Raw genomic sequence first — 208,360 nt, forward strand, 5'->3', positions numbered from 1 at the left:
TCGTTCAAATCAGCGCGCCCGGCAGGAGCTTTTCTTCATGGCGGATGTCCGGCCGCCACTGCTTCAACGAGTAGGCCGAAGGCACCTGCTGGGGGCAACGGCCACGTGCGTCCTCTCGACCACCGGTTGTGGGCCTGCGGCGCGGGGCCGACTCACCACCCAACCTCGAAGGTCGCCCCGAACGGCCACGGTGTCATTGACGCGGACCGGTATCCCTTCAGGGCTGCTCGCTGTCCAAGAGACAGGGGAAGAGCTCATGGACACCGCCGCGGTCCCGGCATGGATCACCACTGCTGTTGAAGGCCTGGGCTAGGGGACCCGCCCCGTAGCCATTGCGGCGCCGGAGGCTTCGTTCTACCTGAGGTAGGAGAAGACTCCCATCATGCCGCGTTCGGCGTGGAAGGCGTTGTGGCAATGGGTGAGCCATTGTCCGGGGTTATCGGCGTCGAACTGGACCGTGACCGTTTCCTTGGGCAGGACAATGACTGTGTCCTTGCGCGCCCCGGTTTCCCCAATCTGGAAGGTGTGGCCGTGGATATGCATCGGGTGCCACATCTCGGTGTCGTTGACGAACTTCACCTCCACCCGTTCACCGGCCTGGATGTCAAAGGCCTTCTCGAAGGGTTTGGTCATGTCGAATCGGTGGCCGTTGATACCCCAGTCATAGTTCGCCATCCCGCCGGTCAGCCGCAGCTCATGGACCCGGTCCGGCGCCTTGGCAGCCAGCCGCACGGCCGGGTCCGCGGTGAGCTGGCCACCGTGGACAACCTTGCCCGTCAAGGACTTCGGGAGGTCCACTCTCGCCGGGACGTCACCGGTGCCGGTGGAGAGAAGTCCGTAGGCCATTTGGGCTTTGCCCTCGGCCAACGCCACTACGGGGGTGTAGCCGGCACCGACGGTCAAAAGCGCATCGATGCGTTCGCCCATGCCCAGGACGATGGCATCAGCATCGGTGTGCTCGACGGGGAAGCCGTCGGTGTGGGTCACTGTGAGTTGCTGGTTCGGGACCCCGATCCGGTAGGCGGTGTCGCCGGCGGCATTGATGATGCGCAGCCGGATGCGGTCACCCGGTTCCGCCTTGAAGGTCTCCGGCTTTTCGGCGCTGGCGCCGTTGAAGAGATGCAGCGGGTAGGCAACGTCGCCGGCGTCCCCGCCCAGGAAATCACTGGTGGCACCCATGAGCATGTGGCCCATAACCATCGGACCATTGTCGCCGCCGTGGCCCATGGCGCCCATGTCTCCCATGCCCTTGGACAGTTCCTTGATGACGTCGTCAGGGGTCCCGGTGACGCCGTCGAGCCAGTCATCCAGGACGATCACCCACTCCTTGTCGTACGTCAACGGTTCCTGCGGGTCGTCGATGATCAAGGCACCATAGAGTGCCCGTTCGCGCTGCATCTCCACGTGCGAGTGGTACCAATAGGTGCCCGGGTGCGGCAACTTGAAATCGTAGAGGTATTCGGTGCCGGCATCTACAGGTTCCTGGGTAAGGCCCGGCACGCCGTCGGCATCATTGCGCATGGCGAGCCCATGCCAGTGGATGCTGGTGGATTCGGTGAGTTTGTTGGCGACGGTGACGGTGAGCTGGTCACCGACCGAGCCCCGCAGGGTCGGTGCGACGAGGGAACCGTTGTATCCCCACGTGGTGATGTCCGTCCCTGCCCGGGTGGTGGACAAAGGCCCTGCGGTGAGGGTTTGGCTGACGGTCTTTCCGGTGCTGGCCCGCTGGGCTTCGGCTGCGGAGATGAGCGGGTCCGTGGGCAGGATGCGAGAGACCCCCGCGGGGGCGGTCGGAGTGGGCGCGCATGCGGCCAAGGCCGCCACGGCGGTCGTCGCCACGGAAAGGCCCAGGAAGGAGCGCCGGTTCAATTGATAGGTCATGAGTGAATCCTTCAAGAATATATGTTCAGACGAGGAACGAACGGGGAGATATGGCAGCGACCGAGCGCTGAAGCACAGGGATATCCTCCGGGCACAGCAAAGAGGCATGCGGGATTAAGCCCGGTCGTACCCGGCGGGGAAGAAGGGGTGCGGTGGTGGTTCCGAAACATCTCGGAACCACCACCGCAAAAGGCAGGAGCGAGGGTCGCTAGAGGGTGGCGAGAAGGTCCTTCATGTCCTTGATCTCGGCTTCCTGGGAGGAAACGATGTCCTTAGCCAGGGCCCCGGCGTCCGCGTTCTGGCCGCCGGTGACCTCGGTCTGGGCCATCTTCACGGCCCCTTCGTGATGGGCGATCATTTGGGTCAGGAACAGCTTGGTGGCCTCGGCGCCCTGGGCGGACTTGAGCTTGTCCAGGTCGGCGTCGGTCATCATGCCGTCCATGCCGTGGTCTCCGGCCATGGCGGTCGGTTCGGACCACCCGGTGAGCCAATCGGTCATTTTTTGGATTTCGGGGGCCTGCGCGGCCTTGATGTCCTGGGCCAGTTTCTCGATCTGGGGGTCCAGGTCCGACTTTTCTAGCATAATGTCGCTCATCTCCACCGCTTGGACGTGGTGGGGAATCATCATTTGGGCGAACATCGTGTCAGCGGCATTGTGCTGCGCGTTGGTGGCGGGTGTTTGGCTGCCGGAGGTGGCGGTGGGGCTTTGGTCCATGCCTTCCATCTCATTGCCGGACCCGGCACCGCATCCGGTCAAGGCGATCGCGGCGGCCAGGGCGGTGGTTGTGAGGGCTGCAAATTTCTTCAAGGGGATCATTCCTTCGCTAAAAAGTTTCTCGCGGTAAACGGCACCCCGTGGGGCACCCGGTTGAGGGACCTGTCACCGAGGTGGCAGGTAACATCATCGGTTTACGTTCGAAGGATCGAGAGTTCGGCCAACGAGGGAGGATCGGGAATTCGGCCCCCCGATTTGGGTCCCGGGGCGCTGGTGAATGCCGTTACCGTGGGTGTCCAAGCGAGTATCCGCGGCGGAGGAAGGTTCGGCAGCTCTGGTCCGAAAGCGGGAACGCACATTTCGTGGCTGCCCATGCTGTGGCCGTCGGAGGGGAATCCGTCACAGCCCATCGGCATCCCCTGGGGTGCAGACAGGAGCGCGTCGGCAACCAGATGGGTCGCCGGGAGAATGTCAGTGGATGCCGCGTGGTTCGGCTCCATGGCTTGCACGGTGGGAGATGTTGCCGCGGCCCGGCTGGGCATCGATGCCGACTCCATGGCCGTTACTTGGATCCCGCCGAGGACATGCATGCCCAGGAGGCCGGCGACAATGGCAAGCACCATGGCCACCAAGCCGAGCGTGGACAGGAAGGAACCCCTGGCAGACGGGGCTGGGGTCGTGCGCACGGCGGGGTCCTTCCTGTGGATGTCCGGAGGTGGTGGGTTAGTTGTGTATCTTACGGGTGCAGGCTGGGTGAATCCTCGGATTCCGGTATCAGCGGGCGTCGGCGGGGTTGAGCCTGAGCCGGCGCAGCAATTGGGCGTTCAGTGCGACCACGATGGTGGACAGGGACATCAGCACCGCGCCGGCTGCAGGGGAGAGTACGATGCCGGCGAAAGCGAACACCCCGGCGGCCAAGGGTACGGAAATGATGTTGTAGCCGGTGGCCCACACTAGGTTCTGCCACATTTTCCGGTAGCTGGCATGGGAGAGATCCACCATGGACAACACGGCCCTGGGGTCGTTGCCGGCCAACACCACCCCGGCCGATTCCATGGCAACGTCCGTGCCGGCCCCGATCGCGATCCCGACCTCGGCACGGGCCAGGGCCGGGGCGTCGTTGACGCCGTCACCGACCATGGCCACCTTGAGCCCGCGGCCCTGCAGTTCGGCAACCTTCTGGTCCTTGTCCTGGGGCAGGACCTCGGCAAAAACCTCATCAATGTGCAGTTCGGTGGCCACGGCCTGGGCCACCTGACGTGCATCCCCGGTGATCATGGCGACCTTGATGCCGCGGTCCTGCAGGGCCTGGACGGCTTGGCGGGATTCGTCCCGGACCTCGTCTTCCAGGGCGACGGCCCCGATCACGACTCCGTCGCGAATCACGTGCAACACCGAGGCGCCCCGCTCCTTCCAACCTCTTGTTGCCATCGCGATGCGCTCGGGCTCGGTCAGGTTCAGTTCCGCCAACAGGGCGGGCCCGCCCACGGCGAGGGCCGTGCCGCCAACGGTTGCCTGGACCCCGCGGCCGGTCATGGAACGGAAATCCGTGGCCGTCAGCACGGGTGCACCCGCGAGTTGGGCGGCGTTGACGATGGCGCGAGCCACGGGGTGTTCGCTGTCGGACTCGACGGCGGCGGCGAGGGCCAACAGGTCATCGGTCAACAGGCCATCGATCGTCTCGACATCGGTGAGTGCCGGTTCGCCCTTGGTCAGGGTGCCGGTCTTGTCGAACAAGACCACATCGATGGTGCGCATCCGTTCCAGGGCCATGCGGTTCTTGATCAGCACGCCCGCCCGGGCGGCCCGCTCCGTGGAGATGGCAATCACCAGCGGGATGGCCAGCCCCAGGGCATGCGGGCAGGCAATGACCAGGACCGTCACGGTGCGAGTCACCGCATCCGGGATACTGCCCAGCAGCGACCAGACAATGAAGGTGATGGCTCCGGCGCCGGCGGCAAAGTAAAACAGGAACGCAGCGGCCCGGTCTGCCAGCGCCTGGGCCCGGGAGGTGGATGACTGGGCCTCGGCCACCAGTCGCTGGATCCCTGCCAGTGCGGTGTCGTCCCCGACGGCTGAGACCTTCAAGCGCAGGGAGCTGTCGGTGGCAACGGTCCCTGCCACCACGGGGTCCCCGACGGTGCGGGGGACGGTTTTTGACTCCCCGGTGATCATCGACTCATCCACCTCGGCGGAACCCTCGGTGATCACGCCGTCGGCAGGCATCCGCGCGCCCGAGCGCACCAGGACGACATCCCCGGCCACCAGTTCGGTGAGGCTGATGGTTTCCGTGCCGCCGTCGATGACCCGCTCTGCCTCATCGGGGAGCAGTGCCGCCAGCGCGTCCAGGGCGCCGCGGGCCGAACCCAATGCCCGCATTTCGATCCAGTGCCCCAGCAGCATGATGGCCACCAGCAAGGCCAGTTCCCACCAGAAATCCAGGTCGAAACCGCCCAAGCCCAGGCTTGTCACCCAAGAGGCGGTGAACGCCACGGTGATGGCCATGGAAATCAGCAGCATCATGCCCGGTTGCCGGGCCTTGATTTCCTGCCATCCGCCCCGGAGGAACGGTTGGCCCCCATAGAAGAAGATGACGGTGCCCAAGATCGGGGCAATCCATGGTGCGCCGGAGAATTGCGGCGGGACGTATCCCAGCAGGTGCCCGACCATGGGGCTGAAGTACACCACCGGAACCGACAGTGCCAAGGTCAACCAGAACCGGTTCTTGAACATGGCGGTGCTGTGCCCGGCATGCTGGCCCTGGGTGTGGACCGCATGGTCATCATGATCCATCTCCCCGTGACCCATGGCCGCGTGATCCATGCCCGGCACCGAATCCTGACGCACGTGCCCGGGGTTGCGCTCTTCCATCATTCTCCTTCGTTGTGTACTGAACGGCCTCGGCGGCTGGACTGCCGACGACTGACATGCGAGGCTTCACTGACAACACCCCAAATATACCCCCACGGGGTATGTTTGTTCAAGTGATGATCGACCCGGAGGTCTTGGCTTTTGGCCATAGCCCGGTGCCGTAGAACATCGCTTGGCCGGGGCCCTGCGTTGCCACCCCAATCTTCTACGGCAGGGAAAGTTGGTAGGTGTGGATGGGTGTCCCGTCCTTGGAATGGCGTTCCCCAACGCATGTCCAGCCCAGTTTCTTATAGAACTCCCCTGCCCCTGCTGCCCCTGCCGTGGTGACAAGCTCGGCCAGGGCTGCCCGGTCCGCCACGGCACGGTTGAGGAATTCCTCGACGAGAAGCTTTCCGATGCCCCCGCCCCGCAGGGTGGGCAGGACCACGAGCGAGGTGATCACGGCCGTTGCCGGCCGGGGGTTGGCCCCGGCAATCGGGCCGTTCGTGCGCCTCAGGATGCGGCGCAGGTACGGTCGGGCCCGGGTGCGCAGGAAGTGGAGAAGTACCCGTGGCCTGATGGAAAGTGCCATCAGTCCAGAGAGCAGGAGACCCCACTTGTGGTTGTTGAGAACATCTGCGACGTGGCGGATTTGGTTGGTTGATCCGATCAGGAAGCCGACTTGCTGCTGCTGGGCATCGCTCGTGACACCGACAAGTGCGACCCCATGATGTTGGGTGAGAAAGGTTTTCATCCAACGCCGGACGAAGCGTTTTCCCAGGCGTGGGAACAGCCCGTCGGGCAGATACCGGATCACGTCGGAAGCCATCAAACGCAAGTCTTCTTCCGTGGCTTCCCTGATGACCACGACGGAGCGTGTGCTGGGAAATTTCGGAGGTTTCTGGCTCATGGGGTTTCCTCGGTGAAGGTGGTGCCGTCATAGGTGTACTTGACTAGGCCACGTTCCATGGCCATCCAGACGGAAATGTTTCCATCCGCGGTTCGGGTGGCGCCCATGGTAGATGGCTGGCCCACTTCGGCTTTGGTTGAGGCCCACGAAAGGCCGGCATCGTCGCTGAGATACACGCTTCCCTCGGGTGTTACGCCCACGACGGTCATCGGATCAGCAAATGCGGCCGTGAGCAGCCTCGGTCCCCCATCCGGAGTCTCCCAGGTATCTCCACTGTCAACGGATCGCCATACTCCGTCCTCGGTGGTGGCCAGAACGACGGTATTTTCGGGGCTTCCCACCAACGCATACGGGGAAGGTGACATCGGTCCGGCGTCCGACCATTCCTTGCCGTCCACCGTCGAGCGAAGAATCCCGTCGAATCCAACAATTTGGTCGCTGGTCACGGTCATGGCATGAAAATCGGATGACCCCTGCAAGGAGACCGGTATCCACGATTCCCCGCCATCGGTCGATTTCATCAGGCCCAGGGGATTGGGCAGATCAATACCTGGACCGGGATGCCCGGAAGCATAGAAGGTCCCGGTCGATGAGGCAGCGAATCCCATCAGGTCGATGGTGGGGCCGATTTTCCTTGGAACGGTCTCGGTGGCGTCGAAGAGGCCGTTATGGGTAGCGAGCAGGACCCGTTGTGTTGTTTCTTCAATGCTGATGGCATGGATATGGCCAAACGGATTGGCCGGTGGCTGTTCGTCTGCATTCGAATTTGGGGTTGCACCGCACGCGGCAAGTCCCAGGGTGGCGAGTAAGGCAATTGCCGTAGCGGGCCAGATGTGGGACTGGCGAAAAATACGAGTGGGGAAAGACATGGTTCTCCATAAATAACATCGATAAAAGGGAGCAAGCCTGCATGTGTGAAGGCTGGGGTCCCAAGGGGCACCCAGTTGGTGCATGATTGCAGCTGCCGTCGACGAACACCGTCTTTCGGCAGGCCGAGGCTACTGGGTGAGCGCTTCGTGGATTCGGGAAGCGCCTGAAATCTAAGTCATGATGCCACGCTTGACGCCGCGTAGACCAGGGATCATGGACTCCGGCATGGCACCATCGGCGGTCCCCCGGGGTGGCATCAAACCCGTTCTTCGTGCCCACGGACACCGGTCCCTGAACGAACCTGTGGTGTTTTTGCGAGATCGGCACGGTCCATGCCGGCCCACCCTCGAGGGGACAGTCTCTTCTCCTTGAAGGTGGCGTCTTGCCGGCAATAGAGGCATGCTCCCTCGCGGGAGGATCGTATCCTCAGCGTGGGCTAGGCCTATCCCCTTTTTACGTGCGGCTGATCGAAAGCTGAACCAGCGACGGGGTTACACGCGAACGGATTCGGGGGAGCCAAAGAGCGGGCGGGGCGGCTAGCCCCCTCCCGGGGACAGGTTGAAACGCCCAGGTGAGAAGGTGTGAGAACAATCCGCCCAAGGATAGAGCAAGGACACACATGCCGATCAGGGTCGATTCCATACCGCTCAAGGAGCTCCCAGCAAGGGAAGCCTGGGTATCTTCGACCGGAATGTGATGCGCTACCACTGGCCATGCGGTCGTGGGTTGGGAATAACCTGTTCCGTTGTCCTGCTCGTTGACCGCGACACTGGAACCATGAGCGGCATTGGGTACCTGATGGTCCACGCCGAGAACGTGCATGCCGAGCAGGCCCAAAGCCAGCGCAACCAGAATGAAAGCAGGTTGAAACGCCAGAGCCAAGAATGCTCGGCATTTCATCACGGAGTACTCACTTCCCTGAAATTCTTATCGAACCGGCCCTAGTGCCACAACGTGCTTCCGGTTCCACGATAGTTGTCGAGTGCGGGATAGGGGCTGCAGCGACTACGATCGGCACCACCATGCCCGGCAAAAGATTGCTTATACTAAACTCTCAAACATTTTACAATAGCTCGTGCGAAAAACGGCAAACGTGCGGGGCGCTGGACGAATGCTGCTGCCCGTGCCGGAAACATTCCGGGGGGCATGTTCGCCCCGCCGTTACTGTTTTTGCAGCCCCACCGCCGAACCAAACGCCATGAGTTCCCGTTACAACCGGGAAAGGGCTAAATAATCACCTCTTCCGCCACGGGGACAACGGTCTGGCGGTGCCATGAACGGGTCCTGTCGACGTCATCGTTGCGGTTCCCGGTGGGGGTCATCGCCATCATCTTGGTTTAGGTTGTTGAACAAGGATTTGAGATACTTGGGCCATGTCGATTGCTACCGTTCACCTGCTGCGTCATGGCGGAGTGCATAACCCGGACAGGGTCCTCTGTGGTCGAACGCCGAAGTTCCACCTTTCCGATCTAGGCCATCAAAGGGCCGTTCGGACGGCAGATTTCTGCACCGGAGAGCATGAGCCGGACGCCACAACACCCACGTGGTCTCGTCCCAGCTTGTACGGGTTCGGAAAACGGCGAAGCCCGCCTTTAGTGCCCCGCTCCTGGACCTTGTCACGGATGAGCGAATCACCGAGGCGGCGAACCGTTCCGAGGGCTTGTCCCTGTTCCAGGACCGACTGAGGGTCCTACGTCGCAAACCCATTTCGTCCATCCTGGGGGGAACCCTACCGGGACCAGATTGAACGAATGATGGCCACCGGCTGCCCATCTGAGTGACACGCCGCTCCGGCGAAGGCAAGACCCTGTGGCACAACCCGCGGAAACGCGAATGCACTCTCACCTCCGTGACTAGCCTGGACTTTGAAGATGAAAGTCCGGTCGCAGTCCGCTATACCTAACCCGGCGTGGGCCTTTTGTCCAACGCTGCGAACATCCCTGGAGCTTGAGATCATGACCGATCCCATCTCGTCCCAAGCACAGCGCTTGGGACGACGTACTTTCTTGCGTGCCGCACTACTTGGAGCTGCCGTGCTGCCGCTAACGGCCTGCATCGGCGAAGAAGACCCCCTGGCCAAGCAGGCCCGCGAAGGAAACAACAAGAACTACATTGCCGGCGACGGGTCAGTCCAGGAATACGGTCCGGAATCCCGCACGGCACCGGTCGAGATCAATGCGGTGGCCTATGACGGAACCACGATTGACTCGGCCGAGTGGGCCGGGCAGGCAACGGTCCTGAACTTTTGGTACGCCGCATGCGCACCGTGCCGCATCGAGGCGCCGCACCTGGTTGAACTCAGCAAGGAGTTCGAAGGCCAGGTCGGATTCGTTGGCATCAACGTGCGTGACGAAAAGGAAGCGGCCGAGGCCTTCGAGCGCACCTTCGGCATCAAATACCCCTCCATCCAGGACACCCAGGGCGCCATCCAGTTGGCCATGACCAAGTACGTCCCGCTCAAGGCCGTGCCCACCACCTTGGTGCTGGACAAGCAGGGACGGGTCTCCGCGCGGATCCTGGGCGTCGCTGAAAAAGCTACGCTCAAGGCACTAATCACCACGGCTCTCACCGAGTCGTTGTGATCAGCCCCGTACTGGCCGGAGCCCTCATGCTGCCGGCCCAAGGAAACCCGTTTGCCGAGATCGTCCAGGACGGATCGCTGCTACTTGCAGTGCCCGTGGCCATCCTGGCCGGACTCGTGTCCTTCCTGTCCCCATGCGTGCTGCCCTTGGTGCCCGGCTACCTCGGATACGTCACAGGCCTCTCCGGCGCCGACCTCGCCGAGCAAAAACGCGGCCGCATGGCCGCCGGCATCGGGCTGTTCATCCTCGGCTTCACCGCGGTCTTCATGCTGGCCGGAGTCGTCTTCTCACAAATCGCCGGCTGGATGATCTACAAGGGATCGTGGGTCACCCAAGTGCTGGGCCTGGTCGTGATTTTCTTGGGCGTGGTGTTCATGGGCGGATTCTCCTTCATGCAACGCGAAGCCAAGATCCACCGCAAACCCCCCGCCGGACTGTGGGGTGCACCGGTATTGGGTGTCACTTTCGGACTCGGATGGGCACCCTGCATCGGGCCGACGCTTGCCGCCGTTCTGATCATGAGCAGTGGCCCCGACGCCAACGTTGCCAAGGGCGCCCTGCTGACCTTTTTCTACTGCATTGGCCTTGGACTGCCGTTCCTCTGCATCGCCCTGGCGATCCGCCGCGGCATGGGTGCCATGCAATTCTTCCGCCGGCACCAGCTGGCGATCATGCGCTTCGGCGGCGGCATGTTGATCCTGCTGGGAATCCTGATGGCCACCGGCCTGTGGGGCTTTTGGGTCACGCAATTGCAGGATTGGTTCACCAATGAGGTCAGGTTGCCCATCTAATGGCAAAAAAAGATTCCAAAAAAGACATTGCGGTCCCGGCCTTGGGCTTCGGGGGCATGCTCCGCTGGACTTGGACCCAGCTCACCAGCATGCGCACCGCGCTCTTCCTGCTGCTGCTCCTGGCCGTGGCGGCGGTGCCCGGTTCGCTTTTCCCCCAGCGCTCGGTCAACCCGGAGCAGGTGACCACCTACCTGACCAACAAGCCGACCGCCGGCGAATGGCTCGACCGCTTCCAGCTCTTCGACGTCTACTCCTCCGTCTGGTTCTCGGCCATCTACCTGTTGCTGTTCATCTCGCTGATCGGCTGCATCCTGCCCCGGGTCAAGAAGCACGCGCAGGCGCTGCGTACGCCGCCGCCACGCACGCCCTCACGGTTGAACCGCCTCCCGCAAAACGGCACGATCCAGATCCAGCCGGCCTCCGAGTCTGGTCTCAGCGACGGGGAAATTGTCGAGCGGGCTGCGAAGCTCCTGAAAAAGCGCGGTTACCGTTCCGAGGCCCGCACCGAGGGTGCCAGCCCGTCGGTGGGTGCGGAACGCGGGTACACCCGAGAAATCGGCAACCTGCTGTTCCACATTTCCTTGGTGGGACTCCTGGCATCGGTGGGAATCGGCGGCGCCTTCGGCTACAACGGACAGCGACTCCTGGTGGAGGGCGACACCTTCGTGAACTCCCTGGTGTCCTACGACGCGTTCACTCCCGGGACCTGGTTCCAGGAAGACTCCCTGGACCCGTATTCGGTCAAGCTCGAGAAATTTAACGTCACCTTCGACCGCGAATCCACCACGCACTTCGGCCAGCCCATCGACTTCACCGCCGAGGTGGAGACCCGCCGCAACCCGAATGCCGAACCCGAAAAGGAAACGATTCGGGTCAACCACCCCCTGCGCATCGATGGCGCCGACATGTACCTGGTCGGCAACGGGTACACACCGGTGGTCACCGTGCGAGACGGCGACGGAAACATTGCCTTCAGCGGTCCCGTGGTCTCGGTGCCGCAGGATGGCATGTACACCTCACTCATGGTCATCAAGGTCCCCGACGCCAAGCCCGAGCAGCTGGGGTTCCAGGGATTCCTGCTGCCCACCGCCATGACCGACGAGACGGGGTTCTCCATTTCCGGGGACCCGAACGCGATCAACCCGCAGCTCCAGCTGAATTCCTACTATGGGGACCTGGGTCTGGATGACGGCACGCCGCAAAACGTCTACGTGCTGGAAACCGATGAGCTCACGGAGCTCAACAGCAGAGAGCTTGAGGCCGGCGGCATCGTGCTTGGCGCCGGGCAAACCTACGAATTGCCCGACGGCAAGGGCAGCATTTCCTTTGACGGACTCAAGCGCTTCATCGGCGTGGACATCGCCTACGACCCGAGCAAGCGCCCCGTCGCGGTCTTTGCTGCCCTTTCGCTGCTGGGTCTGGGCATCTCGCTCTTTACCCCGCGCCGCCGGGCCTGGGTGAGAATCAAGACCTCCGTTGACGGCTCGGGCCGTGAAGAGCGCGTCATCGAATACGGATTGCTGGCCCGTGGCGAAGACCACGGACTTGAAGCCGAAGCCAAGGAGCTGCGCAAGCTCCTTGAACAGCAGTGGCCCGCCGTTCAGCGAGCCGGAGTCTAGGAAAACGAATGGAAAACGACATGCCCACGATCAACGTGGCCTTGGGGCAGTACAGCGACCTGTTCATGTTGCTGGCAGCAATCGTCTATGCGGCAGCCTTCGTGGCCTTCGCGTGGGACCTTGCCAAGTCCAGCAAGCTCATCCGGGAGATCGACGCCGCAACGCTCGCCTCGGAAAAGAAGGTCCTCGTGGCTTCCGGTTCAGCAGGGGCTCCCCCGTCCACCGATTCAGTGGACGAACTGGTCAATGACTCGATGGACTACACCATGACCTCCGGAAGGCGCATGGCAGCGAAGGTCGCCGTCTCCCTGACCTGGCTCGGCGTGCTCATGCAGGGGTTCGCGGTGGCCGGCCGCTCCATTGCCGCGCACCGGGTGCCGTGGGGGAACATGTACGAGTTCCTTTCCACTGGCTCGTTCCTGGTGGCCCTCGTCTTCGTGCTCGTGCTGCTGAGGAAGGACCTGCGCTTCATGGGCACCTTCGTCATCGGCCTGGTCACCGTCATGCTCTGTGGCGCGACCATGGGCTTCCCGACTCCCGTGGCGCACCTGGTGCCCGCGCTGCAGAGCTACTGGTTGATCATCCACGTCTCCATCGCGGTGCTGGCCTCCGCCCTGTTCACCATCACCTTCGCGATGAACGTGCTCCAACTGGTCCAGCACACGCGCATGGATGCCCTGGCCGCCGGAAGGAAGGACAAGATGCCGTTCATGCGCCTGGTCCCCGGCGCGGCGCCCTTGGAAAACTTCGCCTACCGCATCAACGCGGTTGCCTTTGTGATGTGGACCTTCACCTTGATAGCCGGTGCCATTTGGGCCGAGGCCGCCTGGGGCCGCTACTGGGGCTGGGACACCAAGGAAGTCTGGACCTTCGTGATCTGGGTCGTCTATGCAGGCTACCTGCACGCCCGGGCGACGGGCGGCTGGACCGGGGCACGCTCGGCGTGGTTGAGCATCATCGGCTACCTCTGCCTCGTCTTCAACTTCACCGTCGTGAACCTCTACTTCAACGGCCTGCACTCCTACGCCGGAGTCTAAACCATCGTCCGCGGGAATCATGGCGGGCCTGACCGCCTGCGAAGGCGTGCACACACGCGGGGGGCGCGGCCGTGGAGTTTCCCTAGGCGTTTACGTAGCCGATGATGTTCGCGACAACGGCGAGGGCCAGCACCACCGCGGCATCCGTGCACCAAAACCCGACACGCAAGAGGTTGGCCCGCTCCCTGGCAACAGGGCGTCTGTTCTGGGCCGCAACGGATTGCGCATTCGCGCCAGTAGGAGGCGATCAGACCGATGCCAGGTCAGCCATTGCGACGAATCCGGACATGGTCAATGCTCAGGGTCGCCGGGAACTGGGTGCTTTCGTCAGGGTCTCCCGGGTACTCGCCCCCGACGGCGAGGTTCATCACCAGATACATCGGCTCGTCCGGCACCTGCTTACCGTCCAGTCGCCATGCCCGCCTTCCGTCGAGGACGAAATCCAGCCTGCCCGGGGACCAATCCAGGCCGATGGTGTGCCAGCCGTCGGCCAGGGAAGCGCCTTGCGGCAGGAGGTAATCCTTTCCGATGGATGGGGCCGACCTGTCCTTGGGATGCAGGTGCATCCGCAGGCGGCCAGGATCCTCGCCGGTGACTTCCAGCATGTCTATTTCGGGCCGGGAGTCCTGGCTGGCGGGAAGCAGCCAGATGGCGGGCCACAGGCCGCGGCCTGCAGGAAGGCGAAACCGGACTTCCACCGTCCCATACGTGAACGCCAGCTTGGGTGCCATATTGTAGAGCGGCGGACCGGTGGTCACCATGCCCGAAGCGAAGGCATAGCTTCTGCCGTCGGATGCGGATATCGCACTGCGCGCGGCGGTCAGGTGAAGCGCCCCTTCGGAGACCTTGACCTGTTGCGGAAGATACCATTCAAGTTCGTTGTTGGTCGCAATGGTGCAGCCGTCGTCCTGCCACCAATGGCACGTATTCCAGAGGGCGGTATCCAGCGTATCGCCGTTGAACCCTTCGTCCAGTAGGATCCCATCCTGGGAAGCCGCGCCAGGGCGGGTTTCCAGGATGGGATCCTGGGAAGAACATCCTGCCAACAGCAGCCCCAGCCCGATGCATCCGGCCATGGCCCCAACACGGAATTCGTTCCTCCTGCGCATTTCCCGATGCTAGCCGCAGCGATCGCGCCCAGCAATGTGTGTGCGTTGCTACCGGCCATGCATTCCTTGCAAGCTCACAGGTTTTTGCCAACGAGTCCGCGCGTGCAGAGACCCGTTACCAGGTTGGGTCTCCATCGATCAGAACACCGAACATTCCGGCCTTCGGGATACCCCGGACATGACTTTGCGGGGACTCATGGACGATCGGTATCTGACCGGCATGGGAACTCCTGCAGCTTCCGCCCCCACCGAACCCTTTCCGACGCGATAAGGGTTCGGTGGGGGTTTGCGGAGGGGAATCTACCGTCGTGTCGGCTTTCCTGCGACTAATTGTCAAAAGTGGCGTTTTGATCGCCGGCGTGATGCCAAGAACCAGCCATTTGAAAAATCCTGGTAAAAGAAACGGGGCCCCCGATCGATCCTTACAGATCGATCGGGGGCCCCGGAACGCTTGTGCTTAGCCCTTGAGGGTGTAGTACCCGTAGAGGGGGTTGCGCGTGACATCGTGGAGCAGGGTGTCCGTCGTCGGGTTCTGGGCACCGATCATCTTGCCGCCGCCGAGGTAGATGCCGACGTGTCCGCCACCGTTCTGGAAGACCAGGTCGCCCGGCTTCGGGGAGCTGGTGCGCACGAACTGGCCCGAAGCGCGGATGGCCGAGGTGCCGCGGGCGATGTTGATGCCGTGCTGTGCGTAGACGTACTTGACGAAGCCGGAGCAGTCCCAGCCCGAGGGGGTGTTGCCGCCCCAGACGTAGGGAACGCCCCCATACTTGGCCGCAGTTGCCGCGATGCCGGAGAGGTTGGCGGTGTTCATCGAGTCGCTCTTGACCTTGGGGGCCTCGACGGCCTTAGGGGCGGAATCGCGGTTCGAGCGGGTCATCGGAGAGCTGGCGTCCGAGGCGCTGCTCGAACGGGTCACCGGAGCGGTGGACTTCGAGTTTGTGCTGGCACGGGTCACCGGAGCGGTGTCGTTGGAGCGCGGGGTAGCTTCCTCGGCCACGGCGACGACGACCGGGGCGGGTGCCGGCTTGGAGGTGAACGCTGCGCGCTCGATGTTCAAGTCCTTGGACGCCGAGACCGAAACGGCCTTGACGGCTACGCGCTCCGGGCTAAGCCCTTCAACGGGAACGGCGCTTGCTTCGCGGGAAACATCACCCTGGGCCGGAACGCCCAAAGTGAGGACGAGGCCGGATGCGGCGGCAACGACTGCTGCCTGGCGGCCAACGGATCCAGCGTTCGAGGCAACGGCCTTCGAGATGGATTCGAGGGGGTTGTTCCGAACCGGGGTCGCGCGGTGGCGGCCCAATGCTTGACGTGTAGTCACGTAGTAATGCCTCTCCTGATGCCTGCGAGGTGAGCTGTCGGGTTCGAGTGGGAGTCACTCGGCAATCCGGCCGCCAGGCCGAACCACTTAACCCCAAGGCTTCCTGTGTGGAAACCGAATGTGGGTCCCCCGCCACTGCCAAACGAGTAATTGAACGGACACCGTGGGCTGGCAGTGCTCGGCACTTCCCGCGGCGGTGAACAGGGTGGATCCCGGGTCACTTAACTAGAATATATGAAGCTAATCCACAAGTCACGTTTTGGTCACGGAACGGTGACAATTACCGTTATAACCAAGCCTCGGGGTTTACCCACTTGCCGTTGACGATGACCTCAAGGTGGACGTGGCAGCCGGTCGAGTTGCCCGTGGTGCCGACAAGCGCGACAACTTCTCCGCGCTTGACCTTCTGGCCTACCGACACCTTCAGTGCCGAATTGTGGTTGTAGCTGGTCTCCAGCCCGTTGCCATGGTCGATCTGCACGCGGTTGCCGGAGTGGCCGGCAAACTCGGACTGCACGACCGTGCCGGCGGCGCTGGCCTTCACGGGGGTCCCGCAAGCGGCGCCGTAATCCAGCCCGTTGTGGTTCATGAAACCCGGGCCGGTCGGATTCTTCCGGAACCCGAAACGCGAAGTCAATCGCACGGTGTCCAACGGTTGGGCCAGGACCCCGCCGCTTTCGACTTTGGTGACGTCGCCGCCGGAAGCGGTCACGACCGTTGCCAGCTTGTCTTCCTCGGTGAACTCGCTGGTCAACGAGGCCCGCTCGATCTTGACCTCGTCGTCGACCGGGGCCTTGACATCTGCGACAGCAGTCTGGGCGACACGCTTGGTATCCGAGGCAACTTCGTCGACATCCTGCCCCGGGGTGATGGCAGCGAATGCCAGGCCGGAAACGGCTGCGACGGCCGCGATCATGTGCGCATACCCAAGTCGTGGGCGTTGCGTCCGGGGCTCGAACTTCAGGACATTGTCCAGTTCGTCGACCTCGGCCGGGGCGACAAGGGGTGCTGCGGGCGCAGCCAGGGCGACGGGAATTTCGGTGGCGGCAATTGCTTCCGCGTCCGGGGATGCGCCATAGCGCAGGCCCGCTACGAAGCGGCGGCCGATGTACTGCACGCTGTCAGGGGTCTCGACGAAATCCGGGACCGCGCTCAGGGCGCGTCGACCGGAACGTCGGGTAGTGCTTTCACTACTCAGTGCGGTGTCCACGATCTGCTCTAGTGAACCTTCAGCAGGCGTAGCATCAACGGGGCCGGAAGCACGGCGGCGCCCGGGAGTGTGCTGCTGAGTCAAATGTCTACCTCTCATGTATCGCCTGCGAAGTTAGCTGTCGGATTCGAGTCATGAGATCAACTCGGCTGAGCCTACATAGTGGACTCAGCTTCACCCCAAGATCCGTGGTCCAAGACCAGGAACTGTTGAATGGGTCCTCCGCCCCCACCGGGAATTCTTGCTCCGCGATCCGCCGGTAGGGTTATGCGAGCCGGATCGGGACGGATTTGCGTAAGTGAAACCCAACGTGTAACTCTACCGGGGTATATGCCAAAGTTATAATTCCGTTATCAGTCCATGCGGCGGACAAACGCGTGGTCTCGGTCTTCGGGCGAAAGTGAGGCCATGGGTTTCATTCGCGCGGCGAGCTTGCCTATGGCTGGTTCCGTCCTGCCCCCTTTCCGCGTGTTCATGTGTCAGAACACGTCCAATCCCTCCTTGGTCCTGCATGTATGGCAGCAACGGATCGCCGAAGTGATAGGTGATAGGTGATAGGGCAGGGAAATGCCGAGATAGCGGTTGTGAGGTTCATCCGTTTCAAGGGCAGCTCCTGGAAGAAGTCCTCATCTGCGCAGACGACGGCGTTTGCCACTTGAATTGTCGATGCTGGTCTACGCTTCCCTTTGGTGCGGACCATGACATCTGCCCATACAAGAACCAACATGACGGTAAAAGGATCAGCCAGGACGGATGCTTCGACTGTAAACGACGCTCTGATAAGCTCTTTCTAGGCGACTGCAGGTTTTTTGAACGGAGCTTGCAGTCGCTGTACCGGTGAGACCTAAATCCTCTGGCCGGTGCACGCCGTGGGACTCGATATTAATCGGGTCCCACATGCGTTTAACCCCCACCACATCCTGCAATGGGACAGCGTGCGTGGGTGAGTGCCGCTACTCGAAGCTGGAGGAGCGAGCCCTCTTACTTGCGCCCGAAGCTGCGCAGGCGCAGCGAGTTGGCGACCACCAGCACGGAGCTGGCTGCCATCGCTGCCCCGGCGATCATCGGATTCAGGAACCCCAGTGCCGCGATCGGTATGCCGGCGGTGTTGTATGCGAACGCCCAGAACAGGTTGACCTTGATGGTTCCCAGGGTCTTGCGGGACAGCTCGATGGACTGGGCGACCTGGGTCAGGTCGTTGCCCATGATGGTCAAATCCGCAGCTTCGATGGCGACATCGGTGCCCGATCCCATGGCGATGCCCAGGTCGGCCTGGGCCAGTGCCGGTGCGTCGTTGACGCCGTCGCCGACCATTGCGACAACCTGCCCGCGTTCCTGGAGCTCGCGCACGGCGTGGGCCTTGCCGTCGGGGAAGACGTCGGCGAAGACGTCGTCCTCGGCGATTCCGACCTGTGCGGCAACCAGCTTGGCCACCGCGGCGTTGTCGCCGGTGAGCAGCACCGGGCGCAGGCCCAGTTCCTTGAGCTTGGCAATGGCGGTGGCGGAGGATTCCTTGATGGTGTCGGTCAGGTTCACCAGTCCGGCGAGGGACCCGTCGACGCCAACCATGATGGAGGTGGCTCCGGCCTGCTGCGCTGCAGCAAGGGCGGCACGGTGCTCGTCGGTCAGTTCGATGCCGTTTTCCTTCAACCAGCTTTCCCGGCCCGCCACCACCACGCGGGTGCCGATGGTGGCGCGGACGCCGCCGCCTGGTGCGGAATTGAATCCGCGGCTCTCTTGCAACGGTGCCTTGGCGCGGGCCGCGGCGACGATGGCGTGGGCGATCGGGTGTTCGGAGCCGGACTCGGCGGCCCCGGCCAGGGCCAGCAGCTCAGGCTCGTCGAATCCGGCGGCCGGGGTGGTGGAGGTGACTGTGAGGTTGCCCTCGGTGATGGTTCCGGTCTTGTCCAGCAGCACGGTGTCGATCTTGCGGGTGTCCTCCAGGACCTGCGGTCCGCGGATCAGGATTCCCAGCTGGGCCCCGCGACCGGTGCCCACCAGCAGCCCGATCGGGGTGGCCAGACCGAGGGCACAAGGGCAGGCGATGACCAGCACCGCGACGGAAGCGACGAATGCGGAGTGCACGTCTCCGGTGAACACCAGCCAGAGGACGAAGGTGAGCACCGCGATGACCAGCACGATCGGCACGAACACGGCGGAGATGCGGTCGGCAAGCCGGGCGATGGGCGCCTTGCCCGTCTGCGCCTCGGAGACCAGCCGGCCCATCTGGGCCAAGGTGGTGTCCGCCCCGACTCGGGTGGCGCGCACCAGCAAGGTCCCGGAGGTGTTGATGGTGGCGCCGGTGACGGTGTCGTCGGGGCCCACCTCGACGGGCACCGATTCGCCGGTGACCAGTGCAGTGTTGATGGCCGAGTGGCCGGTGACGACGAAACCGTCGGTGGCGATCTTTTCCCCGGGCCGGATGACGAACTCGTCGCCGGGAACCAGCTCGGAGGCCGCGATCTTGGTTTCCACCCCGTTGCGCAGCACCGTGGCTTCCTTGGCGCCCAGGTCCAGCAGGGACTTGAGGGCGTCGCCGGCGCGCGACTTGGCGCGGGCCTCGAGCCAGCGACCCAGCAACAGGAACGTGGCCACAACGCCGGCAGTCTCGAAGTAGAGCAGGTGCTCGCTCATGGCCATGCCGGTGTGGGCGGTCATCATGGGGTCGATGAGCAGCTGCCAGAGGGAGAAGAAGTAGGCGGCCAATACGCCGACGGACACCAGGGTGTCCATCGTGGAGGCGAGGTGGCGGGCGTTGATCGCCGCGGCGCGGTGGAATGGCCAAGCGGACCAGAAGGTCACGGGCGTTGCCAGGACAAGTGCGACCCAGCCCCAGTGGGGGAACTGTGCCGGCGGGATCATGGAGATGATGAACAGCGGCACGGTGAAGATCGCGGCGACGATCAGGCGCTTTTTCAGGTCGCTGCCGGCCGACTCGGCGGCGTGGTTGGTGCCGCGGATCTTGGGTGGTTCCGTTGTCCGGGCCGGCGCTTCGGTCTGCGCGGTGGTTGCCGCGGTGGCGTATTGGTCGACCTTGAGGTTTGCCTGGTAGCCGGCGGACTGTACGGTGGCGATGAGTTGTTCGTCGCTGATGTTTTCGGGGACCGTGATGCGTGCCGATTCCAGCGGCAGGTTCACGAGGGCCTCGACACCTTCGATCTTGCCGAGTTTTCGCTCGACCCGGCCCACGCAGGATGCGCATGTCATGCCCTGGATATCCAGTTCGACGATGCGTTGGTTGGTGGGGAACGTGATGTCGTTGCTCATGATTCCATTTCTTGTCTCGGCCGCAACGGGCGGGAGGGTCCGGATGTCAGGACCGGCCCCCGCCCCTGGGGTGAGTGGGGAGATGCCTAGGCGCTTGCGGAGACGAGCGTGTAGCCGGCCTCCGTCACTGCGGCTTCGAGAACAGAGTTTTCGACGGCTGAGTTGGTGGTGACGGTCGCGGTGGAGGTTCCTCCGGCAGCCAGAATGATCTCGACATTGCTGACCCCGGGGACCTCGTTGAGTTCCTCGGTGACGGAGGAGACGCAGTGGCCGCAGGTCATGCCGTCGATCTTCAGGGTGATGTTGTTCTGGTTCATGGTTTCCTCGGAGGGTTTGGTAGTGATGGTGAGGCCTTCGTTTGAGTTGCTTCCGCAGCCGCAGCCGCCGCAACCGCAGCTTGATTCGTTGCTCATGGGTTCTCCTTGTGGGGTGTTGGAAACGCGTGTGGCGGTTAGCGCAGCAGGCGGCCAATGGCCGTGGTGACCTCGGAAACCTTCTCGTCCACGTGGGACCGGTCCCCAGTTTGGATGCTCTGCTCCGCGGCATTCACAACGCAATGGGAAACGTGCTCTTCTAACAGGCCGAGACTGACCTTGTGCAGGGCCGCATTGATGGCCGAGATCTGCGCGAGGATGTCGATGCAGTACTTGTCCTCGTTCACCATGCGGCTGACCCCGCGAACCTGGCCTTCGATGCGGCTGAGTCGCTTCGTCAAGGCATCCTTGTGGGCCGTGTATCCGTGCCCGACGTGCTCGTCGACCGGAAGTGCAGTGTTTTCCATATCCCAAATGATACCCCCTATGGGTATATTGTCAAGTACCCCCAAGGGGTATGCTTGTCACGGCTTAGACTGATTCTCGGCCAGAAGGCCAGCGGTGCAGCGGTTGGTGCTAAGCGTGTGATCGCGGTCCCGGACTACGGGTCATTTGGTGCCAGGGTCCTCTGCACTCCGCTGGGGCATCAGTGATCACTGGCTTTTGACGGATCAGGCGTTCGGGCCGAGGTGGCGGTAGAGCGTCGCGCGGCTCCACCCGACCAAACGTGCCGCGTCTTCCGCGGTGCGTCCCTTCAACCGGGCGTCCTTAACGATCGCGAGCTTGTCGGCGATCACCTTCGGGTCCGAGAGCGGCCGGCCGAATCGGGTGCCGGTTTGCCGGGCGGCGGCGATCCCGGCGTTGACCCGCTCCTGTTTAGGCGGAGCTTTCGGTAGCGCATGTGGAACGAACCGGTAGCAAAAATGTAAGTATCCGGTAGCGCTTCGGGGGATTCAGAGTCAGGATTGCTTTCACCCACGGCAACAGGTCGTGGACAGTGAAAGGAAACCGACCGTAGTGGCTGATTACAAACAAATCATGGCCCTGCTGGTGCAGGGCAATTCGTATCGGCAGGTCCAAGCGCGAGCCGGTTGCTCGCATCGAACGATCTCCAAGGCCCGCCAGGTCCTTGACGACCAGAAACTGACCACCCTTGATCAGGTCGGTGCGCTTAGCGATGAGGACCTTGACCGGCTTTTCAGCGATGGCCGCAAGAACGTGTCCAGCGAGTTCGTTCCCGTCAACATCGATGCCGTGGTGAAGGCCCGGATCGGCCGGAAAAAGCCACCGTTAAAGGTCATGTGGGCCCGCTACCTGGACACCCCGCACACGGGCTCCGCCCGGTTTTACGGGTATGAACGGTTCTGCCAGATCGTTGCCGAGCACGTGAAGGCCAACGACCTGACCAGCCCGCTTACGCACGAACCCGGACGCACGATGCAGGTCGACTGGGCCGGGACCAAGATGCAGCTGACCGACCCCATCACCCGGGAAACCACGAAGGTCTCGGTCTTCGTGGCGTCGTTGCCGTATTCGGGCATGATCTTCGCGTACGGGTCCCTGGACGAGAAGCTTCCAGCGTGGTGCCAGATGCACCGCAGGGCCTTTGAATATTTTCAAGGCGTGACCCAACTGGTCATTCCCGACAATGCCTCGACCGCCTCGAACCAGATCAGCCGCTATGAAAAGGCCCGGGACGTGAACCAGTCCTATGAGGCTTTCCTGGAGTATTACCAGAGCGCGGCAGTCCCGACCGGATCCTACAAGCCGCAAGAGAAAGGCCACGTCGAGGCCGGGGTGAAGATCGTGACGAACTGGATCATCCACTATCTTGCCGACCGGCGCTTCACGACCCTGGATGAGCTCAATGAGGCCGTGGCCGAACAGATGGACATGATCAACGAACGGACGCCCTTCCGCGGTGAGCCCCGCTCCCGGCGTGAGTGGTTCGAGGAAGCCGAGCGCCCCGAGTTGATCGGCCTCCCGGATGAGCCGTGGCGGGAAGTTCAGTGGCGCAAGGCGAAGGTCTCGCGGGACTGGCACGTGCAGGTCGACACGATCAAATACTCGGTTCCGCACCAGCACGCCGGGCAGACCCTGGACGTGCGGGTGGTCGGTGAGCAGGTCACGATCCTTGCCGGCGGGGCAGTGATCGCTTCGCACCAGCGTGGGGCGCGGCGTCATTCCTACGTCACCGACGCCGACCATGCGCCGCACGGGTATGAGGACACCTCACTGCTATGGACCCGGGCCTATTTCATCCGGCAAGCGACCAAGGTCGGCCCCTACACGGTCCAGGCTTTGACCCGGTTGCTGGAGCGGAAGAAGATCGAAGCCCAGGGCTACCGGTCGTGCTTGAACATCCTCGAGCTGGGGAAAGGCAACAACCGCAGCCTGTTGGAACAGGCCTGCCACGACCTCTGCGTGCACGACGCGAGGAACCCGATCAGCTATACCGCGGTCAAGCATCGCATCGCCGTCCTGCGTGCGGACCATGCCGGGCGTCCTGCAACTCTCGCTCCTGGCCCGGGGCCGTCCGCTGCGACGGGGAGAACGGTGGGCGTCCGGGATACCAGCCGTGCCCACCTGGACGGGATCTCGCAGTTCAGTCTCGAGGCGCTGACCAACGCAAGCCTGACCGAGCCGACGACGGGGGAAGGCCGTGCTTGACCACCACCTGACGGAAGATGACATGGGGCTGTTTACCAGGTTGCGGATGACCGCGTTCGGCCAGGCTGTCATCGACATGGCCAACGATCCGGCCTATGACGAATGGACGTTCTCCCGCAAGGTCCGTCACGCCTTGGACCAGGAGACCACGGCCCGGGCCCAGCGTCGGGTGGTGAAACTGCTCAAGGAGTCGAAAACGCCCAACCCGGCCGCTTGCATTGAAGAGATCCACTATCTGCCCGATAGGACGCTGAACCGGGAGGTCGTGGCACGGCTCGCGTCGTGCCAGTGGATTGAGCAGACGACGAATCTGGTGATCCTCGGGAAATCAAGTGTCGGCAAATCGTATTTGGCCCAGGCCTTGGTCAACGCGGCTTGCCGGCACGACCACACGGCACGCTACTTCCGGCTTGATGACCTGGCCAATAAGCTCGCGGTCTATCATCGGGCGGACTCCGAACGGCTGAAGTTCCTCGGAGACCTGCACGACTGCGATGTCCTGGTCCTGGATGATTTCCTGACCACGCCGATCAGCCCGGAGACTGCGAGCGAACTGCTCAATATCCTTGCAGGACGTGAACACCGGGGCGCCACGGTGGTGACGTCGCAGTTCGATCCCGAGGACTGGTACAAGTCGCTGCACGATGCGGTGATCGCCGAGTCAATCCTTAACCGCATTGTTTCCAGCAGTGAACTGATCCAGCTTGACGGGCCGAATATGCGCCGGCGCGCCCACGCCGATCAAGGAGCTGAGCCTGCAAGCTAAAGCGGTGGGGTGCTGGTGCGAGGGTTCGGGCACTACCGGGTCCTCGCACCAGTGCTACCGGTTCGTTCCACAGGCGTTACCGAAAGCTCCGTCCATACAGCTCCACGATCAGCTCGCGCTCGTACTCGGCCAGGGAGGCGAGCATGTTCAGCATCATCCGTCCGGTTGAGGTCGCCGGGTCGATCCCGTCCGAAATGGATCGGACGTTCACGCCGCGGTCGCGCAGCAGGTTCACGGTGTTCAGGACATCGACCAGGGAACGTCCGAGCCGGTCGACCCTCCAGACCACCACGGTGTCCCCAGCCTCGGCGTACTCCAACAGCTTCTTCATCCCGGGCCGATCGATCGTGGTCCTGCTTCCGGAGGTGACGTCGGCGAACACGTCGCGCTTCTGCACCCCGTCCTTGAGCAGCGCGTCAAGCTGCAACTGCGCTTCCTGGCTCGAGGTGCTCACCCGCGTGTATCCCAAATGTCTCACGCCATCTTTTTGGCTCAAAAACCCATCGAAGCCAACAGCTCGAGACGTTTTACGGCGGGACGACTTTTCGAGACGTTTTGCGCCCTGCCACCCCGGGCCAGGCTGGCGTTTTCCGAAGGCGACTGCACTGAGTTTCCAAAGACGTCTGCACTGCTGATGGGGACTGCAGGTGGATATCAGATGTAGCTGCAGATTTGTTCCGCCTCGCAGTTTCGCGGTTCTGCCGCCTCGGCAGTGGCATATTGTCCGGCCACGGCTGCTCGTAGAGCCGTTAGTTCTGCGATTTTCCGGTCTAGATCCATGATTTGATTGCCCAGGACGTCTCGGACATGGGTACAGGGCGGGTGGCCATCATCACGGATCTGAAGGATTCCTTGGATCTGCGCCAGAGTCAGCCCTGCAATCTGGCTGCGGCGGATGAATTCAAGACGGCTGGTCGTTTCGCGCCCATACTCGCGATAGCCATTGGTGGACCGTTCAGCTGCCGGAAGCAATCCCCGGTCTTCGTAGAACCTAATTGTCTTGGTTGTCATGCCGACAGCGGCAGCAACTTCACCGATCCGCATTGCGGGTCCTTCTTCTCAGTCCGAAAACGACTCTAAGCCTCCCACGGTACTGGAAAGTTGCCGGGTCCCGCCAAGCCCCATTTCACAGCTCCAGGGGGCTCTTGACCTTCCCGTGTAGTGGAAGGTGCAGACTAGGGGCACACCGGAAGAACACCGCTGTGTTCACTAAGACTCCTGGAGGAACAATGCCTGAGGCAGCACCGGATTTTGATTTGGCCGTGATCGGGTCCGGCGGCGGTGCCTTCGCCGCCGCCATCCGAGCCACCAACCTGGGCAAACGGGTGGTCATGATTGAACGCTCCACGGTGGGCGGGACCTGCGTGAACACTGGGTGTGTACCCTCCAAAGCCCTGCTGGCCGCCGCCGAGGCCAGGCATGTCGCATTGGATGCGACGGGAAGGTTCCCCGGGATCAGCACCACCGCCGCCGCGGTGGACATGGGTGCGCTGATTGACGGGAAACGCTCCCTGGTCGATGGTATGCGCTCGGATAAGTACGTGGATCTGGCCGCCGAGTACGGGTGGGACCTGCGTCAGGGTACGGCGGTGTTCGCCGGCACCCCGGAGGAACCGGCCCTGAAGGTCAAGGGACCCAATGGCACCCGTGATTCCCTGACGGCTGCCCATTATCTGGTCGCGACAGGTTCGGCCCCGTGGGCGCCTCCGGTGCCGGGGATGGATGAGGTTGACTACCTGACCTCGACCACGGCCATGGAACTGGACGAAGTGCCCGAGTCCCTGATCGTCTTTGGTGGCGGCTACGTGGCGCTGGAACAAGCGCATCTTTTTGCCCGCCTTGGATCCAAAGTGACCCTGCTGGCCCGCTCCCGGTTGGCCTCTCAGGAGGAACCTGAAGCCTCCCGCGCCCTGATGGGTGTCTTCGCCGACGAGGGTATTCGCGTGGTCCGCCGCGCGGCCGTGACATCGATCCGCACCAACCCGTCTGGGGCAGAAATGACTGTCACCGCCACGGTGGCCGGTGGCCAGGAGGAATTCCGCGCCGCAAAGCTGCTGGTCGCCACGGGACGCCGCGCCGTCACTCAAGGGCTCGACCTTGATGCCGTAGGCGTGAAAACCGGCGACACCGGCCAGATCCTAGTGGAGAAAACGCTGGTCAGCTCCAACCCCAGGATCTGGGCCGCCGGGGATGTAACCGGTCACCGGGAATTCGTCTACGTCGCATCCGCCCACGGAACCCTGATGGTGGAAAACGCATTCAACAACGCCGGACACCAGGTTGACTACCGCCACCTGCCCCGAGTGACGTTCACCAGCCCGGCCCTCGCCGCGGTGGGCATGACCGACGAGGAAGCGACCCAAGCTGGCATCCGCTGCGAATGTAGGGTCCTGCCCCTGGAATATGTCCCGCGGGCACTGGTGAACCGGGACACCCGCGGGTTCATCAAGATCGTCGCCGACAGCAGCACCGGCCGCATCGTCGGGATCACCGCAGTCGGAAAGGACGCCGGGGAGCTGGCCGCTGCCGGGGTGTACATCCTCGAGGCGGGCATGACCGTGAGCCAGGTCGCGAACCTCTGGTCCCCGTATCTGACGATGGCCGAAGGCATCAAAATCGCCGCCCAGTCCTTCACCACCGATGTCTCCAAACTCTCCTGCTGTGCCTCCTGATTTCGCAGGAAAGCCAAAGCCCGAGGGGCACCCATCTTAGAAGGGCGATCTACCGGCGCAGGTCTTTTCCGGAACCGACTGACCCCCGTCTCAATACCTTGGAAGTGGGACACTCCTACCAGGAATTCGAATCAGGGCGACACGCCGCCAAATTTCGTTCCATAATTAATGCCAAAAAAGCATACCAAAAGAAACGTATGAAACGAACTTTCGGTACAGTAGTCGCATGGATATCGGGTACGCGCGCGTGTCAACGGCCAAACAGGATCTTGACAGGCAGCTCGACGCGCTTCGCGCCGAGGGCATCCCCGCCAAACGCATCTACGTGGACAAGAAGTCCGGGTCGACCACCAACCGGCCGGGGCTCCATGAAGCCCTGGACCACGCCCGAGATGGCGATGTGATCGTCGTACACACCTTGGACCGACTGGGCCGCACCGTCCGGGACACCTTGAACCTCATCCACGACCTGGCCACCCGCGGCGTGGGGGTCCGGAATCTGGCCGATCCGATCCGCGTTGACTCGGCCAACACGGAAGACCCCATGTCCCAGCTGGCAGTTGTAATGCTGGCATTGTTCGGACAAATGGAACGAACCTATGCCATCGAACGGGCAGCACACGCCCGCGCCGTCGCCACCAGCAAGGGAAAACGCGTCGGCCGGCCCAGCGTTGTAGATCCGACAAAACTCGACTACGCGGTGCACCTGCGCGACGAAGGTCTATCCATCAGCCAGATCGTGGAGAAAACCGGCATTACCCGATCCAGTCTCTACCGTCATCTTCCACCGCGGCCGCCAGAGAAACTGACCGCCGCGGAGTGACGCGACACCCACTGAAATGCAGGGGTTTGATTGCTGGTGCAGACGCCTACGGGCCGGAATGCAGCTTGGTGCAGGGGACTTCGGAAAATGACAAGCTGATTATCGGATTGGGACTCGTGCCGATGTCTCAAAAAACTTTAGGTTTTCGAGACGCAGAGGACCGTGAACGTTTTAGCAGTATGGTCCCCGAATGAACTTTGCCGTTCTTTTGCCAGTCAGCGCTCGGATGACCAGTTCCCCAACAAATGGGCGAATCGAACAGTCACACCTGTAGCGGTTGGAGTGCAGTCAACTGCCAACTAATCCCTGAAAAGACGCCATCCTGAACAAACAATCACACCCAATACGACTGCTGTCTTCCGCGCTTACTAAGAACCGGTTTGAGGTGCTTCGCGAACGTTCTCGACCGGACATGTCGCTGATTAGTGTTGAATTTTCGGCAAACTCACAAACCCCCTACTACTTCCACGACGGCTTGAACCAGTGCTCGACGCTCTCCTCGATGAATCGTTGAACACGCGATTCCGGCTGAGCGGAGGGGCAGCGAGAAGGACCTGAAAGGGTGGTTCTAACACCGCTGGGGGTCTACGGTGGATTGCAGAAGTTCCCAGGGCTCAGGGCGCCTGGGCCACGTGATCAATCTGTGCTCAAGCGGTATTCCGGCGGGTTCGCTGCCAGCGCACGGACGCAGGGATGCCGGAGGAGCTGCGCAAGCAGGGCAGAATCATCGCCCCGGAAGCGGTAAGGATGAACAAGAAGGACCGGCAAAGATACTTTCAGACATTTGCCTACGGGCAACCGGTGAGAAGCCAAACCTAAGGAGAATCACAGTGGCCCACACCCACACAGCCACCGCCCCGGTGGGATGGGATAAAGCCGTCCGGCGAATACGCGAGGCGATTGCTTCCCAGTGGTTCAGGGCCCTGTCCGAAATTGACGTCCGCGCCACGTTTGCAGCGAAGTTTGGTACCAAAGCCGCAAAAACCGTTGGAGACTACCTGATCTGCGGTGCGTGCACCCCGGCAGTGCAGGACATCGCCAACGACGCCGGCACCCGGCTCCGCGCAGCTCTGGTCCCCATTGCCGCGGTGTGCCGCACTAGTCTGCCTTCATCGGTGACGCCAGGACCCGGCCAGATCCATCCCTGGTCTCACCGGACAACCAGCGGGCGGCTGGTGAGACCGCTGAATTTTCCGAGCCGGTTTTCCACACGGCGGAACATAGCACACGTTGCCGCTCGGACAAGGTTCCCAGCCGGGTGCCACCGAGAACCGTCAACCGGTACACCGGCTGAATCACGATACCGGCCGTTGCCGCAGGAAAGGAGAAGGAAAATGATGGATGGATATGGATATGGTTCGATGATGGGCTGGGTGTGGCTCTTCTGGGTGCTTCTGGTCATCGGTCTCGTCTTGCTGGGCATCCTTGCGGTGCGGTCTTTTTCAGGCGGGGCCAGCGACGGCAGGAGCGCCCGCCGGATTCTGGATGAGCGCTATGCCAGGGGTGAAATGACCACCGAAGAATACCGCGAACGCCTCAAGACCCTCAGGGACGGAACCTGATGCAGCCTCTGAGCCGTCGCGGCGCGCTGATCCTGGGAAGTCTCGGGGCAACGGCCGCAGCGACGGGTGCGGCAGGATTGCTGTGGAGCAGGGGCAGCGAGTTTCAGGCCGCCCGCGGGCAGGAGCTGGAGGAACCGCAGAACCTGCACAGCGCCGGTGGCCGGCTTCAACTGACCCTTTCAGCTGCCTCGGGAAAGGTAAGGATCGCCGGCAAGGATGCCACCGCCCTGTCCTACAACGGGTCCCTTCCCGGTCCCACCCTGTTCCTCCGGGCCGGAGACCGGCTGACCGTGACATTGGAGAACAGGCTGCGGGACCCGACCAATCTGCACGTGCACGGGCTGCATGTTTCCCCGCAGGGCAACAGCGACAATGCGTTGCTTGCCGTTGGTCCCGGCACGTCTTTTGACTATGAGTACCAGCTGCCGGCGGACCACCCGCCGGGAGTGTACTGGTACCACCCGCATCACCATGGCCTGGTCGCCGACCAGATTTTCGGCGGACTGTATGGGGCCATTGTCGTCCAGGATGACCGGGCCATACCGTCGAGCAGGGAACGGGTTTTGGTGATCTCCGATATTTCCCTGACTTCGGGCGGAAGAATCGCCGCCGTGTCGGTGATGGAGAAGATGATGGGACGGGAAGGTGCCCTGGTTCTCGTCAACGGGCAGTTGAACCCGCGTCTGGCGGCCCGGCCGGGCGAGCGTGAACGGTGGAGGATCATCAATGCCTGTACCGGTCGGTACCTGAAGCTTCGCCTGGATGGTCAGTCGCTGCAGGTTCTGGGTCTGGATTCCGGCCGCTTCAGGGTCCCAGCCGATGTCGAGGAGGTGCTGCTGGCCCCGGGGAACAGGGTCGATCTGTTGGTTACCGCCCAGGCAGGCACTGCCGTGCTGCGTGCCCTGCCCGTGAATAGGGGAAGCCTGGGGTCGATGATGGGCGGCAACGGGCCTCCGCGCTCACCGTTTGGCCCGTCCGGGGCGGTCCTGGCGACCTTCGCCGTCGCCGGTGCGCCCGTCGCCGCCCTCGCTCCTGTCCCCGAGCAGCAGGTGCCGCGGGACCTCCGGGCTGCGCCGGTCGCGGCCCGGCGCGAACTGGTCTTCGCCATGGGTATGGGCATGGGGCCGGGTGCCGGAATGATGGATTTCACCATCAACGGCCAGTCCTTTGACCCGGCCAGGGTCGATACCACTGTTTCGGCTGGCAGTGTCGAGGAATGGACGCTGAGGAACACCAGTCTTATGGACCACCCGGTGCATCTGCATGTGTGGCCCATGCAGATCATCGAACAGGCAGGCCTTCCCGTGGACACCCCCAGGTGGCAGGACGTGGTCAATGTTCCGGCCCGCAGCAGCGTCAGGGTGCGGATCGCTTTCGATGACTTCACCGGAAAAACCGTTTACCACTGTCACATTCTGGATCACGAGGACGCCGGGATGATGGGACTGATGGAAGCGCGATGAACAGATACCTTCCAGATTCCGCAACCGACGCGCCGCGCCCTCGCCGTGGGTAGTTGGCGCGGCTGGTAAAACAGCTTCATCAGATGGAAACACAACATGTTGTCGTGTTTCCATCTGATGAAGAACCGTTGACAGCCTCGCGGCCGAGCAGACAGGTGGCCCAAACTTGTGGGCAGGTCCAACATCGATGGCCCACACGGTGGAGGCTTGGCAGTGCGTGTCCATGAATCCTAACTGGCGCTTTAACCGTGATCCAGTGCGGACTCAGTAAAGCCGGCAAGAGTAGTGCGGAAGAATATGAATGAGCTGGTTCCGTTCTGGTGTCCGAAAAACAAGTGGGTTTTCGAGATGATCCGTTTTGGGCTTAGCCGCCCAACCGGACGGCGCGTGGGCGCCAACGCTCCCCATCGTTTACTCGCCTTGCGATCAGTGGTCGACGCCGGTGATGTCCTCACCACCGTCTGGCTCTTCGGCGCCGGCTGGTTCATGGTCTGAGGGACCGTCCGAGGACACCTAGCTCCGCGCAGAAACCGGCGCCAGATAGCGATGCGGGAACCGCGCCAGGGACCTTCGGTGAGAACCTAGATACCTACGTTTCCGGAAATTTCCTTCAATGCCGCCTGGAGCCTGGCGTCGGCTTCGTCGGCGACCTCGCGCGTGGCACCGCTCTGGCTGAGCTTCACCATGGTTTGCGGGTCAATGGCCTCGATGGTGGTTTCCGTGGCATCGGGAGCGCGACGCACCACGACATTGCATGGGAGCAGCGCGCCCAGCTGCGGTTCTGCGGTGATGCCGCGCTGGGCCAGTTGCGGGTTGCAGGCACCAAGGATGATGTAGTCCCCCACGGAGGCTCCGGCCTCCTGGCCCAGCTTTTGGGTGAAGGTCTCCTTCACGTCGATCTCCGTCAGGACACCGAATCCCTGTTCTGCCAAGGCGCCGCGTGTCCGTTCGACGGCGTCTTGCCATGACAGCGGGACGGTGATGGCGTGGGTGTAGGTCATTGCGGTGCTCCTGGGGTTGTGGTGTGGAAGAGTGCCGTGGGGAGTTGCATGCTCCGTCATGGCAGGGGTCCTCAGTTCTTCGCTCATGCTACGTGTTGGTGTGATCGTGCGGAAGCATTGGGGCGGTATCAACCGCGTGGTCCGGCTGGGGGTGTGGCGGGTGCGTTTCATACATGCGGACCGCGACGGCAAGGGCCGCCGCGGCGCTGAGGGTTGCGGCCATCCAGAGTGCCGCATGCAGCCCCATGAGGTCGGCTACGATCCCGCCAATGATGGCACCGACGGCATATCCGAGGTCGCGCCAGACCCGGTAGACGCCCACCGCGCGTCCCCTCCAAGAGGGATGGGCGACGTCGCCCACGGAGGCCAGTAGCGTGGGGTAGACCATGGCGGTTCCCGCGCCGAGCAATACGGTTCCCGAGGCCCAGGCACCAAAGCCGTCCCCGAGCGCGATGATCGCCAGGGCTGTGGCCTGGACCAGCATGCCGGTGGTGATGAGGTGTTTGCGCCCGATCCGGTCCGAGAGAGCACCGGTCGCCATTTGGCCGATGCCCCAGACCCCGGGATACAGGGCGAAAAGCAGGCCGATCTGGCCCATGCTGAGATCCGAAGTGGCGAACAGGAGGGGGAACAGGCCCCAGGAGAGTCCGAAGTTCAGGTTGTTCACCAGGCCGGCCAGGCTCGCCGAGGACAAGGCAGGTTCGCGGAAGCTGGTCAGGGCAAAGACCTGGCCGTTGGCTAGGTTGGCGTCCAGGCCATGCCGGGCGGAGGCGCCCCGGGCAGCCATGTTTCCGGCATCCAGGAGGGCATGTGGGTGGGTCTCCCGGACGAAAAGGCCCGACAGCAGCAGTGCCAAGGCGGTGTAGGCGATTCCCAAGAGGAAGGGTGCCGGACGCAGCCCGTACTGCTCGGCGAGGTATCCGGCCAGCAGGGAGGTGGCGGCCACGGCCCCGTAGCCGGCGGCCTCGTTCAGGCCCATGGCCAGGCCGCGCTGTGCCGGGCCCACCAGGTCGATTTTCATGATGACGGTGGTCGACCAGGTCAGGCCCTGGTTGATGCCCAGCAGCACGTTCGCGGCGACGACCCAGCCCCAGTCCGGCGCAAGGATGAGCATCAGCGGCACCGGGATGGCGAAAAGCCACCCGGCCAGCAGCACGGGTTTGCGTCCGTAGCGGTCCGAGAGGGTCCCGGCGAACCAGTTGGAGGTCGCCTTGGCGATCCCGAAGGCCGCCACGTAGGCAAACAGGAACGTGTATCCATTCAAACCGAACTCAGTGTGGGCGAGCAGTGGCAGGACGGTTTGTTGCTGTCCAACCATGCCCCCGACCAGCGCGTTGACCGCGACGAGCAGGGTAAACTGCGCCGCGTTGGCGCGCAAACCCAAGCTGGGGAGTGCCCTGGTGGACTGCTTCATGCTCGGTCTCCTGGTGTGCCGGGGCTGAAGGGCCGGACGGCGATGAGCCGGCGGTTAGTGGGCTTCGGTTGCCGTGGTGGTGGCGGGGGACCCCAGGGACGTGCGTCGCAGGGGGCATGCGGGGATGGCAAACCAGCACAGGGCCGCGGCCGTGGCGATTGCGGTGGCCGTGAGGCCCATGATGAGGTTGGCCGGGGAGGGTAGTTCCTGGACGAGGACGAAGACGCCCATGGCCAGGACGAAGAAGCCAAAGCCCTTGCGCAGGGCCGCTTCGGGGATGCGTCCGGCCAGGCGTGCGCCGAGGAAGGAACCGAGGATCGCTGCGGCCGTGACCCCGCCGACCAGCACCCAGTCCAGGGAGACCGTGGTGAGGTAGCCGCCGAGTCCGGCAAAGGACTTCATGGCGATAACCACCAGCGAGGTGCCGACCGCGACGGGCATCGACAGGCCGCCAAGCAGGGCGAGTGCCGGGACGACGAGGAAGCCACCGCCGGCGCCCACCAGCCCGGTGACCAGGCCCACGACCAGGCCCTCGATGATGACCTTGAATACGGGCAGCTCGGCGTCGTGGGTGGCGCCGGTGTGGTTCTTGCGGCCGCGGATCATGGCCAGGGAGGTGGCGACCATCATGAGGGCGAAGGCGATCATGAGGATGGTTCCGGGGATGTGGCCCCCCAGCAGCCCGCCGCCGAAGGCCCCTGCCATGCCGGCTGCGCCGAAGACCAGGCCGGTGCGCCATTGCACGCGTTTCTTGCGGGCGTGGGTCACGGCGCTGACCGCGCTGGTCGCTCCAACGACGAAGAGCGAGGCGGCGATGGCTTCCTTGGGGTTCATGCCTGCGACGTAGGTGAGGATCGGGACGGTGAGGATGGACCCGCCGCCGCCGAGCAGGCCGAGGGAGATCCCGATCAGCACCGAGAGCAGGAGGGTGAGTGCGAGGGTGAGGGTCATGGAGGCAGTCCTTGCCGGGTCAGGGGTGCGGGTCGGTGTGTGGGGGCGATGCGGTCGGGGCGTTCTTGTTAGCTGACGGGCAGCCCGGCGCGTTGCCAGGCGATCATGCCGCCGGCCATGGTGTCTGCGGTGTAGCCAGCCCCGGTGAGGGCGTCGGCGACGCGGGCACTGCGGTTGCCGCTGCGGCAGATGACGATGACCGGGCGGGACCGGTCGAGTTCGCCCAGACGCGTGTTCAACTCGCCCATGGGGATGTGGATGGCGCCGGGAATCATGCCCTCGGCGACTTCGAAGTCTTCACGGACATCGAGGATCTGGTCCGTAGCACGTCGGCCGTCGGTGTCGGTGATGGTGATTTCTGGCATGATTGCTCCTTCGGGGGCGTGTTCAAACGGTACGTGGTGGTTCCCGGGCACCGGATCCACTCGCCCCGGGCCCGGAAACCGGAGGAAAGCGATTGGCCGCGGGCCAACCGGGGGTTAGGACTTCTTGGCCGGAAGCTGGGCCATGACCGATTCACGGGTCGGCTCGTTCCCGGTCTTGTTCCAGGGCATCACGGCTAGGGCCTTGCCCATGGCGCAGGTGTTGGTGGCCGCGGAGAAGGTCAGGCCGGCACCGATGGCCCCTGCGACGGTGCGCAACTGCGGGGAGAGGAACTTGCCCCCGGCCAGGCCGGCCACCACGAGGGAACCGGCCACCATGCGCACCTGGCGTTCCAGGGCCCAGCGCTTGGACCCTTCGACGGTCTGGCCGCCGGCCTGCTGGTAGGCGGGAACCCCGCCGGACAGGACATGGGCGTTGCCGAAGCCGACCGATGCGAGGTTCGTTTTGGCTTCGGTGGCGCGCACGCCGGATTGGCAGACCAGCACCACCTTGGTGTCAAGCTTGGCCGCGAGTTCTTCGGTGTGTTCGGCCAGCAACGGGAGGGGCACGTTGTAGGAGCCCTTGATATGCAGGGTTTCGAATTCGGCGGCGGATCGCACGTCCAGCACCACGACGTCGGTGCCGTTGGCGATCCAGTTCTTGAGCTCTTCGGGACTGGTGCTCTGGGGGATGGTGGATTGGGGGGTGGTGTTCATGGCTTGCGGGCCCTTTCTGCCGGGCGTGGCGCCTGGCCGGTCCAGCATCCGGAAAAGGGGGATGCGGGACCGAGAATGAGTGGAATGGGTGGGGGTGTACGGGGCTTTAGGCGTCCTGCGTTTGCTTCCAGGAGGACCATCCGGCGTAGCTGCCCTCGAGCTCGATGACGTCGAACCCGGCGCGGCGCAGGGCGGAGGCGGCCACGGAGTTGCGGACCCCGGACTGGCAGTAGCTCACGATCACGCCGTCGGCCGGCAGTTGGTCGGTGTGCCAGAGCACCCGTCCGGCGTTGAGCTGTTCGGAGCCGGGAATGTGTCCGGCGGTGTGCTCGGACTTGTTGCGCACATCCAAGACGATGGCCGCATCGAACCCTGCCAGGTCGGCCGGGTCCAGGGTCTGCGGGGTGTAGGTCGGAAGACCCTCGAACGAGGTCACATATCCGGCGACGTTGTCGATGCCCACGCGGATGAGGTGGTCCCACATCTCCATGGCGCTCTCGCTGTCCGGAGCCAAGAGCACCAGCGGTCGCTGGTCCGTTTCCGGGTCCACGGCCCAGGCCCCGTAGCTTGCGGCTTTGGTGCCGGCGGGGATGTTCAGCGCCCCGGAGACGGTGCCCTGATGGACCTGGGTGTGGGGGCGGGTGTCGACCACGCCGATGTCATCCGCGGCCAGGGCGGTCGCGACGTCCGCGGTGGCCAGTTCTGCCAGCGGTGCGCGTTCGCCCAGGATGGCCGGGCCCTGGCGGTTTTCGCGCTTCATGCGGCCGAAATAGGCATGTGCGTCGGGCTGCCCGTCGAGCAGGGCCTCGACGAAGCCCGCCTCGTCGTTGGCCTCCAGGTAGGGACCCCACCATGCGAAGCTGCGCTCATACCCGACCGTGGAGGACGGGATCGCGCCCAGCGCCTTGCCGCAGGCGCTGCCGGCGCCGTGCCCGGGGTAGACCTGCACGTAGTCGGGCAGGGTCAGGAACTTTTCCTGGAGGGAAACGAACAGGTCGTGGGCCCCGGCGAAGCGGGTGTCGATCCCGCCAGCGGCCTCGTCGAGCAGGTCCGGGCGGCCCAGGTCGCCGGAGAAGACGAAGTCGCCCGAGAGCAGGAAGCCCGGTTTGTCACTGAAGGCGCCGTCGGTGACCAGGAAGGAAAGGTGTTCGGGGGTGTGTCCCGGCGTGTGCAGGGCGGTGGCGGTGATGTTTCCCAGGGTGATGGTGGACTGGTCAAGGAGGCGTTCGGCTTCGAATTCGTATTGCCAGTCCGGCCCGCCCTCGCCCGAAACGTAGATTGCCGCACCGGTGGCGGCGGCAAGTTCGCGGGTCCCGGAGAGGTAGTCGGCGTGGATGTGGGTCTCGGTGACGGCGGTGATCTTCATGCCGTTTTTCGCTGCAAGGTCCTGGTACACCTGGATGTCGCGGCGGGCGTCCACCACGAGGGCCTCGCCCTTGGCCTGGCAGCCGATGAAGTAGCTGGCCTGCGCGAGGTCTTCGTCGTAAATACGTTCCAGAAGCATGTCTCTCCTTGTTGATGGTCGTGGTTGGTTCGCCTACCCTCCATACCCCCAGGGGTATGAACTTCACTTCAAACGATAATACCCCTAGGGGTATGCGTCAAGTCATCCGCCGTCCAGACCCCAGGGTCGCTTGCCCCACAAAAAAGCGGCGGTCGGCACCATCCGCGCTGGCGCCGCCCACTGTTCGGCATGGGATGGCCGGGGCTTAGCGGCCAAAGAGGCGTGCGAAGAACCCGCCCTCCTTGCCGGTCCCCTTCGGGGCGTTCGGGTCGCAGGAGCAGCGTTCATTGCGTGGCACGTGGGCCATGACCTGCTTGACGTGCTGGCCGCATCCGGACCAGGTGATTTTTTGGCATTTGCGGCATTTGGTTGCTCGGCACATGTGGCGATTCCTTCGGTTTGGGATTGTCGATGGAGGCTCGTCCCTCCCCTGGTACTCGATTATGGCACATACCCCTAGGGGTATCGAGTATCCACTGTCAACGATACCCAGGAAACCCCCCGGGGTATACAATTGAGAAAAACCAACACCGGGAGGAACCCCATCATGGAACTTGAAGTGGACACCATGAAGCCCGTCATCAACAGGCTCAAGCGCGCCCAAGGACAGCTCAACGCGGTGATTCGCATGCTGGAGGAAGGCAGCGACTGCCGCGCGGTCGTCACCCAGTTGTCCGCCGCGTCCAAGGCCATCGATCGCGCCGGGTTTGCCATCATCGCCACCGGACTGGAGCAGTGCCTCAAAAGCGAGGACCCCACGGCCGACCGTGCCGACATGGAAAAGCTCTTTCTCTCGCTGGCCTAGCCCGTCGCATGGCATATTCCTGGCCGAATCGTTCAGCTCCCGAGACGGGCGGCTACCGACTCATGAATCAGCTTAAATAGTGGGTCCAACCGTCACTTGCGGCATGTTGCGCCGGCCGCCAAACGAGTTGAAACGCTGGGCACCCAGCACCTTCATCGGCATTTCTCGCGGTGACAGCTCGTTCTGCAATGGTTGCGAGCAATTTGAGGTTGAGAACCACATGCCCCGGAACGTGGCAGAACCAATCACCGAGGGCCAATTTATGCGAATGGCCAGCTACGAGGCTTGGTGCCAAGGAAAACGCCGGCACTGAAGTGGTGGCAGGAAAGCCCATCACCGCTTAGCGAGAGCACACCATTCAGTCTTCCGCGCCGTCCTCGTCGTCGTCGAGTCCGAGTGTGTCCGGATCACGGAGCGGGCGCAGGGTGCCGCCCGCCGGCTGGGTGGCGGTGAAGCTGTAGCGGCCGAGCAGGTTGAGGTTCTTGTGTTTGAGCGGGGAGAGCCGGGCCACGTCCTCGTCGCGGATCTCGTGGCCCTCGGTGCGGAGCTGGGCGACTGCGGCGTCGAGGTAGCGGGTCGTCCAGAGCACGACGGCATTCAGGACCAGGCCGAGCGAGCCGAGTTGGTCCTCCATCCCGTCGCGGTACGCCTGGTGAATGGTGCCCTTCTTGCCGTGGCAGATCTCCCGGGCCAACTTGTGGCGGGACTCCTGCACGGTGAGCTGCTTGTGCATTTGCCGCCGGTAGGTGTCATCCACGGGGTCCACAACGGCAAGCAGGTGCAGGGTCTTGGCGATCCGCCCGTATTCGGCGAACGCCTGGCCAAGCGGTGTGGGGCGGCCCTCGTGCCCGAACATCCGCAGCAGGTCATAGGCGCGCACCTGGTTGGTGACCAAGGAGCCGGCCACCCGCAGCATGTCCGGCCAAGCCGTGAGCACCTTGTTCACGTTCACTTTGTTGTTGCGGGCCAGTGCCTCCAACGCTCCGTATCCGTCTGCCGGCTCGGCGCCGGGCATTTGGGCCTTCCAGAACCGTTGGTCTTCGAGGTCTCTGAAGCGCGGGGAGAAGCGGTAGCCGAGCATCTTGAAAATCCCGAAGACCGTGTCGGAGTAGGAGGCATTGTCGGTGGCGACCATCTCGGGCTTCACCCCGCCGTCCAGGTTCAACAGGGCGTCCAGGATGAACAGGGAGTCACGTGGGGTGCCGGGCACCACCATCTGCCCGATGCCGGCCACCTGGTCGTTGATCGCGTTCAGCCAGGTGACGCCCTTCTTCTTTGCGAAGTACTTCGGCGAGGGCGCGGCGTTGATAGTGCGCACGGGAACGACGAAGCGCAGGCCGTCGACGGAGGCGAGCAGGCCCTTGCCCCAGAACTGCACGATGGGCACCCTGACTTGGGCTTCGATCAGAGCGGCGTTCGCCGCGGCGATGGTGGTGGTGCGCAGGTAGTACTGGTCAACGTGGACCAGCCGGGAGCGGGTGAGCGCCTCATGGCCCGGGTTGATCACCGGGGTCATGCCGATGTTGCAGGCTTCCGAGACAAGCAGCGCGACGATCGAGGTGCTCAGGTCCTTCATCCGGGTCTTGCCATCGCCCAGGTGCACGAAGGCGTCCAGGAATCCGGTCCAGGCGTTCACCTCGAAGAGCAGGTCCGGCAGGTCGATCTTCGGGAGCATCTTCTCCACCCGTCCGCGCAGCCACGCCAGCGACTTCGGCTCCCCGAGCGCGTGAAGCTTCTCCACATTCAGTTTCGCCCTCCCGCTGGGCTGCACCTCGATGCTGATCTTCGCGTCGTCACCGGCTTCTTCGAGGCGCTCGGCCATCTGCCTCCAAGTGGCATCCAGTACCTCGAGAAGTTCCCGCAGGTGCTGCTCGGCATCCTCCTCCAGGCTCAGGCCGGCCAGGATGTCCTCGCGCACCGCCTCCCACCCCGTGCCCATGAGCAGGCGGGCGCGTGGGTCAGACCAGCGGTGCGAGGGTGAGGCGAAGATGTCCCGACGCTTCAGGGCGCGGAAGAGCTGTTCCAGGACACACACCACGTACGCGTCGCGATCCACAGTCCCCTGGGGCAGCTCGGCGTTCGCATACACTGCCTGGTGCCAGTGCGGCGGCACGAGTTTGTCGTCGATCTCCCGGGGCAGCAGCGGCTTCTCGCCGACCTTCCGACGCGAGAGTGCCGGCAGCTTCTTCACCCCGGCCAAGATCCGTACCCCGCCGGTCGCGGCTTCCAGCGCCGAGGTCTCACCCAACAGCGACAGGAACGGCTTGACGGTGTTGTAGCGCAGTGCCAGCGCACCACGCAGTGCGGTTTGCGCCGAATCGCCGTCCTGGGGCACCAACGTCACCACGGTGGCGGCCGCGCCCGACATCACCGACCGGGGCGCGATCTCCTCCAACGCCCGCCACAGTGCAGCCACATCCACATCGCCACCGGCCTCCTCGATGGACTCCAGCTTCTCGATGAACACCTTCGCCGCCCTGGCCACAATCCGGGACGCCTTCTCCAACTGTGGCAGGGTGGACAGGCGCTGCTTGTCGGTGGAGCGCTTCGCGGTGCTGATCAGCCTGGTCGCCATCAGGATCTCGAACAGGTCAAGGGCATCATCGATCGCCTTGGCCTCCAGATGGCGCATCACCGCGGTGAGTATCGCCGTGCGCTTGGGTTCCGCGGTCCGCTCCAGCTTCGGGGCCTTGGTGCCCAGCCCGTACCGGGCCAGCACGGCGAGCCGGTTCGGCGGTATCTGTTCCAGTTTCAGCCGGCCCAGCCCGAAGGCGGCGATGTCCTCAACCCGCTGCAACGCACCCTTCATCGCGGTGCCGGTGCTCCGCGTTGGCGGTCGACGCATCCGCTCCAGTTCCGAGTACCGGGTGCCCTCCGGTGTTTTCAGCGTGGCAACCAAGTCCCCGGGCAGCGCCGGATCCGCCCGCAGGGCGGCCTTGGCAACCGTGGCGTGCAGCCGCTTCTCGGCGATGGTGCGGACCTCGGAAACCTGCCGGGCCAGCACGTTCACCCCGGGTAGCAGCACCCGGTGCCGACGCAGCCAACCCGCCGCGTGGTTGAACAACGCGACAGGTCCCTCGGCGTGCGTCCATGCCCGCCCGTGCAGGAACGCCCTGAACCTTCGGCCGTGGTCGGGGTCCTCGTACTGGTGGTAGCCGTACGCATCGCGGATCTCCCACGCGTGTTCGTACGCCGTCTTTGGCCGCTCGGTGTATTCCTTGAGGCAGGAGGGATCCTCAATCTCCAGCTGTGCCGCCAGATGCTCAACGACCGGCCACGGCACAGCCGAGGGGTCCTCCAGGAACAGCCCGATGTACCGGACCGTGCACATCTGCAGGGCGAAGCCCAGGCGGTTGTGGTCGCCTCGCCGCTTCGCGATCAGGCTCCGGTCCTCGTCGTCGAGGAAGAAGAAGCGCTCCAACTCGGGCCGCGTCGGTTCCTCGGCGAACCTTCCATAGGCCTCGGCCTGTTCATCAGTCAGAAATTCCACGGGCATGAGACTGACAATAGCCGCCCCACTAGTGATCGAAAGTCTTCCGACGAAAATCTGCACGAAACTCCGCGCAACCTGGATCGCCTGAGCTAAACAATCATGATCAAGTGCCTAGCGCCAACCGCTGTACCAGTAGTCCCCAAGGCCGGGATAGGCGCCGAGGACAACCCCTTCGGTCAGCTTCTGAAAATCACGCGGATTATTCCGAGCCGTACAGGTGACTGCCCCATGCCTTAGAGGCGTTCAGGCGGCCATCGGAATAACCCGGGAATCGGAACAATCCACGTAATCCCGAGGTCGGGATTACATCGATTTGCTCTTCTTCCACGTCGAGCAGCTGCGCTACGTGGTCGTGGAACTGAAGACCGGAAAGTTCCAGCCCGAATACGCCGGCAAGCTCCAGTTCTACATTGCCCTGGTCGATGACAAGCTCCGCCGCCCGGCCCACTCCCCCACCGTGGGGATCCTGATCTGCGGAAGCCGCAACGAACACACCGTCAGGTACGCCCTGAACCAGTCCAACACCCCCATGGCCGTGTCCACCTACACGTACGAGACCCTGCCTCCCGCTGAGCAACAGGCCCTTCCCGACGCCGACGAAATCACCGCCGCCCTGGACTGGGCAGAACCGGATAAGCCGTAACCCTGCCCCATGCGGCATTGGTTGACGCGTTTGAGGCACGGTCCCACCGCGAGTTTCGGGGAGAACCCCGGATCGTGGCACGAATGCCTCATCAAACCGCCGCCTTCAGGAAGATCCGGGTCATGACGCTCTCGAGCCGAGTCCTGACTCTGACCGGACAGCTGGAGACACTATCTGAGGCCAAGGGCGGCGCCGCCACCACCCCCTCAAGGAGGCCCAGTCATGAAGCAACTACTTCCCGGAGGTTTACATTTGACACAACGTAGGGTCTTCCCTGAGGTATTGACGTGAGGCAACAGGGGGGTGCCCCTGCCCCCGCAACACGCCGACACGCGCAGCGGGTTAAAGAATCTTTTCCATCGATCCCATGTCTTCGCATCAATTGAACCAACGCGGGTAAAGGTACCTTTCACACCTTTACCCCCCGTTGGTGTTGGCCATTTTAAAGCCCTAGAAGCTTGTAAACGCCCTGAACGAGCCCCTCCGCCGATATTTCAGGCGCGGAAAAAAGGTACCTTTCACCCACTAGGGCCCAATACCCCTGAAACACTCTCAAACCCCGGACTCGCGCGGGCAGATGGCCTTCACTGATCCGGAACTACCTAGTGGTAATTTGATGAGTAGTTGGAAACAGTTACAACCCCAACCCCTTGGCCACGCCAACACCGGCGGCCTCAGCAGGAGAGCAAAGGACAAAGACATGGCTGCATCAGGAAACCGCGGAGGCGGTCGTCGGAGTAAAGGCGAGCGCTCCTTCGTGGGTACTCGCGTCCCGGTCGAGCAACACGAAAAGCTGAAAGAGGCCGCCGCGCGGGAAAACCTCTCCATCAGCGAGTTCGTGGAGAACCTCATCGCCTCTGCTGTCGAAAGCCCGGTGCACTCCGGTGCTGGACGGAAAGGGGCAGGTCGACTAACCGTCTCAGCTTAAAAAATAAGGGCCCGCACGAAGCGGGCCCTTGGAAGTATGCGTTCCCCGTCTGAGTGCTTGCCGGCCTTTAGACGAAGAAACGATTCAGTTGTAGTTGAAAATGTTGTAGGCCTGCCAGCTTCCAACAATCCCATCAGCGGGCTTTTGCCTGCCATCCTCAGTAAGGATTAGTGCCATCGTACAACAGCGCCATGGGGTGCTGCCACCGGTGCTGTCAAAATCTTCTGGGCGAGTCGCTTCGGCTTACCCAGAAGCCGATGCGGCTTGGTCTTCGCTCACTCCCCTGATTGCCGGGCAGCCGCGCGTCCGTATTTCGCGTGACGGCGGTAAGAACTACCCCCAACGCTTTGAGCGCGATCTCACAGAATCGCGACCCGTTCAACCGGCAGCGGTGCTGATCTACGGGCGCGACGGTTTGTGCCGGACTTTGGCGCTCGACTTTGACTCGTCGGTATCCGGTGGCGAGGCCAGGGTTGAGGCCGACGTCCGGGCGGTCACCATCTTGTTGTATGACCATGGCGCACGTTGGATCGAGGATCGATCCCCCAACGGCGGACGGCACATCTATGTTCCGTTGTCCGAGCCGATGACATTTCTCCAGGCACGCGCCATGGTTGAAGCCTTGGCGACCCGCTACCGATCCCTGGACCCGACTCCACACCAAAACCTTCGGCATGGCTGCATCCGTACGCCCGGCGCGACGCACAAATCCGGCGGAACACAGCAGCTAGCCATGAGCTTGTCGATGGCCATGGACGTAGCAACCAACCGCAATGCGGCTGCAGTAATGTCCCGGCTGGCCAGATCACTGCACGCCGAACTGGAGGCAGTGGCCAAAGAACGTGTGACCACCGAACAGGTGCCGGCTGTCGCCCCCAGTGGCGCACCAGAAATCATGTCCCGTCGAATCATGGTCATTGCCACCCAGGGCACCTATGAAACCTCGCGGTACGAGAGCCCGTCAGAAGCTCGCCAGGCTGTCCTGGTGGCTGCTGCGGCTGCGGGGATGCAGCTCACTGATATCCAGCGCCGCATTCAGCAAGGCGTCTGGCCTGGGTTGGCACAGTTCTACACCCGATACTCCCCCAGCCAACGTGGGGGCAGCTTGCGCAGGGATTGGGCGAGAGCAGCCAAATTCGTGGGATCAAACCCCGGAAACAAGCATGTCCTTAAAACCAACACAAGCGAGCCATCTTCACAGGGGGGGTGGGTACAAGGCTTTGAACCCGGATCAGATAACGAGCATCGTTTCATTCGTTCCTGGCGTGGTGCCCTCGCCCTGTCCGAAACGCGCTACCAAACCAGCAGGATTGGTCTGGGACGGCGCTTGGTGCTCCGATCTTTAGGGGCTGCTGCACATATGAAGGGAAGTCGTGTCGTTGAATTCGGGGTTCGGTCGTTGGCTATTTCATCCGGTATCGAACCCACCGCCGTGGCAGCTCATCTGCGCGCTCTACGGTCCGAAGCGGACCCACTGATTCGTCACGTTGGCGAAGCGCGGGGTATCCATGGAGACCAGTATGAACTGGTGATCCCCCAACATCTTCAGGATGTGGCCGACAAGCGCTCGTGGCCAGCCGGTAAGCTTCACGCCTTACGCCCAGCTTTCAGGGAGCTGGGCTCCGCGGCCGCCTTCGTTTACGAGGCCTTGGAGGACCTACCCACAACTCCCCCGGTGAGCGACATCGTCCGACGGACCGGACTGAGTCGAAGCGCCGTCCATGGAGCCCTTGAAGTGCTCGCCGCCTGGTCCCTGGCCGAGCGGACGCCCGCGGGCTGGTCGATAACCCTTGGAACGAACCTGAACGCCGTGGCGGAGGTCCTTGGCGTCTTGGAGACTGTTCTTGAGCAGGTGATCCGCTACAAACAGCAGCGTGAGCTGTGGCGCGAATGGCTGGCACGCCGAGGCTCGGGTCTGGTCATGCTTCCCTCCCCCGAGGAAGACTACCCCTGGGAACAATTCTGTGGGCCACCGGATGATTGGACGCTGTCTGATTTGGCGCTGCGCGCTGCCGGATAGGAGCTAGGTGGTGTGACGAGTTTGCCGCCACTCTCCGCGCTGCGCGATCCATCTGGTGGGCGGTTTGCGCAAATGGTGGAAAAAGCACCTTTGTTTCCCGTGACATTGTTCGATTGATCTAGAGTCGCGGTGGGACCTCGGAGGCGGGGTTCGTCCTGTCGGGAAAATGCGCCAGTTCAACTTCACTCCCCCGGCCGACAGGCACGCCCTGGAAATTCGGTGTGAAAGGTACCTTTCACACCGCTGACACCCCTTGGTGCGGAAATTCAGACACAAGCTCGACGTCAAATGCGTTCATGCAACGAATCAAACGATGGCACTGCGCTGCGCGATGCCCGGTAGCCCAGTGCTGGGCACCGCGCGCGAAAGGAAATCTTGTTTCCCTTGACACCGCTGGTGCCTATCCCGCGGGTGCCCCCCGCCGATTTATCACCAGTTCCCTAAAGGACCTTCAGCGCAAAGAGTACCTTTAATCCATGCGATGTACGCTGGGCCTGCGGAGACAGAAGGTACCTTTCTTCGCATTCACAATTCCGGCCTTAACGTTGACAACGAGGATCTACACGGCGCTGTCGTGCGGCGACAGAGCAGGGCTAAAGGTGCGAATGGGCCCACTAGGCCAAGCCAGGGGGCTGCACGCTTGAGTGGTTCGTGGCCGGTCACGAACTCAGGCACCATAACCCATACCTGCCGGCGCTCATTGGTGGAAATGATGTCAATGGAACCGTGGCCGGGAATCATACGAATCGCGCTAAAGGTACCTTTAGCACTGGGGGCGCTAGAGGGGATGAAGTTGGTGGCACCTCGTCCGGCAATCGAACCCTTGGAATGAAAGGTACCTTTGTGGGCAATGGGGACCAAGGATTGCAAGGCTATAGTTCCTTCTGGGCTAACCCCACTAAGGTACCTTTCCCACTGAAGGCACTTGGGGCTTGAGCAATCTTCTGATCGACTTCGCGAGCAGTCGCTATAATCCTTCGGCACTACCGTAGAAACATGCGGATTATCTCCCGATGCGGCGGAGAGCTCCAGGGGATCGGACCCCTATTCGACTTCAACCCAGGAGTTGCTATGCCACGATTGACCACAAAGGTACCTTTACCTCTTGTGGAACCTTGGGTCTCTAACACTCCTATGGGAATTCAATGGTGGGAAAGGACGCTTTCGTAGTAAAGGTACCCTTAAATTCTCGAACTCTCTGCGTACTAACGCGGGGAAAGGTGCCTTTTACTTCAAGCGAGCTCAATGGGCGGAATGGCACTAAAGGTACCTTTTCTGCAATCTGTAACTTTTTCTGAAACGTTGGGCGTGGCGCGTGGCGGCGCATGCTGTTTCACGTCTAGCGTGGCATTAACAAATGTGGGTTGCCGGCCCGTTTCGCAGAGGTATGCCCTCTGCTGGTTCGGCGACCTCTCACCAGAACAGGTCGGGGAGTAGTAGATGGCATCGAGAATCATCGCGGTATGCAACCAGAAGGGCGGAGTCGGTAAGACCACGCTTGTCACCGGGCTTGCCGAAGTGTATTCCCGCGATCACGGTAAACGCGTCCTGATCATCGACGCGGATCCCCAGAAGAACACCACCTCGGCGATGGGCATTCACGATCCTGAATTCACGCTCAACGATGTTCTCTATGGGGACGAAGCAGCCAACCATAAGATCACGCCAGGAGTAGCAGGAGATGCAATCATCCCGGCGGGGGCAGCCTGGCAAGGTGACTTCCCGGAATTGGGTGTGATTGCCTCGGAGCGCAACCTGGCCTCCCGTGAACGTGACTCGATGATGGCCCGTGAGCGTCGCCTGCACAACGCACTCAAAGGCGTAACCGATAACTACGATGTAGTGCTAATCGATTGTCCTCCATCCCTGGGTTTGCTTACTGTCAATGCGCTGACCGCCGCGACCCACGCCCTCTTTGTCAGCGAGCCACGCGTTTCATCGGTCGAAGGGCTGACCGAGATCATCACCACCGTCGCCGAGGTGCAGGAAAATTTGAACGAGAACCTGGACGTAGCCGGGATCGTGGTCAACAAGCTCCGCAGGGGTCGCACCGACCAAGAGCAGTGGGTTCGCAAGATGCGCAGCGATTATGGCGACCTGGTGCTGGATCCAGGACTGCCGGACCGTGAAATATTCGCCAAGGCCCAGGCCGCCGCTTTGCCACTAGGTAGTTATGGGCGCTCTGCAGATTTGATCCTGGACCCCCTGCGCCGTTTGGCCACTGCGGTCTGGAAAGGTACGACGGTATGACGACTAGTCCGGGCCGCGGGGGCAGCGGGGGGGATGCGCTCAGCCGGCTGAAACGCCCGAAGCTGGCCAAGGCCAACGATCGCAGTGTAGTAGAGGAAATGACCGCCTCGGAGACTGCTTCGCCGACCATAGCGCCGGTGGAGTCGCCGGTGCATGTGGTGCCAGAACCGGCTCCTGTTGAGTTCCCTGCGCACACGTCCGGTGTCAAACCCATGCCGCAAACAGCGCCCGTGGAAGTAGACGAGAAGCGTGCTACGCCCCGGCGCAAAATGTCTTTCGCGCCCACCCAGGACGAGCACGATCGCATCCGAAGTGCGTTCATGTCCACCCGGCACCATACCCGCTATGCGACCCTGAACGACTTCCTGCGCGCCGTTGTACTCGAAGAATGCGCACGGCTGGAAGATGAACACAATGGTGGAGCAGAATTCGACTGGAAAGAGGCTGAAATTCCTAAGGGCCGCCCGCTGAGGTTCTAGCCTCGGATGACCCATCGGGGATACTAGCTGCCGTTGATGGCGGGGGAGTCCTTGGCGCCCGGAACGATTGCCAAGGCCCTCAACACAAAGTTCCGCATATCGGGGTCTTCACTGCCGATACTGCCAGGCTGCCGTTGCTTCCGGTGAACACTGCCTCCATGCCCCTGGCCGTGATTTCGGCCGCGGAGTGGTCGTAGACACGACCCGTGCAGCGTGCGCGAAATGATCTCGCCGGCACTTCTCCTTCTGGGGATCCGGTCGATTCCAGGGGTTGAAAGGTTCAGTCCGCTAGCGTGGTGCGTCAGGTGCGGAGACCGGCCTCAAGGTCGTAGAGCCCATCGATCGTGCATTCATGGCGGTGCGTCAAATAGTGCCTGGCCACGTCCAGATCCTGGGTCGTGCCCTCCATATACAAGCTGCAGTTGCCGCCAACCCTGATCACGGAATGGGAGGGCAGGGCAAGGATCCTGCTCCCTATATCAAGATCGCACGTGACATGCCCAAAACGACGTAGCTGCAGTTATCGGCGATTGAATAGGAACTGCCCCCGGAATCAGGTCTCTCGCAAAGCACCGGTACGATTACCGGCACGGTTCACCTGAGTCAAAGTAGCTTGCAAAGCATTCATTCTTGGCCGTCCCTATCTGCCTCAGTCCACTGGTCGGAAGCCAAGCGCTTCGATATTGTTGGGAACACCCAAATACTTGCCTCACGGCAAACAGTGTTTCTCTCTGTGGGGAACACCGCGGCCCCCTGGCTTTGTCTCCGGGGGGCCGCACTTTTATGCCCTGGGGGCGACGGATGAAGAGCAGTCGCTCGCCATTCTTGAGAGAACCCTGCAATTACGCGAACGCGGCCTCGCGGTCCCCGGCTTCAGCGGTGGCTTCCCGGTAGCCGGAATCGGGCCGCTCGCGGGTATCGATCATTCCAACCAGCTTCACTCCCACAAGGGCAGGGCGGACCAAAACGTTGGGAGCGGACGTATCCTAGGGTTGGCATAAATGTTCTAAAATTTGGGTAGCAATGACAAGTATTTAGAACTTACGTTCTCTTGAGGTGGAGGGCTCGCCGATCCCGCTCCTAGTCGCTGGAACATCCATTCCCGCCGGGTATCCATCTCCCGCCCAGGACTATTTCTCCGGCGAAATCAATCTCTCCGACTACCTGATCCACGATAAGACGAGCACCTTTATTGTGCGCGTCTCGGGACATTCCATGCAGGGGGCGGGAATCTCGGACGGGGACGAGCTCATCGTCAACCGGGCACGAAAACCCGTGGACGGGTCTATCGTGGTGGCGATCCTTGACGGGGAAATGACCGTCAAACGTCTTCGGCTCGCCCCGCAAGGCGTGGTGCTCCAGGCCGAAAATTCCGAGTACCCGGATATTGTCGTGGGGGAGTGGGGAGCCCTGAGCGTGTGGGCAGTGGCTGAAACGTGCATCCATCGACTCTAAGTGGTGCTATTCCGTTAAACGGGTGATTACAGCCCGCACAAGGGGTGTTATTGCCATTGTTGTCTAACGTTGACCCGACGAAAAGGGCGGAACGCTCTGGACATACCGAGTAATCCCCCGTTTAATGCAGGAATAGTGCATTAGACGGGAGATTATTGTGGCTGATCGAGGAGTACCGCCGGGTTCTGCCTCGCTATCGCTTTTGCCGGGTGTCTCCTTCCTGAACGAAGCAGAATCAGTTTTCACTGCCATGCTGGAGGGCTGGCAAATGCGCCAACGTGGCGGACGGAACCTCAAAGAATCCTCCGTGCGAGGCACTGTGAGCCAGATTTCGCAGTTTCAGGCGTTTACCAATGACTGGCCCTGGAACTGGAGCGCCGCGGATTTTGACGAGTGGATGATGCATTTGGTGGCAGTCAAGCAACTGGCTCCCTCGACGATTCGCACCTACCAGTACGCGGTGAGGGAGTTTTGCAGCTACTTGTGTTCCGAGCACTACGGCTGGGTTGAAGAATGCTCCTCCCGCTTCGGTAACTACCCGTCCCAGGTCTGCCACGAGTGGAACAGCGTGGCACACCTGCAGGAATACGAGGGCCGGCCCGGGCGCCGGCCCATGAGCCGAATGGAGATCCAACAACTCCTGGACCGGGCAGATGAAAGGGTCGAGGACTGCATCGCCGCACGACGCAAGGGAGCGGTGTCGGCATACCGTGATTCCACGATGCTGAAGGTGATCTACGGGTGGGGCCTTCGCATCAACGAAGCCGTGCAGCTGGACGTCAACGACTTCTACGCCAACCCGCACCACCCGGAATTCGGGCGCTTCGGCGTCTTGCAGGTCCGCCACGGCAAATCCTCGGCGGGCTCGGCCCCCAAGCGTCGCTCGGTCATGTCCCTGCACCCGTGGGCGGTTGACGCCGTGCGCGACTATGTGGAGAACGTGTGGCCGCAAGTGCGCACCAAGGATTCCAATGCCCTGTGGGTCACCGAACGGGGAACCCGCACCAGCACGCATGAACTGCGGAAAACCTTTGGACAACTACGTGACGGGCTGGGCCTGGAGAAGGCCCTTTCGCCGCACTGCCTGCGGCACAGTTACGTGACCCACCTGATCGAATCGGGGATCGATCCGGTCTTCGTACAGCAACAAGTAGGACACGCCTACCAATCCACCACGGCGATCTACACGGCAGTCAGCGGGGACTTCGCCAACAAAATGATGCACCAGGCACTGGCCAAGCTCTTGCCGGAATCACCCAAGACGAAAGGCGCAACATGAAAACGATCGGGTACGAATGGCGGTTGAGGGAACTCATGGCTGCCGCGGGAATGTTCACCACCACCAAGCTCAATCGTGAGCTAAAAGAACGCGGAATCGAGTTGTCCTCAAGCCAGGCCTACCGGCTTGCCACGGAGAAACCCGAACGGCTGAACCTGCATGTCTTGATGGCACTCATGGACATTTTCGATTGCAGCGCCGATGACCTGGTTCAACGCGTCGAACTGCGTCATTCATCTGCCAAGACAGGTACAGAGGATCAGGACACCACGGGAACGGCGGATTTCCTGCGGAAAGAAGGGTTCCGTCCCAAGCGTGCCAACATTGTTCCCGACCATGAAGCGTGAGGACGCCCTTGACGACATTGCCGAACTTATTCATCGGATAGAACCCGGCCTTCCCCGGCCCCGGATTCGCCAGGCCGTGGCGCGGACCATGGCAGCACGGCCCGCAATCCCCGAACTGCTCTCGGTCCTGCAGGATGACATCGGGCTTCTGACCTCCGGGGACGATACGATGCCCTCAAGCCTGGCCGGCATCATCGACCAGCTGATTCACGAAGGAGCCACCACGCTCAAACGCCCGCGATGCCACCGCTGCCACGAGCAACGCCGCCTGCCAAACCGCAGAGGAGGGCACGGCATCTGCGCTTCGTGCTATTCACTAGACCGCCGCGTGCACATCGAGTGCTCGCGCTGCGGGCAACAGCGCAAGCGGCGCGCCTTGGTGGGCGGGCAGGAATGGTGCGGCACCTGCTGGGAAGGCCAGCTGGGGCAGGTGGAGGCCGTGTTCAGGACCGCCGTTCGCGGCAGCGGATGCGGCATCACCGCACGCCAGTTCGAGGCCGTGGCCGCGACGGTGCACAGCACCTGGAAAGCAGGAGCCATCCTCAGGCTTTCCTTGGAATTGAACACCCGGTCCGAGCAGTGGTTCGCCCAGCCTGCGGCGGGATCAGTGTTGTTCCTGAGATTCCATGCCGCGTTGGAGAAAGCCGGCGTCAAGGTGACTCCCGTGGCATGTGGGCGGTGTGGTCGGGAAGCGACCCTGGCCAACATCCTGGGAGGATTGCGTTGTTGTGCCAGGTGCTATTCCGCGAGCAAACGGGAAACCTGCTCCCAATGCGGGCGGGAGCAAGTACTGGTGCTGCACGCCGCTGACGGGACCGGAATCTGCCAAACGTGCATGAAGAAACTGCCCGACCGCACGGCCACATGCATCGACTGTGGGCAACGGCGGTACGTGGCCTGGAACGGACCCGACGGGCCGGTCTGTTCCAAATGTCGACCCAAGCATCGCATCGACTACTGCCCCGGATGCCAGCGGCAAAAACCGTGCTTGTTCGCCGGCACTTCCCGGGCACGGTGCCACGAGTGCTCACGCCAGAAGGAAACCTGCGCGCTCTGTGGCACACAAGTCCGAGCCGCCACCCGCAATGACCAGGGAATAGCCATCTGTGGTCGGTGCTCGCGCAAACCCGAGCCATGCTCCGACTGCGGACGGCACCGGATTGTGGTGGGCCGGGCGCAGGGGAAACCGCTTTGCGACTACTGCTACCCCAAGGACCCGGTGTCGTTTCGCGACTGCGGTCGATGCGGACGCCACGAAAACCTCCAGGTGGCCGACTTGTGTCAGCACTGCGCCGCGGACGATGAACTCGAACGACTGGTGCCCCTTGAAGCCAGGGCAAACAGCCCGGTGGCCCAAGCCATCCATGATCTCTGCCAGGATGCCAAGCCGCAGTCCATCCTTGCCGCGGCGAGGAACTCATCCATGGGGCTACTTCGCAGCATCATGGATTCGCAGATCATACCTACCCATGAATTCCTCGACCATGCAGGGGCGGACCAGGCGACACGGGCCGTGCGCTCGCTCCTGGTTGATGCAGGATTGCTGCCGTACCGCGACAACAACCTGGCGAGGTTCGAGGAATGGATCACCCGCACGGGACAGCGAATCACGGATCCACAACAGAGAGCGGCCTTTGTCCAGTTTGCCCGGTGGCGCCACGTGCGGGAACTACGGAAGCGGAAATCCCCAGTCCATTCCAGCCTGACGACGAGCCGCCGCCGGGAACTGCGCCTGGTCATGGAACTTCTCGAATGGCTGCAGCAGCAGAACCGGGCACTGGCCTCCCTCACACAGTCCGACATGGATCGCTGGAGAGCCAGCGGGTCGGCGGAAAGACACCGGGTCAAGCCCTTTCTCGCGTGGGCGCACGCCAACGGGATGGTCCGAAGAATCGAGATCCTCAGGAAACCCGGCAACGCCCTTGACGTGGCCGGCACGCCAGCAAACGAACGGGCGCACCTGTTGCACGGAATCCTGGACCCCGGGTGCACCTCGCCGGTTGCCGTGCGCTTTGCCGCGGCCCTGGTGTTGCTCTTCGGCGCCGGACCACAGCAAATCGTGGAGCTGCGCGTGTCCGACATCAGCACGAACGACGAACGGGTCTACCTGAAATTGGGGAACGATCCCCTGCTCCTTCCCGATGCCTTGGTGGACCTGGCTATTGGAACCCACGAGAACCGGATGGCACCACGACTGTTTGCGCCCACCCGTGACACCGACTGGCTTTTTCCCGGGATCAGGACCGGATATCCCCTCTCGGCATCCACGTTGATCGGAAGAATGAAGACTCTGGGAGTCTCTGCTTCCCGTGGCAGGACAGGCGCCATGGCTGAGTTGGCCCAAGAACTGCCGCCCGCCATATTGGCACGGCTGACGGGTAACTCGACGACCACCGCGATCCGTTGGTCCAATGCCGTAGCGGCGTCAAACGCCCGGTACGCGGCACTAGCCATGCCTGCCACTCCGCTGGGCTGACCTATCAGCAGCCCTTCCATGACCGGAAGGAACGCTCACCGGGACGGTACGAGGTGGATACGGAGCGCCACCCGATTGCTGAGGCGACTCGGTATCGGACTTTATTCGAGTTTCCCAAAGGGGCCAGCAGCGTCGAGCGGAATCAGCTCTGGCTTTCCAGCCATGGTCAAGAAAGTTAACCCCACGAGCAGTACAGAAATGGCAAGGCCAAGTTGGGCTGTATCGGCTGATGTCGCAGCGCAGGAAATCCTCCATGTCATCAAACTGCCGCATGCAGCCGGAACATGACACCGCGCAGATGAATAGTTCCCCAACAAACAACGTAGCGTTCCCCACGTGAACGGAACCACGAGTAGTATCGTCTTTAGATATCGGCTTTCGATATCATGAAATTCTAGAGGGGTGCAAGTGCGTGAACTGACCCGTGCAGCCGTCCGGCTGCACATCCTGCACCATGCCGCCGAGGAGGACATTCACGGCGCATGGATGTCGGAAGAACTCTCCAACCACGGATACGCGATTTCCCCGGGAACCCTGTATCCAACCCTCCACCGAATGCAAGAGCAGGGACTGCTCACCTCCCGCACGGAAGTCATCGACGGGCGACCCCGCCGCATCTACCGAGCCACACCGCAGGGTATCGAGGCCTTGGCCGAAGGCCGCAAGGCCGTTGCTGAGCTGGCCGCCGAGGTACTCCCCGCACCGCAAAAGGACGATGAAAATGAGTAATCAGCCAACCTTGGCGCGCAGACTGGGCACCACCGACGCGGTGGTCATCGGACTGGGATCGATGATCGGCGCGGGCGTCTTTGCCGCCTTCACCCCGGCCGCCGCGGCGGCCGGCTCAGGCCTTTTGGTGGGCCTGGTGGTGGCGGCGTTCGTCGCCTTCTGCAACGCCACATCCTCCGCCCAACTGGCAGCTGCCTATCCGACCTCTGGCGGAACCTACGTCTACGGGCGTGAACGCCTGGGCCCCTGGTCGGGGTACCTGGCCGGTTGGGGGTTCATTGTCGGCAAGACCGCCAGCGCCGCAGCAATGGCCATGACGTTCGCCGCCTACGCGGCCCCGGACGGCTGGGAACGACCGGTCGCCATCGCGGCAGTTATTGGCCTCGCGGCCGTCAACTACCGAGGAGTCACACGCACCGCGCGGCTGACAAGAATCCTCGTTGTAATCGTCCTGATTGCCCTGGCCATTGACGTGGCGGCCGCCTGGGGAGGAAACAAACCTACGTCACCGAACATTCTTGGTGAGGGCCTCTTGGCCCACGGGTGGTACGGGATCATGCAATCCGCCGGCCTACTCTTCTTCGCATTCGCGGGGTACGCGAGGATCGCGACGATGGGCGAAGAAGTCCGCAACCCCAGACAGACCATTCCTCGTGCCATCGGGATTTCCTTGCTTATCACGATCATCGTTTACGCGGTAATAGCCGTGACAATGCTGGCAACCATCGGAGCCGATGGAATCGCAGCCTCACCAACCCCCTTGGCCAGTGTCGTAGATTCAGGTACGTGGGCGTGGGCCGCACCGGTCGTACGCGTTGGTGCTTCCGTTGCCGCATTGGGTGCGCTGTTGGCCCTGGTTGCCGGGCTGGGCCGCACCAGCCTAGCCATGGCCCGGGAACATGACCTGCCAAATTGGCTTGCCGCCGTCCATCCCCGCTTCCAGGTCCCGCATCGTGCCGAAGTGGTCCTGGCCGTCGTGATCTGCGCCGTGATCGCCGTGGCGGATCTACGTGGTGCCATCGGGTTCTCGTCCTTTGGCGTCCTTGTCTACTACCTGGTGGCAAACATTGCCGCATTCACCCAACCAGCCGCTGATCGGCGGTACCCCAAGGTGCTGCAAGTCATCGGCGCCCTGGCATGTGTCGCACTGGTGGCGACGCTGCCACCGGCCTCAATCCTGACCGGAGTCGCCGTCTTTGTTGTCGGCATCCTGCTGCGAGTGTTTCGGCTACGCCAAATGCAAATGCGATAGATAACCCGAGCGCAGGTGGCGGTCACAGGATCGTCATATTGAACACGCAATCCCACGCTGGATCGCTTTGGCCTCACCTGTTCGAGGTCGCATGGTCACCGTATTTCATGGACCAGGCGGCCTCACGTGGCTTTCTGGCACGATGCAACGACCAGCAGAAGGCTCCCCTCCGGGCAGCGGCCCGCATATCGCCGGTGCCCTGAGGCTACAGGCTGACGTGAATCAGGGGGTCCGGGCATGAAACATGTATCGCTGAAAATAATGCGACGCTTAGCTTTGAAAGCCACAGCAGTAACGGGGGTAGCCCGGATTCCGAGACGCGATCATTCCGAAAGCCGAACCCTCACCGGGACCGTTCGATCCTCACAGCGAGTGTCGTTTTCAGAAGCCGACTGTATTAGGTTTCCAAAGTCGTCTGCACATTCTTGCGGATCAGAAGAAATTAGAAGGATCACCACGTTCGCCGCTCGACAGATGGGAATCGTTAAACGAGGGGAAATAGGCCGAGACGGCGTTTAGCCGCCACGGGATCGGATCAGGGACGCAGCGAAATCGAATCGAGGGCCCGTCGGGCTTCCTGCGCGAGTTTCTCGGGCATGGGTGCGCTCTTGGCCGAGTCGGAGGCAACCTGTTGCCCCTCGTCGCTGACGACGTAGTGCCCGAAGGTCTTGACCAATTCCAGGGTCGTGGGGTCTGTGTAGCCGCTGCAGACGATGAAGTAGGAGACCAGCACCAGCGGGTAGGCCCCGGGTTCGGTGGTTGTCCTGTCCAGCTCCAGGGCAATGTCGTTATTGTGCCGTCCCTCCACACGCTCCGAAGCACCCACTGCGATGGACGCAGCCTCGCCACTGACCTCTACGAAGGAATCCCCCACCCGGAGTTTGCCCTTGCCCAGGGTCTGGTCCACCAGGGAATCATCCGCATAGGTCAGGGCGCCGGGAGTGCGGGCCACGGTGGTCACGACACCGGAGTTGCCTTGGGCCTGTTCTGTGGCCAGGCCCGTGGGCCAGCTGCCGTCGGGTTCGTGGGGCCACTGTTCGGGGGCGGCAGCATGCAGGTATTCGGTGAAGTTCTCGGTCGTCCCCGAATCATCGGATCGTGCGACCTCCGTCATCGGGATATCCGGCAGGGCCACGTCCGGGTTCAGGGCCTTGAGGGCCGGATCCTGCCAACTGGTGATGTTGCCGGCAAAGATCCCGGCAATCGTCTCCGCGTCGAAGTTCAGTTCCTTGATGCCGGGGAGGTTGAAGGCAATGCTGATCGGCGAGATGTAGGCGGGGATGTTGATCGCACCTTGCGGGCCACACGCCTCCTGGGACTTGGCAACTTCCTCTTCCTTCAGGAAGGCATCGGACCCGGCAAATTGCGTGGCCCCGGCAAGCAGCCCCGCACGTCCTGCCCCGGAACCAACGGATGCGTATTGCACCTGGACGCGAGGATGCAGGAAGGCGAACCCGTTGGTCCAGGCATTCATGGCCGAGTTCTGCGCCGTCGACCCACCTCCGGTGAGGGTTCCACTCAAGGTTGACGGGTTCCGCTGCGCGGCTTCCTTCTGAGCCTCCCCCAAGGGGTAGTCGGAACCGCAGCCGGCCAGCAGCAACGTCAATCCAAGCACCGAGGCGATCGAACCCATACGGATACCTGAACGGGCGCGCTTCGGGGCAAAGGAATGGTGCGGGCCACCATGCATGACGTACTCCTGGGAATGAGAGGGGGTGGGTAAAGCGGTATGGGGCGCCTTGGACGAAGTCTTGGGTAGCCGTGTGGTGTGCGGCCATGGGGGTCCCGCCGGGCGGGACCCCCGTGTTCTATAGCGCGAGTTCTTTAGCGCGACGCAGGCTCGCCCAGCAGTTCGGCGTGGCCGTGCAGGGTTCCGGTGGCGAATCCGATGGTGACCGGCTGCGGACCGCAGCAGGCATCGGCGGTCAGTTCGGCTGCCGGTTCAGGAGTGCCACAGCAGGAATCCGGTGCCGGTTCCGTTATGCCGCAGGCGGCCGCCGGTTCGCCGACCGCCGGGGCGTCGCAGGAACCGCCCAGGTCGGTGGAGCATACGCCGGTTTCGGGCAGCTGGAGTTCGACGTTGTCGGCGGCCGCACGGTCCCCGGCCAGGGACGCGGCGATGGAGCGGACCTGCTCGTAGCCGGTGGCCATGAGGAAGGTCGGGGCACGGCCGTAGCTCTTCATCCCCACGATGTAGAAGTCGGTCTCCGGGTGGGCGAGGACCCGTTCGCCGTGGGCGGTGACGGTGCCGCAGCTGTGGAACTCCGGATCGATCAGTGGGCCCAGCGCGCTGGGTGCTTCGACGATCGCATCCAGGTCCAGGCGCAACTCGGAGAGCATGGCCAGGTCCGGGCGGAAGCCGGTGGCCGGAACCAGGAGGTCGACCACGAGGCTGCGGCCGTCGGAGAGGTTCAGCGTCAACTTCTCGCCGGTGTCCAGTGCACTGACCGAGACGTTTTCCAGGATGGTGATGTCGCCGTTCTCGACGAAGCGGCGCAGGGACGTGCCCAGCTGCCCGCGGGCCGGCAATTCGTCCGCCGCCCCGCCCCCGTAGAGCTTGACCGGGTTCGCTTCCCCGCGCAGGCCCCAGAGGATGGTGGTGTCGGGGTGTTGCTGGCGCAACCGACCCAGGCTGATCAGCGTGTTGGCCGCGGAGTGTCCGGCGCCCAGGACCAGGATGGTCTTCCCGGCGAAGGCTTCCTTGTCCGTTCCCAGCGGATCGGGAAGCGGGGAGGTGATGAAGCCTGCGCTTCGGGCTTGGGTTTCGCCGATGGCCTCGATGCCGGAGCGGCCCACCGGATTGGAGGTGCCCCAGGTTCCGGAGGCGTCGATGACGGCCCGGCCCAGCAGATCCTCGGTGCCCGTTGCTGTTTGGGTGCGCACCAGGAAAAGGGCATCTTCGCGGCCATTGGTGCGTGTCTTGTCCACGCTCTTGCCGTCGGCCTGGATGCGGGTGACGTGGGTGACGCAGTGGCCGTAGCTGATGTTCGGGGCCAATGCCGGGTGTGCGGCCAGCGGTTCGAGGTATTCGCTGACCATGTCCGCACCGCTGGGCAGGCGGGTTTCGCGCGGTGCCTCCCAGTCCCCGGCGTAGGTGTCCGTCGGGGTTTCCAGGAGGCGGCGGGAGGCGGCGTCGATGTTGTATTTCCAGGTGGAGAAGAGCTTGATGTGTCCCCAGTCCTGGATGGCAGCGCCGGCGCTGGTTCCGGATTCGAGGATGCGGACATCCTGGTGGCGTTCGATCAGGTGTGCCGCGGCGGCCAGCCCGATGGGTCCGGCTCCGATGATGATCACGGGGTAATTCTGGTTCATGGTCTTCTACTCCTGGGATTCGAAGGGGGGGTTACTTGGTAGCGGGCAGCAGTTCGGAGATGAGCGCCTCGATGCGGGTGCGGATCTCGTCGCGGATCGGGCGGACGGCGTCCACGCCCTGGCCCGCCGGGTCATCGAGCTTCCAGTCCTCGTAGCGCTTGCCCGGGAAGATCGGGCAGGTGTCCCCGCAGCCCATGGTGATGACCACGTCGGATTCCTTCACGGCCTCGGTGGTGAGGATCTTGGGGGTTTCCCCCGCCATGTCGATGCCGACCTCGTTCATGGCCTGCACGGCTGCCGGGTTCACGGTGTCGGCAGGCTGCGAGCCGGCGGAGCGGACCTCGATCCGGCCTTCCGAGAGGCTGGAGAGGAAGGCGGCGGCCATTTGGGAGCGTCCGGCGTTGTGGACGCAGACAAACAGGACGGAAGGCTTGGTGGTGAGGTGTTCCGCGGCGGCAGGCTGGGAGGTTAGGGTCACGTGGAATTCGCTCCAAAAGGCTAGGCATCGACGAGCTTCGATGTATCGAGTATGCTTTCTTATATCGACGATTGTCAATCTCCCGTCCGGGAGCCGTAAGGAAAGCGAGGCGAGGCACATGCCCACACAGGTTGCCACACACATCAGCGAGGCAGAAGCCCCATGCTGCGTTCCTGCGCACGGGCAGGATTCCTTGCTGGCCGTCGAGGCCGAGGCCCTGGCAGCGCGATTCAAGGCGCTGTCCGATCCGAACCGCCTGCGCATCCTGTCGATCGTTTCCGCGTCCCCGGAGGCCGAGACCTGCGTCTGCGATTTGTCCGAGCCGCTTAACCTGGGCCAACCCACCGTCTCCCACCATCTGAAGATCATGGTGGAAGCCGGGCTTCTGAACCGCGAGAAGCGCGGGGTCTGGGCCTACTACTCGCTGGTTCCCGGGGCCCTGGATTCCCTGGCCGCAACCCTGATCCCGAAGGCTTAACCCATGAGCGATATTTCACCGGCGGCCCGTCCTGCCGTCCTGTTCGTCTGCGTCAAGAACGGCGGCAAGTCCCAGATGGCCGCCGGCCTGATGAAATTCGAGGCCGGGGACCAGGTCACCGTCACCTCGGCCGGCACGCATCCGGGGAAGGCCATCAATGCGCTCTCGGCTGAGGTCCTGCAGGACCTGGGTATCGACATCACTGCCGAGCAGCCCAAGGCGTTGACCGAGGACAACATGCGCGCCGCCGGGCACGTGGTGGTTCTGGGCACCGAGGCCAAGGTTCCGGCCGTCGACGGCGTCGAGATCGAAATCTGGGAAACGGACGAACCTTCCCTGCGCGGCATCGAAGGCACCGAGCGCATGGAACTGGTCCGCGACGACATCCACGCACGCGTCAAGGACCTGACCCACCGACTCATCGCGTCGCACTAAACCCCCGCACACCCCGTTTCCCCCCTTTTTTGGAAGGCTTCCCCATGAGCACTGGAACCACCGAGACCATCCGCAACGTCATCATCATCGGTTCCGGCCCCGCCGGATACACCGCCGCCATCTACACTGCCCGCGCGGATTTGGCCCCACTGGTCATCGCCGGTTCGGTGACCGCCGGTGGCGAGCTGATGAACACCACCGAAGTCGAGAACTTCCCCGGCTTCACCGAGGGCATTATGGGTCCGGACCTGATGGAGAACATGCAGAAGCAGGCCGAACGCTTCGGCGCCGAGATCCTCTTCGACGACGTCACCCACGTTGACCTGACCGGAGACGTCAAAAAGGTCACCGCCGGAAACGGCTCCACCTACCTGGCACATACCGTCATCCTCTCCACCGGCTCGGCCTACCGCACCCTGGGCGTGCCGCACGAAAAGCGGCTCACCGGCCACGGCGTGTCCTCGTGCGCAACCTGTGACGGGTTCTTCTTCCGCGGACAAGAGATCGCCGTGATCGGCGGCGGCGACTCGGCCATGGAGGAAGCGCTCTTCCTCACCAAGTTCGCCTCCAAGGTCACCGTCGTCCACCGCCGCGACACCTTGCGCGCCTCCAAGATCATGGCCGACCGCGCACTGGCCCACCCGAAGATCGACTTCATCTGGAACAGCACGGTCACCGACATCGAGGGCGAGGAGAAGGTCACGGGCCTGCGACTCCAGAACCTGCTCACGCACGAAACCAGCAGCCTCCCGGTGACCGGGGTGTTCGTGGCCATCGGCAACGACCCGCGCACCGACCTGGTCGCTGACCAGGTGGAACTCACCGCGGCCGGAACCATCGCCGTGAAGGACCGCACCTCCCAGACATCCCTCCCGGGCGTCTTCGCCGCGGGGGACGTCATCGATGCGACCTACCGGCAGGCCATCACCGCCGCCGGGTCCGGCTGCGTTGCGGCCCTGGACGTCACGCACTTCCTGGCCGCTGGCGAAGAATCCGCCACAAAGACACAGGGCAGCACCGCCGCACTGGTCTAGGCATGGGCCTCACCCGGAGATTCACAAGCAGGCGCGGCTACGTCGTCACCGGCCTGGGCATCGGGCAGATCCTCTCCTGGGGTTCGACCTTCTACCTGCTTGCGGTCCTGGCCGGCCCCATCGCCACGGACACCGGCTGGTCCAGCTCGCTGGTGATGGCTGGCGTCTCTGTGGGGCTGGTCATCGCGGGTCTCGGCTCGCCACGCGTCGGTGCCCTGGTGGCCGGCAATCACGGGCGCACCGTCCTGATAGCCAGCGCCCTGCTGCTGGCACTGGGTTTGGCCGTGCTCGGCTTGGCCCCGAACCTGTGGTGGTACCTCGGGGCCTGGGTGATCCTCGGATTGGGCATGAGCGGGGGACTCTACAGCGGGGCGTTCGCCGTCCTGGGACACACCTACGGCGTCTCGGCACGCTCGACCATCAACCTCCTGACCTTGTTCGGGGGTTTCGCCAGCAGCATCTGCTGGCCACTGAGCGCCGTGCTGGTCAACGAGGTCGGGTGGCGGTGGACGGCCCTGGCCTATGCGGGGGCACACCTGCTGATCACCGCACCCTTGTATGCGCTTACCATTCCGCGACAGCCGCTTGCACCAACGCCCGAGGGCGGATCCCGCGGTCCGAACAGCGAGGCCCACCGGCCCGTTGCGCCTCGCTGGCCCTTGATTGTCTTGGTTGCGACCATCTCCACCCTGGGCACCTCAACCGCCGCGCTGATGTCGATGCACATGTTCACCTTGCTGGCTGGTATCGGCATCGCCGGCACGGCGGCCGTCGTGTTGGCCGCAACGATCGGCCCCTCACAAGTCGGTGCCAGGCTCATCGAACTGGTCATCGGGCGCAAACACCACCCCCTGTGGACCATGCTGACTGCTACCTGCGCCATGGCGGTCGCCATCAGCTTCCTCGGCCTCGGGATCATGGTGCCGGCGATCCTGGTCATTGTTTACGGGGTGGGGATTGGGCTCAGTTCCATTGCCAACGGAACAGTCCCGCTGGCACTCTTTGGTCAGGAACATTATGCCCGGATCATGGGCCGCATCGCCTTGCCTTCCCTCCTCGCCCAGGCGGCGGCACCCATCATCGGCACGGTACTGATCCAAAACCTGGGGCACAGAAACACCCTGATGGTGTTGGGCGGTGTCACGTTGCTGGCTTTCGCGCTGGCCATCTGGCTGATGTTCCTGCACCGCGGCAAGCCCAAGCCCTGCGCCCCAGCGCCAGCATCCGAACCCTCGGGCCTCAGCGCTTTGGGTTCGTAGGAATGCGGGGCACCACCAGGACGGGCCGGTGCTGGTGTGCGGCCAGGTGCGAGGCCGTGGCCCCGCCCAGCCACTCGGAGACCTGCGCCCCCACACCTGGTTTCCGGGTCCCCACGATGATCATGGATCCCCGGGATTCGGAGGCCAGACGGGCCAGGGCCTTCCACGGTTCGCCCGCCAGGATGCGCAAGGTCCACACAATTGCGCAGTCGGCCATCTGCGCCTCGATGGCGTCAAGAATGCCCAACGCATCGGCGGTCATGTCATCATCAAGGTCGCCCGGGTGCAAGGACTGGTCGGTGATGTTTCCCTTGAGATCCCACTCCGTCAAATAACTGTTGGGTTGCACAAAGGCGAAAAGGATGGACCGGCCCAGCTGCCCGGCGAGCAGCGAGGCCTGGGCAATGACCTCGGGGTGCTGCCGGGGAACGACCCCCACCACCAGGGGCCCCGGTGCCGCATCGTTCGGGGACATATCCACCCCTCGTTCCCTCAGGTGGCCCGCCGCCTGGCGTTCAGCATGACGGCGTAAACCAGCCGCCATCAGAGTCCGGCCGCCTGGGAGAACCAGGCCGGGAAAGCCCGCGGCCCGTCCCCTGCCACAAACAGTTCAACCACAATTCACCCGGGCGACGGGTCGCGACATTGACAACCGTCGATATAAGGAAGGATACTCGATGTATCGACACTCGTCGATGCCTAATCTTTTGGAGTGAATTCGACGTGACGCTTGACGCCCCGCCCGCCACCGAACACCTGACCGCCAAACTGTCCACCCTGGACAGATACCTGGCCGTGTGGATCCTGGCCGCCATGGCCTTCGGACTCGCCTTGGGCCGGCTCATTCCCGGCCTGGGCGCGGCCCTGGACTCCCTCCAGGTCGCCGGCGTCTCCCTGCCCATCGCTCTGGGCCTGCTGGTGATGATGTACCCGGTGCTGGCCAAGGTCCGCTACAACGAGACCGGGCGCGTGCTCAGCGACAAGAAACTCATGATCACCTCCCTGGTGATCAACTGGGTCCTGGCCCCGGCGTTCATGTTCGTGCTGGCCTGGATCTTCCTGGCCGACCTCCCCGAATACCGCACCGGGCTGATCATCGTCGGACTGGCCCGCTGCATCGCCATGGTGTTCATCTGGAACGACCTGGCCTGTGGGGACCGCGAGGCCGCCGCCGTGCTGGTCGCCATCAACTCCGTCTTCCAGGTCATCGCCTTCGGCGCCCTGGGCTGGTTCTACCTCCAGGCGCTCCCATCCTGGCTGGGCCTGCCCACCACCAGCGCCGAATTCTCCATCTGGACCATCACCCTCTCGGTCCTCGTGTTCCTCGGCATCCCGCTGGTCGCCGGGTACCTCACCCGCACCTTCGGCGAAAAGGCCAAGGGCCGGGACTGGTACGAAAACAAGTTCCTGCCCAAGATCGGCCCCTGGGCCCTCTACGGCCTGCTGTTCACCATCGTGCTGCTCTTCGCCCTCCAGGGTGACACCATCATCGCCAAGCCCCTGGACGTCGCACGCATCGCCCTGCCCCTGCTGGTCTACTTCGTCGTGGTCTTCGGAGCCTCGATGCTCATCGGCCATGCCCTGCGCATGGGATACGCCCGCACCACCACCCTGGCGTTCACCGCCGCGGGCAACAACTTCGAACTCGCCATTGCCGTCGCCATTGCGACCTTCGGGGTCACCAGCGGCCAGGCCCTAGCCGGGGTCGTCGGCCCGCTCATCGAGGTTCCGCTGCTCGTGGCCCTGGTCTACGTGGCCCTGTGGTCCCGCAAATTCTTCCCTTCCTTCAACCCCGCAAAGGCAAACGCATGAACACCACCACCAAGCCTTCCGTCCTGTTCGTCTGCGTCCACAACGCCGGACGCTCCCAAATGGCCGCCGCCTTCCTCTCCAGCCTCTCGGAAGGCCGGATCGAGGTCCGCTCCGCCGGCTCGCAGCCGGCCGACACCGTGAACCCGGCAGCCGTGCAGGCCATGAACGAGGTCGGCATCGACATGGCGGGGGAAACCCCCAAGATCCTCACGACCGAGGCCGTGAAGGAATCCGACGTCGTCATCACCATGGGCTGCGGGGACACCTGCCCGATCTTCCCGGGAAAGCGCTACGAGGACTGGCAGCTCGATGACCCGGCAGGCCAGGGAGTGGACGCCGTCCGCCCGATCCGCGACGACATCCGCGCACGCATCGAGGCGCTCATCTCCGAACTGCTACCCGCCACCAAGTAACTGCCCCCAGGTCATACAGGCACTAGGAAGAGGACCACAATGGAACAGCAGCAGACCGCCCCGGATTCCACGATGGACACCCACGTTCTCCACCGCTCGGCAGGACACCTGTCCGAACGCTATGCCGGGATTTTCGCCCCGGAGATGGTGGAGCGCTACGTCTTCGAGTCCTACGCCACACTGGGGCGCACCGCCAAGGTACGCACCTATCTCGCAACGATTTCCGTGCGCTTCGCCGATGACAGGCTGCATGCGCTGGCCCAGTCGATGGGCAGCATCGCCAAGGAGCACCCGCAGGTCTTGTTCGTTTGCGTGCAGAATGCGGGGCGCTCCCAGATGGCGGCCGCGCTGCTTTCCACGGTCTCTGGCGGCAAGGTGGAGGTGAGGTCCGCGGGATCCCTTCCGGCCGGGGAGATCCATCCTCTGGCGATGGACGTCATGAAGGAACGCGGCATCGACCTGGCCGATGCCTTTCCCAAGCCGCTGACCGACGACGTGGTGCGGGCGGCCGACTATGTCATCACCATGGGCTGTGGGGACACCTGCCCGATCTACCCCGGCAAGCAGTACCTGGACTGGGACGTCGCAGACCCGGAAAACGTGTCGTTGGAGGATGCCCGGGCAATCCTCTCCGACATCGAAACCCGCGTCCACGCATTGTGGGAACGCATCAAGACCACGTAGGGTCCCTGATCCCCGGCGGGGCTCCGATAAACTGGCTTTTATGCTTCCAGCCAATCCAGCCCCGCACGCCCGGGGCGCGAACCCCACGGGATCGGCGCCGTTGGCCCGGAACTCGGCCGAGGCATTGGCCCGGATACTGAAGGCCATCGCCGATCCCACCAGGCTCCAGCTCCTGAGCATGATCCTGGGACACGAACCGGGAGGTGTGACCGTCGGTGACCTCGTGTCCCAACTCGCGTTCCAGCAGCCCACGATCAGCCACCACCTCAAGATCCTCCATGACGCGGCCATTGTGACGCGCCGGCAGGAGGGCAGGACGGTGATCTACACCCTCGCGGAGGACTTCCGTGGCCCGGTCAGCGACATACTCAGGTAGGTATCATGGAGGAAAATGTGGTCTTGCGGCCGCTTCCCGACGACGAAGCCCGTGACTTGGCCCGGCAGGTCGGGGTCCTGGCGGATCCCGATTGCGTGCGCCTGTTGGCGCTGCTGGCCTCCACTCCCGATTACGGATTGACGGTCCACCGACTGGCCGAATTGCTTGAGGAACCCGTTGACCGGATGGACGGCATGGTTGAACGGCTTTTGGCGGTCGACCTGGCCACCGTGTCCACAGACGCATCCGGCGACTTCACGCTCGCGCCGAGCGCGGCCGCCTGGATGAGGTTCGCCGGCATTCTGGGCCGGTTCGGAACCGCGGTGCACCGCACGGTGGACCTGCGGGGCCCGGGCACCGCCGCTGGCCGTCCGGTCCCCTCCGCGTTCGTCGCGGTGCCCGGGGCCGAAGATGTCCCTCCCGTGGTGGCCCGCATCGCGCAGCAGCTCTCCGAGCGGTTTGCACGCACCTTCTCGCCGGAGACAGTGTCCAGCTACGTTCTCGAAACCTATTGGCAACTGCGTGAGCGGGCGAAAGTGGAGCGATTGCTTCCCTCCCTGACCAGCCGCTTCGCGACCGACAGGCTCCACGCCCTCGCCTCGGCGCGTGGCATTGTCGCCCGTCCGGTGCCGGAGGTCCTTTTTGTGTGCGTGCGCAACAGTGGCCGGTCGCAAATGGCCGCCAGCATCCTGCGGCACCTGGCAGGAGAGCGCATTCGGGTCCGTTCGGCGGGCTCCGGACCAGGCAACGTCATTGACGATGTCGTCATCGAGGTGCTCGACGAGATCGGCTGCTCGGTGGCCGGGGAATTCCCCAAGCCGCTCACGGACGAGGTCGTCCAGGCCTCCGACATCGTCATCACCATGGGCTGTGGGGACGCCTGCCCCGTGTATGCGGGCCGGCGTTACCTGGACTGGGATGTCCCTGACCCTCATGCCAGGGACATCGAGACGGTCCGGCGGGTACGCGACGACGTATATAGCCGTGTCCAGGCACTCGTCAACGAACTACTGTCCTAGGTTCCGGCCGCTGGGCCTAACCGATCAACCGGTACCCTCGGCCCCTGACAGTCTGAAGCATCAGTTCCCCGCCGGGCACCGCGGCCGAAAGTTTCTGGCGGATCCTGAGCACGGCCATGCGGGCATTGCGACTGGGTTGCGCGCTGCCGTTTTCCCACAGTTTTTCCAGCTCACCCAGGGAAACCGTGTCCGGTGCAGCCGTGAGCAAGACGCGCACCACCGAGATCTCGCGCAGGTTCAGGTCGATCCGCCCGCCGGGGAATGACAGGACCATGGCCCGGGGGTCCAGCTCCAACCCACCCCGGCGGATCGCGGCCTGGTTGCGGGACGGGCGATAGCCCGCAGTGGCAAGCATCCTGGCCAACGCATCGGTGCCCACGGGCAACGTGAGCAGGCCCCCGGCACCCTCGGTGAGGGATTCATAGCCGACCCGATGCCCGGAATCGGATCCCTCGAGGGCAACGAGGATGGGCAGGTCACAGTACCGATGAATGGCCGCGACCATTTCCGGGGCGGGGATCGCCTTTAGACGGCTGTCGATGAGCACGGCCTGGACGTCGCCGCCACCGATCCGCAATAGCGCCTCGGCCTCCGAACAGACCTCGGTGAGCCGTATTCCGGCTGCCTCGAAGCGTGCCTTGTCCTCCCCCAGGAGGGTGCTGCCCGAACAAATCGCCACGACATGGCACGGCCCGTGGGCCAGGGAGGAATGCGCCGCGGTCCGTGCCCGGACAGGTTCGGGTGGTGGGATCATCCGAAACGGCCGGAGACGTAATCCTCGGTGCGCTGGTCCCGGGGCCGTTCGAAGATCTCACCGGTCGGTGCGTATTCGACCAGCACGCCGGTACGGTCCCCGGAACCCTCGGCTGCCAGCGCCGTGAAGAACGCCGTCCGGTCCGCCACCCGTGCAGCCTGCTGCATGTTGTGCGTGACGATCACGATCGTGTAGTCGTTGCGCAGTTCCTGCATCAGGTCCTCGATGCGGGTCGTGGCGATCGGGTCCAGGGCCGAGCAGGGCTCGTCCATGAGAATCACGTCGGGCTTGACCGCGATGGTCCGGGCGATGCACAGTCGCTGCTGCTGCCCTCCGGAGAGGCCAAAGGCGGACTGCTTGAGCTTGTCCTTGACCTCGGTCCAAAGTGCCGCGCCGGTGAGCGCCTCCTCCACCAGATCGTCCATGTTGGAGACCTTCATGCCGGTCACCCGCGGGCCGTAGGCGATGTTGTCGTAAATCGATTTCGGAAACGGGTTCGGCTTCTGGAACACCATGCCGATGCGGCGGCGCACCTCAATGGCATCAACGTCCTTGGCATACATGTCAACGCCGCGGAACTCAATGCTTCCCTCGACGCGGGCACCGTCCACGAGGTCGTTCATCCGGTTCAGGGAACGCAGCAAGGTCGACTTGCCACACCCCGAGGGACCGATGAGGGCGGTGATCTCGTTCAGGCCGAAATCGAGGTCCACGCCGGTGACCGCGCGGAAATCCCCGTAGTAGACGTTCACGTCGCGGCAGGTGATGACCGCGTTATCCACCGCATGCGACAGCGCGGGAGGGCGGTGTGCCGAACCGGTGGGGGCCTGAGCCATCTGGACTGGTGCGGCCGGGGCCGCCTGGGCGGGATGGGTCATGGTGTTTACCACCGTTTCTGGTATCGGTTGCGGATGTAGATGGCCACGCCGTTCATCAGGACCAGCAGTAGCAGCAGGATGATGCTGGCCGCGGAGGCGAGTTCGTGGAACTCGGATTGGGGGCGGCTGGACCAGTTGAAGATCTGGATGGGCATGGTGGTGAATTGGCTCATCAGCCCGTTGGGGTCGAAGCTGACGAATACCAGCCCGCCCAGGACCAGCAGCGGTGCCGCTTCACCCAATGCGCGGGACAGGGCGAGGATGGAGCCGGTGGCGATGCCCGGCATGGAGGAGGGCAGCACCTGCCTCCAGACCGTCTGCCACTTGGTGGCGCCCAAGGCCATGGACCCTTGCCGGATTTCCATGGGCACCGAGCGGATGGCCTCGCGGGTGGCGATGATGATGACCGGCATAATGAGCAGTCCCAGGGCCAGCGCGCCGCCGATGACGATGTTCTTGTTCTCGAAGCCCATGGCCGAGAGGAAGGACAGGGCGAGCAGGCCGTAGATGATCGAGGGGACTGCGGCGAGGTTCTGGATGTTCAGTTCCACGGCCCGGTTGAAGAAGTTGTGCTTGTTGGCGAACTCCTCCAGGTGGATCGCGGCGGCGACGCCCAACGGGATGGTGAAGACCGCGGTGGCCGCCACCACCCAGATGGATCCCAGGATGGCCGGCCGTGCACCCGCGTCATCGGGTGAGGACGAGGGGTAGTTGGTCAGGAGGCTCGAGGTGGCCATGGGCAGCCCGTCGATGAACGTCGTGACGATGAGGACCACGAGGAAGGCGAAGGAAATCGCCAACGCCAGCCAGATCAGGCACAGGAAGACCAATGCCGTGGGGGTCTTTTCGCCGCTGAGGCGCTTGGTCCGGTAGCCCAGTGGCTTGACCGGGTCCATAACGGATCGTTGGATGGTACGCACTAGTAGGCCTGCCTGAACTTGCGGACGATGGCGATGCTGATGAAGTTCACCAACAGCGTGATGAGGAAGAGCAGGAGCCCGACGGCGAAGAGCGTCTCGTACTCCAGGGAACCCACCCGGGAATCCCCGAGGGCGGCGTTGGCAATGAAGCCGGTCATCGTCTGACCCTGCTCCAGGGCCCCTCCGACGATGCGCGCCTGGCTGCCGGCGGCCATCGCGACGATCATGGTCTCACCCACGGCCCGGGAAACCCCGAGCACGATGGCGGCGATGATGCCCGAGAGCGCTGCGGGGAACACGACGCGGATTGTGGTCTGCATCCGGTTCGCGCCCAGTGCGGCGGACCCCTGGCGCATGGCCTGGGGCACGGCGGACATGGCGTCCTCGGACACGGACGCGATGGTCGGAACGATCATGATGCCCATGACGATGCCGGCGGCCAGGACGCTGAACGCCCCGGTGTCCAGTCCCAGCCACTCGCGCAGGACCGTGGCCTGTACAAAGGACAACGCGAACAAGCCGTACACGACGGTTGGGATGCCCGCGAGGACTTCCAGGATGGGCTTGAGCACCTTGCGCAGGCCAGGCTTGGCGTATTCGGACAGGAGCATGGCCGCGCCCAGGCCGAACGGGACGGCGATGAGCAGGGAGATGCCCGTCGTCCACAGCGTGGCCGAAACCAGCGGGAGCACCCCGAAGGATGCCGAGGCGAAGCGGGGGGCCCAGCGGTCCCCGAAGAGGAACTCCGTCACGGGGATCTCGCGGAAGAAGCCGATCGCGGGAACGACGAGGGCGAACAGGATCCCGATCGTGGTGGCGACGGTGACCCCGGCGGCCAGGGCCAGGAGGATGCGGATGACCCGCTCCCCGTGGCGGGGCTTCCCCTTGAAGGAAAACGGGGCCGGGCGGCCCGGCGCAATGGCCGGACCGCCCGTCTCGCGTACAACAGTCATAACAATGCCTTTATCTGTCCGCTGACTAGCTGCCGATGGCAGCGAGCTGGTCCTTCGCGGTCTTCTGCTGTGCTTCGGTCAGTCCGATGAAGAGGGCTTCCTCGGCGATCGGGGTCGCGTTCGCGACGTAGTAGTCCACGAATTCCTTCACCGCGGGCTTGTCTGCGTAGGAGGCGTTGGCGGCGTAGACGAACAGCGGGCGGCCGAGGGGCTCGTACTCGCCGCTCTGGACGGTCTCGGCGGACGGCGTGACGCAGCCCTTGCCGCCGTCAACCTGGACGATCTTGACCGAGTCCGGGTTCTCCTCGGCGTAGGAGAGGCCGAAGAAGCCCATGGATCCCTTGGAGCCCTGGACGCCCTGGATGGTCACGTTGTCGTCCTCGGAGGGGCTGTAGTCGGTGCGGATCGCGCCTTCTTCGCCGTTGATCGCCTCGGTGAAGTAGTCGAAGGTCCCCGAGTCGGTGCCGGCGCCGTAGAGGTCAAGCGGCTCGTCCGGGAACGATGCGTCGACGTCCTTCCAGCTCATCACGGTGCCTTCGGCCTTCGGGCCCCAGATCTTGGCCAGCTGTTCGACGGTCAGGCACTGCGCCCAGGTGTTTTCCGGGTTGACCACGACGGAGAGGCCGTCGTTGGCCATGACGATCTCAGAGTATTCGACGCCGTTGGTCTTGCAGTCGGCAATTTCCTCGTCCTTGATGGGACGTGAGGCGTTGGAGATGTCGGTTTCGCCGGCGCAGAACTTCTTGAATCCGCCGCCGGTCCCGGAGGTGCCGACGGAAACGTTGATGTCGGCGTTGGCGCTGCGGAAGAGTGTTGCGGCGGCTTCGGAGAGAGGTGCCACGGTCGAGGATCCGTCGACTGCGACCGAACCCGAGACGGCTGCCGCTCCCGAGGTTTCGGCGGTGGTGGCCTGCTGGCCGCCGCCGCAGGCGGTCAGGGTGAGGGTGAGTGCCAGGGCCGCAAGGGCTCCTGCACGCAAACGTGGCGAGTTGAACGTCTTCACTAAATTTCCTTCCATAAGGATCGCGCCCCGAGGCGCGCCGCTCGGGGTTCCCGATCTATACACATAGAAGTCTGTCTATATGAACAGCTGGTTAACTGGAGAGGAACGGAGGCGGAAACATCGACGGTCATCAATTTGTTGACGCGGCAGAAGGGCGTATCCCCAACCACGGCAAGGATTCGCATGTGATCGGTATACGCGCAGGCGCAACCACCCCCGGAAGGTGTGGCGTCAAAGGTGTGGGCAATGCGGCATGATTCCCGCTGTAGACATACGCTGCAACCTTCCGTCACCTCCGCAGACTTTCCCGTTATCTAAAAACTCATAACAGGCAGGTCAGGGACGGGAGCCTTCTGCGAGCGGCACCCTCGGCGGCCATGGCCACCGCCCTTCGGCTGGGTCACGCAGCAAGCTATTCGAGCACTGCGAGGTCGATAGCGCGTGGCTGTGGCGAGCGGCAGATCAATGTCTGCCCCGGCGGGTTATGCTGCGCGCAGGAGGGGAGCGAGCACGTTGATACGGCGGGAGATGTCGGCGAAGGCGTTCTCGAACGCGTCCTCGGTGTCCAGCCAGAGCGGGTCCGTCACGGACCAGTGGATATCCCCCAGATCGGGGAGTTTTTCGTGGGCGGTGTCGCAAACCGTCACGACGAAGTCCTCGCCGCCCACCACCTGATCCAGGTGCCGGGGTTCACGGTCCGTGAGGTCCAGTCCGTGGCGGCGGGCGATATCCACGGCCCTCGGGGCGATGTCGTTGGCCGGGTGCGTCCCCGCGGACGTCGACGGGATAGAACTAGCCCGTTGCCACAGGGCGGCGGCCAGCTGCGACCTCGCGCTGTTCCGCGAGCCGACGAACAGCACCCTGCGGGCCGCACGTTCGGCCCCGGGCTCCAGCCCATCGAAGGCGCCGGCGGCGAGCCGGAAGTAGCTTCGACGCTTGTCCGCCTCGGAGCGGTGGCTCGTCGCCAAACCCGCTGCTTCCAGTGCACGCAGGTGGTGGGAGAGCAGGTTCGAGGGCATCCCCAATTCGGCCCGCAGCTCGGTCGGCGAGAGGTCGCCCAGGGTCAGCAGGTCAACGATGCGCAGCCGCGCGGGATCCGCGAGGGCCCCATACTTGGCGGCCCGCGCCCCGAAGGCGACTTCTGGCTCTGTGTTCATTGATTCAATCATGGCTGAGATACGTTCTACGCTCAAACTGGAGCCCCAGCTTCACCCCCAGCCGCCGTTGTGGTGCCGCGCTGTGGCTCGATCTAAACCTCGCGCGGCAGATATTCCCGGAAGGTGGCGCAACTGAAGGATTCGGTTGTCGGTTTAACTGCAGCTGGGTTTGGTGGTCGGTTAGTGTCCGGCTCCGAGCTTTCCCCCCATTCGCTCGCGCATCTTCAGGCTGGCCGCGTTCAGGCCCTCGATTTCGACGGTCTTGCCGTATTTCGCGTACTTTGCGGCGATGGCATCCAGTGCTGCGATGGTGGAGGCATCCCACAGGTGCGAGTTGTACATGTCGATGACGACGCGGTCGGGATCCTCGGCGTAGTCGAATTGGGTGTAGAGGTCGTTGGATGACGCAAAGAACAGTTCCCCGTTCACCTCGTACTTGGCGATGGGCTCCCCGAAGTGCTCCTCGATGTGGCGTTCCACGGTGACCAGGTGGGCGACCCGGTTGGCGAAGAGGACCATGGCGGTGAGCACCCCGACGCCAACGCCGATGGCCAGGTTGTGCGTCCAGACGGTGACGACGACAGTAGCGAGCATGACGGTGGTTTCACTCTTGGGCATCATGCGCAGGGTGGAGGGCTTGATGCTGTGCCAATCGAAGGTGGCCACGGACACGAAGATCATCACGGCCACCAGCGCTGCCATCGGGATCAGCGCCACGATGCCGCCGAGCGCGACGACCAGGATGAGCAGGAAAACTCCGGCCAGGAAGGTGGAGATGCGGGTCCTGGCGCCGGAGGCCTTGACGTTGATCATGGTCTGCCCGATCATCGCGCAACCGCCCATGCCGCCGAAGAATCCGGTGATGATGTTCGCCGCGCCCTGGCCCCAGGATTCGCGGGTCTTGTTGGAGCGGGTGTCGGTAACGTCGTCGACAAGCTTGGCGGTCATCAGGGATTCGAGCAGGCCCACGAAGGCCATGGCCAGCGCGTAGGGGAACAGGATCTGCAGGGTCTCGAAATTCAGTGGAATGTTCGGCATGAACAACGAGGGCAGGCTCTCGGGCATCTCACCCTTGTCCCCGACGGTGGGGACCGCCAGGGATGCGACAACCGCAATGAGGGTCAGAACGACGATGGCAACCAGGGGCGCGGGGACCACGGTGGTGAGCTTGGGCAGGCCGAAGACGATCAGCAGACCCATGATGGTGAGCGGGTAGACCAGCCAGGGGACTCCGAGCAGTTCCGGGACCTGGGACATGAAGATCAGGATCGCCAGGGCGTTGACGAAGCCGACCATGACCTGGCGGGGAATGAACCTCATCAGCTTGGCCACGCCCAGCAGGGCCAGAATGACCTGGAAGATCCCGGCCAGGATCACGGCGGCAATGAAGTAGTCCACGCCGTGGCTTTTCACCAGCGGGGCGATGACCAGAGCAATGGCGCCAGTCGCCGCGGAAATCATGGCCGGACGTCCGCCCAGGAAAGCGATGGAGACGGCCATGGTGAAGGACGCGAACAACCCGAGGCGCGGGTCCACCCCGGCGATGATGGAGAAGGCTATGGCCTCGGGGATCAGGGCCAGCGCCACGACCAGCCCGGCCAGCACCTCGACCTTGAGCAGGCGCGGGGATTTGAGGGTGTGAAGGACGGATTGCCGTTCTTCCGGGGGCAGGATCGGGTGTCCTGCCGTGGTTTTCGTGGCCATTGATGGCTCCGTTCAAGGGAAATTGGCGCTCTTGTGCGCTCGGGTACATGAAATGATGTGGGGTCGGCACGTCCTTGTGTTGCACTGGTTGGCTGCGGCAAGGAATGGCCGAAGCGGCGCACCGAACAAAACCAACCTTACCCTAACGTGAGGGTAGGGTTTGAAGCCGAGGAAACAGGAGAGACCCATGACTGACACCCCAACCCCAGTCCCCGATGGGCGGAGAATGCACATCGGGGACCTGGCCGAGGCCACGGGCCTGTCCCAGCGAACCATCCGCCACTACGACGAGGTGGGCCTGCTCCCGGCAACCACGCGCAGCGAGGGTGGCTTCCGGATCTACACGGAATCCGATTTGCAGCGCATGCTGGTGATTCGTTCCATGAAGCCGCTGGGATTCACCCTGGAGGAAATGGGCGAGCTGCTGGATACGGTTGACCTTCTTGCAACCGACCCGAACGATCCGGAAACCAGGGCCAGGCTGGCGGGCTTCATTGCCCAAGCCAACGCGAAACGCGACAAGCTGGCACTGAACCTCAGCCGGGCCAATTCCTTCATCCGGGACCTGCAAGGCAAGTAGCGTCGTTAGCTGGAACCTACCGTCCATGGAAAAGTGCGGCAACCAGGATGCGTGTAAGCATCTTCGTCAGCTCGAAAAACGAACCAGCCCTGTGTTTTATGCCGCTCGGGGGGAGCCCGCGTCGGCCAAGACCCAGATATTGGGCCGCCCCGCTAAACGGGGTGGCCGGGAAATAGGGTAGCTTCGACCCCACCCGGGAATAAAACTAGAGGGAATAGTGCCACAACGCATAGCACCGGTTACCGATATAGAAGCCCCCTGGACCCCACAGGCGGACTCCAACGAATACATCGCCCACGTGGATGTGAATAGCTTCTATGTGAGTTGCGAGCGGGCCTTCGACCCGACGCTGATCGGCCGGCCGGTAATCGTCCTGTCCAACAACGACGGCTGCGCCGTCGCTCGGTCGGACGAGGCCAAGGCCATGGGCATCGAAATGGGCGCCCCCTGGTTCAAGCTCGCCCCCACCGCCGATTCCCTGGGACTGGTCGCAAAATCCAGCAACTACGAGCTCTACGGGGATCTCTCCGCCCGAACCATGCAACTGCTGGGCCGGCACTCGGCCTGGGTCGAGGTCTACAGCATCGATGAGGCATTCCTGGGTGTCCGCGGGACCCTGCCGGAACTGCAAGCCCTGGCCCGACGCATGAAGCAGGACGTGATGGACCACCTTGGACTGCCGGTCTGCGTGGGGATCGCCAAAACTACCGGTACAGCCGAGTATTCGTTAGTGGCCTATTGGACCCGATCCATTCGGGTTCCGTCGTGGAATATGAATTTCGTTTTCAGGACTCGTCGGCACAGTCCTTCCGTGACCGGAAGGGAACCTTGAGTGGGACAGTCCAACCCGAGCCGGGGTTTCATCAGAGAAAGCTGCATCTGGCCCAAGCAATTCCAGAATTACTCGGGATCCCAGTCAGGGGAATCATTGGGCTCGCTGAAAAAATGATTCGTCTCCGTTGCCGAGTACCAACGTATATGCATTGGAGCCATGGCATCCAATAGTTCTGGCAGAGTTCGGTAGTAGAACTCATCTTCCTCGAACGGCACAGGCTTTTGACGCTCGTTGCGCCTAATAATTGCCACCCAATATTCTTCAATCCCCACGGATAGGTCAGCACAGGAAAGCCACAAATCCGACTCGGTTCTCGCCGGATCTTGGGTCAGCATTCCCATGGAATCAACAACAACGAGGTAGCCCGAATAGTCGCCGCTGGTTACCTCGCCCAGATACTCCGCCTGCCCACGCCTGAGGTTTTCAGGTGTTGGACCTCGCATGTCCGCTGACTGATTGGACTCTTCAATTTCCTGCAACCGCCGAATATAGGCTCGTTCCAGCTCTACTGACTTCTCTTTGTTCTTCCTTCCCCACATGCGCTGACCTTTCCCGAGGAGGCTTGTTGCTTACATTAATAGACTCATTTTCCGAAGCCCTATGGGAACCCTCTGCGGGTCGGTTTCCCCGACCGCAAGTGGAATGAGTCTGGCTACAAGAGTTACGGCCAAGGTTCCAGCTATATCTTCAAGGTATCTGTGGTCAAGAACCTAGGTCAGGTAGTTATTTTTCAGCATCTCGGAATGTTCAAAACCGACGATCCCAGTCGTTAGTCCGATGTGTTCCGGCTATTCGCAGGACCCACCGGGAGCGCATCCGCTGCCAGAGCCACTGCTCGCGCCGTCAGGAGTGAGCAGGCCAATCGTGAGGTACATTGTCGCACCAGCTAAGACTGCGATGCCGAATATCAGAAGGACTCGGCTCCATCGACCACCGCCAGATATTCCGGCACCTCCGATAATTGCTAAGGCGGCACCAATCGCCATCGGATAGTAGGGCCCGAAAATTGAACCGAAGAGTCCGAGCAGCAGGCCGATGACCGCGCCCAGCACCACGACTACGATGCTCGGCGCTGCAGCGTTCCGAGATTGCCCTTCGAGTGCAGTCATATAGTCATTATGCACGGCGTGGGTTCTAGGCAGTAGAGCTTGGTTGTCCGATACTCCCGCCGACGATATGGCCTGCTTTTTGCGCTAAACGCCGCATCACCAAACACCAAGGTCTGCGCTGCGCAGGGTTTCACAGGGGAACGGCTACCGGGACACCGGAGGGAATGGCTGGGAGACCATGGGGAAGGGCGATCCCGCCGTGAACTTATTTCGCGGTAGTGGACACTACTAGATATGAACCAGTTACCGGGCAACGATCAGGACCTTTGGGACCGATGTGCAGCAGGCAACGCCAATGCCTTCGGGACGTTGTTCGATCGGCACGCCGATGCACTGTTCAAGTTCTGCTTGAGCGCCTGCGGGTCATGGCATGATGCCGAGGAACTGGTCTCAATCGCTTTTATGGAAGCGTGGCGAAAACGGGGAACGATCAGGCTGGAGCACGACTCCCTACTGCCGTGGCTGATCGGGGTCGCCGCCAAGTCCAACCTCAATCGTGCACGTACGGCAAAACGCTATCGAGCCCTTATTGAAAGACTGCCGCACGGCGAGGAAACCACGGCATTCGAACCGCAGGTTGCCGAGGTGCTGGATGCACAAGCCCTCTCAGGCAAGCTTCTCGACGGGGCGGGACTAAGCGCGACCGAACGAGCCGTGGCAGTCCTGTGCCTGATGTTCGATTTCACATACATCGATGCGGCCCGCGCACTAGGCACACCCGTGGGGACCATTCGATCACGGCTCAACCGCGCACGAAAGAAGCTGAAAGCCTTTTCCGAGCCAAACCCCGAACATTCGTTGAAACTCTCTCCAGAAACGAGTCGGCCATGAATCCCGAAGAACCGCGTTTCTCAGCGGCACGTCGCACCCAAGTGCGCTCAGTGTTGGTCAATGAAATTTCTCAGGCACAAGGCAGGCCCCGGCGTCACCGGAAACCCCTCATCCTGGCTTCTGCCGGCGCGTTGGTGTTCGCGGCAACCGGATCGGCGTACTACATCGCCACCAAGCCCGTTGAAGACAAACGCGAAATCCGCTGCTACTACAACGCGGACCTCAAGGCTTCGCAGTTCGTGATCAGCGAAGACGAGGGCGATCCCGGCTATCAACTGGGTCCCTACATGGGAGCGGGATATGAGGCCAAGCCCGGCGAATCCGATCAGGTCGAAGACGGGGTCGCCCTGTGTTCCAAGTACTGGGATATGGGGATGATGAACCCCGAAGGCATAACCAGCCATCTAGTTCCCAAGGATTTCAAGCAGCCGGCTCCCGCTCAGCCGGAAAACGCTATCAGTAAAGACGAGAACGGGCAGATCTACACACCTGCCAACGAAAGCGGGCTGGGCCCAGGTCATTATGTACCGGAGCTGGCTTCTTGCGTCGTTGAGAATGCGGTGGCGGTTATCCCTGGCGACAAGAACGTCTGCGCAAGGCTCCAGATACCTTCCCTCGAAAACTAGGAACCCAGGGAACAGGAATCGAGGCCCCTGCCGCGGTGCCATTTTCCTCTAATAGCCACTGCACAGAGTGCCCGAAGTCCTCTGCCCTGCGCTAGGGCGTCCGTAAGCCGAACCCTCACCTGGACAGCGCCCTGCAACTCGAACTTGCTCGCCGCTCTGGCGCAGTGCAGGGTTGGTGTGGCGGAGGGGCCGGTCAGCTGCAAAGCCGCCAATTCACTTATGTCCTCTAGAGAAGCGGTCCCTAATCGATTGCCACCAAGGGTGGCCGGGGTCGCCTTTGCCGTCGAGGACGTCGAAGATGAAGAAGCCCTTCTCAGCAAACCACGCGAGGTCTTCTGCCGGCCGTGTAATTTCCCCTTCCCACCCAGGGACACCCACGTTCGCGGATTCCAGGTTCAGCTCGCAAGCTCGTCTATTGGCTTGGTCAAGCACTCTGGAGTCGGTGACCCCAGCGTTGCCTTCCGATACGTCCCAGAGGCGGTGCAGGATCGCGTAGCGCCCTGCCTTGTTGGTGGGTAGATCTGCAGGCGCAACAGGCTCGTAGTAGTACCCTTCGGTCATCTTCTAGACCCCTTCCGTACTTTTGAATCAAAACCTGCGTGGCCTGAGCCTACGGCACATTCAAACCCGATACGGGTTCGGCCCGAAATCACACAGTCGGGTCCGCGGGAAGAATGACAAATGGGCTCATCCCGGCACATGGTTCGGTCTGGCCACGGTGGCGGTTTTAGCTTGAGTCGCGGTCACCTTGAAGCCGGATCATCATGCGGGTAAGCCGCGAGGGTGGTCTTGAAGGGGAAGCGGGCCACGGGTGGGCTTCGATGATGTGCTGCACCGAATCCATGGCAGCGTCGTATTCGGCAGCGGGGAATTCCAGCTTGGGCGGGAACCAGGTGAGGGGATCATCGTTTCCCTCCGGTATCACCAGGTCCTCGCGGCCCAGGATTTCCGCTGCAATGGCGTCTCCTGCCCAATGAGGTCCATGCCAGATAATGCGATCATCGGTGCGCGCCAGCCAGACGGCGAAGGTTCCGCACAGGATGTCCGCATCGTAGGGGCACACCGTAAGTTCCAGCTCACCAGGTGTCAGCTCCGTGGTCGCCCCGCGCAGCTCTGGATCCCGGTAGCCTGCCAGCCACTCGTCCACCGAGGATTGGGGAAAGCGATGCGCGAAGGGCGATATGCCTACGTTTCGTTTCTTGTTGACGATTGCCGGGACGGGGGTGCCGTCCACGACAAGTTCCACCGTCTCCTCAACCGTGTTCCACCGGGCAGTGATGGAAGAAAGCGCGTCTTTGTGGAGTTCGGGCATGCGTTCAGTATTCCAGTGCCCGAGTGGTTTAAAGGCGGCTTTGGCCAATTCTTCTATTCAAGGCCTCCGATTCCGGGTTCACGCGTCTTCCCAAAGCAACCCGGACGGGCATTTCTTGGCCACCGAAACAGTCGCGTCGTCCCGTAAGGGGTCTGTCCGGATTGGCAATCCGGACAGTTCCGTATGGGGGTGGGCTTGCGGAACGCACCCCGCACTGACCTGTGACTTAAGAAATTCCGGGATTCACAGGAAAGTCGACCGTCCCGCAAGACCTGTCCGGTGATCCGAACCGGTGACGGGGCGTGAAACGGAACGCTGTAGCGGGTGGCTGGACACCAGGCTGGGGATGTCTGGAATTTGGCATGGAAGCCTAGATAGGTCCTGTCGTGAGGCGTACGCGGGGGTAGTCGGTCCAGTCGTGGCCGCTGTGGGCGCTCCAGCGTTCCGCGGCATAGACGGAGATGCCCAAGAGTTCAGCCAAGACCGAGGGCGGAAGGTCGCGGGCGAGGCTCATGAGTGCAACGTTCCTGGCGGCGCGAAGGCTGATGCCTCTGCGCGCGAGTGGTCCCCTGATCGTCGCGGTCGTGAGGTGGCGGCCTGCTCGCCGACCCTTGAAGATCCAGATGTTGCTCTCCCGGCCCGAGGTGGTTCCGGAGTCCAGAAGCCGCCGTAGCAACGCGCCCAATGCTGAGGGAAGCTTGATCGGTTCGGTTCCCAGCGAGAGATAGATCGTGTCGCCCTCCAACGTGACGGCATCGCGTCGAAGCGAGACGACGCGGGTCAGAGCCGTTCCGTAGATGATGGCAAGCAGCCCGCCGACGCGCACCTCCAACCGAAGGTCCTCGGAGGTGAGCAGATCCTTTGCCCAGGCCCATCGTTCGTCCTCGGTAGCACCCGAGGTTCCCAAGCTGCTTTTCAGGTATTCGCTGCGCAGGCGCGTCAATCCCTGGGCGCCCGCCCAACGGATGAACGGCGTGAGTTGTTTGCCGGCCCTGCCGCGTGTTGCCACATAGTCGTCGAAGGTGCGCTGGGGCACGGTGCCCAGATCGAGACCGCGGTCATTGAGCGTGTCGAGCAGATTACAGACCGCGATCAGGTGGGCCTTGGATTGCCTGTGGCGGAGGCTTTCGTCCGTGGTGCCTAGATGCGCGGCATCGACAAACCGCGGATTGACGATCCACGCGGCATATTGCTTGAGAAGCGATCGGTTGGCTAGGTTGGGCAGGGCGGCGAAGTATTCCTCTTCCCACACTTCGAGCCGAATGCGGTCGAAATTTTCGGTGGGGACGACCCCGGATTCCATGAGCAGGGCGGCGAGATACCCGGTCGCACCCCCTGCTCGGTGTCCGGCTATCGCGCGCAGCGAGATGGGGGCGTGGCCGGTGGCCATGTCGTGGACGACGCGCGCCATCGGGCTGCGTCGGATCCAACTGATCACCGCGTCGGCGTTCTCCGGGTTCCTGAGCAGGTAGTGCTCAAGGGCCGTCAGCTGGGGATGAGTGGTGCCCTCGTCATCGGAGATGAGAATTCGAAGAAGCCGAGGTGCAACGCAAATGGTGCAGTAGTTTCCTTGGAGTGGTCGTTGGTCGTTGCCGCATCCGGCACATTGGCCCAGGTCGAATTGGTTCGCGCAGTGAGGGCAGACGGGTCCCTCTTGGCGGAGGTAGGGGGCGATGCGGTATTCCCCGCAGCGGGAGCAAGTGCGGGGGCGTTTGCGCAGCGACTGGTAGCAACGCATGCACAGTGGTGTGTCTTCCTTCCGTGTCATGGTGGGGCGGATTTCTCCGCAATGGGAGCATGCCGTGGAGGGGGAGGTATAGCATCCCTTGCAGACCGGCCCGGAGGCGCTTCGGACGACGGCGGTTCCGGGTCTTGCGCAGATGCTGCAGATTTCCCGGCTGCGGGGATCACGTCGCCAACAGGGCGCGCAATAGGGTTTGCCATCGATCATTCGGTGTCCGCCGCGGCGCACCTGATGGCAGGAGGTGCAATCCGGGGTGGTGGCGGGACGGTTGCACGATCCGCATCGCTTCCCTCCCTGGCCGTCCCGGTGTGGAAGGTTCTTGGCCAGCCCGCAGGAGGAACAGCGGGGCAGCTGGATGTTTTCGTAGCCTCGCGCGCGCAGGTCCTTGATCAGGCGGTACGCCGTCGGGGAGGCATCCGAGCGGCCCGAGGTGAGCAGGTCGGGTTTTAATGCCAGTTCGCGGGCGAAGCGGGTGCGGGCCTTCGCCCCGCCCGCCAGGAGAGCAGCCGAGGCAATGACCGAATCGGGCAACTCCGGCGCCTCTTTCCTGCACGCGTGGACAATCTGGGCAAGGGCCACGTCGGGGTCCACCGGCAGCGAATTCATGCGCCCTGCGGGGCCTGTGGCGGGCGGTGGATCCTGGCAGGCTTCGGCCGCAGGTTTCCGATGGAACCACGGGTCGGTTCACCGGAGACGGCAACGGATTTCTCCTCCACGACGCGGACCTCGATCAGGTCCGAGACCGTGCAGTTCAGCGCGGCACACACCGCGCCGATGAAGCTCAGGTTCGCCCGCTCGGGTGTCTGGGTAACGAGCCGGAACACCTGTTCGCGGGAGAGGCTGACGCCGTACTCCTCAAGCAGGGGGATCAACTCGGTGGTCTTGAAGAGCCCTTGGTCCGCCATGATGCGGCGCAAATTCCAGGTGGTCTCAACATGTTTGGTCATGTCAGCTCCAGGGTGTTGAAGCGGCCCAAGGCGTCCGCCAGGATTCGGTTCTTGTAGTCGCCGCTGACGGAGGTGTAGATGGCCGTCGTTGAGGAGTGCTGGTGGCCGACCTGCTCTTGGACGAATCGATCGGCATAGCCGTATTCGATCAGATGCGTGACATAGGAATGGCGTAGGCAGTGCAGCGTCAGGGCGGGGTCGAGGCCGGCTTCGCGCCGCAGGGCGGTGAACCGCCGGTCAATGTACTCCAGGGAGACACGGGTTTTCCGTTCGGTGGGCCAGAGCGCCGGCAGGTCGCCGGGTGAGAACAGTGCCCTGCCTTCGTCGACCCATTGCCTCATGCCGTCTATCCACCATGACAGTTCCGGGACGAGCAAGACGGTCCGGCGTTTCGGCACGCTTCCCTTGCTCGCCTTGCCCCATCGAACATGCATGGCGGCGTACCGTTCCCACTCGGGGACACGGGCATTGCGGTGAAGGTCGTGGAGGTCCAGGCCCCGAAGTTCGGCCCGTCGCAGTCCGAAGGCATAGGCGGTCTTGAACATCTGAGCGTCCCGCAGTGCTGCCAGCGCGCCCTTCCGTCCTTCACGGATCGAGGATTCAACCCGTGAATCCGCATAGTCGAACAATGTCTGTATCTCATCGAATGTCAGTGCCCGCCGTGCCGGGCGCCCTTCGTAGTCCGCCACGTGTTTCGTCGTGTTCCATGGCAGGCAGATCTGGGAGGGCGTGTTCCCGAATTGGGACTCGCAGATCTCCACCCAGTCATAGTCGGGGCTGATCAGGTAGTTGCAGAAAACCTGCAGGATCCCTTGCCGTTGCCTGATGGTCGAAAGCGCAAGTCTCTTGGAACGCATGGAGCTGGTGTATTCTTCCAGGTCGGAGGCTTGCCACTGCCACGGGTAGGTCCCTGCATACTCGCCGAAGTTCCTGACGGTGGAGGTTCGGCTTTCAATGGTGGCGTCGGCCAGGCTTCGGCTTCGTTGCTGTTGCTCCCAGGAACCGAGCATGGATTCGTAGACCGCTTCATCTGGATGAAGGGCCGCGGTCCCGGAATCGAGGGATAGCACGTTCCGGAGGTTGCTGACGTCCAAGAATTGTTGCATCTAATCGATGACTGTATGAATAGATGCAACAACTGTCAATGGCCAATTCAACAGGTCAATGGTTAGGCTGAAGTCCCCGGCGCTGCTTCCCGAGCTCTTGGGCTATTGGCTACGGGTGAATACGTATCCAGTTGCATTTTATGCAACAGTCCATGCTTGAAAACCCTGGCCAAGCTGGCCAACAAGGCCGCCAAGAAGAACGCCCACCTGGGCGGGGTCTGCGTGTGGGATGCCGTCACCAGGGAAGACCGCGAACAACTCCTGGGCCGGCTGCCCACGGTGGAAATCTGGGGCATCGGCCCCCGCCTGGCCAAGCGGCTGCTGGGTTTGGGGATCCGGAGCATGAAGGACCTGCGCGATGCCGACGCGGTGATGCTGCGCAACCGCTTCTCCATTGTCATGATGCGCACCGTTCTCGAGCTGAGGGGAACCCCCTGCATCCCCATGGAGGAAGAACACGAAATCAAGGGACAGCTGATTTTCAGCCGCTCCTTCTCCACTCCGATCACCGACACGCACGGCATGGAGCAGGTGCTGGGGATCTACGCCCAACAGGCCTCCGCCCGCCTGCACAAGCACCAGCGGCAGGCCAAGGTGCTCACCGCCTGGGCCATGACCAGCTACTACAACACCCACGACAACCATCAGCCCTCGGTGACCGTCGCTCTTCCGGGTCCGACCGCGGACCCGCTGCTGCTCACGCGCGCGGCCAAGGCGCTGCTTCCCAAGATCCTGGACGGGGTGAAGTACGCCCGGGCCGGAATCGTGGTGACCGATATCCGACCCACCGGCGCCCAAGAGACCTTCGAGCCATTCGTGAACCCCCACGAGGCCAAGGAAATCGGGCCGCTGATCCAGAAGATCAAACAGCGCCACGGAATGAACGCAGTCGGACTGGGCCTGGCGGGAATGAAGACCGGCCCCGAATGGACGATGCGCCGCGAGATGATGTCACCGCGCTACACCACCCACTGGGACGAGCTGCTGACCGTATACGCCAGCTGATTGAACTTTTACTCACGCACTCGTTTGAGTGAATGAGTAATGCATCATCTACTCCCCGCGGAATCCCGGCGGTTTGAGGGCGTCCTGGGTGCTCGCTCGCTCACACCCAGGAACCGGGCGCCCCGCTGGCGCGGTGCGGCTGTTGACCTGATCCGCCTTTCGGCGGATCAGGTGCCGGCCTTCGGCCGTCCCCTTTTTTCGGTTGCTGTCCTTCGGAGTCTATGGCCCGACACCAAGGGCACAAGCCCCTTGCTGCGCTGCGGGGCCAAGCGCCCGGATTCTTTGATCGGCGCTGCGCTTATTTCCTCACAAAGAATGCCGGTCCCTTGCCCTGCGGGTTGCTGCTCCTTGGTGCTCGGTCCGCTTCATTTCATTTCGCCAGCAACCAAAAAACGCGGGGGAGAGACAAAGCGCGCAGGCTGGTTCCGCGATCCCCCTCACCCACAGATTGAGGAAAACAACCATGAACACGATCAGGGCAACAGACGGAATCCAACTCAGCGCAGAAACGGACGTGCTGCTGGCATCCAGACTCGCAGACCACGAGCTGGGTACTGGTTGGGACAAGGGAATCAGCCCGTTCGATCAGCACACAATCCTTGGTGAATATCTTGAATTCGTTGGCGAATTTTCAAGCTAAGTAGTAGCCCCACTAGGAACAAGGAGAACAACAAATGCTGACTATTACGCACACCCACGAAGCTGGAACCTTGATTGAGGGAACCATCAAGGGCGACGGCACCGCCGAAGTCCTCAAAGCCAACGGCTGGCGTTGGGGTCGCAGCATCGCCAGCTGGTTTGTCCCCATGAGCCGCGACCGGATGCCCAAGCTCTACAAGATCGAGGGCACGGCAACCGCACTCCGGGCGGCAGGGTTCGAGGTTGAAACGGACCTTGACGAGACCACCCGCTCAACGGCCGACGTCGAAGCGGCAAGGATCGAACGCCAAAGCCGGCGCGTCGAAGCCCTGGAAGCCAAGGCCCAGCGCAAGAGCACCACAGCCGACGACGCCGAGCGCCGCGCCCGGGCAGCAGGCGACGCCCTGCCTTGGGGAGGCGAGCCAATCAAGATCGGCCACCACAGCGAGAACCGCCACCGCAACGCCATCGAAAAGGCACACCGAGCCATGGGCGCATCGGTCGCTGCCGACCGTGACGCCATCGAGGCAGCCGAACGCGCCGCGACGGCAGCCCACACGACGGGCGCACGCTACAGCGTGCAGACCGTCGCAAACCGCATCAAGAAGCTCGAAGCCGACATCCGAGGCACCCAGCGCAACATCGACGGCCGCCGCGAGTGGATCAAGGACGAAGCCGGCCGGGACATGCTCAGCAACGAACCCATCGGCGTCACCGGAGCATACCGTGAGCGCCTGCTCACGCGGCTAGCTGAACAAAACGATCAGCTCACCTACTGGAAGCAGATCCGCGCCGAACAGATCGCCACAGGCAAGGCCACCAACTACAGCCGGGAAACCATCAACAAGGGCGACTACGTGCGGTACCGGTTCGGCTGGGCCGAAGTGGTGCGAGCCAACGCCAAAACGGTGTCGGTCAAAACCGAATACACCTGGACGGACAAAATCGAATACGAGGCACTGACCGACCACAAGACAGCAGCCGAATATGCCGAAGCCCGGGCAGCCATCAGCTAGCTAAAAGGAACCGGGGGAGGGGGCGCCGTGTGGGTGTCCCCTCCTTTTTCGTGGTGGTGCGGGCGGCCTCCGCCGCCAGCTCCCCCGGCCGCCGACGCTGCGCGATGGCCAGGTCCGGCAACATCGCGTCTGGTACTCACGGACTCGTTTGAGTGAATGAGTAATGCATCATCTACTCCCGGCGGAATGCCGGGGGTTTCAGGGAGTCCTGGGTACTCGCTCGCTCGCACCCAGGAACCGGGCGTCCGCTGCGCGGCCGGCTGTTGACCTGATCCGCCTTTCGGCGAATCAGGTGCCGGCCTGCGGCCGTCCCCTTTTTTCGGTTGCTGTCCTTCGGAGTTTATGGCCCGACACCAAGGGCACAAGCCCCTTGCTGCGCTGCGGGGCCAGCCCGGCAAATTCTGTGTCCGGCGCTGCGCTTATTTCCGGACAAACAATTGGCCGGCCTGCCCTACGGGTTGCTGCTCCTTGGTGCTCGGTCCGCTCATTTCATTTCGCCAGCAACCAAAAAACGCGGGGGAGAGACAAAGCGCGGGGCTGGTTCCGCGATCCCCCTCACTCACAGATTGCTTCAAGCAAACAGGCAATCATGGTAGGCCGTGAATAGCATGGCCCTACGGTTAGTTTCCACTACCTAGAGAACGAGGACGAAGACGATGATTTCCAACGAACAGCTCCAGGCCGTTCTTGACGAGCACGTTCCGGCAGAACTCCAAGGAGACTTCGAACTGCGCGCCATTTGCCATTCCATTGCAGCCATCCGATATCCGGTGAGCCCTTCTGAGGCAAGACTCTTTTCCTCACCAATTCTGATGCCAGCCGACAGCCCAGAAGAAGAGGACTACTTCAAGGACACCGGCATGATCCTCTTGGAATCCTGCGACCAGCGCCTCACGTGGCGAATCGGCGAGATCCAGGACGCCGTTTTTGGCATGTTCTCAATAGAAGAAGAAACTGACCCTATAGCAGAGCAGTAACCACGCGGTGGGGGAGGGGGCGCCGTTTGGGTGTCCCCTCCTTTTTCGTGGTGCGGGCGGCCTCCGCCGCCAGCTCCCCCGGCCGCCAGACGCTGCGCGCGGTTACAGTGCCCACTGCACGCACGGGTTTCCCGGTGCCTAGCCTGGGCGTGCTGACCTTCGGTCATGATGGCGCGGTGCGCCACTGCTGGCCACTTCGCAAGCGGCGGCCATGTGCTGGCCACTTCGCAAGCGGCGGCCATGTGCTGGCCACTTCGCAAGCGGCGGCCATGTGCTGACCTTCGGTCATGATGGCGCGGTGCGCCACTGCTGGCCACTTCGCAAGCGGCGGCCATGTGCTGGCCACTTCGCAAGCGGCGGCCATGTGCTGACCTTCGGTCATGATGGCGCGGTGCGCCACTGCTGGCCACTTCGCAAGCGGCGGCCATGCGCTGACCTTCGGTCATGATGGCGCGGTGCGCCACTGCTGGCCACTTCGCAAGCGGCGGCCATACGAGTTTCCGGCCACCTCGTTTGGCTGTGGATGGCCTGACATTTCATCGCAGGCGTGTCCACCCACCCACAACACAGCACTTCACCCACCGCCCCGACGCACAAACTCGCCACACCCGCTACCGCGCATGGACGACTTGCGTGGACGGCACCGTGGATGAGCTGACCGGAAAGCCCCGGGGGATCGTTGATCAGTTAACCGGGGGTTTGAGGGCGTCCTGGGTACTCGCTCGCTCGCACCCAGGAACCGGGCGCCCCGCTGGCGCGGTGCGGCTGTTGACCTGATCCGCCTTTCGGGAAATCAGGTGCCGGCCTTCGGCCGTCCCCTTTTTTCGGTTGCTGTCCTTCGGAGTTTATGGCCCGACACCAAGGGCACAAGCCCCTTGCTGCGCTGCGGGGCCAGCCCGGCAAATTCTGTGTCCGGCGCTGCGCTTATTTCCGGACAAACAATTGGCCGCACCTGCCCTACGGGTTGCTGCTCCTTGGTGCTCGGTCCGCTCATTTCATTTCGCCAGCAACCAAAAAAACGCGGGGGAGAGACAAAGCGCGGGGCTGGTTCCGCGATCCCCCTCACCCACAGAATGAGGAAAACAACCATGAAAAGCATCAAAGCAACCACCATGGCCGAGGTCACGGCAGTCGCCATCCACGGAATCGGCTTCATCCCCACCTCGTCGGTGGTTCTCATGCTGACGAACGACAACGGACTGCTGGCCACCCTGCGCGTGGATGCCAGCCCCGAAGCACCCGCCGAGGAATGGGCACAGAACATCACCACGTACGTTCACCGCGTGAGCGATGCCAACAGCGTCATCCTGTTGAGCTTCGAGAACGACTTGGCCATGACCACCCAGCAGTTCCGCGCGTTGGGCGACACCTTGGCCCGCGCGGGATGCCCCATCAGGAACTCGGTGCTCATCACCGATGGATGGGTCATGGACTACGACGGCGATTCAACCGACGCGGTGGAATTCTCCACCGTCGCCGAATCCAACGCGGCACTGGCCCTGATGTTCAGCACCACCAAGGCCGCCAAGATGGCCGCAGACATTCCGGCCTGCACCACACCGGCCAGCATCAGCGACCTAGAGAAATTCATCAACGACGCCCGCCACATGGGCTTCGAGGACGCCGAAACCCGCGCCGTGGTGCGCGGCACGCTCACCGACATGGTCGGAGGCTACCGCCACAACGGGAAGGTCAGCCCCCAGCACGCCGCATGGCTGGCCGGAATCTGCACCAACAAGAACGTGCGCGACCTGCTCTTCGCCTCGCTGGCCACCACCAGCTACGACGCCGAAACGATGAGCGCCGTCCTGATGGGGGAGAAAGCACCGGAAGATTGGGAATTCTTCCTCACGGGTGCCGACGCACTCTACACCGCGCTTCAATTCATCCCGGAAGCCAGCCGCGCCGACCTGCTGGCCGGAGTCGGATGGACACGCTGGATCAATGGCAAGGGAAGCGAAGCCATGAAATTCCTGGCCCTCGCGCTCGTTGCCGACCCCGAGCACCGCCTCACCACCCTGTTGATGAAACTGATCAACACCGGCGAACTCCCGAGGTCCGCCAGCACCAAGCACTAACCCAACCACCCCAACCACCAGCTAGGTGGGGCGACGTTCCCAAAACGTCGCCCCACCTAGCTACACTCACACCAAAAGGGAGTCCACACATGAGCATCGACATGGCCTTTGCCCACCACCCCACGCAGCTGCGCGACGAATCCCCCTGCGAGCCGCGGCCACGGATTTCGGCGGCGGCCTCCGCCGCAAGCTCCCCCGGCCGCCGCACCAGGGCGCTGCGCGCCCCGGACACCCCGGCACGGGGAAACCCTGACCATTTCTCTCACCAAGGCTTGTCTTACGTACTCATGCGCTTTTACCCCGGCGACGAACCGGCTCAGCCCGTGCCGCACCAGCGGGCCACCGCCGAGATCCCCACCAACAGCGGCAGCCTGGTCCTTCCGGTCGAAGTCACCGCCCGCACCACACATCTGGTGCACGTCGCGTGGATCGATGACACCGGGGAACTCATGGGCATCTGGTGCCCCACCGATATGGTCAAACCAGCACGGGAAACAGGAACAACCAGTAAGGAAGCCCGCCCATGAGTGAAATCAGGACAGCGTCGGATATCTACGAACAGCTCAAGACCTTGCGCTGGCAACTCGATAAGCTCGGTGAAGCCGGCCGCATCGTCATGACACGGGACCGCCACAACACCGACCGCACCGAATCAGGCCCGGCACTGCGAGATGCCCTGGCCGGCCTGGACCGAGCCATCGACGCCACCACCTGGATGGAAACCCTCGCTGTGGTCGAGGGCGGATACCCCGTTCTGGAAGGCTGAATCACGTGGGAGACGAGGCTCAGTCGCGGGCACGTCAGCGTGAGATCCACGGGCTTCGGATGGATCTCAAGCGGGAGATCCTAGGCGCACAGCCAGGTACTGAAAGTCACCGGGAACTCACACGGAAACTAGAGGCACTGAATCAGGACAACGATGTCGCCCACGAACAGTGGTTTAAGGACCTCACTACCAAATTCCCGCTGTAGACACCTCACTATGCAAAATGGCACCAAGCGAAGGCCAGAGCACTACTAGTCTTGGGACCCGGTTACGGGATAGGCCTATTTAAACAGGCTTAGGGACTCCGCAGCCGCGTATGTCGGTCATGCTCCTTCGTTTATGCTGGTGTTCGACTTATCATTACGCATGGGATCCTTTCTTAGCCGGCTGCGACGTTCAAAGACTCTACGTACTTCGGTACCAAAGTCGTACTTGTACGTATCTGATGCGAAAGTCGAAATGCTTGTAGAGGGCCTCAAACCCACACTGCTTGACCGATTCGATCTCCGATTAAAGGCGGGGCTTCCGATGCTCAGCGCTGAAATCAGCCAGCGACAGCTCGACGATGGTCGCTTCAAACGAGCGGAGCGCCTGTGTGCAGCCCTCGAGGAAGAAGGCCGAATCGGTTCACTTGACGATGACAGCGAGTATTTTCGCGGCCAAATGCTTGCAGAATGGGGCTTCTGGAGCCGCCAGGTCAAGGGCTACGCAGACGTCGCGTTCTTCTCCGGATATCGCGATGGTGGTGATGTCTTTGTTGCGCTCGGCGGCTCGGCCTATCACACCATGGAGCGAGCCGGTGAGCGTTTGCAGCAATACTCCAATTCAGGACTCCGGGGCCTGATGCATTTTCTGAAGGAAAGGTCCGAAACCATAGACTTAGAATGGCCCCCGTACAGCGCCCCTTCAGATGTGTGGTGGGCCGAAGCTTGGGATGCAGATCATGATAATCCAACCATTCCCGAGGAAATTGAGTTTGTTGCGCAGCGTTTGCTTATCGAGACAGGATCGAGTGTCCGGACCATACTTGGCAGCCCAATTTACGTCGCCCGGACGGGCAAGCCAATCACAAATGAAACACTGAAGCAGTACGAAGCCCTGCGTGATCGTCGTTCTGTTGAATGGTATGGAAAACGTCGAAAAGAGCCTCGGCGCGGCAAATGGCAGACAGGGAGCCTCACTTCTCCACAGTTGGCCCCACTGGATGATCCGAAGAAATTATCGGCTGAGGAAGCTTGAAGTCTACGAAATTAGGTGACGGTCTGGCCGTCTAACTTTTTGCGGTCGGGAAGACTTCGATGCCTTCCTCAGCAATGAACAGTGGCATTCGGTGGGGGATCATTCAGAAGTGCTGTATCGGCGATTAAATGTTCAGGGGTTTGGCGGCGAGCAGGGTCGGCACCGAGGAATTCGTAAATAGCCACGAGGCCAAGTCGCGGTCAAGAAGTCCAGCCAGCTTCTGTGAAGCTTCGTACGCCTGCTGGACGGTGAGTCGGGTGCGTTGCCCTGGAAGCGGGAAGCCAGAGATGAATGGTTCGTGGTGGGCCGCACGGTTGCGCACCGCGTGGACGACGGTCACGGTTTCCAGAGTCCAGGTTCTGGTGAACTGGGCTCCCTGAGCCGCGGCCAGTGCCTTGCCGCCAGGGAATGCTTTATGCAACACCGTGCGCCACAGGGTCTCGTAATCGGTGGGAAAACGCTGGGGCTCACGCCCCACATAGCCACCGGCACTTAGCAGATCGCGCCAGAAACCGAACATGAGCCGCGAGACCAAGTGCCCGGGAGTCCTCTTGCCCTGAGGCAGGTCCTTCCACGCCCTCGCCAGGTCATCGCGCGACCGCCCATCTAACCCGATATCCAGTTGGAACCATTGCGGCCCATAAACGGCGGTGAGTCTGTCGTTCAGCGCATTGCGCAAAGCCACTTCCAGAATCGCAATATCAGCCAGCAGCGCCGAAGAGATATCGCGGTCCCAGACGTAGAGGCTGCGCGCATAGACCGGATCGTGGTTGGCGTTGGCCAGATACGTCGACATCCGTACCGGTGTGATCGCCTTGTCCAGCGCACGGCTATGAGCCCCGTTTGACCACAGGTGGGAGACAGAGCTCATCGTAGCTTTTCCTGCTTTCTCGGATATACTGGTGGGGAAGTCCCCGGAATCGCCTCTCTGGCCCAGAGCCATGAAGCGACCGGGGTTATTTCTTTAACTCGCGCTCTCGGGTCCTGCGGAAGGAACAATCCGTACTTCACCATTTTGTACGATTTGGCTGTGCGGGCGGGAACGGAAGAAATCCCTCCCTCTTGCCTTACATGGCGCATAGGGACTGGTGAAACAGTCATAAGTTGTCCGGATCGATCTCTAGGGTCCGGAAAGGGGGAACGCTCACGGGGTGCATGCCCGATGAGATTTCTTTGTAGGTGCGTGAAGAAACAATCGCCGGTTCAGGATCAGACCCCGCGGCCAACGGGTCCGACGCTTTCGCGCCGAACCCATTGGCGGCTTGCTAGTTCGAAGGTTTGTTATGCCACATCTTCATCATCGAGGAATTCCTCATCGTATTCGTCCTCGTCGTCGTTCTCTTCCACGTGTGGGGCGACAGTCGGCGCCACGCGATCGGCTGTGCGATTCCAAGTCTTCAGCTCGAAAGCGAGATCGTCGAGGATCGTCCATTCTTCGTTTTCGAGGGCGAGCCCTTCCTTTTCGATGAGGTTGCTGCCATCGGGGAGTTCGATGCGCTTGAGATGGTCAGCGATCGCCTTGAGGGAAGCAGTGCCCTCCACCAGCTGACGGCGGTAGAGATCACGTGCCACGTGGGGGTCAGACGAGGGGTCAATGTGACTTCCGGTCCAATTTGTCTTGTACCGGTACAGATCGTCAGTATCCAGCAGCTTCCAGTCTTCGGTGCTGTCGGTTCCTGCAATTTCTCCGTCGATGAGACGCCGCGGCGCGCGGCTCCCGCGGACATCGAGTACGACCTGAGCCAACTGTTGGAGACCCGTCTCAGTAGTAACCATTTTTTCAATGATCTGCTGGGGCTCAGGCATGTACTCGCCGTTGATGCGCGTGTTGGAGCGGATGAGCAAGGGGCGAGCCTCCCCGTCCTTCAGGCTCATGACCCCTTCTACGAGTCCATAAAGCCCAAGGACCCCCAGTTCGGCGGCGTCAGCGGAAACTTCCTTGCCGACGTCCTCGAAGTTGTCCCGCTGTTCCCGGAGCTTACTCAGTGCGGCGTCCCTAATTTCCAGGATTGGCCGGCGGGTGAGCCGGGCGTGCTTGAGGGTGGGGGCGGCGAGGACCCGCTGCATCGTCGAGCGGCGCCCCTTGAATGCGGGGTCCAAATCCTGACCGAGGGCTATGCGGTTAACCCGCATTGCAGTGTCCGCCGCGAGCGCGGAGCGTTCTGGCTTCTGAGGCTTTTTTCCTGTGAGCGAGTGAATGGCCGCGTTCACGACCCGCGTTCGCTTTTGGTCCAGAGGAGAGATTAGTGCCTCCTGCGAAAGAAGCAGTACCTCATCGGCATGCAGTCCACCGATCAGCGTATCCCCGGTCGTGGGGGCACCCTCGTCGATTTCGGATTTAAGGAGGGAAAGGACTTTCTCGGCCGACAGACCCGCAACTGGCGGCATCATATTCTCGGTGTGTACGGCCTCGAGGGCAATGCGTGCCTTAAGCGCATTTTCGGTGCTGTCGGCAAAAGGCAGAGGTGGTTCCAAGTGAATGTGGCCGACGAGGGAGCGGCGGACCTCATCAAACGGAGGCTGTGAGTCGCCGGAGCCCAAACCGATCTTCCGATAACCGACGATGATTTGGGCGCGGGGCATGATGCTTGAGCGCAGACGGGCCGCGGCGACTTCACCAGCTTCGCTTTCGAGGGCTGCTTCCCCGGAATCCCGAAGACTGATCAATTCGTTCCGGAGCTTGTTTTCGGTCGCATCACGTTGGAGGTCGAAGAGGACTTCGTCAATATCGATGCCCGAGCCTCGCTGCGCTCCCACCGTGCGGCTGAACCCGTCGGTGGCATCGAGCACGCCGATCTTCTCATTGTCACCGAGAGAGAGCCGGGCAATCGAGAGCAATCCTGGGGTCTCTATGCCCCGCATCGGAATGGATCGGGAATGGGGGTTCTTCTCCCAGATGGTCTTGGTCTGGGCACGAAGCGTCCGGAGGACGAAGTCAGGATCAGAATGTTTCAGCCCCAGCACCGGCTGCGCGTTGATCGGCGTCCCATAACGCAGGGCATGACCCGACTTCCATGCGCGTTCCCCTTCAAAACGGATGTTTTCGAGCGAAGGAAGGATGCGCCAGGTGACCACATCCACCTCGATGAAACTGATCTCATACTGGCCGTAACGACGCGAATGCGGGGTACGGGTGGCGTCCTTGAGCTGACTAAGGTCGGCTGCGGAACGCGCAACCGTTTCGGCGTCGAAAGGGTGCAGACTGAATTCCCGGACCAGCAGGTCAACGGCGGTCGCGCGCGCCTTGGAATTCTGGGTTCGGAGATTCGAGGAGATCAGGTCGTAGGGGGTGGCATACTCGTTGTTCTCGCGGCTCTTCTCGAGGTGGCGGGCGACGGTTGCTGCGCGATTCTTTTCGGACATGAAAAAAGCCTCCCAGGCTAGCTAGGGACCGAAGTCCCTGCCGGAACCGATTTGATTCCGGTTTCGGGTAGCCCGCCGAGGCGAGAAACCCATATCGGCTCGGACGCCCGAATAGGCGTCATGGAGCACATGGGGCACGCGCGTCCCTGATCTGCGTTCAGTCACTCATGCTCACGGTCCGGACAAAGCTGGATCCAATTTGCATGCACTGACTTGGTAGTTCCCCGCATTGCGGGAAGCACGTGTCATGTGGTTGAAACTTATAGGAATTTCTTCACGCTTGTCAAGCTTGAACCATCTCAGGCATGAAGCGTCTCTTGTAAATCCTGTGATCGGCGGCCTCCGTTAGGCGAGCCGGTATGCCTTAGAGTGGGCGAAAAGGGAGCTCAGTTCGTCGAGAAGTATCTTGAAGAGATAGCCGTGGTCCCCGGCTTCTCGGATGAGAAAATCTACCGTCACCGCACCCTTCCTGATCAACCCGATCAGCTCTTCTGGCCGCGGATTGCGGGTGTGTTGCACTCTGTGGAACCGGAAGTATTCCTGATCCCCAATCCGTTGGACGGCGGCCTCTACCCAGACGGATTCGGCGTGTTTGCTCATCAGGCGGTCCTGCAACTGGGCCATATCCCACAGCACGACTTCGCGGGGGCTCAATTCGTTCTGGCGAATCCGGAGCAGGTCAGCGTCGCGATCGATTTGAAGGTACAACTCCTGTGTATTGGCCTTTTTTGCACTAATTGTGCACGAGAGGGAACGCTCCCCGGCCTTTTCGCTGCCGAAGGCATTGAGCAATTGACCAGAACCGGCGTACGCGCTTCGCGTCCAGTCTGGGACCTGAGCGAACATCGTGGCGCGTCTGCTGCCCGACCTCGCTGATTTGATCTCGATACCGTGGTAATCAGCCGTCTTTGACGAGTTCATTTGGATCCCAAGCTCGGACTCGAGCAACCGGCCCACAGACGTCGATCCTTCGACTGGTGCCGCAATGAAGCCCTTTTGAGCCACTGTCTTGAGCTTCGCGAAAAGTTCCGGGAAGACACTGGGTTCCACAGGTGGCGGTTCTACGGACTCCTTGCCCGACGATGCTTCGTCGGCAAGGATCAGCGAATCGTGAAGGTTTTCCCGTGAAGCGTTGACAAGACCCAGACCATTTCCGCGTCGGATGCACAACACCAGGTCGCCGGCTCCGGCAATGTCGGGAAGGTTCTTTATCCAGACCCTGCGGTCCCCGCGCTTGGTCTGGTATAGGGAAGCCGTTGATTCCACCAGCTGGCCAGTCGGGTGCATGAGAACAGCGGGAACAATGACCTTGTGATCAGGACCCAGCTCCTGCCGGGTGAAGTCGTGGAGGTCCGCCTCCAGAAGAAAGTCCCTGAACGGAATGGTTGCATCGAGAATCGCCTTATCCAGACCAAGCTGGGATGGACGAAGCCACCCGTGGCTTATTTGATGCTGAACCAGCAACGAGATGTTGCGTTTTTCCAGTTCCGTGCGTGTGATCATTTTGTTGCAGCCCCCGGTGCTCAGTCGGCTGGGCCGATATCCAGCACTTCTGCAATCATCCTACCCACGGCGTGCGCCAAGAAAGGCGACACCGCATTTCCGACCTGCGAATACTGTGGCACCTCAACCCGCCGCCGCAAGGAACCGGTGGTTTCCTTCCCCTGAAACTCAAAATCGTCGGGGAATCCCTGAAACCGTGCCAACTCCCGGACCGTGAAAATCCGGGGGACACTAGGATGCACATAGTCGTCAGGCAGCGTAACCACCGTGGGAGCCTGAGAGTTCCAATTCAGCGCCTTCTGGGAATGCTTCTTTGTAGCCAGCCGTCGCATCACATTCACGATTTGGTGCTTGTCGTCCGCTATTGTCGTCCCGTCCAGCGCGACCGCGGGGAACCGCACGTTCTTCATCAATTCCAGAACTGCGTCATCGGTTGCCATTTTCCGTGCCATATCGGTCAGCAACCGCGGCGGAATGGAATTGTCGCGCATCCATTGGTACAGGCGGAATCGCTCCTGGGTTCGGGGAGCGTGCCGACGCGGGTTTTGGTTGCCGGGGCCTACCTGTGCGGGCGGGGCGGGGGGAAGGCCCCAAGTTTCCTTGGTCCGGACCTGGTTTCGGAACTCTTCAGTTCTTGCGCTGTGCACCTCAGGCAAAACAGATTGCAGGTCGGCGATCGCATCCGCAATGGTAGGCGCTTCTTCCCTTGTAACCACCGGCCTCGGCGCCAGAGGCGGCACAGACGATTCTGTCATCTCGTCGGTGAACGATGAGCGCCAAACGGCCCCACTGGAGAAGACGCCCTTCGCTTCAGCGATGTCGCTGCGCAGGCCAATGATCATCAGACGCGGCCGGTTCTGCGGGGCGCCATAATGCACCGCGTTTACAGCGACCCCCTGAACTTCATACCCTTGCCCGGTTTCCCTCAGCGCCTGCTGAAGTTGGTCGAATGCCGAGTCTTCGGAGGTTGAGAAGCGGTGACTCATGCCCACAACATTTTCGATAACTACTGCCTTGGGCGATGTACGCTCCACGAAAGCGAGATACTCCCAAGGGAGCTTGTTGCGGACGTCGTCCGGATTCCGTCGACCAGCCAGCGAGAAACCCTGGCACGGAGGCCCGCCCACTACGAGATCCAGGTTTTCGGCGGCGAGTGCGTCCATGATCACGTCGTTTTCTAGGATTCTACCCAGCTCTGAGACAGCCACTCCGTGCTTGGCCTGAAGCTCCAGCGGACGTTCGAGATATGCATGCCAGTCACTGAGTTCAGGGATGGGCTCGAAGAAGTTGTGGTAAAGCGTTCGGGCTGCCATATCCGATTTCTCAACAGCCAGTAAAAGGTCTCCTCCGGCTCTTTCAATGCCAAGGGAAAGGCCGCCGCAGCCAGAAAACAAGTCAACGTACTTCATCATGCCTCTATCTTAAATGTTCATCCGCAAGAAGTCCAGGCGGATGCCATCCCGCGCTAATGGCGCTCGACTTGACTATTCCTTACCCGACCATTAATCATCGCTCATATTCGATTCAGGGTTCGCGCTGGGGTGGTTGGCGTGGTGAATACCATAGTCACATGTCGGCCGGACTACGTCCCGACTGCGTAGCCCCTCGACCACAGGTTTCCCCCACCTAAGGTTGAACCCCCGAGATCCTTTTTCGTTGGCCTGCTGAGACCTCATCAAACGAACTTTTGCCAAGAGAACGAAGTTCCGTTCGAGTCGAGAAAGCGACACAGCTGTGCCTCACAACTTCGGAAAGTGATTACAGGCCCCAACACGAAAGGGTCTGTTTGATGACCGCTGGAAGAGGAGCGATGAATTCTTGATCTGTTCCTATGGTGTGGAATCGAGCGAGACGATCGGCGTCGGCACGACAATCAGTGCTTTGTCGCGTGCCGTGAGCTTGAGGGCAGGGCATCGTCCTTTGGGGACGGTTACTACTCGGGGAATCTCCAGAGTCCCTCCGACAATCTGTCCCGAAAGGATAGTAGGGCAGGTGGACGGGACACCCGCGGCTTTCGCGTCCTGCACATAGATTTGTGCAGGAATCGCTTCCTTGATCTCGGAAGGTACAGTCGCTGGCCCCAAGACGGGTGCAAGGGCGAAGATGAAGATTCCGGCCAAAAACATGATTGATATCCCGGGCCCCCTCTTGATTAGACGCTGATATGCATCACGTCTCTGCCAGTAACCCGCAGCCGCTTCAAGTCGCCCGATTCGGAACGATGCGCCGGCACGTTCAGCTTCGATCCAAGCGATGTCGGAGGGCGACTCGGGATCCAGATCACGGCCACCCCAGCTCGAGTGTTCTTTTCGCCTAAGGCGATCCAGCGCTCGGCCCGTTCCTACGAGGCCATCCGTGTACAGTGCCGTTATCGTTTTGGATTCTCCCAGCAGCGAGGTGCGTCGTTCATACACCCAGCGGAGTATTGGAGGCAGGGACTCCAGGTCGTCTGACGCATCTAGGTCGGCGGAGTTCTCGGCTTTAACGTCGAGCTCGGTATTAGATAGGTCTGTCACCGTCGGAGTGTCTACTGCGAGCACTCGCGCGGCACCGAAGAGCACGCTCCCGACGGCAGTCAAGGCGCCTACAGCGCCGACCGTAGCCAGAAGGGCAGCCCAGAGTTGTAAGTTTTGAAGGGAAGTGAGCTGAAGGCCGGCGACGATGGCTACAGCAATAGCCCCTGCTGAAGCAACCAGCCACTTTAGTGTGCTGGCAAGATTATCGGACCTCGCTCCAAAGTGGTCTCCGGGTGGGGGCGGCATTGGAGTCGATGTAGGAATATCCAAGTGGGTCTCCTTCGTTTAGACCGTACTACATATGTACTACATGTGCTAGCCTCATATTTTTAGAGGGGTTTGCTGTAAACGAGAAGGGAGTACAAGATGGCGGTCGTTTCTCGGGTGGCGAGTTCGCACACGTACAACATGCGTGAGCTGAACCAGAACACTGCAAAGGTAATTCAGGAGATCAACGAATCGGGAGAACCAGCGCTCATCACTCGCCAAGGCCGGCCCGTGGCTCTCATAACACCGTTGGCGAATGAGCGCGTTGAGGCTGCCGTGCTTGGTGCCGTGCTGGATTCTGTTGCCCAATTGAATGGCGATGAATCTCTCAGTGAGGTCCAGAATACGGAAGAGGTAGCACGGGAGTTGGGCATCAACTATTAATATGGCTCCTTGCGAGGAGTCGGAGAAGGTCGTCATTGGAGATGACGCGTACGATTACGAGTCCAGGATGCTGCTTGAGGTTAATCTGCTCGTCTACCGTCAACTCGCGATAGACCAAGCAATGGTCACATGACTGATTGCTGAATTCGTCTACACCATCGAGATTGAATGAGAGATAGCCAGCGAGCTCGGATACCCAAATGCAGCGTCTGAATCGGCCATCCGTAACACCATCCAGTTGGCCCTCTATGGCATCATCGGCGTGAGGGCGCAGGTCGCGATCGGCTATCCGCATGATCTGCGCTGCGACCGATGAGTCGCCGATAGCCCGGAGATCCTCTTTCGCAGGGTTTGACCAAACTGGCACGAGCACAGTCAATCAGATCAGGACGCTTTCGTGAAGCAATCGGGATGATCTGCTAACGCGTCGCCGGTTCCGTGTTTGGTTTGGTCTCCTTGCATCAACCTAACTACCAAGCCCCAACTACATCTCGTCAAAGGATCCTTTGATACGATCTTCAGCTGGACCGGAGAGTGAAGCTTATGGCGCGCAGAATCCAGCGGAAGAGGCACTCTTGGCCGTTCCAAGCAATGTGTCCGACACTCATCCGTCGCAACCAGGCCGACCACGGCTTTATATTAAGACACCGGTCTGTGATGCCGAGGCAGCGATTGCACTGTTGCGATCGAATGGCGGATAGCCCTTGACGGTACGGGTGTTCCTGGCAGGTGTATCATCTAGGCATATTTGCCACTTAGGGAATTTTTCGATGAGTACCCTAAATTGCAACGTGACCCATGTACTTGAGCATCCTCCTTGGAGCACCTGACGCCGAAGGAATTCGATCTAATCGACCAGGATGAAAAGTCCGACTGGATACCCGACACTGTTGCCCACAAAATAGCGGCATGAACCCGGTGGTGTTTAACCATGAGGACAGTGTCTTGACAGTTATCTCGGCGGAATCTCAGATCCAACACCGATTTCCTGCAGAGTCGTGCTAGAGGCCGGCTTTTCTCTTTGCCGCACTCAATGCTTTAGCCTTGGCGGTCTTAAGCGTTTGGGTTTTCACCGATTTGGTGATCTTTGCTTTCGCTTTTGCTTTGGCGGCCGATTTCACCTTTGTGGTGATCTTCGCTTTCGCTTTGCTGGTTGCCTTAGCATCAACCTTAGCTCGGGCAGACTTTACCGCCTGATCCGCAGCGACTGTGGCTGCCTTCGTGGCAGTGGTCGCCGCAGCTGCATTTGCTGCCGCCTGGGATACCTTGCTGGTTGCTGCCTTCGTAGCTGTTCCGGACACCGTAAGCTTATTGATCGATTCCTTCGCAGTATGGGTCACTTTATGCGTCCTTGTGACCGTCTGGCTGGCCTTCGCAGTGTATGTTTTGCCCTTGCGCTTGTACGTGGCGTTCGCATTCGCAGTGTAGGAGGCCGAAGCTGTGTGTGAAGCAGACTTCGTTGAGGAGTAAGTCGTTGCCTTGGTGACCTTCTTAGTGGCGGTGGCCCTGAACCGCTGGCCTGTGCCTACATCTTTCCCATTCCAATTGAACTCAAAATATGAGGTGTCCACATATCGAGGCACTGGAGTGCACCAGGTCGCAGTTTTACACAATGAACCTGCAGGGTAGTCGACGGTCAGAGCGAGCTCATATTTCCCGTAGGGGAAGTTCTTGCCGCTAACCGCCAAAGTCGTTTTCATGCTCGCCAAGTAGAAGCTGTCAAAAGGTTCTGTACTGGCGTACGTAGTAGGTGACAGCTTGCCTGTAGACAGATTCTTGATCTTCGCCGTAACCCTACCGGTGCGTGCGTACAAGGCGTCGTCCATGTTGTGCCACCTGTGGCTATAGAACCAAATAGTTGAGCACTCAGCGGTAGACGAAGAATTTTTCTTGCAGTTGCCCCAATTTTCTTCATGGACACTCAGCTGCGCTGGCTGGGTGTAGTCGATCGTTGAAGCGCTTGCCGGTGCCGTACCGACAATGAGACCCGCGAAGACAAATAAAGGCACCAACAGAGACGTGACGATTTTGCGAATGGTAATTCCCCCAAATTAGTAGCACAAGTCATGTTGACCTGAATGAATCTACAGGATGAGCGCCGTGGCCGATGGAACGATGACATCCGTCCAGGATCGAGATGTCGATCAATAACCGTCAGCAATAAAGCAGGAGCGGATAGGTTCTTTGTTCCTGCTGCTTTCTTCTGTTGGAGCCTAAAGCACTGGACCAAAATGACCAGATATCCCTGAATGCCTTGGCACCCATTGAACATATGGCCAGGCATGCCCTTAACTTTCTTGGAGATCCCGGGAGACAAGAAATTGCCCATCTGGGGTATACCTCAGCCTGACGTCAGGTCTGCGCATCGAGAGCGTGAGGAATAAACCCTGTATGCCATTTTCAGAAAACGACTGCACCGAATATCGGAAGTCGTCTGCACAGACGTGAGACAAAAATCGTGACAAATTATCGGCTGCTCAGGCCTCTATCCTCAGCCGGCTGTGGGTCATGGTCGGAAGCGCCCAACCGGCTGAAGATCATGCCCATGACCATGCCGTAGGTATCTCGTTCCCATTTTGGGTGATCAAGCGGCAGTCCTATGGTGGACATAAATTGATCAAGTCCTAGGCCTGGATTCCGTTGCCTCCACATTTTCAAAATATCGAACACATCGTGTCCTTCTTCGAAAGCGTTCTCGAGGATCAGAAGATCCCTGAGCGTAATCAGCGCCAACGAGCTGCATGAATCTCCAGATAGGGCGGAATACTCCGCGGTTCTTTCCTCAATATGGGATTGAGCAAACTGATTCCAAGGCAACCCCCGGGATGACGTCAGCACCAACGGAATGAAATTGGTCCGATGCACTTTGTTTCTCAGGGATCTCCCTGCTTCCTCTTTCCACAGGTTGATTGTGGAATCCAGTTGCCCTGCCTTGCGGTCCGTAAGCACGATTCCAAGTTCTTTATCAAGCAGAGCTGCATCCACGCGACCATTGACAACCGGATCTGGAATTGCTCGATCGGTTACTTCCACCAACAACAAGTCGTTCCCGGATTTGACTGCAAAATCGCAAACACTAGGGGTCTTCTTTCTACTCTTCTGGAACCTCAGTTGCAGCTCACTTTCGGCAAAGACCCGTCCGGATGTCTTTGCGAATATTCGACGCAAGATAACGCCGACCTCGTATTCAAGGAGCTGATTGGTTGCTGAACGAAATGCTGCATCACGCTTTGTCCCGCATTGTTCATCGAACTTTTTTAGGTGAGCACTCACATCAAAAAATGTGACATCGCTCAGGGCTCGTTGGAGGAGATAGTTTGTGCGTAACACCAGCAACTCTCCAGATGTGAGCTTCACAAGTGGGAACCGGCGCAGTTCATTGAACGCATACTGAGAGCGCTGGCCATGAGATTTTTGGCCAATTTTACGACGCAGAGATTCCAGGGAGATGGATGTCGCATCTAGGAAGTAGTCGGTAACCTCGGCAGAAAACCCAAGCCAAGTGAAAAAGTCGGGGGGAAAACGGACAATCCCTTTCACTGAACCCTGCGCGTACAAACTCATAGCAATGGCGGCGAAGTCTTCTATCTCGATGCCAGTAGCTTCAAGAAATAAATCCCTGGGCTGACCCCCCACAGCTCGTGCCGTTTTCGCGCCTCCTGGCCACGATTTCAGCCATGCATTGTGGGTCCATGCCAGTTGATGCCCCACAGAGACTGAACGATTGAAATGCAAATTCGCGATTACCTCAGAAGCCAGTCCTGCATCTGATCCTCCCCAGGGTGCGCCGTGCCTGACTGAGCCGGATTCGTCACCGATACCCAGCAGGCATTGAAAAATGATGTCGATACCGGACAAGTCACCGGTGCCTGGTCCCTCGGGGGAGTGTGTGAGGCTTTCACCCGCTGCGAGTAATAAAAGTTGAGGAGCGAGAAGCGTACTTCGGAGACCTAGGGTAGCCAAAAGTCGTGCCCGTAGTTTTGGTTCTTGAACTCGGTCGGCCCATCTTTTGTCTGGAGTACTTATTTCCTTGGATGCAGTATCGACGTCGTTCAGCATTTGGGCAATCAATTTGAGGGCTTGCTCTGCGCTTATCTGTTCCCATAGGGTGATCCGTTGGGCAAGTGTTATTGGCGAGCCCAGCACTTCAGTTGCTGTTGCATAGACACGGGCCCACGGTTCACGGGGAGCGCCTTCCCAGTACTTAGGTCGGCTAGAAGTAGACATTCGGCACACCTAACTTTCTTGTTCGTTTATGGAAGTGGAAGGCAATCCATTTTCGTACTATTTTCGATGGTCTGCACGATGGGCTATTCTCCTTCCAGTTGTGCCCCGGGAATGCCAAGAGACTCTGCTCCACGTCATTGGCGGAAAGTAGGCCCCGGCTGAAGCCCCCTCGTATGATCCTTTAGCCACATGGGATTGAAGACCGGCAGCATGGCGAGGTAGGCGGGAAGCATCTGGCGGTGGGGGTTACCTCCGTCATTTTCGCGGCGGGAGGTCTCCCTTTGTTCCGTCCAGCGATCAGTCTTGACGAGGAACCCGGCGTAGTTGGCTGACCGGACCTGATCGGAGTCGTTGCTGAAGGTCATATCCCTAACCCCGCTGTAAGTTCGCTGGTGGGGGTAGTGGCCCGACTGGGGTCTCTTATGCTTGGGTCATGGTGTCCGTAGAAGAAGAACGCTTGAAGCGGTTCTTGAAACAGTATGATTCGCGTGAGGTTGATCAAACCTACATCCAGCTCTACCTAAAACTCCACGACGAGACGCGAGTATTTGCTTCGATCCACGAACGTTTGGACACGGAGTTTGAGTGGATGAATTTCAAGGCGCGAAACGGGGGACACTTTAACGCCCAGAATAGCCGTAATCTAATCGAGCTCATCGAAGAAATCACTAACCTAAATAAGGCACTGATTCGTGTCGGTAAGTCTTTGGTGATTGATTCGGAATACCGACGAGTTCTCGAAGGTTCAAAACTATGGCTGGTTTCGAGCGGCGGAAGCCCGATCCCCGATGGTTTCACTCCAGTAGAAGTGGAGAAGTACGCAGCGGTCTTCTCGCTTGAGGATAAAACCGTGGTGCTTGAGGATCGAACCCGTGTGGAACTTAAAATGGTAGGTAGCGGAGCATTCGCCGATGTCTTCAAATTCACTGATCCGAACCATGGAATTCCCATTGCCAAGAAGAAGCTGAAGCGAGAATCGAATAATCGTGAGGTAGAACGCTTTCGCCGCGAGTTTGAGATCATGAAAAAGCTGAGCTTCCCCTACATCGTGGAGGTCTATCGCTTTGACGAGGCGGAGATGTCCTACACGATGGAATACTGCGATGAGACCTTGGAAAATTATGTGGGTCGGCGAAACAACCAGGAGAGTTTCGATTTCGGTGTGCGGCGGAGAATAGCCCTCCAGTTCCTATACGGCTTGAACTACATCCACTTCAAGGGCAACTGCCATCGTGATTTGAGCGTGAAGAATGTTTTGCTCAAGGTTTACGAAGGTACAGCGGTACTCGTTAAGCTGTCGGACTTTGGACTAGCGAAAGAACGAGGTTCAGACTTCACCCAAACTGAGACGGAGCTCAAAGGAACACGGTTGGATCCTGCCGTGAGCAAGTTCGGAGAATTTATGCCCGTAAATGACATCTACTCGGTGGGTTTTATCTTGTCCTTTATCTTTAAGGGAGTAAAGCATTTGGTAGCCGGTACATCAGGACTCGCGCAGATCGTTCAGAAATGTTCCCATTCGGATCCCTCAGCGAGATACCAGACGGTAGCTGAGCTGATCCGCGAGATTGAGGCCCTCACTCCCGAAACCAAAAGCACTCCGGCCTAGAATAGGAAGGTGCTAACAGAAGGTGGGCCTCTCAACATTTCTGTTATCGGCTCCAGATAGCCGAGACATCTTGTTGCCTGGTAATGCGACTTTCCCTGTTTTCGTTGCTTAGATCGACCGTTGAACAATTCGGTACACCGTGCTTCTGGCGACGCCGAACAGTTCCGAGATTTCCGCGCTGGTGTGCTTGCCTCCGTGGTGGAGGGCTACGAGGTGTTTTTCCTGGGCGGGTGTGAGCTTGGGTTGTTTGCCGCGGAGCCGGCCCTTGGCCTTGGCGATCTGCATTCCTTCCCTGGTTCTTGCGCGGATGAGGTCGGACTCGAACTCGGCGACCATGGCCAGTACGTTGAACAACAGCCGGCCGACGGGGTCGGTGGGGTCATGGACGTTCCCACCGAGGCTGAGCCTGATGTTCGTTTTGGTGAGGTCCTCGACGATGTCCCTTGCGTCGGGCAGGGAGCGGGCGAGCCGGTCGAGCTTGGTGACCACCAGGGTGTCTCCGGCCCGGCACGCGGCGAGGGCTTGGTTCAGCCCGGGGCGTTCGCGGTTCCTGCCGGTGAGCCCGTGGTCGACGTAGATCAGCTCGTCCGGGACGCCGAGGGCTTTGAGTCCGGCTTGCTGCGAGGCGAGGTCCTGTTGGTTGGTGGAGACGCGGGCGTACCCGACCAGATGCGATGACATGAATCGAGTGTAGCGTTTGTGCCACCTTCACCGGGCTTTATTGCGGGCGGGGCATGCGCGAATCTGAGGACTGCCTAAATCCTTGAATTTTCAATGTTTGTGAATCGCAGCGATAAATGGCGGGTTTCTCTGATCGTTATGTGGCGCGTTGAAGAACATGGAGTGCGGTCGGTAGGGATTGGGAGGTGTCGTCCGTGGCCGGCTTGCGGCCACGGACGGCGGATTCTTGGCGGGAATTACTGGCCTTGCTGGTAAACGTCGGGGATGCCGTCGGCGTCCGCGTCGATGGCTTCCTGGGCCTGCAGTTTCTTGTATTGCCGGTTCCGGCTGCCGAGCAGGATTGAGGCGAGCACCGCGGCGAGGATTGAGGCCGCAAGGATGGCGACCTTCGCATGGTCGTTTGCGGGGCTGCCCAGACCGAAGCTGAGTTCGGCCACGAGCAGGGAGACGGTGAAGCCGATGCCTGCCAGCAGGCTCACGCCCAGCAGGTCCACCCACTTGAGCTCGGGGTCAAGGGTGGCCTTGGTGAACTTGGCGGTCAGCCAAGTGGCGGCCAGGATCCCGATCGGCTTTCCGAGAACGAGTGCCACGATGATGCCGAGGGCGACCGGGTCGGTGAGGGCCGAGAGCAGTCCCTGGACCCCCCCGACGGCAACGCCTGCGGAGAAGAAGGCGAACAGGGGAACGGCGATTCCTGCCGAGAGCGGGCGGAAACGATGCTCGAAGACCTCCGCCAGCCCCGGTCCCTCGGCGGGTTCGCCGTGCTTGGTGCTGTGCAGGACCGGGATCGTGAAGGCCAGGGCAACGCCGGCGACCGTGGCGTGGATGCCGGAGGCATGCAGCAGCGCCCAGGCCGCGAAGCCGATGGGCAGCAGGATGAACCAGGCCGCCGAGGGATTCATCCCGAAGAAGCGCCGGTACTTCTGCGCAAGAAAACCGTAGAGCGCCAGCGGGATGAGGGTCAACAGCAGCGCCGGGGCGTTGATCGTCTCGGTGTAGAAGAACGCGATGATGGTGATGGCCATCAGGTCATCGACCACGGCCAGGGTCAGCAGGAAGATGCGCAGCGGGGTGGGCAGATGCGAGCCGATGACCGCCAGGACCGCGACGGCAAAGGCGATGTCGGTGGCGGTGGGGATGGCCCAGCCGGAGATGGTCTCGAGATTCCCCCAGTTGATGGCAGCGTAAATCAGGGCGGGGACGACGACGCCGCCCACCGCGGCGGCGACCGGGACGATGGCCTTGCTGACCTGGTGCAGGTCCCCGGCAACGATTTCCCGTTTGAGCTCCAGGCCGACCAGGAAGAAGAAGACTGCCAGCAGGCCGTCTGCGGCCCAGGCGCCCAGGCTTAGTTCCAGATGCCAGGGCTCAAAGCCGATCTTGAAGTCCCGCAGGGCGAAGTAGCTCTCGGAGGCCGGTGAGTTGGCCCAGATCAGGGCGATGGCCGCGGCGATGACCAGCAGGGCCCCGCCGACGGTCTCCTTGCGCAGGATGGCCCCGATGCGCAGGGCCTCGGGGTAGCTTCCCCGGCCGATCAGGGGGCGCTTTGAAGGTTGTTGCATGCCCATGAATGGGCTCCTTAAGGTGGGTTCGACAATGTTATTGCCGACCAGACTTCCCGGCGCACCTGCCATCAACCCTACGGTATACGGCTAGTGTCCGGCTCCGAGTTTTCCGCCCATGCGTTCGCGCATCTTCAGGCTGGCCGCGTTCAGCCCCTCGATTTCCACGGTCTTGCCGTATTTGGCGTATTTGGCAGTGATGGCATCCAGGGAGGCGATGGTTGAGGCATCCCATAGGTGCGAGTTGTACATATCAACGACCACGCGGTCGGGGTCCTGGACGTAGTTGAACTGGGTGTAGAGGTCGTTGGACGAGGCGAAGAACAGTTCCCCGTTCACCTCGTACTTCGCTATTTGCTCTCCGAAGTGTTCCTCGATGCGCCTCTCGACGGTGACCAGATGGGCGACCCGGTTGGCGAACAGGACCATGGCGGTGAGCACCCCGACACCGACGCCGATGGCCAGGTTGTGGGTGGCGACGGTGAAGATGACGGTGATGACCATGACGGTGGTTTCGCTCTTGGGCATCATGCGCAGGGTGGAGGGCTTGATGCTGTGCCAGTCGAAGGTGGCCACGGACACGAAGACCATCACCGCCACCAGCGCGGCCATCGGGATCAGGGCCACGATGTCGCCCAACGCGACCACCAGGATCAACAGGAACACTCCGGCCAGGAAGGTGGAGATGCGGGTGCGGGCGCCGGAGGCCTTGACGTTGATCATGGTCTGGCCGATCATCGCGCAACCGCCCATGCCGCCGAAGAATCCGGTGATGATGTTCGCCGCGCCCTGGCCCCAGGATTCGCGGGTCTTGTTCGACCGGGTGTCGGTGACATCGTCCACGAGCTTGGCGGTCATCAGGGATTCAAGCAGGCCCACGAAGGCCATGGCCAAAGCGTAGGGGAGCAGGACCTGCAGGGTCTCAAGGTTCAGCGGCACGTTCGGCATGAACAGGGCCGGCAGGCTCTCGGGCATTTCCCCCTTGTCCCCGACGGTCGGCACGGCCAAGGAGGCCAGGACCGCGATGAGGGTCAGGACGACGATGGCGACCAGGGGCGCCGGGACCGCGGTGGTGATCTTGGGCAGGCCGAAGACGATCAGCAGTCCCAAGGCCGTGAGCGGGTAGACCAGCCAGGGGACGCCGAGCAGCTCGGGGACCTGGGACATGAAGATCAGGATCGCCAGGGCGTTGACGAATCCGACCATGACCTGCCGGGGAATGAAGCGCATCAGCTTAGCCACGCCCAGCAGGGCCAGGATGACCTGGAAGATCCCGGCGAGGATGACGGCGGCAATGAAGTAGTCCACGCCGTGGCTTTTCACCAAGGGGGCGATGACCAGGGCAATGGCCCCGGTGGCCGCGGAAATCATGGCCGGCCGGCCGCCCAGGAAGGCGATGGACACGGCCATGGTGAAGGAGGCGAACAGCCCGAGGCGGGGGTCGACACCGGCGATGATGGAAAACGCAATGGCTTCGGGGATCAGGGCCAGGGCCACGACCAGCCCGGCCAAGACCTCGGCCTTGAGCAGGCGGGGGGATTTGAGGGTGCGAAGAACGGATTGCCGTTCTTCCGGGGTCAGGATCGGTTGTCCTGCCGTGGTTTTCGTGGCCATTGACGGCTCCGTTCACAGGGAAATGGGCGCTCTCGGGCGCTCGGATGCATGAAATGATGTGGGGTCGGTGCGTCCTTGTCTTGCACTGGTTGGCTGCGGCGGGCAATGGCCGCAGCGGGCAATGGCCGCAGCGGCGCACCGAACAAAACCAACTCTACCCTAACGTGAGGGTAGAGTTGGTCATCAAGGAACAGGAGAACCCCATGAACAAGACCCCGCCCGTCGAGATCGAACAAACCATGCACATCGGGGACTTGGCCGAGGCCACCGGCCTGTCCCAGCGCACGATCCGCCACTACGACGAAGTGGGCTTGCTTCCGGCAACCACCCGCAGCGAGGGCGGCTTCCGGATCTACACGGACTCCGACCTGCAGCGCATGCTCGTGATCCGCTCCATGAAACCCCTGGGATTCACCCTGGAGGAAATGGGCGAGCTGCTGGACACCGTCGACGCCCTGGCCGCCGACACGAGCAATGCGGGTGCCCGTGCCAAGCTGGCTGACTTCATTGACCGGGCCAACGCGAAGCGCGACAAGCTGGCACTGAACCTCAGCCGGGCCGATTCCTTCATCCAGGACCTGCAGGGCAAATAGCCCCACGTGGTGATCCTTGTGGAGCAGCGGGCGGCTGCCCGAGAACCTTTGATCGCCCGAACGATCATCGAAGAGCAGCCCGCTCAGCCCTGTTCCGGGCACAGACCTTCGTCGAAAGTGCCCCTGACCGGTGTCTCGAAAACCTTTAGCTTTTCGAGACACCAGGACTGCGCCGATCTTGACGATCGGTCGCCTTGAAGTTCCGGGAGGCAATTTGTTCCAGAAAGTCGTCTTGCCGTAAAACGTCTTACGAGGTTGGAATCCAGGGTTTTTTGAGCCAAAATGGCGGGGTGAGACATTTGGGATACACGCGGGTAAGCACTTCGAGCCAGGATGCTCAGTTGCAGCTTGATGCGCTGCTCAAGGGCGGGGTGCAAAAGCGCGACGTGTTCGCCGATGTCACCTCGGGAAGCAGGACCGCAATCGAGCGACCCGGAATGAAGAAGCTGCTGGAGTACGCCGAGACCGGGGACACCGTGGTGGTCTGGCGGATCGACCGGCTCGGCCGCTCCCTCATCGATGTGCTGAACACCGTGAACCTGCTGCGCGAACGCGGCGTGAACGTGCGCTCCATCTCGGACGGGATCGACCCGGCAACCTCGACCGGTCGGATGATGTTGAACTTCTTGGCTTCCTTGGCCGAGTATGAGCGCGAGTTGATCGTTGAGCGCGTCAACGCCGGGATCGCCGCCGCCCGGGCCTCCGGCACCCGTTTCGGCCGGCCGCTCTCCGACCCGGCGGTGATCGCCGAGAAGCTCGCGATCGCCAAGGACGCCCGGTTGAGGGGACGCACCGCCGAGGACGCGGCACGTTTGGTCGGGTGGAGCCGCGCGACGCTCTACCGCCACCTCGGCCAAGACACCGGCTCGATCAAGAGCATGTGATCCTTGATGGCCCAGCGCAGCGTTGCGGAGAAACTCGCCTTGCTGGGCCAGCACGAGAACGGCGCCCCATGGGCGCGCATCGCCGCCGAATCGGGGGTGCCGCTGCGGACACTGGCACGCTGGTCCGCGAAGTACCGTGCCGATCCGACATCCAGGGGTTTGCAGCGTACCCGCCGTCCCGATCGCGGTGGCCGGCGGATCCCGGGCGAACTGGTCGATGCCATCGAGGCGCTGGCACTGCGCCGTCCCGAGCCCACCATCGCCTTCGTCCACCGCCGTGTGGGCGACATCGCGGCCGACCGCGGACTCAGTCCGCCGAGCTATTCCAGTGTCCGGGCGATAATCAGTGCCATCGACCCGGGGCTGCGCACGCTAGCGCATGAGGGGGATGCCGCTTACCGGGACCGGTTCGAATTGGTGTTTCGTCGCACCGCAGCCCGACCGAATGAGCAGTGGCAGGCCGACCACACACTGTTGGACATCATGGTCCTGGGCAAGAACGGGGCTCCGGTGCGGCCGTGGCTCACGGTCGTGCTGGATGACTATTCCCGCGCCGTCGCCGGATACACCCTCTTCACCGGGGCCCCGTCGGCCGAGCAAACCGCGCTGGCCCTGCACCAGGCGATCAACTCCAAGACCAATCCCGGCTGGCCCGTCTATGGCCTGCCCGAGGTGCTCTACAGCGACCACGGCACGGACTTTACCTCCGAGCGCCTCAACCAGGTCTGCCTGGACACCCACATCCGGCTGATCCATTCCCGGGTCGGGGTACCGCAGGGACGCGGGAAGATCGAGCGCTTCTATGGGACCATCACCACCGAGCTGTTGCCGCACCTGCCCGGCCACATCCCGCACGGAACCAACGGTGCCCCGGTCACCGAGCCGGCACTCACCCTGGAACAACTCGACGGAATCCTGGAGCAATTCATCGTCACCGAATACAACGGACGTCCCCATTCGCAGACGCAGCAGGTCCCGGTGCAGCGCTGGGCGGAATCCGGGTTCATCCCGCGCGCCCCGGCCCACCCCGAGGACCTCGACCTGCTGCTGCTCACCGCGGCCGCAACCCGGAAGGTGCTACGCGACGGCATCAAGTTTGCAGCCACCCGGTACGTCTCACCGGTCCTGGCCGCCTATGTCGGCGAACACGTCACCGTGCGCTACAACCCCCGGGACGTCGGGGAAATCCGCGTCTACTTCAACGATGCGTTTCTCTGTCGCGCGATTGCACCCGAGCTGGCCGCGGACTCCGTCTCGCTCAAGGAACTGCAGGCCGCGCGGTCGCAACAACGACGGATTCTCAAGCACCAGCTGCAGCAACGGCGAAGCCTCGCCGACGCCCTGCCCGCCGATACCCGCTATATCCCGCGATCAGCTGCGGATACAGATACGGAGGAGGAACCGGAAAGCCTTGAAGAAGTCCCGCCACGACAACGATTACGCCTCTATGAAACCGACTGATCCGACCCACAGCGTGCTCGGCCCGGGAGATGACGGCCGGCGCTTTCTTACACCGGATACCGGAGAGCTGAACCTCGGCCCGCCGCCGCAGCGTCCGAGGCCGCCGTTCCAGCTCACGCGGGAACACCGCCGCTTCACCGAATTCGCCGACGCCGTCCGCGCCCACCGCTACATCGGTCTGTGCTGGGGACCTCCGGGGGTCGGCAAAACCCTTTCGGCCCGGCACTACGCCGGGGCCGACGCTTGGGAACTATGGCAGCCGCCCTTCCCCGAGCACCTTGATCCCGTACCCGAACGCGTGCTCGAATCCCGCACCGCATTCTTCACCCCGACGGTCTCGGCAAGCGTCCGGGAAATTGACCAAGGGCTCCCGCGGGCCTGCCAACAGATTTCCTACGCTCTCGACTACGCCGAACACGGAGTCGTGGATCCCTTCATTCACCGTGAGTCACGCTCCAGCGGGCGCACCGAACTGCTCATCATCGACGAGGCCGACCGCCTCAAGACCACCGGCCTCGAGCAGGTCCGCGACTATTTCGATCGGCACACCATGGGCGTCATCCTCATCGGAATGCCCGGCATCGAAAAACGTCTGGCCCGCTACCCACAGCTCTACAGTCGCATCGGCTTCGCCCACGAATACCGCCAGCTCGCCCCCGAGGAACTCACCGCAGTCCTGGCCAGACGTTTCCCGTCAGGGAACGACGAAGCCGACGGAGGCCTCGGGCACGCAACAGCCATCGCGACCATCGTCCGCATCACCGGCGGAAACTTCCGCCTCGTCGACCGGCTGACCACCCAGATCGAACGCGTCCAAACCGTCAACGCCATCGCCCGGCTCACCCCCGAAATCGTTGACACCGCAAGGAGAGCCCTCCTCATCGGCCACTAAGCGCTGCGAAAAACACGCCATTTACCGTTGCGAGTCACATTCAATGTTCTTAAATGTCGGGTCTTTTGTCGTTGGGTGTCGCGCTGGGGGATCGGCAAACGGGACATCCCAGATGTCAAGGACCAACCCCCGCAGCCTTTCCCTGAGGGGGCTTGCGGGCATGGCCGACGGTCCGGGAACGCCCCGTAGTTGGGGCCAAACTTCGGACTGGCCGCGGCAGGCTGCAGGAAGGCCCTGGGTTGTTGCCAGCGGGATCGGATGGTTAGTCGGCGTCTGGGAACTTGTACAACTTCCCCGGCTTAGCCCCGGTGGTCCTCAGCCTGCCGCTTCGGTGGTTCAGCGTGGGCTTCCCTCAGGGACCAGGAGGCCCACAGGACCTCTCGGGTCCTGTGGGCTGTCGTTCCGCCCGTGAGTCCCAGGGCCCGGGGCGAGTCTTGCGGCTACATTCAGCCTTTCCCGGACTTGATTCGAAGACGTGATCCGTTCGCGGCGTCCAAGCCCGGTGAGTAGCAGCAGGACTCCCTATTCATCTACTTAGAATGGATTTCGATTCGCGATAGTTCGGGACTTTTTCGCATGGGTACGAGTCATTCCGCGTGCTGGGGCAGCATGCGGGAAGGCATCCCTGGTGTGTCATCGCGGGTGTATACCAGGGTTCCGCCCAAGAAGACTTCCTGGACTGAAATGTCCAGGAGTTTTGAGACGGGAATCGATAGGGGATCGGCATCCAGCGCGATGAAGTCCGCCAGCTTGCCAGGTTCCAGTGAGCCACGGGTGCTTTCTTCCCCCAGTGCATAGGCTCCGCCAAGGGTGTGCATGCGCAGTGCCTCGTACACGCTTACGCTTTCCGTCGGGGTCAGTATGTGGTCGTGGAAGGTCCGGCGGGATACGGCACTGGCAATGCTCAGGAAGGGGTTGGTCTGCCCGATTTCCGAGCCGACCCAGACATCCGAGCTGCCGGAGACGGGCCAGCCGTCATCCAGCATGCGCCGCAGCGGGAATTGCTGCTCGCGGGCGTAGTCGCCGAGATATGCGGGGATGAACTCGCCGAAATTGTAGAGGAACACGGGTTGAGGTACGGGCACTATCCCTGCCCGTTGCCAGGCATCGCTCAATGCGGGGTAGTCGGGCACAAAATTGCCTGCATGTTCGATGCGGATGCGCGGTGCCCCGGGAGGCCGGTGCACCTGGGCAAGTGCCTCACAGACCTCCAGCTGTGCGCGATCGCCGTTGGCATGGATGGCCAATTGCAGCCCGGCAACTTGGGTGCGGCGGGCAAGCTCGATAATTTCTTCGGTGGAAAGCGCAAGTTCGCCACAGCTGTGCCCGTCGAATACATAGGGTTTGGTCAGGGCCGCACGCGCAGCCGAGTAGCCTCCATCGGAGAACGCCTTCACCCCCTGGATCCGCAACCTTTCCGCGCTGGACCGGAAGTCGGCCCATGCGCGGTGGGAGCAGGCCTCCTCCAAAGTCACCGTTCCCGGTGTCCAGAGGTAAACATGGAGCCGAACGTGCATCCGATCTTCCGCTATGGCGTCATCAAAGGCCCGCAGGCCATCCAACGACTCCGATATCTCTCCGATGGTGGTCACGCCGTTGGCCGTGAACAGCTCGCGAATGCCGGATTCGAGGGCCTCTCGCGACTCCGCTGCGGAAAGCTCAGGGAAGGGCAGGAGCTTGTCCATCTCGGTGACCACTCCGGTGGGACGTCCCTCCGCGTCGCGGTGGACCGAGGGTTTTCCCGTGATGCTGTATTCGACTGTTTCGTAGTCGGCGTCGACGCCGCTTAGCTCCAACGCTCGGCTATTGAGGATGGTGAGGTGCCCCCCTGCGCGTATGGCAATGGCGATGTCCGTGCTGACGCTGTCGAGTTCCTCCCGGGTGGGGAAGCGGCGATCGCTGAGTTTCTGGTCGAAGAAAAGGTTTGCCTGCCCCACGAGCCAGCCATCGCGTTCACGATGGAGATTGGTCCGCAGCGTCTCCAAGACCGCGGAGACATCCCGATTTTGGGGTGCACGGCAGTCCACCATCAGATGCCCGGCCTTGGCCGCCACTTCCGAGTGTGCGTGGGGATCGACGAATCCGGGCATGAGGACGCGGTCCATGAGGGAGATGACCTTGGTGTCTGTTCCGAACCACTCCGAAATTTCGGCATCCGGTATGACTGCCTGGATGCGGCCGTCGCGCAGGCACAGTGCGGCCGGGCCCTCGATCTCCCGGGGGGCGAGGGAAATGATGCGTGCCGCCCTGATGATGGTGTCTGCGGATTGGTGGTGTTGCGCGGCGCTCATTGGGGAGCACCGGTACGGGGTACGTTGAGGACGGTGACTCCGCTAAACGCGAAGGTGGCCAGATCGTCCACCGAGGCCACCCCCGGGGCGGAGGCCATGGACGCTTCGGCATCCTCCTTGGACGTGTATGTCAGGCGGGCAACCAGGTAGGGGCTGGCTGGATCCGCTGCCTGTACCTTGCCCCAGGTGAATTCCTGCAGCCTGGGCAACCGGTGTACCAGCGGCACGTGAATGGAGGCGTAGTGCAGGTCGAAGGCCTCGGTGTCCTGAGGCCGGTTGTAGATGATGAAGAGGTCATGCATTTCAGAGGTGTCCTTTCAAAGAATGTGGTTCCCGGCAAGGGGGCAACAGCCTCAAACCACGTCCGAGCCCGCTTTGGCCTTGACGGATCCGTAGCCGCCCTTGTGCAGGGGACGGAGAATCAACTTCGTTCCCAACCAGTAGACGAGTCCGGCGACCACCACTGTGGGGATGGAAGCGGTGGTGTAGGAGAACGGAGCCCGGGAGGAGTATGTCACCGGGTCAAGGAGGTAGAGATAGGTCGCGACGCCGGCGATGAATGCTGTGAAGCCGACGGGGTTGAATCCGCGCCAGTAGTAGTAGTTCGAGGAAGGCAACGTGCTGTATAGCGATCCGACGTCGTATTTCTGCCGGCGCAAGAAATAGTAGTCGGCAATCTGCATTCCGCAGATCGGTGCGAACGCGATCCCCAGGAATGCCAGGAAAACGCTGAAGTTCGCGAATACGGCATCGGCGAAGAACCCGGCCAGCACCAGGGCCGGGACCACCGCGATCAAGGTCGAGGAGACCCAGGACATCCTGCGCACGGGAGGTAGCTGGCGTACGGCCACGGTGGCCGCGTAGACCCCGACTACCGCAGTTCCGATATTCGCCAAGATGATAAAGAGCAGCGCGATGACGCCGAAGATGGGGCCACCGATTTCCACAAGGAACTGGGTGGGATCCCCTCCGGAATCGGGTACGAGCAAGCCGCCATAAAGCCCGGTCAACGATCCCACTCCGACTGCCAAGCCGAGACCAAGAACGACGGGCCACAAAGATTTTCTGGCGCTCGGTGAGTTGCGCACCATCGCTCCGGTGTATGCCCACCAGGAGAGATTTGAAGCGATGAGTACTTCCATGGCACTAGCCCAGTTGACGTTGAGATCTGCGTCCGGAGCAACCGCGGGAGCAGCCAGCAAGTTTTCCAGGCCGGCGCTATTGATCAGCAGGAACATGATGACGAATGCCAGAACCAGCACGACAATCGCAATCCCTTGACTGAAATTGCGCACCGCCGCGGATCCCTTGCGCAGTAGCACCAAAACGACCAGGACGGCGGCAATACCCGCGGCTCCAATAGTCCATTCCGGTAGTGCCAGGCCGAACGCCGAGCCGATGGATTGCACGGCACGTCCCAGGAGCACGAAGAGATAGACGTTCCAGCCCAAGGTGGACAGGAAGATCAACACGACCGCCAACATAGAGCCTCTGGTGCCCATTTGGGGCACCGCGGAGGCGACCGCATCGATCCCGTACTTCGCGCTAACGGGCAAACAAGCCAGCACGATAAAGAGAATTCCGATCAAGGATCCGGCCAGCACTGCCAAGGTTCCTTGCCCGGCAGGCAGGTAGTAGGCCGCAAATCCGCCAATGATAAAGCACCAGGTGGCGATGGCCGTGGAGACGGAGGTGGAGAAGACCGCGAAAGACCCCCAGGAGCGCTGGCTCCTGGGCTGCGGCCATCCATTTTCGGCAGCTTCGGCGGGGAATCCGTCCGTTTCCAGTGGCGCTTGGCTTGTGTGCTTCATAGCGACTTCCCGACAACAACGAGCAAGGCCGGCAGCACGATGGTGGTCAACAAGAGGAGAACATAGTCTTTCCGTGCCAAGGCTTCGCCTTGGTGGTCGGGGTGATTGACGGCGTTGACCAGACGTTCCAGGGCTGGCTCAAGATGGTCCACCGGGCACCGGAGATCCGAAGCGGAAGGCCCTTCACCGGTGATAGCCCCTCGTACTGGCGAGAGATCAAATTGGGTACTCATCACACCACTGCCTTCTGGAGATTCGATACGTGGGGAATGACCTCGCGGCCAATCAGCTCCAGGGACTTCTTGATGTTCTCATGTCCGACCCCGTCAATGCGCAACAACACCTCGTCGATGCCCATGCCTTCCAGACGCTTGAGGCGTTCAATGAAATCCTCGGGTGTTCCAATCATCACCGAAGGGGTGTACTCACACAGCCAGTCCAAATCGTCTTGGTTCTGGATCAGGGTTTCCAGGGCATCCAGATAATCGTAGTTGGGATTCTTCGAGAGCGGGATGTAGAGGTCCAGGATGAACTTGAAATAGCCCATGGCGACATCCCGGGCGACCTCGAGGGCTTCTTCCCTGGTTTCGGCGCAGTAGGCGGTGGCGACATAGAGCCCGCGGTAGTTGTTGGGTGCTGCAACTTGGGAGTGATCGCTGGAGGCAAAGGCGGAACTGTAGGCGTCCAGGCATTCCTGAAGGTAGTCAAAGCCGAAATAGTTCTCGAAGGTGATGACGCCGATACCTCGTTCTCCCGCGTTGACGTGGGATTGGACGCTGGAAGCCGCCACCGATACTGCCGGGTGCGGAAGAGTGACGGGCTTGGGGACAACCTCCACGGGCGGGATCTGCCAGACCGGCCCGTCGTGCTGGAGCGTGTCATCGCACATCGCCTTCATCAACACGTCCATCGAGTCCTCCCACTGGGCACGGGTGTCCTTGGGGTCGACTCCAAAGGCGGACAACGTGGTGAGGTTGTTGGACCTTGCGGTGCAGATCTCCGCACGACCACGAGAAACGATATCCAGGGTGGCAAGGCGTTCGGCGACCATGATGGGATGGTTCCACTTGAGCATGACCGAGGCCATGGTGCGGAGCTTGATGTTGCTGGTTCGCATCGCGACAGCCGCGTACAGGACCTCCGGGGCGGCAATCGAGAATCGGGGGGGACTGAAATGCTGTTCCGATGTCCCCCAGGTCGAGAAACCGAGGGTATCCGCCAGGGCTACCTCCTCGATGAGTTGGTGATACCGCTCGTAGGCGGTGGTGCCGGTGAGATCGCCTTCTTGAAGCAAGCCAATACGCAAGTTGTTCTCCTTATTAATGGGTGGGTCTTGAAAGGTGGGGGAGGGGCGAAATGAACGGGTGCAGCAGGGGACCGGAAAACGCGTTCACAAGCAGTGCCAGGACCGCGATCAGCGACAGGGGGTTCTTGTAGGGTGGTTTCTATGAGTATTGGAGACAGCCCCGTCAGTGCCCCGCAGTCTCACGCGGGCGCTGCGGCCCGCCCCCATGCAGGGTTCAAGCTGGCGGGCAACATGCGCTCGGATATGGAGACCGTGGCGCTGACCGAGCTGGACTTGCGCTTGGTGGAGCAACTGCAGGCCGACGGAAGGATCCCCTTCGCGGAGCTGGCTCGTCGAGTTGGGGTCACCGAGAAGACCGTACGACGGCGGGTGAGCCATCTGCTGGATGAGAGTTTTATCCAGATCTCGGCAGTGACCGATCCCTCGCTGTTGGGCTTCGGGGCTTTGGCCCTGGCGCTGCTGACCATCGACGGGACACGCGACCCTGCAGCCCTGGCCGAAGATCTTGCGCTGCTGCCCGAGGTGGACTACGTCACGGTCACCACCGGGCCCTTTGCCGTGCAGGCCGAACTGATGTGCATTGACGGCAAGGAACTCCACGACGTCGTTGCCAGAAAGATCCGGACGATTCCGGGAATCCGGGCCGTCGAAATCCTGCCCTACTTGCGGCTGCATTACCAGCAGGCAACTTTCTCCGCCGCCAGGCTCAACGAGAAAAGGGAAGGGGTGCGCCCCCGCCCGCTCGACGCCATGGACCAAACCATCATCTCCGAACTGGCCGACAACGGTCGGGCCTCCTTCCGGGAGATCGCAGCAAGGCTCAACGTTTCCGAGACCACCATTCGGCTGAGGTACGCCAAGCTGGTGGACTCCGAAGCCGTTCGCGTGATGTGCATCGTCAACCCGTTGCGGTTGGGATACCATTTCTCCTGCTGGGTGGGCATCCGCTTGGGACAGGGTGCACGGGCGGCCGATGTCGCCGAAGGATTGACCGCTCTGCCCAGTGTGTCCTATGTGATCATCACCGCCGGCCGTTTTGATGTCTTGGCTGAAGTGGTCACCTCCACGGGGGAAAACTTGCTGGCCATCCTGGATGAACAGATCCGTGTGATGGTGGGGGTCCGCGAGCTCGAAACGTGGCTGTACGCTGATTTGCACTACAAGGCGTTGCGGCCCCGCAGAGGTCCCGCGGAGGAACCTCATGCCAGGGACATCCAAACGGTTTGAGACTCCATGAATTTTTCCAGCCCGTCCGGGCCGCAGTCCTTGCCCAGGCCGGAATTCTTGACCCCTCCAAAGGGGGCTGCCGCATTGTAGTCGGCATATGTGTTCACCCATACGGTGCCGGCCTGCAAGCGGTGCGAGAGGTTGTGCGCCTTACGCACGTCGTTGGTCCAGATTCCGGCGGTCAACCCGTACTTGCCACCGTTCGCCCGGGCCACCAGCTCATCGACGTCGGTGAAGGGCTGGATGGTCAGGACCGGCCCAAAAATCTCTTCGGCAACGATCGGATCCGCATCCGCGGGCCCCACCACGGCGGTTGGTTCCAAGAAGTAGCCTTCGCCTGCCCCCACTGGGCGCGAGCCCCCGAAAGCCACCGTTGCACCGGAGCCCGAAACGGTTTCGAGGTAGCGTTCAACCTTGTTCCGGTGGCTTTCCGAGGACAGCGGGCCCATCGTCGAGGCACGGTCCAAGCCATGGCCAATCACCAGGGCCTTGGCGTGTTCCTGCACCGCTGCGATGACCTCGTCAAGGATGCTTCGCTCGACCATGAGGCGGGATCCGCTGAAACAGACTTGCCCGGAGTAGAAGTAGGCGGTGGTGGCAGCGTAGGCGGCTGCTTTGGCGATGTCGGCGTCGGCAAAGATGATATGTGGATTCTTGCCGCCCAGCTCAAGGGAGATGTGCTTGAGGGACCGCCCCGCTTCTGCTCCCAAATGCCGTCCCACTGCTTCTGAGCCGGTGAAGGATATCTTGCGCACCAAATCATGCGAAACCAGTTCCGCGCCGGTCATTGCCCCGGTGCCCGTGACGACATTGACAGTTCCATCAGGCAGGCCAGCCTCCGTGGCCAATTGCGCCAACCGCAGCGAGGACAGCGAAGTGAGCTCCGAGGGCTTGAGGACCACGGTATTGCCGGCCGCCAAGGCCGGGGCAAGTTTGATTGCCGCCTGGCACAAGGGGAAGTTCCAAGGAGTGATGGCGGCAACCACGCCCATCGGAGTCTTTCGGGTGTACACATGCGAGTCAGGCGTGGAAACAGGCACCGTGGCGCCCACGATCTTCGTGGGCCATCCCGCGTAGTACCGGAACTGCTCCACCGCCAGCGGCAGGTCCACGCTTTCGACATGGCTGACCGGTTTTCCGCCTTCCAGTGCGTCATACTGGGCCAGTTCCTGGGAATTGGCCTCGATGAGGTCGGCGAAACGGTGGAGCAGGTCCTCGCGGCGGGAGGGAACCATGGAACCCCATTCCCCCTGGAATGCCCTTGAAGCCGAGCGAACGGCACGGTCAACGGTGCCCGCATCAGACTCGGCAACTGTCGTGATGCTTCGACCGGTGGCCGGATCCAGCGTCTCGATCACCGAATTCCCGGCGTCGATCTCGAGCCCGTCAATGTAGGCTCCGTGCTCGGCCGTGGCGAACGCGTGGGCCTTGGTGGACATGAGGTTCTGGAGCGACATCGTGGCTTCGGGCTGAGTGGTCATGTGCGTTTGTCTCCTTCTAGAGGGTGCGAGAACGAAAGGGGGAAGTGGACAGGGTCGGACCCCCACGGGTCAATTGGCAGGAGAAGCCTGCATATGGCGGCGGTGGTAGATCACCGGCGTGCGGTCCACTGGGTGGTCAATGCCTACGATGCGCCCGACAACGATGGTGTGGTCCCCGCCGGGCAACAGATCCGCCACCTGGCAGTCAAAGACCATGGCCGCTCCGGGGATCTTGGGTTGACCCGAATCGCTGAGCACCCACTCGGTGCGCTCAAACTTCTCCCGTCCCTTCTTTGCAAAGGCAAAGGCGGTATCTTGCTGGCCATCGGCAACGATGTGGATCAGGAAGCCGCGGCCTCCCTCCAGCGCAGCCAACGTCTCCGAACCGGCGTCGAGGCAAACAATCACGAGGGGCGGGGACATGGATAGCGAGCTAACCGCGGATACCGTGGCTCCGTGCGGAGTCCCATCGGCTGCGAAAGTGGTGACGATTGACACCGCCGAAGGCAGATTTGCCATCGCCGACCTGAAGACGTCCTCGGTGGGAGCCTCAGTATGAGATAGATCACTGGTGATAGTCATGGATGTACTGTAATCACTGTTTTATTCAGCTGTCAAGACCGTGATTCAAAGTTTAAGCGTCGCTACGGGGCGTAATCCAATATTTTGCAGACATGCCGTCTTCAAGGTCTGGGGGGCAGCCGCGGTCACGTACCTGTGTGGTCAAGCCGCGCGCGGCAGCCGGGGCGGGCCGCGGGCATGTTTTTCCTTCGGTCTTTCCCGCACACCTGTGGACGCCGGGACCCCACCGGCCGCGTGCACACCACCGCCGGGTCATGTTCCGCCCCGAATCCCACCTGCCGCTGCCGACGATCGTGCACACCCTCGTCATCGGCGTGGGTTTCGGCGTCGTTCCCCTTGGTGCACGACGCTCACGCCCGGCCTGCCTGTTTGACCGGGCGGGGATTTTCGGCAAGGACACTAGGTATGCGACTTTGGCAGGAGCGAATTTTTCATGATGGCCTAATCCTGGCTACCACTGTGGGGTACCCAAGTTCCTCGGATCAACAACCCACGCCACAGGGTACTAAGTAGGCCAACTGTCGGATTCCTGGTGCCAGGGTGTCGCGCTGGGCCATCGCCTTACCGGACGCAGGGAATTGACGTGATGAGAGTGAGCGTCGATTTGGGGTGGGGTAGTGAGCGGTCACTGGTGTTGTGTTCTCTGGCCGGGACGGCAGCCGTTGCGGCGATTTGTATCAGGGGTGTGGCGCAGGTAGCGTGGGATGGTCGTCCGGAAGTGCCGTCCCCCAAGTGGCCACCGGGCGGGATCTGAGCCCCTGCGTCCGTGGCTGCCTCCAAGGTGTATGGACGTGGGGGGTTCTCTTTGCCCCCGTCCGGTTGGTTCCCGCGCCCGATCCCGGGTTTCTCTCGACGGTGGTCCGCGAGCGGCTTGGGTCCCTCTGGAAAGTGGAGCGTCTGCAGGGGTTGCCAGGTGATGCGGGGATGCCCAGTGAGGCCCTACGCTGTTGTCACCGACATGACCGCCGAGATACGCGGCACTCTTGGGGAGGCGACTGGATGTCCACGCATAGCGAGCAGCCCCGTGAAGCGGTCTTGCGTTCCGGGTACAGCGCGGATTTCCTGGGCACCGGTGTGGAGGTGCCGTTCCTGGATGCCGCCATCCGGGATGATGCGGTCCTCTGGGAGGTTTCCGAGGTCATTCCGTACACGCATTTTTCCCTGTGCCTGAGTGCCTCGCGTCGTCTGGCGCGCTGGGTGGGCTGGAACATTGACGGGGCGGGCCTGTTGCTGCTCAGCCGCACGGGGCTGGACTTCGCCAAGGATCCCCGGCTGCCGGCCGAGACCCAGTCGGGGAACGAACTGTATGCCGGTAACCGGTTGGATCGCGGGCACGTGGCCCGTCGCTCCGACCTTCTGGGGGGGAGTTGCCGGAGGCGCAGCAGGCGAACCGCGACTCGTTCTATTACGCCAACATCGCCCCGCAGATGGATGACTTCAACCAGAGCCACCGGGGCGGGCTCTGGGGCCGGCTGGAGAACGCGCTCTACGAGGACGTCGATGTCCAGGATTTGCGGGCCAGCGTTTTTGCCGGTCCGGTGTTCGGTTCCGATGACCGGGTGTACCGGGACGTTGCGTTGCCGGCGGAGTATTGGAAGCTGCTGGTGTTCCAGGAACATGGCGTCCTGAAAGCGCGGGCCTTCCTGCTGACCCAGGATCTTGACCGGCTGCGAGCCGTGCTGGCGTTGGATGAGTTCAGGGTCTACCAAATCACCATAGTGGAACTCGAATCACGGACCCTGCTGCATTTCCCCCAGGCGGTGCACCAGACCGGCACACTGCCTGCCGTGCGTGCGATGTCCGAGCGGAAACCATTGGCCGTCACGTCGGACATTTTCTGGTAGTCGCCGGGACGGCAGGGGACTTGTAGCGCTCACCGTGGTTCATCTGGTGCCGGTTTGGGTTCAGGGAGTGGTTCGCGCTGGCCTCGTCTTGGAATGCGTTGTGGAATCCGCGGGACGGTGTCTTGATATCGGTCCTTTTGGTGGATGCGGTGCTGTGGGAGACTTTGGGCATGTGTGGACGTTTCGTGATGGCCAGAGCCGACAGCGACTTGGTGGCGGCCTTCGGGATAGAGGACGTCGTGGGTGATGGGTTGAGGCCCAGTTGGAACGTCGCGCCGACCCAGAAGGTCCGCATCGTCACCGGTCGTGGTCCGGATGGCACGGGCCCCGGCAATCGCCTGGAGACGGCGCGGTGGGGCCTGGTCCCGGTGTGGGCCAAGAGCAGGTCGGTGGGCAGCAGGGCGATCAATGCCAGGTCGGAGACCGTCCTGGACAAGCCGATGTTTCGTTCGGCGGCGGTGAAGCGCCGTGCCCTGGTCCCGGCGGAGGGTTACTACGAATGGCAGGTTGTCGGCCAGGAGAAGATCCCCATGTACCTGCGGCCGCAGGATGGGGGCATCGTGGGTTTTGCCGGTCTCTATGAGTTCTGGCGGGACCCGGAGGTCCCGGACGGCGGGGAGGGGGAGTGGCTGATGAGCACGACGATCCTTACCCGGCCGGCGGCTGACGCCCTGGGCCACATCCACGACCGCACCCCGGTCATCGTGCCTGCCGACCTGCAGGCGGACTGGCTGGACCCCGGGCTCATCGACAAGGCGGAGATCCGTTCGCTGTTGGATGCCATTCCCGATCCCGAGCTCGTGCCGCATGAAGTGGGCACGGCCGTGGGGAATGTGCGCAACAACGGGCCGGAACTTGTGGAACCAGTGAGCGCTAATTAGCCGGTCTAGTCGTGTCCAACTCGTTTGAACAATGTCGTGGCCACTCAGTCGGGAGCCATGCCAGGGGATGCAGGATTCTTCATGTCTTTGGAGCTTCCGGTCGGCTAAGTTGGAGGCACTCGCTGATGGATGGGAAAGACCGTGTCTTTGGGGCAGATGGACGTTGAGCGGTGGCTTCACTTGGTTGCGCCCGGGATCGGGGTGACAGCGCTTTCCCTGAGGGCCGGCTTTTCGCGGGTCCGCATTTTCCAGCAGCTTTCGGGCGACCGGGTTGTGGAGGAAACGATCCTCCGGGTGTCTAGGGTGCTGGGGCTCGACCCGATGGAGCAGCTTCGTTCTTTTCCCGGCTACGAGTACCTTGTACCTTCCCGTCCTGATCCTCGCGAGCTTCCCGCCTACATCCGGTGGGACCACCTGATGCGTGGCTGCGCGGCGATCGAGCTGCTGGAGCCGTTGAGCGAGGCAGCCCTGGGTCCGACGCATTTTCCTGGTGTCAGCGGCCAGTGGGTCGAGAGCGTGGATCCGGATGGGGGATTGCGCAAGCACCTCAAAAATGCGGGGCCCATCAGTGACCCTGGGATCTCAAAAATGCTTCAGGGCCGTCTGCGTTTGGATCTCGGCTTGCTTGCGGCGCAGTATGCCGATCTCCCGAGGACTTCCGCTTACGTGGTTGCCCAGTTGTTGACGCCAGCGGAGGCGGGGTGGGTTGCCGATGAACGTGTGCAGTGGCTTCAAGGTTTGGGGAAGGCCGAGCGTCTGCAGTTGCTGGAACGACGGGTCCATGCCGCGTGGGTGAGGGAGAAACGGAACCGGGACCCTGGCAAGCAGGGGTGAGCCGGAGGGGTGGAGGGGCGTTGGCCTGGGGACAGCGTCCGGCCTCGGTAGCGTCCCGTTACTTGTCTATGGTTGCTTGCCGATTTTTGATGCCGGTGTTGGTGCTGTGGTGTGGGAGGTGTCCGGACGGTTCATGGGGTGGCTGCGCGAGCGACAACGACCAGCTCGTTGCCGTCAATGCTTGGGTGGGGGATGGGGCAACAGTGGTGCAACGGGTCTGCAGGTAACGGCCAGTGGTGTCATGGAAATTGTGGGCACTCATCCGGGCTTGGGTGATGGGATGTGATGACGGAAGGCCAGCAGGCAGATGACCGCTTCCCACGGTGCCGTCCACCTTGTACCGTGCCCTTGGCGTCGTTCGCTTGATCGCCGTCTGTGGTCTTCGGTCCCGTCCGGGCGGGCGTTGATGGGGGTGTTGCGGTGGCGGCCTGACGACATAGGTCGTGGTGTTCTCTGGTTAGTCTTTCATTCGGTGGGACGAGCGGTTCTGAGGCCGTGCACGGCCCGCGATCGCATGACTGAAGACGGGGGGCATGTGGCGACTTGCGGGTGGTGTGCGGGCGGTCGGCTGGGGTCCCGCTGTCCACCTGTGGGCGGGAAAAGACCGGAGGATTTATCTTTTGCCGTCCACAGGTGGTCAGGGGGCAAGGGAACCTAGGTTGTGGGGTTTTCCGTGGTCGTCGCGGTGGTTGCCGACTTGCGGGTGGCGCGCTTGCGGGTGGCCCGGGAGGGGCTGATCTTGTCCAACTCCGGTTGGGTCCAGCCTTTTTTGAGGGCTGAGGCGAAGGCCTGTTTTTCGGCGGCCACTGCCTGGGCCAGGTCGTGCTCGGCTTTCACGCGTGCGGCAACTGCGTGGGCAATGTCGTTGGCGGCGTCCATGCGCAAGTCGTTTTGTGCCTGGAGTTGTTCCAGGATGCGGGTTGCTGCGTCACTCATGTGTCAATCTCCAATGTATTCGAAAGGTTCGTCGGGGCCACAGGTTGTGCGGGAACCTTGTGCGTTTTTTGGTCCGGCGGGGACCGGACCGTCCACCCCTAGGTTACCGGGCTGGGACCATGTTTTGACGGAGCCCCCAATAACCGGTTCCATACGTGCGTGGCCGCATCCAGCGGAGCAAGCTATAGACTTAGCATAGCTAAGTCGGCTTGTCGCTTTACTGCGTTTCGCTGGCATGGGACACTTGTACCTGGTGGTTCGAGTGGTGTTGCACTGGGCGAAGGGATGAAGCGGTGGCAGTTGCGCGTGAACGGAAGCGGCAGGCCAACATCGGCGGTGGCCGAAAGCATCCTGTGCAGTTGAAGCTTTCCGTTGCCGAGAAGACCACTTTGAAGATCCACGCCGACGAGCTTGGTGTGAGCATTCAGCGGCTTTTGGTTGAATCAACCCTTTCCTCTTTTCAGGGCGAAACCCTCACCGAACGACGCGATCTTTTGACCGCGCTGTTGCAGCTTCAACGCGGCCTCGCTGCGGTTGGAAACAACATCAACCAGATTGCCCGTGCTGCAAACGCAACAGGCGAAATCAAGGGAGACCTTGAGGCTTCGCTCACGCAGTTGCGCGCTTCGGTGAACAGAATTGATGAAGCGTTGGAGTCGTTGAGGATTGTTGGTGAACCCTCATGATCCCCAACGTGGTGCGCGGTGGACGCATGAATGGTGTGATGGCCTACCTGGTGGGACCAGGCCGCTCCAACGAACATGAGAATCCGCACCTGGTTGCCGGGGACGACCGGGTTACTTTTGCCATTCCGGTTGGCACCTCGTTGGACGCCAACCAGGCATTTGAGATCGGCTACATGCTTGATCAGCCGCGCCGCATTCATGAGGCCGAGTTCAACGTTCCCGTGTATGCCCGTGATGATGAATCCGGTGAGTTCTTGAAGGATGAGGCGGGCAGGAAAATCCGCACCGGTTCCAAGCCCGGCCACGTGTGGCATTGTTCCTTGGCCGTTGAATCCGGTCATGGACGAGTGGATGATGAGCAGTGGGAGAAGATCGCCACGGAGTTCGTTTCGCGCATGGGTTTCATCGATCCCGATGGTGCAAAGTCCTCGCGCTGGGCTGCAGTTCACCACGGCGCGTCGAAGAACGGCAACGATCACATCCACCTTGTCGTACAGCTCATCCGCGAGGACGGAACCAAGGCGAACATCAACAACGACTTCCACCGCGCCCAGACCGTGTGCCGCGAGCTGGAGAAGGAGTTCGGGCTGCCGCGCTTGGAGTCCCAGGAGCACGGCAAGGGGCTTGCGGGGGAGAAGCCCGCCGAGCGGGCACGTGCTGATCGCGGCAACAATGTTTTGTCGGATAAGTTCGAGCTGCGCCGCCGGCTACGTGCCGCGCTTTCAACCTCGAACAGCGCCGAAGAATACGTGCGCCATGCCCGAGATCTGGGCGTGCATGTTGCCCCGAGTTTCAAGCCGGGTTCGACGACCGAAGTTCGCGGTTACAAGGTCTCCCTTGGCGGGAGGGGCACGGATGAGCGCGGCATTTGGTATGCACCGAGCAAGCTTGATTCAACACTTGCCTGGAACGATATTCACGCACGGTTCGGCAACGCCAATCGCGAGTCCGGTGACGCCTACCTGGTGTCCTTGCATTCCTCGAACACCGGACGTGAACGCCGCAAGGCTGTCGCGCATCCGGTGTCGAACGAGCAACTGGAACGGATGATGAGTAACAAGACCGGGCCGGATACCTTGGCGAACATCTACGCGCGATTGTCGTTGCAGTTCGAGCGCAACAAGCCCGCAACTTTCCAACGGCTCTCCGAGTCCTACGCGCGCGCCGCACAGGGTTCAGGGAACCTTCGGTATGCGGCACGGATGAACCAACGGTTCACCACTGGCCAGGGCCGGGGTTGGGTCGCTGTGGCCAAGCAGGCAGGTCGCCTGGGCCGGGTCATGCTGGAGCACCGGATGAGCCAGGATCGCCCCCACTTCTCAACCAACGTTGACCGCTTGTTGAAGGATGCCGAGGGCATCATCAACAAGGAAATGCAACGCATCCACCAGGAAGAAGCAGCGAGTGTTGCCGTGTCCAAGACACCTCATGTTCCCTACCGGGATTGGAACGCCAGTGCACAACGCGGGGCGGGACAAGACCAGGGATACGAACGCTAGGAAAGACCAAAACAATCAGGGAGAGTGAGCACGATGGTTGACCAGGAAGAATCTGAAATCATCCAAGAGTTCGGCAACATGACCCGCGCCATTATGGGTTCCGGAATGCAAGCCGCTGAGCACGCCCAGCGCCGGGCGAGCATGAACCAAGCAGAGGCCAACGCCGAGGTGGCGCGCGAACGCGGTGTGGCAGAGATGCTTCGCCGCGAACTTTCCTCACCATCGTTTTGGAAGCAAGCCAGCAGCGAAGCCATTGCCGACCGCATGACGGTAGCCGGCGAACTGGCCCTCAAGCACAATGATGCTTCCCAGGCATTCATGGCCGGTGCCGACCGGATTCGCAACCAGTACGGAATTAACGTCGAGGACATCAACCGCGACCATCCCACGTCCTCCGTTCAGAGGCACCAAGCGCTGCGTGATGCCCTGGACGATTACCTGGCCAGCCAACGACTCAACAGCGAGGCGCAGGACAAAGACACAGGGGCAGAAAAAGACCGGGTCCCTGATGCGAACGTGAGCACTGGGGAAACCGTTCAAGAGCTGGAACAGGCAGCAGCAGCCGCGAAACGGGACGAGCAAGCCAACCTGGCCCGAGCCGGCGCAGCGGAATCCGAAACACAAGAGAACGCGAAGAACACCCATGCAGACGAAGCCAAGGAAACCACCAGGCACAGCGACGATCCCACGGGTCGCCCCGCCAGCGAGCCAAGCGCCGCACCTGCCCGTGCGTTGGCCGTGTGGAAGGAAATGGGCGGCAAGGACGCTGATTTCCCCCTGGCTCCCACCACGAGCAATCCACAGGCCGCGATGAAGAACCGCCAAAGGGTACTCGCCGCTGCGGGAACACAGCGTGGGCAGAGCCAGGAGCTTTCCCGATGATCGAGATTCCTCCGGGCACGGACTCCATGGACCTTGATGGCGACGACACCGCCGAGGAACAACCAGTGCAAACGGTTGAAACCGACAATGGCGGGCAGAGCGGGGAAGAACGGCCCTTCATGTATGAAAATGCCGAGCAATGGCTACAGAACTTCGCGTTGCCGCGCTACCTGCGCAACCTTGGTTCTAATAGGAAATGGGCACCGAATTGGTACGACTACCCTGAAGCGTATTCACTGATCACCGCGCTGTGGGAGTCGTGGGAACAAATGCGCTGGGACGGGCCACAACAAATCCTGGTGTTCTACCGCGACTACTTCTACACGCTGATGGACCGGCTCACCGCAATCGATGGCCCATTCCACGCCTACGACAAGACCACGCACCCGGAACCGCCCGAGATGTTCCCCGTCTGGGATGCCCCGCCAGGTCACTTCCGACAGGCCACGCTGACCGAGTAGGGGTCCGAGGATGGGCGGTACGGAAATGCGCGGTTAGCGGTTCAGCCCTGACCGGATCGTCCTTGATCTGAACGTCACCATTCCCGTATGAGGAACACTCCACGGGACGGGAATGCGCTACTAGAATGAATCCGCCAGAAGCGGGAAGGGTTCTCATTGGGTATTGATTCTCTGACCGTGGTGCATCCCGGCGTCCATCCGCCGGCTACACCGTCCCCACCCTTGCCCGGTCAGTTCCGGTTCATCCCGAACTGACGGCTGAGAAGTGCTTTCTTGTAATGTGACTCGGCCGCATCCACGTCCGACGCTGACGCCCCAGGGCTGAAGACCCGAAGGATGCTGAACTGGAAATGATTCCGGTGCGAGATGTCCAGCGTGTCCAGGTCTCGCAGCGCAACGTTGCCGCCGTGGCCGGTCTTCGCATATTGTCCCCAGCGCCCCAGGATCCGCTCGCTGCCGTCGGCCTTCCCGACGTACAGTTGTCCGGTTGAGGTGTCCGAGATCAGGTAGATTCCCTGGACGGATTTGAGCACCTCGCGCCAGATCGCGAAACGCGGATTCTCCATCACTGATTGAAGCTCCCGATATGACAGCAGTAGATTATCGAATCCGGGGAAAGGCTCGGCCTGTGCGTCGGCGATTTCCGCGACGTGGAACCCGGAAATCACCTCGCCCCACTTCGCCCAGTTGATCGTATGACCGGCCCATTCAATGACCATCCGGTTCTGGAAGGATGCCAGGCAGTCCGACGCCGCGAGATTGTAGAAGCGAAGCTCTTCGGTCCGCTCGGCGAGGGATTCGCCTTGGTTCTCGAATGCCATCAGGAATCTGCCCCGGTTGCCCCCGTCGGCGACGAAGTTCAGCCAGATGCGAGGAGGCGATTTCGGGAACTTATAGGCCTTGACGCCCTGCTCGCGGACGTAGGCCATGATTTTCGCGGAGCTAAGGTCATCGGGTCCGGTCAACCCGTCCTTCTTGAAGGTGTGGCGCACCAGCAAGACTTCGCTCGGGTCGATGCCTGCTTCATTGAAAATGCTGCCGAGTGTGAGGCGACCTTGGAAGCCGGCCTCGGATAGAACCCGGTTACTTGCCAACCTTGAACGCCCACCGCTCTACCTCGTCGAAGCCGATTTGGCGCACCGGTGTGGTGAGCTGCCTGGCCCAGTCGGCCATGAGCTCGATGGCGGTGGCATACGTCCCATAGCCATATCCGGTGCCGTGCTTGGGGGTCAGAGGCTTCTCGGTGTACCGGCTCAGGGTCGTCATAACCCGCTTGTCAACGATGAGGCACGGGTGTTCGAGCTGTCCAGCGCCGGCGAAATAGAGGTACTTGGTGGAAAAATTCGGGCCCAGCCCCTTGATCAACGAGGTGCGCGGTTTTAAGGTCCGGAAGGCAGCTTCGGGGTCGGTGGGCGCCACAAAGGCTGCGCGGCGAAGGGCGTTGCCAATACCCATGATGTCGCTTTCGATGGACGCGATGCGCCGGGCGGTGTTTCGGTGGCTCGTACCGGTTCCCCAGGCCAGGCTGTGCCAGAACAAAGCGTAGGCAGCCTCATTGGATTCGTCTTGACCGGCGGCGCCAGCCATGGCGAACAGCGAGCCCCTGCTGATACGTCCCCGGGTGATGTCTCCGTTTTCGCCGCGGATGGGCGCTCCGGGAAGGTGCCCGATGCGGGTGTTCCAATACGCGAGGTTCAGGTCGAAGCCGTGCTCGTCTATGGCTTGGCTGCGGGGATTAGTTGAGAGGTGTTCCTTCAAGTCAGCAGGAGCTTGGAGGGGTGCGGGTGTAGTCATAATTTCCAGACTACGGGCAGGTTCATCAAACCAACCTTGCGAATCGGGGGCGATCATCCCGTCACACTGCGGTTGGCAAACGGTATTTTGCCGTATTTGTCCCTGAAGGCGAGGATCATGGCTTCCTCAAGCTTCTTTTCCGTCCTGTCTGGCACCACTTTCCAAGCCACCAGAAGGTCTCTGGCGTCGGCCAGCTGCCAGATGTACTGGCCACCGCTGTGGCCATGGCTGCGGCCTTGCCCAGCGATCGCGTATTCATTGATCCGATCCCATAGTCCGCCGTCTTCTCGCTGGCTGGCTTTGCCTATGTATAGGACCCCGGCCCCGGGAACCCAGTTGGACTCAAGTTCATCAAGAGGCACATTCGCCTTGCGCGCCTTGTGTGTTCCGCCGAAACCCTTGGGCAGAAATTGCCGCTCCGCAGTGGATGCCCGAAGCACCACATAGACCCCTGGAGATTTCGGAATCCCACCGTCGCCTTGTGAGTTCTGAAGCCGTATGTTTGCAAAGGTGACGAACCCACGGAATCCTTGCTCGTTGAGTTCGGTGTAGGTGAAGTGTTTCAGCTTGGCCATGCGTTGAATCCCGTCGATTTCGTCCCGCGCACATATTCGCAAGCCCTGTCTTAATCGAGATCCTACGCAGTGCCTGCGGAGGCAGGTGAATATGTCTCGCAGCAAGTGTCATTTTCTCTAAGGCGATGCACTGAGTGTCAGGGGCCGTCCGCATTGCCCAAGTGCGTCCGTATGCGGAACCATGCGTGCGGCACGGCTTGGTCTTGACCATCGTCTTCTACGGCTGCGGATCGCTGAGTTGAAGAGAGCAGCACGGTCGGAGGAAGGCTGAACCGCCGCCCACGCCGGGCTCAGATAGGTAATGTGAGTGGCATGACCAAGGTTTTCCTCTCTCACTCCTCCATCGATAAGCCCGTTGTCCGTCAGGTCATGGCTGAACTCCTATTGATGGGAGCTGATCCCTTTTACGACGAAGTAAGCATCACAAATGGGGGAGTAATCCCACGTGATATTGAGAAGGCGTTAGAAACTACGGATACCTTCGTGCTGTTCTGGTCTAAGGACGCTGCGGTGGCGGACTGGGTTAAGTCCGAGCGAGATGTCGCTTGGGGGATGTTCCACCATCAGCCTCATCGTTTTCTTGTAGTTATACTTGACGACACTGCTTTGCCTCTCACTTTGAAGTTCAAGAAGTGGATCGATGCGAGGAAGGATCACTCGCTCGTAGCGTCCGAGATCCTTGGGTTGAACAGCGATGCCAAACTCATCATGGCTGTCCAAAAGACGTTCGAGTCGTGGGGGATAAAGGTGGGTTATGTCCCGGGTTACGGTGCATATGTCGGGTGCCCTGGATGTGGAGCAGGCATACGAGATGTGGAGCAATGGAGCCAAGTGGATTACAGCAGGGACGACCTGTATGCGGGCGTCCGATGCAAGAGGTGCACGTGGGAAGACGGTGGGGAAGTTCCGTTCTAAGTTCGCCTGCCCAAGCCTTCGCTATCAAAGTTGGGGGCAGTTTCAGTCGACATCGAAATTGTCCCTACAGCCTCACCGCTATTCGTAAGCCGATCGGCTTACGGGCACCGACGGAGCGATTGCTGCACTCGGTGTCGTAGGTCTGCGGTATCATCAGCGCATGGCTCAATGCACAGCTCCAAGAGAAGGCCACCGCACTGCAAGCGGTCGGGCGAACTGCCCTGCATGCTCGTCCGGCTATGGGCGTTCTTCATACTCGCCGTCTCGGTCGTACCCCTCCTACCCCACACCGGCCGCGCCTGTGCGTAGGAGCGGGAGCCTGTCAGGCAGTAGCGCGGGCGGGGGACGTGGTGTTGCCCGCCCGACTTGGCAGCCCAGAGGGTCAACTGCCTCGTACACGGATCAGCAGGTGCGCGATCTAGAGTCTGTCCGCGCGGCGACGGTCTTACGGACTCAGGCGAATGACGTGTTCCTCTGTCATGCCTGGCCCGACCGTCAGGCAGCCGCGAATGACGTTTACGAGTTGCTTCTCGGAGAAAACGTGTCGGTGTGGTTCAGCGAAGTGAGCCTGAGACCTGGCACGGACATGCGAGTAGCCATCGACCGTGGATTGGTGAGTTCGCGCATGGGGATCGTGCTGGTGACGCCCGCCATGCTCGACAAGCTGCGTACAGACCGCAGCATTGCGAGCAACGAGCTCAGCGCTCTGCTGCGCCGGAGCCTCCTAGTACCAGTCATGCACGGGGTAACGTTCGAGGAGCTCGACCAGGTCACCCCGACACTCGCGTCGCGTGGTGGATTCAGCACGGCCGAAGAGCCCATGGAAGATATCGTCGTGAAGATTGCCGAGCTCGTCGGAATCGTTACAGAGGAAGAGGCTGACGAACTCAGCATGAAGTCGGCCGTCAATTAGCGCTGAGTAGCGGGCCCCTAGGACGCCTCGGTGACCCAACCAGGGACAACTTGATGAACCAGCGCCAACGCTAACCTGCCGTCTAACGACATCCGCGAATGGCCCGTAAGGCGGTCGACCAGCGGTGCAAACGCCATCAAGATCCTTCGATTAAGGAATCGGCGTGTTTCTGCGAAAGACGGATTCCCGTACACCTTGCCCGCAAAAATGCCCGGTGCCCCGGGCGCTAACCGCTACATTCACTGCCGCTTGATCCCCCCAGCGTGAATTTCCGTACGGATCATCCTGGGACCCGGGACAAAAAAATCAAAAGGCGAGGGCGATCCAGTCACGGACGGCTGGATCGCCCTCGCCTTTGTTGCGGGGTCTTGAATATTTAGGAGTGCAATCTGCCGTTGGTGACGGCCAGGTTTTCGTAGTATTCCTTGGACTGCTCCACGTCATCGGCGTAGGGCTTTTCGGAGTAGTGCTGGAGCCGGATCAGTCCTGCGGGCATCCCCGAGCCGGTGAGTATGGCCCGGCCCTTGGGCAACGCCGCAAGGTCTGAGGTATCCATGGTCTTTTCGCGTTGCAGCGAGGTGGATACCGAGCGCCCACTCTTGCCGCTGGTGCTTGAGGAACGTTTCAGCACGTCCCTATCTCCAATGAGCTGGGAGAGGAACGGGAGGAACTTGTCGTCTGAGAGTCCGCGACCGGCGACACGAATGTTCGCCGCTCCCCAGAGCTTGGACATGCCCTTGTCGCCGTAGGCCTCAATGCCCTGGCTGTAGGACTGGAAGAACGTTGAAACAATGATGCCGCGCGAACCGTAGTGAGAATACACGTCGGGCAGCTCGCGCCAGCGCACCACGTTGGCGGCCTCATCGAGCACTGCCATCATCGGGGTCTTGAGCCGGCCCCCTGGTTGTGTGGCCGCTGTCTTTTCGGCTTCTGTCATCACGGCCATGACCAATGCTGCCGTGATGGCGCGTGCGGAACCCCCGCCTTCCTTGGAAACCAGGTACAGGGTATCTGTGGAGTTGGCGAATGCCTTGTGGTTGAACTCGGGGCGGTTGGCCCCGTTGTGCCGAAGCCACGGAACAACTTGCTCGTAAGAGAGCACGTTTACCCACGGGCGCATCGTTCCATACACGCCGTCTCGCTGCTTGGGGGTGAGCTTCTGGATTTGCTCCAGCGCCTGGCCGAGGGCCAGGTATCCACCGTCGTGGAGAATGTCGCGCGCGGACATGTCTTCCGGGTCTTGTGCCCACAAGAAAACATCGGTGATGGGACGCCTGCCCACCGATGCGGCAAACATCAGGTGCGAGAGCAGGCGCTTGCCGTCTGACTCGAAGTACGCATCCTGCTTCGCCCCGGCGTCGGTGGCCGAGGATACGAATACATCGGCCAGCTTTTCGGCGGTTTCCATGTCGTGAATGAACGACAAGGGATTCCACCACCAGGCGCGTTCCTCCCCGATGATCCCTTGGACGTCATGCACCCACACGGTGCCCACCCGTGCCCGGGGGCCGCGGGTCATGTCCACGATGTCGCGCTTGTTCGAGGTCGCCAGGACCGGGCCGTTGGTTTCAAGGATCTGCGGCACGCAGACGCAGGTGGTCTTGCCGGCGCGGGGGCCCATCAACCAGATCTGCACCCATTCCCAGGAGCCGTAGAGAGGTTTCCCGCTGTTGACCAGCACTGCCAGGGGAACACCTATCCCGGCTTTTTCTGCTCCGAGACGTTGGGTGTCTGCTTTGGCAGCGGCTTCACCCAGCTCTGCGAAGTCCTTGGAATGACCCATGTCCTTGGCCAGGTGGTCGATGCGCGATCGTTTCTTGGTGGTTCGGGCCCATTGCTGCATCAGCATCGCCGCGACTCCCAGCAGCAGGAACATCCCGAGGGTGAAGACCAGCACTTGGATGCCGCCCACCGGAAGGTACCCGCGGGCCTGGTCCATGATGATGGATGCCTGGTTGTTGGTCGGTGGTTCCACCTGGGGGTCCAGGACGGCGCCGGTTCCCCACAGCAGCGCACCGACCACGGCCAGGGCAAGTACCCCGCCGGCGGCCATCCAGGCCGAGTCGTTGGACGCGGGCTGGTTTTTGCGGCCCGAGCGCGGATCACTGAGCATGGTCGATTCCTTCCCAGAAGCGCACCGATTCGATGAGCAGCCCCTGTTCCATGAGCGGAATGTTTTTCTTGGGTGGGTCGTGTTTCATGGGCGGGCCATGTCCCAGGCGCGGTTGGTGTCGCTGATTTGTAGTTCCAGGTCGGTCAGGTTGGTCATGAACGGGGTCCCGGGGGACTTGCCGACCTTCAGGATGAACCGCCCGGCCCCGGGACGCAGGCCTGCCCGGTGGGTCTTGGGGTCGATGACCGCCTCCCCGGTCCAGTCCGTCATGAGGTCCTTTTCCTTGCCCGAGAGAGCGAACACTTCCTCGAGGTTTCCCATTTCGGAGGGGGCCAGGCCGCCGAGGAACACCATGGCGGAGCGTTCCACGAATCCCCAGGCGGTGGCGGTGAGATGGTCCTTGGACAATTTCAGGTCGTTCATGGTGTGGGTGATCATGATCTGCCCGATGCCGCGCCCGCGGTTCAGGCGTGTGATGGTGTCGATGAAGTGCACCATGTCATCGGAGGCCCGCAGGATCCGCCACAGCTCGTCCATGACCAGCAGGTAGGTCTTCCGCCGGCGTTTCCCGGCGGCCGCGAGGTGTTGTTCGGCCGAGACGGTGGCCGAGCCCAGGTTCCAGCACAGGGACTGGACGGCGGCCACCAGCACCGAATCGTTTTCGTTGACCCCGGAAATGTCGAACACGACCGGCACCCCGGGGGTGATGTGGGAATCGGAGGGCCGGGAGAACAAGTCGCCGTAGGTGCCCGAGGGCCCCAGGTTGATCAGCGCATCGAGGAGTTCCTGGAGGCGCTGGTCGTATTCCTCGTCATTGTCATAGGCCAGCACGTTGGTGCGCAGGATCTCGGGACGCGAGCGGATGAAATCGATCAGCTCCCCCAGGACCGGTGCGTGCTGCAGGTCGGGGTCCAGCGCGGTGATGGCCACGGCCAGGCAGGTGCTTTCGTGCGGCCGCAGCGCACGTCCCAGCATCATCGCGGCAATGCCCTCCATCAGGGAGCGCCGGCGGCTGGCCATTTCGGACAGGGCAATACCGCGCGCCTTTTCGTCCTCGATCAGGGTCAGGCTGGCCACCAACGGGCCGAGGTCCAGGGGATTGAGGTGGCCTTGGCCGGGGGAGAAGGTGATGACCTGCCCGCCCAGGGCCTGGATGTGGGGGACGTAGTCGGGCCGGGAGTCGGCCAGCACCATGGGGACCACGCCCCATGCGCTGCAGGCGTCAATGATGCGGTGCACCAGGGAGGTCTTGCCCAATCCGGGCTGGCCCAGGACAAAGGCCGAGGGGTTGGAAATGATCCCGGCGGTGAACCAGGAGATCGGATCCCCGGTCACGAGCGTGTTGCGCATCAGGTGCCGGCCCAGCGGGGCCCCGACCAGGGGCAGGCCGGCGCCGGAGATGAAGGGCCAGAACCCGCACACCTGGACCGCGGAGCCCTGGACCTCGAAGGGGGACTCGGTGAATCCGGCGGGCCCGCCGCCGGGACGGTTCCATCCGGTGTCACCGGGGGTGAGGCGGTTTTGTGCACCTTCGGCCAGCAGGCGCCGCAGGAATCCCGGTTCCCGGGTCTTGCGGGGGGCGGCCTTGCGCGCGGTTTTTTCCAGGCGGGCCACATCACGTTTGCTCAGCGTGAGCGCGGTTTCCCGCACCTCGTCCTGGGTCCCCGGTGGGGCCGGTTCCCGGCGCTCGGTTCGTTGCTGGTTTTTGGCCGGTGTCATGAGAACCACGTCCTGAGTTCGTCGGGGATCATCATGTGGTCCGGCAGCACCATGCCCAGCGGCAGGCCGGCCTGGAACGTCACGGCCTGGTTGCCGAGGGCTTCGCGCACCCGCAACTTGGCATGGCTGACCATGCCCGGGACCGTGCGGTCGAAGCGGCGCAACTCCTCGGGGTCGCGCACGCTGATGGTCACAATCATTCCGAAACGGGTGAGGCCGGATCCGAGGGCTTCTTCCTGCGCGGTCTTCTGGGCGGCGGCCAACCGCTGGCGGGCACGGACCGACACGCGCTGTTGGGAACCGGAGAACATGGCGTCCTTCTGCTCGTTTTCCACCACGGTGGTGGTCTGGTCCGCCGGGATGGGCCGGTAGAGCAGGGTCACGCGCTTGCGCAGCGCCCCTTCGCTCGGTGCTGTCACCCGGGCCAGGGCGTTGGAGGTGAAGGCTCCCCGGGGCCCCTCGTACATGGTCCAGCTCTTGGACACGGCCCGGTCGTGGCGGTAGCAATCAAAGGCATCCAGGGCAAATGAGGGCCCGGCATCTTCCCATCGCAGCCCCGTTCCCTCCCCGGCCTGCTTTTCCTCCACCGCGGCGGCGGTGGTGGGGTCGTAGGCGATGCGGGTGAAGTCGATGATTTCCTGGGCGCTGCAGGGACGCACCGCCCCGGCGCCAGTGTTCGCCAGGCCCGAGACGATGCCCGGAAGCTTGTTGCCGATTTCTTCGGCCATGTCCTCCAGGCCCCTGTCCCCGGCCTTGCCGTCCAGGCGGCGGCCGTCGAAGGTGACGGAAATGCGGGCGACCAGCTGGGGTGCGTCGGAGTGGTCGGTTTCGGCGATGCGGGCCATGACCTGCTTGGCGAAATCGGGGGCGTCGTCCCGGAAGTTGCCGGCCAACAGTTTCTTGAGGCGCAGCCCGGAGTCCTGGGAGGATTCGATGGTGACCGAGGCGCCGCGGATCCCCTCGTCCAAGCCGCGCTGGGTCAGCCACGCAGCCCAGTGGGCCACCTGGGAATCCACGTCCGCCTGGTCCACCAGGCTGTCGCCGGTGGGGTAGCACTCCATGACCACCGAGTAGTTGTGGTGGCCGCGGGAGGAGAGACGGATCAGGCCGAACGGCTGGCCATAGGAGTCCGTGAACTCACTGAGTTGCGACTTGGCCATGAGGCCGGGGAGCCGGGTCTGTCCGTCGGGGGTGAAGCCGGCAGGGCCGGCGAGGTACAGGTGCTTGTTGGCCTTGGCCTTCAAGCGGTGGGTGAAGCGCAGCATCAGTCTCCCGTAGATCGAGCGTCCTTGTTTCCTGGTGACCAGCAGAAGCGCGGCCCCCAGCAGGGTGGCCCCGGCCACGACCAGGGAAGCGGTGATCCAGCCGCGGACCGCGAGCATGATCACGATGAGGATGACGGGAACCAGTGCCAGGCTGTGTCCCATCGACAGGCCGATCAGTCCGGAGCGCCGGGGGACCGTGAGGTTGCCGAAGGTGCTCGGTTCGATCCGGATTTCTTGCTGTGCCACTACTCTCCGCCTTCGTCATTGATTGCCTTCTCCAGCTGGCTTCCCTGGGGAGCCGGGCCGGAACCATTCAGGTGCTGCAATGCGGCACCCAACTTCCCGTTCCCGGCCTGGGCCCCGGAAGCAGCACCGGATGCTCCACCCGCCGCCGTGCTGCCCGATACCGCCGCCCCTGAAGATGCCGGGGCCCCCGAACCACCTGCCGCGGACGACCCGGAATTTTCCCCGGTCGATCCACCGACGCCCGCGGTTCCCTGGGAACCGCCCGAAGCTCCCGGACCGGTACCGGCGGATCCGCCACCGCCACCGGCGCCCGAGTTCCCGGAGGAACCTCCTGCGCCTGCCGATCCGGTACCAGCAGTTCCGTCTGGTTCGCCACCGACGGCAGCCCCACCACCGCCCGTGGCGGAGGCAGCAGCATTTCCGGCAGCGGAAGCCCCGCCCCCGGCTGACCCGGCTGCACCTCCGCTCGCGCCAGCGGCACCACCAGCAGCAGCCGCTCCCGCACCGCCACCTGCAGCAGTTCCCGCACCGCCAGCGGCGGCAGCGGCGCCTCCTGCCACCGCCGGTGCGGCGGCTCCACCGCTGGCAATCACGGCAGCGCCGGCCGCGAGCGTGACGCCCGCACCCAATGCCGCGCCGCCGGAGAAGGCGCCGGCGCCGACACCGGCCGCCGGGACCACGAACTTCACGAGGGCCGGGAGAGCCAATGCGGCGAGAACCAGGATCAGGATGGCCATCAACGATGCGTGGATGGCCTCGGTGACCGTGGTTTCCTTGCCGTCGGTGTTGGTGGCGCCGTTGACCAGCATGCGGAATCCCAGTGAATAGATTCCGGCAGCCACCGGCTTGAAGAGCAGCAAGGCGATCAGCCAGCCATTGGCCTTGCGCCATGCCTGTCGCCCGGATTCGGAACCGCTGGCGGCCGCCAGGACGATGATGAACGCGGACAGGATCAGGAACATGACGTCCCGGAAGTACATGAACAACAGGTTGATCAGCGCACCAATGAAAAGAATGATGAACATCAAGAACGCCGTGCCGGGACTGGCCAGCAAGGCCCCGGAAGTGGTCAGCAGCTGGGTGAAGTCAATCTCGCCTCCGGTGGACCGCTGGACGATCCACCGTGCGAATTGGTCCGAGGCGGTGAGCAGCAGGCCGATGCCCGTCGCGTAGACGGCCGTGGCCAAAATGAGGTTGATGATGGGGGTGGCGATCCCGATCAGGCTGTTCTTGATGTCCTGGGAGGTGACGAGCTTGATCAGGCCGACGAAGAATCCCAGGATGGCGAAGCCCGCCACGTACCAGGACATGTCTGCCCTGAGGCTGGCGACCGCGGTATTGGCCACGTCGGGACTGGGTGTGTCCAGCCAGAAGGTGGACACCTGGGCCACGAAGGCCACGGCCCCTTCGTAGATGGACTTCACGAACTCGGCGATCGCCCCATCAGCAAAGTCCTGGAGTCCTTGTTTGCCCTTGCAGACCGCATCCCACCATTCGCATGTGCCTGTATTCGCCATGATTCAGTCGCTACTTCCAGGAAGTGAAAGCGCTCGTATCAGTGACAACATTCGTTGCTGGTGCACCAGTGGTCAGGTCTACACGCCAATCCGACACTTTTTTATCCCAGATCAGGTTGATGCGTAGGGTCATATTTTGGTCGCCATATGGGAGCAGGTACTCAATGGACGCCGCGCTTTCGCTGCTGTTCATGACTCTGTACCCGGTGATGACGGGGTACTCCTCTGGAGTGGTGGCGTTTTGTTGTTCGGCATAGAGGGTTTCGCGCTGGGGCGATTCGGCGGCAGCATCTAGGATTCCTGCCGATGAGAACTCGAAACTCAACGTTGCACCTGCAAATACGGCACCAGTGGGGGTGTGGCTGAAGCATCGCCAGAAGTCCCCGTCCTGTTTTGCGGGACCGTGTTCGGTGGAGACGGGGAGCAGCATGCCGGCCGGGTGGCGCTTCCATTCGGTGGCCGGGGAATCGTGGGGGAAGGTGGTGTCGGTGCTTAGTGCCGGGCAGTCCCCCGTGCGCGGGGCCGCGGTGGCGGGGGTTGCCGGGGGCGAGGTCTGGCTTGGCGCCGTGGCCGGCGGGTTGGGGGTGCTTTGTGCGGTGGTGGTTGGCTTGGGGACCAGGACGATTCCCAGCACGACGATCGCCAGGATGAAGGCCAGGATGCCGCCCCAGAGTTTCCAGTTGCGGCCCAGGGGGTCTCGTTCGTCTGCCATGAGGGCATGTCCTTCCTAGGGGTGGTGGCTTCGTCTAGACGAAGACGTTGATGATGGTGCCCGCCGCTACCGCGAGGATGCAGACCAGGAGCGAGACCACCAGGCCCTTGAAGCCCTGTATTTCGCGGCCGGTGAAGGAGGCGAAGGCGAGGTATCCGGCGGAGCAGAGGAAGCCGGCGACTCCGAGCAGGATCACGGCCCAGGCGATCCAGTTGAGGATGGTGGTGAATCCCTCGGTTCCCGGGGGTTGTTCGGGGGTGGGGTTGGGGATGACCGAAGCCAGGTCCACGCTGGTGTTGAGCAGTTCGAAGAACATCTGCTGTCCTTTCTAGGGGGTCGGTGGTGGTGTGTTCAGTAGCCGGATGATTTTCTTGAGCCGTCCCGGGATCCGTGCGGGATCCGGCGGGGCGTCCAGCCAGGAGTCGATCCACGGGATGTGGGTGCCGCGGGGGACCATGCGCAGGAGGCGCTTGGTGGCTTTTTTGCGGCCGTCGGAGAGGTTGGGTCCGGCATCGATGATGACCAGGGCGGAGAGGATCGAGCCGGTGAGTTGGCCGCTGGCCCAGGAGCGGATGAACCGGTCCGTGGCCTCCAGGCCGGAATGGTCGTTGCGGGCCACCGCGATGACCGGGATCGGCCATTCCCGCTGTGTCCAGGCATTTAGGGACATCGGCCAGGCCCGGCCGATGTCCGAGGCCGGGGTGCCCAGCAGCGCGGTGAGCGTGGTGGCCCCGGCCCCGCCGTGCAGGCCCATGACGGCAATGCCCTCCACGGGGCCGACCTCCCGGGTGTCCCAGGATTCAAGGGGTGCCTCCAGCCGTGGTGAGAGGCCGGGGCTGGTGGGGCCTTGGACGAGGAGGGACGTTCCCATGAGGTCGTCCCTGATGTCCAGGACCCTTGCCTCCTCGATCACGGGTTGACGAGGGGTAAAAGGGTTAGACATGCCAGACACAGCTAGGTTCTCCTAAGTGGTGTTGGCAACATAAACTGTGATTCCAAGTACAGCATAAACACGCACGCTAAACGACGTCAAAACGGACAACGGTTTTAAACACTCGCAAGTGTCAAAAAACGTCTAAAAGACACTAAAAACGTTATCGGGCTTGACTTGCTTTACACCTATGACCCACATTGGAGTAGTGCAGATGAATGATCCACAAGCGGTAGACGCCCTGTTGGCGCAGCTGCCCGAGCTGTCGACCACCGAAGAAATCGCCGACCTGATGCGCGTGAAAACCGGAACGATCCTGAAATGGAGCAAGGACTTCGGGCTGAAATCGATTTCCGTGGGTGCCCGCATCCGCCGCTTCCGCAAGTGAGGACCTGCGGGCCTTCCTGCTGACCAGCGACGAGCTCAGCGACCCCGGCAGCGCCCCGTCCCACGGAGAGGAACATGAGGACTGATCCCGAAAAGGTCCCGGCCTTCCCCGTCTACACGCTGCAACTCAGCGCGGACCGCCAGGCCGTGACCCTTGACGGGGCGGCGGTGCCCCTGGACGCAGACGAGGACTTCGTCAGCGCCGGCACCGCCGCCATTGTCGCCAAGCTCCACCGCCACGGCCTGGACGCAGTGCGCGCCAGGGTGCTGGATGCCTCCACCGACACCCAGTGGGACATGATCGTGGACTCCGGCGGCCAGTTCCTGGACCTGACTCCCCAGCAGGAAGCCGCAGCCGCCACCCGCGAACGCCACCACCGGCGCAGGCGCCTGCTGATCCGCTGCTTCGCCGCGACCCTGGCGATCCTGCTTGGGGGCGCCGTCGCCGCCGCCGTCGTGGCGGCAAACCAACCGGCGGCCCACCCCGTGGCCTACACACCCGCCGGGGCAGGGGCCACCCTACCCGCCGCCCCGCCCCCGGCGCATTCGCCCACCGCCACCTGGAGCCACCCGGCCGCCGCGGACAGCACCGTGAACCTGGTCGAGGACGGCATGCTCCTGACCGTGGATCCCGCCGGCACCATGACCGGGCGGAACCCCGCCACCGGGCAACCCCTGTGGCGGGGAAGCAAGGCGCCGTTGGATGTGCGCAGCGTGCACAAGACCACGTGGGCCGGGCAACCCGTCTACGCCGCAACCACCGGACGCGAGCTGCTGCTCTGGCCTACCCGGATGCCCGAAGACACCGACAGCGTCTCGCCTACCGCTATCCCGCTGGAATCACAGCACAGCGCCCGCGTGGATGTCGGCACCCCCTACATCGACCTGGGCGACTGGTACATCAGGATCCCCGACGCCACCGGGACTCTGCAGGAGGTGATGATCCCCCCGGGATCCACCGTCCTGACCACCACCGGCGACGGACAGGTCATCACCGCCAACCACGACACGATCTACACCCTGGACAATCAGGGAGCCATCACCGCCCAAGGCCCCTACACCGCCCCCGAGGGGACCACCGGGTACCCGACCCACGTGTGGGGACTGGACGCATCGAACCTCCTGCTGGGCTGGGGCGGGGCCTCGCGCACCCTGGCCGTGCTGAACCTCGAAACCCGACAGATCCCTTTCAGTGCACAGCCCCGCTCCCTGCCGGGGGCCCGGAGCGTCCCGCTGGTCGATGCCCAGGCACGGACCGCAGCCATCGGATCGGTCGGACTGCGCTACGGGGCCAACCCCGCGGTGGTCGACCTGAAATCCTTCACGCCCACGGCGGTGCGCGGCCCGGTGGTGTATGCCAACACCAACAACGGCCCGGTGACGATGGACCTCACCGGCAGCGCACCGGAACCCGAAACCTGGGAAAGCTACAGCCCCCGGGACCCCGCCCCCGCACTGGTCACCCCTGATGCGGTCTACCTCGTGGCCACCCAACTGGAACGCACGGTGGTCTACCGCTCCGACCGGGTGCAGTAGGGAAGGCGAAGCGTGGTAGAAAACCCCGGGGGTACCGGCAAGATCCTCCTTGGCACCGGCATGGTCCTGCTGCTGGTCCTCATGACGCCGGTGCTGTTGTTCATGGGCGGCAGCGAAAGACAGGCCGCCGACCCCTTGGGCCCCTGCCTGCCGCCGGGGGAAAACGGCACCCACGGCACGGACACAACCAGCAGCGTTCCGGAGCAGTACCGTGAAGCCCTCGATAAGGCGGCACGAACCGCCGGCCTTCCCGCCTCGCTGCTGGCGGCCCAGATCAAGCAGGAATCGGGGTGGAACCCCCGCGCCGTTTCGCCCGTGGGCGCCAAGGGCCTGGCGCAGTTCATGCCCCAGACCTGGGCCGAATACGGCAACGGCAAGGATCCCTTTGACCCGTTCGCGGCCCTGGATGCCCAGGGCCGCTACATGAAATACCTCGTCGATGTCGTCTCCGCCCTGGCCACGTCCGAAACCCAGAAGATCGAATTCGCGCTGGCCGCCTACAACGCCGGCCCCGGAAACGTCCAAACATACGGCGGCATCCCACCCTTTAGCGAAACCCGGGATTACGTCACGAAGATCATGGAAAGCTCCCAGGTCGATTATTCATCCTCCTGTGAACCACCCGGTGGTTTTGAATTCGGGGACCTGGGCCCCGGCGACTGGGTCAATCCCCTTCCCGGTTCGCGCCTGACTTCGCCCTTCGGAACACGCCCATGTCCGCTGTCCAGCTGTGCGGGCAGACCGTTCTTGCTCTACCACGAAGGCATCGACCTGGCCGGCGGAGACGAGATGTTCTATGCGCCCACCGACATGGAAATCACCTATGTCAGCGCCGGAGCGAGCGACCGGCTCTACGGCGTGTATGGCAACTACATTTTTGCGAAGCAAACCCAGGCCCCGTACCTCGTCTTTGAGTTCCACGAAGCCAGGGACAACTCCCTGCTGGTGGAAACCGGCGACATCGTCAGGGCCGGCACCCCCCTGGGTGCCCCCGGAGCCACGGGCAACTCCTCGGGCGTTCACCTCCACTTTCAGATCAACCGCCCCGACACCACGTCGATCTACGCACCGGCGGTCAACAACGGAAAATCCCTGGACCCCATGCCATACCTCAGGGAGAAAGGGATCTCGTTCCAGTGAAACCCAAAACCAGCGCCCTGCTGGCAGCAACCCTCCTTGCCCTGTGCACGGCATGCAGCCAGCCGGCCACACCCGAGCCCGCACCGGCCGCCGCCCCCGGCGCGGCCTCCAAAGCACCGTTCTCAGCCACCGAGGAACCCGGATCGACTGAGGATCCCGGCGTGGCCGCGAAGAAAAAACTGGCCTTTGAAGCCGCTAGGATCATGACGACCTGGACACCGGCCGAGGACTTCAACCGCACCGCCGCAGAACAACGGGCCAGCCACCTCATGACCGGGCAGCGCGCCCAGGAAATCATGGTCCCGGAACGTCCGGCCAGCGGTGTCCAATGGCTCCAGGCGGCCCAAAAGCAGGCGACCAGCCAACCACGCATCAGCCTCGAAGAAGAACACCACGCTACGGACACCATGGCCGTGGTGTCCACCTGGCAATGGATCACCCCCGACGGGGACAGCTTCGCCGGTGAAAGCTACCTTTTCCACTTCACGTTCACCGACGAAAAGCCCTACAAAATCCGTGATTACACCTACAGCAGCCGCTAGACAGAACCCAGGAGAACCTGACATGAGCACTCTGCAATCCAGCGTGGAAGCGACCTTGCATGAGGACGGCACCGCCAGCGTCACCATCGAGGGCCACCACCAGCACCTCGACACCGACACTGCCGAAACGGCACGCAGCAAGACACTGGACATCGTCATCGAACACGCACAAACCACCGGTGCCACGGTCAGGGCCCTCATGCACGACACCACCGGCCGGTGGCCCCTCCTGGTCCACCCCAACGGCACCGTGGAACCCGACACGGAGAACATCGTCCCCGCCCCGGCACAGGATCCACCCACGGCAACCCCACAGGCCAAACGCCGCCAAGCCAACCCCGCTCCGGCCAAGCCACACGCCGCAGAGGCCCCCGCACGGTCCGCAGCAGCGACAGCAGGGAAAGCACCCAAACCAACGAGAACCGGCAAGAATCCCTTCCTCCCGGACAGCCCCGAAGCCCCGAACAAGCCGGAAGCCCCAGCCGAACTTCCCGGACGCCGCGAAGCACGCAGCTCTTTCCTTGTCACCGAAACAGTCGAGAAACCAGCGACCCGGGGATTGCGGGGCGTCCTCACCCGTGCCGGGATTCGAGTCAGCCCCGGCGACGCCGAGCGCGCCGAGCGGGCCGATGCACAGGCCGTGAGCCAGCACTGGCCAGGACAGCGCACCATCGCCATCGTCAACGGCAAGGGCGGCGCTGGCAAGACCCCCACCACCGTGCTGTTGAGCGCCATCTTTGCCCGCTACGGCGGCGCAGGAGTCCTGGCATGGGATAACAACCAGACCCGCGGCACCTTGGGCTGGAGGACTGAGCAAGGACCCCACGAGGCCACCTTGCTGGAACTGCTGCCCGAAACCAACCGACTGCTCAGCACCAGCGCACAATCCGCGGACCTGGCGCACTTCGTGCACCACCAAACCCGCGACAAATACGACGTGCTGCGATCAAAGCCCATGGCCCTGGCCCACGAACAACGCATCGAGCCCGCCGACGTGGACGCCATCCACTCGGTGGCCGCCAAATACTACCGACTGATCTTCATCGACTCGGGCAACGACGAATCGGACCCCATGTGGCTGCGCATGATCGACCACGCCGACCAACTCGTCGTGGCCACCAGCACCCGCAACGACCACGCAGAAGCAGGCGCACTGCTGCTGGAAGGGCTGGCCGAACGCAACGAACACTCCGCGAGACTTACCCGTGAAGCCGTAGCCGTTGTTTCCCAAGCCGATCCCAAGGCCACCCGTACCGACATGGAAAGCGTCGCAAAGGGCTACGAAGCACTGGTGCGCCAAGCCGTACAGGTACCCCATGACCCGGCTCTGGTCGATGGCCAAATCTTCTACGAATCCCTACGCCCAGCGACACAGCGCGCCTGGCTCGCCGCTGCAGCCGCAGTGGCAGGTGGCCTCAGCCGAAATCGGGCTCTGGGGAGGATCCGTACGGAAATTCACGCTTAGGACGTTGCGGTGTTGATTTCCGGCATAATACGCACTCGTTCAGGATCCAGCGATATGAACCCGTTGCGTCGCTCGGCACAAAAATTTGCCTTGGACAGCTGTGTGGGAATCCCGCGGGTTCGCCTCGATTACGACAGACTGAGGGGGCCTCCCCCGACCCTTTTATTAAACCGATAATAAATATTATGTCAACTAATAAAGAGACTATTTGCAAAACGTGCAGGTACTCCGTTTTAGATACCTTGATCGTGTTTAGACCAACCGCGTTCTGACCTGTTGTTCTATGCTCGCTTCTCCGAAGGCTGCATGGGGCGTCAGATTGACGCGCGCTGCCGTGGTTTCAGCTTGCGACAACTGTTTTCACGTTTGGCTATTGCATTTCTTGCGGGTTGTCTGCATTATTTCCATCCATGCATGCATGCATGCATGGATCCCTCGTCGTGTGCCGCTCTGGGATTTCCGTCTTGGTTCAAGGTGATCCGGCCGTAGCCGTCGTCGCTGGTAGCCCCGACCCAGAACCAATAGCCCTCCGGAGGCGGGCCTTTGATCACCTTTGCCCATAACCGTCATTTCCCCCATGGATTACCTCTTGGTGAGGAATCGCAACTTTCGGGACCGGACTCGGGAGGTTGCCTCACTATGTATAGTCAAGAGTCCAATACGCGGTTCCCCTCCCTGTCCATACAGTCAGTAGAACCTCGGCAGAATAGCCGACACCAAGAACGCCAGGCGAGTGGCGTTTCCGGGCATCACTTCCAGCACGCCAGGACGATGCCAGTCCCCCAGACTTAACCCCAAGTTGGTCAGCATCAGGGCACCCCGCCAAATGTTTCCCCCCAAGAGGCATTTGGCACTCAAGTTTCCCCGGCGGCTACTTTCCCAAGGGTAGCCGCCCTCGGCATCGCCGGGCGTGCTGATGCTTGTTGCTTACCCACATCGACCTCAAGTACGGAGCCGCACCAAAACTCATCCGCCTCGCCAAGTCAGGGATCATCAGAATCGCCACCAAGGGCAAGAACGGATGAAAACCCTAGGGCTTCGCGTGGTCTCTCCCGTCCGCCCACGCCTACGGGTCAGCTTTACGGAGCCGCACGCACGGCGCCGGTCGGCGTCAGCGGCCGTGAGCACGCGAATGGCTGGCTCAGCCCGGTGCATTTTTGCAAAGACGTCGGCGAGTAGCTCGATGCATCCCCACCGACCCTTACATCCCAGGATGAAAAAGTACGGCACCGTGGTCGAGAGTACGGCCGGGGTTTGCCCACACGATCCCCCGCTCGGCAAGCCCCGGCCCCTGAAAGAGGGCTCCCCCAAGAATCCCCCAGCTCCCTTGCAACTTCTTAGCGCTGGAATGGCCTACTTAGAGTTGACGAAACACAACTCCCGGTGTCCTTCCATGCTGTGGACATAGTTTCAGGTCGGGTCATCGGTCCCATAGGCCCGAATCCCTCGGGGGTTTCCCGCGGGCATCCCGGGCGTTGGCGGGAACCGGGATCAGCGATCGACGGTGCCTGAGATGAAAGCTCTAGCATGCCCAATGCCGCGGGCAAGACCCAGCCCAGACACTGAAGCATCAAACAACGGGGGCCGAACAATATGTGTTCGGCCCCCGTTCGCCATCACCCACTGCCGGACAGCGGGTCCCTTCGCAGAGGGCAGGGGTAGGTGCAAATCCTATGATGCCTCGTGCAAAGACGGGGTCTGTGGCTCTAGGTCATTCAACCGCGCAGCGACAAGTACCTGTGCCAGGTGCATTCCCGAGGCGTCAGTGCCCTCGGAAATCTGGGTTCGACAGGAGAACCCGTCAGCCAGCACGAAATCTCCCTCGGCACGTCCGCGGATCGCTGGGAAGAGCTCGCGTTCGCCGAGGGAACGGGAGAGCTCGGCGTGCCCGGGTTCGAAGCCCCAGTTACCTGCCAGTCCGCAGCAGCCCGTCTCGATCTCGCGTTCGTTAATGCCAACAGCGGCCAACACCTTGGAAGATGGTAAGTGGTCGCCTTGGGAGCGTTCGTGGCAGTGCACTTGGGAGACGGCACCAACATTGAGTGTGCCGAAAGGCCATGCCGCACTCGGTTTCCCGTCGACCGGCACGTGTTTGGCCACCAGTTCACCGAATGGCACCATCGCTGCGGCCAGCGCAGCGGCACGCGGGTCGTTCGGTACGAGTTCGGTGATCTCGTGTCCCAGCATCACGGTGCAGGATGGTTCCAGTCCGATGACCGGGTAACCGGCATCTAGCAGCGGTTCCATGACTTTGAGCGTGTGACGAATGACCTTGCGGGCCGCATCCAGTTGTCCAGTGGAGTGCCATGTGAGTCCGCAGCAGACGAATCCGTCAGGGATGACAACCGTGTATCCCAGGGCCTCGAGCACTTCGACGGCTGCCTTGCCGGGGCCGGTGTCCAGGTGGTTGTTGAAGGAGTCGGGCCAAAGCACCACGGTCTTGTCCGGGCTTGAAGGGGCACTGCCTCGCTTCCTGGACCACGCCTGCAGGGACTCCGGCGCAAATGCGATCATGTTGCGGGTTGGTTCGATGCCACCGAGCTTCTTGACCAGCATTTCCATTGGTTTGAAGCGTAGGAGCGCATTGGTGGCATTTGCAGCCCCCGGGATCGAGTGCAGGATTCTGGTGAGCACCGGTAGCCAGCCCATGGTGTAGTGGGCCATGGGGCGTAGGCGCTTTTCGTAGAACCTGTGCAGGAACTCGGATTTGTACGTGGCCATGTCCACGTTGACCGGGCATTCGGAGGCACACGCCTTGCAGGAGAGGCACAGGTCCAGGGCTTCCTTGACTTCTTCGGACTTGTAGGCCGAGGGAAGGGATTCGCCGCGGAACATTTCGGAGAGCACTCGAGCGCGGCCGCGGGTGGAGTGCACCTCGTCGCCGGTGGCTTGGAAGGATGGGCACATAGCCCCCTCGGCGGAACGACAGGCTCCCACACCGACGCAGCGGTTCACGCCGTTGACCAGCGAACCCTTATCTCGAGTGAGAACATGCACCGGCAATAGTTCGTGTTTGCGTTGCCCTGGCCCGGGGCGTAGCCGGTCATCGATCTTCTCAGGGTCGATAAGCACTCCGGGGTTAAAGATGCCGGTGGGGTCGAAGATCTTCTTGAAGCCCTTGAAGGCGTCAAGCACCTCGGGGCTGTAGATGCGGTCCAGCAATTCGGACCGGGCACGCCCGTCGCCGTGTTCGCCGGAGAGCGATCCACCGTAGCGGGCGACGGTTTCGGCGGCGGCTTCCATAAAGGAGCGGAAAACTGCCAGGCCTTCCTCGGTGCCCAGGGTGAAGGAAATACGCACGTGCACGCAGCCCTCGCCGAAATGGCCGAAGGGAATGCCACGCAGGCCGTGCTCGGCCATCAGCGCGTAGAGGTCACGCAGGTAGTCCGCCAGGTGCTCGGGCGGCACGGCCGAGTCCTCCCAGGACGGCCAGGCCTCCCCGCCATCGGGCAATCGGGTGACGATTCCGGCCGAGGCCTCGCGGATGCGCCACAGGGTCCGGACGGCTCCGGGATCGGCGACGACCACCGCATCAATCGCGGCAACGGAGTCGGCGTCCAAGTATTCGACGGCCAAGGCGTCGGCGATAGCTTGGGCCTCTACGGGTGTGCGCCCCGCAGTTTCGCAGTAGAGCCAGCCGCCGGCCTTTTCCACGCCGTTGGCGTACCCTCCGGCCATGCCGGGAAGTTCGGAGCCGGCAAGTTCTTGTCCGGGACGTGAACGCAGCGCATCGAGCAAATCACCGCCCATGCCCTCAGCAGTGGTGATGCCCGGACGGCGCATGGTCGCTGCAGCGGCTGCCGCGTCGAAGACGGTTTCAAAGGCAAGCACTACAAGCGCTGTGGCCTTGGGCTTTTTCACAAGCTTGACAGTGAGTTCGGTGATCACGCCGCAGGTGCCTTCGGTGCCGGCGAAGGCTCGGGCCGTGTTGAACCCGTTTTCCGGCAGCAGGTAATGCAGGCCGTAGCCGGAGACCTGGCGCGGGAAGCGGCCAAGCTCGGTGCGCAGCGGGGCAAGGTTCCCATCACGTAGCTTCTTCAATTCGACATTGAGCTGGTGGTTGTCTGTGCCGGTGGAGCCGAGAGTGACGGTTGATCCGTCGGAGAGCATGACCCTGACCGATTCGACGTTATCCGCCGCGGTACCCCAGGCCAACGAGTGCGATCCGCAGGCATTGTTCGCAACCATGCCACCGACGGTGCAACGGCTGTGCGTAGAGGGATCCGGGCCATAGGTGAGGCCGAACTCGGCTGCCGCGTCGCGCAATTGATCGCAAATCACCCCGGGCTGGATACGGGCAGTCTGGGCAACCGGATCGATCTCCAGGATCCGGTTGAAGTACCGCGAGGTGTCAAGGACCAGACCCTCGCCGATGGCATTGCCCGCCACCGAAGTGCCGCCACCTCGGCTGGTCACACTCATCCCCTCGGCCGCAGCGTAGGCAATCGCCTCAGCAATGTCCTTCTCGCTGCGGACCTCGAGAATGGCCGCCGGCAGCCGGCGGAAGATGGAGGCGTCCGAGACGTATGCGGCGCGGGCTGTCATGTCCGTGCGCAAACGCGATCGAATGTTGGTTTCTGCAGGGGTGGCGGGTGACGTCAGCGGAAGAAGTTCCATGACAAAGGCCTCTCTTAGGACGGGTGAAACCAGAGTAACATGTTACGTGCATTCCGATTATGTCGATATCGGAATGTCGAACGTCCAGACCAGTCAAGGTGAGATAATCAGGAAATGACTAGTTCCGATTCCCCTTCACTGCCGAATCGCGGTGCAACCTTGACCGAGCAGGTCATGGATTTTGTGCGCACCGCCGTAGTTTCCGGGGACCTCGAAGTGGGCAAGCTTTACAGCGTCTACCAACTTGCGCAGTCGTTGAATATTTCCCGGTCCCCCGTGCGTGATGGGCTCTTGCGTCTGGAGGAAGCGGGACTGATCGAGTTCTCCCGCAATCGTGGATTTCGCGTCATCCCCACAAGCCCGTACGACGTGGCTGAAATCTTCTCGTTGCGCTTGGCGCTGGAGGTTCCGGCCGCGGCACGGGCCGCGGCCGCGCGCACCGACGAGCTGGTCGAACGGTTCGCTTTGCTGGAAGAGAAGATGTGCGCCGCCGCTTCCATGGGTTCAGAGGACGATTTCTTCGCCCTTGACCAGGAACTACACGATTTGATCCTGGGTGCTGCCCGCTCCAACCGAGGACGCGAGATCGTCAATAGGCTACGTGTGGCGACCCGTTTACTGGGAGTCTCGACAGCGGGCAAACAACGCACGATGAATGACATCATCGCCGAGCACTCGCCCATCATCGAAGCCATCACGGCAGGCGACAAAACAGCGGCCGCAACGGCAATGAGAGAACACCTCTCCACTACCGGTCGACTTTTGGTAGCCCAAGCCGTCGAAGGACAGAATTTCGCGGTGGATCCCGAAGCCCTGTGGCTGGAACTCACCGACTGCTATTAGTACTCCGGTCGACCAACAAGGACCGTTGCTGAGTTCTGGCCCAAAATGAATCGATGCGTTTATTGCAACGGTTGATTGCAGTTATTGCAAATCACGTCGATAGTTGTTTTTGTGATTGAGACGCAAGACACATTGCGGCTCGGGATGGTCACGGACACCAAATTGCGCACCAGCCGATGTGTTGGGGACAGCGTTTTCGACGGAGGAAAACATGATTGAAAAGCAAACGACGTTCTTTAGCGAAGGCAGTCGACTTCAGGCCACGCTGTACTACCCCGACAATGTTTCGGGCCCCGAGCCGCGGCCAGCGCTGATCATCAACTCGGGATACCAGGGATTCAATGAGTTCTACCCGAAGATGTTTGCCGAGCTGATGACGCAGCACGGCTACATTTGCCTGGGGTTCGACTACCGCGGCATGGCCGACAGTGAAGGCCCCAAGGGCCGAGTCCTGATCGAAGAGCAAGCAGTCGATATCCGCAACGCCATTACGTTCCTGCAGACTCAGCAGGATGTCGATGATGCGCAGATCGGACTCATCGGATGGGGCATGGGTGCCGCTAACGTGGTTCTCGCCGCGGAAAAGGCACAAAACGTTGCGGCGGTGGCGTCCCTGAACGGCTTCTACAAGGGCGAGCGCTGGCTTGAGTCCATCCACTCGGAGGCCGAATGGACCAAGCTACTGCAAGATGTTCGAGAGGACCGCATCCAGCGCGTGCTGGAAGGCGAGTCGCGACTTGCCGACACCTTCGAGCACTACCCCCTGGACCCGGCAACCGACGATTACGTGCAGAAGGAACTCGCACAGGTCTACGGATTCGGGCACCCGACGCGGATCCAGTTCACGGAATCAATCCTGGACCTGAACGTGGAAAAACACGTTGCGAACCTAGGCGGCACTCCGCTGTTTATCGGGCACGGCACCAACAATGCCCTGCACCCGTACGCAGAAGCCGAGGGCCTCTACGAGGCGGCGGTAATGCCGAAAACGATTTACAGCATCGATGGCCGACACAACGATTTCATGTACGTCGACCACCCCGTCTTCATCGAGCTGTGCGAACGCCTCAACGAGTTCTTCGCGCAGGCATTTGTGCAGAGCTCCGGATCGGTACGCGGCGTTTCAGCCTAGGAATTCATGTCGAGATGTTCTTTTAGCAACACTGTGTTGCGAAGATCACATCACACACCTAGTATCTGGGGATGAAAATGAAGCAGACACAGAGTAGCGCGGCTCGGGTTATGGCGATTCTTGAGGCGATTGGCTCTGCGGATGCAGCACAGTTCCCCGACGGTATGACTGTTGCTGATGTCTCCCGCGTGATGGAACGAGATAAGTCCGTCGTCTCGCGGCAACTCAAGAGTCTTTTGGAGACCGGGCTGATCGCCCGGGATCCGGAAGGCCGATACGAGCTGAGCTGGCGACTGTTTGTCTTGGCCCAAAAGGCGGGGGGCCAACGACTCAAAAAGATCGGTGCGCCCTTCATGTTCCGGCTAACTGAGCTTGTACGCGAACGGACATATATGTCGGTTCTGAGCGACGGCGAGGTCCTGACGGTGCATTCAGAAAGCTCCCGCCGTTCAATCGAAGCTTCGGGGTGGGTTGGCCGTACAGTGCCCGTCAGCAGGAGTTCCAGCGGAATGGCGCTGCTTCTCGACCACGAGGACGACCACATCATCGACATTGTCAGAGGCACGCAAGCTGGGATTGGCAAGCGCGAAGCACAAGAATTCCTGGGGCAGGTCCAGCAAGCCAGACTGAAGGGCTATACGTTGGCCAACAGGATTTTCGATCCAGAACTGTTGGGAATCGGCGCCCCGGTGCGCGACTATTCCGGTCGGATCACGGCGGCTGTAAACGTTTCGGGGCCGGCGACGCGGATTGAGCCGCACATAGAGATTTTCTCCAGGCATTTGCTCTCAACCGTTCGCAACCTTCAACATGCGCTTTCCCTGGGGCCCAATAGTTCCAATTGAAGCTGTCGGGTTTCCTCACGGGCCGATACATCCAATTCCTTCCCTGCACTAGAAAAAACGACCAGGAGTTTACATGCAACATCCTGCCATGCCATTTTTTGGGGCTGGGGTACCGGCCATAATCGAGAATTCCCGACTTGAGCCAGGTCCACTCCTTATGAAGGGGCCGATGACGCTTCTGACATCGAATAGGGGGGCACCGTGTTCTTGGAATATCTGACCGAAAATTCGGCCAGGCTGCTGTTCCTTGCGCAGCAGCATGCCGAACTGGTGCTGCTGAGTGTGGCAATTTCCGCCGTGTTGGGGGTTGGTCTCGCTTTGGGCACGGAATCCATGCCTCGGGTGCGGCACGCCCTGCTTTCTGTCACCGGAACGATGCTGACAGTTCCTTCGTTTGCCCTGTTTGCCTTGATGATTCCGTTGCTGGGATTGGGCGTTGCACCGACGATTGCGGCACTAGTTGTTTACGGCATTTTCCCAATTCTCAGAAACACCGTGACCGGCATCGAGAGTGTGGATCCCGCGGTAGTTGACGCAGCCCGGGGGAATGGCATGGGACGCAGTGAACGCATCAGGACCGTCGTCCTGCCGCTGGCTTGGCCGGTGATTCTCAACGGCATGCGAACCGCGACCATCATGTTGGTGGCAACAGCCGCCATCGGTGCCGTAGTCCGTGGTCCGGGCTTGGGAGACCTAATCTTCCGGGGGCTAACCCGTATCGGCGGAGCCAACGCCCTGAACGAAGCTCTCGCGGGAGTGATCGGAATTGTGCTCGTCGCCCTCGTTCTGGATCTCCTGTTCATCTTGATAGCAAAATTCACCACCGTGCGAGGATTAAATGTCTGAATATCCAGGAAACAAGTCCGACACCATGATCTATTTAGAAGGTGTGTCCAAGCGCTATCAGAACCAGGGCAGCGACGCAGTGTCCGGTCTCTCGATGGAAATCAAACGAGGCGAATTCGTCGTTTTGGTCGGCCCCTCGGGCTGCGGAAAGACAACCACCCTGCGCATGATCAACAGGTTGGTGGAACCAACCGCGGGGAAAATCTGGATTGAGGGCCAAGACGTCACCCACATCGACCCGGACCAATTGCGCCGAGGGATCGGCTATGTCATCCAGCAGATTGGATTGCTGCCCCACCTAACGATTGCCGAAAACGTTGCGCTGGTTCCCAAGCTCCTTGGTGCATCCAAGCGCAGCCGCCGCGACCGTGCCGAGGAGCTGCTCGAGCTCGTCGGGTTGGATCCGTCCATCTACGCGGACCGATACCCCAAGCAGCTTTCGGGAGGCCAGCAACAACGAGTCGGTGTGGCGCGCGCGCTGGCCGCCGACCCGCCGATCATGCTCATGGATGAACCTTTCGGTGCCGTTGACCCCATTGCGCGGGAAAAACTCCAACTGGAATTCCTGCGATTGCAGAAAAAGATCCGCAAAACGATCGTCATGGTCACCCACGACATCGACGAAGCCCTGAGGCTCGGCGACAGAATCGCGATCTTCGATGTTGGGTCGCGCTTGGCACAGTTCGACACCCCGCTTGAGATCCTCAGCAATCCCGCCGACGATTTCGTACGGGATTTTGTGGGAACCGGGGCCTCGGTCCGACGCCTTTCGCTGCTAAAGGTACACGAGGTCATTGGACACTCATCGCCTGAAGCCAATAGCCTCCTGCGCACCGTTGACGTGAACCCGGAGGAGAGCGTTCACAGGGCGTTGGAACGTGTGCTGGCCGGCGGCGCCGAAGGGGCAACCGTCAGGTTTGTAAATGGCGACACGCGCACGATCGATATCCAGGGACTGCTTACCGCTGCCGCGCAACAGAGCGCGGTGCCGTCATGAGTTCCATGGTCATAGAGAAAGTCGGAGTCTCCAGCATCAGGCGTTCAACCCGTTGGGTCATTCCAGCCGTTGTCGCCTTGCTCGTGGCAAGCACTATGGTTTACATCGGATCCGTCGATCTTGATTCGAGTGAGATTCGAAGCCTGGCGCCCGAAGTCATCTTTCGCTCGCTGTGGGAACACACCCAGCTCGTGGCGGTTTCAACAGTCCTGACCATCGCCATTGGGGTTCCATTGGGGATCCTGCTGACCCGACCCGGGGCAAAGGGCATCAGTTCCATGATCCTGGCTATGGCAAATGCCGGACAGGCTGTTCCCTCCATCGGAATCCTGGTGCTGCTGGCGATGATCTTCGGTGTTGGTTTCTGGATGGCTGTGATCGCTTTGGTGGCCTATGCCCTGTTGCCGGTGCTCCGCAACACCATGGTGGGCATCAATCAGGTGGATCCGGCAATAATCGACGCTGGCCGCGGAATGGGGATGAGTACCCGGGAGATGCTCTTCGCCATCGAGCTCCCACTATCGATCCCCGTCATGTTAGCCGGCATCCGAGTTGCCCTCATACTCAATGTTGGAGTGGCAACACTGGCAACATTCACCAATGCCGGTGGCCTGGGTTCGATCATTTCCGCGGGAATCTCGCTTAACCGCATGCCGGTTTTGATTGTGGGCAGCGTCCTCACCATATGTCTTGCGCTCATCGTTGATTGGCTCGCTGGCATCGCTGAGCAACGCCTGCGCCCGAAGGGAATCTAACGTGTCCGGAAGAAGCGAAAGAATGAAAATGCGTAAGAGCGCAATTGCGCTGGGTCTGTTGGGAACGCTGTCACTCAGCGGCTGTGCTTTGTTCGGCAATCCCCCCGGTCAAGCCGTTGGCAAGGTCCTCGATGGCCCGTTGAGCGGCATGACAATCAACGTTGCGTCGAAGAACTTCACGGAACAGCTGTTGTTGTGCGAAATCACCGCCCAGCGACTGGAATCCCAGGGAGCAAGTGTCCAAAGGACATGCGGCATGAGCGGTTCAAGCGCTGTTCGCTCGGCGCTGACCAGCGGTGCTGTGGACATGTATTGGGAATATACGGGATCGGGCTGGTTAACCCACCTCCAAAAGAGCGAGACGATCACCGACCCGGAGCAGATGTATCAGGAGCTCAGCGTAGCGGACCGGAAGAACGGGATCGAGTGGTTGTCGCCAGCGGCCGCCAACAATACCTACGCTGTCGCAATCAGGTCAGAAAAAGCGCAGGAATTGGGCATAGCCACGGTTTCGGACTACGCAAAACTGGCCAACTCGGATCCGGGAAGTGCAACATTTTGCGGGGCCGCAGAATTCCTGGGCCGTGATGACGGATGGCCGGGGCTGAAGGATGCATACGGCATTGACCTTCCCCGCGACAGCGTTGCCGAATTGGCCGACGGGGCAATTTACAACGCCATCGACTTGGGCAACCCCTGCAATTTCGGTGAAGTGTTTGCAACTGATGGTCGAATTGCCGCTTTGGGGCTGACTGTGCTCGAAGACGACAAGGGGTACTTCCCGCCCTACAATCTTTCATTGAACATCAGGACCGAGAAGCTCGATGAGAACCCCGAAATAGAGGTGCTTTTTGAACCCGTCAGTGCACTGTTGACGACGACTGAATTGCAAAACCTCAATGCTGAAATGGATATCTCTGGCAAGACCCCCGTGGAAGTGGCTGATTCATGGCTGACGAAAAACAAGCTCAAATGACGCAGTCTCCTATCGACGAGCTGCGCGTCGGGATCCTGCAAACCGCTCCAAAATTCGGCGAAGTAGAGTCGAACATTCGACGGATCGAGGAACTCAAGGGGCAGTTAGAGGGCGTGGACATAATCTTGACGCCAGAATTGGCGATTAATGGCTTTGGGTTTGGTGCCGACTTGGATTACCGACCCCTGCACCTGGGCGACAATCGTCTGGCGAGTCTGCTCAGCAGTCGAACGCCGATAGGGCTTGGATTCGCTGCCGAGTCCGAGTTGAGGCTGCCGTACAACGCGTACGCGATTGCCGGGGATGGAGAGCACCGTGTGCAACACAAAATACACCCGGTCTCCTACGCGCCATGGAATGAGCACTTGTCCTTCGAATCCGGGGATGCGGTGGTTTCAACCCAAATCCAAGGCGCCAGGTGCGCCACTGTGATTTGCAACGACATGTGGCATCCGTCCATCCCCTGGTTGGCCGCACAAACCGGGGCCGAGGTGTTGATCGTGCCTGTGGCAAGCATCGAGGGAGCGAATGCCGATCTCGTGCAACGGACGTGGCAGGTGATTCTCGAACACACGGCACTTCTGCTCCAATGCTATGTGGTCTTCATCAACCGTTGCGGAACCGACAGTGGCGCAACGTTCTGGGGGCGTTCCCGGGTCGTTGGGCCAGACGGAAAGATTCTGGTTCAAGCCGGTGCAACCGAGGAAACCCTCCAGGCAACGCTTGATCTCAAGGCACTGCGCGCGCTTCGAGCACAGTCGCCTGTGCTGGCAGAATCCCGCCACGACGTGGTCGTCAACGGCCTCAACGGCCAGACCGCGAGTTCCAGGAACAAGAAAGGAAGCACTTCGAGTGTTTGATGTACACGTTCATGCCGCTCCAGACGTGATCGGGAGAATCGGCAACGACGATGACATTTGCAGGGAGTACGCCAAGGCCGGATTTTCCGGATTTGTGCTCAAAGCTCACCACGAATCGACCGTCGGCAGGGCCGCATCACTTGCCAGGTCCTCGGGGTTGGACGTTGTCGGGGGTATCGCACTCAACAGGCCGGCCGGCGGCGTGAACCCGGCAGCCGTCGTTTCGGCATTGGAAAGTGGTGGAAGGGCGGTGTGGTTTCCGACTGCCGATTCCCATACCCAGGAGACCGCGGCGCTGCCGCGGCTGAGCGATCTGGATCCTAGGCTTGACCGCACCGTTCTCTCGGTACCCCCGGTGCTCGAGCCGAACGCTCGGCAGGCAAGCGATATTTCCCTGGTGTTGGATCTCATCGCTGAATACGACGCCGTGCTGTGCACCGGACATGTGAGCACCGCGGAGTGCGTTTGGCTCTTGGAGCAAGCGCAAAAACGCGGCATCAAGCGTTTCCTGCTCACACACCCCTCCTACACGGTGCCCGGGATGAGCGTCAGCGAGATAGCGGAATTGGCTGAACGCGGGGCATTCGTGGAGATCACCGCCTTCCAAATGTGGCATCAACCCGGCATGACCGCGGGCTACTTGGCTCGGATCGCAAAGGCCGCAGGCGACAAGTTGGTCTTGGCCTCGGACGCTGGACAGCCAAATAGCCCTTACCCGCCCCAGGCGTTGCAGGAGCTGGTTTCGGCGCTTCGAAAGGAAGGGCTGGATGAGGGTCGGCTGGCGGCTGCTGCTTCAGCTGTTCCTCGTACTCTCATCCTGAACTGACGTCGGAGCCACAAGTGATAACCCAGCAATCAACGGCCTCGGTCGATCGCATCTTTGCTGGTTCCAGCATTTTGTGGAGGTCCTTGGGTGAATCGGTCGATTCAGAAGACTCTTCCGGAATGGTCAGTCTTGACTGGTCTCGCAAGCCGATCCCCATAGCGACATCCAAAACGTTTTGGAGCCAGCCCGTGGAAATCCATTGCTGGTTGCATGGCAATGATCATGAGACGCTGGCAGTAGTGCGCACCCAAATACCAGTCCTAAGGGCGGAACATTCTAGGCTGGTGCGGGAGAACGCAATCCTAAGCTGAGCGACTAGGAATTGCTGAAGAGAGGCTCGATTTGAACACGTAGACGTTTTTGAAGCCGTTCCCAAAAGCCGTCTGGTGAAAATTGGCGTACCGGGGATCTTAGGACTTCGTGGATGTAGGTGGCATTGCAGTTTTGGGCTACCACGCGCGATTCCACGTCCGGCCTGAAGAACCCCGCGGACGAGGCAGAATCCAGGATGGATGAAACCAGCCCGATGATTCGGTCGCCTTGGGCAATGCTTTGCGCTCCGAGCTGGGTTCCTGCCCGAAATCCGTAGTGGAGGTAGCTGGTGACGTTGTCGGGGTCGGCGCGGAAGAACTTTGCGCGCTCCTCGAAGACCGCATATACGCGGGCGATGTAGTCCGCGGCTGTGCGGGAACTTGGGGCGCTGAGCTGATCGGCGGCCTCAATCGCGTCGATCGCCTGGTTCATGCTTTCGCCGATGACCAAGAGCAGCAGTTCATGTTTGGTGGTTACGTATCGGAATAGGGTTGCTTCCCCCACGCCGGCGCGTTCGGCCACTTCCTTGGTCGTGGTTTGTTCGTAGCCTCGCTCGTTGAAGAGCTCCTCGGCGGCTGCGCGGATTCTCCGAAAGCGCTCTAGGCGCGATCGCTCGCGAAGTCCCAGGTGTGCTTCGTCCGCGGATTCGCTGGCCAGAGCCATGGTTTCCATCACTGGCAGTACTTCCTTTGCGCTTGGAGCTTGTGCCCGCATTGGGACATCGAATCCATATTGGACACTACGGCTGCTCAAAGGAAATGATTTGCCGCACGGCGTTTCCCTCTGCCAGTGCATCCATGGCTTCATTGATCTTATCCAACGTGATCACTGAAGAGGTTAGCTTTTCCACAGGTAATTTGCCCTCTCGCCACAATTGTTCGTAGCGAGGTATGTCTCGGCTTGGCACGGCAGATCCGAGATACGAACCCACGATGGTCCGCGCCTCGGCAGTCAGACCAAGCGGTTCGATCGATGAGTGTGCGCCGGGTGCAGGTAAGCCCACGGTCACGGTGGTGCCGCCGGCGGCGGTGATCCTCACTGCGGTTTCGAAGGCGCGTGGATGTCCGGCGGCCTCGATCACGACCTGCGCCTTAATGCCCAGGTCTTCGATCTCGGTGGGCGTATATGCGTCCGTTGCCCCCAACTCGCGGGCAAGCGAGAGTTTGTCCGGATTGGCGTCCACTCCGATAATTCTCCCCGGAGTGTTCCACGTCGAGACGATGGCACGCGCCGTCAACAGCGCCGCCATTCCGACTCCACCTAGCCCAACGATGATGATGTCTTGACCTTGTTGGGGTTTCCCGGCATTCAGTACCGCGCCGCCACCGGTCAGAACCGCACATCCGAGAACTGCGGCCACGGCCGGCGGAACGTCGAGACCAACGGGGACCACGGAGTTTCGATCCAGCACTGCATGGGTGGCGAAGCCCGACACCCCGAGGTGATGCAGGATCTCCTCCCCGTTGCGGCTGATGGCGCGGGTGCCGCTCAACAATGAGCCGGTGCCATTGGCCGCGGTACCTGTGCTGCACGGTAGCTTGCCGTCCGTCTTGCAGTTTGCGCATTCCTCGCAGCGCGGCAGGAACACCGTGACGACTCGATCCCCGACCTTGAGGTCGGATACATCCGACCCGATCCCTTCCACGATTCCTGCAGCCTCATGCCCCAACAGCATAGGTAGCGGTCGAGGCCGGTCGCCATTGACCACCGAGAGGTCGGAGTGGCAGATACCCGCAGCCTCGATTCGGATAAGCACCTCACTTGGCCCCGGGTCGGCGAGATCGAGTTCGCAGATCTGCAGTGGGCGCGACCGCGCGTAGGGGCGGCTGGCGCCGGATGATTCAAGAACTGCACCGGATATTTTCACTGGTGGCCTTTCATGGGATTGTGCTTCATGTCACGAATGTGCTTTTATGGGAGTCTAATCCGCACGGAGTGCACTATCAAGATTTTATCCGCTCATCCGGAAATCTCTGGCCATTGTGCCGCATCGCGGCATGTCACTCGCTATCGACGACACCGACTAAGGACGAAAGACTTGAAAATTCATCCAGACGCTCATGAGGGCACCGTCCAGGTCGCCGGGCTTGCAGTCCCCTTCTACGACACCCTTGCACCGCAGGACACTCGGGAAACCATCGTCCTAGTTCATGGCACAGGCGGCAGTGCGGCGACGCATTTTCGGACCCTCTATCCGATGTTGGCCGCGCGCTACCGGGTGCTGGCGCTAGACCTGCAGACGCCCGCGGCGGGACTGACCCTGGAATGCTATGCCGCACAGGCCGCGGCCGTCATCCAGAAGCAGGTCCCCGGTAGCCCCGTGCATCTGCTCGGCTATTCCCTCGGGGCGCTCGCGGCCTCGGTGCTTGCCGCAAGCCATCCGGAGCTGGTTCGAAGCCTGAGCCTGGTGGCCGGCTGGATCTCTGCGGACAACCAACAGCTGCTGCGCAACGGCATTTGGGACAAGCTGTTTGCCACGGACCACGAGCTGCTTCGCGAGTTCGTCACCTTTACGGCCTTCGGCCCGCCCTTCCTGGCCGGACGCAGCAAGGGCGAGGTGGAGCAGTTGGTTTCCAGCAGGGTATTCCCCGAGGGAATCTCACAGCAGATGGAACTGAACCGCATCGCGGATATCGGCGATGTGCTTGGCTCCATTGGTGCGCCGACCCTGGTCATTGCCGGACGCCACGACGCCATGGTTCCCGCCCGCCAAACACAGTTGCTCTACGGGGCGATTCCCGATGCCCGGTACGCGACGATCGACAGCGGACACGCCATCGTTCACGAACGGCCCGCCCAGCTATTTCAGATTGTCAACGAATTCATCACGGATCCCCGGGCAACACCGGCGGGCCTGGTGCACGATCCCATCTTCGTCTAATTCACCACCAAGCACGCAACGAACAAATTGGAGAATCACGTGGAAACAAACACGAAATCGCGCGTTTCAAGTGTTGATGTCATCATTATCGGTGCCGGTTTTGGCGGACTGGGCATGGGCACGAAACTGGCACGCGAAGCCAAGCACTCTTTTCTTATCCTGGAACGGGGGAAGGATGTCGGGGGCACCTGGCGCGACAACCACTATCCGGGTGCGGCCTGCGATGTCCCCTCACACCTCTATTCATTTTCCTTCCGCCCCAACCCGGAATGGTCACACACCTTTGCGCCGCAGCGGGAGATCCTGGACTACATGCGCGGCGTGGCCAAGGAAGAGGGCCTGCTGGAGCGCATTGTCTTCGACGCCGAGGTAACCGATGCCCGCTGGGATGAAATGGCGGGCCGCTGGCGGGTAAGCGCCGGCGGCGTCGAGTATTTTGCGAAGAATCTCGTGACGGCGGTGGGTCACCTTTCGGAACCGAAGTTCCCCAACATCGCCGGAATCGGTGACTTCACCGGGGAGCTCTTCCACTCGGCACAATGGAACGACGAGGTCGACCTGACGGGCAAGCGGGTGGGCATCATCGGATCGGGGGCAACGGCCATCCAGGTCCTCCCGGAAATCGCGAAGGTGGCATCAGCGGTTGTGTCTTTCCAACGCTCGGCGCCGTATGTCACCCCGCGCCCGGACCGCGCCTACACGGACGCCGAAAAGGGGTTGTTCCGCAAGCGGCCCGAAGCGATGCAGGAACTGCGCGAGGAAATGTTCTGGGCCAACGAGGAACGCTACGCCCAACGACGCAACACCCCATCCCTGGTGTCGGCCGCGGCGCAGGTCGCACTTGACCACTTACATCGCGAAATCCAGGATCCCGTTTTGCGCGAGAAACTGACCCCGGACTACACCTTCGGGTGCAAGCGCGTGCTCAAGTCCAGCGACTACTACCCCACCTTCCTGTTGGGCCATGTCGAACTGGAAACCGATGGCATTGCAGAGGTCACGGCCACCGGCATCCGCACCGCATCGGGGCAGGAACACGAGTTGGATGTCATCATCGCCTGCACCGGCTTCGAGGCCACCGACCTGCCGATCGCCTACCTGCTCCACGGCCGAGAAGGGAAACCGCTGAGCGAGCAGTGGGCCACCGGCATGCAGGCCTACGCCACCAGTGCCGTACACGGCTTCCCGAACCTCTGGATCATCAACGGGCCGAACACCGGCCTGGGACACAATTCAGCGGTGTACATTGCCGAATCCCAGATCGACTACATCATGCAGGCACTGAACTACCGCGAAGGCCAGGGGCTGGTCGCACTGGAAGTGAGCGAGGAAGCGGAAGAGGCCTTCATGGATGAGGTCGATAGGTTGGCCGAGGGAACGGTATGGCTCGAGGGCGGGTGCAAAAGTTGGTATGTCGATTCTCGCAATGGCCGGCTGACGACGCTCTGGCCCGAGCCTGCCTACACCTTCCGCCAAGTGAATTCGGTATTCACTCCGGAACCATACCTGGAGCAGACGAACCTCTCGCTGCCTGAACCCGTTCTGGCAGAAGCCCACTAGCAAAACACCATGAAAGAGTATCTGGTGGACCACGACTTCCAACGTCCAAGGAGCACATCTTGAGCATCACCACTACACCCGCGCGCTGCGTCGTCGTCACCGGCGCGGCAGGCGGAATCGGCCAGGGAATTGTCGAGTCATTCCTGGCCACCGGGGATACGGTCATTGCCGTCGACGCGGTGGCCGAAGCGCTTTCCGCCCTGCGCTCCAACCTCGGAACCGACACCGATCAACTGCGCACCATCGAGGGGGACGTCACCGATCCCGCCTCGTGGACGCAGATCGCCACCGAGACCGTCACGAGCGGGGCCAAGGAAATCATTCTGGTGAACAACGCCGGAATTTCCCCGAAGCGCGACGGCGAGCGTATCCCCGGCGTTGAGGTCCCCTACGAGGAATGGGCCCGTGTTTTGGAAGTTAACCTCACCGGACCCTTCCTGGGCATCCAGGCGCTGGCCCCCTTGATGAAGCAGGCCAAGTTCGGTCGCATCATCAACATGTCATCCCTGGCCGGCCGGGACGGCGGTCGCCTGGGCGGAGTCCACTATGCCGCAACCAAGACCGGCCTGCTCGGAGTCACGCGTTACTTCGCCCGGGAGTTGGCTCCCGACGGCATCACGGTCAACGCGATCGCCCCGGGACGCATCGGTGTGGGCATGGTCGGAAGTGTCTCCGAGGAGGTGAACAGCGCGTACCTGAGCCGCATCCCGGTGGGCCGGCTGGGCATCGCCAATGACGTCGCCCAGGCCGTGCAGTACCTGGCGGCCTCGGACAACGGCTTTGTCACCGGGGTGACCGTGGACGTCAACGGCGGGTCGTACATGGGATGAGCGGCACATTCCTCTCGTCCAAGGGCCGCCCGGAGTCGCTTGCGGGCAAGGTCGTGTTCATCACCGGGGCCGCCGGCGGGATCGCTCTGGCCACAGTCGAGGAACTCGCCCGGCTCGGCGCCAAGACGGCACTGGTTGACCGCGAACGGTCCACGCTGGAGGCTATCGTGGATCGGCTTCCCGGGGACCATCTGGGAATCGTGGCCGATGTGGGCGACTATTCCTCGCTCCAAGACGCCGTCGCGCGAACCGTCGAGCACTTCGGCGCCATCGATGTGGTCTTTGCCTGTGCCGGCATCGGCAGTGCATCGACTGTTGCCGCATCGGACATCGACGCGTTGACGCGCATCATCGACATCAACCTCTGCGGTGTCATGCGCACGGTCAAGGCCTGCCTCGAAGAAGTCACCAGATCGCAGGGGTACGTGCTGTTGATGAGCTCGGCAGCGGCACTGAAGAACGTGCCGCGCGCCAATGCCTATGCTGCCTCCAAGGCCGGCGTGGAGGCATTCGGAGGGGCCTTGCGCCTGGAGCTCGCGCACAAGGGCGTAGCGGTGGGCGTGGCGCATCCTGCATGGGTCAGCACCGGGATGATCAGCGGAAGCGGCGCGCGGGGCGCTGAAAGCCGATCACTGCCGTGGCCCTTCAGTGTGGTGTCCTCGACCGAGGAATGCGCCCGTCACTTGGTAGGGGCGATGGAGCACCGCAAGCGCAAGGTCTTCATTCCCGGCGCGCTGGCAATCTTTGACCCCCTGCGCTGGTTGTCGACCGGGCCCCTGTGGGACAGATTCATGGCCCGCAGGGCCGGGCGCAGCGTCACAGCCTGGGAAGCCGCATTGGCTTCCCTGAGTTCCTAAAAATCTTCCGCCTTCCGGTTGTGCTTCGAATCACAATCATCTATAACTGATAGAGCACTCCTTACGGATTGAACTCTCACAATTCCAACATCGAACTGAGGACAGCATGATCAAGAAACGCTTTCAAACCGTCGCGGCAGGTCTGGGGATCGCCGGCATAGCGCTTTCGATGGCCGCATGCTCCAGCCCCTCGGCGGCATCCACGGAGGATTACCCGTCAAAGCCGGTCACCTTCATGATGCCGTATGCAGCGGGCGGGCCTTCCGACACCACCGCACGCTCCTACGGTGCTTGCCTCGGGGAACAGCTCGGTGGCACCTTCGTGGTGGAAAACCAAGAAAGCGGTGCCGGTGCCGTGGCCATGCAAAAGGTTGCCAGCGCCAAGCCAGACGGATACACCGTGGGCCTGAGCACCAACGGGCCCTTGGTGCTCAACCCGATGAGCAACGACCTGGCATACACCCGCGAAGATTTCCGGCCACTTGGGACCATGGCAGAGATTCCGACTCTTTTCACAGTTTCCAAGACCTCGGAATACAAGGACATTGAATCACTCTTTGAAGCTGCCAAGGCCAACCCCGGAACAGTTTCCATCGGAGTCCCGGGAGCCACCAGCTCGCTGGCCATTGAACTCAAGCGACTGCAACAAGACACCGGCATTGAGTTCGCGCTGGTACCCACCTCGGGAAGCACCGAAATGATCACCAACCTGTTGGGTGGTCACATCGACGCCGGCTTCATCAACGACCACGTGGATGTGGAGTCCCAGGTGAAAGCCGGGGCTCTCGTGCCACTTGCAGCCGCAGGAGAGGTAAGGTCCGAGGCTTACCCGGACGTTCCGACCACCGTTGAGGCCGGCTACGACGTCAAAACAACCTCGGTGTATGGGCTTTTTGCCCCCAAGGATCTCCCCGAGGAAATTGCCTCGAAGATCGAAGCCGGAGTAGAAACCTGCCTGACTGATGAAGATGTCATCAAGCAGATCGGTGATCGCTTCGTACCCAATGAATTCACCGATGGAGCCGGCACAGCCCAGGTCTTCGCAGACATGGAAACCCGCTACGCACCGATTCTCTCCAAGTAGTAGACGCAAACCCCAGCAAGTACACTCTCGTCGGCCGGCTCGGTCGACCACAGTTAAGGAGAAACCATGGTCTCTTCTCCAGTGACAGCGCTACAAGACGTACCGCTGAAACGCACGGATCGAGCCGGACGTAGGATTACCGGGCGCAGAATAGCGCCCCTGGTGTTGTTTGCACTTGGCATCTTGGCCACAGTGGGATCAATCAGGCTCGAATTGGGAACCTTGCAACATCCCGGACCCGGTCTCTGGCCACTGGTTACCGCCCTAACGATCGTTCTCAGTTCGATCGTCATCATCGCCTTGCCAGGCAAGGAACCTCTGGAAGCGTGGACCACCAAGAGCATTGGCGTGGCCACCGGTGTGGGCAGCTTGTGCGCCTTCGTCGTTCTCTTCAACCTGGTCGGTTTTTTCATGCCGGCCGTGTTGATGCTGCTTCTCTGGTTGCGTGTCTATGGTCGGGAGTCCTTGAGGACGACGATCATCTTGTCGCTTATGGGTCCACTGGCGCTTTACATCATTTTCGACAGCCTCCTGGGCGTCCCCTTTCCTAGAGATCTTCTTCTCGGCCTCTTCCTTTAGAACGGACCCTGTTCATGGATACCCTGAGCAACCTCGGCAATGGCTTTGCCATTGCCTTCGATCCCACGAATCTGCTATTCGTTTTCATCGGCGTGGTCATCGGAACCGCCATCGGCGTGCTTCCGGGCCTCGGCCCCACGGCGACCATTGCCTTGTTGCTCCCGATTACCTACACCATGGATCCCACCGCCTCCATCATCATGTTGGCAGGCATCTACTACGGATCAATGTATGGCGGAACCATCACCTCAGTTCTCTTGCGGCTACCCGGTGAGGCAGCCTCGGTAGTCACGACCTTTGACGGCTACCAAATGACCAAACAGGGACGCGCCGGCACCGCGCTTGGAATCGCCGCCATTGGCTCGTTCATTGGTGGCACCGTCGCCATCATCGGACTCACGTTCATGGCCCCAATGCTGGCCAACATCGCTCTTTCCATGGGACCATCGGCTTTTGTCGCCTTGATGATCATGGGGCTTTTCCTGGTCACTTCTCTGGGCAGCGGCTCGGCCATCAAGAGCATCTGCATGGCCGCCGTGGGTCTCTTGCTTGCCACCGTGGGACAGGATCCCATCGATGGATCGGCACGATTCACCTTTGGCCAGGTTCCCCTGCTCGGCGGGCTGGACTTCGTCGCCGTAGCCATGGGCCTATTCGGTGTCGCCGAATTGATCAAGACCCTGGAACAGACGGAAAAAGCACAGGTCATCAAGACCAAGATCAGGAACATCTGGCCTTCGCGCAAGGACATGAAGGAATCAGCCGGGGCCATCGGCCGTGGCTCCATCTTGGGGTTCTTCATCGGAATCCTGCCCGGTGGCGGCGGCGTCATCTCCTCCCTGGCCTCGTACGCCACGGAAAAGAAGCTCGCCAAGGACCCCTCACGCTTCGGCAAGGGAGCAATCGAAGGCGTGGCCGGACCGGAAACGGCGAACAACGCCTCCTCCTCCTCGGCGTTCATCCCACTACTCGTACTGGGAATCCCTTCCAACGTCGTCCTGGCCATGATTTTCGGTGCTCTCCTGATGCACGGCATCACCCCGGGACCGCAGCTGATGACCGAACATTCCGGCCTGTTCTGGGGCGTGATCGCGTCGATGTATGTCGGAAACTTGATGCTCCTGATTCTCAATGTCCCGTTGGTGGGGGTCTTCATCCAGATGCTCCGCGTACGCCAAGGAATCTTGGTGGCTTTCTCGCTGCTGATCGTGCTGATCGGCGTGTATTCCATCAACAACAGCTCCTTCGACATGTGGGTGGTGTTGGCCTTCGGTGTCCTGGGTTGGATCATGTCCAAGACCGGCTTTGATCCTGCACCATTGGTCCTGGCATTCGTGCTTGGACCCATCCTAGAAAAGTCATTCCGCCAGTCGATGTTGATTTCGGGGGGAAGCCTGGATATCTTCGTCACCGACCCGGCCTCCGCCATTATCTTTGCGGCCATCCTGGTGATGATTGGCTTCAAGGTCTTCGGCGGCCGGGCCAAGAAACGCCCCGCATCTGTTCTGACTTCCGGCGGTTCTGGCTCCACGCCTGCAACGGACCCGGTCGATCAGCGCGGAGAAAACAGCGGACTGGAGACAGAGAAGGTCTCCGAAACCACTAAGTGAGCATTACCGCTTGATCCCTACGAACCACAACCTGGCCCGTTAAAGGTCCAGGTTGTGGTGTTTAACGTCCGTACTGAACAAAAAGCACATGGAACGCGAGATGTAGACCCCTGAATATCATGGCGCTGATGGGCAAAGCCGATCGAACGTATCGCCCTCGCAGCCGCGGGGAATGCGCGGGTCACGGACCAGCAAGTTCACCGAACCAAACCGCAGGGCCAACAGACCTAGTCGAGCAGGATCGCGAAGGCGAAGAGTTTTCCGCGTATCTTCGTCCGGTAGCCCCGGTGTCCGACCGGCACATGGGACTGAAATGCACAGCAGCTGAAGCAGACCCAATTCAGTTGACCTCATGGACTGGGCATTCCGTCCAATGAACGTCTATCGGGTCCTGCTCAATTCCTGCTAATTGGAACACCGGAGGCCTACCGGGCAAAAAATCTCAAAGTAGCCATATGGTCCAGCCATTGATTCCTAGATCCGTCCCAGCTGCGGCGGGCAGAGCAGGATTCTGGACAATGTCATCCTGGGATAGCATGCTGCGTTTACCAATCCCCAAGACGACAACCCATCAGCAAGTAGTTAATGAGACTTCGAAGAAGGGGTGCCATGCTGTCCAGCAATTCGAGTCCGGATACCCAGGACGAGAGCCTACCGAGCTCTGCGGCTGGCAGTCAATCGTGTGGAGCGCCGCCGCAGCCGGGACCGTCTTGATCGCGGTATTGCTCTGGTCATATCGGAATCCTGCATCTGAACTCCCGGCAGGTCTTACTACGGAGGCACCGTTCTGCTTTCCATTGTTGTCCTGACCGCGGCACTTCTTGCACTGTCCAAAGGCGGCACGTGGGACTGTGCCTGTGCCTGTGCCTGTGCACCAACCATGATAGCGGCCGCAACTGCGGTCATCGGCCTCGCCCTGTGGGTTCCGATCGAGTTGAAAAACAGTCAACCGATGCTGGACCTGCGAAGTTCCCGGAAACACGTGCTCATCACGAACCTGATTGCGATCCTCATGAATTACTCAGTGTTTTCCAAACAGCTCTCCACCGCTCAGCAACTGCAAATGCCCGATGCGGCCGGGATACGGCTTCGATCTGAGCGTGATGCCGCCTCACTATCAGTGCAGGAATATCGCCGATACCGCATCAGGACTCAGCGCAGGTACACCCGCTCCGGATCCAGCACATCCCGCAGCAGGGTCAGCTCGCGGCCTGTCGGTGGCGCCGTAGTGATCAGGTTCTCTGAGACCCTCAGGTTCCACCCCGTGGCGTCCCTGACCTCATCCACGTTGACACCGGGATGGACAGCGGTCAGAACCAGCTCCTCGTCGATACGCCGACGCGTCATGATGCCCAGATCCGTAATGACGGCGGTCACGCCCAGACCCGCGGGCATCATGCCGCCGCGGCCCGCCGCCGCCCGACGAGGTCCGGGCGTGGTGCAGAAATCGAGCTCCTCCACAAGGGATCGGGGAGTGTGCCGGCGCATCACGACGAAGATCTCGCCGGCACCGGCCATCGCCTCGACGGCTCCGCCGGAGCCGGGAAGCTTGCTGACCGGTGATCTCCAGTCCTCACCGATCAGGCTCGAGTTCAGGCTGCCATATTTGTCCACCTGAGCCGCACCCAGGAATCCGACATCCACCCGCTGCCCCTGCAGCACGAAGTTGAAAAGCTGCGCCATGGGCAGTACCCCGGCCGCACCGGTGACGAGGACCGAATCGGAAATACTGCGCGGCAGATCTGCCGGCTGCGCCCCGGTGACCCCCGACTCATAGATAATTTCGACGTCGGGAGAAAGTGTCTGCTGTGCAAGAGACACCGCCAGGGTGGGAAGCCCGTGTCCGGCGAACACCACGTGCTTTCCTTCCAACGCACGGGCGGACAAGACGGTAAGCAACTCGCTGCTGGTTGCCTCCAATGCGGAAGGTTCTGCCTTGTGGCCGGGTAAGTGTACTGATGATTGTTCCATGAGCTGTTCCGGTAATCTCGTGACGTTCATTTACGGCCTCCATAGTTGACCGGAACGGAAAATGCCGCCTCGACTTCCAGACGGTCCCAGTAATCCGGTCCAAGACGGGCAATATACTCCCCATGGTCCCGGGTGTCGCGGATGTTTGTCTGCACCCATTCGCGCAGTCGTTGCGGATCGCGGGCGAGCTCGGACCATCGGCGACTGAACCCGTCGTCGCGGTCATAGTAGCCTTGGACCGAATGTGGATGCGCGCCCCGCGGACAGTGGACCACGGCGTCGACGGCATGGGAAGGAACGATAGTGCGGTTCGGGTCGGAGCGGACGACGCTGTCGTCCACGATTTCCTCGACCGTGACGATGACCTTCTTCCCGGCGAAGGCAGCTTCGGCCTGCACTCCGAGAATGCCCCAGGCCTGGATGTTGCCTGCCCGATCGGCCCGCTGCGCGTGAATTATTGAAACATCGGGATTCAATGCCGGGACGACGTGGATTTCCTGCCCGTCGTACGGATCGGTGACGGATCGGATCCGGCCGTTCAGCGTCACCAGATCGCTCCCCCGGTAGGAGTTGATCGGATAAAAGGGAAGTTTCGAGGCACCGGCAAGGTACCGGCAGATCATGCCCCCATGGCTATATTCTTCAAGATCAAGCGGAACCGGGTCCGCGTTCTCCACCCGCCGACGCAGTTCGTGGAGTGAACCGGCCGAACTATTTCCGACGAACGAACCGATCACCGCCTTCAGGCAATCGGCCGCCAGCAGCTGATCGATCAACACGTCCCCGGTCATCCGAGCCAGTGTCAGGTTCCGGAATCCCTGCCGGATTATTTCGTGCGCCGCCGCGACCGGAACCAGGTGACCGAATCCCTCGATGGCTACAATCTGGCCGTCCCGAACGTGCTCCGCAACGGCCTCGCTGAGAGTTGTACATTTGTCCACCGGCATACCGTTGCCCCTCATCCGACCAGCAAGGAAACTGTTTCGGCCACGCAGGCAGGCCGGGTCCCGTGCTCGAGTTCGATCTCGTGCCGGATGACCACTTGGCTACCCTGGGCCGCCGGCGTCACGGAGACGAGCGTGAGCCGGCTCCGGACTCGGGAACCCGCCGGGATCGGACTCGGAAAACGGACCTTGTTCAGCCCGTAGTTAACGATCATCTTCAGTCCGTTGACCCGATAAACTTCCTTTGCGAAGAACGGGATCATGGACAGCGTCAAATAGCCATGGGCGACGGGACGGCCAAACGGTCCGCTGGCCGCCCTCTCCGGATCGACGTGGATCCACTGATGGTCACCCGTGGCATCGGCAAAACCTTGAATCCGGTCCTGCTCCACACTGTGCCACCTGCTCACACCCAGTTCTGCGCCGATTAGCGGCTCGAGCTCCGCCAGTCCTTGTAGTTCTCTCACTATGACATCTCCTGTTGACTCACACGAAACCCGGCCGGCGCATCACCGTGACGGACGATTTAATCGGAATTACTGGCTAAGGATCGGTTCATAAAGCTTCTGGATCTGCGCAAAGTTGGCACCGAGCTCCTCGGCACCGATGAACTCCTTCGGTACAAAGTTCTCTCCGATCTGGGTAACGACCTCCGGATCCCCGAGGCACGTTTCGAGTTCGCGTTCCAGTGTGGACACGACGGTCTCCGGCAGGCCCTTGGGGCCGAACAACCCGTAAATCGACGTTGCATTCACCAGCTGCGGGAATCCCAGTTCGGCCAGCGTTGGTATTTGAGGAAGCCAGTCGAGCCGTTCAGGGGTCGTGGCGGCAAAGGGAAGGAATGACTCGTCAGCGATCCGTGCTTGGACATCCGGATGGTCATTGATGAAGAGCGCATCAACATGCCCGCCCAAGAGATTTGTAGTCATCTCCGCGTTGCCCGAGGCGGGTACGGCGGTGACCTCGACGCCGTATTCATTTTTCAGCCGCTGCAGTTCGATCGCTGCGGGACTCGTGGCGCCTGGAACGCCCATCGTGATTGCTCCGGGATCGGCCCTCGCAGCCTCGAAGAGCTCCGCCGCGTCCCCGTAGGGCGAATCCGCGCCGACGACGATCAAGGTCGGATTATCTGCCATCACTCCGATGGGTTCAACGTCCGCAAGACTGTAGCCCAGCGAGTTGACCAGGGGGGTCATTATGAGCGTGCCCGTGGTACCTAGCGCTAGGGTTTGGCCGTCCGGCTTTGAACCTGCCAGCTCCTGCATCGCGACGGCACCGCTGCCGCCGGGCTTGTTCTCGACTACAAAGGCCGCGCCGAGGCTAGCCCCCAGACAGGCGGCAATCGAACGGGCAGTGAGATCTGAGGGGCCGCCGGCAGCATAGGGCATGAGGACCGTGACCGGCTTTGCGGGGTAATCGGACCCGGCTCCCTGGGCGGGCACGGAATCGTCCGCCCCGCATCCTGCCAGTGCCAGGGATGCCAGTGCAATCCCGGCGATTGTCTGTAAACGTGAGGCGTTCTTCTTCATAATGGCCTTCCCTTGATGGTTTCTCCGTCGAATCCACGGACCGGAGTACGATCGATCTTGTGAAACAAGTGCCGTTGCAATTCTGGGATACCACGCCAGCATCGACGGCTCGGGTCAATACGCCCGCACCCTGACTCAGGCTGGAGATGACCAGGCTGATAGTCTGATCGCCATGCTTCACGCGAACAGCTCGGTGCCTGTTTCGGAGCTTCACGCAGAGGTCGCAGTAGTTGTCGAGTTGCTGAGGTAAAGCGCCGTCCTTGCTTCATGCACGGCGCATACGCGTTTAACATAGAGCTACCCTCGGATGAATCCGTGCCGCCGGACGTTGCGGCCGCAGCCAGGGCAGGCCCCTTACGGGTAGTCGATTTTTACGGATCGAACTCTCAGTCAGGCAGGGCAATCCACTTTTCACGGTGGAAGGACGGATAATTGAGCCGGTTGCGGATCGGCGCAGCCCCGGGCAGCGTCGAGCCGCAATTGCTCGATCGTGGCCTCGGTGCTGGTCCGCGTACTGCCGAGCCGAAGTTCGACGACGGCGGGAACGCCTGCGGCCAGGGCACGCCGCAGTGCCGGCAGAAATTCCGCGGTGGACTCGACAACCTCGCCCTGTCCACCGAAGGCGACGGCGAAGGCCGCAAAATCAGGGTTAGTGAGATCGGTTCCGCTGACCCGGAAGGGAAAGTACCTTTCCTGGTGCGCACGGATGGTTCCGTACATGGAGTTGTTCAGGACAATGATGACTGGAGCGACCTTCTGTGCCACCGCTACAGCTAGCTCCTGTCCGTTCATCAGAAAGCAGCCGTCGCCCGCCACCGAAACAACCTGGCGTTCCGGATGTGCTATTGCCGCAGCAACGGCGGCGGGCACACCATAGCCCATGGACCCGTTCCGGGGAGCAAGCAGCGTCGGATAGCTGCGCCAGCGCAGGTACTTCTTTGCCCAGCCGGCATGATTTCCTGCGCCCCACGTGATGATGGCGTCCACCGGCAGGGCCTGCTGCAACTGATCAAATACCACGTTCAGGTCAAGCTCTCCCCCTGTTGGCTCCAACCTCCGGCGCTGCTCATGTCCGCGTCGGAGGTTGTGCGCATATTCGCGCCATGCCCGGCGCGGCACGGGGAGCTGATTCAGGGCTGCGGCAACGGCCGGAACCGAGGAGACGATGCGTAGCGCGTTCAGATGTGCCGAACCCCGGCCATCCGCGTCCGGAAGTATGGTGACCACGTCGGTCCCTGTTTGGCCCACCGAAAGTAGCTTCCAGCTGTCGGTGCTCACGTCCCCCAGCGGCGAGCCGATCCCGATGACCAGATCCGCACCGGAAAGGGCCTCGGCGGTTTGTTCCGAGCGCCCGTAACCGAGGGTGCCGATGTAGGACGGTGACTCATGATCGATGAGATCCAGCGCGTTGAACTCAACGGCTACGGGTAGAACATTGCGTTCGGCCCACTCCTGGACGAACAGACTGGCCTCCGACGTCCAACCGCCGCCGCCCAGGATCACCAGGGGACGTGATGCGGCGGCCAGTAGCCGGGACAGCTCATCCAATGCCGCTCCGGCCGGCGCGGCCTCAACTATGCGGATGGATGGCGCCGCGCCCGTGGCGGCTAGTTCGCGCAGCATGTCCTCGGGCAGCCCCACGACCACCGGTCCGTGCCTGCCGGATTTCGCCAGGGCAAAAGCCCGGGAGATGATTTCGGGCCCGCGTTCTGCCTGCTCAATGTGCAAGACGTTCTTGGTGGTGGTCCCGAACCAGCCATTGAGGTCGAATTCCTGGAACGACTCCCGGTGCGTATGCCCGCGCGGGATGAGGCCCACCAGCAGCACCAGCGGCACGCTGTCCTGGTATGCGGCATGAAGCGCGATCATCGCATTCGCGGCTCCAGGTCCGCGGGTCACCATACAGACCCCCACTTTCCCAGTGATTTTAGCGTAGGCGTTGGCCATGTAGCCGGCGCCGCCTTCATGCCGGCAGGTCACCAGGTTGATATCGGAGTCATACAGGGCGTCCAGCACACCGAGGTAGCTCTCTCCCGGAACACAAAATGCCGTTTCAACGCCCTCTGAGAGCAGTTGATCGACGACCAACTGAGCACCGCTGCGTAATTGCCTCCCGGGAATCATTCTGCGGTCTCCGAGTCTGTAGTCTGTTCGCGCCGGGCCGTCGTGTGAACTAGCCCGCTGCCGCGCCCTTCCAGACCGGCCGCCGCAGAAGCTGAGCGCCGTGTGCTGCGTTGTCGTCGTCTGCGGCTGATGAAGCCGTACACGATGAACAGCCCGATCAGGATAAAGATAGCCGCAGACACCGGATCTGACGCGAAAATACCGAAGCTACCTTCAGAGATCAGCATCGTTTGGCGGAAGGATTTCTCCAAGATCGGGCCCAGAATGTAGGCCAGCACCAACGGCCCGGGATCAAAGCGTGTCTTGATCATGATCCAACCGAGAACCCCGAACGCCAGCACCACCCACATGTCGAACGGATTGTTGTTGATGGAGAAGACGCCGACCATGACGACAAGGAGCGCGAAGGTCGAAAGGATCCCCGCTCGTACCCGGAGCATTTGGATAAAGACCCCGACCAGCGGAATATTGAGAATGATCAACATCAGATTGCCGATGTACATCGACGCGATAACGCCCCAGAAAACGTTGGGATGCTCGTTGATCAGCTGCGGCCCCGGAGTGATGCCGTGTAGCAGGAGCGCTCCGTAAATCATGGCCAGCACCACGTTGGACGGGATGCCCAGGACGAGCAGCGGAATGAATGCCGACGTCGACGAGGCGTTGTTCGCTGTCTCGGGACCGGCGACACCTTCGATAGCCCCCTTTCCGAACCGGCTGGGATCCTTCGCACGGCGTTTCTCCATGGCATAGGATGCCAGCGATGAGATGACGCCGCCGCCGCCGGGAAGGACGCCGATGAAAAAGCCGAGCACGGAACCCCGGGCTATGGCACCGGAGGAATCACGGAAGTCTTTGCGCGAGGGCCAGATATTCTTAATTTTGGTGGTGACGGACTGGCCCTTTTCGCTTCGCTCAAGACTGTGGAGCAGTTCTCCAACCCCGAAAAGCCCCATCGCGATAGCGACGAAATCCAATCCGCCGAGCATGGACGTCTGACCGAAGGTGAAGCGTGCGGTTCCCGTAATCGGGTCTTGTCCCACGGTTGAGAGCAGGAGGCCGACCCCTGCCATGCACAGGCTCTTGACCGTTGAACCGGTGCCGAGGGAGGTCACTAGGAAGAGACCAAGAATCATGATGGCGACATAGCCGGCCGGGCCGACCGCGACGGCTACTTGGGCAAGCAGCGGGGCCAGGAAGGTCAGGCCGACAATGGCTACGGTGCCGCCGATGAAGGAGCCGACCGCGGAAATGCCCAGGGCGGTTCCTGCCCTGCCTTGCTTGGTCATTTGATAACCGTCAAAGGTGGTGACTACTGACGCAGCCTCGCCGGGAAGACGCAGCAGTACTGAGGTTATCGTGCCGCCGTACATCGAGCCGTAGTAAATGCCGGCCAGCATGATCACCGCCCCTACCGGATCCATCGTGTAGGTGATCGGCAACAGGAGCGCGATCGTGGCGGTCGGGCCAAGCCCTGGCAAGACGCCGATGGCGGTTCCGATGACCACGCCGATGAAAACAAACAGCAGGTTCATCGGGTCAAAGGCTACGGAGAAGCCTTGGGCCAGGTTGTTAAGGGCGTCCATATCAGAATCCGATCATCCGGGAGAAGGCGGTGACTACGATGTCGTCGGGAAACGGAACACCGAGCAGGCCCGCGAAAACAACGTGCAGAACGGCGGCGCCTCCAACGGCAAGGGGGATGGTCCAGCGCCACGGTTCCTGGCCGAATACTCGCAGCCAGAGCATGAGCATCAGAAAAGCCGGAACGAGGAAGCCGATCGACTCGAAAAGCACCACAAACACGCAGAGGCTGCCCACGCCGCCCGCGATACCGGCAGTCCGTCGCGTCCAGGCTTCGGGAACCGCCGAGTCCGGAAAGAGCGTAAGGAAGGCCGCCGTGATGGTCACCGCGATGGCGACAATAAAGGGCCAAAGGCCGGGGCCAGGGTTATTCAACTCTCCCAGCGAGAGTCGCCACGACCCGAGCACGGCCGACACACCTGCTACAAGCAGCACAAGCGGAACAATGCGGCGGAGCCGAGGCCGGCTCCGGACAAGCGTTCCTGCCGGCGGATGGGCACATTCCACCTCTGTAGGTCCGAGACTGAGTTTCGTCATATCCATGCCTTTGCTGATCCTACTGCTGGCCCAGGAGGGGTTGGTAGAGGTCCTGCATTGCGGTGAACGCCGTGTGCAGATCGCCTGAACCGGCGAACTCCTCTGGCACAAACCGCTCGCCAATCTGTTCGGCTACGCCCGGATCAGCGGCGCATGTTTCAAGTTCGGCCTCGAGAATGGAGAGAACGTCCTCCGGCAAGCCTTGTGGACCGATGACACCGAACACCGAAACGGCGTTCACCAGATCGTCGAAGCCAACCTCGGCCAGCGTCGGAACCTCGGGATACCAAGCGGCGCGTTCCGGGCTGCTAATGGCAAGTGGCATAAAAGATCCGTCCTCGATCCGCGCCGCAACGTCGGAGTGGTCCGTGATGAACAGTGCGTCGACGTGGCCGCCGAGCAGATTCGTGGTCATTTCCGCGTTGCCCGAGGCGGGTACGGCGGTGACCTCGATGCCGTATTCGTCCTTCAGACGCTGCAGCTCGATCGCCGCGGAGGTCGTCGCACCGGGAACTGCGACGCTGAACTTCCCAGGAGCGGCCTTGGCTGCCGCGAAGAATTCCTGCGCATCGGTATATGGCGAATCCGACCCGACCACGAGAACCGTGGGCATCTCGGCCATGACTCCGACCGAGGAGAAATCAGCCAGGCTGTAGCCCAAGTCATTCACGATTGGGTTCATGACCAGCGGGCCGTTGGTGCCGAGCCCGAGCGTGTAGCCATCCGGCTTGGCGCCGGCCAGCTCCTGCATCGCTATCCCGCCGCTGCCGCCGGCCTTGTTCTCAACCAGGATGGGCTGGCCGAGGCCGCCTTCAAGGCAGGACGCATAAGCGAGGGCGGTCATCGAGGAGGGACCTCCAGCGGCAAAGGGAACCAGAAACCGCACAGGCTTTTTCGGGTAGTCCGATCCGCCGTCATTGGCGCTGGCCGCTCCGCCTGCGCCGCAGCCCACCAGGGCCAAGGCCAACCCCACGAACCCCGCCGAGACTTTCAATTGCATTGCGCTTCGCTTTTTCAACACGGACCTCATTGTCGTTAGTTGTCGTCATTTTGGTTGTCGGTTTGTTAGCTACATCACTGTCGCAGAGTGTCCAATTCAAATCCAATACCAAATTGGGAACGGATCAATGCGCTGTTTACATGAACGGATATTGCGCGCGGCGGAAACCGCGGTGGCCGGAGATTCCTGCCGTCGTCGTTTTCCTGCGCTTTGTCTGCGACAAGCCGGAGTCAGAGTCTTTCGAGCAGCATCGCGGTGCCCTGCCCGAGCCCTACGCACATGGTCGCCAGGCCCCTGTCCGCGCCTTCCCGCTCCATCCTGCCCATCAGCGTGATGGCGATCCGGGCACCGGAGGAGCCAAGCGGGTGACCGAGTGCAATCGCGCCGCCGTCCCTGTTTACGATGTCTTCGTCCATTCCTAATCTGCGGATGCAGGCTAGGGCCTGCACCGCGAAGGCTTCGTTCAGTTCGATCGCTCCCACGTCATCGAGCGACCAACCGGTCCGCCCGAGCACCTTGAGGGTGGCCGGCACGGGGCCGATGCCCATGATCTCCGGCGGAACTCCGGCGGAGGCGCCATCGACTATGCGCGCCCGTGCCCGTAGATTCAGTCTCTCGACGGCGCGTCCGCTGGCGATGACGACGGCGGAGGCACCGTCGTTGAGCGAACTGGAGTTCCCCGCGGTAACCACGCCGCCGGGCCGGGCTACCGAACGCAGGCCTCCCAGAGCCGCGAGTGTCGTTTCCCGGCGCGGGCCCTCATCGTCCTTGACGACTCCGCTCCGGGTCTCCACCGGAACGATCTCAGCCACGAAGCGCCCCGCATCCACGGCCGCGAGAGCCCGTTGATGCGAGCGAAGCGCGAATGCGTCCGCATCTTCCCGTGAAATGCCGTCCACGCGGGCCAGTTCCTCCGCCGTCTCCGGCATTGAAAAGGTGGACTTGGGACGTTTATGGAACTTCGGGTTCAGGAACCGAGAACCGATGGAGGTATCGGCGATTTCGCCCGGACGACCGAACGCCTTGTCAGGCTTCTCCAGCACCCACGGGGCCCGGGACATGGATTCGACTCCGCCGGCCACCACGACGTCCGCCGCGCCTGACTTGATCATCTGTGATGCCATGATGATGGCGCTAAGTCCGGAGGCGCAGAGGCGGTTCACCGTCATACCCGGGACGCTGTCCGGGAACCCCGCCAGTAGGGATGCCATCCGCGCCACATTGCGATTGTCCTCTCCCGCCTGGTTGGTATTGCCCAGGATCACCTCATCTATCTCGGCAGCCTCGATTCCGGCCCGTCGAACGGCTTCGCCGAGGACGACCGAGGCCAGATCATCCGGTCGAATACCGGAGAGGGAGCCACCGTAGCGACCGACCGGGGTGCGCGCCCCGCCGATCAAGTATGCTTCAGGCATTAACGTGCGCCTCCGTTGATATAGAGCGTCTGACCGGAGACATAGGAGGAATCGTCACTGGCGAAGAAGGCAATGGCGGAGGCTACTTCCTCAGGCTCCCCCACCCGCCCCAGCGGTGTGCGTTCGGCCACGGATTTCTGGTGTTCCTCCGGCGTGCTGCCGACCCGCCCGGCCGTCGCAGCGGTCATGGCCGTGGCGATGTATCCCGGCGCCACGGCGTTGACGTTGATATTGAACGGACCCAGTTCCAAGGCCAGCGTGGCGGTGAGCCCCTGAATACCCGCCTTGGCGGCGGCATAATTCGCCTGTCCACGGTTGCCCAGCGCGGAGCGGCTGCTCAGGCTGACAATCTTTCCGTACCGGGCCGGCACCATGAACTTCTGCGCTGCCTTTGCGCAGAGGTAGGCGCTGGTCAGGTTCGTTGTCAGGACAGAATCCCAGTCCGGGCGGTCCATTTTGAAAAGCATATTATCCCGCGTGATGCCGGCGTTGTTGACCAGGACGTCGATGCGCCCTTGATCGGTGAAAATCTGTTCGAAGACGTAGGCAACATGCTCCTCGCTGGTGACATCGCAGACGGCGCTGACTGCCGAACCGCCAGCCGCCCCGACGGCGGCGTTTGAACTGATTTCACCGGCGGTGGCCGCTGCCCTCGCGGCATTCAAGTCCAGGATGGCAACTGTCGCGCCCTCAGTGGCCAGCCGCAGTGCTGTGGCGGCGCCGATGCCCTGGGCACCGCCGGTGACGATGGCAGTCTTGTTTTTAAGCCTGTTCATGGATTCTCCCTCTTAGCTTGCTCTTCGTTTCGTGTGGCTTGCTCTTGGCAACAGGGGTGCGGTGTTATCCGGAGAAGGCGGAGATTCCGGTGATGTCGCGGCCGATCAGCAGCGATTGGATGGAATCCGTGCCTTCATAGGTGTGGACGACTTCCATATCGGTCAAATGGCGCGCCACATGGTTTTCCAGCAGTAGCCCGTTGCCGCCTAGGATGTCGCGGGCCTCCTGGCAGATCCAGCGCGCCTTCTGAGCGGTGTGCATCTTGGCCAGTGACGCCATCGGGCCAGTCATCTTTCCCTCGTCCGCGAGTGCGGTCAGCCGGAAGCAAATCAGCTGCATAGCGGTCAACTCGGCCAGCATGTTGGCCAGCTTGTTTTGCACCAGTTGGTAGCTGGCAATGGGCTTGCCGAACTGCACGCGTTCCTTCGCGTATTTCACTGCGGCTTCGTACGCAGCGACTCCGTGGCCCACTGATTCCCAGGATGCCCCTCCGCGGGTCGCAGTAAGCACCCGGGTGACATCGCGGAAGGAGTTCGCCTCGACGAGCTTGTTCTCCACCGGAATCCGCAGGTTTTCGATGGTGATATCGGGCTGCAGGATCGCCCTCTTGCCGATCTTGCCGGTGATCACCTCGGCACGGTAGCCCGCCGGGTAGCTACCGTCGTCGTTCTTTTCCAGAATGAACGCCTTGACTTTGCCATCCGCTTCATCCCGGGCCCAGAGCACGACGACGTTGGCGAAGCTTGCGTTGCCGATCCAGCGTTTGCGTCCGTTCAGGATGTAGTGGTCACCGTCGCGGCGGGCGCTCGTTTCCAGGCCCACGGAGTCCGAACCATGGCCCGGCTCGGTGAGTCCGAAGGCTCCGATCTTCTCCAGCCTGGACATCCCGGGAAGCCATCGCTGCTTCTGCTCGTCGCTGCCGAGCGAATTAATCGTGCCCATCGCCAAGCCTGACTGGACGCCGATAAAGGTGTTGATGGAGCCGTCGCCCCGGGCCATCTCCATGGCGACCATGCCGGCGGCAAGGCGGCTCATGCCGGGGCATCCGTAGCCCTCGATGGTCGTGCCAATGATGCCGAGTGCGGCAATCCCTGGGACCAGCGAAAAGGGAAATTCCGCCCGGTCCCAATAGTCATTGATCACCGGAAGAAGGTCAGTTTCGACAAAATTCCGGACCTTCTTCCGGATGATTCGTTCGTCTTCCGAGAGGAAGTCGTCGACCATGTAATAGTCGCTGTTGATCTCTTCTGTAACCACAGTTGTTCCTTTGCCTCGGAGCAGCCAGAGCTGCCCGTAATGTTCGTCCTCTGGTTTTATCAGCGGCGCTCAAACCGGTACTTCGGCACAAAAATAGCGCTTCAGATAGTTCCTTTCCCCAACGTCGAGGCCCCGGGCTCTCCCTGTCGCGTCGTCCAGCGAAACCATGACCGTTGAAGCGTCCAGGACCAAGTGCCCGTTCTGGTATCCGGCGTAGCCCATGGTGTACGATCTTGCCCCGATGCGCACCACCCAGATATCCACGTCGACAGCATGGCCGAATCCGATGGGTCGGCGGTAGTGCAGCGTCAGCGAGGCCACCAACGTGGTTGTCTCGAGGTCGGCGGCGGTGCCGACAGAGGCAGCGTGGCGCCGCCACTTGATCCGGGCTTCCTCCAGCAGCGTTGCCACCCGCGCATTGTTCACGTGGCCGTTGATGTCCTGATCGGACCACCGGACGAATATCTGTGCACGGAATTTCTCAGCCAACGAGCCGCACCTCCTTGGCGGCCAGCCAGGCGCGGACCAGCTCGGAGCTGGCATTGAGTTCCGGCGGAGCCAGTTCATAGCTGACCGGGGTTTGTGAGAAGACAACAGGGTGGCGCACGGTGGGAATGCAGCGTTCCCCATTTCCGGACATAACGACGGGCTCCAGCCCCAGTTTCCGGGCGAGTTCAATGCCGCCCTTGACGTCCTGAATGGGAGCGCAGGGCAGGCCTAATGCGGAGAGATCTTCAAACCACTGCGTCGCGGAGCGCCCGATCAGACGGCCCTGAAGAATGGGCCGCAGCTCCTCGCGATTGGTGTTCCGCTCCTGCGGGTTGCCGAAGCGCGGATCGGCGGCAATTTCGGGAATGCCCAGCGCATCGCAGAGTTTGGTGAACTGGCCGTTGTTTCCGGCCACGACGATCAACATTCCGTCGCCCGTGTGCATCGGCTCATAGGGGTAGAGGCTTGGATGCTCGTTGCCCATGCGGGTGGGTATGACGCCGCCGGTGACGTACGCCGCAGATTGGTTGACCATTCCGGAAAGGGCGGACGAGAGCAGGTTCAACTCCACACGCTGCCCCTGGCCGGTAGCATTCTTGTGATGCAGTGCCCCCAGAATGCCGATGCTGGCGTGCAGGCCGGTGATCACGTCGAACACGGCCAACCCGGCGCGGTATGGCTCGGTGTCCTGCCCGCCGGTGATGCTCATCATTCCCGACACCGCCTGGACCAACAGATCATAGCCCGGCAATCCTGCTCCCCCGGCGGTGCCGAAGCCGGTGATGGATGCGTAGATGATGTCCGGGTTCAGCGCGGACACGCACTCGTAGTCCAGCTGGAACTGGTCTAGTCCACCAGGTTTGAAATTCTCCACAAGGATATCGGCCTTGGCAGCCAGTTCATGGGCGACTTCAAGATCGGAATCGTCCTTCAGGTCCAGTGCAATCGAATGCTTATTGCGGTTGACCGACAGATAGAACGTGGCTTCGTCTTCTCGGACGGGCGGCTTCCAGCCGCGGGTGTCATCGCCCTGCGGGCTTTCAACTTTGATCACGGTCGCCCCCATGTCCGCCAGCAGCATGGTGCAGTAGGGCCCGGCGAGGACGCGGGTGAAGTCCGCAATAACCATTCCGCTCAGTGGTCCGCTGCCGGAGCGTCCGAAGGCCTGATTCAGCTTCGATGCAGCGTCAGTTCGATTCATTTCGTGCCTTCCGGTTTGTGCTTCACATCACCACTGTCGCAAATCCCATTACTCCACGTCCAATACGTATTCCGATCCTGATTGATGCGTTCAGCACAATAAACAATTTCGATCCTGTGTTCAGCAACCATCTTCCCCGCGCTCGATAAAACTTGATTATTATGCAAAGGTCACTAATCGTTGACACTTCTATGCGCCATCAGAATAATTGTCCGGTATGGATATTCAACAGGTGCGTGCCTTTCTGGCTGTTGCCCAGGAACTGCATTTCGGGCGGGCTGCTCAGCAGTTGCATATGGCCCAGCCCCCGGTCAGCCGCGCCGTTCAGAATCTGGAACGGGAGCTCGGCGCCGCCCTATTTGAGCGCAGCACACGCTCTGTTCGCCTCACCCCGGCGGGCGAGGCGCTGATCCAGCCGGCGACGGATATACTCGATGCCTGTCGGCGGGCCAGGACCATGGTGTCCCACGCCGGCAAGGGCGAGACAGGACGCGTGCGGGTGGCGTTCGCCGGAGCATCGTCACATGTCATGGTGGGAAAGCTGGCCAAGTTGGTCCGCCAGACCCATCCGGGCATCGACTTCGAGCTTTACAGCTCGAATTTCGCCATTCCGGCCTTGGACAAAGTCGGCAACGGTGCCATGGAAATCGGCATGGGAAGATGGAATTTCATACCGGCCGCTCTGAGCTCCCGGGTCATTGCCAATGAAAGACTCGTCATCGCCGTGCATGCCGGCCATCCGGTGGCCGAGCGGACGGCGGTGCGGATGGCCGACCTGGCCGGCGAGCCTTTCGTAACCCTGCCTGCGGATCCCGGTGCCATCCTGCGCGACCACCTACTCAGGCTCGCCAACGATGCCGGGTTCCTGCCCTCGATAGTGCAGGTTGCCCCGGATTCATTGACGCTGGTCTCACTGGTAGCGGCCGAGATCGGGGTAGCGATGACGGTTTCTTCCGTTGCGGAGAATATCCATTATCCGGGCGTGGTGTTCCTGCCCCTGGCAGACCCCGCAGAGCCGGTTCTTTTGCGGATGATCTGGCGCAAGGACAACGACAGCCCTGCCCTGCGGGAGGTACTGAGGCTCTCTGAAATTGCACTGCCTACGCCGGAGCTCGATTAGGAATCTAATGCGCTAAACGGATCAATTGCGCGGTCATTTGGTATTGGATCCGGGTGACGATTGCTGTCAGAGTGAGTGGGGCGAACGCAACAACCGGCGCCCATAAGGCCGTCTCCCCAGGAGGAACAAATATGAGCGTCATACCAGAAACCCTGCCCAAACCGGCGGAATTGCAGCCTGGTTCCGCCGCAGTCGGCGAGATCCGGTCGGATGTGCTGGATCTGCAGGGGCTGCTCAGCAGCGACGAGCTGAAACTGCGGGAAACCGTCCGCCGGTTTGTGCGGGAACGCATCAAGCCGAACATCAAGGACTGGTACGAAGATGCGCACTTCCCGGTGGAAATTTCCCAAGAGATGGGCGCCCTCGGGCTCCTAGGAATGCATCTGAAGGGTTACGGATGCCCGGGCCGATCCGCCGTCGAATACGGCATCGCAGCGATGGAACTGGAAGCCGGAGACTCCGGGCTTCGGACTTTCGTCTCGGTTCAGGGTTCCCTCGCGATGAGCGCCATCCACAAATGGGGTTCGGAAGAGCAGAAGAACCGCTACCTGCCCGGCATGGCGAAGGGCGAAATCATCGGCTGCTTCGGCCTCACCGAACCCACGGCCGGCTCGGATCCCTCCAGCATGCAGACCTTCGCCCGACGCAACGGCAACCAATGGATCATAAGCGGCGTGAAACGCTGGATTGGCCTGGCCTCCGTCGCGCAGATCGCCGTTATCTGGGCCGCAACGGAAGACGGCGTTCGCGGATTTCTGGTCCCGACCGACGTTCCCGGTTTCACCGCCACACCAATAGAGCCCAAACTCTCCATGCGCGCATCGATCCAGTGCGACATCACCCTGGAGGACGTCATCGTGGACGAATCCGACAGGCTGCCTGGCGCCGAGGGCCTCCGCGGCCCGTTCTCCTGCCTGAATGAAGCCCGTTACGGCATCATCTGGGGTGCCATGGGCGCTGCCAGGGACAGCTATGAGCAGGCCCTGAGCTACTCGCTGGAGCGGACGCAATTCGATAAACCGCTGGCCGCCTACCAGATAACGCAAGAAAAGCTGGTGAACATGCTGCTGGAAATCCAGAAGGGCACCCTAGTAGCAATCCACACCGGCCGGCTCAAGGACGCCGGAACACTCGCCCCCGTACAGATCTCCGTCGGCAAACTTAACAACGTCCGGGAAGCCATCAAGATTTGTCGCGACGCCCGCGCCATCCTGGGCGGCAACGGGATCACCCTTGACTATTCGCCCCTGCGCCACGCCAACAACCTGGAATCGGTCCGGACCTACGAAGGCACGGACGAGGTCCACACCCTCATCCTGGGCAACCACATCACCGGCATTCCGGCATTCCGCTGAGGAAAGGATGACGCGGCCACTGCGGAGTCATTGGCCAGCCTCGGCGATATTCAGTTCATTCCCAGGGCTGTCTTGAGTCCGTCTTCGACCAAAGCCATCCTGCCTGCGGACAGCCCGCCAATGACAGCGACAGGCTCGTACATGACTGTCACCTCGTCACAGCACCCAGCGTAAGACCGGTCAGCCATCCGGCAACCAATCCATCGTTTCCCGGGACGGTGTCTTCGCGCCGGTGATTCCCTACCCAGAACACGCAACATCGTGTCCAATAAGCGTGTCGGATTTCGTGGCCTAATCCAACACCCTCAGTTCCCTGCCCGTGTGGGTTGAAGTGCCCGACCTGCGGGGCAAGGTTCCGTCAGCACCAGCAATCGCCGGTGGCCCGCTGATCTGTTTCTTTAGCCGACCCCCAAGATCGGCTCCGCCAACCAGTATTCAGGGCCTTGCTCAAGATCACGACCCGGTAATGCACAAGACCGCTGCAATGTTTCGGCCTTATCCGGGACCAAGATCTGTAGGACATTCTTGAGCATTCCTTGTGCCTTTTCCGCACCTTCCCGGGCGACCATGTACCCATGGGACCTAGCCCTGCCCCAAACCATGGAAAGGAATCCCCCGTGCCCCCAACCGTCCTCGTGGACCTCGCCTCGGAGCTCGGCGCCGGCGCCATCACCCGATTCGTGCACGCCTTCGTGGGGGTGGCTTGTGAAAAAGTGAAATATCCGACGCTAAGGTTTTGTCGAGCGCCGTAGTGGCCTGTATTTGCCGGGTTTGATCTTGTTGGTGCGTGGCCAGGTGTAGTCGCCGGTGAGGTTGATGTGTTCCCATCCCAGGGGTGAGAGGAACCGCAGCAGGTCCGGGTCGGTGGCGTTGCCCTCTTGGTTCAAGGTGGTGATGGTGCGGTCGAGGTAGACCGTGTTCCAGAGGACGATGGCCGCGGTGAGAAGATTCAGCCCTGAGGCCCGGTAGCGCTGCTGCTCGAAGCTGCGGTCGCGGATCTCTCCAAGTCTGTTGAAGAAAACGGCCCGGGCCAGGGTGTTCCTGGCCTCGCCCTTGTTCAGCCCGGCCGTGACCTTGCGGCGCAGGTCGGGATCTTGGAGCCAATCCAGCAGGAAGAGAGTTCGTTCCAGTTTGCCCAGTTCCCGCAGTGCGGTGGCGAGTCCGTTCTGGCGTGGATAGGCGCCGAGTTTGCGCATCATCAAGGAGGCGGTCACGGTGCCGGTCTTGATGGATGTCGCCAGGCGGAGGATTTCATCCCAGTGCGCGGTGATGGTCTGCGTGTTGATGGTGCCGCCGACCAACGGCGCCAAAGTGGCAAGCTCCGGATCGTTAGTGGGTGTGTAGAGGCGGGTGTCGCCGATGTTGCGGATCCGGGGCGCGAACCGGTATCCAAGTAAGTGCATGAGGGCGAAAAGGTGGTCGGTGAACCCTGCGGTGTCGGTGTAATGCTCCTGGATCGCCAGATCAGACTCGTGATACAGCAGCCCGTCCAAGACATAGGTCGCGTCGCGGTCACCGACGTTGATCAGTTTGCTGTGGAAGGGCGAATATTTGTCTGAGACATGCGTGTAGATCATCCGCCCGGGCTCGGCCCCGTATTTCGGGTTCACGTGCCCGGTGGATTCGGCATGGCTGCCGGCGCGGAAGCGTTGCCCGTCCGAGGACGAGGTGCTGCCATCGCCCCAGTGCGTACCGAAGGGGTGTGCGTGCTGGGCATTGACCAGCTCGGCCAGGGCGGCACTGTAGGTTTCATCCCGGATATGGGAAGCCTGCTGGCGGTCCAATTGGGCGTAGGTGACGCCGGTGCATGACTCGGACATCTTCGTCAATCCTAGGTTGATTCCGTCGGCCAAGATTGCGGTGAGCAGGAGCTGCTTATCCTTGGAAGGTTGGCCAGACTTGAGATTGGTGAAGTGGCGTGTGAAGCCCGTCCAGCCATCGACTTCCATCAACAGGTCGGTGATCCGAATCCGCGGGAACATGGCGCTGGCCTGGTCGATCAAGGGTTGGGCGTGTTGCGGCACGATCGTCTCAAGCGGAGTGATCTTCAAGCCGTTTTCCGTGATCAGCACCCCGGCCAGTTCATCACGGGAGGCAAGCTCGTTGACCTGGTGCAGCCGTTCGCTGAGCCGGGCAAGTCGGTCCTTGAGATATTCTTCGCCGCCATTGGTTATGACCAGGGGAAGGTCCCCGGCGTTCTTCATGGCCGTGTAGTCGGGGCCGGCCAGCAGGTAGTCATCGAAGTCGCGGAACTGGCGGGAGCCGGTGACCCACATGTCTCCGGACCGCAGCGCATTCTTGAGCTCCGCGAGGGCGCAAAACTCGTAGAATCCACGGTCGGTTCCGTTGTCGGTGAAAACCAGGGGCTTCCACCGGGACCGGATGAACGACGTGGGTGCATCCTCCGGGATCTTTCGGGCACCGGCGGTATTCATGGTGCGGATGACCTTGATGGCGGCCAACAGGTCCTGTGCGGCGGGGGCTGCCTGGAGGTCAAGGACGGCAAGAAATGCCGGGGTGTAGCGGCGGATCGTGGTGAAGTGTGCACTGACGAGGGCGAGGTGGTCCTCGTGTGCGGGCCGGGTCAGTTCCTTGGCTTGGGTGATGCTTGCGGCCAAGGTTTCCCAGCCGATGGCTGTGTCGATCGCGGCGAAGGGATCCTCCCCGTTCTCCTTGGCCGTGATCAGGGCATCGCCGAGCTTGGAGTGCAGGCGCATCATGGCTGCGACGGTGGTGCGGGAGGCCAGCGTGTTCTGGTTTTGCTTGTTCCGGGCGGTGCGAATGATCCGGCCAATGATCCGGTCGTGCAGATCGATGATTTCGTCGGTGACCGTTGCCATGCTTTCCACGGACATCGCGAACAGGGTCGCGTACCGGCGTCCGGGCTCGAACTTGGCCAGGTCCGCCGCTGTCATGGAGGCGCCCTCACGGGCCAACTTCAGCAACCTGTTCCGATGCACCAGTTTGCCGGCGTCCCAGGGCAGGCAAAGCGCACGCCAGGTGGTGAGCCGGTCAATATGCTCGTTCATCGCCCGTGCGTTGGGTCGCAGTGGTGCCTGGCGCAGCCAGCCGATTTCGGTCAAGGAACTATCGGTGCGGCGAAGCAACAAACCATCCAGACGACCTCGGTGCTCGCCGGAGAGTTGGTCTCCCAAGATGGCGTAGATTCGCCGGTTCGCCCGGGTCAGCGCCTGCGCGCAGGCCCTTTCAATGATCCCCACCCCGGGCGAGGCAACCTTCCTTGAGCGCAGGAAGTCCCGCGCGCCTTCGACCAAGACAAGGCCCTTGTCTGTTTGCGCGGCAACCTCGCCCACATGCTCCACGAGCTGGCGAAAATCCGCGATTCCGAACGCGGACATGCCCAGATACGCACGAATCTCTCTACCGTGTTCCTGCCGAGTTTCCCCACGTTTCCCATATTCGTCCCAGGCCTCGGCCGGGATGGCCAGGCGGGCCGCAAGCCAGTCGATCATTTCAGTGGGTACTTCGGTTTCGTCGGTCAGTGCGATACCCGGGTGCCGAAGCAGACAGAGCTGGATGGCAAAGCCCAACCGGTTGGCATCTGCGCGGCGTTGGCGAATCAACGACATGTCCGCTTCGCCCAGTGTGTAGTGGGCAGCCAGGTCCTCGGTGCCGGTGGGGATTTCAAGGACCTGGCCGCGTTCGGCAGTCGTGAGCAGGGAACGCAGGGCCATGTCAGAAATCCTTGTTAGTTGGAAGGCCGCCATCTACGGACTTGTCCTGGTGCTGCTGCGGAGCACCATGCCCGTGGGTCATGGTTTGGCCAGATGCCGGTAGATGGTGGGACGGCTGACGCCGAATTCCTGGGCGATGTGCTCGACGGTATGGGCCCGTTTCCCGTCGGCATCTTTTTCCTCATACATTTCCCTTGCCAGCTTGACCTGGCGGGGACCGAGCTTTGGTTTCTGCCCGCCGGTCCGTCCGCGTGCCCGGGCGGCGGCCAGCCCGTCGCGGGTTCGTTCGGACATCAGCGCGTGTTCGAACTCGGCGATCGAGCCGATGATCTGGAAAAACATCCGTCCGGCGGGTGATGAGGTGTCGATGCCCTGATCCAGGACCACCAGGTCCACGCCGCGCTCCTGCAGCGTCTTGGACAGGTCTATGAGGTTTTCCAGCGACCGCCCGAGCCGGTCCAGCTTGGTGACAACGAGCTGATCGCCGGACCGGTTGGCCGAGAGTAGCGCCTTGTCGAGTTCGGGTCTGCGGGCGAGTTTCCCCGAGGCGGTGTCGAGGAACACCTGCTCGCAGCCGGCCGCGCGCAGGGCATCGTGTTGGGCCTCGGGGTGCTGATCGCGTGTTGAGACACGCCCGTATCCGATTCGCATGACGAAAATGTATCACCAACCCGGTTGAGCGTTACATTGGCGCGTACACGGCAAGCGTTACAAAATCGACCGCGGGAATCCGCGGGCCAAGAAACCGGAAGAAGAGTGTCTCACGAACGATCGTTTTTCAGACGTCGACGGGATGTCACCTTCCGAAGTCGTCTGCACACATTTCCGTAGCCCACTGCACTCGTTGCCTCAGGCGTCGGGAGCAAGCGATCAGTACAGATTGATCAGTCCACATTGAGGCATCGGGCGTCCTCCGTCTTAAGCCCTAGGTGCCCAGCGGCAATCAGTTCGTTGGCAGTGACCAGCTGCTCGATGGTGACTGGCTCAGCAAGTAACTTGCCATCATTTGTTAGGTTCCCGCCGACAATTCATCGAAGTTTCGCAGAATTTTGGGCCGGCCTTTCGGGTGGCCTCTGCAACCTTCGATTGCTGCGCTGACGCCACATGCAGATCCCTCGGCCAGCGCAGCAATCCTGACCCTCATTTTGAAATGAGCGGGGTCCTCAACGCCCGGTTAGGTGAAAGGGCAGTTCCTTGGTCAGCGGCCGGGCTCTTTCGGGCCCGCGCCGAGGACTCGGATGATCCAGTAAAGACCAGCCGCGGCGATCAGCACGAACGCCACGTCATCTAATGGATCGGCGATGGGCTCAAGGACACGATCGAGGATATTGACGGCTTCCCTTCAGACTCGAGTGTGTCGGCGACGGCTTCCCAGTCCGTCTCGGTCGTCAGCTCGGGGGGCGCTGCGGCGTCGGGCTGATCTGCTTGTTCGGAGTGAACGCCGGTGTTGGCAGTCGCCGCTGGCCCTGCGTCTTGGTTTGCTGTGCGGCCCGTCAACAGCACCACGCTGCTCGCCAGAGAACCAGCTGCCCACTTCATTTCCCGCGTCATGATAGTAACCATGGTTACACTTTAAGCGCCCCCAATCCGCGATTGTCAAGAGACGAAGATCGACCTTCTGCATCTGCTCAACGACGGAATGGGACGCCTTGTTTTGCAGTGGTACCGTAACCGTGGTTACATGGTTTTCATGGTTGATAGTGTGCCTGCCCCCGGCGAGTGGGTGTTTCTGACGTACCGGTTGCCGCGTGTGCCCTCGGCTCCGCGGCTGGCGTTGTGGCGCAAGTTCAAGCGGTTGGGTGTGGCGCAGCTTGCTGACGGGTTGGTGGCGCTTCCTGCCGATGTACGGACCCGGGAGCATTTGGAGTGGGCGGCCGAAGAAATCGAGGAAGCTGGCGGAACAGCGGGGGTGTGGGTCGCACGTCCCTCGACGCGGGCGTTGGAGCGTTCAGTCATTGAGCCGATGAATGAGGCCCGGGCGGGTGAGTATGCCGAAATTGCCAGGCAGGCTCAGTTAGCGCGTGATGCCGCTGAACCTGAACGGACGCGCGGCCTGCGGAGACTGCGGGCGCAGATGCGTCGGGTCGAACGCCGCGATTTTTTCCGCCCGCCCCAGCGCGAGCAGGCCCGCCAGGCACTCAAAGACCTTGCCGGACAGGAATTGGTTGCTCCGATGGAGGTCTCATCGTGAGGTGGGCGACCCGTGCTGGAGTGCATATCGATCGGTCGGCGTGTGCGTGGCTGATCGTGCGCCATCTTGATCCGCAGGCGCAGTTCGTCTTTGTCTCCGGGCCTGATGAGGTCCCCGACGATGCCACTGCTTTCGATATGCGTGGGGCGGAACTCGGCCACCACGGAAGTGATTGCACGTTCGAGACGATCCTGCGTCGCTATGACCTGGCTGATCCGGTGCTGTGGCGGATTGCCGCGATCGTGCACGAGGCCGACCTGGAAGATGATCACTACGATGCACCGGAGGCAGCCGGTTTCGACCTGATCCTGCGTGCGTTGGCGTTGGCACACACCGATAAGGAAGTCCTCAGCATGACAGCCCCAATTTTCGATGCCGTCTACGGTTACATCCGCCGCAGCGTCATCGCTGGAGGAACCCCCGCATGAGCGCCACACCCCGTATCCACGACTTGGTTCCCCTGAGGGAAGCGACCAAAGCCTGGTTCAAGATCTCCCTGCAAACCTTCGGTGGTCCCGCCGGGCAGATCGCGGTCATGCAACGCAGCCTGGTTGACGAGCACCGCTGGATCGGGGAACGCCGGTTCCTCCACGCCCTGTCCTATTGCATGCTGCTGCCAGGACCGGAGGCCCAACAACTGGCGGTCTACGTCGGATGGCTGCTCAATGGTGTGCGGGGCGGGCTGATTGCCGGCGTGCTCTTCGTGCTACCCGGTGTGGTGGCTTTACTGGCACTGTCCGCGGTCTACGTAACCTTCGGCGAGACAGCACTCATCTCCGCCCTGTTCGTCGGGCTGGCTGCAGCGGTATTGGCCATCGTCGCCCAGGCCGTCATCAAGATCGCCAAACGGGCGCTGCACCACCCCATCCTCGTGGCCATGGCCGTGGCCGCGTTCACTGCCCTGACCATCTTCGATGTCCCGTTTCCGGTGGTCATCACCGCAGCCGCATGCACCGGATGGGCCCTAGGCCGGGCCCGCCCCGGCCTGATGGACGCACCCGCCAAGAAAACCGCGGACGCGGCTGAACCGTTGATATCCGATGACGCCTTGCACCACGCTCAACCCTCCTGGAAGAGAGGCCTTCTGGTCTTGGGTCTCGGCATCCCTTTGTGGCTTGCACCGGTTGGAATCGCCTTCGCCCTGACCGGCCCCCAAAGCATCTTCACCCAGCAAGGCCTGTTCTTCTCCGGGACCGCCCTGGTCACTTTCGGCGGAGCCTACGCGGTGCTGGCCTACGTGGCACAGCAGGCCGTTGCCACCTACGGATGGCTGGTGCCAGGTGAGATGGTTAGAGGTCTGGCTCTGGCCGAGACCACCCCCGGGCCGCTGATCATGGTGGTGCAGTTCGTGGCCTTCCTCGGAGCCTTCCGTGATCCAGGCTCCCTCGATCCGTGGACGGCAGCCATACTTGCCTCATTTTTAGTCACTTGGGTGACGTTCGTACCGAGTTTCCTGTTCATTTTCCTCGGTGCCCCCTACGTTGAACGTTTGCGCGGGAACCGTTCCCTCTCGGCTGCTCTGACTGGGATCACTGCAGCTGTCGTCGGGGTGATAGCGAATTTGGGTGTGTACTTCGCCATCCATACCCTCTTCGCAGATGCAAGCCCCATCAAATGGGGGCCCGTCAGCATGGAGATACCGGTCCTCGCCAGCCTGCTGCCCTGGGCGCTGCTGCTAACGATCGCGGCAATGGTGATGATCTTCAAATTCCGCTGGAGCGTGTTGCGAACGCTTGGTGTCTGCGCCGCCGCGAGCCTGCCCTTGACATTCTTGCCCTAACTGACCGACCCCCACACCATTCGAGACAACCGAGGGATAACCTTGACCGACCGAACCATTGCCTCTTATTCGCATAAAACTGCCGATGTTGTTCTCATCGGCGGCGGCATCATGAGTGCCACGCTGGGCTCCATCATCCGGCAACTGGAACCGGGCTGGGACATCTGCCTGTATGAGCGCCTGGACCAGGCAGGGATGGAAGCCTCGGATTCCTGGAACAACGCCGGCACCGGCCACTCCGCCCTCTGCGAGTTGAACTACAGTCCTGCATCCGCGGACGGTTCGGTCGAGACCACCAAGGCCATCAAAATCAACGAGCAGTTCCAGGTCTCACGGCAGTTCTGGTCACACATGGTCGCTGCCGGCCACATCGGCGCGCCCCGCAAATTCATCAACCCGATTCCGCACTTGAGCTTCGTCTGGGGCGACGGCCCGGCGGATTACCTGCGCCGCCGCTACGAGGCCTTGAAGCCACAACCGCTGTTCGAGACCATGGAACACACCGAAGACCACGCCACGCTGGCTCAATGGACCCCGCTGGTCATGGGGGGCCGTGACCCACAGCAGCGCGTCGCCGCGTCCCGGGTAGAAGGCGGCACCGACATCGACTTCGGCTCCCTGACCCGTGAGCTCACCGGCTTCATGGAAAAGAACGGCGTAGACCTCAACTTCGGCACGGATGTCACCGAGATCGCCCGTGGCACCGATGGCCGCTGGGAAGTCTCTGTCAAGGACCGCGCAACCGACGAGGAAACCACCGTGCGGGCGCGTTTCGTCTTCATCGGCGCAGGCGGCGGTGCGCTGCAACTGCTACAACGTTCCGGCATCCCCGAGGGCAAAGGTTTCGGCGGCTTCCCGGTCAGCGGGCAGTTCCTGCGCTGCGGCAATGAGGAAGTCGTCGACCAGCACCACGCGAAGGTCTACGGCCAGGCCTCCGTCGGGGCACCCCCAATGTCCGTCCCACACCTGGACACCCGGTTCGTCAACGGCAAGCGATCCCTGCTCTTTGGTCCCTACGCCGGGTTCTCCACCAAATTCCTCCAGCGCGGCTCGCTGCTGGACCTGCCGTTGTCCCTGCGGCCCAGCAACCTGGTTCCGATGCTCGCGGCCGGTAAGGACAACCTGGACCTGACCAAGTACCTGATCACCGAGGTGCTCAAGAGCCGTGAGTCCAAGAACGAAGGCCTGCGCGAGTACTACCCGGAAGCCACCGGCCACGCCTGGGAGCTGATCACCGCCGGACAACGCGTGCAGGTCATCAAAAAACACCCCACGAAGGGCGGCATCCTGCAGTTCGGCACTGAAATGATCACCTCATCGGATGGCTCTGTCGCCGCCCTGCTCGGGGCCTCCCCTGGAGCTTCCACCGCAGCACCGATCATGTTCGAAATGCTCGAACGTTGCTTCCCGCAGCAGGTCGCCGCATGGCAACCAAAGCTCAAGGAAATGATCCCCGGCTACGGCGTGAAGCTAAACGAGAACCCACAGCTGGCCCGGGAAATCATGTCCGAAACCGCCAAGGTCCTCCAGCTCTAGCAGGCAAGAGAACACCTCAAAACTCGCCCTGAAAAGATCTAACGGCGGGCCGGTATCCGGGCCCTCTGCGTCTCAGCAGGCAAGCGTTTTGAGCTGCTGGCGGTTGTGAAACATCGCGTGCGGTCCGCGGGTTGGATGTGGACATATGCATGTAACCACGGTGACCTATTGGTGTATGTTGTGGTTCTGCGAAGGGGTGGTTGAGATGCGGGTGATTCATCGGGGGCTGTCGGTGGGTTCCACGGCGGTGGTGTTGATGGCCGGGTTGGCTGGTTGCAGTCCCAGTACCGCGCCTGGTCCATCGGCGCAGGCGGTGGAGTTGCCGGGGGCGGGCGAAGACATCGACTTCGATGACGTGGTGTACGCCGCGGCCATGGGTTCGGCGCTGGTTCCGGCCCGCGAAGACGGCCTCTACCTCCTCGATCCGGAAACCGGGCAGGCCGCCGATGTGCCGTTCTCCGGCTCCGTGGACTCCGTGGACGCCGGGCAAGGAGGGATCTTCGTGCTGGACCGCAGCGGGCGGCAGATCCAGGTCCTCGATCCCGAAGGCCAAGTAATGTCCTCGGTCTCCACCGCTGCCGGAGCGGACTACGTGCGCTACGCTGCGGCGACCAAGGAGCTGTGGGTCAGTGAACCCTCTCGGGAAGGCATCGAGATCTTCACTGTGGACGAGGACCTCGAAACGGCCCCCCGCCAGGTCGGTTTCGTTCCCGTACCCGGCGGAACCGAGGGTCACACCCTGACCTCCGACGGGGCCACGGCCTACACCCACGCCGGGAACGAGGTCGCCAAGATCGACGTCAAAGCGCGGACTGTCGCCGCGCGCTGGGCCAGTGGTTGCGAGGCGACCCATGGATTCCCGCGGGTCGATGAGGGCGACGGTATCCTGCTGGCTAGTTGCGCGGAAAACGGCAAGGTCACGCTGCTGGATGTGAACGACGGCCACATAATCGATGAGTACGAAGTCGGCGGCGGGGAATCCCTGCCGGCGTATTCTCCCGGCCCAGACCACTTCTACGTCCGCAGCGACCCCGGCACCACGATCGCCACCCTGGCGGTCTCACCCCAGGGCCTGGAACTCATCCGAGAGGTTCAGGTGCCCAAGGTCGGACACTGCCTGGGTGCTGACGAAGAGGGCCACTACTGGACCTGCGACGCCGGCGCTGGGCAGTTGCTGCTCTTCGAAGACCGCTGAGCTGACCGGAGCACCGTAACAACGTTCCTGCCAACCCAGGTGAACGGCGCGGCCCGGGACCGCGCTTACCCTCGAAACCGCCAGAACACCCATGTCATCAGTATCACCAGCTGACACGGCCACCACAAAACGCCGATAGAACTCCACCATCTAAAACCAAAATCCCACTCCAACCGGCGCCCGATAACGATCATTACCCGACACCACACTGGCTTAGCGTCGGATATTTGACTAATTCACAAGCCACCCCTGGAAGAATCGCCCGGAAATTCACGCTAAGGAGTCAGCGGCCTGTTGAATGGGTTCCATGGCGGTCGATTTTCCTCATAATTCCTTAGAGTGAATTTCCGTACCGAACCAGTATCAGACACCGATACCCGACGCTGGCCGGCGGCCCGCTATCTGGGTGGTTGATGCGCATCCTGCGCGCCGGAAGGCTCTTGGATTCCCGTCAGGATAACCAGGATGAGGCGGAGCACGGCTTCCTCGGAGGACATTTCGCGGGCGGCGGCGGTTGCATGCAGGCAGTATCCGGCCAGTTCCACTGGGGTCAGGTCCTTTCGGAGGGCTCCGGCATTTGCTGCCTCCGTGACCAGGTCCTCGAGGAAGCCGGTGAGGTGTTCCTGCGCCTGGGCGACATGGTTTCCTTGGTGGAGTAGGGCCGCCGGACCCTCGCCGCCGTGCCGGAAGGTGATCAGTGCGTAGGCTTCGAGTACGGCACGCAGACGCCCGGAGGGGCCAGTGGCGGAATCCCGGACACCGGAGAGATAGGCCAAGTGGTCGTGGATCTGCCGCTGGTGCCAAGCGGTAAGGATGGCATCGACATCCGGAAAATACTTGTACAGGGTGGCCCGCCCGATGCCGGTTCTCTCGGCAATCTTCGACATGGTCACCGACATCAATCCATGGTCGGCCACCACAGCCGCGGCGGCGTCAAGGACCGCCCCGCGCACCGCCTGGCGGTGCGCATCGATTGTCTCGCTCCATAACTTAGGCACACTCCTAGTATACGGAACGCCGATGTAACAGCGCTTTGTTTGTGGCGTGACAATATGTCTCGTAAAATAAGGGGTGCTGGCACCTTCGCCGGCTCCCGCGCCCCTTAAGGAAGGCCGTCATGGACAATCCAACCTCCGGTTCCCACCCCTCGGATACCAGCAGCGCTCGGCCGCCACGCGGACCGGCCACCAAAACGCCCCGCTGGGTCAAGGTGTTTGTGGCCATAGCGCTGGTCCTGGTGGCGTTCTTGGTCATCGGCCTACTGAGCGGCGGAGAACACGGCCCCGGACGCCACTTCTCCACAGAGGGCGCTCCTTCCGGAATGGCGGAGGCCGATCTGCGGTGATCATGGCACCAAAGTTGCGCAAGGCAGCATTGACGGCACACATCGGCTGCTCTGTGGGTTGGCTCGGTGCGGTCGCCGGATTCCTTGCCCTGGCAATCGCAGCCGTGACGACCGGGGACCGGCAGGTGGCGCAAGCGGCCTATATTGCAATGGAGCTGATGGGCTGGTCGAACCTGGTCCCGCTGAGTGTTGCCACGCTGCTGACCGGCCTCATCCAGTCCCTGGGCACCGCCTGGGGCCTCATCCGGCACTACTGGATCCTCATGAAACTGCTAATCACCGTGCTGGCGACCGCCGTCCTGATGATGTACATGCAGACTTTGCGCCATTTGGCCGACGCTGCAAGGGGTACCGCGCCAGCGGCAGGAGAAATCCTTCCCAGCTTTTCCCCGGTTCTCCATGCCGGCGCCGCGCTGCTGGTGCTAGTGGTGGCACTCATTCTGTCCGTGTTCAAGCCGCGCGGAATCACCGGATGGGGACTGTCCCGCAAGCAGGAGGCGACCGAGTCACCAAGCTGACCTAACCATTAGCCTTGAGCGGGACGGGGTCGTGCTGCTGCGCCTTGATGCCGTGCCGACGGATCAGTCGACCTCGGACACGGCCGGCTCCAGGGCGCGTCGGCCCAAGGGTTTGGCGCCGGATCCGGTGGCCTTGACCACTGCCACCGCGATGGCAGTGGTCACCGGGATGGCCAATACCAGCCCGATGGAACCCACCAGGATCCGGATGACCTCCTCGGCCATTTGGCCGGTGGTGAGGGTGTCCATCAGGGGTCGGTCGTACAGACTTACCAACACCAGGATCGGCAGTGCCGCGCCGGCGTAGGCAAAGGCAATGGTGTAGACGGTCGAGGCGATGTGGTCCCGCCCGATACGCATCCCCGAAGTGAAAAGCTGCCGGGCAGTGGAATGCGGTGCGATTTCCGCCAGCTCCCAGACCGCGGAGGACTGGGTGATGGTCACGTCGTTGAGCACGCCCATGCCGGCGATGAGCAGGCCACACAGCAACAACCCGGAGAGACTGAGTTCGGGCACCACCGTACTCAGCGTCATGGCCGAATCCTCGGTCGCCCCGGTCAGCGCCGCAGCGTCGGTGGCCCAAACGGCTATGGCCGCGGTGACACCCAACCCGAACAACGTCCCCAACAGCGCCGTGGAGGTCCGTGCGGAGAATCCGTGGGCAAAATACAGTGCCGCAAACATGACGATGGTGGACGTCGTGAGCCCAACCAGCATGGGGGATTTGCCCTCCAGAAGCGCCGGGATCATGAATCCGACGATGAAGAACAACCCACCGGCAAGCCCTGCCAAGGCACGCAGCCCGCGCCACCGCGCAACCCAGCACACCACCACCGCATAGGCGATGCCCAGCAGGGCCAGCGGGGTCGAGCGCACAAAATCAACGAAGACATACGGCGCGGATGTATCGGTGGTGTGCGAGAGGTCGAGGTACTTGATCTTGTCCCCGGCCTCGAGTGGCCGGGACTGGGTCGTTTCCGGCGGAACTTCCAGGGCGAAGGAGGCGCCACCCGCCTCGGGGGTGACATAGGAAATCTCGCACAACAGTTCCTGGCCGCCGGCCTCGTCCATCCCCTGGGTGGAGGGACAGGTTTCACTGACGGTCCGGGTGACGGTTCCGGTGGATAGCTCTACCCCGCTTGCGGTGTCAAAAACGTCGTTTAGCGGGGACTTGGCGATGTCGCCGCTGGGCCAGAGCATGATGGTTGCGATGAACGCCAGCACCCCCACAGGGGCAAGCAGGATCCAGAGGATGAGGTTGGCGCGTCGGCGCCGGGCCGGGTCAACGAGTACGTCGGCGTGGTGGTGTCCACCCATGATAGGTTCAGCTCCAGACTGATTGAATGAGCACGGTATGGCGAGATGCGGGAAAATGTCGGGCCATAGCGAACAGGGAAGAAAATGTGGTCGCTGGTGGATCCGCATTTCTGCGGATCCACCAGCACAAAAAGGGTCAGGACTCGCTACAGGGTGGAGAGCAGGTCATTCGTGTCCTTGAATTCGGATTCCTGGGAAGAGGCGATGCTCTTGGTTAGGTGCCGTTGGACATCGGACTGCAGGCACGCCACCTTGACGCCCGCCTCCGCCTCCTTCAGGGAATGGCGATAGGTTTGAATCTCTGTGCCGTCCTTTGAATACCGCTCCTCGGCGCGGACCCAGCCGATCTTTTCGTAGAAGACTCCCGCCCCAGCAGCCCCGGCCGTGGTTACCAGTTCTGCCCGGAACGAACCTTCTCGTTTGGCCTGCGCGAGGAATTCATCCACCAGAAGACTTCCTACACCCCCGCCCCGCACCGTTGGCAGCACCACGAGCGAGGTAATGACCGCCGTTGCCGGCTCGGACTTGGTGGTAGTGGCACTTGGGCTGGACGGTCGTCCCGCTATGCGACGCAAATACGGGCGGGCCCGGGTGCGCAGGAATTGAAGAAGCACCCGCGGCCGGATGGAAAGAGCTGCAGTTCCCGAGAGCAGGAGACTCCACTTGTGGTTGTTGAGAACATCCGCGACGTGACGGACTTGGTGGGTTGAACCAATCAGGAAACCAACTTGTTGCTGCGCGACATCGTTCGTTACAGCGACAAGGGCAACCCCCTGTTGTTGGGTGAGAAAGGTTCTCATCCACAGCGTGACGAAGCGTTGTCCCAGCCGAGGGAACAGCCCGTCAGGCAAATACCGGATCATGTCAGAAGCCATTAATCGCAGGTCTTGATCCGTGGCACCCCTGACCATCACCATGGATCGCGCGCTGGGGAACATCGGGAAAATCTGGTTCATCGGGTTTCCTCGGTAAGAGTGATGCCGTCGTATGCGAACTTGACCAGGCCACGTTCCATGGCCATCCAGATGGAAAGGCGCCCATCTGCTTCACTGGTGGCCCCAATGGCCGACGTTTGGTCTACCTCGGCGTCGGTTCTTTGCCAGGAAAGACCGGCATCGTCGCTGAGATACACGCTTCCTTCCGGTGAGATACCAACGGCGGTCATCTGATCCGCAAATGCGGCGGTGAGGAGTTGCGGTCCACCAGCCGGAGCCGACCAGGTTCGCCCGCCATCGATGGATCGCCACACTCCTTCCTCGGTGGTGGCCAGAACCACCGTGTTGTCGGGGCTTCCCGCCAACGCATATGGGGAAGGTGACATCGGTCCGATGTCCGACCATTCCTTGCCGTCCACCGTCGACCGAAGAATTCCGTCGAATCCGACCAGCTGGTCACTCGTGGCCGTCATGGCATGGAAATCGGATTCACCCTGTCGCGAGAGGGGTGTCCACGATTCCCCGCCATCGGTCGATTTCAACAGACCCAAGGGGTTGGGCAATTCCACGCCCGGCCCTGGATGTCCTGAAGCATAGAAGGTTCCGTTTGATGAGATGGTGAATCCCATCAGGTCGATAGGTGGGCCGATTGGTCTTGGAACGGTCTCGGTGGCGTCGAAGAGGCCGTTATGGGTAGCGAGCAGGACTCGTTGGGTTGATTCTTCGACGGTGATGGCATGGATATGGCCATACGGATTGGCCGGTGGTTGTTCGTCTGCCTTCGACTTCTGGGTCTGGCCGCACGCGGCAAGCCCCAAGGTGGCGAGTAAGGCAATGGACATCGCAGTCCACTTTCGGGAGCGAGAAAATATGGTCAGGGTGGAAGACATGGTTCTCCAGGGATAACAGCGCAGGAACGGGCCTGCTGGATTGGGCTTCGGAGGTGCCGCAGCTCACTCAAAGTTCGTGGATGATGGCAGCGTGCCGTGGACGGAACATGTCAGTCGGCAGGCAGATCCTATTGGCTGACCAGAAGTAGTTCTTCTATGGCCGATAGCTCTGCCTCGTGGCGGGGGATCCCCAGCTGAGCGATGTTCGCTTAGCCATGGTGATGCCAGGCCACAGAAAAGGGGTTTGCCGAGTCCAAGCGGTCGAGGTGCTCGATGCTGGGCACGGCAAGGAATGATGCCGTGAGGGTGGCTGCCGACTGACAGCGTGGTACGCCCGATTCGACAACGCGGCAAAAAAGGGTAGCGGGGACCGTGAAAAACGGCGATCCATGGATCGAATCCATTGCGGACAGGAGTCGTGCTCTTGATTCCGCTGCGCTGTCGAAAAAGGGTACGACAAAAGATGGCTGGCCTCGAGGCCTTACCACTGCTTTACGTGCGACTGATCGATAGCTGAATTAGCGAAGGCGTTGTGTGTGCATGAACCCGGGGGATCCAGAAAACGGGCGGGGCAGGCAATCCCCAACCCGGTACGGATCGGACTGCCCTCGAAACACGATGGAAAAAAAGTCCGCCGATGGAGAGGGCAAGAACACATATGCCGATCAAGGCTGACTCCACACCACCAACGGAATCCCCCCCAAACGAAGCAGGGGTATCGTCGGCCGGGGCGTGCTGAGTCAGGACTGAGAATAGGTTCGAGGCATGAGCGGAATCCAGGATTAATTCCTGAGCGATAACGCCGGCCGGGGGATTATGAGTCGCCTGCGAAACATGGTGATCCACACCAACAACGTGCATCCCGAGTAGGCCAAGGAACAGTGCGATCAGAACACAAGTAGGACGAAACATCAACGGCAAGAATGCTCGGTTTTTTATCATGGCGGGCTTCCTTCCCTGAAAAGCGTTTCGGACCAGCTCATATGCAACATTCTGGCAAACCGTTCGGACCGTGCCACTGGGTCGCATGCCCTCGGTGCCGATATTTGCCCGAGTAACCCCGGCCGGTGTTGCAGCCGGAAACATCGCAACACCGACAAGACCGTAAATAGTGAGTCAGTCCGACACCGATGCCCTGAGTCCCGTTGGCCAGGCTCTGTTCGGTTCGGTTCGGTTCGATCCATTTTACGATAGCTTGTGTGCGAAACGGCAATCGCGGGGAGCACCGGGGGGAAGAACGCTGCCCTCGTAAATCTCACCACCTTATGACGTGTAGATCGCTTCCGGCGGTAGGGCACCTCAACGGATGGGCACCTTGTCGCCCTTCGGATTTCGAAGGCTTCAAAGTACGGTTCTCTTCAGGTTTATGCAGCCGGATATTAAGCGTCGGTCCGCGCCCTAACCTGGGGTGGATCTGGCTGGACCAGGGCAACGCCGAGGTCAGCAACCCATTGGGCGAGAATGGACGTGCTTGGGGAACTGGCGGGAATGCCGTCGCCTGGACCGAGGATGACCGGGGTGAATGGTGAACGGCTTCGTTTGGTTCTCGCATTCCGGTAAGGAAAGGGGTGGCCGCGTGGGAGTGGCAAAGGTACGGTTGTTGAGGAGGGGCGGCGGTCCGCCGGTTTTCCTTGCGTCCATGGAGTAGGAGCAGAATGATGAGTCATATCACTTCAATGCTGGAGACCTATCCGAAAGATCTCGGTGGCATTGACCGTCAAAAACTTGCCGAATGCATCGCCGCCTGTTTTGAATGCGCGCAGACCTGTACCGCCTGTGCCGATGCCTGTTTGAGTGAAGACATGGTCGCTGAGCTGACCAAGTGCATCCGCACCAATCTGGACTGTGCGGACATCTGCGCCACCACCGGAAACATCCTTTCCCGGCGGACCGGGTATGACGCCCATATCACCCAAGCCGTATTGGCAGCCTGCGCGGCAGCCTGCAAAGGGTGCGCCGATGAATGTGAACGTCACGCCGATATGCACGAACATTGCCGCGTCTGTGCCGAGGCGTGCCGCCGCTGCGAAAACGCCTGCAACGAACTTCTTGAATCGCTCGGACGCGGGGCCACCGAGTAGAACCACCATGGCAGCTCTCCCGGAGGCACGGGTGGAGCATTCCAGGAATCGATGCGGGTGATTTGGGCCTCTATCCGGGCAAGAATCGGGGCAACGAAAAGCCCGAAGGACGATATCAGAACACGAAGCAGCGCAATCGCGGCCTAAGCCACATTGCCGGCCCCGCGGCCGCCGGAGCAAAACTCGGGGTCGGCCCTGGGCGGCGTGAGGCCGGGGATCTGGTTTCCGGAACCGATCATGTGATCAGCCTGCCGGGTGGCCTTGAGGTTAGCCCGCGTCGGGTGTCGGGCGATGAGCGTGCAAAGCACTTTCGTTCCGTCCCGGCGCGTAGTCACCATGCGCGCCATGCGCAGCGGCGCCAGGTGCTGGGAGACTCCCGAGGGCGACTTCTCGACAATCTTGGCCGGTTCGCCCACCGAGAGCTCCGCACCGTGTTCGAGAGCAAGGGAATCCGGACGCGGGTGGGATCCTAAAACAGGCCCAGGACCTCCCCAGCCAGCTCAATGAACCCGGGTTCGACCGGAGGGGTGGCCTCAAAGCTGCCCCGTGCATCCGCATATACTGTCATAGGTGTCGGTCATAGCTGTCGGTTCCCCCGGACTCCGACGCGCTTACATACCGCCGGGGACTGCCCTCCACACGCAGACAGGACCTGACGCTTCGTGAATACGCAAACGCCAACGCCCCTCCATTCACCCCCTTCCGCCCCGCCGAAACGGTCCGCCGCCTTGGATGTTTCCCGGGCGTTGGCCGTCATCGGGATGATCGCCGTGAACGTCGGGCCGCAGGAAGCGGACGACCTGCTCGAACGCATCTTCATGCTTCCCTTTGGCCGGGCCTCCTTGCTCTTCGTGTTCCTGGCCGGGATCGGGCTCGGAATGCTGACGCATCCGGCCAAGCATCGCCCGTGGCGCCAACAATGGACCACGCTGGTGTGGCGGGCGCTTCTGCTGCTCGGGTTCGGCCTGGCCCTGCAACCCATCAACCACGGGGTCAGTGTCATCCTCACGGTCTACGGGGTGTTGTTCCTCGTGGGGATACCGCTCACCCGCCTGAGCACCACGGTTCTCGCCTGCCTCACCGGCATCCTCATGCTTGCCGCACCCTTGCTCTGGATGGGACTGTTGGTCCTGCGCGGCGAGAGGTTCAGCCGAACCCCGATCCTGCTCTCCGGCAATCCGCTGGGGATCCTCGATGGAATCCTGGTGACAGGACCCTACCCGGCGCTCGTGTGGATCGTCCCGCTGGTGGCTGGCCTGACCCTCAGCCGGCTGGACCTGCGCCACCGCCGGATCCAGCTAATTCTTTTGTTCGGCGGGATGGCCGCCGCGGCCGGCGGAATCGTGCTCTCGCGCCTGCTGATCCGGATGACGGGGATCGATCCCACCAGTGGCGGCTTCGCGAGGCTTTTGGCCAGCTACGACCATTCCCAGGCGCCCCTGTGGCTGCTGTCGGGGATTGGTTCTGCCGGCGCTGTCATCGGGATGTTGTTGCTGGTGGAGCCCTGGCTGGAGCGGCATGCGCTACCGCTCGTTCACCTGGGACGGCTCTCGCTCACGATGTATGTCATGCACCTGGTGCTGCTGGCGATCTTCGTGCGGCCCGATCCGCACAGCACCCTCGAAGGCATCGCCTTCGCCGCACTCATCACCACGTTCTGCATCATCTGCGCACATCTGTGGGTTCCCGCCCGGGGACAGGGGCCCCTCGAGCGGTTACTCCGGCTTCCCGCCATCATGATCCAACGCCCCGCCGCCTCGTCAGGACACCATGGCTAACTCCACCCGATTTTTCCAGGGACATCGTCGTCCGCTGGTCCGGGCCGCCACCATCGCAATGGCCACGGTGCTCCTTTTGCTGGTCCTGGGCATCACGGGGGGCCAGGCACATGCGGGGCTTCTCGGCGGACCACCCGCGCAAGGACCTATGCTGACAACAACACCGCAGGAAACGGCGGTGCAATTCCACGCCGCCCCGCCAGGATCCGAAAACCCAAAGCCAACAAACGACGGAAACGACGAGGATTCCGGTGAAGAGCATCGTTTCTGGTCGCCGGGGCTGCTCGGGCTCGCGGGACTCGTGGCCCTGACGGCACTCGTGGGCACGATCCTCATGATCCGTTCGCGGCGCCGCCCGCCACCAAGCCAGGAGACCGAACGATGAAACAAAATATCCGCACGCCTTCCAAGCGCCCAGGATTCGGCAACACGCGGAAACACTGGGGCGTCCGGCAAACGGTCGTCGGAATATTGTCCGTCGGCCTGCTCCTGGCGGGCTGTTCAAGCCAGCCGCTCGCAGAGAGGTTCTCCGCCCCCCTCGGGACGGGTTCCAGTCCGGAAACCGCCCCTGCGGTGACGGCGCCAGCGGGGACCATGCTGGCGCAGGAGGGCATCGCCGCCGGGCATCCCGAGGCGGTGGAGGTCGGGATGGAGATCCTGGAGCGGGGAGGCAATGCCGCCGATGCGGCCATCGCTACGGCCTTTGCCGTGTCGGTGGTCGAGCCCCATGCCTCGGGGATCGGCGGTGGAGGCGTCACCCTCATCGCGGAACCGGAGAAGGAGGTCGCCGCCTTCGACTACCGCGAGGTCGTGGGCACCAGCGGGAAGATCCCTGCCTCCGGGACCGGGGTGCCCGGCTTCGTCGACGGCATGGCGACCCTGCATGCAACCTATGGCTCGCTGCCGTGGGACGAACTCCTGCAGCCGGCAGAGGAGCTCGCCCGCGACGGCTTTGTGATCACCAAGTTCCTGGGTGAGCGCATGAACGACGGGATCGGATCGAGCATCGTTTCGGAGCACCGGCAATTCCGCACCAAAGATGGCAGCCGCGTACTCCGCGAGGGCGAAACACTCAAACAAGCAGAACTGGCAGAGACGATCCAGACGCTGGCCGCCGGGGGACGTGACGAATTCTACGAAGGGTCGATCGCCAAGCAGCTGACACAGGTCAAGGGCCTCGATGCAGCCACACTTGCCGATTACCAGACTGAAAAGTTCGAACCCGTCCGCGGAGACGTGGGAGACTACACGGTGGTCACCGCGCCTCCCGCCCTGCCGGGGGCCGGACTGATCCAGATGCTCCAGCAAGCCGAAGGCGCCGGCATAGCCTCCGACGCTCCCGGGTCCGCGCCCTACGTGGACAAACTCATGGCAGCATGGTCAAACGCCAGCGACACCGTCACGGAGAATTTCGGGGACCAGCGCTTTGTCAAGGTGGACCTCTCGGAGGTCCTTGACCGCGAACGGAACCTCAAGATCGGCAGCCAACTAGACACCGGTTCCAAGGATTCCCCCGCCGGAGTCATCGATCCGGGAAATACGACCCATCTCTCCGTCGTGGATCGCGACGGCATGGCCGTGTCGATGACAAACACCATCACCAGCTTCTGGGGAGGGACCAAGAGTGATGTCGTCGGGGGATTCTTCCTGAATAACCAGCTCAGCAGGTTCAAGACCGTCGATTCGCCCGCGAATCGCCCGGAACCAGGCCGGAAGTCCGTCACTTGGTCCAACCCCGCCATGGTCCTGGACGGGCAAGGCCGCGTGGTCATGGGACTTGGAACCCCCGGCGGCCAGCAAATCCCCAACATCCTGGCCTCCGTGCTGGTCCCCGTCCTGCTGCAGGACCAGACCGTCCAGGATGCCGTGGACGGGCCACGCTTCCACCTGCAGGGTGGGATTCTTGCCGTGGAAGGCAAAGCCACCAAGAGCATGAAGGCCTTGGCGCGGGCCAATAAATGGAAGATCCGGGAAACCACCCGATCCGACGGCGTCTTCGGGTCGATCCAGGCGCTCTGGGTCGACTACGACACCGGGACCCTCGACGGGGCCACCGATGTGCGCCGCGACGGCGACCACGGCGTCACCAAAACCGACCGGTAAGGCAGCTGATTCAAGGGGACAACGCTACCTCACCGTGTCGACGCGGATTGCGGTTTTGTCGCAAACCGACCGCGGGGACTGCCGTCACTGCTCGTGGCCAATTCCTTTCAAGCGGCACGAGCACTGTCAGCAACGAAACCATCCGTCCACTCCGCGATGTAACAGTTGTTACTTCAGTGGGGTATTAATGTACGATTCTTCAAATGAACTGGTTAGTACTTGTTGTCAGAATGACCGGAGACACTTCCAAGAACCGAGTGGCCGTCTGGCGCGAATTGAGGAAAATCGGCGCGGCCCCGGTCACCTCGGGAGTCTGGACCGTTCCCGACACCCCACACTTCACGAAGGCCGTGGCGAAGGTCGCCGAACTGGCCGGTCGAGGGTCCGGAGACGTGTTGGTGCTGCCCACGACCTCGCAGGCCCCCGGTGGGGATGCGTTGCGTGCGGCCTTCATGGCCCTGCGGCTGGATGAATGGCGCGAATTCTCCGGCGACTGCGCCAAGTTCGAGGCCGAGATCGCCAAGGAAATCCGCATCGAAAAGTTCACGTTGGCCGAACTCGAAGAGGAAGAGCAAAGCCTGGAGCGGCTACGCCGTTGGCACCGCGAACTCAAAAGCCGAGATGTCCTTGAATTGCCCGAAGCCCAGGCTGCCGACGAACTTCTGCGCCAGTGCGTGGGTTCCCTCGAGGGATACGCGGAGCAGGTCTATGCCACTCTCCATGCCCCTACCGAACCCGAAGCTCCGGACACCGGAGACTAGCCCCATGTATTGGTGGCAGGCCCTATTGGGGACACTGGCCGGCCTGGCTGGCATCTATGCGATCCTGCTGGTGGCCCTTGTGGCTTTATGCGCGAAGGTACCCCGGCACCGTAGGCCTGCGCGATGCCCTGCAGTTGCTGCCGGATCTGCTGCGCCTGTTGCAAGGACTGATCACCGACAAGGCCGTGCAGCGTGGAGTGCGGGTTAAACTGGCGCTGCTACTCGTTTATTTGCTCATCCCGGTGGATCTGGTGCCGGATTTCCTACCGGTGATCGGGTATGCCGATGACATCATCATCCTCGCTGTCGCCCTGCGCTTCGCCGTCCGTTCGGCAGGCCCGGAGCCATTGCGTCGCCATTGGCAGGGCACTACCGCCGGGCTTGCTTTCATCGAAAAGCTTGCCGGTCTCCGCTCCGGGGGTGCTCCTTCCTTGCCGGGCGCGCGCTGATTTGAAC

At 61.8% G+C, this 208,360-nt stretch carries 184 protein-coding genes, 5 pseudogenes and 2 riboswitches; of the genes and pseudogenes, 98 read left to right on the top strand and 91 right to left on the bottom strand.

Annotated features, from left to right (window positions below):
* Nucleotides 1-354: 354 nt before the first annotated feature.
* The 6 genes from Q2T94_RS07130 to Q2T94_RS07155 form a co-directional block, all read right to left on the bottom strand.
* The gene (locus tag Q2T94_RS07130; protein ID WP_302263453.1) at nt 355-1,881 is read right to left on the bottom strand and encodes a multicopper oxidase family protein; all 1,527 of its coding nucleotides are present in this window, start codon (nt 1,879-1,881) and stop codon (nt 355-357) included.
* Nucleotides 1,882-2,089: 208 nt separating this feature from the next.
* Nucleotides 2,090-2,698, bottom strand: a complete 609-nt coding sequence (locus tag Q2T94_RS07135) for a DUF305 domain-containing protein (RefSeq protein ID WP_302263454.1) — start codon at nt 2,696-2,698, stop codon at nt 2,090-2,092.
* A 92-nt stretch (nt 2,699-2,790) separates the two neighbouring features.
* Entirely contained in the window at nt 2,791-3,282 is a 492-nt protein-coding gene (locus tag Q2T94_RS07140) for a DUF6153 family protein (RefSeq protein WP_302263455.1), read from the bottom strand.
* 88 nt (nt 3,283-3,370) lie between these two features.
* The gene (locus Q2T94_RS07145) at nt 3,371-5,419 is read right to left on the bottom strand and encodes a copper-translocating P-type ATPase (protein ID WP_302266372.1); all 2,049 of its coding nucleotides are present in this window, start codon (nt 5,417-5,419) and stop codon (nt 3,371-3,373) included.
* A gap of 253 nt (nt 5,420-5,672) precedes the next feature.
* Nucleotides 5,673-6,356 carry a GNAT family N-acetyltransferase gene (locus Q2T94_RS07150; RefSeq protein ID WP_302263456.1) on the bottom strand — a complete coding sequence of 228 codons (684 nt, stop codon included), beginning with the start codon at nt 6,354-6,356 and terminating at the stop codon, nt 5,673-5,675.
* Complete coding sequence (locus Q2T94_RS07155) at nt 6,353-7,225, bottom strand: F510_1955 family glycosylhydrolase (RefSeq protein WP_302263457.1); 873 nt, start codon at nt 7,223-7,225, stop codon at nt 6,353-6,355. The genes Q2T94_RS07150 and Q2T94_RS07155 overlap by 4 nt, the downstream gene beginning before the upstream one ends.
* 1,956 nt (nt 7,226-9,181) lie before the next feature.
* Between Q2T94_RS07155 and Q2T94_RS07165 the strand changes: the two genes are divergently transcribed.
* Genes Q2T94_RS07165 through ccsB form a run of 4 tightly spaced genes read left to right on the top strand, consistent with a single transcriptional unit; the run spans nt 9,182 to nt 13,255 of the window.
* Complete coding sequence (locus Q2T94_RS07165; protein WP_302263458.1) at nt 9,182-9,808, top strand: TlpA family protein disulfide reductase; 627 nt, start codon at nt 9,182-9,184, stop codon at nt 9,806-9,808.
* A 26-nt stretch (nt 9,809-9,834) separates the two neighbouring features.
* Nucleotides 9,835-10,599, top strand: a complete 765-nt coding sequence (locus Q2T94_RS07170; protein ID WP_302266374.1) for a cytochrome c biogenesis CcdA family protein — start codon at nt 9,835-9,837, stop codon at nt 10,597-10,599.
* Nucleotides 10,599-12,218 carry a cytochrome c biogenesis protein ResB gene (resB, locus tag Q2T94_RS07175; protein WP_302263459.1) on the top strand — a complete coding sequence of 540 codons (1,620 nt, stop codon included), beginning with the start codon at nt 10,599-10,601 and terminating at the stop codon, nt 12,216-12,218. The genes Q2T94_RS07170 and resB overlap by 1 nt, the downstream gene beginning before the upstream one ends.
* A gap of 20 nt (nt 12,219-12,238) precedes the next feature.
* A complete protein-coding gene (gene ccsB, locus Q2T94_RS07180; protein WP_302266375.1) occupies nt 12,239-13,255 on the top strand; it encodes a c-type cytochrome biogenesis protein CcsB in 1,017 nt (338 codons plus the stop codon).
* 263 nt (nt 13,256-13,518) lie between these two features.
* On the opposite strand, the gene Q2T94_RS07185 is transcribed toward ccsB, so the two are convergent.
* From Q2T94_RS07185 to Q2T94_RS07215, 7 genes and pseudogenes are all read right to left on the bottom strand, one after another.
* Nucleotides 13,519-14,331, bottom strand: a complete 813-nt coding sequence (locus Q2T94_RS07185; RefSeq protein ID WP_302263460.1) for a glycoside hydrolase family 16 protein — start codon at nt 14,329-14,331, stop codon at nt 13,519-13,521.
* 490 nt (nt 14,332-14,821) lie between these two features.
* Nucleotides 14,822-15,688, bottom strand: coding sequence for a C40 family peptidase (locus tag Q2T94_RS07190; protein WP_302263461.1), 867 nt, complete (start codon nt 15,686-15,688; stop codon nt 14,822-14,824).
* A 5-nt stretch (nt 15,689-15,693) separates the two neighbouring features.
* A riboswitch (cyclic di-AMP (ydaO/yuaA leader) is annotated at nt 15,694-15,847 on the bottom strand.
* 127 nt (nt 15,848-15,974) lie between these two features.
* On the bottom strand, nt 15,975-16,898 hold the full coding sequence (locus tag Q2T94_RS07195; protein ID WP_302263462.1) for a M23 family metallopeptidase: 924 nt from the start codon (nt 16,896-16,898) through the stop codon (nt 15,975-15,977).
* Nucleotides 16,899-16,985: 87 nt separating this feature from the next.
* A riboswitch (cyclic di-AMP (ydaO/yuaA leader) is annotated at nt 16,986-17,159 on the bottom strand.
* Nucleotides 17,160-17,879: 720 nt separating this feature from the next.
* On the bottom strand, nt 17,880-20,165 hold the full coding sequence (locus tag Q2T94_RS07200) for a heavy metal translocating P-type ATPase (RefSeq protein ID WP_302263463.1): 2,286 nt from the start codon (nt 20,163-20,165) through the stop codon (nt 17,880-17,882).
* Nucleotides 20,166-20,251: 86 nt separating this feature from the next.
* Nucleotides 20,252-20,578, bottom strand: a complete 327-nt coding sequence (locus Q2T94_RS07205; protein WP_367281529.1) for a heavy-metal-associated domain-containing protein — start codon at nt 20,576-20,578, stop codon at nt 20,252-20,254.
* A gap of 38 nt (nt 20,579-20,616) precedes the next feature.
* Nucleotides 20,617-20,946: a metal-sensitive transcriptional regulator gene (locus Q2T94_RS07210; protein WP_302263464.1), complete on the bottom strand. Its 330-nt coding sequence runs from the start codon at nt 20,944-20,946 to the stop codon at nt 20,617-20,619.
* 204 nt (nt 20,947-21,150) lie between these two features.
* Nucleotides 21,151-21,351: pseudogene (locus Q2T94_RS07215) on the bottom strand (recombinase family protein); the annotation flags it as partial.
* A 145-nt stretch (nt 21,352-21,496) separates the two neighbouring features.
* Between Q2T94_RS07215 and istA the strand changes: the two are divergent.
* Both istA and Q2T94_RS07225 read left to right on the top strand, forming a co-directional pair.
* Complete coding sequence (gene istA / locus Q2T94_RS07220; RefSeq protein ID WP_302262615.1) at nt 21,497-23,149, top strand: IS21 family transposase; 1,653 nt, start codon at nt 21,497-21,499, stop codon at nt 23,147-23,149.
* Nucleotides 23,150-23,171: 22 nt separating this feature from the next.
* A complete protein-coding gene (locus tag Q2T94_RS07225) occupies nt 23,172-23,915 on the top strand; it encodes an ATP-binding protein (protein WP_302262616.1) in 744 nt (247 codons plus the stop codon).
* 100 nt (nt 23,916-24,015) lie between these two features.
* Here Q2T94_RS07225 and Q2T94_RS07230 read toward each other — a convergent pair.
* Nucleotides 24,016-24,393 (bottom strand): annotated as a pseudogene (locus Q2T94_RS07230) (recombinase family protein); the annotation flags it as partial.
* A 176-nt stretch (nt 24,394-24,569) separates the two neighbouring features.
* Nucleotides 24,570-24,959: a heavy metal-responsive transcriptional regulator gene (locus Q2T94_RS07235; protein WP_302263465.1), complete on the bottom strand. Its 390-nt coding sequence runs from the start codon at nt 24,957-24,959 to the stop codon at nt 24,570-24,572.
* Between the two features lie 185 nt (nt 24,960-25,144).
* Here Q2T94_RS07235 and merA point away from each other — a divergent pair, with 185 nt between their 5' ends.
* The 6 genes and pseudogenes from merA to Q2T94_RS07265 all read left to right on the top strand — a co-directional run bounded on the left by merA (nt 25,145) and on the right by Q2T94_RS07265 (nt 30,930).
* The gene (merA, locus tag Q2T94_RS07240) at nt 25,145-26,587 is read left to right on the top strand and encodes a mercury(II) reductase (RefSeq protein ID WP_302263466.1); all 1,443 of its coding nucleotides are present in this window, start codon (nt 25,145-25,147) and stop codon (nt 26,585-26,587) included.
* A 226-nt stretch (nt 26,588-26,813) separates the two neighbouring features.
* Nucleotides 26,814-27,410 carry a recombinase family protein gene (locus tag Q2T94_RS07245; protein WP_302263467.1) on the top strand — a complete coding sequence of 199 codons (597 nt, stop codon included), beginning with the start codon at nt 26,814-26,816 and terminating at the stop codon, nt 27,408-27,410.
* Between the two features lie 860 nt (nt 27,411-28,270).
* Nucleotides 28,271-28,435, top strand: a pseudogene (locus tag Q2T94_RS20675) (DUF302 domain-containing protein); the annotation flags it as partial.
* A 309-nt stretch (nt 28,436-28,744) separates the two neighbouring features.
* Nucleotides 28,745-28,972, top strand: coding sequence for an SHOCT domain-containing protein (locus Q2T94_RS07255; RefSeq protein WP_149619686.1), 228 nt, complete (start codon nt 28,745-28,747; stop codon nt 28,970-28,972).
* On the top strand, nt 28,972-30,435 hold the full coding sequence (locus tag Q2T94_RS07260) for a multicopper oxidase family protein (protein ID WP_149619628.1): 1,464 nt from the start codon (nt 28,972-28,974) through the stop codon (nt 30,433-30,435). Before Q2T94_RS07255 ends, Q2T94_RS07260 begins: the two co-directional genes overlap by 1 nt.
* Before the next feature lie 297 nt (nt 30,436-30,732).
* A complete protein-coding gene (locus Q2T94_RS07265; RefSeq protein WP_149619627.1) occupies nt 30,733-30,930 on the top strand; it encodes a hypothetical protein in 198 nt (65 codons plus the stop codon).
* A gap of 86 nt (nt 30,931-31,016) precedes the next feature.
* Here Q2T94_RS07265 and Q2T94_RS07270 read toward each other — a convergent pair whose 3' ends face one another.
* From Q2T94_RS07270 to Q2T94_RS20680, 7 genes are all read right to left on the bottom strand, one after another.
* A complete protein-coding gene (locus Q2T94_RS07270; RefSeq protein WP_149619626.1) occupies nt 31,017-31,436 on the bottom strand; it encodes a DUF302 domain-containing protein in 420 nt (139 codons plus the stop codon).
* A gap of 88 nt (nt 31,437-31,524) precedes the next feature.
* Nucleotides 31,525-32,850 carry an MFS transporter gene (locus Q2T94_RS07275; protein WP_149619625.1) on the bottom strand — a complete coding sequence of 442 codons (1,326 nt, stop codon included), beginning with the start codon at nt 32,848-32,850 and terminating at the stop codon, nt 31,525-31,527.
* 54 nt (nt 32,851-32,904) lie between these two features.
* Nucleotides 32,905-33,801, bottom strand: coding sequence for a sulfite exporter TauE/SafE family protein (locus Q2T94_RS07280; RefSeq protein ID WP_007273059.1), 897 nt, complete (start codon nt 33,799-33,801; stop codon nt 32,905-32,907).
* A gap of 68 nt (nt 33,802-33,869) precedes the next feature.
* Complete coding sequence (locus Q2T94_RS07285; RefSeq protein ID WP_007273060.1) at nt 33,870-34,166, bottom strand: rhodanese-like domain-containing protein; 297 nt, start codon at nt 34,164-34,166, stop codon at nt 33,870-33,872.
* 114 nt (nt 34,167-34,280) lie between these two features.
* Nucleotides 34,281-34,880 (bottom strand): rhodanese-like domain-containing protein, encoded by a 600-nt coding sequence (locus Q2T94_RS07290; protein WP_007273061.1) that lies wholly within the window; start codon nt 34,878-34,880, stop codon nt 34,281-34,283.
* A 106-nt stretch (nt 34,881-34,986) separates the two neighbouring features.
* A complete protein-coding gene (locus Q2T94_RS07295; RefSeq protein WP_149619624.1) occupies nt 34,987-36,384 on the bottom strand; it encodes an MBL fold metallo-hydrolase in 1,398 nt (465 codons plus the stop codon).
* A gap of 205 nt (nt 36,385-36,589) precedes the next feature.
* Nucleotides 36,590-36,766 carry a DUF8730 family Cys-rich protein gene (locus Q2T94_RS20680; protein WP_188109205.1) on the bottom strand — a complete coding sequence of 59 codons (177 nt, stop codon included), beginning with the start codon at nt 36,764-36,766 and terminating at the stop codon, nt 36,590-36,592.
* Nucleotides 36,767-36,931: 165 nt separating this feature from the next.
* Between Q2T94_RS20680 and Q2T94_RS07300 the strand changes: the two genes are divergently transcribed.
* Nucleotides 36,932-37,189 carry a metal-sensitive transcriptional regulator gene (locus Q2T94_RS07300; RefSeq protein ID WP_007273064.1) on the top strand — a complete coding sequence of 86 codons (258 nt, stop codon included), beginning with the start codon at nt 36,932-36,934 and terminating at the stop codon, nt 37,187-37,189.
* A 358-nt stretch (nt 37,190-37,547) separates the two neighbouring features.
* On the opposite strand, the gene Q2T94_RS07305 is transcribed toward Q2T94_RS07300, so the two are convergent.
* Complete coding sequence (locus Q2T94_RS07305) at nt 37,548-40,685, bottom strand: Tn3 family transposase (protein WP_302263468.1); 3,138 nt, start codon at nt 40,683-40,685, stop codon at nt 37,548-37,550.
* Nucleotides 40,686-40,995: 310 nt separating this feature from the next.
* On the opposite strand from Q2T94_RS07305, the gene Q2T94_RS07310 reads away from it, so the two are divergent.
* From Q2T94_RS07310 to Q2T94_RS07360, 11 genes are all read left to right on the top strand, one after another.
* Nucleotides 40,996-41,325 (top strand): PDDEXK nuclease domain-containing protein, encoded by a 330-nt coding sequence (locus Q2T94_RS07310; RefSeq protein ID WP_367281530.1) that lies wholly within the window; start codon nt 40,996-40,998, stop codon nt 41,323-41,325.
* A gap of 757 nt (nt 41,326-42,082) precedes the next feature.
* Nucleotides 42,083-42,253: a hypothetical protein gene (locus Q2T94_RS07315; RefSeq protein WP_302263469.1), complete on the top strand. Its 171-nt coding sequence runs from the start codon at nt 42,083-42,085 to the stop codon at nt 42,251-42,253.
* Nucleotides 42,254-42,461: 208 nt separating this feature from the next.
* Nucleotides 42,462-44,273: a helix-turn-helix domain-containing protein gene (locus Q2T94_RS07320; RefSeq protein ID WP_302263470.1), complete on the top strand. Its 1,812-nt coding sequence runs from the start codon at nt 42,462-42,464 to the stop codon at nt 44,271-44,273.
* Between the two features lie 1,440 nt (nt 44,274-45,713).
* Nucleotides 45,714-46,523 (top strand): ParA family protein, encoded by an 810-nt coding sequence (locus tag Q2T94_RS07325; protein WP_302263471.1) that lies wholly within the window; start codon nt 45,714-45,716, stop codon nt 46,521-46,523.
* Nucleotides 46,520-47,002: a ParB family protein gene (locus tag Q2T94_RS07330; protein ID WP_302263472.1), complete on the top strand. Its 483-nt coding sequence runs from the start codon at nt 46,520-46,522 to the stop codon at nt 47,000-47,002. Before Q2T94_RS07325 ends, Q2T94_RS07330 begins: the two co-directional genes overlap by 4 nt.
* A gap of 1,056 nt (nt 47,003-48,058) precedes the next feature.
* Nucleotides 48,059-48,457 carry a LexA family protein gene (locus Q2T94_RS07335; RefSeq protein WP_302263473.1) on the top strand — a complete coding sequence of 133 codons (399 nt, stop codon included), beginning with the start codon at nt 48,059-48,061 and terminating at the stop codon, nt 48,455-48,457.
* Between the two features lie 319 nt (nt 48,458-48,776).
* On the top strand, nt 48,777-49,736 hold the full coding sequence (locus Q2T94_RS07340) for a tyrosine-type recombinase/integrase (RefSeq protein ID WP_302263474.1): 960 nt from the start codon (nt 48,777-48,779) through the stop codon (nt 49,734-49,736).
* Nucleotides 49,733-50,083: a helix-turn-helix domain-containing protein gene (locus Q2T94_RS07345; protein WP_302263475.1), complete on the top strand. Its 351-nt coding sequence runs from the start codon at nt 49,733-49,735 to the stop codon at nt 50,081-50,083. Before Q2T94_RS07340 ends, Q2T94_RS07345 begins: the two co-directional genes overlap by 4 nt.
* 88 nt (nt 50,084-50,171) lie before the next feature.
* Nucleotides 50,172-52,559, top strand: coding sequence for a hypothetical protein (locus tag Q2T94_RS07350; protein WP_302263476.1), 2,388 nt, complete (start codon nt 50,172-50,174; stop codon nt 52,557-52,559).
* A 408-nt stretch (nt 52,560-52,967) separates the two neighbouring features.
* Nucleotides 52,968-53,288: an Rv3488 family transcriptional regulator gene (locus tag Q2T94_RS07355; protein ID WP_302263477.1), complete on the top strand. Its 321-nt coding sequence runs from the start codon at nt 52,968-52,970 to the stop codon at nt 53,286-53,288.
* Nucleotides 53,281-54,540 carry an APC family permease gene (locus Q2T94_RS07360; RefSeq protein WP_302263478.1) on the top strand — a complete coding sequence of 420 codons (1,260 nt, stop codon included), beginning with the start codon at nt 53,281-53,283 and terminating at the stop codon, nt 54,538-54,540. Before Q2T94_RS07355 ends, Q2T94_RS07360 begins: the two co-directional genes overlap by 8 nt.
* Before the next feature lie 535 nt (nt 54,541-55,075).
* Here the strand turns inward: Q2T94_RS07360 and pstS are convergent.
* The 3 genes from pstS to Q2T94_RS07375 form a co-directional block, all read right to left on the bottom strand.
* A complete protein-coding gene (gene pstS / locus Q2T94_RS07365) occupies nt 55,076-56,230 on the bottom strand; it encodes a phosphate ABC transporter substrate-binding protein PstS (protein WP_302263479.1) in 1,155 nt (384 codons plus the stop codon).
* A gap of 134 nt (nt 56,231-56,364) precedes the next feature.
* Nucleotides 56,365-57,852, bottom strand: coding sequence for an FAD-dependent oxidoreductase (locus Q2T94_RS07370; RefSeq protein ID WP_302263480.1), 1,488 nt, complete (start codon nt 57,850-57,852; stop codon nt 56,365-56,367).
* 31 nt (nt 57,853-57,883) lie between these two features.
* Nucleotides 57,884-58,330, bottom strand: a complete 447-nt coding sequence (locus Q2T94_RS07375; RefSeq protein WP_302263481.1) for an arsenate reductase ArsC — start codon at nt 58,328-58,330, stop codon at nt 57,884-57,886.
* A gap of 118 nt (nt 58,331-58,448) precedes the next feature.
* Here Q2T94_RS07375 and Q2T94_RS07380 point away from each other — a divergent pair, with 118 nt between their 5' ends.
* From Q2T94_RS07380 to Q2T94_RS07395, 4 genes are read left to right on the top strand one after another with little or no spacing between them, the layout of a single operon-like run.
* Nucleotides 58,449-58,808 carry an ArsR/SmtB family transcription factor gene (locus Q2T94_RS07380; protein ID WP_302263482.1) on the top strand — a complete coding sequence of 120 codons (360 nt, stop codon included), beginning with the start codon at nt 58,449-58,451 and terminating at the stop codon, nt 58,806-58,808.
* Nucleotides 58,809-58,811: 3 nt separating this feature from the next.
* Nucleotides 58,812-59,243, top strand: a complete 432-nt coding sequence (locus tag Q2T94_RS07385; protein ID WP_302263483.1) for an arsenate-mycothiol transferase ArsC — start codon at nt 58,812-58,814, stop codon at nt 59,241-59,243.
* 44 nt (nt 59,244-59,287) lie between these two features.
* Entirely contained in the window at nt 59,288-60,277 is a 990-nt protein-coding gene (gene trxB / locus Q2T94_RS07390) for a thioredoxin-disulfide reductase (protein WP_302263484.1), read from the top strand.
* Nucleotides 60,278-60,279: 2 nt separating this feature from the next.
* Nucleotides 60,280-61,536: an MFS transporter gene (locus Q2T94_RS07395; protein WP_302263485.1), complete on the top strand. Its 1,257-nt coding sequence runs from the start codon at nt 60,280-60,282 to the stop codon at nt 61,534-61,536.
* Here the strand turns inward: Q2T94_RS07395 and Q2T94_RS07400 are convergent.
* Complete coding sequence (locus tag Q2T94_RS07400) at nt 61,517-62,011, bottom strand: universal stress protein (RefSeq protein WP_302263486.1); 495 nt, start codon at nt 62,009-62,011, stop codon at nt 61,517-61,519. The genes Q2T94_RS07395 and Q2T94_RS07400 overlap by 20 nt on opposite strands.
* Before the next feature lie 248 nt (nt 62,012-62,259).
* Here Q2T94_RS07400 and arsB point away from each other — a divergent pair, with 248 nt between their 5' ends.
* Genes arsB through Q2T94_RS20540 form a run of 5 tightly spaced genes read left to right on the top strand, consistent with a single transcriptional unit; the run spans nt 62,260 to nt 65,840 of the window.
* A complete protein-coding gene (gene arsB, locus Q2T94_RS07405) occupies nt 62,260-63,348 on the top strand; it encodes an ACR3 family arsenite efflux transporter (RefSeq protein WP_302263487.1) in 1,089 nt (362 codons plus the stop codon).
* The gene (locus Q2T94_RS07410) at nt 63,345-63,761 is read left to right on the top strand and encodes an arsenate reductase ArsC (protein ID WP_302263488.1); all 417 of its coding nucleotides are present in this window, start codon (nt 63,345-63,347) and stop codon (nt 63,759-63,761) included. Before arsB ends, Q2T94_RS07410 begins: the two co-directional genes overlap by 4 nt.
* A gap of 39 nt (nt 63,762-63,800) precedes the next feature.
* Nucleotides 63,801-64,445, top strand: a complete 645-nt coding sequence (locus Q2T94_RS07415; RefSeq protein ID WP_302263489.1) for an arsenate reductase ArsC — start codon at nt 63,801-63,803, stop codon at nt 64,443-64,445.
* Nucleotides 64,446-64,485: 40 nt separating this feature from the next.
* Nucleotides 64,486-64,821 carry an ArsR/SmtB family transcription factor gene (locus Q2T94_RS07420; protein WP_302263490.1) on the top strand — a complete coding sequence of 112 codons (336 nt, stop codon included), beginning with the start codon at nt 64,486-64,488 and terminating at the stop codon, nt 64,819-64,821.
* Between the two features lie 5 nt (nt 64,822-64,826).
* Entirely contained in the window at nt 64,827-65,840 is a 1,014-nt protein-coding gene (locus Q2T94_RS20540) for an arsenate-mycothiol transferase ArsC (RefSeq protein ID WP_367281531.1), read from the top strand.
* Between the two features lie 16 nt (nt 65,841-65,856).
* On the opposite strand, the gene Q2T94_RS07430 is transcribed toward Q2T94_RS20540, so the two are convergent.
* The 7 genes from Q2T94_RS07430 to Q2T94_RS07460 all read right to left on the bottom strand — a co-directional run bounded on the left by Q2T94_RS07430 (nt 65,857) and on the right by Q2T94_RS07460 (nt 73,209).
* A complete protein-coding gene (locus Q2T94_RS07430; protein ID WP_302263491.1) occupies nt 65,857-66,594 on the bottom strand; it encodes a winged helix-turn-helix domain-containing protein in 738 nt (245 codons plus the stop codon).
* Entirely contained in the window at nt 66,591-67,361 is a 771-nt protein-coding gene (pstB, locus tag Q2T94_RS07435) for a phosphate ABC transporter ATP-binding protein PstB (protein WP_436836843.1), read from the bottom strand. The genes Q2T94_RS07430 and pstB overlap by 4 nt, the downstream gene beginning before the upstream one ends.
* Before the next feature lie 116 nt (nt 67,362-67,477).
* Nucleotides 67,478-68,392: a phosphate ABC transporter permease PstA gene (pstA, locus tag Q2T94_RS07440; RefSeq protein ID WP_302263493.1), complete on the bottom strand. Its 915-nt coding sequence runs from the start codon at nt 68,390-68,392 to the stop codon at nt 67,478-67,480.
* Entirely contained in the window at nt 68,392-69,345 is a 954-nt protein-coding gene (gene pstC, locus Q2T94_RS07445) for a phosphate ABC transporter permease subunit PstC (RefSeq protein ID WP_302263494.1), read from the bottom strand. Before pstC ends, pstA begins: the two co-directional genes overlap by 1 nt.
* 25 nt (nt 69,346-69,370) lie before the next feature.
* Nucleotides 69,371-70,348, bottom strand: a complete 978-nt coding sequence (locus tag Q2T94_RS07450) for a PstS family phosphate ABC transporter substrate-binding protein (protein WP_302263495.1) — start codon at nt 70,346-70,348, stop codon at nt 69,371-69,373.
* A gap of 482 nt (nt 70,349-70,830) precedes the next feature.
* Complete coding sequence (locus Q2T94_RS07455) at nt 70,831-71,505, bottom strand: arsenate reductase/protein-tyrosine-phosphatase family protein (protein ID WP_302263496.1); 675 nt, start codon at nt 71,503-71,505, stop codon at nt 70,831-70,833.
* 180 nt (nt 71,506-71,685) lie between these two features.
* Nucleotides 71,686-73,209, bottom strand: a complete 1,524-nt coding sequence (locus Q2T94_RS07460) for a SulP family inorganic anion transporter (RefSeq protein WP_302263497.1) — start codon at nt 73,207-73,209, stop codon at nt 71,686-71,688.
* A gap of 187 nt (nt 73,210-73,396) precedes the next feature.
* Between Q2T94_RS07460 and Q2T94_RS07465 the strand changes: the two genes are divergently transcribed.
* Together Q2T94_RS07465 and Q2T94_RS07470 are read left to right on the top strand one after the other, a co-directional pair.
* Nucleotides 73,397-73,789: a MerR family transcriptional regulator gene (locus tag Q2T94_RS07465; protein ID WP_302263498.1), complete on the top strand. Its 393-nt coding sequence runs from the start codon at nt 73,397-73,399 to the stop codon at nt 73,787-73,789.
* Nucleotides 73,790-74,036: 247 nt separating this feature from the next.
* Nucleotides 74,037-74,516, top strand: a pseudogene (locus Q2T94_RS07470) (Y-family DNA polymerase); the annotation flags it as partial.
* 173 nt (nt 74,517-74,689) lie between these two features.
* On the opposite strand, the gene Q2T94_RS07475 reads toward Q2T94_RS07470, so the two are convergent.
* Complete coding sequence (locus tag Q2T94_RS07475; protein WP_302263499.1) at nt 74,690-75,163, bottom strand: hypothetical protein; 474 nt, start codon at nt 75,161-75,163, stop codon at nt 74,690-74,692.
* A gap of 804 nt (nt 75,164-75,967) precedes the next feature.
* On the opposite strand from Q2T94_RS07475, the gene Q2T94_RS07480 reads away from it, so the two are divergent.
* Both Q2T94_RS07480 and Q2T94_RS07485 read left to right on the top strand, forming a co-directional pair.
* The gene (locus Q2T94_RS07480; RefSeq protein ID WP_302263500.1) at nt 75,968-76,564 is read left to right on the top strand and encodes an RNA polymerase sigma factor; all 597 of its coding nucleotides are present in this window, start codon (nt 75,968-75,970) and stop codon (nt 76,562-76,564) included.
* Nucleotides 76,561-77,190, top strand: a complete 630-nt coding sequence (locus Q2T94_RS07485; RefSeq protein ID WP_302263501.1) for a hypothetical protein — start codon at nt 76,561-76,563, stop codon at nt 77,188-77,190. Before Q2T94_RS07480 ends, Q2T94_RS07485 begins: the two co-directional genes overlap by 4 nt.
* A 213-nt stretch (nt 77,191-77,403) precedes the next feature.
* Here the strand turns inward: Q2T94_RS07485 and Q2T94_RS07490 are convergent, their stop codons facing one another.
* The 5 genes from Q2T94_RS07490 to Q2T94_RS07510 all read right to left on the bottom strand — a co-directional run bounded on the left by Q2T94_RS07490 (nt 77,404) and on the right by Q2T94_RS07510 (nt 82,299).
* Entirely contained in the window at nt 77,404-77,751 is a 348-nt protein-coding gene (locus tag Q2T94_RS07490; protein ID WP_302263502.1) for a hypothetical protein, read from the bottom strand.
* A gap of 166 nt (nt 77,752-77,917) precedes the next feature.
* The gene (locus tag Q2T94_RS07495) at nt 77,918-78,502 is read right to left on the bottom strand and encodes a hypothetical protein (protein ID WP_302263503.1); all 585 of its coding nucleotides are present in this window, start codon (nt 78,500-78,502) and stop codon (nt 77,918-77,920) included.
* 370 nt (nt 78,503-78,872) lie between these two features.
* Complete coding sequence (locus Q2T94_RS07500) at nt 78,873-80,852, bottom strand: hypothetical protein (protein WP_302263504.1); 1,980 nt, start codon at nt 80,850-80,852, stop codon at nt 78,873-78,875.
* A complete protein-coding gene (locus Q2T94_RS07505) occupies nt 80,849-81,193 on the bottom strand; it encodes a helix-turn-helix domain-containing protein (RefSeq protein ID WP_302263505.1) in 345 nt (114 codons plus the stop codon). Before Q2T94_RS07505 ends, Q2T94_RS07500 begins: the two co-directional genes overlap by 4 nt.
* Nucleotides 81,190-82,299, bottom strand: coding sequence for a tyrosine-type recombinase/integrase (locus Q2T94_RS07510; RefSeq protein ID WP_302263506.1), 1,110 nt, complete (start codon nt 82,297-82,299; stop codon nt 81,190-81,192). Before Q2T94_RS07510 ends, Q2T94_RS07505 begins: the two co-directional genes overlap by 4 nt.
* Before the next feature lie 156 nt (nt 82,300-82,455).
* Between Q2T94_RS07510 and Q2T94_RS07515 the strand changes: the two genes are divergently transcribed.
* The 8 genes from Q2T94_RS07515 to Q2T94_RS07550 all read left to right on the top strand — a co-directional run bounded on the left by Q2T94_RS07515 (nt 82,456) and on the right by Q2T94_RS07550 (nt 90,019).
* Nucleotides 82,456-83,304: a DinB/UmuC family translesion DNA polymerase gene (locus Q2T94_RS07515; protein WP_367281532.1), complete on the top strand. Its 849-nt coding sequence runs from the start codon at nt 82,456-82,458 to the stop codon at nt 83,302-83,304.
* Nucleotides 83,305-83,767: 463 nt separating this feature from the next.
* Complete coding sequence (locus Q2T94_RS07520; RefSeq protein ID WP_302263507.1) at nt 83,768-83,944, top strand: hypothetical protein; 177 nt, start codon at nt 83,768-83,770, stop codon at nt 83,942-83,944.
* A 34-nt stretch (nt 83,945-83,978) separates the two neighbouring features.
* The gene (locus tag Q2T94_RS07525) at nt 83,979-84,959 is read left to right on the top strand and encodes a DUF3560 domain-containing protein (protein WP_302263508.1); all 981 of its coding nucleotides are present in this window, start codon (nt 83,979-83,981) and stop codon (nt 84,957-84,959) included.
* Nucleotides 84,960-85,615: 656 nt separating this feature from the next.
* Nucleotides 85,616-85,936, top strand: a complete 321-nt coding sequence (locus Q2T94_RS07530) for a hypothetical protein (protein WP_302263509.1) — start codon at nt 85,616-85,618, stop codon at nt 85,934-85,936.
* A gap of 1,088 nt (nt 85,937-87,024) precedes the next feature.
* Nucleotides 87,025-88,014 (top strand): DUF4192 family protein, encoded by a 990-nt coding sequence (locus tag Q2T94_RS07535; RefSeq protein WP_302263510.1) that lies wholly within the window; start codon nt 87,025-87,027, stop codon nt 88,012-88,014.
* An 89-nt stretch (nt 88,015-88,103) separates the two neighbouring features.
* The gene (locus tag Q2T94_RS07540) at nt 88,104-88,541 is read left to right on the top strand and encodes a hypothetical protein (RefSeq protein ID WP_302263511.1); all 438 of its coding nucleotides are present in this window, start codon (nt 88,104-88,106) and stop codon (nt 88,539-88,541) included.
* Nucleotides 88,538-88,780, top strand: coding sequence for a hypothetical protein (locus tag Q2T94_RS07545; protein WP_302263512.1), 243 nt, complete (start codon nt 88,538-88,540; stop codon nt 88,778-88,780). Before Q2T94_RS07540 ends, Q2T94_RS07545 begins: the two co-directional genes overlap by 4 nt.
* A gap of 366 nt (nt 88,781-89,146) precedes the next feature.
* Nucleotides 89,147-90,019, top strand: coding sequence for a DUF7019 family protein (locus Q2T94_RS07550; RefSeq protein WP_302266378.1), 873 nt, complete (start codon nt 89,147-89,149; stop codon nt 90,017-90,019).
* Between the two features lie 124 nt (nt 90,020-90,143).
* On the opposite strand, the gene Q2T94_RS07555 is transcribed toward Q2T94_RS07550, so the two are convergent.
* The 5 genes from Q2T94_RS07555 to Q2T94_RS07575 form a co-directional block, all read right to left on the bottom strand.
* On the bottom strand, nt 90,144-90,890 hold the full coding sequence (locus Q2T94_RS07555; protein WP_302263513.1) for a hypothetical protein: 747 nt from the start codon (nt 90,888-90,890) through the stop codon (nt 90,144-90,146).
* Nucleotides 90,891-91,300: 410 nt separating this feature from the next.
* Nucleotides 91,301-93,382 carry a hypothetical protein gene (locus Q2T94_RS07560; RefSeq protein WP_302263514.1) on the bottom strand — a complete coding sequence of 694 codons (2,082 nt, stop codon included), beginning with the start codon at nt 93,380-93,382 and terminating at the stop codon, nt 91,301-91,303.
* 345 nt (nt 93,383-93,727) lie between these two features.
* The gene (locus Q2T94_RS07565; protein ID WP_302263515.1) at nt 93,728-94,885 is read right to left on the bottom strand and encodes an MvaI/BcnI family restriction endonuclease; all 1,158 of its coding nucleotides are present in this window, start codon (nt 94,883-94,885) and stop codon (nt 93,728-93,730) included.
* Between the two features lie 20 nt (nt 94,886-94,905).
* The gene (locus Q2T94_RS07570) at nt 94,906-96,297 is read right to left on the bottom strand and encodes a DNA cytosine methyltransferase (RefSeq protein ID WP_302263516.1); all 1,392 of its coding nucleotides are present in this window, start codon (nt 96,295-96,297) and stop codon (nt 94,906-94,908) included.
* Between the two features lie 417 nt (nt 96,298-96,714).
* Nucleotides 96,715-97,011 carry a hypothetical protein gene (locus Q2T94_RS07575; protein ID WP_302263517.1) on the bottom strand — a complete coding sequence of 99 codons (297 nt, stop codon included), beginning with the start codon at nt 97,009-97,011 and terminating at the stop codon, nt 96,715-96,717.
* Between the two features lie 756 nt (nt 97,012-97,767).
* Here Q2T94_RS07575 and Q2T94_RS07580 point away from each other — a divergent pair.
* On the top strand, nt 97,768-98,052 hold the full coding sequence (locus Q2T94_RS07580; protein WP_302263518.1) for a type II toxin-antitoxin system Phd/YefM family antitoxin: 285 nt from the start codon (nt 97,768-97,770) through the stop codon (nt 98,050-98,052).
* A gap of 1,001 nt (nt 98,053-99,053) precedes the next feature.
* On the opposite strand, the gene Q2T94_RS07585 is transcribed toward Q2T94_RS07580, so the two are convergent.
* Both Q2T94_RS07585 and Q2T94_RS07590 read right to left on the bottom strand, forming a co-directional pair.
* Nucleotides 99,054-99,878, bottom strand: a complete 825-nt coding sequence (locus Q2T94_RS07585) for a hypothetical protein (protein ID WP_302263519.1) — start codon at nt 99,876-99,878, stop codon at nt 99,054-99,056.
* A 640-nt stretch (nt 99,879-100,518) separates the two neighbouring features.
* Nucleotides 100,519-102,279 carry a hypothetical protein gene (locus Q2T94_RS07590; RefSeq protein WP_302263520.1) on the bottom strand — a complete coding sequence of 587 codons (1,761 nt, stop codon included), beginning with the start codon at nt 102,277-102,279 and terminating at the stop codon, nt 100,519-100,521.
* A 433-nt stretch (nt 102,280-102,712) separates the two neighbouring features.
* Here Q2T94_RS07590 and Q2T94_RS07595 point away from each other — a divergent pair, with 433 nt between their 5' ends.
* Nucleotides 102,713-103,888 (top strand): protein kinase domain-containing protein, encoded by a 1,176-nt coding sequence (locus tag Q2T94_RS07595; protein WP_302263521.1) that lies wholly within the window; start codon nt 102,713-102,715, stop codon nt 103,886-103,888.
* A 108-nt stretch (nt 103,889-103,996) separates the two neighbouring features.
* Here Q2T94_RS07595 and Q2T94_RS07600 read toward each other — a convergent pair whose 3' ends face one another.
* The 3 genes from Q2T94_RS07600 to Q2T94_RS07610 form a co-directional block, all read right to left on the bottom strand.
* Complete coding sequence (locus Q2T94_RS07600) at nt 103,997-104,569, bottom strand: recombinase family protein (RefSeq protein ID WP_302263522.1); 573 nt, start codon at nt 104,567-104,569, stop codon at nt 103,997-103,999.
* A 236-nt stretch (nt 104,570-104,805) separates the two neighbouring features.
* On the bottom strand, nt 104,806-106,137 hold the full coding sequence (gene nhaA / locus Q2T94_RS07605; RefSeq protein ID WP_149620803.1) for a Na+/H+ antiporter NhaA: 1,332 nt from the start codon (nt 106,135-106,137) through the stop codon (nt 104,806-104,808).
* Nucleotides 106,138-106,221: 84 nt separating this feature from the next.
* A complete protein-coding gene (locus Q2T94_RS07610) occupies nt 106,222-107,745 on the bottom strand; it encodes a SulP family inorganic anion transporter (protein WP_302263523.1) in 1,524 nt (507 codons plus the stop codon).
* A 203-nt stretch (nt 107,746-107,948) separates the two neighbouring features.
* Here Q2T94_RS07610 and Q2T94_RS07615 point away from each other — a divergent pair, with 203 nt between their 5' ends.
* The 4 genes from Q2T94_RS07615 to Q2T94_RS07630 all read left to right on the top strand — a co-directional run bounded on the left by Q2T94_RS07615 (nt 107,949) and on the right by Q2T94_RS07630 (nt 111,575).
* Nucleotides 107,949-108,338 carry a helix-turn-helix domain-containing protein gene (locus Q2T94_RS07615; protein ID WP_149620805.1) on the top strand — a complete coding sequence of 130 codons (390 nt, stop codon included), beginning with the start codon at nt 107,949-107,951 and terminating at the stop codon, nt 108,336-108,338.
* A 290-nt stretch (nt 108,339-108,628) separates the two neighbouring features.
* The gene (locus Q2T94_RS07620) at nt 108,629-109,222 is read left to right on the top strand and encodes a recombinase family protein (RefSeq protein ID WP_302263524.1); all 594 of its coding nucleotides are present in this window, start codon (nt 108,629-108,631) and stop codon (nt 109,220-109,222) included.
* 6 nt (nt 109,223-109,228) lie between these two features.
* Nucleotides 109,229-110,683 carry a TnsB C-terminal domain-containing protein gene (locus Q2T94_RS07625; RefSeq protein WP_302263525.1) on the top strand — a complete coding sequence of 485 codons (1,455 nt, stop codon included), beginning with the start codon at nt 109,229-109,231 and terminating at the stop codon, nt 110,681-110,683.
* Nucleotides 110,670-111,575 (top strand): AAA family ATPase, encoded by a 906-nt coding sequence (locus Q2T94_RS07630; protein WP_302263526.1) that lies wholly within the window; start codon nt 110,670-110,672, stop codon nt 111,573-111,575. The genes Q2T94_RS07625 and Q2T94_RS07630 overlap by 14 nt, the downstream gene beginning before the upstream one ends.
* Nucleotides 111,576-112,162: 587 nt before the next feature.
* On the opposite strand, the gene Q2T94_RS07635 is transcribed toward Q2T94_RS07630, so the two are convergent.
* Genes Q2T94_RS07635 through Q2T94_RS07655 form a run of 5 tightly spaced genes read right to left on the bottom strand, consistent with a single transcriptional unit; the run spans nt 112,163 to nt 116,983 of the window.
* Entirely contained in the window at nt 112,163-113,866 is a 1,704-nt protein-coding gene (locus Q2T94_RS07635; protein ID WP_302263527.1) for an amidohydrolase, read from the bottom strand.
* Entirely contained in the window at nt 113,863-114,168 is a 306-nt protein-coding gene (locus Q2T94_RS07640; RefSeq protein WP_149619515.1) for an EthD family reductase, read from the bottom strand. Before Q2T94_RS07640 ends, Q2T94_RS07635 begins: the two co-directional genes overlap by 4 nt.
* Nucleotides 114,169-114,219: 51 nt before the next feature.
* Nucleotides 114,220-115,677: a purine-cytosine permease family protein gene (locus tag Q2T94_RS07645; protein ID WP_149619514.1), complete on the bottom strand. Its 1,458-nt coding sequence runs from the start codon at nt 115,675-115,677 to the stop codon at nt 114,220-114,222.
* Nucleotides 115,674-115,910: a hypothetical protein gene (locus tag Q2T94_RS07650; protein WP_302263528.1), complete on the bottom strand. Its 237-nt coding sequence runs from the start codon at nt 115,908-115,910 to the stop codon at nt 115,674-115,676. The genes Q2T94_RS07645 and Q2T94_RS07650 overlap by 4 nt, the downstream gene beginning before the upstream one ends.
* Complete coding sequence (locus Q2T94_RS07655) at nt 115,910-116,983, bottom strand: LLM class flavin-dependent oxidoreductase (RefSeq protein WP_302263529.1); 1,074 nt, start codon at nt 116,981-116,983, stop codon at nt 115,910-115,912. The genes Q2T94_RS07650 and Q2T94_RS07655 overlap by 1 nt, the downstream gene beginning before the upstream one ends.
* Before the next feature lie 141 nt (nt 116,984-117,124).
* Here Q2T94_RS07655 and Q2T94_RS07660 point away from each other — a divergent pair, with 141 nt between their 5' ends.
* Nucleotides 117,125-118,210, top strand: coding sequence for an Lrp/AsnC family transcriptional regulator (locus Q2T94_RS07660; protein ID WP_302263530.1), 1,086 nt, complete (start codon nt 117,125-117,127; stop codon nt 118,208-118,210).
* Here the strand turns inward: Q2T94_RS07660 and Q2T94_RS07665 are convergent.
* The gene (locus tag Q2T94_RS07665) at nt 118,183-119,691 is read right to left on the bottom strand and encodes an aldehyde dehydrogenase family protein (protein WP_302263531.1); all 1,509 of its coding nucleotides are present in this window, start codon (nt 119,689-119,691) and stop codon (nt 118,183-118,185) included. The two genes, Q2T94_RS07660 and Q2T94_RS07665, sit on opposite strands and share 28 nt — an antisense overlap.
* A gap of 69 nt (nt 119,692-119,760) precedes the next feature.
* Complete coding sequence (locus tag Q2T94_RS07670; RefSeq protein WP_149619511.1) at nt 119,761-120,273, bottom strand: flavin reductase family protein; 513 nt, start codon at nt 120,271-120,273, stop codon at nt 119,761-119,763.
* A 999-nt stretch (nt 120,274-121,272) separates the two neighbouring features.
* Here Q2T94_RS07670 and Q2T94_RS20545 point away from each other — a divergent pair.
* The 4 genes and pseudogenes from Q2T94_RS20545 to Q2T94_RS07685 form a co-directional block, all read left to right on the top strand.
* Nucleotides 121,273-121,572, top strand: a pseudogene (locus Q2T94_RS20545) (DNA/RNA non-specific endonuclease); the annotation flags it as partial.
* 68 nt (nt 121,573-121,640) lie between these two features.
* Nucleotides 121,641-122,117, top strand: a complete 477-nt coding sequence (locus Q2T94_RS07675; protein WP_302263532.1) for a DNA/RNA non-specific endonuclease — start codon at nt 121,641-121,643, stop codon at nt 122,115-122,117.
* A 170-nt stretch (nt 122,118-122,287) separates the two neighbouring features.
* A complete protein-coding gene (locus Q2T94_RS07680) occupies nt 122,288-122,998 on the top strand; it encodes an SOS response-associated peptidase (RefSeq protein ID WP_302263533.1) in 711 nt (236 codons plus the stop codon).
* A gap of 129 nt (nt 122,999-123,127) precedes the next feature.
* Nucleotides 123,128-123,832 carry a hypothetical protein gene (locus Q2T94_RS07685; protein ID WP_302263534.1) on the top strand — a complete coding sequence of 235 codons (705 nt, stop codon included), beginning with the start codon at nt 123,128-123,130 and terminating at the stop codon, nt 123,830-123,832.
* A gap of 654 nt (nt 123,833-124,486) precedes the next feature.
* Here the strand turns inward: Q2T94_RS07685 and Q2T94_RS07690 are convergent.
* Nucleotides 124,487-124,768, bottom strand: a complete 282-nt coding sequence (locus Q2T94_RS07690) for a hypothetical protein (protein WP_302263535.1) — start codon at nt 124,766-124,768, stop codon at nt 124,487-124,489.
* A gap of 293 nt (nt 124,769-125,061) precedes the next feature.
* On the opposite strand from Q2T94_RS07690, the gene mobC reads away from it, so the two are divergent.
* Genes mobC through Q2T94_RS07710 form a run of 4 tightly spaced genes read left to right on the top strand, consistent with a single transcriptional unit; the run spans nt 125,062 to nt 128,296 of the window.
* The gene (gene mobC / locus Q2T94_RS07695; RefSeq protein WP_302263536.1) at nt 125,062-125,454 is read left to right on the top strand and encodes a plasmid mobilization relaxosome protein MobC; all 393 of its coding nucleotides are present in this window, start codon (nt 125,062-125,064) and stop codon (nt 125,452-125,454) included.
* On the top strand, nt 125,451-126,953 hold the full coding sequence (locus Q2T94_RS07700) for a relaxase/mobilization nuclease domain-containing protein (RefSeq protein WP_302263537.1): 1,503 nt from the start codon (nt 125,451-125,453) through the stop codon (nt 126,951-126,953). The genes mobC and Q2T94_RS07700 overlap by 4 nt, the downstream gene beginning before the upstream one ends.
* Before the next feature lie 24 nt (nt 126,954-126,977).
* A complete protein-coding gene (locus tag Q2T94_RS07705) occupies nt 126,978-127,835 on the top strand; it encodes a hypothetical protein (RefSeq protein WP_302263538.1) in 858 nt (285 codons plus the stop codon).
* Nucleotides 127,832-128,296, top strand: a complete 465-nt coding sequence (locus tag Q2T94_RS07710) for a DUF4913 domain-containing protein (protein WP_302263539.1) — start codon at nt 127,832-127,834, stop codon at nt 128,294-128,296. Before Q2T94_RS07705 ends, Q2T94_RS07710 begins: the two co-directional genes overlap by 4 nt.
* Before the next feature lie 230 nt (nt 128,297-128,526).
* Here the strand turns inward: Q2T94_RS07710 and Q2T94_RS07715 are convergent, their stop codons facing one another.
* The 3 genes from Q2T94_RS07715 to Q2T94_RS07725 form a co-directional block, all read right to left on the bottom strand.
* Nucleotides 128,527-129,288, bottom strand: coding sequence for a GIY-YIG nuclease family protein (locus Q2T94_RS07715; RefSeq protein WP_302263540.1), 762 nt, complete (start codon nt 129,286-129,288; stop codon nt 128,527-128,529).
* A gap of 91 nt (nt 129,289-129,379) precedes the next feature.
* Entirely contained in the window at nt 129,380-130,090 is a 711-nt protein-coding gene (locus tag Q2T94_RS07720; protein ID WP_302263541.1) for an 8-oxoguanine DNA glycosylase OGG fold protein, read from the bottom strand.
* Between the two features lie 53 nt (nt 130,091-130,143).
* A complete protein-coding gene (locus Q2T94_RS07725) occupies nt 130,144-130,665 on the bottom strand; it encodes a hypothetical protein (RefSeq protein WP_302263542.1) in 522 nt (173 codons plus the stop codon).
* A 312-nt stretch (nt 130,666-130,977) separates the two neighbouring features.
* On the opposite strand from Q2T94_RS07725, the gene Q2T94_RS07730 reads away from it, so the two are divergent.
* Both Q2T94_RS07730 and Q2T94_RS07735 read left to right on the top strand, forming a co-directional pair.
* Nucleotides 130,978-131,580, top strand: a complete 603-nt coding sequence (locus Q2T94_RS07730) for a toll/interleukin-1 receptor domain-containing protein (protein ID WP_302263543.1) — start codon at nt 130,978-130,980, stop codon at nt 131,578-131,580.
* 409 nt (nt 131,581-131,989) lie between these two features.
* Nucleotides 131,990-132,493: a toll/interleukin-1 receptor domain-containing protein gene (locus Q2T94_RS07735; protein WP_302263544.1), complete on the top strand. Its 504-nt coding sequence runs from the start codon at nt 131,990-131,992 to the stop codon at nt 132,491-132,493.
* Nucleotides 132,494-132,869: 376 nt separating this feature from the next.
* Here Q2T94_RS07735 and Q2T94_RS07740 read toward each other — a convergent pair whose 3' ends face one another.
* The 7 genes from Q2T94_RS07740 to Q2T94_RS07770 all read right to left on the bottom strand — a co-directional run bounded on the left by Q2T94_RS07740 (nt 132,870) and on the right by Q2T94_RS07770 (nt 140,936).
* Nucleotides 132,870-134,606 carry a type IV secretory system conjugative DNA transfer family protein gene (locus Q2T94_RS07740; protein WP_302263545.1) on the bottom strand — a complete coding sequence of 579 codons (1,737 nt, stop codon included), beginning with the start codon at nt 134,604-134,606 and terminating at the stop codon, nt 132,870-132,872.
* An 84-nt stretch (nt 134,607-134,690) separates the two neighbouring features.
* Nucleotides 134,691-136,325 carry a putative type IV secretion/conjugal transfer ATPase gene (locus Q2T94_RS07745; RefSeq protein ID WP_302263546.1) on the bottom strand — a complete coding sequence of 545 codons (1,635 nt, stop codon included), beginning with the start codon at nt 136,323-136,325 and terminating at the stop codon, nt 134,691-134,693.
* Complete coding sequence (locus Q2T94_RS07750; RefSeq protein ID WP_302263547.1) at nt 136,322-137,836, bottom strand: SCO6880 family protein; 1,515 nt, start codon at nt 137,834-137,836, stop codon at nt 136,322-136,324. Before Q2T94_RS07750 ends, Q2T94_RS07745 begins: the two co-directional genes overlap by 4 nt.
* Nucleotides 137,836-139,353: a hypothetical protein gene (locus Q2T94_RS07755; protein WP_302263548.1), complete on the bottom strand. Its 1,518-nt coding sequence runs from the start codon at nt 139,351-139,353 to the stop codon at nt 137,836-137,838. Before Q2T94_RS07755 ends, Q2T94_RS07750 begins: the two co-directional genes overlap by 1 nt.
* 10 nt (nt 139,354-139,363) lie before the next feature.
* Nucleotides 139,364-140,065: a DUF8175 domain-containg protein gene (locus tag Q2T94_RS07760; protein ID WP_302263549.1), complete on the bottom strand. Its 702-nt coding sequence runs from the start codon at nt 140,063-140,065 to the stop codon at nt 139,364-139,366.
* A 34-nt stretch (nt 140,066-140,099) separates the two neighbouring features.
* On the bottom strand, nt 140,100-140,381 hold the full coding sequence (locus Q2T94_RS07765; protein WP_302263550.1) for a hypothetical protein: 282 nt from the start codon (nt 140,379-140,381) through the stop codon (nt 140,100-140,102).
* Nucleotides 140,382-140,393: 12 nt separating this feature from the next.
* Nucleotides 140,394-140,936, bottom strand: a complete 543-nt coding sequence (locus tag Q2T94_RS07770; protein WP_302263551.1) for a DUF6668 family protein — start codon at nt 140,934-140,936, stop codon at nt 140,394-140,396.
* Nucleotides 140,937-141,210: 274 nt separating this feature from the next.
* Between Q2T94_RS07770 and Q2T94_RS07775 the strand changes: the two genes are divergently transcribed.
* The 5 genes from Q2T94_RS07775 to Q2T94_RS07795 all read left to right on the top strand — a co-directional run bounded on the left by Q2T94_RS07775 (nt 141,211) and on the right by Q2T94_RS07795 (nt 146,066).
* Nucleotides 141,211-141,384, top strand: a complete 174-nt coding sequence (locus Q2T94_RS07775) for a MerR family transcriptional regulator (protein WP_302263552.1) — start codon at nt 141,211-141,213, stop codon at nt 141,382-141,384.
* Between the two features lie 74 nt (nt 141,385-141,458).
* Complete coding sequence (locus tag Q2T94_RS07780) at nt 141,459-142,919, top strand: hypothetical protein (protein ID WP_302263553.1); 1,461 nt, start codon at nt 141,459-141,461, stop codon at nt 142,917-142,919.
* Nucleotides 142,920-142,931: 12 nt separating this feature from the next.
* The gene (locus Q2T94_RS07785; protein ID WP_302263554.1) at nt 142,932-144,059 is read left to right on the top strand and encodes a transglycosylase SLT domain-containing protein; all 1,128 of its coding nucleotides are present in this window, start codon (nt 142,932-142,934) and stop codon (nt 144,057-144,059) included.
* The gene (locus tag Q2T94_RS07790; RefSeq protein ID WP_302263555.1) at nt 144,056-144,601 is read left to right on the top strand and encodes a hypothetical protein; all 546 of its coding nucleotides are present in this window, start codon (nt 144,056-144,058) and stop codon (nt 144,599-144,601) included. Before Q2T94_RS07785 ends, Q2T94_RS07790 begins: the two co-directional genes overlap by 4 nt.
* 22 nt (nt 144,602-144,623) lie before the next feature.
* Nucleotides 144,624-146,066, top strand: coding sequence for a MinD/ParA family ATP-binding protein (locus Q2T94_RS07795; RefSeq protein WP_302263556.1), 1,443 nt, complete (start codon nt 144,624-144,626; stop codon nt 146,064-146,066).
* A gap of 1,671 nt (nt 146,067-147,737) precedes the next feature.
* Here Q2T94_RS07795 and Q2T94_RS07800 read toward each other — a convergent pair.
* A complete protein-coding gene (locus tag Q2T94_RS07800) occupies nt 147,738-150,683 on the bottom strand; it encodes an FAD-binding and (Fe-S)-binding domain-containing protein (RefSeq protein ID WP_302263557.1) in 2,946 nt (981 codons plus the stop codon).
* A 159-nt stretch (nt 150,684-150,842) separates the two neighbouring features.
* Here Q2T94_RS07800 and Q2T94_RS07805 point away from each other — a divergent pair, with 159 nt between their 5' ends.
* The 9 genes from Q2T94_RS07805 (at nt 150,843) to Q2T94_RS07845 (ending at nt 158,763) form a co-directional block, all read left to right on the top strand.
* Nucleotides 150,843-151,526, top strand: coding sequence for a GntR family transcriptional regulator (locus Q2T94_RS07805; protein WP_302263558.1), 684 nt, complete (start codon nt 150,843-150,845; stop codon nt 151,524-151,526).
* A gap of 211 nt (nt 151,527-151,737) precedes the next feature.
* Nucleotides 151,738-152,658: an alpha/beta hydrolase gene (locus Q2T94_RS07810; protein ID WP_302263559.1), complete on the top strand. Its 921-nt coding sequence runs from the start codon at nt 151,738-151,740 to the stop codon at nt 152,656-152,658.
* A gap of 71 nt (nt 152,659-152,729) precedes the next feature.
* A complete protein-coding gene (locus tag Q2T94_RS07815; RefSeq protein WP_302263560.1) occupies nt 152,730-153,503 on the top strand; it encodes an IclR family transcriptional regulator in 774 nt (257 codons plus the stop codon).
* A gap of 207 nt (nt 153,504-153,710) precedes the next feature.
* A complete protein-coding gene (locus Q2T94_RS07820) occupies nt 153,711-154,349 on the top strand; it encodes an ABC transporter permease (RefSeq protein WP_302263561.1) in 639 nt (212 codons plus the stop codon).
* On the top strand, nt 154,342-155,346 hold the full coding sequence (locus tag Q2T94_RS07825) for an ABC transporter ATP-binding protein (protein ID WP_302263562.1): 1,005 nt from the start codon (nt 154,342-154,344) through the stop codon (nt 155,344-155,346). Before Q2T94_RS07820 ends, Q2T94_RS07825 begins: the two co-directional genes overlap by 8 nt.
* A complete protein-coding gene (locus tag Q2T94_RS07830) occupies nt 155,343-156,101 on the top strand; it encodes an ABC transporter permease (protein ID WP_302263563.1) in 759 nt (252 codons plus the stop codon). Before Q2T94_RS07825 ends, Q2T94_RS07830 begins: the two co-directional genes overlap by 4 nt.
* Nucleotides 156,102-156,123: 22 nt before the next feature.
* Entirely contained in the window at nt 156,124-157,077 is a 954-nt protein-coding gene (locus Q2T94_RS07835; protein ID WP_302263564.1) for a glycine betaine ABC transporter substrate-binding protein, read from the top strand.
* Nucleotides 157,050-157,937, top strand: a complete 888-nt coding sequence (locus Q2T94_RS07840; RefSeq protein ID WP_302263565.1) for a carbon-nitrogen hydrolase family protein — start codon at nt 157,050-157,052, stop codon at nt 157,935-157,937. Before Q2T94_RS07835 ends, Q2T94_RS07840 begins: the two co-directional genes overlap by 28 nt.
* Complete coding sequence (locus tag Q2T94_RS07845) at nt 157,930-158,763, top strand: DUF6282 family protein (RefSeq protein WP_302263566.1); 834 nt, start codon at nt 157,930-157,932, stop codon at nt 158,761-158,763. The genes Q2T94_RS07840 and Q2T94_RS07845 overlap by 8 nt, the downstream gene beginning before the upstream one ends.
* Before the next feature lie 315 nt (nt 158,764-159,078).
* Here Q2T94_RS07845 and Q2T94_RS07850 read toward each other — a convergent pair whose 3' ends face one another.
* Nucleotides 159,079-159,747, bottom strand: a complete 669-nt coding sequence (locus Q2T94_RS07850) for a TetR/AcrR family transcriptional regulator (protein ID WP_302266379.1) — start codon at nt 159,745-159,747, stop codon at nt 159,079-159,081.
* A gap of 67 nt (nt 159,748-159,814) precedes the next feature.
* The gene (locus Q2T94_RS07855; protein ID WP_302263567.1) at nt 159,815-160,942 is read right to left on the bottom strand and encodes an alcohol dehydrogenase catalytic domain-containing protein; all 1,128 of its coding nucleotides are present in this window, start codon (nt 160,940-160,942) and stop codon (nt 159,815-159,817) included.
* 171 nt (nt 160,943-161,113) lie between these two features.
* Here Q2T94_RS07855 and Q2T94_RS07860 point away from each other — a divergent pair, with 171 nt between their 5' ends.
* The 7 genes from Q2T94_RS07860 to Q2T94_RS07890 all read left to right on the top strand — a co-directional run bounded on the left by Q2T94_RS07860 (nt 161,114) and on the right by Q2T94_RS07890 (nt 168,476).
* Nucleotides 161,114-161,956 carry an alpha/beta fold hydrolase gene (locus Q2T94_RS07860; protein WP_302263568.1) on the top strand — a complete coding sequence of 281 codons (843 nt, stop codon included), beginning with the start codon at nt 161,114-161,116 and terminating at the stop codon, nt 161,954-161,956.
* A gap of 39 nt (nt 161,957-161,995) precedes the next feature.
* The gene (locus Q2T94_RS07865) at nt 161,996-163,516 is read left to right on the top strand and encodes a flavin-containing monooxygenase (protein WP_302263569.1); all 1,521 of its coding nucleotides are present in this window, start codon (nt 161,996-161,998) and stop codon (nt 163,514-163,516) included.
* A 59-nt stretch (nt 163,517-163,575) separates the two neighbouring features.
* Nucleotides 163,576-164,346, top strand: coding sequence for an SDR family NAD(P)-dependent oxidoreductase (locus Q2T94_RS07870; protein WP_302263570.1), 771 nt, complete (start codon nt 163,576-163,578; stop codon nt 164,344-164,346).
* The gene (locus tag Q2T94_RS07875) at nt 164,343-165,203 is read left to right on the top strand and encodes an SDR family NAD(P)-dependent oxidoreductase (protein WP_302263571.1); all 861 of its coding nucleotides are present in this window, start codon (nt 164,343-164,345) and stop codon (nt 165,201-165,203) included. Before Q2T94_RS07870 ends, Q2T94_RS07875 begins: the two co-directional genes overlap by 4 nt.
* A gap of 106 nt (nt 165,204-165,309) precedes the next feature.
* Nucleotides 165,310-166,287 carry a tripartite tricarboxylate transporter substrate binding protein gene (locus Q2T94_RS07880; protein ID WP_302263572.1) on the top strand — a complete coding sequence of 326 codons (978 nt, stop codon included), beginning with the start codon at nt 165,310-165,312 and terminating at the stop codon, nt 166,285-166,287.
* A 66-nt stretch (nt 166,288-166,353) separates the two neighbouring features.
* Nucleotides 166,354-166,866, top strand: coding sequence for a tripartite tricarboxylate transporter TctB family protein (locus tag Q2T94_RS07885; RefSeq protein WP_302263573.1), 513 nt, complete (start codon nt 166,354-166,356; stop codon nt 166,864-166,866).
* 14 nt (nt 166,867-166,880) lie between these two features.
* Nucleotides 166,881-168,476 (top strand): tripartite tricarboxylate transporter permease, encoded by a 1,596-nt coding sequence (locus Q2T94_RS07890; RefSeq protein WP_302263574.1) that lies wholly within the window; start codon nt 166,881-166,883, stop codon nt 168,474-168,476.
* Between the two features lie 1,152 nt (nt 168,477-169,628).
* On the opposite strand, the gene Q2T94_RS07895 is transcribed toward Q2T94_RS07890, so the two are convergent.
* The 13 genes from Q2T94_RS07895 to Q2T94_RS07955 all read right to left on the bottom strand — a co-directional run bounded on the left by Q2T94_RS07895 (nt 169,629) and on the right by Q2T94_RS07955 (nt 183,304).
* Entirely contained in the window at nt 169,629-170,477 is an 849-nt protein-coding gene (locus tag Q2T94_RS07895) for a CoA-transferase subunit beta (RefSeq protein WP_302263575.1), read from the bottom strand.
* Nucleotides 170,474-171,394 (bottom strand): CoA transferase subunit A, encoded by a 921-nt coding sequence (locus Q2T94_RS07900; RefSeq protein WP_302263576.1) that lies wholly within the window; start codon nt 171,392-171,394, stop codon nt 170,474-170,476. The genes Q2T94_RS07895 and Q2T94_RS07900 overlap by 4 nt, the downstream gene beginning before the upstream one ends.
* Nucleotides 171,395-171,405: 11 nt before the next feature.
* A complete protein-coding gene (locus Q2T94_RS07905) occupies nt 171,406-171,858 on the bottom strand; it encodes a MaoC family dehydratase (RefSeq protein ID WP_302263577.1) in 453 nt (150 codons plus the stop codon).
* Nucleotides 171,859-171,927: 69 nt separating this feature from the next.
* The gene (locus Q2T94_RS07910) at nt 171,928-172,920 is read right to left on the bottom strand and encodes a Bug family tripartite tricarboxylate transporter substrate binding protein (protein WP_302263578.1); all 993 of its coding nucleotides are present in this window, start codon (nt 172,918-172,920) and stop codon (nt 171,928-171,930) included.
* 411 nt (nt 172,921-173,331) lie between these two features.
* Nucleotides 173,332-175,044 carry a thiamine pyrophosphate-dependent enzyme gene (locus Q2T94_RS07915; RefSeq protein ID WP_302263579.1) on the bottom strand — a complete coding sequence of 571 codons (1,713 nt, stop codon included), beginning with the start codon at nt 175,042-175,044 and terminating at the stop codon, nt 173,332-173,334.
* Nucleotides 175,041-176,630 (bottom strand): tripartite tricarboxylate transporter permease, encoded by a 1,590-nt coding sequence (locus tag Q2T94_RS07920; RefSeq protein WP_302263580.1) that lies wholly within the window; start codon nt 176,628-176,630, stop codon nt 175,041-175,043. Before Q2T94_RS07920 ends, Q2T94_RS07915 begins: the two co-directional genes overlap by 4 nt.
* Nucleotide 176,631: 1 nt before the next feature.
* Nucleotides 176,632-177,171, bottom strand: coding sequence for a tripartite tricarboxylate transporter TctB family protein (locus Q2T94_RS07925; RefSeq protein WP_302263581.1), 540 nt, complete (start codon nt 177,169-177,171; stop codon nt 176,632-176,634).
* Nucleotides 177,172-177,184: 13 nt separating this feature from the next.
* Entirely contained in the window at nt 177,185-178,165 is a 981-nt protein-coding gene (locus tag Q2T94_RS07930) for a tripartite tricarboxylate transporter substrate binding protein (protein WP_302263582.1), read from the bottom strand.
* Nucleotides 178,166-178,395: 230 nt separating this feature from the next.
* Nucleotides 178,396-179,580: a thiolase family protein gene (locus Q2T94_RS07935; protein WP_302263583.1), complete on the bottom strand. Its 1,185-nt coding sequence runs from the start codon at nt 179,578-179,580 to the stop codon at nt 178,396-178,398.
* Entirely contained in the window at nt 179,580-180,356 is a 777-nt protein-coding gene (fabG, locus tag Q2T94_RS07940) for a 3-oxoacyl-ACP reductase FabG (RefSeq protein ID WP_302263584.1), read from the bottom strand. The genes Q2T94_RS07935 and fabG overlap by 1 nt, the downstream gene beginning before the upstream one ends.
* 64 nt (nt 180,357-180,420) lie before the next feature.
* Nucleotides 180,421-181,581, bottom strand: a complete 1,161-nt coding sequence (locus Q2T94_RS07945; RefSeq protein WP_302266380.1) for an acyl-CoA dehydrogenase family protein — start codon at nt 181,579-181,581, stop codon at nt 180,421-180,423.
* 102 nt (nt 181,582-181,683) lie between these two features.
* Nucleotides 181,684-182,103, bottom strand: a complete 420-nt coding sequence (locus Q2T94_RS07950; RefSeq protein ID WP_302263585.1) for an acyl-CoA thioesterase — start codon at nt 182,101-182,103, stop codon at nt 181,684-181,686.
* Nucleotides 182,096-183,304 (bottom strand): CaiB/BaiF CoA transferase family protein, encoded by a 1,209-nt coding sequence (locus Q2T94_RS07955; RefSeq protein ID WP_302263586.1) that lies wholly within the window; start codon nt 183,302-183,304, stop codon nt 182,096-182,098. Before Q2T94_RS07955 ends, Q2T94_RS07950 begins: the two co-directional genes overlap by 8 nt.
* A gap of 217 nt (nt 183,305-183,521) precedes the next feature.
* On the opposite strand from Q2T94_RS07955, the gene Q2T94_RS07960 reads away from it, so the two are divergent.
* On the top strand, nt 183,522-184,424 hold the full coding sequence (locus tag Q2T94_RS07960; RefSeq protein ID WP_302263587.1) for a LysR substrate-binding domain-containing protein: 903 nt from the start codon (nt 183,522-183,524) through the stop codon (nt 184,422-184,424).
* A 131-nt stretch (nt 184,425-184,555) separates the two neighbouring features.
* Entirely contained in the window at nt 184,556-185,779 is a 1,224-nt protein-coding gene (locus Q2T94_RS07965) for an acyl-CoA dehydrogenase family protein (protein WP_302263588.1), read from the top strand.
* Between the two features lie 728 nt (nt 185,780-186,507).
* Here the strand turns inward: Q2T94_RS07965 and Q2T94_RS07970 are convergent.
* On the bottom strand, nt 186,508-189,474 hold the full coding sequence (locus Q2T94_RS07970) for a Tn3 family transposase (protein ID WP_302263589.1): 2,967 nt from the start codon (nt 189,472-189,474) through the stop codon (nt 186,508-186,510).
* 78 nt (nt 189,475-189,552) lie between these two features.
* Nucleotides 189,553-190,125 (bottom strand): recombinase family protein, encoded by a 573-nt coding sequence (locus Q2T94_RS07975; RefSeq protein WP_096287908.1) that lies wholly within the window; start codon nt 190,123-190,125, stop codon nt 189,553-189,555.
* A 988-nt stretch (nt 190,126-191,113) separates the two neighbouring features.
* Here Q2T94_RS07975 and Q2T94_RS07980 point away from each other — a divergent pair.
* The 5 genes from Q2T94_RS07980 to Q2T94_RS08000 all read left to right on the top strand — a co-directional run bounded on the left by Q2T94_RS07980 (nt 191,114) and on the right by Q2T94_RS08000 (nt 196,176).
* Nucleotides 191,114-191,665 carry a Chromate resistance protein ChrB gene (locus Q2T94_RS07980; protein WP_302263590.1) on the top strand — a complete coding sequence of 184 codons (552 nt, stop codon included), beginning with the start codon at nt 191,114-191,116 and terminating at the stop codon, nt 191,663-191,665.
* The gene (locus Q2T94_RS07985; protein WP_302263591.1) at nt 191,662-192,093 is read left to right on the top strand and encodes a chromate resistance protein ChrB domain-containing protein; all 432 of its coding nucleotides are present in this window, start codon (nt 191,662-191,664) and stop codon (nt 192,091-192,093) included. The genes Q2T94_RS07980 and Q2T94_RS07985 overlap by 4 nt, the downstream gene beginning before the upstream one ends.
* Nucleotides 192,090-193,445: a chromate efflux transporter gene (gene chrA / locus Q2T94_RS07990; RefSeq protein WP_302263592.1), complete on the top strand. Its 1,356-nt coding sequence runs from the start codon at nt 192,090-192,092 to the stop codon at nt 193,443-193,445. Before Q2T94_RS07985 ends, chrA begins: the two co-directional genes overlap by 4 nt.
* A 42-nt stretch (nt 193,446-193,487) precedes the next feature.
* Nucleotides 193,488-194,981, top strand: coding sequence for a malate:quinone oxidoreductase (locus Q2T94_RS07995; RefSeq protein ID WP_302263593.1), 1,494 nt, complete (start codon nt 193,488-193,490; stop codon nt 194,979-194,981).
* A gap of 313 nt (nt 194,982-195,294) precedes the next feature.
* Nucleotides 195,295-196,176: a YncE family protein gene (locus tag Q2T94_RS08000; RefSeq protein ID WP_302263594.1), complete on the top strand. Its 882-nt coding sequence runs from the start codon at nt 195,295-195,297 to the stop codon at nt 196,174-196,176.
* A gap of 398 nt (nt 196,177-196,574) precedes the next feature.
* Here Q2T94_RS08000 and Q2T94_RS08005 read toward each other — a convergent pair whose 3' ends face one another.
* Nucleotides 196,575-197,174: a TetR/AcrR family transcriptional regulator gene (locus Q2T94_RS08005; protein ID WP_302263595.1), complete on the bottom strand. Its 600-nt coding sequence runs from the start codon at nt 197,172-197,174 to the stop codon at nt 196,575-196,577.
* 119 nt (nt 197,175-197,293) lie between these two features.
* On the opposite strand from Q2T94_RS08005, the gene Q2T94_RS08010 reads away from it, so the two are divergent.
* Nucleotides 197,294-197,521, top strand: coding sequence for a hypothetical protein (locus tag Q2T94_RS08010; protein WP_302263596.1), 228 nt, complete (start codon nt 197,294-197,296; stop codon nt 197,519-197,521).
* Between the two features lie 2 nt (nt 197,522-197,523).
* Nucleotides 197,524-198,039 (top strand): DUF2269 domain-containing protein, encoded by a 516-nt coding sequence (locus Q2T94_RS08015; RefSeq protein ID WP_302266381.1) that lies wholly within the window; start codon nt 197,524-197,526, stop codon nt 198,037-198,039.
* A gap of 63 nt (nt 198,040-198,102) precedes the next feature.
* On the opposite strand, the gene Q2T94_RS08020 is transcribed toward Q2T94_RS08015, so the two are convergent.
* The 3 genes from Q2T94_RS08020 to Q2T94_RS08030 form a co-directional block, all read right to left on the bottom strand.
* Nucleotides 198,103-199,356 carry a YibE/F family protein gene (locus tag Q2T94_RS08020; protein ID WP_302263597.1) on the bottom strand — a complete coding sequence of 418 codons (1,254 nt, stop codon included), beginning with the start codon at nt 199,354-199,356 and terminating at the stop codon, nt 198,103-198,105.
* Nucleotides 199,357-199,502: 146 nt separating this feature from the next.
* Nucleotides 199,503-200,312: a GNAT family N-acetyltransferase gene (locus Q2T94_RS08025; protein ID WP_302263598.1), complete on the bottom strand. Its 810-nt coding sequence runs from the start codon at nt 200,310-200,312 to the stop codon at nt 199,503-199,505.
* Nucleotides 200,309-201,181 carry a F510_1955 family glycosylhydrolase gene (locus tag Q2T94_RS08030; RefSeq protein WP_302263599.1) on the bottom strand — a complete coding sequence of 291 codons (873 nt, stop codon included), beginning with the start codon at nt 201,179-201,181 and terminating at the stop codon, nt 200,309-200,311. Before Q2T94_RS08030 ends, Q2T94_RS08025 begins: the two co-directional genes overlap by 4 nt.
* Nucleotides 201,182-202,839: 1,658 nt before the next feature.
* On the opposite strand from Q2T94_RS08030, the gene Q2T94_RS08035 reads away from it, so the two are divergent.
* Entirely contained in the window at nt 202,840-203,262 is a 423-nt protein-coding gene (locus Q2T94_RS08035) for a four-helix bundle copper-binding protein (RefSeq protein WP_302263600.1), read from the top strand.
* Nucleotides 203,263-203,405: 143 nt separating this feature from the next.
* On the opposite strand, the gene Q2T94_RS08040 is transcribed toward Q2T94_RS08035, so the two are convergent.
* The gene (locus Q2T94_RS08040) at nt 203,406-203,678 is read right to left on the bottom strand and encodes a hypothetical protein (RefSeq protein WP_367281533.1); all 273 of its coding nucleotides are present in this window, start codon (nt 203,676-203,678) and stop codon (nt 203,406-203,408) included.
* Between the two features lie 312 nt (nt 203,679-203,990).
* Between Q2T94_RS08040 and Q2T94_RS08045 the strand changes: the two genes are divergently transcribed.
* From Q2T94_RS08045 to Q2T94_RS08065, 5 genes are all read left to right on the top strand, one after another.
* Nucleotides 203,991-205,040 carry a DUF418 domain-containing protein gene (locus Q2T94_RS08045; protein WP_302263601.1) on the top strand — a complete coding sequence of 350 codons (1,050 nt, stop codon included), beginning with the start codon at nt 203,991-203,993 and terminating at the stop codon, nt 205,038-205,040.
* Nucleotides 205,033-205,425, top strand: a complete 393-nt coding sequence (locus Q2T94_RS08050; RefSeq protein ID WP_302263602.1) for a hypothetical protein — start codon at nt 205,033-205,035, stop codon at nt 205,423-205,425. The genes Q2T94_RS08045 and Q2T94_RS08050 overlap by 8 nt, the downstream gene beginning before the upstream one ends.
* A gap of 209 nt (nt 205,426-205,634) precedes the next feature.
* On the top strand, nt 205,635-207,143 hold the full coding sequence (locus Q2T94_RS08055; RefSeq protein ID WP_302263603.1) for a gamma-glutamyltransferase family protein: 1,509 nt from the start codon (nt 205,635-205,637) through the stop codon (nt 207,141-207,143).
* 230 nt (nt 207,144-207,373) lie between these two features.
* Nucleotides 207,374-207,904: a Chromate resistance protein ChrB gene (locus Q2T94_RS08060; protein ID WP_302263604.1), complete on the top strand. Its 531-nt coding sequence runs from the start codon at nt 207,374-207,376 to the stop codon at nt 207,902-207,904.
* A gap of 77 nt (nt 207,905-207,981) precedes the next feature.
* Nucleotides 207,982-208,353 (top strand): YkvA family protein, encoded by a 372-nt coding sequence (locus Q2T94_RS08065; protein ID WP_302263605.1) that lies wholly within the window; start codon nt 207,982-207,984, stop codon nt 208,351-208,353.
* Nucleotides 208,354-208,360 lie beyond the last annotated feature (7 nt).

Source organism: Paeniglutamicibacter sulfureus, from assembly GCF_030512175.1.
In the GTDB taxonomy this organism is placed as follows: Bacteria; Actinomycetota; Actinomycetes; order Actinomycetales; family Micrococcaceae; genus Paeniglutamicibacter; species Paeniglutamicibacter sulfureus.

What these genes read in the sequence shown, in the direction of transcription:
- Q2T94_RS07130 (WP_302263453.1), bottom strand. Translation starts at nt 1,881, where the DNA reads ATGACCTATCAATTGAACCGGCGCTCCTTCCTGGGCCTTTCCGTGGCG.
- Q2T94_RS07135 (WP_302263454.1), bottom strand. Translation starts at nt 2,698, where the DNA reads ATGATCCCCTTGAAGAAATTTGCAGCCCTCACAACCACCGCCCTGGCC.
- Q2T94_RS07145 (WP_302266372.1), bottom strand. Translation starts at nt 5,419, where the DNA reads ATGGATCACGCGGCCATGGGTCACGGGGAGATGGATCATGATGACCAT.
- Q2T94_RS07150 (WP_302263456.1), bottom strand. Translation starts at nt 6,356, where the DNA reads ATGAGCCAGAAACCTCCGAAATTTCCCAGCACACGCTCCGTCGTGGTC.
- Q2T94_RS07155 (WP_302263457.1), bottom strand. Translation starts at nt 7,225, where the DNA reads ATGTCTTTCCCCACTCGTATTTTTCGCCAGTCCCACATCTGGCCCGCT.
- Q2T94_RS07165 (WP_302263458.1), top strand. Translation starts at nt 9,182, where the DNA reads ATGACCGATCCCATCTCGTCCCAAGCACAGCGCTTGGGACGACGTACT.
- Q2T94_RS07170 (WP_302266374.1), top strand. Translation starts at nt 9,835, where the DNA reads ATGCTGCCGGCCCAAGGAAACCCGTTTGCCGAGATCGTCCAGGACGGA.
- resB (WP_302263459.1), top strand. Translation starts at nt 10,599, where the DNA reads ATGGCAAAAAAAGATTCCAAAAAAGACATTGCGGTCCCGGCCTTGGGC.
- ccsB (WP_302266375.1), top strand. Translation starts at nt 12,239, where the DNA reads ATGCCCACGATCAACGTGGCCTTGGGGCAGTACAGCGACCTGTTCATG.
- Q2T94_RS07185 (WP_302263460.1), bottom strand. Translation starts at nt 14,331, where the DNA reads ATGGCCGGATGCATCGGGCTGGGGCTGCTGTTGGCAGGATGTTCTTCC.
- Q2T94_RS07200 (WP_302263463.1), bottom strand. Translation starts at nt 20,165, where the DNA reads ATGAGCAACGACATCACGTTCCCCACCAACCAACGCATCGTCGAACTG.
- Q2T94_RS07205 (WP_367281529.1), bottom strand. Translation starts at nt 20,578, where the DNA reads ATGAGCAACGAATCAAGCTGCGGTTGCGGCGGCTGCGGCTGCGGAAGC.
- Q2T94_RS07210 (WP_302263464.1), bottom strand. Translation starts at nt 20,946, where the DNA reads ATGGAAAACACTGCACTTCCGGTCGACGAGCACGTCGGGCACGGATAC.
- Q2T94_RS07225 (WP_302262616.1), top strand. Translation starts at nt 23,172, where the DNA reads ATGGGGCTGTTTACCAGGTTGCGGATGACCGCGTTCGGCCAGGCTGTC.
- Q2T94_RS07235 (WP_302263465.1), bottom strand. Translation starts at nt 24,959, where the DNA reads ATGCGGATCGGTGAAGTTGCTGCCGCTGTCGGCATGACAACCAAGACA.
- merA (WP_302263466.1), top strand. Translation starts at nt 25,145, where the DNA reads ATGCCTGAGGCAGCACCGGATTTTGATTTGGCCGTGATCGGGTCCGGC.
- Q2T94_RS07245 (WP_302263467.1), top strand. Translation starts at nt 26,814, where the DNA reads ATGGATATCGGGTACGCGCGCGTGTCAACGGCCAAACAGGATCTTGAC.
- Q2T94_RS07255 (WP_149619686.1), top strand. Translation starts at nt 28,745, where the DNA reads ATGATGGATGGATATGGATATGGTTCGATGATGGGCTGGGTGTGGCTC.
- Q2T94_RS07260 (WP_149619628.1), top strand. Translation starts at nt 28,972, where the DNA reads ATGCAGCCTCTGAGCCGTCGCGGCGCGCTGATCCTGGGAAGTCTCGGG.
- Q2T94_RS07265 (WP_149619627.1), top strand. Translation starts at nt 30,733, where the DNA reads ATGAATGAGCTGGTTCCGTTCTGGTGTCCGAAAAACAAGTGGGTTTTC.
- Q2T94_RS07270 (WP_149619626.1), bottom strand. Translation starts at nt 31,436, where the DNA reads ATGACCTACACCCACGCCATCACCGTCCCGCTGTCATGGCAAGACGCC.
- Q2T94_RS07275 (WP_149619625.1), bottom strand. Translation starts at nt 32,850, where the DNA reads ATGAAGCAGTCCACCAGGGCACTCCCCAGCTTGGGTTTGCGCGCCAAC.
- Q2T94_RS07280 (WP_007273059.1), bottom strand. Translation starts at nt 33,801, where the DNA reads ATGACCCTCACCCTCGCACTCACCCTCCTGCTCTCGGTGCTGATCGGG.
- Q2T94_RS07285 (WP_007273060.1), bottom strand. Translation starts at nt 34,166, where the DNA reads ATGCCAGAAATCACCATCACCGACACCGACGGCCGACGTGCTACGGAC.
- Q2T94_RS07290 (WP_007273061.1), bottom strand. Translation starts at nt 34,880, where the DNA reads ATGAACACCACCCCCCAATCCACCATCCCCCAGAGCACCAGTCCCGAA.
- Q2T94_RS07295 (WP_149619624.1), bottom strand. Translation starts at nt 36,384, where the DNA reads ATGCTTCTGGAACGTATTTACGACGAAGACCTCGCGCAGGCCAGCTAC.
- Q2T94_RS20680 (WP_188109205.1), bottom strand. Translation starts at nt 36,766, where the DNA reads ATGTGCCGAGCAACCAAATGCCGCAAATGCCAAAAAATCACCTGGTCC.
- Q2T94_RS07300 (WP_007273064.1), top strand. Translation starts at nt 36,932, where the DNA reads ATGGAACTTGAAGTGGACACCATGAAGCCCGTCATCAACAGGCTCAAG.
- Q2T94_RS07305 (WP_302263468.1), bottom strand. Translation starts at nt 40,685, where the DNA reads ATGCCCGTGGAATTTCTGACTGATGAACAGGCCGAGGCCTATGGAAGG.
- Q2T94_RS07325 (WP_302263471.1), top strand. Translation starts at nt 45,714, where the DNA reads ATGGCATCGAGAATCATCGCGGTATGCAACCAGAAGGGCGGAGTCGGT.
- Q2T94_RS07330 (WP_302263472.1), top strand. Translation starts at nt 46,520, where the DNA reads ATGACGACTAGTCCGGGCCGCGGGGGCAGCGGGGGGGATGCGCTCAGC.
- Q2T94_RS07345 (WP_302263475.1), top strand. Translation starts at nt 49,733, where the DNA reads ATGAAAACGATCGGGTACGAATGGCGGTTGAGGGAACTCATGGCTGCC.
- Q2T94_RS07350 (WP_302263476.1), top strand. Translation starts at nt 50,172, where the DNA reads ATGGCAGCACGGCCCGCAATCCCCGAACTGCTCTCGGTCCTGCAGGAT.
- Q2T94_RS07360 (WP_302263478.1), top strand. Translation starts at nt 53,281, where the DNA reads ATGAGTAATCAGCCAACCTTGGCGCGCAGACTGGGCACCACCGACGCG.
- pstS (WP_302263479.1), bottom strand. Translation starts at nt 56,230, where the DNA reads ATGCATGGTGGCCCGCACCATTCCTTTGCCCCGAAGCGCGCCCGTTCA.
- Q2T94_RS07370 (WP_302263480.1), bottom strand. Translation starts at nt 57,852, where the DNA reads ATGAACCAGAATTACCCCGTGATCATCATCGGAGCCGGACCCATCGGG.
- Q2T94_RS07380 (WP_302263482.1), top strand. Translation starts at nt 58,449, where the DNA reads ATGCCCACACAGGTTGCCACACACATCAGCGAGGCAGAAGCCCCATGC.
- Q2T94_RS07385 (WP_302263483.1), top strand. Translation starts at nt 58,812, where the DNA reads ATGAGCGATATTTCACCGGCGGCCCGTCCTGCCGTCCTGTTCGTCTGC.
- trxB (WP_302263484.1), top strand. Translation starts at nt 59,288, where the DNA reads ATGAGCACTGGAACCACCGAGACCATCCGCAACGTCATCATCATCGGT.
- Q2T94_RS07395 (WP_302263485.1), top strand. Translation starts at nt 60,280, where the DNA reads ATGGGCCTCACCCGGAGATTCACAAGCAGGCGCGGCTACGTCGTCACC.
- Q2T94_RS07400 (WP_302263486.1), bottom strand. Translation starts at nt 62,011, where the DNA reads ATGTCCCCGAACGATGCGGCACCGGGGCCCCTGGTGGTGGGGGTCGTT.
- Q2T94_RS07410 (WP_302263488.1), top strand. Translation starts at nt 63,345, where the DNA reads ATGAACACCACCACCAAGCCTTCCGTCCTGTTCGTCTGCGTCCACAAC.
- Q2T94_RS07415 (WP_302263489.1), top strand. Translation starts at nt 63,801, where the DNA reads ATGGAACAGCAGCAGACCGCCCCGGATTCCACGATGGACACCCACGTT.
- Q2T94_RS07420 (WP_302263490.1), top strand. Translation starts at nt 64,486, where the DNA reads ATGCTTCCAGCCAATCCAGCCCCGCACGCCCGGGGCGCGAACCCCACG.
- Q2T94_RS20540 (WP_367281531.1), top strand. Translation starts at nt 64,827, where the DNA reads ATGGAGGAAAATGTGGTCTTGCGGCCGCTTCCCGACGACGAAGCCCGT.
- Q2T94_RS07430 (WP_302263491.1), bottom strand. Translation starts at nt 66,594, where the DNA reads ATGATCCCACCACCCGAACCTGTCCGGGCACGGACCGCGGCGCATTCC.
- pstC (WP_302263494.1), bottom strand. Translation starts at nt 69,345, where the DNA reads ATGACTGTTGTACGCGAGACGGGCGGTCCGGCCATTGCGCCGGGCCGC.
- Q2T94_RS07455 (WP_302263496.1), bottom strand. Translation starts at nt 71,505, where the DNA reads ATGAACACAGAGCCAGAAGTCGCCTTCGGGGCGCGGGCCGCCAAGTAT.
- Q2T94_RS07460 (WP_302263497.1), bottom strand. Translation starts at nt 73,209, where the DNA reads ATGGCCACGAAAACCACGGCAGGACACCCGATCCTGCCCCCGGAAGAA.
- Q2T94_RS07465 (WP_302263498.1), top strand. Translation starts at nt 73,397, where the DNA reads ATGACTGACACCCCAACCCCAGTCCCCGATGGGCGGAGAATGCACATC.
- Q2T94_RS07475 (WP_302263499.1), bottom strand. Translation starts at nt 75,163, where the DNA reads ATGTGGGGAAGGAAGAACAAAGAGAAGTCAGTAGAGCTGGAACGAGCC.
- Q2T94_RS07480 (WP_302263500.1), top strand. Translation starts at nt 75,968, where the DNA reads ATGAACCAGTTACCGGGCAACGATCAGGACCTTTGGGACCGATGTGCA.
- Q2T94_RS07485 (WP_302263501.1), top strand. Translation starts at nt 76,561, where the DNA reads ATGAATCCCGAAGAACCGCGTTTCTCAGCGGCACGTCGCACCCAAGTG.
- Q2T94_RS07490 (WP_302263502.1), bottom strand. Translation starts at nt 77,751, where the DNA reads ATGACCGAAGGGTACTACTACGAGCCTGTTGCGCCTGCAGATCTACCC.
- Q2T94_RS07495 (WP_302263503.1), bottom strand. Translation starts at nt 78,502, where the DNA reads ATGCCCGAACTCCACAAAGACGCGCTTTCTTCCATCACTGCCCGGTGG.
- Q2T94_RS07500 (WP_302263504.1), bottom strand. Translation starts at nt 80,852, where the DNA reads ATGAATTCGCTGCCGGTGGACCCCGACGTGGCCCTTGCCCAGATTGTC.
- Q2T94_RS07505 (WP_302263505.1), bottom strand. Translation starts at nt 81,193, where the DNA reads ATGACCAAACATGTTGAGACCACCTGGAATTTGCGCCGCATCATGGCG.
- Q2T94_RS07510 (WP_302263506.1), bottom strand. Translation starts at nt 82,299, where the DNA reads ATGCAACAATTCTTGGACGTCAGCAACCTCCGGAACGTGCTATCCCTC.
- Q2T94_RS07520 (WP_302263507.1), top strand. Translation starts at nt 83,768, where the DNA reads ATGAACACGATCAGGGCAACAGACGGAATCCAACTCAGCGCAGAAACG.
- Q2T94_RS07525 (WP_302263508.1), top strand. Translation starts at nt 83,979, where the DNA reads ATGCTGACTATTACGCACACCCACGAAGCTGGAACCTTGATTGAGGGA.
- Q2T94_RS07530 (WP_302263509.1), top strand. Translation starts at nt 85,616, where the DNA reads ATGATTTCCAACGAACAGCTCCAGGCCGTTCTTGACGAGCACGTTCCG.
- Q2T94_RS07535 (WP_302263510.1), top strand. Translation starts at nt 87,025, where the DNA reads ATGAAAAGCATCAAAGCAACCACCATGGCCGAGGTCACGGCAGTCGCC.
- Q2T94_RS07540 (WP_302263511.1), top strand. Translation starts at nt 88,104, where the DNA reads ATGAGCATCGACATGGCCTTTGCCCACCACCCCACGCAGCTGCGCGAC.
- Q2T94_RS07545 (WP_302263512.1), top strand. Translation starts at nt 88,538, where the DNA reads ATGAGTGAAATCAGGACAGCGTCGGATATCTACGAACAGCTCAAGACC.
- Q2T94_RS07550 (WP_302266378.1), top strand. Translation starts at nt 89,147, where the DNA reads ATGGGATCCTTTCTTAGCCGGCTGCGACGTTCAAAGACTCTACGTACT.
- Q2T94_RS07555 (WP_302263513.1), bottom strand. Translation starts at nt 90,890, where the DNA reads ATGAGCTCTGTCTCCCACCTGTGGTCAAACGGGGCTCATAGCCGTGCG.
- Q2T94_RS07560 (WP_302263514.1), bottom strand. Translation starts at nt 93,382, where the DNA reads ATGTCCGAAAAGAATCGCGCAGCAACCGTCGCCCGCCACCTCGAGAAG.
- Q2T94_RS07565 (WP_302263515.1), bottom strand. Translation starts at nt 94,885, where the DNA reads ATGATCACACGCACGGAACTGGAAAAACGCAACATCTCGTTGCTGGTT.
- Q2T94_RS07570 (WP_302263516.1), bottom strand. Translation starts at nt 96,297, where the DNA reads ATGATGAAGTACGTTGACTTGTTTTCTGGCTGCGGCGGCCTTTCCCTT.
- Q2T94_RS07575 (WP_302263517.1), bottom strand. Translation starts at nt 97,011, where the DNA reads ATGTTTTTGGCCGGAATCTTCATCTTCGCCCTTGCACCCGTCTTGGGG.
- Q2T94_RS07580 (WP_302263518.1), top strand. Translation starts at nt 97,768, where the DNA reads ATGGCGGTCGTTTCTCGGGTGGCGAGTTCGCACACGTACAACATGCGT.
- Q2T94_RS07585 (WP_302263519.1), bottom strand. Translation starts at nt 99,878, where the DNA reads ATGGACGACGCCTTGTACGCACGCACCGGTAGGGTTACGGCGAAGATC.
- Q2T94_RS07590 (WP_302263520.1), bottom strand. Translation starts at nt 102,279, where the DNA reads ATGTCTACTTCTAGCCGACCTAAGTACTGGGAAGGCGCTCCCCGTGAA.
- Q2T94_RS07595 (WP_302263521.1), top strand. Translation starts at nt 102,713, where the DNA reads ATGGTGTCCGTAGAAGAAGAACGCTTGAAGCGGTTCTTGAAACAGTAT.
- Q2T94_RS07600 (WP_302263522.1), bottom strand. Translation starts at nt 104,569, where the DNA reads ATGTCATCGCATCTGGTCGGGTACGCCCGCGTCTCCACCAACCAACAG.
- nhaA (WP_149620803.1), bottom strand. Translation starts at nt 106,137, where the DNA reads ATGGGCATGCAACAACCTTCAAAGCGCCCCCTGATCGGCCGGGGAAGC.
- Q2T94_RS07610 (WP_302263523.1), bottom strand. Translation starts at nt 107,745, where the DNA reads ATGGCCACGAAAACCACGGCAGGACAACCGATCCTGACCCCGGAAGAA.
- Q2T94_RS07615 (WP_149620805.1), top strand. Translation starts at nt 107,949, where the DNA reads ATGAACAAGACCCCGCCCGTCGAGATCGAACAAACCATGCACATCGGG.
- Q2T94_RS07625 (WP_302263525.1), top strand. Translation starts at nt 109,229, where the DNA reads ATGGCCCAGCGCAGCGTTGCGGAGAAACTCGCCTTGCTGGGCCAGCAC.
- Q2T94_RS07630 (WP_302263526.1), top strand. Translation starts at nt 110,670, where the DNA reads ATGAAACCGACTGATCCGACCCACAGCGTGCTCGGCCCGGGAGATGAC.
- Q2T94_RS07635 (WP_302263527.1), bottom strand. Translation starts at nt 113,866, where the DNA reads ATGAGCGCCGCGCAACACCACCAATCCGCAGACACCATCATCAGGGCG.
- Q2T94_RS07640 (WP_149619515.1), bottom strand. Translation starts at nt 114,168, where the DNA reads ATGCATGACCTCTTCATCATCTACAACCGGCCTCAGGACACCGAGGCC.
- Q2T94_RS07645 (WP_149619514.1), bottom strand. Translation starts at nt 115,677, where the DNA reads ATGAAGCACACAAGCCAAGCGCCACTGGAAACGGACGGATTCCCCGCC.
- Q2T94_RS07650 (WP_302263528.1), bottom strand. Translation starts at nt 115,910, where the DNA reads ATGAGTACCCAATTTGATCTCTCGCCAGTACGAGGGGCTATCACCGGT.
- Q2T94_RS07660 (WP_302263530.1), top strand. Translation starts at nt 117,125, where the DNA reads ATGAGTATTGGAGACAGCCCCGTCAGTGCCCCGCAGTCTCACGCGGGC.
- Q2T94_RS07665 (WP_302263531.1), bottom strand. Translation starts at nt 119,691, where the DNA reads ATGACCACTCAGCCCGAAGCCACGATGTCGCTCCAGAACCTCATGTCC.
- Q2T94_RS07670 (WP_149619511.1), bottom strand. Translation starts at nt 120,273, where the DNA reads ATGACTATCACCAGTGATCTATCTCATACTGAGGCTCCCACCGAGGAC.
- Q2T94_RS07680 (WP_302263533.1), top strand. Translation starts at nt 122,288, where the DNA reads ATGTGTGGACGTTTCGTGATGGCCAGAGCCGACAGCGACTTGGTGGCG.
- Q2T94_RS07685 (WP_302263534.1), top strand. Translation starts at nt 123,128, where the DNA reads ATGGGAAAGACCGTGTCTTTGGGGCAGATGGACGTTGAGCGGTGGCTT.
- Q2T94_RS07690 (WP_302263535.1), bottom strand. Translation starts at nt 124,768, where the DNA reads ATGAGTGACGCAGCAACCCGCATCCTGGAACAACTCCAGGCACAAAAC.
- Q2T94_RS07700 (WP_302263537.1), top strand. Translation starts at nt 125,451, where the DNA reads ATGATCCCCAACGTGGTGCGCGGTGGACGCATGAATGGTGTGATGGCC.
- Q2T94_RS07710 (WP_302263539.1), top strand. Translation starts at nt 127,832, where the DNA reads ATGATCGAGATTCCTCCGGGCACGGACTCCATGGACCTTGATGGCGAC.
- Q2T94_RS07720 (WP_302263541.1), bottom strand. Translation starts at nt 130,090, where the DNA reads ATGACTACACCCGCACCCCTCCAAGCTCCTGCTGACTTGAAGGAACAC.
- Q2T94_RS07725 (WP_302263542.1), bottom strand. Translation starts at nt 130,665, where the DNA reads ATGGCCAAGCTGAAACACTTCACCTACACCGAACTCAACGAGCAAGGA.
- Q2T94_RS07730 (WP_302263543.1), top strand. Translation starts at nt 130,978, where the DNA reads ATGACCAAGGTTTTCCTCTCTCACTCCTCCATCGATAAGCCCGTTGTC.
- Q2T94_RS07740 (WP_302263545.1), bottom strand. Translation starts at nt 134,606, where the DNA reads ATGCTCAGTGATCCGCGCTCGGGCCGCAAAAACCAGCCCGCGTCCAAC.
- Q2T94_RS07745 (WP_302263546.1), bottom strand. Translation starts at nt 136,325, where the DNA reads ATGACACCGGCCAAAAACCAGCAACGAACCGAGCGCCGGGAACCGGCC.
- Q2T94_RS07755 (WP_302263548.1), bottom strand. Translation starts at nt 139,353, where the DNA reads ATGGCGAATACAGGCACATGCGAATGGTGGGATGCGGTCTGCAAGGGC.
- Q2T94_RS07760 (WP_302263549.1), bottom strand. Translation starts at nt 140,065, where the DNA reads ATGGCAGACGAACGAGACCCCCTGGGCCGCAACTGGAAACTCTGGGGC.
- Q2T94_RS07765 (WP_302263550.1), bottom strand. Translation starts at nt 140,381, where the DNA reads ATGTTCTTCGAACTGCTCAACACCAGCGTGGACCTGGCTTCGGTCATC.
- Q2T94_RS07770 (WP_302263551.1), bottom strand. Translation starts at nt 140,936, where the DNA reads ATGGGAACGTCCCTCCTCGTCCAAGGCCCCACCAGCCCCGGCCTCTCA.
- Q2T94_RS07775 (WP_302263552.1), top strand. Translation starts at nt 141,211, where the DNA reads ATGAATGATCCACAAGCGGTAGACGCCCTGTTGGCGCAGCTGCCCGAG.
- Q2T94_RS07780 (WP_302263553.1), top strand. Translation starts at nt 141,459, where the DNA reads ATGAGGACTGATCCCGAAAAGGTCCCGGCCTTCCCCGTCTACACGCTG.
- Q2T94_RS07795 (WP_302263556.1), top strand. Translation starts at nt 144,624, where the DNA reads ATGAGCACTCTGCAATCCAGCGTGGAAGCGACCTTGCATGAGGACGGC.
- Q2T94_RS07800 (WP_302263557.1), bottom strand. Translation starts at nt 150,683, where the DNA reads ATGGAACTTCTTCCGCTGACGTCACCCGCCACCCCTGCAGAAACCAAC.
- Q2T94_RS07810 (WP_302263559.1), top strand. Translation starts at nt 151,738, where the DNA reads ATGATTGAAAAGCAAACGACGTTCTTTAGCGAAGGCAGTCGACTTCAG.
- Q2T94_RS07815 (WP_302263560.1), top strand. Translation starts at nt 152,730, where the DNA reads ATGAAAATGAAGCAGACACAGAGTAGCGCGGCTCGGGTTATGGCGATT.
- Q2T94_RS07825 (WP_302263562.1), top strand. Translation starts at nt 154,342, where the DNA reads ATGTCTGAATATCCAGGAAACAAGTCCGACACCATGATCTATTTAGAA.
- Q2T94_RS07830 (WP_302263563.1), top strand. Translation starts at nt 155,343, where the DNA reads ATGAGTTCCATGGTCATAGAGAAAGTCGGAGTCTCCAGCATCAGGCGT.
- Q2T94_RS07835 (WP_302263564.1), top strand. Translation starts at nt 156,124, where the DNA reads ATGAAAATGCGTAAGAGCGCAATTGCGCTGGGTCTGTTGGGAACGCTG.
- Q2T94_RS07840 (WP_302263565.1), top strand. Translation starts at nt 157,050, where the DNA reads ATGGCTGACGAAAAACAAGCTCAAATGACGCAGTCTCCTATCGACGAG.
- Q2T94_RS07850 (WP_302266379.1), bottom strand. Translation starts at nt 159,747, where the DNA reads ATGGAAACCATGGCTCTGGCCAGCGAATCCGCGGACGAAGCACACCTG.
- Q2T94_RS07875 (WP_302263571.1), top strand. Translation starts at nt 164,343, where the DNA reads ATGAGCGGCACATTCCTCTCGTCCAAGGGCCGCCCGGAGTCGCTTGCG.
- Q2T94_RS07880 (WP_302263572.1), top strand. Translation starts at nt 165,310, where the DNA reads ATGATCAAGAAACGCTTTCAAACCGTCGCGGCAGGTCTGGGGATCGCC.
- Q2T94_RS07885 (WP_302263573.1), top strand. Translation starts at nt 166,354, where the DNA reads ATGGTCTCTTCTCCAGTGACAGCGCTACAAGACGTACCGCTGAAACGC.
- Q2T94_RS07890 (WP_302263574.1), top strand. Translation starts at nt 166,881, where the DNA reads ATGGATACCCTGAGCAACCTCGGCAATGGCTTTGCCATTGCCTTCGAT.
- Q2T94_RS07895 (WP_302263575.1), bottom strand. Translation starts at nt 170,477, where the DNA reads ATGAACGTCACGAGATTACCGGAACAGCTCATGGAACAATCATCAGTA.
- Q2T94_RS07900 (WP_302263576.1), bottom strand. Translation starts at nt 171,394, where the DNA reads ATGCCGGTGGACAAATGTACAACTCTCAGCGAGGCCGTTGCGGAGCAC.
- Q2T94_RS07910 (WP_302263578.1), bottom strand. Translation starts at nt 172,920, where the DNA reads ATGAAGAAGAACGCCTCACGTTTACAGACAATCGCCGGGATTGCACTG.
- Q2T94_RS07915 (WP_302263579.1), bottom strand. Translation starts at nt 175,044, where the DNA reads ATGATTCCCGGGAGGCAATTACGCAGCGGTGCTCAGTTGGTCGTCGAT.
- Q2T94_RS07920 (WP_302263580.1), bottom strand. Translation starts at nt 176,630, where the DNA reads ATGGACGCCCTTAACAACCTGGCCCAAGGCTTCTCCGTAGCCTTTGAC.
- Q2T94_RS07925 (WP_302263581.1), bottom strand. Translation starts at nt 177,171, where the DNA reads ATGGATATGACGAAACTCAGTCTCGGACCTACAGAGGTGGAATGTGCC.
- Q2T94_RS07930 (WP_302263582.1), bottom strand. Translation starts at nt 178,165, where the DNA reads ATGCAATTGAAAGTCTCGGCGGGGTTCGTGGGGTTGGCCTTGGCCCTG.
- Q2T94_RS07935 (WP_302263583.1), bottom strand. Translation starts at nt 179,580, where the DNA reads ATGCCTGAAGCATACTTGATCGGCGGGGCGCGCACCCCGGTCGGTCGC.
- fabG (WP_302263584.1), bottom strand. Translation starts at nt 180,356, where the DNA reads ATGAACAGGCTTAAAAACAAGACTGCCATCGTCACCGGCGGTGCCCAG.
- Q2T94_RS07945 (WP_302266380.1), bottom strand. Translation starts at nt 181,581, where the DNA reads ATGGTCGACGACTTCCTCTCGGAAGACGAACGAATCATCCGGAAGAAG.
- Q2T94_RS07955 (WP_302263586.1), bottom strand. Translation starts at nt 183,304, where the DNA reads ATGAATCGAACTGACGCTGCATCGAAGCTGAATCAGGCCTTCGGACGC.
- Q2T94_RS07960 (WP_302263587.1), top strand. Translation starts at nt 183,522, where the DNA reads ATGGATATTCAACAGGTGCGTGCCTTTCTGGCTGTTGCCCAGGAACTG.
- Q2T94_RS07965 (WP_302263588.1), top strand. Translation starts at nt 184,556, where the DNA reads ATGAGCGTCATACCAGAAACCCTGCCCAAACCGGCGGAATTGCAGCCT.
- Q2T94_RS07970 (WP_302263589.1), bottom strand. Translation starts at nt 189,474, where the DNA reads ATGGCCCTGCGTTCCCTGCTCACGACTGCCGAACGCGGCCAGGTCCTT.
- Q2T94_RS07975 (WP_096287908.1), bottom strand. Translation starts at nt 190,125, where the DNA reads ATGCGAATCGGATACGGGCGTGTCTCAACACGCGATCAGCACCCCGAG.
- Q2T94_RS07980 (WP_302263590.1), top strand. Translation starts at nt 191,114, where the DNA reads ATGGGACGCCTTGTTTTGCAGTGGTACCGTAACCGTGGTTACATGGTT.
- chrA (WP_302263592.1), top strand. Translation starts at nt 192,090, where the DNA reads ATGAGCGCCACACCCCGTATCCACGACTTGGTTCCCCTGAGGGAAGCG.
- Q2T94_RS08010 (WP_302263596.1), top strand. Translation starts at nt 197,294, where the DNA reads ATGGACAATCCAACCTCCGGTTCCCACCCCTCGGATACCAGCAGCGCT.
- Q2T94_RS08015 (WP_302266381.1), top strand. Translation starts at nt 197,524, where the DNA reads ATGGCACCAAAGTTGCGCAAGGCAGCATTGACGGCACACATCGGCTGC.
- Q2T94_RS08020 (WP_302263597.1), bottom strand. Translation starts at nt 199,356, where the DNA reads ATGGGTGGACACCACCACGCCGACGTACTCGTTGACCCGGCCCGGCGC.
- Q2T94_RS08025 (WP_302263598.1), bottom strand. Translation starts at nt 200,312, where the DNA reads ATGAACCAGATTTTCCCGATGTTCCCCAGCGCGCGATCCATGGTGATG.
- Q2T94_RS08030 (WP_302263599.1), bottom strand. Translation starts at nt 201,181, where the DNA reads ATGTCTTCCACCCTGACCATATTTTCTCGCTCCCGAAAGTGGACTGCG.
- Q2T94_RS08035 (WP_302263600.1), top strand. Translation starts at nt 202,840, where the DNA reads ATGAGTCATATCACTTCAATGCTGGAGACCTATCCGAAAGATCTCGGT.
- Q2T94_RS08050 (WP_302263602.1), top strand. Translation starts at nt 205,033, where the DNA reads ATGGCTAACTCCACCCGATTTTTCCAGGGACATCGTCGTCCGCTGGTC.
- Q2T94_RS08055 (WP_302263603.1), top strand. Translation starts at nt 205,635, where the DNA reads ATGCTGGCGCAGGAGGGCATCGCCGCCGGGCATCCCGAGGCGGTGGAG.
- Q2T94_RS08060 (WP_302263604.1), top strand. Translation starts at nt 207,374, where the DNA reads ATGACCGGAGACACTTCCAAGAACCGAGTGGCCGTCTGGCGCGAATTG.